General features: G+C 66.1%; 190 protein-coding genes, 2 tRNA genes and 1 other RNA gene (1 of these 193 running past the window's edge). 109 read left to right on the forward strand and 84 right to left on the reverse strand.

Features of this window, described 5'->3' with window-relative positions; genetic code table 11:
* Both SSKA14_RS18880 and SSKA14_RS18885 read right to left on the reverse strand, forming a co-directional pair.
* On the reverse strand, nucleotides 1–225 hold the 5' portion of the coding sequence (locus SSKA14_RS18880) for a TIM barrel protein (RefSeq protein WP_198283614.1). Its footprint begins 672 nt before the window's first position; the window shows 225 of its 897 coding nt (coding positions 1–225); the start codon lies at nucleotides 223–225; its stop codon lies off the left edge, out of view.
* A 608-nt stretch (nucleotides 226–833) separates the two neighbouring features.
* Nucleotides 834–1,112: a helix-turn-helix transcriptional regulator gene (locus SSKA14_RS18885; protein ID WP_040008551.1), complete on the reverse strand. Its 279-nt coding sequence runs from the start codon at nucleotides 1,110–1,112 to the stop codon at nucleotides 834–836.
* Nucleotides 1,113–1,394: 282 nt separating this feature from the next.
* Here SSKA14_RS18885 and SSKA14_RS23865 point away from each other — a divergent pair, with 282 nt between their 5' ends.
* The 7 genes from SSKA14_RS23865 (at nucleotide 1,395) to SSKA14_RS18910 (ending at nucleotide 9,690) form a co-directional block, all read left to right on the forward strand.
* Nucleotides 1,395–2,051 (forward strand): hypothetical protein, encoded by a 657-nt coding sequence (locus SSKA14_RS23865; RefSeq protein WP_157635969.1) that lies wholly within the window; start codon nucleotides 1,395–1,397, stop codon nucleotides 2,049–2,051.
* Nucleotides 2,048–2,509: an NIF family HAD-type phosphatase gene (locus SSKA14_RS18890; RefSeq protein WP_232281414.1), complete on the forward strand. Its 462-nt coding sequence runs from the start codon at nucleotides 2,048–2,050 to the stop codon at nucleotides 2,507–2,509. Before SSKA14_RS23865 ends, SSKA14_RS18890 begins: the two co-directional genes overlap by 4 nt.
* 199 nt (nucleotides 2,510–2,708) lie before the next feature.
* Entirely contained in the window at nucleotides 2,709–3,206 is a 498-nt protein-coding gene (locus SSKA14_RS24225; protein WP_269724182.1) for a cyclin-dependent kinase inhibitor 3 family protein, read from the forward strand.
* An 800-nt stretch (nucleotides 3,207–4,006) separates the two neighbouring features.
* Nucleotides 4,007–4,834, forward strand: coding sequence for a DUF1837 domain-containing protein (locus SSKA14_RS18895; protein WP_040008554.1), 828 nt, complete (start codon nucleotides 4,007–4,009; stop codon nucleotides 4,832–4,834).
* Complete coding sequence (locus SSKA14_RS18900) at nucleotides 4,831–6,951, forward strand: DEAD/DEAH box helicase (RefSeq protein WP_008267363.1); 2,121 nt, start codon at nucleotides 4,831–4,833, stop codon at nucleotides 6,949–6,951. The genes SSKA14_RS18895 and SSKA14_RS18900 overlap by 4 nt, the downstream gene beginning before the upstream one ends.
* Before the next feature lie 307 nt (nucleotides 6,952–7,258).
* Nucleotides 7,259–8,209: a DUF4365 domain-containing protein gene (locus SSKA14_RS23085; RefSeq protein ID WP_083797408.1), complete on the forward strand. Its 951-nt coding sequence runs from the start codon at nucleotides 7,259–7,261 to the stop codon at nucleotides 8,207–8,209.
* A gap of 365 nt (nucleotides 8,210–8,574) precedes the next feature.
* On the forward strand, nucleotides 8,575–9,690 hold the full coding sequence (locus SSKA14_RS18910) for a HEPN domain-containing protein (RefSeq protein WP_157635971.1): 1,116 nt from the start codon (nucleotides 8,575–8,577) through the stop codon (nucleotides 9,688–9,690).
* 349 nt (nucleotides 9,691–10,039) lie between these two features.
* Here SSKA14_RS18910 and SSKA14_RS23870 read toward each other — a convergent pair whose 3' ends face one another.
* The 5 genes from SSKA14_RS23870 to ssb all read right to left on the reverse strand — a co-directional run bounded on the left by SSKA14_RS23870 (nucleotide 10,040) and on the right by ssb (nucleotide 15,951).
* Nucleotides 10,040–10,453, reverse strand: a complete 414-nt coding sequence (locus SSKA14_RS23870; protein WP_157635973.1) for a hypothetical protein — start codon at nucleotides 10,451–10,453, stop codon at nucleotides 10,040–10,042.
* Between the two features lie 29 nt (nucleotides 10,454–10,482).
* Nucleotides 10,483–12,348, reverse strand: a complete 1,866-nt coding sequence (locus SSKA14_RS18915) for a hypothetical protein (protein ID WP_157635975.1) — start codon at nucleotides 12,346–12,348, stop codon at nucleotides 10,483–10,485.
* A 77-nt stretch (nucleotides 12,349–12,425) separates the two neighbouring features.
* Complete coding sequence (locus SSKA14_RS23875; protein WP_157635977.1) at nucleotides 12,426–13,979, reverse strand: hypothetical protein; 1,554 nt, start codon at nucleotides 13,977–13,979, stop codon at nucleotides 12,426–12,428.
* Nucleotides 13,963–15,234 carry a site-specific integrase gene (locus SSKA14_RS23585; RefSeq protein ID WP_157635979.1) on the reverse strand — a complete coding sequence of 424 codons (1,272 nt, stop codon included), beginning with the start codon at nucleotides 15,232–15,234 and terminating at the stop codon, nucleotides 13,963–13,965. Before SSKA14_RS23585 ends, SSKA14_RS23875 begins: the two co-directional genes overlap by 17 nt.
* A gap of 126 nt (nucleotides 15,235–15,360) precedes the next feature.
* The gene (gene ssb / locus SSKA14_RS18945) at nucleotides 15,361–15,951 is read right to left on the reverse strand and encodes a single-stranded DNA-binding protein (protein WP_008265552.1); all 591 of its coding nucleotides are present in this window, start codon (nucleotides 15,949–15,951) and stop codon (nucleotides 15,361–15,363) included.
* A gap of 292 nt (nucleotides 15,952–16,243) precedes the next feature.
* Between ssb and SSKA14_RS18950 the strand changes: the two genes are divergently transcribed.
* The gene (locus SSKA14_RS18950) at nucleotides 16,244–17,275 is read left to right on the forward strand and encodes a LacI family DNA-binding transcriptional regulator (protein WP_008267732.1); all 1,032 of its coding nucleotides are present in this window, start codon (nucleotides 16,244–16,246) and stop codon (nucleotides 17,273–17,275) included.
* Nucleotides 17,276–17,319: 44 nt separating this feature from the next.
* Here the strand turns inward: SSKA14_RS18950 and SSKA14_RS18955 are convergent, their stop codons facing one another.
* The 6 genes from SSKA14_RS18955 to SSKA14_RS18980 form a co-directional block, all read right to left on the reverse strand.
* Entirely contained in the window at nucleotides 17,320–17,613 is a 294-nt protein-coding gene (locus SSKA14_RS18955) for a hypothetical protein (protein ID WP_008266829.1), read from the reverse strand.
* Nucleotides 17,610–18,074, reverse strand: a complete 465-nt coding sequence (locus SSKA14_RS18960; protein WP_008267820.1) for a GNAT family N-acetyltransferase — start codon at nucleotides 18,072–18,074, stop codon at nucleotides 17,610–17,612. The genes SSKA14_RS18955 and SSKA14_RS18960 overlap by 4 nt, the downstream gene beginning before the upstream one ends.
* A 150-nt stretch (nucleotides 18,075–18,224) precedes the next feature.
* Nucleotides 18,225–18,611 (reverse strand): SseB family protein, encoded by a 387-nt coding sequence (locus SSKA14_RS18965; protein WP_008265525.1) that lies wholly within the window; start codon nucleotides 18,609–18,611, stop codon nucleotides 18,225–18,227.
* Nucleotides 18,612–18,750: 139 nt separating this feature from the next.
* Nucleotides 18,751–20,466 carry an alpha-amylase family glycosyl hydrolase gene (locus SSKA14_RS18970; RefSeq protein ID WP_008267689.1) on the reverse strand — a complete coding sequence of 572 codons (1,716 nt, stop codon included), beginning with the start codon at nucleotides 20,464–20,466 and terminating at the stop codon, nucleotides 18,751–18,753.
* Complete coding sequence (locus SSKA14_RS18975) at nucleotides 20,466–21,953, reverse strand: MFS transporter (RefSeq protein ID WP_008267974.1); 1,488 nt, start codon at nucleotides 21,951–21,953, stop codon at nucleotides 20,466–20,468. Before SSKA14_RS18975 ends, SSKA14_RS18970 begins: the two co-directional genes overlap by 1 nt.
* A complete protein-coding gene (locus SSKA14_RS18980; protein ID WP_040008575.1) occupies nucleotides 21,950–24,148 on the reverse strand; it encodes a Six-hairpin glycosidase-like protein in 2,199 nt (732 codons plus the stop codon). Before SSKA14_RS18980 ends, SSKA14_RS18975 begins: the two co-directional genes overlap by 4 nt.
* 236 nt (nucleotides 24,149–24,384) lie before the next feature.
* Here SSKA14_RS18980 and SSKA14_RS18985 point away from each other — a divergent pair, with 236 nt between their 5' ends.
* Nucleotides 24,385–26,436 (forward strand): glycoside hydrolase family 97 protein, encoded by a 2,052-nt coding sequence (locus tag SSKA14_RS18985; protein WP_008268221.1) that lies wholly within the window; start codon nucleotides 24,385–24,387, stop codon nucleotides 26,434–26,436.
* Nucleotides 26,437–26,687: 251 nt separating this feature from the next.
* Nucleotides 26,688–29,456 (forward strand): TonB-dependent receptor, encoded by a 2,769-nt coding sequence (locus tag SSKA14_RS18990; RefSeq protein WP_008267982.1) that lies wholly within the window; start codon nucleotides 26,688–26,690, stop codon nucleotides 29,454–29,456.
* 333 nt (nucleotides 29,457–29,789) lie between these two features.
* On the opposite strand, the gene SSKA14_RS18995 is transcribed toward SSKA14_RS18990, so the two are convergent.
* The gene (locus SSKA14_RS18995) at nucleotides 29,790–31,403 is read right to left on the reverse strand and encodes an alpha-glucosidase (protein WP_008265769.1); all 1,614 of its coding nucleotides are present in this window, start codon (nucleotides 31,401–31,403) and stop codon (nucleotides 29,790–29,792) included.
* A gap of 214 nt (nucleotides 31,404–31,617) precedes the next feature.
* Here SSKA14_RS18995 and SSKA14_RS19000 point away from each other — a divergent pair, with 214 nt between their 5' ends.
* Nucleotides 31,618–32,616 (forward strand): polyprenyl synthetase family protein, encoded by a 999-nt coding sequence (locus tag SSKA14_RS19000; RefSeq protein ID WP_008266913.1) that lies wholly within the window; start codon nucleotides 31,618–31,620, stop codon nucleotides 32,614–32,616.
* A gap of 96 nt (nucleotides 32,617–32,712) precedes the next feature.
* Here the strand turns inward: SSKA14_RS19000 and SSKA14_RS19005 are convergent, their stop codons facing one another.
* Nucleotides 32,713–33,504 carry a dienelactone hydrolase family protein gene (locus SSKA14_RS19005; protein ID WP_008265567.1) on the reverse strand — a complete coding sequence of 264 codons (792 nt, stop codon included), beginning with the start codon at nucleotides 33,502–33,504 and terminating at the stop codon, nucleotides 32,713–32,715.
* A gap of 132 nt (nucleotides 33,505–33,636) precedes the next feature.
* Between SSKA14_RS19005 and SSKA14_RS19010 the strand changes: the two genes are divergently transcribed.
* A complete protein-coding gene (locus SSKA14_RS19010) occupies nucleotides 33,637–34,230 on the forward strand; it encodes an SMI1/KNR4 family protein (RefSeq protein ID WP_040008578.1) in 594 nt (197 codons plus the stop codon).
* Between the two features lie 60 nt (nucleotides 34,231–34,290).
* Here the strand turns inward: SSKA14_RS19010 and murD are convergent, their stop codons facing one another.
* The 3 genes from murD to SSKA14_RS19025 form a co-directional block, all read right to left on the reverse strand.
* On the reverse strand, nucleotides 34,291–35,700 hold the full coding sequence (gene murD, locus SSKA14_RS19015; RefSeq protein ID WP_008268333.1) for a UDP-N-acetylmuramoyl-L-alanine--D-glutamate ligase: 1,410 nt from the start codon (nucleotides 35,698–35,700) through the stop codon (nucleotides 34,291–34,293).
* Complete coding sequence (gene murL / locus SSKA14_RS19020) at nucleotides 35,681–37,033, reverse strand: UDP-N-acetyl-alpha-D-muramoyl-L-alanyl-L-glutamate epimerase (RefSeq protein ID WP_008267599.1); 1,353 nt, start codon at nucleotides 37,031–37,033, stop codon at nucleotides 35,681–35,683. The genes murD and murL overlap by 20 nt, the downstream gene beginning before the upstream one ends.
* A 76-nt stretch (nucleotides 37,034–37,109) precedes the next feature.
* On the reverse strand, nucleotides 37,110–39,704 hold the full coding sequence (locus SSKA14_RS19025; RefSeq protein ID WP_008265224.1) for a bifunctional aspartate kinase/diaminopimelate decarboxylase: 2,595 nt from the start codon (nucleotides 39,702–39,704) through the stop codon (nucleotides 37,110–37,112).
* 75 nt (nucleotides 39,705–39,779) lie between these two features.
* Here SSKA14_RS19025 and SSKA14_RS19030 point away from each other — a divergent pair, with 75 nt between their 5' ends.
* Together SSKA14_RS19030 and SSKA14_RS19035 are read left to right on the forward strand one after the other, a co-directional pair.
* The gene (locus SSKA14_RS19030) at nucleotides 39,780–40,655 is read left to right on the forward strand and encodes a PhzF family phenazine biosynthesis protein (RefSeq protein WP_040008581.1); all 876 of its coding nucleotides are present in this window, start codon (nucleotides 39,780–39,782) and stop codon (nucleotides 40,653–40,655) included.
* Nucleotides 40,656–40,776: 121 nt separating this feature from the next.
* The gene (locus tag SSKA14_RS19035; protein WP_008265076.1) at nucleotides 40,777–41,655 is read left to right on the forward strand and encodes a PhzF family phenazine biosynthesis protein; all 879 of its coding nucleotides are present in this window, start codon (nucleotides 40,777–40,779) and stop codon (nucleotides 41,653–41,655) included.
* A gap of 71 nt (nucleotides 41,656–41,726) precedes the next feature.
* Here SSKA14_RS19035 and SSKA14_RS19040 read toward each other — a convergent pair whose 3' ends face one another.
* Entirely contained in the window at nucleotides 41,727–42,158 is a 432-nt protein-coding gene (locus SSKA14_RS19040) for an OsmC family protein (protein ID WP_008264985.1), read from the reverse strand.
* Between the two features lie 371 nt (nucleotides 42,159–42,529).
* Between SSKA14_RS19040 and SSKA14_RS19045 the strand changes: the two genes are divergently transcribed.
* From SSKA14_RS19045 to SSKA14_RS19060, 4 genes are all read left to right on the forward strand, one after another.
* On the forward strand, nucleotides 42,530–42,928 hold the full coding sequence (locus SSKA14_RS19045; protein ID WP_008264591.1) for an HU family DNA-binding protein: 399 nt from the start codon (nucleotides 42,530–42,532) through the stop codon (nucleotides 42,926–42,928).
* A gap of 253 nt (nucleotides 42,929–43,181) precedes the next feature.
* Nucleotides 43,182–43,490 carry a DUF3861 family protein gene (locus tag SSKA14_RS19050; protein WP_008268327.1) on the forward strand — a complete coding sequence of 103 codons (309 nt, stop codon included), beginning with the start codon at nucleotides 43,182–43,184 and terminating at the stop codon, nucleotides 43,488–43,490.
* A gap of 56 nt (nucleotides 43,491–43,546) precedes the next feature.
* On the forward strand, nucleotides 43,547–44,095 hold the full coding sequence (locus SSKA14_RS19055) for a hypothetical protein (RefSeq protein WP_008268282.1): 549 nt from the start codon (nucleotides 43,547–43,549) through the stop codon (nucleotides 44,093–44,095).
* Nucleotides 44,096–44,177: 82 nt separating this feature from the next.
* On the forward strand, nucleotides 44,178–44,774 hold the full coding sequence (locus tag SSKA14_RS19060; protein WP_008264782.1) for a DUF1439 domain-containing protein: 597 nt from the start codon (nucleotides 44,178–44,180) through the stop codon (nucleotides 44,772–44,774).
* Nucleotides 44,775–44,787: 13 nt separating this feature from the next.
* Here SSKA14_RS19060 and SSKA14_RS19065 read toward each other — a convergent pair whose 3' ends face one another.
* Both SSKA14_RS19065 and SSKA14_RS19070 read right to left on the reverse strand, forming a co-directional pair.
* Complete coding sequence (locus SSKA14_RS19065) at nucleotides 44,788–45,330, reverse strand: type 1 glutamine amidotransferase domain-containing protein (protein ID WP_040008584.1); 543 nt, start codon at nucleotides 45,328–45,330, stop codon at nucleotides 44,788–44,790.
* Nucleotides 45,331–45,493: 163 nt separating this feature from the next.
* Entirely contained in the window at nucleotides 45,494–45,961 is a 468-nt protein-coding gene (locus tag SSKA14_RS19070; RefSeq protein ID WP_012479369.1) for an SET domain-containing protein-lysine N-methyltransferase, read from the reverse strand.
* Nucleotides 45,962–46,171: 210 nt separating this feature from the next.
* On the opposite strand from SSKA14_RS19070, the gene SSKA14_RS19075 reads away from it, so the two are divergent.
* From SSKA14_RS19075 to SSKA14_RS19095, 5 genes are all read left to right on the forward strand, one after another.
* On the forward strand, nucleotides 46,172–46,627 hold the full coding sequence (locus SSKA14_RS19075) for an SUF system Fe-S cluster assembly regulator (RefSeq protein ID WP_008264567.1): 456 nt from the start codon (nucleotides 46,172–46,174) through the stop codon (nucleotides 46,625–46,627).
* A gap of 17 nt (nucleotides 46,628–46,644) precedes the next feature.
* Entirely contained in the window at nucleotides 46,645–48,120 is a 1,476-nt protein-coding gene (gene sufB / locus SSKA14_RS19080; RefSeq protein WP_006423171.1) for a Fe-S cluster assembly protein SufB, read from the forward strand.
* Nucleotides 48,121–48,193: 73 nt separating this feature from the next.
* Nucleotides 48,194–48,958, forward strand: a complete 765-nt coding sequence (gene sufC / locus SSKA14_RS19085) for a Fe-S cluster assembly ATPase SufC (RefSeq protein WP_008268735.1) — start codon at nucleotides 48,194–48,196, stop codon at nucleotides 48,956–48,958.
* Nucleotides 48,958–50,220, forward strand: coding sequence for a Fe-S cluster assembly protein SufD (gene sufD, locus SSKA14_RS19090; protein ID WP_008266195.1), 1,263 nt, complete (start codon nucleotides 48,958–48,960; stop codon nucleotides 50,218–50,220). Before sufC ends, sufD begins: the two co-directional genes overlap by 1 nt.
* A complete protein-coding gene (locus tag SSKA14_RS19095) occupies nucleotides 50,217–51,473 on the forward strand; it encodes a cysteine desulfurase (protein WP_008265245.1) in 1,257 nt (418 codons plus the stop codon). Before sufD ends, SSKA14_RS19095 begins: the two co-directional genes overlap by 4 nt.
* 613 nt (nucleotides 51,474–52,086) lie before the next feature.
* Here the strand turns inward: SSKA14_RS19095 and SSKA14_RS23880 are convergent.
* From SSKA14_RS23880 to SSKA14_RS19105, 3 genes are read right to left on the reverse strand one after another with little or no spacing between them, the layout of a single operon-like run.
* The gene (locus tag SSKA14_RS23880) at nucleotides 52,087–52,593 is read right to left on the reverse strand and encodes a hypothetical protein (protein WP_157635981.1); all 507 of its coding nucleotides are present in this window, start codon (nucleotides 52,591–52,593) and stop codon (nucleotides 52,087–52,089) included.
* Entirely contained in the window at nucleotides 52,590–53,543 is a 954-nt protein-coding gene (locus SSKA14_RS23590; RefSeq protein WP_008264779.1) for an RHS repeat-associated core domain-containing protein, read from the reverse strand. Before SSKA14_RS23590 ends, SSKA14_RS23880 begins: the two co-directional genes overlap by 4 nt.
* Nucleotides 53,544–53,546: 3 nt before the next feature.
* Complete coding sequence (locus SSKA14_RS19105) at nucleotides 53,547–58,877, reverse strand: RHS repeat domain-containing protein (protein ID WP_008264919.1); 5,331 nt, start codon at nucleotides 58,875–58,877, stop codon at nucleotides 53,547–53,549.
* Between the two features lie 223 nt (nucleotides 58,878–59,100).
* Here SSKA14_RS19105 and SSKA14_RS19110 point away from each other — a divergent pair, with 223 nt between their 5' ends.
* The 13 genes from SSKA14_RS19110 to SSKA14_RS19170 all read left to right on the forward strand — a co-directional run bounded on the left by SSKA14_RS19110 (nucleotide 59,101) and on the right by SSKA14_RS19170 (nucleotide 72,576).
* Nucleotides 59,101–59,640 carry a GNAT family N-acetyltransferase gene (locus SSKA14_RS19110; RefSeq protein ID WP_008264546.1) on the forward strand — a complete coding sequence of 180 codons (540 nt, stop codon included), beginning with the start codon at nucleotides 59,101–59,103 and terminating at the stop codon, nucleotides 59,638–59,640.
* Nucleotides 59,637–59,969: a non-heme iron oxygenase ferredoxin subunit gene (locus SSKA14_RS19115; RefSeq protein ID WP_008264727.1), complete on the forward strand. Its 333-nt coding sequence runs from the start codon at nucleotides 59,637–59,639 to the stop codon at nucleotides 59,967–59,969. The genes SSKA14_RS19110 and SSKA14_RS19115 overlap by 4 nt, the downstream gene beginning before the upstream one ends.
* Nucleotides 59,970–60,144: 175 nt before the next feature.
* A complete protein-coding gene (locus SSKA14_RS19120) occupies nucleotides 60,145–60,546 on the forward strand; it encodes a hypothetical protein (protein WP_008265081.1) in 402 nt (133 codons plus the stop codon).
* 144 nt (nucleotides 60,547–60,690) lie between these two features.
* Nucleotides 60,691–62,991 carry a TonB-dependent siderophore receptor gene (locus SSKA14_RS19125; RefSeq protein ID WP_008267796.1) on the forward strand — a complete coding sequence of 767 codons (2,301 nt, stop codon included), beginning with the start codon at nucleotides 60,691–60,693 and terminating at the stop codon, nucleotides 62,989–62,991.
* A 68-nt stretch (nucleotides 62,992–63,059) separates the two neighbouring features.
* Entirely contained in the window at nucleotides 63,060–63,779 is a 720-nt protein-coding gene (locus SSKA14_RS19130; RefSeq protein WP_008266263.1) for a tetratricopeptide repeat protein, read from the forward strand.
* Between the two features lie 10 nt (nucleotides 63,780–63,789).
* Nucleotides 63,790–64,467 carry a Fe2+-dependent dioxygenase gene (locus SSKA14_RS19135; protein ID WP_008268079.1) on the forward strand — a complete coding sequence of 226 codons (678 nt, stop codon included), beginning with the start codon at nucleotides 63,790–63,792 and terminating at the stop codon, nucleotides 64,465–64,467.
* A gap of 165 nt (nucleotides 64,468–64,632) precedes the next feature.
* A complete protein-coding gene (locus SSKA14_RS19140) occupies nucleotides 64,633–65,034 on the forward strand; it encodes a hypothetical protein (RefSeq protein WP_008266371.1) in 402 nt (133 codons plus the stop codon).
* 160 nt (nucleotides 65,035–65,194) lie between these two features.
* The gene (locus tag SSKA14_RS19145; protein ID WP_040008594.1) at nucleotides 65,195–67,615 is read left to right on the forward strand and encodes a TonB-dependent receptor; all 2,421 of its coding nucleotides are present in this window, start codon (nucleotides 65,195–65,197) and stop codon (nucleotides 67,613–67,615) included.
* Nucleotides 67,616–67,887: 272 nt separating this feature from the next.
* Nucleotides 67,888–68,526, forward strand: coding sequence for a PepSY-associated TM helix domain-containing protein (locus SSKA14_RS19150; protein ID WP_008266800.1), 639 nt, complete (start codon nucleotides 67,888–67,890; stop codon nucleotides 68,524–68,526).
* 27 nt (nucleotides 68,527–68,553) lie between these two features.
* On the forward strand, nucleotides 68,554–69,072 hold the full coding sequence (locus SSKA14_RS19155) for a DUF2271 domain-containing protein (RefSeq protein ID WP_008268596.1): 519 nt from the start codon (nucleotides 68,554–68,556) through the stop codon (nucleotides 69,070–69,072).
* A gap of 75 nt (nucleotides 69,073–69,147) precedes the next feature.
* Complete coding sequence (locus SSKA14_RS19160; RefSeq protein ID WP_008266296.1) at nucleotides 69,148–69,951, forward strand: DUF4198 domain-containing protein; 804 nt, start codon at nucleotides 69,148–69,150, stop codon at nucleotides 69,949–69,951.
* Between the two features lie 52 nt (nucleotides 69,952–70,003).
* Entirely contained in the window at nucleotides 70,004–70,975 is a 972-nt protein-coding gene (locus tag SSKA14_RS19165; RefSeq protein ID WP_008266525.1) for an FAD:protein FMN transferase, read from the forward strand.
* The gene (locus tag SSKA14_RS19170) at nucleotides 70,972–72,576 is read left to right on the forward strand and encodes a sulfite reductase subunit alpha (protein ID WP_008266581.1); all 1,605 of its coding nucleotides are present in this window, start codon (nucleotides 70,972–70,974) and stop codon (nucleotides 72,574–72,576) included. The genes SSKA14_RS19165 and SSKA14_RS19170 overlap by 4 nt, the downstream gene beginning before the upstream one ends.
* 152 nt (nucleotides 72,577–72,728) lie before the next feature.
* Here SSKA14_RS19170 and SSKA14_RS19175 read toward each other — a convergent pair whose 3' ends face one another.
* The 4 genes from SSKA14_RS19175 to SSKA14_RS19190 all read right to left on the reverse strand — a co-directional run bounded on the left by SSKA14_RS19175 (nucleotide 72,729) and on the right by SSKA14_RS19190 (nucleotide 75,953).
* Nucleotides 72,729–73,340 (reverse strand): HutD family protein, encoded by a 612-nt coding sequence (locus SSKA14_RS19175; protein ID WP_008266394.1) that lies wholly within the window; start codon nucleotides 73,338–73,340, stop codon nucleotides 72,729–72,731.
* Nucleotides 73,341–73,374: 34 nt separating this feature from the next.
* Entirely contained in the window at nucleotides 73,375–74,100 is a 726-nt protein-coding gene (locus SSKA14_RS19180) for a murein L,D-transpeptidase catalytic domain family protein (protein ID WP_008265772.1), read from the reverse strand.
* A 17-nt stretch (nucleotides 74,101–74,117) separates the two neighbouring features.
* Nucleotides 74,118–75,203, reverse strand: a complete 1,086-nt coding sequence (locus SSKA14_RS19185; RefSeq protein ID WP_040008597.1) for a L,D-transpeptidase — start codon at nucleotides 75,201–75,203, stop codon at nucleotides 74,118–74,120.
* 351 nt (nucleotides 75,204–75,554) lie between these two features.
* The gene (locus SSKA14_RS19190) at nucleotides 75,555–75,953 is read right to left on the reverse strand and encodes a ComEA family DNA-binding protein (protein ID WP_050413390.1); all 399 of its coding nucleotides are present in this window, start codon (nucleotides 75,951–75,953) and stop codon (nucleotides 75,555–75,557) included.
* Between the two features lie 129 nt (nucleotides 75,954–76,082).
* On the opposite strand from SSKA14_RS19190, the gene SSKA14_RS19195 reads away from it, so the two are divergent.
* From SSKA14_RS19195 to murU, 4 genes are all read left to right on the forward strand, one after another.
* Nucleotides 76,083–77,576, forward strand: a complete 1,494-nt coding sequence (locus tag SSKA14_RS19195; RefSeq protein ID WP_040008599.1) for a M20 family metallopeptidase — start codon at nucleotides 76,083–76,085, stop codon at nucleotides 77,574–77,576.
* A 68-nt stretch (nucleotides 77,577–77,644) separates the two neighbouring features.
* Nucleotides 77,645–77,914 carry a GlsB/YeaQ/YmgE family stress response membrane protein gene (locus SSKA14_RS19200; RefSeq protein WP_040008601.1) on the forward strand — a complete coding sequence of 90 codons (270 nt, stop codon included), beginning with the start codon at nucleotides 77,645–77,647 and terminating at the stop codon, nucleotides 77,912–77,914.
* Nucleotides 77,915–77,977: 63 nt separating this feature from the next.
* Nucleotides 77,978–79,003 (forward strand): phosphotransferase, encoded by a 1,026-nt coding sequence (locus tag SSKA14_RS19205; protein WP_008268289.1) that lies wholly within the window; start codon nucleotides 77,978–77,980, stop codon nucleotides 79,001–79,003.
* Nucleotides 79,000–79,710, forward strand: coding sequence for an N-acetylmuramate alpha-1-phosphate uridylyltransferase MurU (gene murU / locus SSKA14_RS19210; RefSeq protein WP_008264858.1), 711 nt, complete (start codon nucleotides 79,000–79,002; stop codon nucleotides 79,708–79,710). Before SSKA14_RS19205 ends, murU begins: the two co-directional genes overlap by 4 nt.
* A gap of 500 nt (nucleotides 79,711–80,210) precedes the next feature.
* On the opposite strand, the gene hda is transcribed toward murU, so the two are convergent.
* The 3 genes from hda to SSKA14_RS19225 are packed head-to-tail and all read right to left on the reverse strand — an operon-like array spanning nucleotide 80,211 to nucleotide 83,211.
* Nucleotides 80,211–80,918, reverse strand: coding sequence for a DnaA regulatory inactivator Hda (gene hda, locus SSKA14_RS19215; protein WP_008265618.1), 708 nt, complete (start codon nucleotides 80,916–80,918; stop codon nucleotides 80,211–80,213).
* Nucleotides 80,918–82,087 carry an AI-2E family transporter gene (locus tag SSKA14_RS19220; protein WP_006423004.1) on the reverse strand — a complete coding sequence of 390 codons (1,170 nt, stop codon included), beginning with the start codon at nucleotides 82,085–82,087 and terminating at the stop codon, nucleotides 80,918–80,920. Before SSKA14_RS19220 ends, hda begins: the two co-directional genes overlap by 1 nt.
* Entirely contained in the window at nucleotides 82,084–83,211 is a 1,128-nt protein-coding gene (locus SSKA14_RS19225) for a DUF2066 domain-containing protein (protein ID WP_008266979.1), read from the reverse strand. Before SSKA14_RS19225 ends, SSKA14_RS19220 begins: the two co-directional genes overlap by 4 nt.
* A 112-nt stretch (nucleotides 83,212–83,323) precedes the next feature.
* Here SSKA14_RS19225 and purM point away from each other — a divergent pair, with 112 nt between their 5' ends.
* The 6 genes from purM to SSKA14_RS19255 all read left to right on the forward strand — a co-directional run bounded on the left by purM (nucleotide 83,324) and on the right by SSKA14_RS19255 (nucleotide 87,525).
* Nucleotides 83,324–84,382: a phosphoribosylformylglycinamidine cyclo-ligase gene (gene purM / locus SSKA14_RS19230; protein WP_008266406.1), complete on the forward strand. Its 1,059-nt coding sequence runs from the start codon at nucleotides 83,324–83,326 to the stop codon at nucleotides 84,380–84,382.
* Between the two features lie 20 nt (nucleotides 84,383–84,402).
* Nucleotides 84,403–84,888, forward strand: coding sequence for a hypothetical protein (locus tag SSKA14_RS19235; RefSeq protein WP_040008609.1), 486 nt, complete (start codon nucleotides 84,403–84,405; stop codon nucleotides 84,886–84,888).
* Between the two features lie 7 nt (nucleotides 84,889–84,895).
* On the forward strand, nucleotides 84,896–85,333 hold the full coding sequence (locus SSKA14_RS19240) for a hypothetical protein (RefSeq protein WP_157635983.1): 438 nt from the start codon (nucleotides 84,896–84,898) through the stop codon (nucleotides 85,331–85,333).
* Nucleotides 85,330–85,983, forward strand: coding sequence for a phosphoribosylglycinamide formyltransferase (purN, locus tag SSKA14_RS19245; protein WP_008264548.1), 654 nt, complete (start codon nucleotides 85,330–85,332; stop codon nucleotides 85,981–85,983). The genes SSKA14_RS19240 and purN overlap by 4 nt, the downstream gene beginning before the upstream one ends.
* 67 nt (nucleotides 85,984–86,050) lie before the next feature.
* Nucleotides 86,051–86,839: a DUF3108 domain-containing protein gene (locus SSKA14_RS19250; RefSeq protein WP_008264678.1), complete on the forward strand. Its 789-nt coding sequence runs from the start codon at nucleotides 86,051–86,053 to the stop codon at nucleotides 86,837–86,839.
* A 2-nt stretch (nucleotides 86,840–86,841) separates the two neighbouring features.
* A complete protein-coding gene (locus SSKA14_RS19255; protein WP_008266193.1) occupies nucleotides 86,842–87,525 on the forward strand; it encodes a DUF3108 domain-containing protein in 684 nt (227 codons plus the stop codon).
* A gap of 122 nt (nucleotides 87,526–87,647) precedes the next feature.
* Here SSKA14_RS19255 and SSKA14_RS19260 read toward each other — a convergent pair whose 3' ends face one another.
* The 3 genes from SSKA14_RS19260 to SSKA14_RS19270 are packed head-to-tail and all read right to left on the reverse strand — an operon-like array spanning nucleotide 87,648 to nucleotide 89,494.
* Entirely contained in the window at nucleotides 87,648–87,974 is a 327-nt protein-coding gene (locus tag SSKA14_RS19260) for a hypothetical protein (protein ID WP_008268212.1), read from the reverse strand.
* Nucleotides 87,971–89,242 carry a UDP-N-acetylglucosamine 1-carboxyvinyltransferase gene (murA, locus tag SSKA14_RS19265; RefSeq protein WP_006422851.1) on the reverse strand — a complete coding sequence of 424 codons (1,272 nt, stop codon included), beginning with the start codon at nucleotides 89,240–89,242 and terminating at the stop codon, nucleotides 87,971–87,973. The genes SSKA14_RS19260 and murA overlap by 4 nt, the downstream gene beginning before the upstream one ends.
* Before the next feature lie 21 nt (nucleotides 89,243–89,263).
* The gene (locus tag SSKA14_RS19270; protein ID WP_006422849.1) at nucleotides 89,264–89,494 is read right to left on the reverse strand and encodes a BolA family protein; all 231 of its coding nucleotides are present in this window, start codon (nucleotides 89,492–89,494) and stop codon (nucleotides 89,264–89,266) included.
* 54 nt (nucleotides 89,495–89,548) lie between these two features.
* On the opposite strand from SSKA14_RS19270, the gene SSKA14_RS19275 reads away from it, so the two are divergent.
* The 16 genes from SSKA14_RS19275 to SSKA14_RS19350 all read left to right on the forward strand — a co-directional run bounded on the left by SSKA14_RS19275 (nucleotide 89,549) and on the right by SSKA14_RS19350 (nucleotide 102,770).
* Nucleotides 89,549–90,550: a KpsF/GutQ family sugar-phosphate isomerase gene (locus SSKA14_RS19275; RefSeq protein ID WP_008265724.1), complete on the forward strand. Its 1,002-nt coding sequence runs from the start codon at nucleotides 89,549–89,551 to the stop codon at nucleotides 90,548–90,550.
* A 65-nt stretch (nucleotides 90,551–90,615) separates the two neighbouring features.
* Complete coding sequence (locus SSKA14_RS19280; protein ID WP_040008618.1) at nucleotides 90,616–91,164, forward strand: HAD hydrolase family protein; 549 nt, start codon at nucleotides 90,616–90,618, stop codon at nucleotides 91,162–91,164.
* Nucleotides 91,161–91,736 carry an LPS export ABC transporter periplasmic protein LptC gene (gene lptC, locus SSKA14_RS19285; RefSeq protein ID WP_008264514.1) on the forward strand — a complete coding sequence of 192 codons (576 nt, stop codon included), beginning with the start codon at nucleotides 91,161–91,163 and terminating at the stop codon, nucleotides 91,734–91,736. Before SSKA14_RS19280 ends, lptC begins: the two co-directional genes overlap by 4 nt.
* A 99-nt stretch (nucleotides 91,737–91,835) precedes the next feature.
* Nucleotides 91,836–92,363 carry a lipopolysaccharide transport periplasmic protein LptA gene (gene lptA, locus SSKA14_RS19290; RefSeq protein ID WP_008267488.1) on the forward strand — a complete coding sequence of 176 codons (528 nt, stop codon included), beginning with the start codon at nucleotides 91,836–91,838 and terminating at the stop codon, nucleotides 92,361–92,363.
* Entirely contained in the window at nucleotides 92,363–93,082 is a 720-nt protein-coding gene (gene lptB / locus SSKA14_RS19295) for an LPS export ABC transporter ATP-binding protein (RefSeq protein ID WP_008266858.1), read from the forward strand. Before lptA ends, lptB begins: the two co-directional genes overlap by 1 nt.
* 40 nt (nucleotides 93,083–93,122) lie before the next feature.
* The gene (locus SSKA14_RS19300; protein WP_008264763.1) at nucleotides 93,123–94,544 is read left to right on the forward strand and encodes an RNA polymerase factor sigma-54; all 1,422 of its coding nucleotides are present in this window, start codon (nucleotides 93,123–93,125) and stop codon (nucleotides 94,542–94,544) included.
* A gap of 58 nt (nucleotides 94,545–94,602) precedes the next feature.
* Nucleotides 94,603–94,920 (forward strand): ribosome-associated translation inhibitor RaiA, encoded by a 318-nt coding sequence (gene raiA / locus SSKA14_RS19305; protein WP_005415556.1) that lies wholly within the window; start codon nucleotides 94,603–94,605, stop codon nucleotides 94,918–94,920.
* 21 nt (nucleotides 94,921–94,941) lie between these two features.
* Nucleotides 94,942–95,394 carry a PTS sugar transporter subunit IIA gene (locus SSKA14_RS19310; RefSeq protein WP_006422799.1) on the forward strand — a complete coding sequence of 151 codons (453 nt, stop codon included), beginning with the start codon at nucleotides 94,942–94,944 and terminating at the stop codon, nucleotides 95,392–95,394.
* Nucleotides 95,391–96,341: an HPr(Ser) kinase/phosphatase gene (hprK, locus tag SSKA14_RS19315; protein WP_004147299.1), complete on the forward strand. Its 951-nt coding sequence runs from the start codon at nucleotides 95,391–95,393 to the stop codon at nucleotides 96,339–96,341. The genes SSKA14_RS19310 and hprK overlap by 4 nt, the downstream gene beginning before the upstream one ends.
* Nucleotides 96,342–96,366: 25 nt before the next feature.
* On the forward strand, nucleotides 96,367–97,251 hold the full coding sequence (rapZ, locus tag SSKA14_RS19320; protein WP_008268081.1) for an RNase adapter RapZ: 885 nt from the start codon (nucleotides 96,367–96,369) through the stop codon (nucleotides 97,249–97,251).
* A gap of 409 nt (nucleotides 97,252–97,660) precedes the next feature.
* Complete coding sequence (locus tag SSKA14_RS19325) at nucleotides 97,661–98,053, forward strand: PTS ascorbate IIA component (protein ID WP_006422749.1); 393 nt, start codon at nucleotides 97,661–97,663, stop codon at nucleotides 98,051–98,053.
* Nucleotides 98,046–98,315, forward strand: coding sequence for an HPr family phosphocarrier protein (locus tag SSKA14_RS19330; protein ID WP_005408385.1), 270 nt, complete (start codon nucleotides 98,046–98,048; stop codon nucleotides 98,313–98,315). Before SSKA14_RS19325 ends, SSKA14_RS19330 begins: the two co-directional genes overlap by 8 nt.
* Before the next feature lie 2 nt (nucleotides 98,316–98,317).
* Nucleotides 98,318–100,087 carry a phosphoenolpyruvate--protein phosphotransferase gene (gene ptsP, locus SSKA14_RS19335; RefSeq protein ID WP_008267984.1) on the forward strand — a complete coding sequence of 590 codons (1,770 nt, stop codon included), beginning with the start codon at nucleotides 98,318–98,320 and terminating at the stop codon, nucleotides 100,085–100,087.
* A gap of 126 nt (nucleotides 100,088–100,213) precedes the next feature.
* Entirely contained in the window at nucleotides 100,214–101,575 is a 1,362-nt protein-coding gene (mgtE, locus tag SSKA14_RS19340) for a magnesium transporter (RefSeq protein ID WP_008266103.1), read from the forward strand.
* Nucleotides 101,576–101,635: 60 nt separating this feature from the next.
* Nucleotides 101,636–101,902, forward strand: coding sequence for a hypothetical protein (locus SSKA14_RS19345; protein ID WP_008267937.1), 267 nt, complete (start codon nucleotides 101,636–101,638; stop codon nucleotides 101,900–101,902).
* Nucleotides 101,903–101,972: 70 nt separating this feature from the next.
* Entirely contained in the window at nucleotides 101,973–102,770 is a 798-nt protein-coding gene (locus SSKA14_RS19350) for a prolyl oligopeptidase family serine peptidase (protein WP_008267468.1), read from the forward strand.
* 101 nt (nucleotides 102,771–102,871) lie between these two features.
* Here SSKA14_RS19350 and SSKA14_RS19355 read toward each other — a convergent pair whose 3' ends face one another.
* The 4 genes from SSKA14_RS19355 to SSKA14_RS19370 form a co-directional block, all read right to left on the reverse strand.
* Complete coding sequence (locus SSKA14_RS19355; RefSeq protein WP_008265768.1) at nucleotides 102,872–103,363, reverse strand: transposase; 492 nt, start codon at nucleotides 103,361–103,363, stop codon at nucleotides 102,872–102,874.
* A gap of 337 nt (nucleotides 103,364–103,700) precedes the next feature.
* Nucleotides 103,701–104,651: an aspartate carbamoyltransferase catalytic subunit gene (locus SSKA14_RS19360; protein WP_008265369.1), complete on the reverse strand. Its 951-nt coding sequence runs from the start codon at nucleotides 104,649–104,651 to the stop codon at nucleotides 103,701–103,703.
* Between the two features lie 16 nt (nucleotides 104,652–104,667).
* The gene (gene ruvX / locus SSKA14_RS19365; protein WP_008267119.1) at nucleotides 104,668–105,135 is read right to left on the reverse strand and encodes a Holliday junction resolvase RuvX; all 468 of its coding nucleotides are present in this window, start codon (nucleotides 105,133–105,135) and stop codon (nucleotides 104,668–104,670) included.
* 19 nt (nucleotides 105,136–105,154) lie between these two features.
* A complete protein-coding gene (locus SSKA14_RS19370) occupies nucleotides 105,155–105,721 on the reverse strand; it encodes a YqgE/AlgH family protein (RefSeq protein ID WP_006422622.1) in 567 nt (188 codons plus the stop codon).
* Between the two features lie 89 nt (nucleotides 105,722–105,810).
* Between SSKA14_RS19370 and SSKA14_RS19375 the strand changes: the two genes are divergently transcribed.
* Nucleotides 105,811–106,353 (forward strand): DNA-3-methyladenine glycosylase I, encoded by a 543-nt coding sequence (locus SSKA14_RS19375; RefSeq protein WP_008266946.1) that lies wholly within the window; start codon nucleotides 105,811–105,813, stop codon nucleotides 106,351–106,353.
* 73 nt (nucleotides 106,354–106,426) lie between these two features.
* On the opposite strand, the gene SSKA14_RS19380 is transcribed toward SSKA14_RS19375, so the two are convergent.
* Both SSKA14_RS19380 and SSKA14_RS19385 read right to left on the reverse strand, forming a co-directional pair.
* Complete coding sequence (locus SSKA14_RS19380; RefSeq protein ID WP_008266805.1) at nucleotides 106,427–107,134, reverse strand: YitT family protein; 708 nt, start codon at nucleotides 107,132–107,134, stop codon at nucleotides 106,427–106,429.
* A gap of 111 nt (nucleotides 107,135–107,245) precedes the next feature.
* Nucleotides 107,246–107,455, reverse strand: coding sequence for a DUF4287 domain-containing protein (locus SSKA14_RS19385; RefSeq protein ID WP_008264652.1), 210 nt, complete (start codon nucleotides 107,453–107,455; stop codon nucleotides 107,246–107,248).
* A 93-nt stretch (nucleotides 107,456–107,548) separates the two neighbouring features.
* On the opposite strand from SSKA14_RS19385, the gene SSKA14_RS19390 reads away from it, so the two are divergent.
* A complete protein-coding gene (locus SSKA14_RS19390; RefSeq protein ID WP_008266814.1) occupies nucleotides 107,549–108,445 on the forward strand; it encodes a LysR family transcriptional regulator in 897 nt (298 codons plus the stop codon).
* A 42-nt stretch (nucleotides 108,446–108,487) separates the two neighbouring features.
* On the opposite strand, the gene SSKA14_RS19395 is transcribed toward SSKA14_RS19390, so the two are convergent.
* From SSKA14_RS19395 to SSKA14_RS19405, 3 genes are all read right to left on the reverse strand, one after another.
* The gene (locus SSKA14_RS19395) at nucleotides 108,488–109,471 is read right to left on the reverse strand and encodes an aldo/keto reductase (protein WP_008265600.1); all 984 of its coding nucleotides are present in this window, start codon (nucleotides 109,469–109,471) and stop codon (nucleotides 108,488–108,490) included.
* 121 nt (nucleotides 109,472–109,592) lie between these two features.
* The gene (locus SSKA14_RS19400) at nucleotides 109,593–110,735 is read right to left on the reverse strand and encodes a PilT/PilU family type 4a pilus ATPase (RefSeq protein WP_006422552.1); all 1,143 of its coding nucleotides are present in this window, start codon (nucleotides 110,733–110,735) and stop codon (nucleotides 109,593–109,595) included.
* Between the two features lie 99 nt (nucleotides 110,736–110,834).
* On the reverse strand, nucleotides 110,835–111,872 hold the full coding sequence (locus SSKA14_RS19405) for a type IV pilus twitching motility protein PilT (protein WP_006422551.1): 1,038 nt from the start codon (nucleotides 111,870–111,872) through the stop codon (nucleotides 110,835–110,837).
* Nucleotides 111,873–111,959: 87 nt separating this feature from the next.
* Between SSKA14_RS19405 and SSKA14_RS19410 the strand changes: the two genes are divergently transcribed.
* Together SSKA14_RS19410 and proC are read left to right on the forward strand one after the other, a co-directional pair.
* The gene (locus SSKA14_RS19410) at nucleotides 111,960–112,637 is read left to right on the forward strand and encodes a YggS family pyridoxal phosphate-dependent enzyme (RefSeq protein WP_008266094.1); all 678 of its coding nucleotides are present in this window, start codon (nucleotides 111,960–111,962) and stop codon (nucleotides 112,635–112,637) included.
* A gap of 18 nt (nucleotides 112,638–112,655) precedes the next feature.
* The gene (gene proC, locus SSKA14_RS19415; RefSeq protein WP_008264785.1) at nucleotides 112,656–113,477 is read left to right on the forward strand and encodes a pyrroline-5-carboxylate reductase; all 822 of its coding nucleotides are present in this window, start codon (nucleotides 112,656–112,658) and stop codon (nucleotides 113,475–113,477) included.
* A 39-nt stretch (nucleotides 113,478–113,516) separates the two neighbouring features.
* Here proC and SSKA14_RS19420 read toward each other — a convergent pair whose 3' ends face one another.
* Entirely contained in the window at nucleotides 113,517–114,392 is an 876-nt protein-coding gene (locus SSKA14_RS19420) for a LysR family transcriptional regulator (RefSeq protein WP_040008634.1), read from the reverse strand.
* 100 nt (nucleotides 114,393–114,492) lie between these two features.
* On the opposite strand from SSKA14_RS19420, the gene SSKA14_RS19425 reads away from it, so the two are divergent.
* Nucleotides 114,493–115,095: a short chain dehydrogenase gene (locus SSKA14_RS19425; protein ID WP_008266431.1), complete on the forward strand. Its 603-nt coding sequence runs from the start codon at nucleotides 114,493–114,495 to the stop codon at nucleotides 115,093–115,095.
* Between the two features lie 42 nt (nucleotides 115,096–115,137).
* Here the strand turns inward: SSKA14_RS19425 and soxR are convergent, their stop codons facing one another.
* Nucleotides 115,138–115,572, reverse strand: a complete 435-nt coding sequence (soxR, locus tag SSKA14_RS19430) for a redox-sensitive transcriptional activator SoxR (RefSeq protein WP_008267329.1) — start codon at nucleotides 115,570–115,572, stop codon at nucleotides 115,138–115,140.
* A 29-nt stretch (nucleotides 115,573–115,601) separates the two neighbouring features.
* Between soxR and SSKA14_RS19435 the strand changes: the two genes are divergently transcribed.
* The gene (locus SSKA14_RS19435) at nucleotides 115,602–117,023 is read left to right on the forward strand and encodes an MFS transporter (RefSeq protein ID WP_040008637.1); all 1,422 of its coding nucleotides are present in this window, start codon (nucleotides 115,602–115,604) and stop codon (nucleotides 117,021–117,023) included.
* Between the two features lie 87 nt (nucleotides 117,024–117,110).
* Here the strand turns inward: SSKA14_RS19435 and SSKA14_RS19440 are convergent, their stop codons facing one another.
* Both SSKA14_RS19440 and SSKA14_RS19445 read right to left on the reverse strand, forming a co-directional pair.
* Nucleotides 117,111–119,132, reverse strand: coding sequence for an alpha/beta hydrolase (locus tag SSKA14_RS19440; protein WP_008264447.1), 2,022 nt, complete (start codon nucleotides 119,130–119,132; stop codon nucleotides 117,111–117,113).
* Complete coding sequence (locus SSKA14_RS19445; protein WP_008268013.1) at nucleotides 119,132–120,106, reverse strand: DUF4105 domain-containing protein; 975 nt, start codon at nucleotides 120,104–120,106, stop codon at nucleotides 119,132–119,134. The genes SSKA14_RS19440 and SSKA14_RS19445 overlap by 1 nt, the downstream gene beginning before the upstream one ends.
* 172 nt (nucleotides 120,107–120,278) lie before the next feature.
* Between SSKA14_RS19445 and SSKA14_RS19450 the strand changes: the two genes are divergently transcribed.
* Nucleotides 120,279–120,683, forward strand: a complete 405-nt coding sequence (locus SSKA14_RS19450) for a GFA family protein (RefSeq protein ID WP_008265247.1) — start codon at nucleotides 120,279–120,281, stop codon at nucleotides 120,681–120,683.
* Between the two features lie 439 nt (nucleotides 120,684–121,122).
* On the opposite strand, the gene SSKA14_RS19455 is transcribed toward SSKA14_RS19450, so the two are convergent.
* Complete coding sequence (locus SSKA14_RS19455; protein WP_040008639.1) at nucleotides 121,123–122,640, reverse strand: MFS transporter; 1,518 nt, start codon at nucleotides 122,638–122,640, stop codon at nucleotides 121,123–121,125.
* A gap of 106 nt (nucleotides 122,641–122,746) precedes the next feature.
* Here SSKA14_RS19455 and SSKA14_RS19460 point away from each other — a divergent pair, with 106 nt between their 5' ends.
* Nucleotides 122,747–123,646 carry a LysR substrate-binding domain-containing protein gene (locus SSKA14_RS19460; RefSeq protein ID WP_040009842.1) on the forward strand — a complete coding sequence of 300 codons (900 nt, stop codon included), beginning with the start codon at nucleotides 122,747–122,749 and terminating at the stop codon, nucleotides 123,644–123,646.
* A gap of 13 nt (nucleotides 123,647–123,659) precedes the next feature.
* On the opposite strand, the gene SSKA14_RS19465 is transcribed toward SSKA14_RS19460, so the two are convergent.
* From SSKA14_RS19465 to SSKA14_RS19475, 4 genes are all read right to left on the reverse strand, one after another.
* Complete coding sequence (locus SSKA14_RS19465; protein WP_269724187.1) at nucleotides 123,660–124,301, reverse strand: LysR family substrate-binding domain-containing protein; 642 nt, start codon at nucleotides 124,299–124,301, stop codon at nucleotides 123,660–123,662.
* Between the two features lie 6 nt (nucleotides 124,302–124,307).
* On the reverse strand, nucleotides 124,308–124,538 hold the full coding sequence (locus tag SSKA14_RS24230; RefSeq protein WP_008267940.1) for a LysR family transcriptional regulator: 231 nt from the start codon (nucleotides 124,536–124,538) through the stop codon (nucleotides 124,308–124,310).
* A gap of 38 nt (nucleotides 124,539–124,576) precedes the next feature.
* Nucleotides 124,577–125,413 carry an SDR family oxidoreductase gene (locus SSKA14_RS19470; RefSeq protein WP_232281415.1) on the reverse strand — a complete coding sequence of 279 codons (837 nt, stop codon included), beginning with the start codon at nucleotides 125,411–125,413 and terminating at the stop codon, nucleotides 124,577–124,579.
* Nucleotides 125,414–125,615: 202 nt separating this feature from the next.
* Complete coding sequence (locus tag SSKA14_RS19475; protein WP_040009844.1) at nucleotides 125,616–126,479, reverse strand: DMT family transporter; 864 nt, start codon at nucleotides 126,477–126,479, stop codon at nucleotides 125,616–125,618.
* A 133-nt stretch (nucleotides 126,480–126,612) separates the two neighbouring features.
* On the opposite strand from SSKA14_RS19475, the gene SSKA14_RS19480 reads away from it, so the two are divergent.
* On the forward strand, nucleotides 126,613–127,992 hold the full coding sequence (locus SSKA14_RS19480) for a PLP-dependent aminotransferase family protein (RefSeq protein ID WP_008264794.1): 1,380 nt from the start codon (nucleotides 126,613–126,615) through the stop codon (nucleotides 127,990–127,992).
* A 78-nt stretch (nucleotides 127,993–128,070) separates the two neighbouring features.
* Nucleotides 128,071–128,745 carry a class I SAM-dependent methyltransferase gene (locus SSKA14_RS19485; protein WP_008265813.1) on the forward strand — a complete coding sequence of 225 codons (675 nt, stop codon included), beginning with the start codon at nucleotides 128,071–128,073 and terminating at the stop codon, nucleotides 128,743–128,745.
* 16 nt (nucleotides 128,746–128,761) lie between these two features.
* Here SSKA14_RS19485 and smqnr read toward each other — a convergent pair whose 3' ends face one another.
* A complete protein-coding gene (gene smqnr, locus SSKA14_RS19490; protein ID WP_040008643.1) occupies nucleotides 128,762–129,409 on the reverse strand; it encodes a SmQnr family pentapeptide repeat protein in 648 nt (215 codons plus the stop codon).
* Nucleotides 129,410–129,569: 160 nt separating this feature from the next.
* On the opposite strand from smqnr, the gene SSKA14_RS19495 reads away from it, so the two are divergent.
* A complete protein-coding gene (locus SSKA14_RS19495; RefSeq protein ID WP_008267884.1) occupies nucleotides 129,570–130,346 on the forward strand; it encodes a DeoR/GlpR family DNA-binding transcription regulator in 777 nt (258 codons plus the stop codon).
* Between the two features lie 11 nt (nucleotides 130,347–130,357).
* On the forward strand, nucleotides 130,358–131,491 hold the full coding sequence (locus SSKA14_RS19500; RefSeq protein WP_008266295.1) for an MFS transporter: 1,134 nt from the start codon (nucleotides 130,358–130,360) through the stop codon (nucleotides 131,489–131,491).
* A 9-nt stretch (nucleotides 131,492–131,500) separates the two neighbouring features.
* On the opposite strand, the gene SSKA14_RS19505 is transcribed toward SSKA14_RS19500, so the two are convergent.
* The 5 genes from SSKA14_RS19505 to SSKA14_RS23595 all read right to left on the reverse strand — a co-directional run bounded on the left by SSKA14_RS19505 (nucleotide 131,501) and on the right by SSKA14_RS23595 (nucleotide 136,373).
* Complete coding sequence (locus SSKA14_RS19505; protein ID WP_008266300.1) at nucleotides 131,501–133,006, reverse strand: PepSY domain-containing protein; 1,506 nt, start codon at nucleotides 133,004–133,006, stop codon at nucleotides 131,501–131,503.
* Between the two features lie 11 nt (nucleotides 133,007–133,017).
* Entirely contained in the window at nucleotides 133,018–135,156 is a 2,139-nt protein-coding gene (locus tag SSKA14_RS19510) for a TonB-dependent receptor (protein WP_008267129.1), read from the reverse strand.
* A 128-nt stretch (nucleotides 135,157–135,284) separates the two neighbouring features.
* Nucleotides 135,285–135,671, reverse strand: a complete 387-nt coding sequence (locus SSKA14_RS19515; RefSeq protein WP_008265366.1) for a DUF2946 family protein — start codon at nucleotides 135,669–135,671, stop codon at nucleotides 135,285–135,287.
* A gap of 211 nt (nucleotides 135,672–135,882) precedes the next feature.
* Nucleotides 135,883–136,137 carry a hypothetical protein gene (locus SSKA14_RS19520; protein ID WP_008265192.1) on the reverse strand — a complete coding sequence of 85 codons (255 nt, stop codon included), beginning with the start codon at nucleotides 136,135–136,137 and terminating at the stop codon, nucleotides 135,883–135,885.
* Between the two features lie 11 nt (nucleotides 136,138–136,148).
* Nucleotides 136,149–136,373: a hypothetical protein gene (locus SSKA14_RS23595; protein ID WP_008265251.1), complete on the reverse strand. Its 225-nt coding sequence runs from the start codon at nucleotides 136,371–136,373 to the stop codon at nucleotides 136,149–136,151.
* Between the two features lie 480 nt (nucleotides 136,374–136,853).
* Here SSKA14_RS23595 and SSKA14_RS19530 point away from each other — a divergent pair, with 480 nt between their 5' ends.
* The 23 genes from SSKA14_RS19530 to SSKA14_RS19640 all read left to right on the forward strand — a co-directional run bounded on the left by SSKA14_RS19530 (nucleotide 136,854) and on the right by SSKA14_RS19640 (nucleotide 155,447).
* On the forward strand, nucleotides 136,854–139,190 hold the full coding sequence (locus SSKA14_RS19530) for a VapE domain-containing protein (RefSeq protein ID WP_008267093.1): 2,337 nt from the start codon (nucleotides 136,854–136,856) through the stop codon (nucleotides 139,188–139,190).
* A 151-nt stretch (nucleotides 139,191–139,341) separates the two neighbouring features.
* Nucleotides 139,342–139,569: a hypothetical protein gene (locus SSKA14_RS19535; protein WP_008268745.1), complete on the forward strand. Its 228-nt coding sequence runs from the start codon at nucleotides 139,342–139,344 to the stop codon at nucleotides 139,567–139,569.
* A 40-nt stretch (nucleotides 139,570–139,609) separates the two neighbouring features.
* Complete coding sequence (locus SSKA14_RS19540; RefSeq protein ID WP_008268393.1) at nucleotides 139,610–140,161, forward strand: hypothetical protein; 552 nt, start codon at nucleotides 139,610–139,612, stop codon at nucleotides 140,159–140,161.
* Nucleotides 140,162–140,312: 151 nt separating this feature from the next.
* Nucleotides 140,313–140,696 (forward strand): hypothetical protein, encoded by a 384-nt coding sequence (locus tag SSKA14_RS19545; protein WP_008267355.1) that lies wholly within the window; start codon nucleotides 140,313–140,315, stop codon nucleotides 140,694–140,696.
* 350 nt (nucleotides 140,697–141,046) lie between these two features.
* The gene (locus SSKA14_RS19550) at nucleotides 141,047–141,475 is read left to right on the forward strand and encodes a Mor transcription activator family protein (RefSeq protein WP_230078891.1); all 429 of its coding nucleotides are present in this window, start codon (nucleotides 141,047–141,049) and stop codon (nucleotides 141,473–141,475) included.
* On the forward strand, nucleotides 141,472–141,822 hold the full coding sequence (locus SSKA14_RS19555; RefSeq protein WP_004154677.1) for a hypothetical protein: 351 nt from the start codon (nucleotides 141,472–141,474) through the stop codon (nucleotides 141,820–141,822). Before SSKA14_RS19550 ends, SSKA14_RS19555 begins: the two co-directional genes overlap by 4 nt.
* Entirely contained in the window at nucleotides 141,819–142,304 is a 486-nt protein-coding gene (locus SSKA14_RS19560; protein ID WP_008267595.1) for a glycoside hydrolase family 104 protein, read from the forward strand. Before SSKA14_RS19555 ends, SSKA14_RS19560 begins: the two co-directional genes overlap by 4 nt.
* Entirely contained in the window at nucleotides 142,301–142,678 is a 378-nt protein-coding gene (locus SSKA14_RS19565) for a hypothetical protein (RefSeq protein WP_008266266.1), read from the forward strand. Before SSKA14_RS19560 ends, SSKA14_RS19565 begins: the two co-directional genes overlap by 4 nt.
* Nucleotides 142,653–142,928, forward strand: coding sequence for a hypothetical protein (locus SSKA14_RS19570; protein ID WP_040008648.1), 276 nt, complete (start codon nucleotides 142,653–142,655; stop codon nucleotides 142,926–142,928). Before SSKA14_RS19565 ends, SSKA14_RS19570 begins: the two co-directional genes overlap by 26 nt.
* 93 nt (nucleotides 142,929–143,021) lie before the next feature.
* Nucleotides 143,022–143,576, forward strand: coding sequence for a hypothetical protein (locus SSKA14_RS19575; protein WP_040008650.1), 555 nt, complete (start codon nucleotides 143,022–143,024; stop codon nucleotides 143,574–143,576).
* Nucleotides 143,573–144,163, forward strand: coding sequence for a phage baseplate assembly protein V (locus SSKA14_RS19580; RefSeq protein ID WP_008266319.1), 591 nt, complete (start codon nucleotides 143,573–143,575; stop codon nucleotides 144,161–144,163). The genes SSKA14_RS19575 and SSKA14_RS19580 overlap by 4 nt, the downstream gene beginning before the upstream one ends.
* A 52-nt stretch (nucleotides 144,164–144,215) precedes the next feature.
* Nucleotides 144,216–144,554 (forward strand): GPW/gp25 family protein, encoded by a 339-nt coding sequence (locus SSKA14_RS19585; protein ID WP_008264997.1) that lies wholly within the window; start codon nucleotides 144,216–144,218, stop codon nucleotides 144,552–144,554.
* Between the two features lie 2 nt (nucleotides 144,555–144,556).
* Nucleotides 144,557–145,453 (forward strand): baseplate J/gp47 family protein, encoded by an 897-nt coding sequence (locus SSKA14_RS19590; protein WP_008267723.1) that lies wholly within the window; start codon nucleotides 144,557–144,559, stop codon nucleotides 145,451–145,453.
* Nucleotides 145,454–145,676: 223 nt separating this feature from the next.
* A complete protein-coding gene (locus SSKA14_RS19595; protein ID WP_232281442.1) occupies nucleotides 145,677–146,225 on the forward strand; it encodes a phage tail protein I in 549 nt (182 codons plus the stop codon).
* A 7-nt stretch (nucleotides 146,226–146,232) separates the two neighbouring features.
* On the forward strand, nucleotides 146,233–148,314 hold the full coding sequence (locus tag SSKA14_RS19600) for a tail fiber domain-containing protein (protein WP_008265034.1): 2,082 nt from the start codon (nucleotides 146,233–146,235) through the stop codon (nucleotides 148,312–148,314).
* 1 nt (nucleotide 148,315) lies between these two features.
* Entirely contained in the window at nucleotides 148,316–148,948 is a 633-nt protein-coding gene (locus tag SSKA14_RS19605) for a hypothetical protein (protein WP_008264619.1), read from the forward strand.
* Nucleotides 148,949–149,050: 102 nt separating this feature from the next.
* Nucleotides 149,051–150,253, forward strand: coding sequence for a phage tail sheath C-terminal domain-containing protein (locus SSKA14_RS19610; protein ID WP_040008655.1), 1,203 nt, complete (start codon nucleotides 149,051–149,053; stop codon nucleotides 150,251–150,253).
* Nucleotides 150,254–150,255: 2 nt separating this feature from the next.
* Complete coding sequence (locus tag SSKA14_RS19615; RefSeq protein WP_008266187.1) at nucleotides 150,256–150,759, forward strand: phage major tail tube protein; 504 nt, start codon at nucleotides 150,256–150,258, stop codon at nucleotides 150,757–150,759.
* Nucleotides 150,760–150,840: 81 nt separating this feature from the next.
* Nucleotides 150,841–151,131: a phage tail assembly protein gene (locus SSKA14_RS19620; protein WP_004154663.1), complete on the forward strand. Its 291-nt coding sequence runs from the start codon at nucleotides 150,841–150,843 to the stop codon at nucleotides 151,129–151,131.
* A gap of 120 nt (nucleotides 151,132–151,251) precedes the next feature.
* On the forward strand, nucleotides 151,252–153,714 hold the full coding sequence (locus SSKA14_RS19625) for a phage tail tape measure protein (RefSeq protein ID WP_008265418.1): 2,463 nt from the start codon (nucleotides 151,252–151,254) through the stop codon (nucleotides 153,712–153,714).
* A gap of 2 nt (nucleotides 153,715–153,716) precedes the next feature.
* Complete coding sequence (locus tag SSKA14_RS19630; RefSeq protein ID WP_008267780.1) at nucleotides 153,717–154,184, forward strand: phage tail protein; 468 nt, start codon at nucleotides 153,717–153,719, stop codon at nucleotides 154,182–154,184.
* Entirely contained in the window at nucleotides 154,168–154,383 is a 216-nt protein-coding gene (locus SSKA14_RS19635; RefSeq protein ID WP_008266797.1) for a tail protein X, read from the forward strand. The genes SSKA14_RS19630 and SSKA14_RS19635 overlap by 17 nt, the downstream gene beginning before the upstream one ends.
* Nucleotides 154,374–155,447 carry a contractile injection system protein, VgrG/Pvc8 family gene (locus tag SSKA14_RS19640; RefSeq protein ID WP_008267765.1) on the forward strand — a complete coding sequence of 358 codons (1,074 nt, stop codon included), beginning with the start codon at nucleotides 154,374–154,376 and terminating at the stop codon, nucleotides 155,445–155,447. The genes SSKA14_RS19635 and SSKA14_RS19640 overlap by 10 nt, the downstream gene beginning before the upstream one ends.
* An 81-nt stretch (nucleotides 155,448–155,528) precedes the next feature.
* On the opposite strand, the gene SSKA14_RS19645 is transcribed toward SSKA14_RS19640, so the two are convergent.
* Nucleotides 155,529–155,909 carry a tautomerase family protein gene (locus SSKA14_RS19645; protein ID WP_008264737.1) on the reverse strand — a complete coding sequence of 127 codons (381 nt, stop codon included), beginning with the start codon at nucleotides 155,907–155,909 and terminating at the stop codon, nucleotides 155,529–155,531.
* Between the two features lie 518 nt (nucleotides 155,910–156,427).
* Here SSKA14_RS19645 and SSKA14_RS19650 point away from each other — a divergent pair.
* A complete protein-coding gene (locus tag SSKA14_RS19650) occupies nucleotides 156,428–156,835 on the forward strand; it encodes a hypothetical protein (RefSeq protein ID WP_008265859.1) in 408 nt (135 codons plus the stop codon).
* A gap of 52 nt (nucleotides 156,836–156,887) precedes the next feature.
* Entirely contained in the window at nucleotides 156,888–157,451 is a 564-nt protein-coding gene (locus SSKA14_RS19655; RefSeq protein ID WP_008266792.1) for a hypothetical protein, read from the forward strand.
* Nucleotides 157,452–157,535: 84 nt separating this feature from the next.
* Here the strand turns inward: SSKA14_RS19655 and SSKA14_RS19660 are convergent.
* The 14 genes from SSKA14_RS19660 to SSKA14_RS19725 all read right to left on the reverse strand — a co-directional run bounded on the left by SSKA14_RS19660 (nucleotide 157,536) and on the right by SSKA14_RS19725 (nucleotide 168,894).
* Nucleotides 157,536–157,610, reverse strand: a tRNA-Val gene (locus SSKA14_RS19660).
* Nucleotides 157,611–157,743: 133 nt separating this feature from the next.
* Complete coding sequence (locus SSKA14_RS19665) at nucleotides 157,744–158,097, reverse strand: PilZ domain-containing protein (RefSeq protein ID WP_004146965.1); 354 nt, start codon at nucleotides 158,095–158,097, stop codon at nucleotides 157,744–157,746.
* Entirely contained in the window at nucleotides 158,094–159,050 is a 957-nt protein-coding gene (locus SSKA14_RS19670; protein ID WP_008268788.1) for a DNA polymerase III subunit delta', read from the reverse strand. The genes SSKA14_RS19665 and SSKA14_RS19670 overlap by 4 nt, the downstream gene beginning before the upstream one ends.
* Nucleotides 159,047–159,712 (reverse strand): dTMP kinase, encoded by a 666-nt coding sequence (gene tmk, locus SSKA14_RS19675; RefSeq protein WP_008267800.1) that lies wholly within the window; start codon nucleotides 159,710–159,712, stop codon nucleotides 159,047–159,049. The genes SSKA14_RS19670 and tmk overlap by 4 nt, the downstream gene beginning before the upstream one ends.
* Nucleotides 159,709–160,770, reverse strand: a complete 1,062-nt coding sequence (gene mltG / locus SSKA14_RS19680) for an endolytic transglycosylase MltG (RefSeq protein WP_040008662.1) — start codon at nucleotides 160,768–160,770, stop codon at nucleotides 159,709–159,711. The genes tmk and mltG overlap by 4 nt, the downstream gene beginning before the upstream one ends.
* A 213-nt stretch (nucleotides 160,771–160,983) precedes the next feature.
* On the reverse strand, nucleotides 160,984–162,348 hold the full coding sequence (locus SSKA14_RS19685) for an aminodeoxychorismate synthase component I (protein WP_008264938.1): 1,365 nt from the start codon (nucleotides 162,346–162,348) through the stop codon (nucleotides 160,984–160,986).
* 101 nt (nucleotides 162,349–162,449) lie between these two features.
* Entirely contained in the window at nucleotides 162,450–163,712 is a 1,263-nt protein-coding gene (gene fabF / locus SSKA14_RS19690) for a beta-ketoacyl-ACP synthase II (RefSeq protein WP_008266624.1), read from the reverse strand.
* A 143-nt stretch (nucleotides 163,713–163,855) separates the two neighbouring features.
* Entirely contained in the window at nucleotides 163,856–164,095 is a 240-nt protein-coding gene (gene acpP, locus SSKA14_RS19695; protein ID WP_005408313.1) for an acyl carrier protein, read from the reverse strand.
* A 152-nt stretch (nucleotides 164,096–164,247) separates the two neighbouring features.
* Nucleotides 164,248–164,991, reverse strand: coding sequence for a 3-oxoacyl-ACP reductase FabG (gene fabG, locus SSKA14_RS19700; RefSeq protein ID WP_005408312.1), 744 nt, complete (start codon nucleotides 164,989–164,991; stop codon nucleotides 164,248–164,250).
* A gap of 81 nt (nucleotides 164,992–165,072) precedes the next feature.
* Nucleotides 165,073–166,017 carry an ACP S-malonyltransferase gene (gene fabD, locus SSKA14_RS19705; protein WP_008268782.1) on the reverse strand — a complete coding sequence of 315 codons (945 nt, stop codon included), beginning with the start codon at nucleotides 166,015–166,017 and terminating at the stop codon, nucleotides 165,073–165,075.
* A 135-nt stretch (nucleotides 166,018–166,152) separates the two neighbouring features.
* A complete protein-coding gene (locus tag SSKA14_RS19710) occupies nucleotides 166,153–166,935 on the reverse strand; it encodes a hypothetical protein (RefSeq protein ID WP_008265199.1) in 783 nt (260 codons plus the stop codon).
* 78 nt (nucleotides 166,936–167,013) lie between these two features.
* Nucleotides 167,014–167,991, reverse strand: a complete 978-nt coding sequence (locus tag SSKA14_RS19715; RefSeq protein ID WP_040008667.1) for a beta-ketoacyl-ACP synthase III — start codon at nucleotides 167,989–167,991, stop codon at nucleotides 167,014–167,016.
* Nucleotides 167,992–168,082: 91 nt separating this feature from the next.
* Nucleotides 168,083–168,277, reverse strand: a complete 195-nt coding sequence (gene rpmF, locus SSKA14_RS19720; protein WP_004154640.1) for a 50S ribosomal protein L32 — start codon at nucleotides 168,275–168,277, stop codon at nucleotides 168,083–168,085.
* 107 nt (nucleotides 168,278–168,384) lie between these two features.
* Complete coding sequence (locus tag SSKA14_RS19725; RefSeq protein WP_008266016.1) at nucleotides 168,385–168,894, reverse strand: YceD family protein; 510 nt, start codon at nucleotides 168,892–168,894, stop codon at nucleotides 168,385–168,387.
* Between the two features lie 113 nt (nucleotides 168,895–169,007).
* Here SSKA14_RS19725 and SSKA14_RS19730 point away from each other — a divergent pair, with 113 nt between their 5' ends.
* A complete protein-coding gene (locus SSKA14_RS19730; RefSeq protein ID WP_008265047.1) occupies nucleotides 169,008–169,577 on the forward strand; it encodes a Maf family nucleotide pyrophosphatase in 570 nt (189 codons plus the stop codon).
* 86 nt (nucleotides 169,578–169,663) lie between these two features.
* On the opposite strand, the gene SSKA14_RS19735 is transcribed toward SSKA14_RS19730, so the two are convergent.
* Nucleotides 169,664–171,499, reverse strand: a complete 1,836-nt coding sequence (locus SSKA14_RS19735; RefSeq protein ID WP_008267558.1) for a glycosyltransferase family 39 protein — start codon at nucleotides 171,497–171,499, stop codon at nucleotides 169,664–169,666.
* Nucleotides 171,500–171,541: 42 nt separating this feature from the next.
* Here SSKA14_RS19735 and SSKA14_RS19740 point away from each other — a divergent pair, with 42 nt between their 5' ends.
* The 4 genes from SSKA14_RS19740 to SSKA14_RS19755 are packed head-to-tail and all read left to right on the forward strand — an operon-like array spanning nucleotide 171,542 to nucleotide 175,908.
* Nucleotides 171,542–172,495 (forward strand): AAA family ATPase, encoded by a 954-nt coding sequence (locus tag SSKA14_RS19740; RefSeq protein ID WP_040008672.1) that lies wholly within the window; start codon nucleotides 171,542–171,544, stop codon nucleotides 172,493–172,495.
* Nucleotides 172,496–172,497: 2 nt separating this feature from the next.
* Nucleotides 172,498–173,442, forward strand: a complete 945-nt coding sequence (locus tag SSKA14_RS19745; protein ID WP_004154635.1) for a DUF58 domain-containing protein — start codon at nucleotides 172,498–172,500, stop codon at nucleotides 173,440–173,442.
* The gene (locus SSKA14_RS19750) at nucleotides 173,435–175,384 is read left to right on the forward strand and encodes a DUF3488 and transglutaminase-like domain-containing protein (protein WP_040008677.1); all 1,950 of its coding nucleotides are present in this window, start codon (nucleotides 173,435–173,437) and stop codon (nucleotides 175,382–175,384) included. Before SSKA14_RS19745 ends, SSKA14_RS19750 begins: the two co-directional genes overlap by 8 nt.
* Nucleotides 175,381–175,908 carry a Slp family lipoprotein gene (locus tag SSKA14_RS19755; RefSeq protein ID WP_008265847.1) on the forward strand — a complete coding sequence of 176 codons (528 nt, stop codon included), beginning with the start codon at nucleotides 175,381–175,383 and terminating at the stop codon, nucleotides 175,906–175,908. The genes SSKA14_RS19750 and SSKA14_RS19755 overlap by 4 nt, the downstream gene beginning before the upstream one ends.
* Nucleotides 175,909–175,986: 78 nt before the next feature.
* Here the strand turns inward: SSKA14_RS19755 and SSKA14_RS19760 are convergent, their stop codons facing one another.
* The 4 genes from SSKA14_RS19760 to dnaX form a co-directional block, all read right to left on the reverse strand.
* Entirely contained in the window at nucleotides 175,987–176,346 is a 360-nt protein-coding gene (locus SSKA14_RS19760; RefSeq protein WP_008267630.1) for a histidine triad nucleotide-binding protein, read from the reverse strand.
* 67 nt (nucleotides 176,347–176,413) lie between these two features.
* A complete protein-coding gene (recR, locus tag SSKA14_RS19765) occupies nucleotides 176,414–177,013 on the reverse strand; it encodes a recombination mediator RecR (protein ID WP_008267969.1) in 600 nt (199 codons plus the stop codon).
* A gap of 141 nt (nucleotides 177,014–177,154) precedes the next feature.
* Nucleotides 177,155–177,475: a YbaB/EbfC family nucleoid-associated protein gene (locus SSKA14_RS19770; protein WP_004154630.1), complete on the reverse strand. Its 321-nt coding sequence runs from the start codon at nucleotides 177,473–177,475 to the stop codon at nucleotides 177,155–177,157.
* 6 nt (nucleotides 177,476–177,481) lie between these two features.
* Nucleotides 177,482–179,533, reverse strand: coding sequence for a DNA polymerase III subunit gamma/tau (gene dnaX, locus SSKA14_RS19775; protein WP_008265065.1), 2,052 nt, complete (start codon nucleotides 179,531–179,533; stop codon nucleotides 177,482–177,484).
* A 144-nt stretch (nucleotides 179,534–179,677) separates the two neighbouring features.
* On the opposite strand from dnaX, the gene SSKA14_RS19780 reads away from it, so the two are divergent.
* From SSKA14_RS19780 to SSKA14_RS19790, 3 genes are all read left to right on the forward strand, one after another.
* Nucleotides 179,678–179,770 (forward strand) — tRNA-Ser (locus SSKA14_RS19780).
* A 507-nt stretch (nucleotides 179,771–180,277) separates the two neighbouring features.
* Complete coding sequence (locus SSKA14_RS19785; protein ID WP_008265439.1) at nucleotides 180,278–181,399, forward strand: DUF3667 domain-containing protein; 1,122 nt, start codon at nucleotides 180,278–180,280, stop codon at nucleotides 181,397–181,399.
* 76 nt (nucleotides 181,400–181,475) lie between these two features.
* Nucleotides 181,476–181,919, forward strand: coding sequence for a GNAT family N-acetyltransferase (locus SSKA14_RS19790; protein WP_040009846.1), 444 nt, complete (start codon nucleotides 181,476–181,478; stop codon nucleotides 181,917–181,919).
* 57 nt (nucleotides 181,920–181,976) lie between these two features.
* Here SSKA14_RS19790 and SSKA14_RS19795 read toward each other — a convergent pair whose 3' ends face one another.
* Nucleotides 181,977–192,869: an autotransporter-associated beta strand repeat-containing protein gene (locus tag SSKA14_RS19795; RefSeq protein ID WP_040008680.1), complete on the reverse strand. Its 10,893-nt coding sequence runs from the start codon at nucleotides 192,867–192,869 to the stop codon at nucleotides 181,977–181,979.
* Between the two features lie 368 nt (nucleotides 192,870–193,237).
* Nucleotides 193,238–193,555, reverse strand: a complete 318-nt coding sequence (sugE, locus tag SSKA14_RS19800) for a quaternary ammonium compound efflux SMR transporter SugE (RefSeq protein ID WP_008265478.1) — start codon at nucleotides 193,553–193,555, stop codon at nucleotides 193,238–193,240.
* Between the two features lie 300 nt (nucleotides 193,556–193,855).
* Here sugE and ffs point away from each other — a divergent pair.
* Nucleotides 193,856–193,952, forward strand: an RNA gene (gene ffs, locus SSKA14_RS23600) — signal recognition particle sRNA small type.
* Between the two features lie 77 nt (nucleotides 193,953–194,029).
* Here the strand turns inward: ffs and SSKA14_RS19805 are convergent.
* The 3 genes from SSKA14_RS19805 to SSKA14_RS19815 are packed head-to-tail and all read right to left on the reverse strand — an operon-like array spanning nucleotide 194,030 to nucleotide 195,932.
* Nucleotides 194,030–194,419: a nuclear transport factor 2 family protein gene (locus SSKA14_RS19805; RefSeq protein ID WP_008267320.1), complete on the reverse strand. Its 390-nt coding sequence runs from the start codon at nucleotides 194,417–194,419 to the stop codon at nucleotides 194,030–194,032.
* On the reverse strand, nucleotides 194,416–195,183 hold the full coding sequence (locus SSKA14_RS19810) for an MBL fold metallo-hydrolase (protein ID WP_040008682.1): 768 nt from the start codon (nucleotides 195,181–195,183) through the stop codon (nucleotides 194,416–194,418). Before SSKA14_RS19810 ends, SSKA14_RS19805 begins: the two co-directional genes overlap by 4 nt.
* A complete protein-coding gene (locus SSKA14_RS19815) occupies nucleotides 195,183–195,932 on the reverse strand; it encodes a 3-deoxy-D-manno-octulosonic acid kinase (RefSeq protein ID WP_008266944.1) in 750 nt (249 codons plus the stop codon). Before SSKA14_RS19815 ends, SSKA14_RS19810 begins: the two co-directional genes overlap by 1 nt.
* 20 nt (nucleotides 195,933–195,952) lie before the next feature.
* Here SSKA14_RS19815 and SSKA14_RS19820 point away from each other — a divergent pair, with 20 nt between their 5' ends.
* A complete protein-coding gene (locus tag SSKA14_RS19820) occupies nucleotides 195,953–196,999 on the forward strand; it encodes a glycosyltransferase family 9 protein (protein ID WP_040008685.1) in 1,047 nt (348 codons plus the stop codon).
* A 48-nt stretch (nucleotides 197,000–197,047) separates the two neighbouring features.
* Here SSKA14_RS19820 and SSKA14_RS19825 read toward each other — a convergent pair whose 3' ends face one another.
* A complete protein-coding gene (locus SSKA14_RS19825) occupies nucleotides 197,048–197,452 on the reverse strand; it encodes a DUF6165 family protein (RefSeq protein ID WP_040008687.1) in 405 nt (134 codons plus the stop codon).
* Nucleotides 197,453–197,533: the final 81 nt, after the last annotated feature.

The raw sequence follows: 197,533 nt of genomic DNA on the forward strand, positions 1-197,533 counted from the left end.
GAAGCCGATGCCCTTCACCGTGCTGCAGAGCTGGGCGACCGACAGCTGCGGGAAGGTCCAGCGCGCGACGGAGTGCTTCAGGTGGCCCTTGAGCGGCGCGTCGGCGGCGAACGCAGGGAGCACGCCTGCCGCCCCCAGGCCGATTCCACCGGCAACCGCAAGGCGCAACGCATCGCGCCGCGTGAGGCCCGTCGCCGGGGCCGGTCTGATCGAATGGATGGACATCCACCTTCCGGCCTCCCAACCGGTATCAAACGCAACGATTCACAGCAATGCAATCGATTGCACCATAGGGGAGGGAATTGTCTGTTTGCAAGTTGCGGCGCACGAAAATCGATGCTGCGCGGCACAACACCGAAGAACGCGCGGCAAAAGAAAAGCCCCGCATGGCGGGGCTTTCTTTTCTGCCTCTGACGGGCTTTCGATCAGAACGGTAGTAAGTTATCGCGAAGAATGTACATAAACGAATTTAATCGATAAAAGCGGCAGAATTCGCGCAAGAAATGCATGTGGGCCGAGCAAGAATTCAGTGTACATCAATAGCGGGAGTAGGACCCACCCCATCCGGTCTCCATAGCAGGCCATCTCCTCGCAAAAAGGACCAAGAGGCAATAGGAGATCCTCCATCATTCGAGCCACGGACGTACACTCTCTTTGGACTAGCTCTGGGCCGCCATGAAGCATCTTGGAAGTGATCGCGCAAGGCCTCGGGCGAGTCGATCAGCAGGACGGCCATCGCTTAACCCCAGGCCAAACATCGGCAGCGGCACGTTGCACACCTCGCAAAAGCCCGTGCCAGTCATCGGGCCTAACGCGACTGCTGCGATCGTTCGCTACTGCCTGTCCTTAATCTGGTTGCCGCGCACGCTCTGTAGCATCTTCAAGACCTGATCAGAGACCTCGGCCGGGGAGAATCCCAAGGCAGCGGCGATGAGGCAGAACTCCAAGACGTCCAGGCGCCGCGCCCCAGACTCAACGGAAGAGATTCTCTGCTGAGGCCACCCCAAGTGAGAGGCTAGCTTGGTTTGACTGATACCCAACGACTCACGTCGCTCGCGGAGAAGGCCGACCAACCGAAGGTATGCACTTTGGTAGATCGTCTTGGTAGCCATCGGGTCCGCCTGGAGGAGCGGAACGAAATCTATGGCCGAGCCGGCGGCTACATGAAAATTGTGTGGACGACTTTCCGGCGACTTGCTAGCATCAGAGCCGGTTGAACTGCCGGGGATCGAGTGATCTATGGGCGTGACCAACAGACCCTTATCGCCCCGTGGCCAGAGCTCGATGCGCTGCTAGTATCGCTTGGGCCCTTCTACGCGTGCGCGTGGTGTGCGCTCGAGCGTTCCACTTCGATCTCCGCACCTATAGCTGCTGACACAGCAACTCCGCAGCACTTGCTGCTGTTCCTTAAGACAGCGGGCCTTCTTGCAGAGACGGGCGCGCCAAACGGCCCCATAAGGCGATCTCTTTACGACCCCATTAGCTGGAGCTATCGGGCAGGAAGTCAGCTGCCAAACGATCTGAGCGCTTTGCTGACCCAGGCACTGAGGGCTTGGTATCCCTCGCTTGGAGCACAGGACCGACAGTGGCTATGGCGTCAGCTCTCCGACCGCGAAGCTGCGGCCTATCTCGTATCACTGCTGCGCAAGCACCGAATCGGCATTCAGTACGCCGAGGACGTCCTAAGCCTGCAGGAAGAAGACTGGAGTGAGCTGAGCTTGGGACGCAAGAGATACGTACTTTGGTCATCAATTCGAGGGGCTGCCAGTGAGTTCCTGCGCAACGGAGGCAATGAATCCGCAGCAGTGACCGCGCTGCGCCGCGAGGTACGAAGCCGGACAAACTGGCTCTCTCTCAAAGAAGTATCAGGCACGCTGGCCAAGAGTGACTACTGCTTTCTGCCTGACCCTGCGTGGCGCCGCCCCCTGATGGTCGATGTCGCATTGGAGAGCCTATTGCCTATTGGCGATGATTACTGGCTTGCGCCCCCGATCCTCGTTGAACAGCCACCGAGGCGCGTTCCTCACGCCGACGCACCCAAACGCAGATGACCTTCTATCGCATGCACCCCAACATCCTCGCCCTCGATCTAGAGGGGACGCTGATCTCGAATGCGGTCAGCCAGATTCCTCGACCAGGCCTTCGGAACTTCCTAGACCATGCTAAGGCCACTTTTGGCGAGATTGTGCTCTTCACTACGGTGCCCCGGCATAGCGCGCTGAGGATCGCGCTACTTTTGGCTGAAGAACGGTATGCGCCTCCTTGGTTCGCACAGATTCGCTATGTCGAATGGACAGGCTCTACCAAGGATCTTCGATTCGTGTCTCGGAGACTGGGCGAGACCCTGCTGTTGGACGACTATGGACCCTACATCCATCCCAACCAACGCGAGTTCTGGGTTGAAGCCCCACTATTTGCGTCACCGTACCCTGATGATGACTGCGGCTTGCAGATCTCCCAGAGACGCATTGAGGAGAGGATTTCAATGCTCTCCAAGTCGCCCAAATGAGGCCATCAAAAGCAGCGCCAAAGCCACAGATGATTCCCCTTTTAAGCCCCTGGATGACGGAGCGCTGCATTCAGCCGGAGGATCCAGCGTGACCAGGACCAGTCTCTCTCACCCCCTTCAGATAGCCACTTTACCGGTTGGCCAGCGCGGCGGAGCCATCGGTGTGACGTTTGCCCCAGGCAAGCGTCAAGACGTTGCAATGACCGGATCTTGGTATCGAGACCTGGACTTGGACCTTGAAGCCATGAGATCGTGGGGAGCCAGTCATCTCATCAGTTTGATTGAGCCTTGGGAGTTTGAGGAGCTTAAGATCACTGCGCTGCCCGACCGTGCAGTGTCCCATGGCCTACGGTGGTATGGACTGCCGATTGTGGATGGCGCCGCGCCCGATAGCACTTTCCTTAAGGAATGGAAGGAATTGGAATCACCAATCTGCAACGCGCTGCTCGAAGGCCGGCGAGCTGTCGTCCATTGCAAGGGAGGGCTGGGCAGAGCGGGCACTGTCGCCTGCATGCTTCTCATCGGTACCAAGACATCCCTAAGCAGCACGGATGCAATTCAGCGCGTTAGAGAGGTTCGCCCTGGAGCCATTGAGACATCGGAGCAAGAGAATTTCCTGCGTACTTGGACATCCTCGCGGACAGGCGTTCACGACGAGTGCCTCGCAGTCTGTCAAAGGCGCCCCCCCGCCATCTGAAGCTCAGCCCCACCTCAGGCCCAGATCCGACTTTCCACCTTGCCGCACCACAGTAGTACTGGTAACGAGTCCACAGGCCTGCAGGCCGAAGCAGCACGCACGACCAACTAGAAAGGTATCGCCCAGATGCAGGCGACACCGGAAGACGCTGAACAGTTATGCACGTCGCTCCTGCCGTTCAATCGCCCCTTCACTGCAGGAGACCCTGACCGAGCTGGGAATGGATGCGCGCGGCCCTCACGATGCCCTGCTCGGCGGGATTCCGGTGGGTTTGACGCCGGACTGGCTTGAGGTTCCACTGCTGCGGGTGGAGCCCGCGCAGCGCTGAACGGAGTTGAGGCCACACTGCTGGAAGGGCGTGAACGCCAAACGCCTGAGCTTTGCGCTCACTCTGCCCACCTAGATACCATCGACCGGCAAGCCCAAGGCTTCGATGCGTGCCACGGCTACGCGGCATTCGCCGGCTTGGCGACTACTGGCCGGGTTATGAGCGTGTCTTAATGAGCAGGCGTCTGTCCTGATCCTCGGGCATCAAACATCCCCATGCAGTTGCCGCTCCGCATATTGGGTCAACCCATAGTTGCAGTCACATCAGCGTCCGCGCAGTTAGAGAAGCGTCCCGACGCCAAATAGCCAGAGGACTGTTCCGATGCTTGAGCGTCCAAGCTCATGACAGCAGCTGCCTCCCAACCGGTACCAAGGCTGTCTCGCCAGTGATTGTCGATGCTGTTGACTGGAAAGGTTGTGCTTCTGCTATGTTTAATCTAGGGGTGGCTAATCTCAAGCCGTGAGAATTAGGGATGCTAAAACTCGTATTGCACGAAATCGGTTCCGATAGATCGATCTCTGGCCTATGTGCAGGCTATGAAGGGAAGCAGTGGAGGCACTCAGCACTGGTGGACTATCTAATGGAATCGCTGCCGGATTTCTGCCTTACCTACAGCGAGTACAGCCAGATCGGCCACGAGTCGGCGGTGCGGATGATCAGGAAGGCCGCAAAGTCGGTTTACAGCACGGGGAAGTTCAAAAACAGGGGCGAGTTTGGCGAGCTGTTACTCCACGTCATTCTTAAAACGACGATGGGCACCCTCCCAGCCGTGTCTAAGATCTATTACAAGGATTCTGCAAATGACACAGTGAAGGGCTTCGATGCGGTACATGTCGTCCCCTCTGAAACTGGACTTGAGCTCTGGCTCGGGGAGGTCAAGTTTTACGAAGAAATTGGCTCGGCCATTCGTGATGTGACAAAGGAACTGGAGCAGCATCTGATGGCGGACTACTTACGCAGCGAGTTCGTCGCAATTCTTAACAAGGTCGATAGAGATTGGCCGCATGGGCGGCAACTTTTAGCCTTGCTAGATGAAGGGACGTCGCTGGACCAAGTTTTCGAAGCTTTTTGCATCCCTGTTCTCCTTACCTACGACGGCAAGACGACCGCCGACCATGACGCATCTTCAGAAGCATACAGACAGGCCCTGGCCTCAGAAATGCGCGCGATCAAGGAAAAGTTCGATAGGCGCGTTGCCAGTGTCCCCCATCGCATCCATCTTTTCTTGATGCCCCTAAAAACTAAGAAGATCTTGGTAGAAGCCCTGCATCTGAAGCTTGAGGCGATGAAGGCCCTATGACATCGGACGTTTTCCATTTTTCCGACGCCGCCTCCATACAGGCGGATCCCTTCCGTGCCACCCAACACCTGGCGTCCCTCGTCAGTCGGGCGGAATTAGGTGAATTCGAGGACACCTCGGTTCAGCGAGCTGTTCTGTATGCGCTGGAGAACAAGGCCAGCTTCGGGCCATGCAGCGTCATCGTAGAGAGCTTGGCACGCGCCCGAGGGCTATTTCCTTACATCGCCAGTGACGAGATGAGTGTCCGAGATGAGCTAGCTTTGGAGGCACACCGCCCCATTGGCATGGAGGATGTGGTACTCCACAGAAAGCAGGCCGAGGTCTACCAGCGGCTAATCGATGGTCAAAGCATTGTACTAAGCGCCCCGACGAGCTTTGGAAAGAGTCTGCTGATTGATGCGCTAGTTGCTTCGGGACGCTACCGCAACATTGCAGTTGTTGTGCCGACCATCGCGCTGATCGACGAGACTAGGCGACGTTTAGCAGAACGCTTTGGGCGCGAGTTCAAGCTGATCACACATCCTACGCAGGAAGTGTCTACCAAGAACATCTTCGTAATGACCCAAGAGCGTGTTTTAGACGTTGACGAACTACCCTTGATCGACCTTTTCGTCATCGACGAATTTTACAAACTGGATCCTCGGCAAGATTCGGATCGTGCTCTATTGCTAAATCAAGCCCTACATAGACTGCTGAAGACTGGTGCACAGTTCTACATGCTCGGCCCAAGCATCAAGGAGGTCTCAGCTCAGCTATCGAACGTGACTGGCTCCTCCTTTGTGGACACTGACTACGCAACGGTGGTGACCGAGCAGATCAATGTCAGCCCGAAGGATGGTGACAACATCAAAGCACTCGTAGAACTTTGCCGAGAGCTCCACGACTCCACCCTAATTTACTGCGCCTCGCCCGCTAGTGCACGACGAGTTGCTACAGCCCTAGCGGCAGCTGGACTAGGAGCGAGGGACCCGAGGCTCCAGGGCGCTTATGATTGGCTTGCCAAGCACTATCATCCCGATTGGGCTGTTGCCCGCGGCTTCTTAACGGGCGTCGGGGTTCATCACGGGAAAGTCCCACGTGCCGTAGCTCAGTACGCCGTCCGTCAGTTCAATCGAGGCACACTTCCGTTTCTCGTTTGCACCTCGACACTGATCGAAGGCGTGAACACCAAAGCAAAGAACGTTGTGATTTTCGACAACAGGGTGGCACAGAAAAAATTCGACTTCTTTACCTTTAACAACATCCGTGGTCGATCCGGGCGCATGCTTCGACATTTTGTAGGCAGGGTATATCTATTCAACGTACCACCCCAGGAAGACCTGCCACTTGTAGACATCCCATTGGTCAATCAAGACGATCAGACGCCCGACTCTCTTCTGATCCAGTTAGACCAAGCATTCCTAAGTCCAGAATCACAGGCACGCGTGAAAGCGCTTCAGGCTGCGTCCGTACTCCCCCTCGAAGTCTTGAGAAGCAACTCCGGAATAGATCCTGGCGCACAGAATGCTCTAGCCAAGCATTTGCAATCAGCTGGCAGCTATGGCTTCAAGATGCTTCGATGGCAGGCCTTCCCAGACTATGAGCAACTGAAGTATGCCTGTGAATTGATGTGGAAGTTCTTCGTGGGAAAAAAGAGGCTTGGTGGTGGAGTGGTGTCGGGAAGCCAGCTCGCATGGAAAGTGAAGAACTTAGCCACCGCGAGGAACGTAAAAAGCCTGATTTTGCGTGAGCTGGCAGAACAAGAATCTCCAGATGCGGATCGAGCGGTAGAAGATGTACTAGACTTTGTCAGGACCTGGGCTGGATTTCATTTCCCTCGCCTCCTGATGGCATTGGACCGCATTCAGCGCACCGTCTATTTGAATTGGCCAGGCTCCACAGGGGACTATTCTCTGTATGCCGCAAAAGTCGAGAACATGTTCTCGACAAGTGGCTTAGTGGCGCTAGATGAATACGGAATTCCTCTCCAGATCGCGGAGAAATTGCGTCCGCACTTTGGCGAACATGACACTGTAGACCAGGCCATTGGTCAACTGCGGCAGCTTGACGTTGCGAGCGTAGCATTGCTCTCCGACTTCGAACGCGAACTGGTTAGAGACGCCCAGGCCGGCCTTTGATCGCTGCGATATTGTTGCGCTAGTGCCGTAGTCCAGTTCTTGAGCCGCCGACAACGATCCGGGCTTCGTTCACATATCCAAGATTTTTCCTCAGAAGATCTTACATTTATGAATTGCCCGTCAGAAACTTGACGCACCACTGAAAAATGAGCGCCTCGACACCGCTCTACCACCACCACACAGGAAAGACCACTCAGATAGATCCTCCGGAAACTGGTCCTCTAGCGTTCAGCAGTAGCATCGCCCGTCCGTCGCCGAGTATGATCGCGGCATCTCTAGTCTAATAAATACGGGGAAATGGGATTAGATGGAAAGCGATGTGCCAACTCTTTCAGAAAATGATCAGCAGGGCCGTGTCGGTGTAGCTATGGCTGCCCTCGCCATTACAAATAAGCTTGGTTGGGTGTTCCGAGAGAAACCCACGAGCGACATCGGTATCGATGGCGAAGTAGAGGTTCGGAATGATTCGGGCCAGAGCCACGGGCGACTTATTGCCGTTCAGATCAAGTGCGGTCCGTCTTATCTGAAGGAGCAGACAGATGAAGCAATCACGTTCCGTGGAGACTATCAACATCTACGCTACTGGACAGATTTCGCCGTGCCTGTGGCGCTTGTCTTATGTGATCCTCAGGCGGACGTCTGCTATTGGCAGGCCATTGATCTGAGGCAGGTAAATTTTCACGAGAAGGGCTGGAGCATCCAAGTCCCAAAGACTAACGTCCTCAACGCGTCATCACGTGCGTTGCTCGAGAAGATCGCGGGACGTTTGCAAAAGAAGGATTTCGTAGAGCTAGCACTGCGCGACTGGTTAGGGTGGCGGTATATGCATAGAATGCGCCTAGCGTCGGCACTTGCTCAGCCCAGGGACTATTGGTGGTTCTCCCACCTAGGTGCCATTGAAGATGACTTCTACATGATCGACTACCTCATCGCGAGAGTGGACGGTTTCGATCAAGAGGAGCTTGAGAAATTCACCGAGGCCATTGAAGTAAATCATAATGAATATGGCTATTGCAACGTTTTGATCGCCTTCATCAGCGAGTCAACTCATCATCTGCGTGAAATCCCCAATCCTCCAACTATTGCAGGCGTGCGAATTGAGTTTGTGCCGCTTCAGCTGGAGTTACATGGGGAACCTCGTCTCAGTGAGCTGACAGCGGAAGGAAAATTGATCGTCGAGTATGAACTCGAGCCCTTGGACGAGACGTTCCGTCCAGCCACACCCTTGCGGATAGTCAGTGATGGTCGTAGCGCTTGACAGAATCGACCAATCTCGAGCTTGCGTTGCAAGCCTATTGGCCCGCCAGGCGAAGTCCGATGTCAGATCGCCATAGCCTGGCTAACCCCTCCTCATCCGACTGCAGAATATTGTTCCATTTCGCCAGTCAATGGTCCTAGGCTATGGGGCCAACGGAAAGAATTTCCTTGGATCCGATATGTATTCCCATGCTGCGGCGGAGCAGATCTCGGCCGCAATGCACTTATGGAAGTCCCGCGAAATTAAGCCGGCCTTTCACTCCTCCAGCAACACATCGTCAAAGCATCGCCGTGGGTGCGTCACATACCCCGATACGCGGACCATACGTTAGCAACGCATCTAAACCATCTCTATAGAAATCGCAGTTGACTGCCGAAAATATGAAAAAGATTATTATTGACATGAGCTCAGCCCCACAGTGGGTTGCATTTGCGATCACCGGTGTTCTGACCATCCCACCGGTGGAGCTAGGCCTCGGCCCGAACATGTGGCTGATCGAGAACCCCAAACATACATCACATGGTTTCGATAAACTCTTCTCAGCGGTAGAAGAATCATTCAAGTCATTTAATCTCGCAGATCACACTCATCTGACGCTGGACAATATCAAGGTCATCCTGATCCCAATGAAGGACACCTCCCCAAAGGGGATCAAGGTTGCTCTTGACTGCGCGGACGCGGCGCTCTCCATCTTTAACAAGATGGTACCAATGACACATACCCGGCTGATATCCTGGCATCGTCGACAAGGCTTGGCCGTAGGCGCCATCTATTCCAACGGACACTGGACTCCAATCAACCAACCCAACTTCGCCAGTGGGCCTGCGCTCATCCAAGCACCGGACACCTCGTCTTGGGATCAATTCCTTACGCAACTCCTAAGAGGCGAGTTGAGCCCACTGGGAACGGCACTCCAAAAGTGCATGAGCTGGAACAGCGAGTCTCAGCGCACTGCAAATGTCGCACACAGATTCGCATTCTCATGGATCGGCCTAGAATCAATGCTTCCCGACAAAGAGAAAGATCAGGCCGGCTCAAAAAAACGGCTGCCGCTTCTGGTTGCGACAGCTTCCAAATATTACTCCAGAGCATTGAGAGGCGATGAGCAGTTGCATTCGTTTCTATCCAATCACCCGAACCCCAACGGCAAGTTGTGGCGGGACGAAATTGAGCGGATGTACGCATATCGATGCGAGGTATTTCATGAAGGGGTTACGGACTTCACCTCGCAGCGCGTTGAGCCTGAGCAAGCCGACTGGTACTCCAAGATTGCAGATTTCCTCTGCGATAGGGTAGTCATGCTAGCTGGCGTTGCTTTCGCCGATGACATTAGGACTCTAGAAGAATTCTGGGACTTGTTCCTGCCACGCTTCCTACTTACAGAGGAGTGCCAATGGTTCAAGTCAGGCGTTCTCTTTGGGAACCACGTCATCGAGCACGACTGGCGGTCGGGAATTCATCCCGAGATCAACAGGATCTGAGGGTCGTTGCTCTCGGCGGCTGCATTACCTTCCGCGGCGTTGCACCACGCATGAAGGGCAAGCGTTGGTTGAACTGGCACTAAGCAGAATGCAGAGCCGCCTTTCACATAGCGCCCTCAAGCTTGCGAAAATCCCCCCCTATGCCGAGGGGGGGGGCTGAGGCACGCGAGCCCGGCCAGGGGCGTGGCCACTGGGACCGTGATCACGAATCAACAAGCATGTATGGCCACTCAATCAGTGCGAAGCCAACAAGCTGATTCCTTGCAACTAGTCCGCCCCGAGCCTTCCAAGAGTGCCTGGAGCAGTTTAAAGGACAAGAAAAGATCCAAGTGCCGCAAAACGCATCCATCTAGCGATGAGAACTGGAATTTTTCTTTCTGCTCCCGAAGATGTTCGCTACTCTCCGATCCGGTGGCGCAACAGGCCTATAGAGTTCCTCCGGATCAATACCGATCCGCTTTGCATTGGCCTCAATCAATGCGAGCCGCGCCAGAAGATTCTGAACCCGTTGTTCCAGCTTATCCACCTCCAATGTTGCTGCGTCGACACGTTCTTCAAGAGATCTCCGCCTAGTGTCTCGACCGCGCTTTGCGTCTCGCCCAGCTCTCTTGTCGGCAGCGGCGATGACAACATCAAGTCCATACTTCTTTAAGACCCGGCGATCATGGCCAATCGACTTCGCAACTGCTAGCGTCGACAGAGGCATTTCGCCGTAGGGAAGCACCACTGCATCCGCGACATACTTGGCGACCTTCTCGGTCACTCGAGCTTCTATCGATGGCCTGGCCATGTTTAATCCAAAGACCTATATTTGGAGGAATCGTGCTCGAATGGGGCAACGATGGCAGAATCATCTTTTGGCAGTGTCGCTAGAATGATACGCAACCCCTCATCGGTCGCGTTAAGTTCATCTACCCACTCAGCGACAAGCAATCCGGCTCCTGCTTGCTGAGCAGCTTCAGCATCCTGGAGCGCTCTTTCGTTCCGTCGCTGAAGATCAACCAATCGTTGCCGCTGCAAGGCATCGCTCGTGTCGAACAAGTATGAACCACACCGCTTCACGCAGTTCATAGCACTGGGGCACGGCGAAGCATTGAAGTCGTGGACACAGAAGCCCAAGTGGGTCACATGAACAGCTTGGACCACCGTCTCAAGAAAGATATCGCGTTCGTCGGTCGCAAGAGAGAAGTACATCGTAGCGATGTCCCCCTTAAGTCGACCGGACCGCACATGCTCTCTGAGCCTACGGAGGCGCTCTTCCGAAGTCAGGTGCTTGTACGCCAAGAGATCCCCCTCATGCGCCCTGCGCTGCCACCGCACAAGATACGTGTCGGCGATCCCTGCTCCTGATGCCTTGGAGGTGACATAGTGACGGATCTGATGCGAATTGAAATTGATCGCACGACCATCCTTCTCTATTAGGCCTAACCGCTCAAAAACTGACTTCAGACCGTTCCCACTTCCACCAAGGAAAGTGCCAACTTGCTGCTGACGAATCAAGGAGACCATCAGCGGATTAATTGCCCTCTCGGCATGCCCCGCGTTCTTGAAGCAGATGAATAACGCCTCATCCAAAGGAAGCCATGTCCCGTCAGCACGCCTTGTCACGCCACGAATAGATTCTTGAAAGTTCTTCTCACGAAGCATCTGCAAATAAGACTGAAGCGATGACCGGTTGAACACAGTGACCTTGGCAACCGGATCCTTCCTCGTCTCGACATGTTTGGATAGGTACATCGCGCCCTGCCCTCCAAGCAAATCGCCGATCTCGCGAGCAGTTAACCAATCCTTCTCCATCGCCCAGTTCGGCAGAGGAAACTGATGCGGAGATGCAACCAATTCCTTCGCGCGGACCCTCGCATCGCGAGTTAGCTCCAATGCCCGACGTACCGCTTCCTGCGCCAGAGCTGCTTGCCCGGCGCTTAAAGGGATCTTCTCCTCAATCGTCCCATGTCCCTTCGCTTTGAAGTAGAAGAGGAAGTCTACCCCTCCCTCTTTTCGAACGGGATTCGTTGTGAGCTGAAGCGGTTCAATGACGCGCAGACCTGTCGCAAACATCAATGCCGGGATACAAGACACCAGTCGCTCAAATGAACTAAGCGCATACTTCCCAGCAAAAACGTCTGCCAATGCCGTGATCGCTTCCTCGCTAGGGAGCAATGACGACCTCGCCTCTTGCCCGGCCAGCGTCATTCGATCAGCGCTCTCCTGCCGAGGAGTACGGAAATCAGGCGAAATGGCTGCGATCACTCCAGCTTGGGCTAAACCTGTCAGCATCACTTGGAGGTCCACGCACCGACGGTAGACGCTGCCTTGTTTCATGCCAGACTCGAGCATCAGTTCTTCTGCGCGCTCTGCATCCTCCTTGCCCAAAATTTCCCAGCTAAACAACTCGCCATGACCGCTAAGACGAACCGCAAGTGCCTCCCACAGCCAGCGTGCTGCGGTCGATCTGTTGTACAGGGTCCCAGGCTCCTTTCCGCAAATGGCTAGATAAGCCTTGACCACCTCCGCGAAGCAACTCGGCAGGCGCTTACTGCATTTTCCGCTTGCAATGCCAACGAACAACAACGAGACATTGCCTTGCCCCGAACCAGACTTCTGCAGATGACGAATACTCCATAAGGGAGCAGCGAAATCTTGCCCGGGAAACTTCACCTCGAATGCAGCTCTCCCTCGTTCGAGGTACGCGTGCTCCGCTGGAGACAATGGCCTCGCAAACGGCCTAACACTCTTCACGATCCACGCTCCTCAGCAATCTGCCGTTCCAAGTCGCGAATGGCTTGGATGGTCAACACCAACTCCCCCCCGATCCTGTCATCGGCCCGATCACCGAACCTGCTGCGCGCCATTGCCTCAAGCGCATCACCCACCGCCTTGTGATCCACCTCCCGAAACGCCGCAAACTTTGGGCATCGGTAGCAGGTGATTGGGGGAGCCAACTTACAGATCCCGGATCGTTGTACATCATGACCACAGGCGCCAAGCCCCATCTGCAGAATGGGCGCTTCAGGAAGCTGAGGAAACACACCGGGAATCACTCTTCGTTGGAGCCCCTCATGTGGAGAGACATCCATGGCGCCAGCGACCTTTCCTTGAAATCGATTCAGGTGATTTCCGAATGCCTTTTCCAGGCGTTCCTCGATCTGGTCCATGACGGTTCCAGCCGCATCGAAGTACACCTCTACGTTCTGCAGATCTGTGTGAAACAGCAGATGCGCAATGTCGAAGCGCGAGGCACCATCTCTTGCAGCCTCAGTTGCCAGCGTGTAGCGGAATCTGGAAGGATTTGCCTTTAAGAGATCACCGGTTCGAGGCGAGACGAGACCCACCTCATCGACCCAGCCTTGCAGCAGGTAACGCAAGTCCGCGCTCGACGTATCCGGATCCAACCACCAACAAAGCGGTGTTGTTTCGTCGTGCATTGACGGCTTGAGCTTGTCTAGCCTTTCGCCAAGCAAGGTACTGATGGGTCGATCTTCCTCAACCCGGTGTTCCCCACGTTCCTTAGCGCGAGGGATTGACAGCACATAGCGCACCAATGTTCTTGTTTCACCCGACTCAACGACGTTGGCTTCAAACCGACGCAACCCTGACCACCGCGTTCGCAGCACTTGGGTCGGACGCAGGCCCAGTTCCTGAAACAGCTGGGCAATGATCACCCCCTTCGGATCGCCTACGCCTCGCTTCAGTGCTTTGTCGAGAAGCTCCACTTCTTCGGGCGTGAAGCTACCCTCTTTAGGATCGGAGCCAAGCACCTTACGTCCCTTCAGATTCCCAGGCGCCTTCATGCCCTTCAACTGCAGTGAGAGTGCCGGATCGAAGTCAGTTAGCCTGGCAACATGCGCTCCCCAGGCGTAGATCGCACGAAGATGGGCGAAGTCATTCCCACCAACTCCCTGTGGTGATTCCAGGCCAGACGAAAGAACTGCTTGGAAGTCCGAAATTCTCAGCTCGGACCAGTTAACACTTCCCGTTCGCGATCCAGTGCGCCAGCATCTAACAGATCTTGCTACCGCTTGGACAATGTTTCTGAGGCTCCATGCAGCTGAAGTAGCTGTCTTCTTAGCAACAAACAGCTTGACGATCAAAATGAAACGGTCACTACACAGCTTCCGCAGCGGCCGATAGTCAACCTCAACCAATCCTCCACCATCGCTATTGGCACGCAACGACCAGATATCACCTTGCGTACTCAGCTCCTGCCGATCCTTGGTCAACACTGTTTCTGGCAGCTCGGGCAAGTCGCTCAGCTGCTCTGTGAGAAGGCGGTCAGTAGTCGGAGTCATTCCCCAACTCCATATCGAACCGCGCATTGCGCTTGCGGAGGTAGGCATTGCCGCGCTTCTTGAGCGCATTTTTGATGTAAGTGAAGGGCGTGTTCGATGTGGGCGCCCAGCCCCCCATCTCGCGCAGCATTCCGAGCACCACTTCCGATGAATCCGGACTGCCCAGATACTGCTCCAGCAGATCGTCCGCAACCTCTTCGGCCCAAGTGTGTCGCAGCACGTGCCAGCTCATTCGACGCGAAGTACGTCCATTGACGGCCTTCCAGATGGCATCCAAGCTCGAACCGGAAATCGGTGTACCTTCCTCAGTCACGAGCAGATAGGGCGTTCGCGCTCCACGGCGGCCACCATCACGGAGCAGCGTGTGGCTGTACTGGCGAATGGCCAGCGCCAGTACATTGGAGATGGGAAGCTCACGCTCGACAGTTTTCACTTTCGGACGGTTAGCGCTGGTGCGTGTATCCAGCACATCCTGCGGTCGCCGAAGCACTGCGATGCATGGTCCGTCTACGTTGCGTACATCGTCCGTACGGAGTTTCCCGACTTCGCCCCGCCGAAGCCCTGAGTCCCGCGCAAGGAGAACCCCGATCCAGTTTCTCAACCGGGTTTTCGGATGCCAAGGGTTATGATTGGGAAAGCGCAGCGGCATCTCGTAGCGCCCATCTTTGCGCCTGATGGGACCAATCAGCTCCCACAGGGCAACATCATCGCCGGCGGCAAGAGGCTCGATTCGCTTTCCACGAGACCTGAAGGCACGCAAATCCGAGAATGTCAGCCGAAGTTGCTCGTCGTAGAGTGTCAGTTCCGACGGGGGAACATAGCCTTTACCCCCTCGATCCATTGGCTTTGCGAGCCAGCGCAAGAAGCGTTCAATGTTAGGCACGCATTGGCCGATCGTGGCCAGTGCCCGGACGCCGCGGGTATCCGCTTGCCCTACTCTCAAGTACTCGATCAGCCGCTCAAGATCATTTGCCGTCAATCGATGGCCGTCAGCGAACAGGTCGTCCAACGATGCATTCAACCGGTCCTCGCAGAACGTGTAGAGCAAGGCCGCTGCACGCAGGCCATCCGCTAACGTCTTTTCACTGACCGCATTTCGTCGTGAGCGCATCACCCATCGCAAGGCCAAGCGTGGAGGTAATCCAGTGCGCTCATCCACCAGCGTGGGCACAAGCTCTTGCTCTTGCGGGCCCGCTGCCGGCAAGGTCACATTGACCACTCGGAAACGCGGTGCTGTCGCGCCAGTCAACCGCACAGCCGGTCCTTTTATGAACAGCTTGGTCTGGATAGAAATCTACCAGCAAACTTTGGCCAAAAAAATGGCAGGAAACCGAAGTTCCCTGCCACATTGGTAAATGTACAACTGAGACTACATAGTGTTCTAGAACGGAATATCGTCGTCAGCGAAGTCGTCCATCGGCGGCGCCTGCTGCGGCTGCGGGCGCTGGTTGCCACCCTGGTTGCCGTAGCCGCCGCCCTGGTTGCCGCCCTGGTTGCCATAGCCACCGCCCTGGCCGCCACGCTGGCCACCGCCACCGCCACCGCCACCGCCGCCGTACTCCTGGCGCGGCGCCTGCTGGCGCTGCGGACGATCGCCGCCGTAGTTGCCACCACCGCCACCACCGCCGCCGCCTTCACCACGGCCGCCCAGCATCTGCATTTCATCGGCGATGATATCGGTGGAGTACTTCTCCACGCCGTCCTGGCCGGTGTACTTGTCGTAACGCAGGCTGCCTTCGACGTAGACCGAGCTGCCCTTGCGCAGGTACTCGCCGGCAATCTCGCCAAGCTTGCCGAAGAACACCACGCGGTGCCATTCGGTGCGCTCCTGCTGGTTGCCATCCTTGTCCTTGCGGACGCTGGTGGTGGCCAGGCTGATGCGGGTGATCGCCATGCCGCCCTGGGTGTACTTCACGTCCGGGTCGTTGCCGAGATTGCCGACCAGGATGACTTTGTTGATGCCGCGCGCCATAGGTACCTTCGTCCGTTGTCCAGGGGCAGACCGCCAGTGATAGCACAGCCCCGGGCGGGGGTGCAGTACGCTGGGCCGCCCCTGTTGAAATTTGGGGGAATGCGAGAACGAGGCATCTTAGCATTGCCGCCGCCATCCGCCCGATCAGAACAGCCCCGGCTGGCCGATGGACTGGACTGATTTCCTTGTCCGGCAATGACTTACCGCCATCCCGTCGACCTCCTGCAGGGGCATTCGCGTCTGCGCATGGCATCATGCCCAGGCACCTTCCCCCCGGCCCCTTCCGCGCCCCATGATCATCAAAGGCAAAGCCACCTCCCTGGACATCGCCCACCTGGCCGGGGTCTCCCAGCCCACCGTGTCGCGGGCCCTGCGTGGCAGCCCGATGGTCAACGCCGAGACCCGCGAGCGCATCCTGCGCATCGCCCGCGAGCTGAACTACAAGGTCGACAAGAACGCCTCCAGCCTGCGCCTGCGCAATGCCGGCACCCTGGCCCTGCTGTTCTTCGAGGACCCGACCAACGACGATTCGCTGATCAACCCGTTCTTCCACTCGATGCTGGGCTCGATCACCCGCGCCTGCGCCCTGCACGGGCAGGACCTGCTGGTCTCGTTCCAGCAGCTGTCCACCGACTGGCAGGCCGACTACGAAGACAGCAACAAGGCCGACGGCATCATCCTGCTCGGCTATGGCGACTACCATGAATCGCGCGACCGCCTGCAGCGGCTGGTCGAACAGGGTACGCACTTCGTGCGCTGGGGTGCTGCCCTGCCCGGCCAGCCCGGCGTGTCGATCGGCAGCGACAACTTCCAGGGCGGGCACGACATCACCACCCACCTGCTGCTGCAGGGCTGCCGCCGGATCGCCTTCCTCGGCCATGCCTCCAGCCATTACCCCGAATTCCAGGAGCGCTACCGCGGCCATGTGGCGGCGCTGCAGGAGCGCGGCCTGACCGCCGAGCCGGTGCTGCAGCACGATGCCATCACCACCGAGGCCTCCGGCCAGCAGGCCTGCCAGGCGCTGCTGGCACGCGGCGAGCCGATCGATGCAATCTGCGCGGCCAGCGACCTGATCGCCATCGGTGCGATGCGAGCCCTGCGCGAGGCCGGGCTGCGGGTGCCGCAGGACGTTGCGGTCACCGGCTTCGACGACATTCCGCTGGCGGCTTCGGTGTCGCCGGCGCTGACCACCGTGCAGCAGGACACCAAGCAGGCCGGCCAGCTGCTGGTGGAGCGCCTGCTGGCGCTGATCGGCCGGCAGCCGGTGGACAGCCAGAGCATCCCGGTGAAGCTGGTCGTGCGCGATTCGTCGCAGCGCGGGTAGCGTCGAGCCATGCTCGGCACGTTGTCCGCGGTAGGCGCGAAGGTTCAGCGCACCAGGGACTTCGGCCCCAGCACCGCCAGCAACACGAAGACCACGATCGAGGCAACGGTGCCGAGCGCCGCCGGCAAGCCGGACGCCCAGGCCGAGCGTCCCTGCTGGCGCGCCCATTGCGCCAGATGCCAGGCCGCGCCCAGGTTGATCAACCAGGCAATGACGAACACCGGCCATAACACCATGCCCACCGCGCGCAGCACGGGCATGGACACCAGCGCGACGACGATCGCCGCGATCAGGAAGACCAGCGCAGAGCGGGAATGGCCCGGTGCGAGCGTGTTCATGCGGAAATCCTGCGCACCATCACCAGTACGCGATGGCTGCGGTTGTCGGCTTCCTGCAGCGGCTTCCAGCCCAGCCGGGCGTAAAGGCCGCCATCCAGCGCTTCGGTCTGCAGGTACAGCTCGCAAACCCCCATCCGCGCCGCCCGCGCCGCCGCCTGTTCCACCAGCACGCCAGCCAGCCCACGCCCGCGATGACTATCGGCCACGAACACGCTGCCCAGCCAGTGCTCGTACTGCGGAAAGGCCTGCATCTCGCGGCGCTTGAGCTGGACTGCGCCAACCACCTGACCGTCATCGAACGCGGCGATCAGGAGCGGGAAACCTTCGGCGTCCTGCGGCGGATTGAGCCGCTGCAGTTCCTGTTCCAGCGACAGGCCGGCGTCCTGGCCCCATTCCGCGTGGTACCACTGCGCCAGCTGTTGCCGCTCTGGCGCGTTGAGAGGTAGTTCCCTGAATTCCATGGCCAAGCCTCGATTCCGATGTCATTCAAGGGGACCACGTCCGATGACCGAAGGGAAGCTCTCTGTAGCGTCGAGCCATGCTCGACTGATCTGGCATTTTGCGAAAGGCAGTCGAGCATGGCTCGACTCTACAAAATGCGCAGCGGCGGTTCAGCCCTGCGCGAAATCCTTCAGGATCTCACCGACGCCGCTGGGCGAAATCTCGAAGCCGAGCGTGGTACCGGGGTTGATCACCACGCCGTAGCCACCCGGCACACGGCGCAGCACGTCCAGCATCAGCCAGCGGATCTGGTGCGGTGCCTGCTGGCTGTAGATGCCCACCCGCGATGGATCAGTGAATACGGCCACGTGCAGGGTGCCCTGCTTGTCGAACAGCAGCGGATCGAAACCGCTGCCGTCGGGGGTGACCAGGCTGCCGGTCAACAGCACCACCTCGGCGGCGACGAAGGCCTCCATGAAGGCGCGGATCGGCACCGCCCCATCCATCGCCGCCTTCAGCAGGGTTTCAATCGGGGTCTGCGGGGCGAGGTCGGTCATGGCGGTACGGCAGGCTGCGGGAGGGGGCTATTGTAGAGTCGAGCTTGCTCGACTGCTCGAGAAGCGTGCCAACCAAGGTTGGCACCCACCAGAGCGGTAGGCCGGTGCCAGGAATCCGGGGGCTGGCCAGCGGCGGGCACTACCGCCCCAGCCGCTGGTCCCTCGCCCGCTGGTCGGCCATCGCCTTGTCCAGTTCGGCCTGCAGCGCCGGCTGCTGCACGGCGGCCTCCAGCACATAGACCTTCACCCCGTGCGCCGGCACTTCCGCCGTCAGCGCGCCATCTACCTTCAGCTCGCCCCCGTCCAGCCCATCGCGCCAGCGGCCGGCCTGAACGAAGCGCGTCACGCTGAAGGCCTTGGCCCGGTCACCCTTGTTCAGCAGCACCAGCGCGGTCTGCGCCACGTCGCCGTGCTGCAGCACGCGGAAGAACACCGCCTCGTCGCCTTGCAGGCGCTCGTTGACCTGCAGGCCGCGCTGCAGCGCCGGGGTGGCCTCACGCAGCCGGGCGATGCGCTGCAGCGGCGCGAAGATCGGGCTCTGCGGCGCAGCGTCCACCCGCGGCTGGCCGAAGTAGGCACGGTTGCCGGCATGCTCGGCGCGGCCGCGCATGAAGCCGGTTTCCGAACCGTAATAGACCACCGGAATGCCACGCGCGGTGAACAGCCAGTTGTGCGCGTCGATGAAGCCGTTGTCGCTGGCCTGCAGGCGCGGCATGTCGTGGTTGTCGTAGAAGCTCATCAGCTCGTACGGGTTGGCGTACGGCCCACCGGTCAGGTGCAGCGGCTCGGCCAGCGTCTCAAAACCTTTCCCGGCGGAGCCGAAGGTCTGCTCCAGCGCTCCACGCAGCGGGAAGTCCAGCACGCTCACATTGGCGTTGGCCGGCCAGGTGTGCTCGGCGATGCTGGCCGCGTTGTAGTCGAAGGCCTCGCCGAACATGAACATACCAGGATGCTCGGCGCGGATGCGCTTGACGAACGCATGCCACCACGGATGCGGCAGCCAGCCGATGGTGTCGATGCGCAGCGCGTCCACGCCCTGCGCGGTCCACTGCAGGTAGGCGCCGACCAGGTAGTCCATCACCGCCGGATTGTCCTGGTTGAAGTCAGACAGTTCGGCGAGGTTGCCATCGAAGATCGAACCGTCCTTGCTGTCGACCGGGCCGATGCTGTTGTAGAACGCGTGCAGCGGGTTGTGCTTCGGATCCAGTTTCTGCGGTGGCAGGTTCTGGTGGTCGGCGATCAGCGTTCCGTTCTTGTCGAAGATCTGGCCGAACTGCGGCTGCCGCGTCGGCATGGTCCAGGCCGGCGAGCCATGGTTGCCGACGATGTCCAGCACCACCTTCAGGCCGGCGCCGTGCAGGCCCTTGGTCAGCCCGGCAAAGTCCAGGTCACGGCTGGGCAGATGCTCATCGAGTTTGTAGAAGTTGATGCCCCAGTAGCCGTGGTAGCCGGTCTTGCCACGGTCGGTCAGCGTGCTGGTGCAGCTGATCGGCTTGCTGCCGGTGAAGGCTTCATCGGGGTTGTCGACGATCGGCGTGATCCACACCGCGCCGAAGCCAAGATTGCGTATGTACTGCGCATTGTCGAGCACGCCGCGGAAATCACCGCCGAGATAGCCGATGTTGCCGTCCACCTTGTCCGGGCACGGCACCGGGATATCGAAGGTACGATGCGTGCCGCCCTGGTCGCGATGATCGTTGGACGGGTCGCCGTTGACGAAACGGTCGGTGACCACGAAGTACACCGCATCGCTGGCGAACGGCTCGGTGGTACCCACGTAATCCGGCCGCGGCGCGGCCGCCGCATGGCCGGCCAGCAGCACCAGGGAAACAGCAACAGACAGCGCACCACGCATCACACCACCTCCGGACGGGACGGGACCCGCAGCACGCACAGGCCGGCGACGAACAGGCTGCAGCCCCCCAGCACCAGCACATGCATTGGCTGGCCACCCAGCCAGGTACGCAGGGCGAAGCCGAGCGCACTGGCCGCGACCAGCTGCGGGATCACGATGAAGAAATTGAAGATGCCCATGTACACGCCCATCTTCGACGCGGGCACACTGTCGGACAGCAACGCATAGGGCAGCGACAGGATCGATGCCCAGGCGAAGCCGACGCCGACCATCGACAGCAGCAGCCAGTGCGGATCGCGGATGAACATCAGCGAGACCAGCCCGGCACCGCCCAGCCACAGATTGACCAGATGGCTCCAGCGCAGGCCGATCATCCGCACCATCGGCGGAATCAGTACCGCAGCCAGTGCGGCGAAACCGTTGTAGGCACCAAACAGCACGCCCACCCAGTTGGCGCCTTCGTTGTAGGCCACCGACTGCGGATCGGTCGAACCGAAGTGGGTACCGGCCACCGCGGCGGTGGTGTAGATCCACATCGCGAACAGCGCGAACCACGAGAAGAACTGCACCCACGCCAGGCGACGCATGGTCACCGGCATCGCGCGCAGGTCGCCGACGATGGCCGCCAGCATGTGCGTGCCCGGCAACGCGCGCGCCAGCGCCAGCAGCAGCCCGTAGCCGGCGCACAGGCCGGCCAGCACGTACAGCATCTTGTCGCCCTGGCGCCAGGCGATCAGCAGCGCCAGCAGCACGCCTGTTCCCAGCCACAGGGCCACCTGGCCCCACGGTGCAGGCCCGGTGACTGCAGTGCCGGCATGGTGCGCCGGTGGCTCGGCATCCTCGAAGCCGGCCAGTTCCGCGGGCGAGTATTCACGGGTGCTGACCACCGTCCAGGTGATCGCTGCCAGCAGCACCACTGCGCCGAAGTAGAACGCATAGCGCACCGTATCCGGCACCTCGCCGGCAGCAGCGGTGTTGGCGACGCCGAAGTGAGCCAGGATGAACGGCAGGAAGCTGGCGACGATGGCACCCACGCCGATGAAGAAGCTCTGCATCGCGTAACCCGCCGGCCGCTGCCGGGGTGCCAGCTGGTCACCGACGAAGGCGCGGAACGGCTCCATCGATACGTTGATCGAAGCATCCAGCACCCACAGCGTGCCGGCGGCGATCCACAGCGTGGGCGAGTTCGGCATCACCAGCAGGGCCAGCGTGGTCAGCACCGCACCGATCATGAAGAACGGACGGCGGCGGCCCCAGCGCGTCCAGGTGCGGTCGGACAGGTAGCCGATCACCGGCTGCACCAGCAGGCCGGTCAGCGGCGCGGCGATCCACAGCCCCGGTACCGCGTCCATGTCCGCGCCCAGGGTCTCGAAGATGCGACTGGCATTGGCGTTCTGCAGCGCGAACCCGAACTGGATGCCGAGGAAGCCGAAACACATGTTCCAGATCTGCCAGAACGACAGCTGCGGCTTGGCAGGACGGTTCATCGCGCGTCCTCTTCCGTTGCGACCTGGGCAACCTTCAGCGCCTGCACCTGGGCCTGGTTGAGCGCGCCCTCGCGGCCCCCCTTGCCCCCGGTGTAGTGCGCGAAGTGCTGCAGCGCGCTCATGTTGAAGCCCTCTTCAAGCGTGACCATGCACTGCCCCTTGGGCACCGTGAACGTTGCCAAGGTCGAGTCCTGTACGGCCACGCTGTGCGGCATCGTGACCGTCTGTTTCTGCATAGGCTGGCCCGGGCACTGCAGCACCAGCTGCTTCACCGCCGCGGTGACGCCGGTGTTGATCGGTCCGTTCGGGTTGCTGTACTGCAGGCGCAGGCGCACCCGCCCGGCCTTGGCTGAAGTGAACTGCCAGCGCTGCTCGCCCTGCAACAGCTGCTGCGGCCCGACGCAGACCGTCGGGCCGTGCAGTGATTCCAATGCGCCCTCGCGCCGGGTCAGGCTGAGGCAATGCTGCAGGCCATCGTCGCTGACGTGCACCTGGCCATTGCTGGCGGCGACCTGCTTGCCGTCCTTCCACAGCCGCTGATCGGCCGCCACCGGCACGGTCCAGCCGGCGTCAGCGCGCGTGGCCTGCGGTGCAGGCGGCGTGGCGGGCGCACGGGCATTGGCATCGGCGGTCATACCGCCGGCCCTGGCCACGGCCGTAGCCGGCGCGGCCACCAGCTGCACTGTGGTCGTGTTGCCGTGGGTCTGCGTGCTGCCGGCTACCAGCAGGCCAGTGCCCAGCGACGCCGGGCGCTCCAGCACGTAGCGCTTGCCGCCGGCTTCCACGCTGATGCGACGCTGCGTGCCGAACAACTCCGGCACCAGCACCACCGGCAGCTTGGGCTGCAAGCGGCCATCGTCCTGCACGCCGAACACGCCCTCGATCACCATCGACAGGTACCCCGCCACCGACCACAGCTGGCGCTCGGAGTTGACCACCGGCCCACTGAGCTTGCCTTCATCGACATGCACGGCCTGGCTGACCAGTTCGTAGTTCTCCATGTTGGAACCGGCCAGCGCCGCGCCCTGCATCAGCGAACGGATCTCGGCGGCAATGCGCGGTGCATCGTCCAGCTGGCGCGCGGCACGCAGCGAGTAGGCACTGACGAACGGCCAGATCGCGCGGTTGTGGTAGATCGGCTGCTGCGCCTCCTGCGGCCACACCACCGGGCTGCCGGCGGGCCCCATCGGGTACGCTGCCAGCGCGCGACGCGCGCGCTCGGTCGGCAACACCTCGGCGAGGATACCGAGCGACAGGCCGAGCAGGTCGACCTTGGCATACGGCACCGGGTGCGCAGCTTCGCCGATGTAGCTCATGTACTGGCCGATATCCTCGCGCCAGAAGCGCGCATCGATCCGCTTTGCCAGCGCATCGGCCCACGCCCTGTAATCCGCCGCGCGGGCGTCGCCCTGCTGGCCCGCCAGCTGCTCTGCCAGGCGCAGCGCCTGGTAGTGCAGCACGTTGGTGGACAGTGCGTACGAGTCACCGATGAAGCGCACGTCCTCGCGCGTCCAGTACGGATAGGTCTGCTCGCGCCAATCGAGGAACGAGGTCTCGCCACGGTAGAGGCCCATCTGCGCGTCGAATACCATCGCGCGGTCCTGTGCCAGCGTGCCCTGCAACGCCTGCCAGACCTGGTCGGCAAACGCAGGATCGTCCAGCAGATGGCGTGCGGCGAGGAACCACACCACGCGGTCGCTGCTGATCGGCCAGCTGCCGCCGGACCCGGTGTCCTGCGCGACGAACAGGCCGGGCGTATGCCCATCGCGCGCGGCCGACAGCTTGAACTGCAGTGATTGCCGGGTGCGCTTCGGGTCCAGCCGTGCCAGCGCCAGGTCGGCGGCGAAGCTGACATCGCGGGTCCACACGTAGGGCCAGCGCGCGCCGGTCTGGAAGCACTCGCACGGCACCGGTCGGCCCTCGTCGAATGCGGGATCGCGGATCGCATCCACGCGATCCTGGTCCATCTCCTGCTGGGCCAGCGCGAACAGCGCATCGAACATCACGCTACCGGTCTGGCTGCGCATCGGTGCGGCTGCAATCTGCACTGCGCCCTTCGGCGCATGCAGCACGAAGCTGCCGCCGGCGGCGGCTTCGGCGCGCGCCTGGCGGCCGTCGAATTGCAGGTCGGCCGCCTGCGCGGTCGATCCCAGCGCTGCCCCCAGGGCAGCGGTCAGGCAAATGATCTTCAGCATCGAAGCGGCGGACCGGCTTGCGCCCGTCGGCCTCCCTCCCTCTCTGCACGCGTTGTAGGTCCGCACCGTCGTTGCCGGCGGGCGGGCGCGGCCCCTCCCTCAAGGTGCCTTGGCCCATGGTAGACGCGGGGCTGTCGGCTGCGTCCGGCTGCATACGTATTCATGGCGTCGTGCGGTAGCGCACCTGCCGCACTGGCTTATGGTCCGGGTCTGCCAACGGCGCCTTGGGAGGGGAAATGCCGATGTCACCCACTGCTGTACGCGCGGTGTTCGCGCACGTGCTCGGGCTGGCCCTGCTGGGAATGGCCGCGCTGGCACAGGCCGCGCCGCAGGTCACCAGTGTCGAATCACCGGGCAAGGTGCTCAAGGCCAGCCTGGTGCTGGATGGCGGCACCGCCCGCTACCGCGTCGAGCGTTTCGGCGAGACCGTGGTGGAGGATTCGAAGCTCGGTTTCGCCCTGCGCGATGGCCGCCTGGATCGTGACTTCACGGTGATTGGCCAGCAGCAACGCAGCGTCGATGACAGCTGGGAACAGCCGTGGGGCGAACGCCGGGTCACCCGCAACCACTTCAACGAGCTGACCGTGCAGCTGGCCGAGACCACCGGCAGCAAGCGCCGGCTGGACGTGGTGTTCCGTGTCTACGACGATGGCCTTGGCTTCCGCTACGTGTTCCCCGAGCAGCCGAACCTGCGCGAGGCGATCATCGATGACGAGCTGACCGAGTTCGCCATTGCGCCGGAATCGACCGCCTGGTGGATTCCCGCCGGCGAGCCGATCCACTACGAATACCTGTACCAGCGCACGCCGCTGAACCAGGTGCCGCTGGTGCATACGCCGATGACCCTGCGCAGCCGCGATGGCCTGCACGTGGCGATCCATGAGGCGGCGCTGGTGGACTACGCCGGCATGTGGCTGCGCCGCACCGAGGGCCAGCGCCTGCGTGCGCAGCTTTCGCCCTCGGCCGAGGGTTGGAAGGTGCGCCGCGCCCTGCCCTTTGCCACGCCGTGGCGCACGCTGCAGATCGCCGACCGTGCCGGTGGGCTGGTCGAATCGGACCTGATCCTCAACCTCAATGAACCCAATGCGCTGGGCGACGTCAGCTGGGTGAAACCGGCCAAGTACCTGGGCGTGTGGTGGTCGATGCACTTGGACAACGAGAGCTGGGCGAGCGGCTCGAAGCACGCGGCCACCACCGCGAAAACGAAGAAGGTGATCGACTTCGCCGCTGCGCATGGCTTCCGCGGCGTGCTGGTGGAAGGCTGGAATCCCGGCTGGGACGGTATGTGGGTGGGCAACGGTTACGACTTCGATTTCACCCGCGCCACGCCCGATTTCGATATCGAGGCACTGTCGGCATATGGCCTGAAGAAGGGCGTGCACCTGATCGGCCACCACGAAACCGGCTGTGCCATCGAACACTACGAGGACCAGCTGGATGCTGCGCTGGACCTGTACGCACGGCTGGGCGTAGACCAGTTCAAGACCGGCTACGTCTGCGACGACGGCCAGGTCGACCGCCGCAATCCGGCCGGCGGCCCGCTGTGGCGCGAGTGGCACGACGGGCAGTTCATGGCCCGCCACCACCTGAAGGTGGTGCAGGAGGCCGCGCGCCGGCGCCTGTCGGTGAACCCGCATGAGCCGATCAAGGACACCGGGCTGCGCCGCACCTATCCCAACTGGATCTCGCGCGAAGGCGCGCGCGGCATGGAGTACAACGCCTGGGGCCAGCCACCGAACCCGCCCGAGCATGAGGTCAACCTGGTGTTTACCCGCATGCTGGCCGGGCCGATGGACTACACCCCTGGCATCCTCAGCCTGAAGGGCCGCCACGGCCAGGCCATTCCCAGCACGCTGGCGCGGCAGCTGGCGCTGTACGTGGTGCTGTACAGCCCGATCCAGATGGCCGCCGACCTGCCCGAGCACTACCTGCAGCACCGCGAGGCGTTCCGCTTCATCGAGGACGTGGCGGTGGACTGGGAGCAGAGCCGCGTGCTCGATGGCGAAGTGGGCGACTACGTGACGATCGTGCGTCGCGACCGCAACAGCCGCGACTGGTTCCTCGGCAGCATCACCGACGAACACGGCCGCGTGCTGCCGGTGTCGCTCGGCTTCCTCGAGCCAGGCGTGCGCTATCGCGCCGAGATCTACCGCGATGGCGAGGGCGCCGACTTCCGCGCCAATCCGTTCGCGTTCGTGCGCGAAACCCGCGAGGTGACCAGCGCCGATGCCCTGACGCTGGTGCTGGCACCGGGGGGCGGGCAGGCCATCCGATTCACTCCGCTTTGAATGCACCGGTAGTGCCGGCCGCTGGCCGGCAACCCGGTGATCGTGATTGCCGGCCAGCGGCCGGCACTACCGCACGAGGCATCTGAAAGCGATTACACCCCTGCAAACGCCATTGAATACGTATGCAGGGTGATTCCCGCGAAGAACGCGCTGCCTACCATAGCGGCGACGACAGCGGCCACCGCGTCGCACGTCCACGGTCACTCCGGGACATTCACGAATCGATCTGCAACATTGCCTGGGAGGGGAAAATGTTGAACCACAAGCGCAGTGCGCTGAGTCTCGCGCTGGCCGTTGTGCTGGCGCCAACGCTGGCGTCGGCACAGTCCACGCAGAACACCACCACGCCGGCCGACACCGCCGCCACCAACCTGGATACGGTGCAGGTCACCGGTATCCGCCGTGGCATCGAGAGCGCGATCGCGGTCAAGCAGGACGCCACCTCGGTGGTCGAAGCGATCTCCGCCGAAGACATCGGCAAGCTGCCCGACGTCAGCATCGCCGAATCCATCTCGCGCCTGCCCGGCCTGGCCGCCCAGCGCGTGGCCGGCCGTGCGCAGGTGATCAGCGTGCGTGGCCTGTCACCGGACTTCGCCACTACCCTGCTCAACGGCCGTGAAGTGGTCAGCACCGGCGACAACCGCGGCGTCGAGTTCGACCAGTACCCGTCCGAACTGGTCAACGGCGTGACCGTGTACAAGACCCCGGATGCCGCGCTGGTCGGCCAGGGCCTGTCGGGCACCATCGACATGCAGACCGCACGCCCGCTCAGCTTCGGCGAACGCGTGATCGCGGTCAGTGGCCGCTACCAGAAGAGCTCTCTGGGCCGCGCCGCCAACGTCGATCCGTACGGCAACCGCTTCAGCGCCAGCTACATCGACCAGTTCCTGGACAAGACCCTGGGCATCGCCATCGGCTACGCGCACAGCGACATGCCGATCCAGGAAAACCAGGTCGGCCTGTACGAGCCGTGGACCACTGAGCACACCGACAAGGGCGAGCGCCGCGGAATTGCGCCAGGCACTTACTTCACCGATGGCATCAAGGCGCTGCGTCGCACCGGCAACAGCAAGCGCGATGGCGTGATGGCCACCATCCAGTTCCGGCCGAACAACAGCTGGAACAGCACCTTCGATGCATTCCACACCGAAGCCGAGCAGATCGACACCGCCAACCAGTTCGAGTTGAGCCTCAGCGGCAACGGCGAGGACAGCAACAACCCCAATGCGATCCTGCCGGTGTTCAGCAATGTCGGCCGCAACGCCGATGGCAGCTTCACCGGCGGCACGATCAGCAATGCGTATCCGCTGGTGCGCGGCATGTACAACAAGCGCAAGGACAAGATCGATGCGTTCGGCTGGAACAACGAATTCAACGTTGGTGGCGTGAAGCTGGTTGCCGACCTGAACTACTCCAAGGCCACCCGCCGCGAGATCAACCTGGAGAACAACCTGCAGCTGGTGCCGCGCCCGCAGTTCGACACGATCGGTGTCGTCGTGAACAGCGATGGTTACTCGCAGATCAGGCCGAGCCGGGACTACTCCAACCCGGAGAGCCTGTTCCTGACCAACACCATCTATGGTTCCGGCTACGGCAAGGTGCCGGAGGTGGAGGATCGCCTGAAGGGCGCCAAGCTGGCGGCGACGCTGCCGGTTCCCGAAGCCATGTCCAGCTGGTTCTCCGATGTGGACGTGGGCGTGAACTACGCCGACCGCCGCAAGCAGAAGGCGCAGGCCGAAGGCAACATCCTGCTCGGTGCGCAAGGCGAATCCACCATCGCCCCGGACCTGCAGTATCGCCCGGTCAATCTCGGCTTCGCCGGCATCGGCTACATCCCATCGTGGAATGTGCCGGCTGCGGTGGGGCGCTACATGACCTTCAACCCGGTCGACAATCTGGACTACCTGATTCCCAAGTCGTGGACAGTCGAGGAGAAGATCACCACTGCGTGGGCGCGCCTGAACATCAACACCGATATCGGCGTGGTCGGGGTGCGCGGCAACGTTGGCGTGCAGATGCAGCACACCGACCAGAGCTCGGATTCACGCTACTGGGACAGCTCGCAGCCAGCGGGCAGCAACATCCAGCCGTTCTCCGCAGGGAGGACCTACAAGGATTGGCTGCCGAGCTTGAACCTGGTGTTCATGTTCCCGCACCAGCAGACGCTTCGCTTCGCCGCTGCCAAGCAGGTCGCGCGCGCCCGCGTGGACCAGATGCGTGCCGGACTGGAGTTCGGTGTGGATACCAGCAATGGCCGCCCCGGTGGCAGCGGCGGCAACCCGCTGCTGGACCCCTGGCGCGCCACCGCACTCGACCTGTCCTACGAAAAGTACTTCGGTGAAAAGGCCTACGTCGCTGCGGCCATCTTCTACAAGGACCTGAAGAGCTACATCTATACCCAGTCGGTGGACAACTACGACTTCAGTGGTCTGCTCGGCAACTACGTGCCGCCACCGGGCATGACCGAACCGGTGCAGACCACCGGCAAGTTCTCGACCCCGCAGAATGGCAAGGGCGGCACGTTGAAGGGCCTGGAACTGACCGCATCGTTCCCGCTGGACATGCTGACCGACAGCCTGCGCGGCTTCGGCGTGCAGGCCAGCGCGACCTTCAACAAGAGCGACATCACCATTCTGGATCCAGAGAGTGCGTCCAGCGTGGGCACCGATCCGATCAGCCTGCCGGGCCTGTCCAAGCGCGTGTACAACTTCACCGCCTACTACGAGCGTAGTGGCTTTGAAGCGCGCATCAGCCAGCGCCGCCGTTCGGACTTCATCGGCGAGATCGGTAACTTCAACGGCAACCGCACCCTGCGCTACGTGGTGGGCGAGAACGTGACCGATGCGCAGGTGAGCTACACCTTCAGCGACAGCAGCACCCTGCGTGGCCTGACCCTGCTGCTGCAGGGCAGCAACCTGACCAACGAGCCGTACCGCACCTACGCCGGCAGCAAGGACCGCCCGCTGGAGTACATCGAGTGGGGCCGCACCTACATGCTCGGCGTGAACTACAAGTTCTGACCTGGACAAGGTAGTGCCGGCCGCTGGCCGGCAAACCTGATTCGGTAGTGCCGGCCGCTGGCCGGCAACCCCGATTTGGTAGTGCCGGCCGCTGGCCGGCAACACAAGGGGAGCAGGACCGGAAACCCGCTGCGCAGGCAGCGGGTTTTCTTCTGCGCGAATGCCGGCCATTGGTCGGCAAGGCCTATCCACGCATGGCGTGGATCTACCCAGCGACGCCCTCATCGATAGCTCCACGCCATGCGTGGATGCCCTTCACCGCAATCCCACCCACAAAAAAGGGACGGGGCGCTTCGGCCCCGTCCCCGCAAGTACCGCCACCGGAGAAAACGGTCAGCTGCGTCGGGCGCAATACACCGCACGCGGCGGCAGCTGGAGTTCATTGCCCTGCACCGTGCCCGCATCCGGGCCCGGCACCGCCACCTGCTGCCAGTTGCCCGGCGGCAGCGGATGGCTCACCACCTCGGCCGACAGGTTGAAGGCCAGCAGGAGGGTTTCATCTGCAAGCATACGCTCGAACAGCAGCACTGGCTCGGCACTTTCGATGAATCGGATGCTGCCGTGCAGGAGCGCTGGCTGGCCACGCCGCCAGGCCAGGAAAGCACGGAAAGCCGCCAGCACCGAGTGCGGGTCGCGCTCCTGCACCGCCACCGCCGCGGCGCGGTGCTCGGCCGGGATCGGCAGCCAGGGCTGGCCCGAGGTGAAACCGGCTAGCGGCGCGTCGGTCCACGGCAACGGGGTGCGGCAGCCATCCCGGCCCTTGAAGTTCGGCCAGAAGGTGATGCCGTAGGGGTCCTGCAGGGCCTCGAACGGCACCTCGGCCTCGGCCAGGCCCAGCTCCTCGCCCTGGTACAGGCAGACCGAGCCACGCAGCGAGCACAGCATCGCCACCAGCATCCGCGCCAGGCGCGGGTCGGCCGGGCGGCCGCCCCAGCGGCTGACCGCCCGTTCCACGTCGTGATTCGAAACCGCCCAGCACGGCCAGCCTTCGGTCATCGCCGCTTCCAGGCGCGAGACCGTGTCGCGGATGTAGGCCGCGCTGTAGTCGTCCACCAGCAGCTCGAAGCTGTAACCCATGTGCAGGCGCCCGTCACGGGTGTACTCGGCGGTGGTGCCCAACGAGTCCTCCGAGGAGATCTCGCCGAGGCTGACCGCGCCCGGGTACGCGTCCAGCAGCGCGCGCAGGCGTTCCAGGAACGGCAGGTTCTCCGGCTGGGTGTTGTTGAAGTAGTGGTACTGGTAGGCGTACGGGTTGTCCGGGCTGAAGCCGCGGCCCACCCGCTTGTCGGCAGGCTTGGGCGGATTGTCGCGCAGCTGCGCATCGTGGAAGCAGAAGTTGATCGCATCCAGGCGGAAGCCATCCACGCCGCGGTCCAGCCAGAAGCGTACGTTGTCCAGGGTCGCCTGCTGCACGTCCGGGTGATGGAAGTTCAGGTCCGGCTGGTCGACCAGGAAATTGTGCAGGTAGTACTGCTCGCGGCGCGGCTCCCACTGCCAGGCGCCGCCGCCGAACAACGACAGCCAGTTGTTGGGCGGCGTGCCGTCCTCGCGCGGGTCGGCCCAGACGTACCAGTCCGCCTTGGGGTTGCTGCGGTCCTGGCGGCTCTCGCGGAACCAGGCGTGCTCGATCGAGGTGTGGCTCAGCACCTGGTCGATCATCACCTTCAGGCCCAGGCCATGGGCCTTGGCCAGCAGGCGATCGAAGTCGTCCAGGCTGCCGAACAGCGGATCGACGTCGCGGTAGTCGGCGATGTCATAGCCGAAATCGGCCATCGGCGACTTGAAGAACGGCGAGATCCAGATCGCGTCCACGCCCAGCCTGGCGATGTGGTCCAGCCGCTCGATGATGCCTGGCAGGTCGCCGACCCCATCGCCGTTGGCGTCGAGGTAGCTGCGCGGGTAGATCTGGTAGATGACGGCTCCGCGCCACCATGGATAGTGCGACATCGACAGCCCCCCTCCGGGCATGCATGACCCGCCGGAAGCGGGCCAGAATCCTGTTCCGGCAAGCTTAGCGGTGGCCTCCATGGCATGGCGCAACCTGCATACGTATTCACGCGGACAGCCGGCCGGGCCGGGCCCAAGCGGCCGCCCCCACCGGTTTGCGCCCGAATTCACGGCCAGCGCCTATAATCGGCGGTGAGCCTGAAAGCCTGATCGCATGACCATCACCGAAGACACCCGTCCCGCCCTGGGCCTGCCCCAGATCCAGTCGCTTGCCGCGGCCGACATGGCCGCCGTCGACGCCCTGATCCGGCGCCGCCTGTCCTCGGACGTCGTGCTGATCAACCAGATCGCCGACCACATCATTTCCGCCGGTGGCAAACGCCTGCGCCCGATGCTGGTGATGCTGGCCGGCCACGCGGTCGGCCACGCTGGCCCGGACCACCACCAGCTGGCGGCGATCATCGAGTTCATCCACACCTCCACCCTGCTGCATGACGACGTGGTGGACGAATCCAACCTGCGCCGTGGCCGCAGCACCGCCAACGCACTGTGGGGCAACGCGCCGAGCGTGCTGGTCGGTGACTTCCTGTACTCGCGCAGCTTCCAGCTGATGGTTGAACTGGAGCGCATGCCGGTGATGCAGATCCTGGCCGATGCCACCAACCGCATTGCCGAGGGTGAAGTGCTGCAGCTGCTGCACGTGCACAACCCGGATACCGACGAAACCGCCTACCTGCGCGTGATCGAGCGCAAGACCGCCGTGCTGTTCGCCGCCGGCACCCGCCTGGGTGCGCTGGCCAGCGGTGTGGACGAGGCGACCCAGCAGGCCCTGTTCGACTACGGCATGCACCTGGGCTACGCGTTCCAGATCGCCGACGACGTGCTGGACTATTCGGCCAACGCCGACGAGCTGGGCAAGAACCTGGGCGACGACCTGGCCGAGGGCAAGGCGACGCTGCCGCTGATCCACGCCATGGCCCACTCCGATGACGCCACGCGCGAGCGCCTGCGCGCGATCGTGCAGGACGGCGATGCCTCGGCGATGCCGGAAGTGCTGGCCGCGATCCGCGCTACCGGCGGCCTGGAATACAGTCGTCGCCGTGCAGAGGAATACGCCGAAGCCGCCGAGCGCGCGCTCGATGGCCTGGCCGACAACGATGCGGTTGCCGCGCTGCGCGGCCTGGCCCGTTACGCGGTGCAGCGCTCGCATTGACCGCATTCGGTAGTGCCGGCCGCTGCCCGGCATTTCCGATGACATCCACAGCATCATGAGGTTGCCGGCCAGCGGCCGGCACTACCGCTGCACGGATCAGCGTTTCTCGAAACGTTCCTCGAAGAACTCATCCAGCGCCTTCCACGCCCGCTTTGCCGCCCGTTCGTTGTATTGGCAGCCCGGCGGGCTGTTGGCATCGCGCTCGGCGAAGCAGTGCACCGCGCCGCTGTAGTTGGTGAACTCCCAATCGACCTTGGCCGCGTTCATCTCTTTCTGGAAGCCGGCGATGTCCTCGGCGGTCACGCTCTTGTCGTCGGCACCGTTGAGCACCAGCACCGAGGGATGGCTGCCACCGGCCTGCGCCGGCAGCGGCGAACCCAGCCCACCGTGCAGGCTGACCACGCCGGCCAGCGGCGCCCCGGCACGAGCCAGCTCCAGCACCGTGGTGCCGCCGAAGCAGAACCCCACCGCGCCGATCCGGCTGGCATCCAGCGGCACCTTGCCGGCCTGTGCCTTGAGCACGTTCACCGCTTCCAACGCGCGTGCGCGCAACAGGGGCCGGTCGTTGCGCAGCTTGGTCGCCACCGGCCCGGCCTCGGCATCGGTCTTCGGCCGCACGCCCTTGCCGTACACATCGGCCACCAGCACCACGTAGTCGTCGCCGGCCAACTGCTTGGCCTTCTCGACCGCCGATTCGTTCACACCTTTCCAGTTCGGCACCATCACCAGGCCCGGACGCTTGTCGTGCTCGCCATCGTCATAGACCAGCACACCACTGAAGGTCGTGCCCTGGTGCTTCCACTCCACCGGCTGCGTCTTCATCGCTGCCCACGCCGGCATCGCCGCCAGCCCGAGCATCACCGCCACACCGCATCGCCAACGATTCATGCGCCTGCTCCGCAAAAAAAGGGGACGGAGGGGATTAAGCCGTATTCGCCCCTCCCACGTCGCATTCTGCATTGGCGACGTGACGCAGGTGTGGTTGGATACGACTTGATCCCCTCCGTCCCTTTTTTCTGCATGAACCTTGCTGATCGCTTTCTGTCTGGACTGATCCCACGCCTGCCCGCCGATGACGCCCCCCAGTGGGCCCATGTCCATGGCGCCAGCGCCGACGACCTGCAGCGCCTGCGCGCGCAATGGCCGCAGGTGCCGGATAGCCTGGTGGTACTGCTGTCGCGCGTGGATGGCACCCACTTCCGCGAGTACCCCGGTGGCGAGGTCTGTGTACTGATGCTCGGCTCGGACGTGGAAGATGGCGGCTATCCTTACTACCTGCGCTCGGTCGCGCAGATCTTCGAAGACCAGCAGCAGTGGGACGACAGCATCCGTTCGATCTACGAGGAATGGCTGGATGACGAGCCGGAAATCCTCGGCGACGGCATCGATGCCGACCTGCCGATGAATCGCCGCCTGTGCTTCTCGCACTGCATGAACAACGGCGGCACCTCGATGCTGTACCTGGATTTTGATCCCGCGCCGGGTGGCTGCGTGGGCCAGGTGGTGCGCTACCTGCACGACCCGGACAGCTACGCCGTGATCGCGCCCAGCTTCGATGCGTATCTGCAGCAGTTGATCGACGGCGACTACGCGTTCATCGAAGACGAACAGTAGATCCACGCCATGCGTGGATGAATTTCCCAGTGGGTTGCCGGCCAGCGGCCGGCACTACCTTCAAGCGATGCCCAGGCCCGGAATCGCGCTGATGGTGTCCGGATCGAATCCGGCCAGTTCGGCGAAATGGCGGCCACGCGCCACGTAATCGCGGTAGGCGCCGAAGCTCGGTGCGCCCGGCGACAGCAACACCACGCCGCCCTGCTCGCCCAGCGCCGCACGTGCCAGCGCCATCGCCTCCGGCAGATCGCCCGCGGCGTGCAGGCCGAAGCGGCCGGCATCGGCCAGGGGTTGCAGCATCGCGTGGATGCGCGGGCCGTTGCTGCCCATGGTCACGATCTCCACCGGCGGCACGTCATGCGCCATGTGCTGCATGAAATCGGTCCAGTCCAGGCCACGGTCGTGCCCGCCCACCAGCAGCGCGATGCGCTGGCCGGCGAAACATTCCAACGCCGCCAGGCTGGCGTGCGGCGTGGTGCTGATCGAATCGTTGACGTAGGCCAGGCCATCGGCCACACCGATGCGCTGCAGGCGGTTGGGCAGCGGACGGAAATCCTGCACCGCCGGTGCCAGCGCCACGGCGTCGAGACCCAGCGCTTCCAGCGCGGCCAGCACCGCGCACAGGTTGCCGCGGTTGTGGCGGCCCGGCAGCGGAGTGTTGCGGGTATCGAACACAGGCTGTTCGCCCCGGTGCACGACATCGCCGCGCATATGCCAGCCCTGCGGCTGGTTGAACCAGACCACCTCGCTGTCGGGCAGCGACAGCGCGGCCAGGTGCGGATCGGCGGCATTGAGCACGGCAATGCGCGGCGCCGCTTCGGTGACCAGCCGCAGCTTGTCTTCGATGTAACGCTGCTCGCTGCCGTGCCAGTCCAGATGCTCCGGGAACAGGTTCAGCACCACCGCCACCTGCGGGTGCGCGCCACTGCGCGCCACTTCGCCGGTCTGGTAGCTGGACAGCTCGACGGCCCAGTACTCGGGCGCCGGTTGCGGATCCAGCACTTCCAGCAGCGGCAGGCCGATGTTGCCGACCAGGCCGGTGCGATGCCCCGCCGCGCGCAGCAGGTGCGCGACCAGCGCGGTGGTGGTGCTCTTGCCCTTGGTGCCGGTCACGCACACGGTGTCGTGCACGATGCCGTCGTCGGCCGCGTGTTCGGCAAACCACAGCGCGGTACCGCCGATGAAAGAGGTGCCCTGCTCCGCCGCCGCCAGCGCAATCGGCTGGTAAGGGCTGATGCCGGGCGACTTGATCACCACATCGAACGCTGCCAGCGCTTCGGCCGAGGGCTCACCACGCACCTCCAGCGCGCCCTGCGTTTCCGCCCGCGCGGCCTCGGCTTCAGCAGCCGGGCAGAACAGGCTCAGCGGCAGCGACGGCAGGCGCTCACGCAGCACGGCGAACGCCGCACGGCCCTCGCGGCCCCAGCCCCACAGCGCAACGCGCTTTCCCTCAAGCTTCGAAATCTTCACGCACCCGTTCCCACAGTGCGGCCGGAACGCGATGCTCGCCCTGCAGCTGAAGCAGCGGTGCCAGTTCCAGTTCAGCGGCGTCCAGCTGCGGCTGGATCTCGTTGCAGAAGCGCTTCACCAGCACGTCTTCCTTCCACTCCGGGCGCTGCGCCAGCGTCGCCATCGCCGCACGCGATTCGCGGCCTTCGCCCACGCACTCGAACGGCTTGTGGTCCTGGAATTCCAGCAGCGCGTCGAAGCCACCGGCCTGCTCGGCATCATCCAGCAGATTGCGGCCGAAGATGCGCACCAGGCGCGTCTTGGGCATGAACGGGGCCAGCGCCAGGAACACGAAGTGGCACTTCGGGCAGACGCCGCACCAGCGGTTCACCGGGCGCTCGCCGAGGATGTGGAAGTTGCGGTTGCAGCTGGAGAAGTGCGCGTCGTAGAAATCGGTCTTGGCGAACTGGCGGGCCACCGCCAGCTCCGACATCGGCCGCAGCAGCGAGTAGTAGTGCAGGTCCGCGGCAACGTGCGCCTGCACATGGCTGCCGAACGCCTGCTCGAATGCCCAGCCCTTGGACCACTGGTGGTTCACTTCACCGGTGCCCGGAATCTGGCTGCCATAGCTGGCCGAACGCTCGTTGGAGAACACCACCTGGTCTACGCCCTGCAGCAGCGCAGCCAGCACCATGATCGCCGAGTTCACCGCCGTGACCGGGATATGACCGTTCCAGGCGCCCTGGCGGTTGAGTTCGAACAGTTCCGGTGCCAGCGCGCGGCCCAGGTTCAACGTCGGCAGGCCGGTACGCTCGGCGCAGGCGCGGATCAGCTGCGAGCCGCCAATCCAGGTCACTGTCTCGTCCACGCCGGCACGGCGCAGCGCTTCGATGCTGACCAGCGAATCCTTGCCACCACCGATCGCCACCAGCGCGTGCGGCTGCAGGCCCAGTGCCGGTGCCTGCACCGCTTCGCCCTGTACCGGCAGGCGGAAGCGCCCACGCAGGTTCAGGCCGTTGCGGTAGGCGAATTCGCCCAGGCCGTTGAGGTAGACCGTCTCCACCAGCGCCGCGGTATCGGCATCGATGGAGTAGCTGTCGATGCTGACCGTCTCCGGCACGCCCGCCTTGTAGTAGCTGACACCGGCGATCAGGTGCAGCAGCTGCAGCGCGCGCCGCACGGCCTCGGCACGCGCCTCGTCCAGCACGAACGGGGCGCCGGGCACGGTGATGGTTTCCACCATCTCCGGGCCGTCATCGAAGGCGTAAACCAGCCTGGCCACGCCGGTATCCGCAGCGAATTCGCAGCGGACGAAGCGGAAGCGGGAAACCTGGTGTTTGTCGAAAGCAGTCATGGTGTATCCGGTCAGGCACGGGCCCGCGCGATGGCGCGGGGCGTGTCGGTGGGCGGGTGCAGTGCGCGGTTAGCGATCATTCGATCACGTCTTCGCGCGGCATCGCCCGCTGGTTGTAGGTGTTGGACATCACATAGCCGTAGGCACCGGCATCGGCGATCAGCATCACATCGTCCGGTGCGGTCGATACCGGCAGCTTGCGGCGCTTGCCGAACACATCGCTGGATTCGCAGATCGGGCCGACCACATCGAACGCGGCTTCGGCATAGCCGCCCTGGCGGCTGAGATTCTCGATGTCGTGCCAGGCGTCGTACAGCGCCGGGCGCATCAGGGTGTTCATGCCGGCGTCCAGGCCGACGCGGCGCACGCCGTCCTTCTCCACCACCTGGGTGGCATGGGTCAGCAGCACGCCGGATTCGGCCACCAGGTAGCGGCCCGGCTCGATCGCCAGGCGGAACGCCGGGTGCAGCGCCTTGACCTCGGCCAGGCCCTCGGCCCAGGCATCCAGGTCGAACGGTTCGTCTTCATCACTGTAGGGAATCGGCAGGCCACCGCCGATGTCGATGGTCTGCACGCTGCCGATGCGGCGGGCGAAACCGGCCAGCTCATCGCACATCAGGCGCCAGTGCTGCGCGGTCTCCACGCCGCTGCCCAGGTGCGCATGCAGGCCGACAACGCGGCTGCCCAGCTCGGTGGCCGCACGCACGAATTCGTCGACGCGGGCGATCGGCAGGCCGAACTTGGAGTCCTTGCCGCCGGTACGGACCTTGGCATGGTGGCCTTCGCCACGGCCGAGATCGACGCGCAGCCACAGCTCGCGGTTGCGGAACAGGTCCGGCCAGCGCTGCAGTGCTTCCACGTTGTCGACGGTGACGGTCACGCCCAGCGCAAACGCGGCTTCGTACTCGCTGCGCGGGCAGAAGCTGGGGGTGAACAGTACGCGCTTGGGCGACAGCTCCGGCAGGTGCTGGAACACGTGCTTCAGCTCGCCATGCGAGACGCATTCCAGGCCGAAACCTTCCGCCTCCAGCAGCTGCAGGATCGCCGGGTGGCTGTTGGCCTTGATCGCGTAGTAGCGCTGGTCGATCGGCTTGATCGCGGCCAGCGCACGGGCGCGGGCGCGCACCGTCGGCAGGTGGTAGACGTAGCGCGGCGTACCGGCGTCGGCCAGCTGCAGCAGGTGCGCACGCTGGCCCCGCCACCACGGCGTGCCACGCGGGCGCACGGTGCCGGCGATCTCGCGCCAACGCGGGCCGAACACTTCGGTCTCTTCCACCGGCATCGCACCGCTGTCGATCAGCTCGGCATGCAGGATCGGCAGCAGGCCATCGGCATCGGCTTCGTCGATGACGAAGGTCAGGTTCAGGTCGTTGGACGACTGCGAGATCATGTGCACGCGCTCGCGGCCGAAGGTGGCCCACACGTCCGACAGCTTGTGAAGCAGCGAGCGCATGCCGCGACCAACCAGCGTGATCGCCGCGCACGGCACGATCACCTTCACCTTGCAGATCTGCGACAGGTCGGCCGACAGCGCGGCCAGCACATCGGTGTTGACCAGGTTCTCGGACGGGTCCAGCGACACGGTGACGTTGGTCTCGGCCGAACCGATCAGGTCCACCGACAGGCCATGCTTCTTGAACAGGTTGAACACATCGGCCAGGAAGCCGACCTGCTGCCACATGCCGATGCCTTCCATCGACACCAGCACGATGCCGTTGCGGCGGCTGATCGCCTTCACGCCCGGTACCGGAGCCGCACTGCCATCGATGCTGGTACCCGGCAGCTGCGGGCGCTCGGTATCGAGGATGGCCATCGGCACGCCGGCGTCACGGCACGGCTTGATCGAGCGCGGGTGCAGCACCTTGGCGCCGGTCGTGGCGATTTCCTGTGCTTCGTAATAGTCCAGGCGGGTCAGCAGGCGCGCGTCCGGCACGTCCTTCGGGTTGGCGCTGAACATGCCCGGCACGTCGGTCCAGATCTCCACGCGGCTGGCGCCGAGCAGCGCGCCGAAGTACGCCGCCGAAGTATCCGAACCACCACGACCGAGGATGGCGGTACCGCCATCGGCATGCCGCGAGATGAAGCCCTGGGTGATCAGCAGGCGGGTCGGCTGCGCGCGGAAGCGCTGCATCCAGTCTGCGTCCGCGCGCCACTGGCAATTCACCGACAGCCGCTGCGACCAGTCGCTCTGGTTCGGCTGCGGCGGCATCGCGTCCAGCCACTGGCGGGCATCCATCCAGCCCATGTCCAGGCCCGAGGCGTGCAGGTAGGCCGCGCCCAGCGTGGAGGACAGCAGCTCGCCCTGGCCCAGCACGTCGGCCTGCCAGTCCAGCGGGCGGGTGGCCGCACGCGGGTCATCCAGCAGGCCCTGCAGCGCGGCCAAGCGCTCGGCCAGCACCTCGCGGCCCAGGCCCAGCTCGACCAGGAAGCCCTCGTGGCGCTCGACCAGCGCCGCCACGCGGTCGCGGCTGTCTGGCGCACCGTCGGCGATCGCGGTCAGTTCGTTGGTGACCCCGGACAGCGCCGAGACCACCACCAGCACGCGCGAACCAGTCTCTTCCGCACGTTTTTTCGCCAGCTTCCCGATCGTGTCCCAGCGGTGGCGACGCGACACCGAGGTGCCGCCGAACTTCAGTACGATCCAACGATCGACAAGGGGGGAAGCTGACATGGATAGGCTATGTGTAATGTGGGGGAGCCGCCCGAGGGGGCGGAACCTTCGATTCTAAGCCCAATGGACCCGCCGATGGCCGCCTTCCGCTACCTGCAGCTCGATGTCTTCGCCCCCCACCCCGGCAGCGGCAATCCGCTGGGTGTGGTGCTGGGCGCCGATGGGCTCTCCAGCGCCCGCATGCAGGCCCTTGCCGCGTGGCTGAATCTGTCCGAGACGGTGTTCTTCCTGCCGCCCAGCGCCCCGGGCGCCGACTACCACATCCGCATCTTCACCCCCAACAGCGAACTGCCATTTGCCGGCCACCCCAGCGTGGGCGCGGCCTGGGCTGCAGTCACCTGCGGCCTGGCAACGCCGCGCGACGGCGGCGCGCTGGTCCAGCAATGCGCTGCCGGCCTGCTGCCGGTGCGGGTGAGTGGCGCGGCCGCTGCGCCGACCATCGAACTGGCCAGCCCGCCGGCACAGCGCCTGCCGACCGACCCTGGCCAGGTGCCCGGACCGCTGTTGGCGCTGGCCGCCGCCGGGCATGCACCCGAACTGTGGGACAACGGCCCGCGCTGGTGGCTGCTGCCGCTGCGCGACGCTGTCGCCGTGCGCGGGCTGGCCCCGGACATGGCCGCCCTGCGCGACTGGACCAATGCCACCGGCGCAACCGGCGTAGCGGTATTCGCCGACGAAGCCGCCACGGACCATGCCCGCGTCGTGCGCGCATTCTGCCCCGGCGATGCGGTGAACGTGCCCGAGGACCCGGTCACCGGCAGCGCCAATGCGCTGATCGGTGCCTGGTTGCGAGAACGCGGCGTGCTGCCCGGCGGCAGCGGCGCCTATGTCGCCAGCCAGGGCCGCGAAGTCGGCCGCGACGGCCGCGTCCACGTGCGCGTGGATGCCGACGGCACGGTGTGGATTGGCGGCCAGGTGCAGCCGGTGATCGACGGCCAGATCAGCTGGTAACGCTGAGAAAAGGGAACGGAGGGAATCACGTCGTTTGTGGCACAAGCGACGTGATTTCCTCCGTCCCCTTTTTTGTGCGCCGCGCTACCCTATGCCGCCTGTTTACCGGAGTTCCTGCCTGATGTCCGCACGACGTTTCCTGCAGTTGGATGTGTTCTCCCCGCGTGCCGGCGCCGGCAATCCGCTGGCCGTGGTGCTCGATGCCGAAGGCCTGGACGATGCCAGCATGCAGGCCATCGCGCGCTGGACGCGGCTGCCCGAGACCACCTTCGTGTTCCCGGCGCAGGCGGCAGGCACCAGCTACCGGCTGCGCATGTTCAGCCCGCAGAAGGAAGTGCCGTTCGCCGGCCATCCCAGCGTCGGCACCGCGCATGCGGTGCTGCAGGCAGGCCTGGCAGTGCCGGTCGACGGCGTGCTGGTGCAGGACGGCATCGCTGGCGCCCTGCCGCTGCGCGTCAGCGGCGAAGGCGCGCAGCAGCGCATCGCCATCCGTACCCCACGGGCACAGCTGGCCGAGACCACCGAAGCCAGCGATCCGCGCCTGCAGGCCGCGCTGAAGGACTGGCCGCTGGGTACGCTGCCGCCGGCCCGCATGCAGGGCGGGCGCAGCTGGTGGGTGGTGCAGGTGGCCGATGAAGCCGCATTGCGCGCCCTGCATCCGGATTGGGATGCGGTGGCCGCGCTGGCCGAATCCACCGACAGCATGGGCGTGTTCGCCTATGCGTTCGCCGATGGCAACGAGGGATTCGATCTGGCCGTGCGCGCCTTCGTCGGCAACGGCCGTCGCTTCGAGGACGCTGCCTCGGGTGCCGCCAACGCGGTGCTGGCGGCATGGCTGGACTTGCGCGATGCACTGCCGCATGGCCGCGCACCGTTCGAAGTCAGCCAGGGCCGCGAAGTCGGCCACGATGCGCGCCTGACCCTGCGGGTCGATGAAGACGGCGAGGTCTGGTCGGGGGGCCAGGTGCAGACGGTGATTGCCGGCACCATTGATTGGTAGAGCCGGCCGCTGGCCGGCTGTTACCTGGACCTTGACATCATGCGGTTGCCGGCCAGCGGCCGGCACTACCCTCAGACCAGCTCGGCTTCCAGACTGATCGGCACTGCGCTCAGCGCCTTGGACACCGGGCAGTTCTGCTTGGCGTCATCGGCGATGGCGCGAAACTGTGCGGCGTCGATGCCCGGCACCACCGCCTTCACCTTCAGCCGGATCTGCGACAGCTGCGGACCGCCTTCCAGCGACAGGTCGACCTTGGCTTCGGTGTCCAGCGAGGTCGGGGTGAAGCCCGCTTCGCCGAGCTTGGCCGACAGCGCCATGGTGAAACAGCCGGCATGCGCGGCAGCGATCAGCTCTTCCGGATTGGTCCCCTTCTCGTCGCCAAATCGGCTGTTGAAGCCGTAGCGGGTCTTGTCCAGCAGCCCGCTCTGCGGCGTGCTCAACAGTCCCTTGCCCGACTTCAGATCGCCTTCCCAGTGCGCGGTGGCGTGTCGCGAGATTCCCATGTGCTGCTCCTGCGTGGCGGTGATGAACGGTCACCCTCGCACGGACCGCGTTATCCCTGCGTCGCTCCGCCGCATGCCAATCGCCCGCCAGAAACCGCGCAACTGGACACTTCCTCGCCAGCCCGGCCTGCATTTTTCCCTTTATTTCAGTGGTTTCGCGCAACACCCTGATGATCGGCGAGCGGCTGCCAGGCATGCCAGGACCACCCCATTCCCCGCCACCGGCCATGTACTGAATCGGCCTGGATATGAAAAAACATGCACTTTCCGCGCTTCGGGCTATTGGCGGCGCCCGAGAGTTGCCCTACATTGCGCTTGCCGACGGGGTTCGGCGCCGACCAAACAACCAACCGTTCACGGAACAGGAAACCATGGCAAAGACCGCTAAGAAGGCTGCCCCGAAGAAGGCAGTGAAGAAAGTCGCTACGAAGGCAGCCGCCAAGCCGGCCGCTCCGAAGCCGATCAAGGAAGTGCTGACCAAGTCCGGCCTGGTTGCACACATCGCTGAAGCCTCCGGCGTCGTCGCCAAGGACGTCCGCGCTGTGCTGGCCTCGCTGGAAAGCGCCGTCGCCTCCTCGGTGCACAAGAAGGGCGCAGGCTCCTTCACCCTGCCGGGCCTGCTGAAGATCACCACCGTCAACGTGGCGGCCAAGCCGAAGCGCAAGGGCATCAACCCGTTCACCAAGGAAGAGCAGTGGTTCGCTGCCAAGCCGGCCACCACCAAGCTGAAGGTGCGTCCGCTGAAGAAGCTGAAGGACGCCGCGCTGTAAGCGCGCGCCCCAACGCGGACTCCGACGGGACGGCTCTGGCCGTCCCGTTTTTTTTGCCCGGGCCCGCGCCCGCAACACAGCGTTGCCGGATCCCGGGAAATACGCGCTCAGGCCCGTCGTCATTGACCGGGCGAGGTTGGGTCCAGGCCCGGAACGTACCGGGTGGAACACTGCGTGCAGCGCCGGCCGTCGCCGTCGGCCGCGGGCTTGCCTATCGTGGGCACATCCTCCACAGCTACGGCGAGCACCCCCCATGGCCAGCCCCTCCACCCGCTACCGGATCTCGGTGACCCCCATCGAAAAGGACGGGTTGCAGTGCACCGGGCGCTGCACCATCGAACTGGAACACCGCGCCAGCCGCGACCTGATGCGCCTGCTGGAAGCTGCACCGCGCACGGCCGGCATCAGCGGCGACGAGCGCGCCACCCTGGTGATCGCCAGCCAGCTGCTGCGCGACATCGTGCAGCGTCACGCCGCGACCGACGGCCACGCGCTGGCAGCCGTCGCCGCGCAGGTGCTGCCGGCACTGGACGCGCTGGACCAGCTGCCTTCCTCGCGCTGACCGCCGCGCACTCGATACACTGGCGCTCTCACGGTTGCCTCGGGGAGGAGGCAGGCATGCGCCGTATCCTGTTGTTGATTGCGCCCCTGGCGCTGCTGGGCTGTTCGCGGCCGGCAGCCGCACCGGATGTGGCACCTGCCGCGATACCGGCCAGCACCGATCAGCCGTCGAACGTGTCGCCAACGGCAGAGCCCGGCGGCGACCCACCGGCTGCGCAATCGCCTTCGGTCGACCCGTTGTTCGCTGCGGTGGCCCCCGATGCCGAGCCACCCTCGGTGATGCTCAACCGCTACGTGCGCGCACTGCTTAATCGCGATCGCCGCGCCAGTGATGCGGCATGGACCTTCCCCCCTGGCGACGCCCGGCATGCCGACGACGCCGCGCTGCGCCAGCTGCAGGAGGTGCGCACGCTTCACCTGCGCAGCAGTGCGCCGATTTCCCGCAGCCCGGCACAGCCCGCGCAGCTGCTGGAGGTGCCGGTGCAGGTGCGTGCGGTCACCGCCAACGGCACCTTCCATTTCAGCGGCTGGTACCGCGTGCAGCCCAGCAGCGACGGCCGCGCCTGGCAGATCCAGTCGGCGCGCCTGCAGCCAACGCTGGACTGAACCGTTGCAGCCGCATGCACGCACGATTCAGCCGGCGCGGCTACTCTTTCTTCCGTCCATTCCAGAGCTACCGGTCACTGCCATGCGCCTGCGTTCCCTGATGACCCGCCTCGCCGCCTCCACCGTGCTGATCGCTGCCGCGATCGGTGCGCAGGCCGCCCCCTCCATTTCCGGCCGCGAACTGTCGGTGGGTGCCAGCGACGTGCAGCAGTACCTCGACGGCAGCTTCCCGCGCACCCAGGACGCGCTGGGCGGCCTGATCGCCCTGACCATGAGCCACCCGCAGCTGAGCCTGCCGGCCGGTGAACGCTTGAACCTGGGCATGGACGTGGCACTGGCCACCGCCGGCGGCAACCCGGCCAAGCTGGGCACGGTGAAACTCAGCAGCGGCCTGCGCTATGACGCGCAGACCCAGGGCTTCCACCTGCAGCAGCCCAGCGTGGATGACTTCACCCCGGCCAACCAGGGGGGCCGTCTCGATTCGCGCACCCGCGGCCTGCTCAATGCCTGGCTGAGCGACTACGCCCAGCGCGAGCCCATCTACAAGCTGGACCCGGCCATGGCCGGCGTGCTGGGCGCGCTGCAGGTGCAGTCGGCACAGGTGAAGAACGGCAAGCTGGTGGTCACCTTCAACCAGAACCTGGGCAACCTGGTGCCGGCCGGCATCCTCGGCAAGTAAGGCAGGGCCGGCCTCACGCCACCAGCGCTTTCACCACCGCCTCGCTGAAAGCCGGAATGTCATCCGGCTTGCGGCTGGTGATCACATTGCCATCCACCACGACCTCGGCGTTGCGCCACTTGGCGCCGGCATTGGCGAGGTCCTGCTGCAGGGATGGCCACGAGGTCAGCTCGCGTCCATCGGCCAGGCCGCTGTTGATCAACAGCCACGGACCATGGCAGATGGCCGCTACCGGCTTGCCGGCCTCGGCGACGCTGCGGATGAAACCCAGCGCCGCCTCGTCGGTGCGCAGCGTGTCGGGGTTGATGACGCCACCGGGCAGTACCAGGGCATCAAAGCGGCCGGCATCGGCCTCGTCCAGCGGCAGGTCTACTGCCACTACGCCACCCCAGTCCTTGTCTTTCCAGCCCTTGATGGTCGCTTCCTTGGCAGGCGATACCACGCTGACCCGTGCGCCCTCCGCCTCCAGCAGGCGCTTGGGTTCGGTCAGTTCGGACTGTTCGAAGCCGTGCGTGGCAAGGATGGCAATCTGCTTGCCGCTGAGACGCTGAGCCATGTCGGATGCTCCATCGGAAGGAGCCGACAGCGTGCGCGGGTGGCCATTGAACGGTGGTGACCCAGCCGTGCACGGCAGGTGGAGACTCATGCGGTAGTGCCGGCCGCTGGCCGGCACGATCATCACATCAGTGCCGGCCAGCGGCCGGCACTACAAGCAGCGGTCAGCGCTTGGGCTGCAGCATGGTGCCGGTGCACTTGGGCGAACCGCAGCGGCACTCCCAGATCTTCTTCAGCTTCGCGGTGTGGCGCTCGGCCAGGGTGATGCCGTAGTTGTAGGTCAGCTCCTCGCCGGCCTTGATATCGCGCAGGGCCTCGATGAATACCTTGTCGCCACGGCTGTCGCCGTCCTCGTCTTCCTCGATCACCGCCTCGCAGTTCGGGTCGCAGCTGTGATTGATCCAGCGTGCGTCGTTGCCCTTGTAGTTGGCATCGATCACCCAGTCATCGTTGAGGGTGAACAGGAAGGTATGGCCGCTTTCGACGTCGCCGCTGTCATCGGCATCGACGTCGCCGTGGCTGCGCAGCAGGCCCTTGTACTGGATCACGCGCTCGCCCTGCTTGATCGGGGCCACGGCGAACACGCCGTTGCCATGGATGGCGGACTTGCGGGCTTGGATCTTCTTCGGCATCGGCACGGGCTGTTTGCAGCGAATGGAACGGGGATTCTCGCCCATTCCGGGTGATTGCGAAAATCACCCCATTGGCGCAGCATTGCGCCCTGGCAACGGCCCCGGTGTGTCCCTCCCGGCCCGGCCCCAGCGCCGGCTGAATGCCCGGGTTGGATGGCGGCGAATAAAAGCGTACAATTTCAGTCCGCTTTAAGAACCACTCGCATCCCCATGTTGCGCGTCACCAAACTCACCGATTACGCCACCGTCGTGCTGACCGTGCTTGCCGCCCGTCCGGGCGAGGTGCTCAGTGCTACCGAGCTGGCCGAATTCACCGGTCTGGAGCCGCCCACCGTCAGCAAGGTGCTCAAGCCGCTGGCCCAGGCTGGCCTGGTCGAGGGCCTGCGCGGTGTCCGCGGCGGCTACCGCCTGACCCGCCCGGCCCTCGAGATCTCGCTGTTCGAAGTGGTCGAGGCAATGGAAGGGCCGCTGGCCCTGACCGAATGCAGCCACGACCACCACCAGTGCGGCATGGCGCCCAAGTGCGGCGCGCGCAGCAGCTGGCGGCTGATCAACGACGTGGTCTCCGAGGCCCTGCGCGACGTCACCCTTGCGCAGATCCTGCCCCCTCTCCCCCTTGCCGATGACGAACAGCGCCGCACCATCGCTGTCGACGTCGTCTCCTGATCCGTAGGCAGCCCCCCATGGCCACCGAAACCATCGAAAACGTCGCCCACGACGACACCCCCAACCGCGAGATCCACGAGCAGCTCGGCCGCAAGTATTCGGCCGGCTTCATCACCGAGATCGAGTCGGACTCCCTGCCGCCGGGCCTGGACGAGGACACCATCCGTGCCCTGTCGGCCAAGAAGGAAGAGCCGGAGTGGATGACGCAGTGGCGCTTGGACGCCTACCGCCACTTCCTGACCATGCCGATGCCGGACTGGGCCAAGCTGGAGATCGCTCCGATCGACCTGCAGGCGCTCAGCTACTACTCGGCGCCGAAGGGCCCGAAGTACGCCTCGCTGGATGACGTGCCGAAGGAACTGCTCGACACCTACGACAAGCTGGGCGTGCCGCTGCACGAGCGCGCCAAGCTGGCCGGCGTGGCGGTGGACGCGGTGTTCGACTCGGTGTCCGTCGGGACCACCTTCCGCAAGGAACTGGCCGAGAAGGGCATCATCTTCTGCTCGATGTCCGAGGCCATCAAGGAGCACCCGGAACTGGTGCGCCAGTACCTGGGCACCGTGGTGCCGGTGGGCGACAACTACTTCGCCGCGCTCAACTCGGCGGTGTTCTCCGATGGCAGCTTCGTGTTCATTCCCAAGGGCGTGCGCTGCCCGATGGAACTGAGCACCTACTTCCGCATCAACGCCGGCCACACCGGCCAGTTCGAGCGCACCCTGATCGTGTGCGAGGACAAGGCCTACGTGTCCTACCTGGAAGGCTGCACCGCGCCGATGCGCGATGAGAACCAGCTGCACGCCGCGGTGGTCGAGCTGGTGGCGCTGGAAGATGCGGAGATCAAGTACTCCACGGTGCAGAACTGGTACCCGGGCGATGAGAACGGCGTCGGCGGCATCTACAACTTCGTCACCAAGCGTGCCGAATGCCGTGGCGCGCGCAGCAAGGTCACCTGGACCCAGGTCGAGACCGGCTCGGCGATCACCTGGAAGTACCCGTCCTGCGTGCTGCTGGGCGACGATTCGGTGGGCGAGTTCCACTCGGTGGCCCTGACCCACCACCGCCAGCAGGCCGACACCGGCACCAAGATGATCCACGTCGGCAAGCGCACCAAGAGCAAGATCGTCAGCAAGGGCATCAGCGCCGGCCGCGGCCAGAACACCTACCGTGGCCTGGTCAAGGTCGACCGCAACGCCGATGGCGCGCGCAACTACACCCAGTGCGATTCGCTGCTGATCGGCAAGCAGTGCGGCGCCCATACCTTCCCCTACATCGAGGTGAAGAACCCGGGCGCCACCGTCGAGCACGAGGCCACCACCTCCAAGATCTCCGACGACCAGCTGTTCTACTGCCGCGCCCGTGGCATCAGCCAGGAAGACGCGGTGTCGATGATCGTCGACGGCTTCTGCAAGCAGGTGTTCCGCGAACTGCCGATGGAATTCGCGGTGGAAGCCAAGAAGCTGCTGGAAGTCTCGCTGGAAGGCTCGGTGGGCTGACCGCCCGCCCCGCTCCTCGCAAACGCATTCTCTTTACCGGCGGGCTGCGGCCCGCCCCACGGAACCCCCCATCATGCTGAAGATCGACAACCTCCACGCCCGCATCGGCGACAAGGAAATCCTCAAGGGCCTCTCGCTGGAAGTGAAGCCCGGCCAGGTGCACGCCATCATGGGCCCCAACGGCGCCGGCAAGTCCACCCTGGGCAATGTCCTGGCCGGCCGCGACGGCTATGAAGTGACCGAAGGCAGCGTGCAGTTTGAAGGCACCGACCTGCTGGATCAGGACCCGGAAGCGCGCGCCGCTGCCGGCCTGTTCCTGGCGTTCCAGTACCCGGTGGAAATCCCGGGCGTGAACAACACCTACTTCCTGCGCGCCGCGCTGAACGCCCAGCGCAAGGCACGCGGCGAAGAGGAACTCGATTCGATGCAGTTCCTCAAGCTGGTGCGCCAGAAGCTGGCCGTGCTGCACCTGAAGGACGAACTGCTGCACCGTGGCGTCAACGAAGGCTTCTCCGGCGGCGAGAAGAAGCGCAACGAGATCTTCCAGCTGGCCGTGCTGGAGCCGAAGCTGGCGATCCTGGACGAAACCGATTCGGGCCTGGACATCGACGCGCTGAAGAGCGTGGCCGACGGCGTCAACGCGCTGCGCGCCGCCGATCGCTCGTTCCTGGTCATCACCCACTACCAGCGCCTGCTGGACTACATCAAGCCGGACGTGGTGCACGTGCTGGCCGATGGCCGCATCGTCAAGAGCGGTGGCCCGGAACTGGCCCTGGAACTGGAAGCGCACGGCTACGATTTCCTCAAGGATCGCGTGGTGCGCGAGGCGGCGGTCTGATGAGCGCGCTGCTCGACTCGATGGCCCAGGCCTTCTGCGGCAGCGATGCGCGCCGCGAAGTGCTGGACGCGGCCCTGCGCGACGGCCTGCCGGCCGCCCGCAACGAAGCCTGGAAGTACACCTCGCTGCGCCAGCTGGAACGCCGTGCGTTCGCTGCGGCGCCGCTGCAGGGCCCGGCGCTGGACGCCACGCTGTTGGAGGACATCCCGGCGCCGCGTCTGGTGTTCGTCAACGGTCGCCTCGATGCCGCGCTGAGCGACGTGCAGGCGCTGCCTGCCGGCGTGCAGCTGCAGCCGCTGTCGGCCGCGCTGGCCGACGGTGAGGACGCGGTGCGTTTCCTCGGCCGCCGCTACGAGCGCAGCGAAGAGATCTTCGCCCGCCTCAACGCCGCCCTGGCCGATGAAGGCGTGGTGCTGCGCGTGGACGAAGGCGTGCAGGTGGACGTACCGCTGCAGCTGGTGTTCGCCAGCGTTGCCGGCGATACCGACCTGGCCTGGCACCACCGCCACCTGATTGAACTGCGTGCCGGCGCCAGCCTCGGCGTGGTCGAACACCGCTTCAGCGTGGGCGACTCCGCCCACCTGGACAACACCGTGCTGCACGCCCACGTCGCCCGCGACGGCGTGCTCAAGCACGCCCGCGTGCAGGCCAGCAGCGCGCGCCAGACCAGCTTCCTGCGCACCGATGCAGTCCTGGCCCGCGATGCGCAGTACCACCGCGTCGATCTGGAACTGGGTGCCGCGCTCAGCCGCCATGAACTGAACGTGCGCCTGGAAGGCGACAACGCCCAGCTGACCGCCAACGGCGTGCTGCTCGGCAACGGCCGCCGCCACGTCGAGACCCGCCTGGGCATCGACCACATCGCACGCGATACCGCCTGCGAACTGCTGTGGCGCGGCGTGGCCGCCAACCGCAGCCGAGTGGTGTTCCATGGTGGCATCCAGATCCGCGAGGGCGCCGACGGCACCGACGCGAACCTGTCCAACAAGAACCTGCTGCTGTCGGCCGACGCCGAGATCGACACCCAGCCGACGCTGGTGATCGACGCCGATGAAGTGAAGGCCGCGCATGGCGCGACCGTCGGCCAGCTCGATGCCAACGCGCTGTTCTACCTGCGCTCGCGCGGCCTGCCGCAGGCCCAGGCGCAGGCGCTGCTGAGTGCCGCGTTCTGCCATGAACCGCTGAAGATCCTGCCGGAAGCACTGCGCGAGCAGCTGGCACGCCGCCTGGACAAGGCGCTGGTCGAGGCGGGTGTGGCATGAACCTGTCCACGCCGCGCCCGATCGAAGAACGCACCGGCGCCCCCGACTGGGACCGCGTCCGCCTCGACTTCCCGCTGTTGATGCGCGAAGTGCATGGCAAGCCGCTGGTCTATTTCGACAATGCCAACACCGGTCAGAAGCCGGTGCAGGTGATCGGCGCGGTGGACGAGTTCTACCGCCGCTACAACGCCAACGTCAGCCGCGCGGTGCATGCACTGGGCAGTGAAGCCACCGACGCCTACGAAGGTGCGCGCAACAAGCTGGCGCGCTTCCTCAACGTGCGCCCCAGCGACCTGGTGCTGTGCAGCGGCACCACCTTCGCCATCAACCTGGTGGCCTACTCGTGGGCGCTGCCGCGGCTGAAGGCCGGTGACGTGATCCTGGTGTCGCGCATGGAGCACCACGCCAACATCGTGCCGTGGCAGCTGGTCGCCCAGCGTACCGGCGCGACCATCCGCGTGGCCGAGATCACCCCCGACGGTGCACTGGACCTGGATGCGCTGCGCGCAGCGATGACCCCCGAGGTCAAGCTGCTGGCGGTCACCCACGTCTCCAACGTGCTGGGCACGGTCAATCCGGTGCGCGAGATCTGCCGCGAAGCGCGCAAGCGCGGCATCATCACCGTGGTCGATGGCTCGCAGGCCGTGCCGCACCGCAAGGTGGACGTGGCCGCGATCGGTTGTGACTTCTACGCCATCACCGGCCACAAGATGTGTGGCCCCACCGGCACCGGCGCACTGTGGGCGCGCCGCGAGCACCTGGATGCGATGCCGCCGTTCCTCGGTGGCGGCGAAATGATCAAGGAAGTCAGCTTCGACGGCACCGTGTTCAACGATGCCCCGCACAAGTTCGAAGCCGGCACCCCGAACATCGCCGGCTTCATCGGCCTGGGCGTGGCTGCCGACTACCTGCAGCAGCTGGGCCAGGAAAACGTGGAAGCCCGCGAGGCCGAACTGCTGGCGCACTTCACCGAAGAGTTGCGCCGCGTCGACGGCCTGCGCATCATCGGCGAAGCGCCGGAGAAGGCCGCCGTGGTCTCGTTCCTGATCGACGGCGCGCATGCCCACGATCTGGCCACCCTGCTCGACCTGGAAGGCGTGGCCGTGCGCTCGGGCCAACACTGCGCGCATCCGCTGCTGCAGTACTTTGGCGTCGCCGCCACCTGCCGTGCCTCGCTGGCGTTCTACAACACGCACGCCGAGATCGAGCGCTTCATGACTGCGCTGACGAAGGTGCGGAAGTTGCTGGGCTGAGATTCCTGGCGAAGCGCGGGATAGATGCAAACGCCGCAGGAAACTGCGGCGTTTTTTTGTTATGAAGAGCACCGGCAAACATAACCACTCGCAACGGCAGGCTATCATCACTGATACCCGAGCTCACCAACCACAGCCTTGCACTTTGAATCCAAATCAACATGAAATGAATTGAGCTCTTCGGAAGGCACCTTAACTTTGTCTTCGTGATGCATTACTGCATACCCACGGAGCCCACCACCTCCAGCCTCAGGAACGACATCGTAGACATCTTCAGCCCATCCCCGAGACGCGGAAACATATGCCCTTATGACCGGCAAACAGACATCAACGTGCCCACTAATTTTTTCATGGGCCGAACAACCCACTGCCGCAGCAAGAAACAGAAATGGACCAAGCATCAATTTGCAAAAGACCATCAGAGGACCCTTGGAATGGGAATAAATCTATAACGCCAATGCCTCTTATTCATGCAAAGAAATATCGCCAGGAATGCCGCAGCTTGCGCCTCCATTCTCGAATCCACATTGCCATCCTCAAGCATCAATCAAGCCTGAGACATTGCCGCGCATCTTGCTAGCAGCCACGCCATCATCAGTGCAAAGATCGAAAGTTACTTGATGTCCTCAAGATTAAGCAACACGTCTCCGAAAGTTTGGCGCTTAACTTCGACGGGCAACCCCAACGGATGCACGTCAAGAGGCGCGAAGATTTCCCCGAGCAATAGATCCTCGGTTGTTCCAGTCTTTTCTCTATCCCTGAAGGTTCCAATCACTGACACCCAAGAGTAAGCATGCTCCTGAAAGATGCGCTCCTGGACATCCATTGGACCTCTAATCCGGATAGAAGTCTCGTCCGTCACTCCTGCCTCATAAAATTCCTTGCTTGAATTCAGGACAAATAGATCCCGAGAAACAGCAAGATAACCTTCAATCCGAATAATTCGGCCATTGAATTCACTAGCATCGCTTGCAAGCGCCCTGAAAGTCACCCTGCACGCATTCTGCAACGTCCCTCCGCAGTTAATTCTGTGCGACGCATGATCTTCTGCATGCATTTGACATGCCGCCAACTGAAATGCAAAAAACGCCATAAAAGCCACGATCCCAACCTGCTTCATTTGATCATCTCCGACTCACCACTCGAATTCATCTTATACACCCCCGATGGATCGGACACATAATTTGTGGAATTGGACGTGCTGAAGGTTTTAATATCACCATATGAGAACGGCGAGTACGCAGTCTTGAAGCCATCCAAAACTGGATGCGTATGAATGTTGATACCCCCAGGCAACGGCCGTCCAGCAGAGCCCCCCAACCAGTCTTCGCGACGAACTTCAGCGGAAACCCCAATATCGGAAAGATGAAAAGCCCCGCTATTCTTCATCACGATTTCCGCACTCACTTCCCACCCGAATCTAATGGAGTATTTCTGATAAACCTTTGAAAAAAGCTTGGCGGCGCTGTCTGAATTTGCGTTCGGAATTGACTCCATCTTATCCTTCGTAGCATCAACAACACCCTTCATAGCATCATATCGAGCCTGTGCATTTTCCTTTGTAAAGCCAGACGGCAGAGCCCCTCCAATTGCCGCCACTCTTACCCCAGCCGCAATACCATTGTTTTTTATTTTGCTCCCAGTAATAGCCTGCCGAGCATCCTTGGGCTGCCTTCCATCCGGATCAAGGTACCGATACGGGTTACCCAGCGCATACGCGTAGCGTCCAAAAGCAGCCACTGACGAGGCTATTGGATCGGCTGATAGAAATGTCCCAGCCTCCGCATCATAGTACCGCTGCTGCATGTAGCTCAGACCTGTGCGCGAGTCCGTCACATGCCCGGTATACCCCGGCCCATCCGTCAATGGCCGGTTGACCACCGCGCCATACGGCTCGTACACCGTACGCTCGATCACCTGGCCATTGGCATCGGTGATCGCCACCGGTGATCCCAATGCATCGGTATGGATGTACTCGACAACCTCCTGGGCAACCGCCGGCGCCGAACAAGCCACCAACACGACCAGCGCGAGTACCACTCGATTCAACAGCAAAGAGAGTCCGTTCATAGCTTAGTCCCAGCTCAGTACACCGCGGGTGACCGGCCGTTCGGCCGACCAGGGGGAACACCCACCTGCGTTGCAGGCACGCACGCGATACTCGTTTGCACAGTAGGCACTGCCACCACTATTCACATAGGTTGATGGCCCCGTGTACAGGCGCTTGCCACCTCCGCCGCTCTCAAGTTGATACTCGGTTGCATCTGCTACTGCGATCCACCCTGCGGAGCACTGCACCTGATAGGGCGGACGACGCGTGGTCAACCATTCCGCCACATTGAGGCTCGTCGCCCCCGGCGGCAGCACCACCGCCACCGTCACGACTCCCGAATACGGGCTGCACCCGACGAAATTGCAGGCCCTCACCCGATACGCATAGCTGCCCTTGCCACGGCTGGCACCAAAGCTGTTCGCAGCGCCGTTGTGCACCACCGTCCAGCCACCACCGTTGGCACTCTCTTCCAGCACGAAGCTCTCGCTGTTGGCGGGCACCGACCAGCTCAGGCTGTACTGCGGCACGTTGACCAGGCCCGGCGCACTGATCACCGGCTCGATGGCCGGCGGCCCGATCACCGCCACCGATGCCGTGCCCGACCACGGACCGCAGCCGGCGCCATTGCAGGCGGCAACGCGGTAGCCGTAGTTGCCGACACCGCGTGCCGCAGTGGCGTAGGAGCCGGCATCACCGTCGAACAGCGTCACCCATCCGCCACCATTGCTGCTTTCCTGCAGCGTGTAGCGTGTGGCGCCGGCCACGCCGTTCCAACCAATGCCGATGCTGCCCGGTGCGGAACGTGCCGGTGCCGAAATTCCCGGCGCGCCCGCAGGCGGATACACCACGGTCACCGCCGCACTGGCGCTGTAGGCGGTGCATCCCACCGGATTGCAGGCGCGGACACGGTAGCTGTAGCTGCCCGCACCCTTGCCGCTGAAGTCCCTGGATTGACCCGCGGCATTGTGCACCTGGGTCCAGGCGCCACCATTGGCGCTCTCCTCCAGCTCATAACGCTCGGCACCGGACGCCACAGACCAGCTCACGCCGTAACTTCCATTGAAGGCCGTCGCCGGCACGCTCAGGGCCGGCACCGTGGACGGCGCCAGCGCCACCGCAACCGAAGCGACGTTGCTCCATTCACCACATACCGCGCGGCAACCGCGCACGCGGAACTGGTAAGTACCGGTCGCCAGGCCGGTGCTGGTGAACGATTGCGCCGCGCCGTCGAAGACGGTGCTCCAGGCACCGGCCAGGGCACGCTGCAGTTCATAGCGGTTGGCCCCGCCGGCCGGGCTCCAGGTCAGGTTCACGCTTCCTTCGGTGATGTAGCCGGGCGCGCTCAGCGCAGGCGCCGCCGGGGCTGCTGCGCCGTGCACCTGGGCCACCAGGCTGCCGGACAGGTACAGGTAGTCGGTCTGCTTGCCGGTGCGCTCATTGCGCTGGAAACGCAGCACGCCGCCGTTGTCGTAGAACGAGTAGATCGCCCCCTTTCCGCTGGCGCTGGCCTTCACCCGGCGACCATGGGCGTCGTACTCGTAGCTCTCCGCCACGCCCGCATCCCGTAGGCGATTGCCGTAGTCGAACGAGAATGCCTGGCCGTTGCGGACCGACAGGTTGCCCTGCACGTCGTAACCCAGGCCCGTCACGGTCGCCCCCGTCCCGGTTTCGATCACGTTGACCAGGCGATTGCTCGGATCGAAGTAGTGCGTACGGTCACGGCTGCCGACCCTGGCACGGCGCAGGTTGTCCAGTGCGTCGTACTCGTACAGCGCGTTGCCGAAGCCCGGCGCGGTCACCGTACGTAACCGGTCCAGGCCGTCATAGGTCATGTCACGGTTGCCGGGTGCGCCCGGCAGCCCGTCGGAGATGGCCATCACATTGCCACCGGCATCGTAATCGTAGCTGTCATCAAGCACCGCGGCCGCAGCGGTGGCATCGCGGCTGCGCTCCGGCAGCCCACGGGCATTCTGGGTCAGGGTATGCGCGATGCCGTTGCCGTAAACGAATCGCGCCAGCGCGCCATTGGCGAAATAGCTGGCGCTGTTTGCGTAACCGCCGACCGCTGTAGCCCGCCCCAGCGCATCCGGGGCATAGCTGACGACGCGTCCGCCCGGGTAAGTATTGCTGGCCAGCGTGCCGTTGGCATCGTAGCCGTAGGCCAGACTCAGGTTGCCCAGATCTGGATGCTGCAGCGTCTCGCTGCTGAGCAGGCGCCGGCGATTGTATTGATAGCGGTTGACAACCATCGGCCGGGCCGGGTCGTTCTGCGTACTGATTTCCGCGGGCAAGGCATCCGGCGTGTAGGACCAGCGCTGGTTTCCGCGCCCATCCGGGAACGTCAGGGTCGACAGTCGATTGGCGGCATCGTAGCTGCGCGCCACCACACGGCCGCTGGCAAAGGCCTCACTGCGATTGCAGTCGGCCGCGCTGCCCAGGCCGGTCCCGGCTGCGGACCACAGCACGTTGCCGGCCGCATCATAGTCCTGCACCGTCGCGCCGGTTTCCGGTTCGATGGTCTTGCACAGCTGCTGGTAGCCGTCATAGACGTAGCGACGGGTCAACGCCTGGCTGCCATCGGCCGTGCGGCGGGTGATCGCCAGCGGCTTGCCCAGCGTGTCACGCTGGATCTCGGTCACCACGCCTTCCGGATGCTGCAGCGTCAGTGGCATCTCGTAGCTTGGCTGATCGTAGGCGAGATGCCGCGTGGTGGTGGCCTGCCCGCGCGGGTTGGTCACCTTCACCGACAGGTTGCCCACATACTCGGTGCGCGTTGCCAGATCGCCCAGTTCGGACGATTGGCTGACCACCACCGGCCGGCCCAACGCATCGTACTGCGTCGTGGTGCCCGTCATTGCTGCATTGATGTCGGTGAGCTGTCGCGTGGGGTACGACGCAAACACCGTCTTGCCACTGCTGTCGTAGCGGGTCACCACCGCGCTGTCGAGCGCGTTGTTGGCATTCTCGGTAACCAGTACCGGGCGGAACATGGCGTCCAGATAGGTGTCGGTACGGCGTCTACCCTGGGTACGGGAGTGCTTCCACGCACCGGCCGGCACACCCAGCTGGGCACCGCCCAGCCGCTGCAGGTCCATGGTCACACCGCTCCAGTTCACTTCGTCGCCACCTGGGAACTGCTGGCTGCGCAGCCGCCCCATGCTGTCGTAGCTGAAGCTGGTGGTTGCGCCGACTTCATCGGTCAGTGAAGCGATCCATCCATTGTCATCGACCGCAACGGTACGCACTGCGCCATTGGGCGCCTCGGGTGTAGCTGGCATGCGCAGCTGCTGCGGGATGCCGCGCTTCCATCCAGACAGGTGACTGGTATTGCCACGGCCGTCGGCCACCGATGCCACCGTACCGTCAGCGGCATAGGTCACCTGCTGCGCCAGGCGGCCGAATGCATAGGCGCGCAGCGGCAGCGCATTGGCCGGGTCGAACTCGGTGCGCGACTCCTCGATGCCGTTGAGCAGGCTGCGTGCCACCTGGCCATTCACCCACAGGGCGGCATTGTCGTAATAGCCGGTCGTCCGGGTTCGGCTCTGGCCGGCGGAATTTCCTTCGTCCACCGTGACCTCGCGGACGAAGGCATCAAAGGCCTGTACGGTGCGGGTGAACTGCACGCCGTCCTGGTTCACGACCGTGCTCTGGACCGGCCGATTCAGATGTTCCCCAAGTTCGGTCGCCCCGTACTTGAGATTCCGCCCCGCCTCACGCGGGAACGGTGCATTGGCAATCTGCGCGTCCGGGTAATAGTTGTTGCGCTCCGTGCGGACTACAGTGCCGCCAGCGCTGGTACTGGTCGACAGCAGCAGACCATCGTTGTAGCCGACTTCCTTGCCGAATTCGTATGTCCGGATGACCCCATCGGGCAGGGTTTCAATTGTTATCTTCGGTTCCGCCTGCCCGACCGGGATCGCTGGCCAGCCGGCCTGGTCAACCCGCCTGTCGTACTCCCACCCCAGGTTGGTGTACTGATAACTCCATTGCGCCGTGGGCATCCCCGGACCGCTGATCCGCTTTGCCACCAGCGACATCGCGTCGCGGTAGATGGGCGTGAGGTTCCACCCATCGGCCAGCAACTGGTCGTCGCCGGACGTCTGGCAATTGAAGGGCACGTTCTTGCGCCCATGCCGGAAGGGTCGGAACACGAAGGTTCCGACGGCTCCAGAGGGATGGGTGATGGACGCCGCCACTTCGGTCTGCACGATCTTGTTCGTCTTCGCGCACAACGCCGGGACTTCCATGTAGGCCCAGACGTCCTGCCCGGTGTACTCCTGGTACTTCTTCGTCACTTTGACCGGAGGCAGGTCATAGTTCCAGGCAGTGCCATCGGGCAGCGTGACCGTTTGCAGCGTTCCCGCCGGCGTATAGCCGTAGGTCCAGGTACGGCCCGCCGCCACCGCCGTTGCGATGCGCCCCTGCGAGTCATAGGTCAGGCCGATGCTGCGCCCGTCGCTGGCGATGATGCGATCCAGGCGCCCGCCACTCCACTCGTAGCGGACCCAGTTGCCGAATCGATCGACGACCTGCGACGGATAGAGGAAGACCTTCTTCCGCTGCAGCGTCGAATGGGTGATGGTGTCGTAGGGCTGCATGACGGCCGGGTCGTTGTGGCGCGCCACCATCCAGTCGAAGTAATACTTGGTGCCGTCCGGCGCATGCCCCAGGAAGCCTTCGCCCGGCTGGCCGCTCTTGAGGGAACTGAGGCAGGAGAAGAACCATCCGCCCTTGGTATTCCACGGCGCGGGCATGCCGAGTTGCGGGGTGGGCTGGCGCGCATCTCCGCTGCCGGCAAGAACCGTTTCACCGCTGCCGCCAGGCAGTGACAACCGCACTCCTTCCCAATAGGTATGGGGTGCGAAAATGATTGTCTGGGTGTGCTTGTAGTTCCAGACGTCCAATGACGGAGGTGCGGAGACGGTCGAGCAGCGCGCGCTCGGTGTCCAATGACCTCCCACCGCCGTTTCCGGCTGATCTCCGTAGGTACCCGAAAGCGACGGGATATCCAGCGTCCAGTTTCCGTACTCGTTGTCGTTTGCGCTGCCGCCGATATCTCCATAGCTGCGGCCCAGCGACACCGCCAGGCCACCGTTGCCGGGAATGGAGATATCGGTGGCACTGAAACTGACAGAGCCGTCATACAGGTTGACCTTCTCGCCGAAGATGTCCCCCTTCAGCGGCTCGACCAGATCGCCGTACTTCAGTCGCTTGTCGTATTCCTGGCGCCAGGTGGGAACGATCTGGGCAGAGGCCAGTGCCGGCGCCAGCGACAGGGCCATCACGATCAGCAGCAGCGAAGACCTGATCGGGCTGGCATGGCGCGAGCGGAGCGTGATGCGGAACCGCATGGGGATCCTCCTTGGATCGTCCGTCCTTGAATGCGCGCACAGACAGCAGGACCTGTCCCCTGGCCAGCGCGATCTACACCCATTTATGAATCAAACATGAAGATTGCGTCAAGACGGCATTCACGACAGGATCGGCAAACAGCCTGGGGACAGCCTCCGCTCCGGTCCGCGCCCGGCCCCAGGACCTGCGCCGCTGCAGCCGTGCCCCATCTAGAATGCCCGCATGACCACACTGACCTACCGGGCCGCCACGCCGGCCGACATCCCCGCCCTGATCGCCCTCGTCACTTCGGCCTACCGGGGTGACGCCAGCCGTGCCGGCTGGACCACCGAAGCCGACCTGCTGGACGGCGCCCGCATCGACGCCGAAGGCATCCAGGCCGACCTCGACCGCCCCCGCTCGACCATCCTGCTGGCCGAACGCGAAGGCCGGCTGGTGGCCTGCGCCCACGTCGCCGATGTCGACGGCAAGGGCTACTTCGGCATGTTCTCGGTCGACCCGGCCCAGCAGGGCGGCGGCGTCGGCAAGCAGATGATGGATGCGGCCGAAGCGCACGCCGCGCGCGAATGGAACGTGCCGGTGATGCAGATGACGGTGATCGACGTGCGCGACGAGCTGATCGCCTTCTACGAGCGCCGCGGCTACCAGCGCACCGGCATCAAGAAGCCGTTCCCGTATGGCGACGAACGCTTCGGCATTCCCAAGCGCGACGACCTGCGCTTCGAGATCCTGGAGAAGCCGCTGGCCGGAGCCACCGCGTGAGCGAGGCCTGGACCTTCGTCTGTGCCGGCGCCGAACTGCTGCCGGGTGAAATGAAGAGCGTGTTCGACGAAGTGACCGGCACCCCGATCGTGGTATTCAACCTCGACGGCGACCTGTATGCACTGGAAGACCAGTGCACGCATGAAGAGTTCGAGCTGTCCTCGGGCGAGTTCAACACCACCGAGGGCAGCGTGGAGTGCGTGCTGCACGGCGCGCGCTTCGACGTGCGTGATGGCCGCGCCCTGTGCGCCCCGGCCTACACCCCGGTGCCCAAGTTCCCGGTGAAGCGCGAACACGACGCCATCTGGACCCGCGACGACCGCGACTGAGGCGCCACACCCCGGGGCAGCCAACAACCCACGGGGTGGAGCTACCGGAAGCGGCTGAGCGCCCGTCCAGGGCCCCGTAGGGCCATCCTGGCAGCCCGCCCCATCGCGCACATGCGAATCATTATCGTTGATGTTATTCTACGTAACATCTTCGTAACGACTCCGCCTCCGCGCCATGGCTTCGCCCGCGCCCGCCGCCACGCTGTGCCAGCTCGCCCGCCAAGGGTGGCCGCTGCTCGTGGCCGCGCTGCTGACGCTGGTGCTGGGTTGGTCGGCCTTGCACGAAGGGCGCGATGGACCGGCGACCTACGGTTGGCAGGCGCACGCTGAAGAACTGCACCAGGCCATGCCGGTGCCGGCGCCGCCGGCCGACGAGTGCCCACAGCACGCGGTACCGGCACCGGAGCCGCCGCTTGATGGCGAGGGCGGCACGCCCTGCGCCGGCCTGGCACCCGCGCGCGCCGCGCTGGTCGCCCACATCCCGCTGTGGCGTTCCGACGCCCTGCGCTGGCAGCTGCACGATCCCGCGCTGCGCTTGAACCCCGGCCACGCTCCGCCCGTACCGCACGCCAGCTGAGGCGCCCTGCGGCCGTTGCCGTGCGCCTGATCGCGTTTCCAGCCAGCCGAGCATGACTCGGCTCTATCAGCCCCCTTTACGTATCGTCGCGCGGCCTGCGCGCCGGTCCACGCCCTTTCCCGATCCGAGCCACCACCCACAGCCATGACCCACATCAAGACCCGCAAGTACGCCCCGCGCGTTTCCCTGCTCGCCTCGGCCACCCTGGCCGCCGGCTTCGCGCCGCTGGCCGCGCAGGCCGCCGACAGCGCCGCCTCCGGCAACAACAAGGCCACCGACCTGGACAAGGTGCAGGTGCGCGGCAGCTGGTTCAATCCGTCCTCGCCGAAGTTCACCGCCGAGCTGCTGGACACCCCGAAGTCGGTGTCGATCGTGTCGGAGAAGCTGATTGCCGAAACCGGTGCGACCAACCTGCAGGACGCGCTGCGCATGGTGCCGGGCATCACCTTCGGTGCCGGCGAAGGCGGCAACCCGACCGGCGACCGCCCCTTCATCCGCGGCTTCGATTCGCAGAGCAACATCTTCGTCGACGGCCTGCGCGACGTCGGTTCGCAGACCCGCGAAATCTTCGACCTGGAGCAGGTGGAAGTGGTCAAGGGCCCGAGCTCGGCCTACGGCGGCCGTGATTCCGGCGGTGGCAGCCTGAACCTGGTCAGCAAGACCCCGAAGCTGAAGAACGAGACCAGCGCCAGCATGGGCATCGGTACCGACAGCTACGCGCGCGGCACCGTGGATGCCAACTACGTGCTGGGTGACGGCATCGCCGCCCGCCTGAACCTGATGAAGCACGAGTCGGACATCGCCGGCCGTGACGCCGCCAACGTCAGCCGCTGGGGCATCGCACCGTCGATCGCGTTCGGCCTGAACGGCCCGGCGCAGCTGATCGCCAGCCATTACCACATGCAGAGCGATGACCTGCCGGACGCGGGTGGTTTCCCGTACAACAATCCCTTCAGCACCGGCCCCAACGTGGCCAAGAATGGCGATGGCCGCCCGCTGGTGCCGGATCGTAACAACTACTACGGCCTGGTCGACCGTGACTTCCAGCGCACCCGCGCCGACATCAGCACCCTGGATGCCAGCTACGACTTCGGCGGCCACAAGCTGCGCAACATCGCGCGCCTGGGCAACACCAGCAACGACTACCTGTGGACCCAGCCGGACGACAGCAAGGGCAACCCGAACAACTACGGCACCTTGTGGCGCCGTACCAACACCCGCGCCGTCGACGTGAAGAGCTTCGCCGACCAGCTGGGCCTGACCGGCGCCTTCCAGACCGGCGCACTGAAGCACAGCTACAGCGCCGGCGTGGAATACAGCGACGAGAAGATGACCCGTGGCAGCTACCAGATGACGCCGGGGACCGCCAACCCGCTGGAACCCCTCGCGGCCAACAGCTCCGTGTGCCGGGTGTCCGGCGCTGCCACCAATTACAACTGCACCGACTTCAACAATCCGAACCCGAACGATCCGTGGGCGGCCGGCCAGAGCGTCTATCGCAGCGACAAGGCACAGGACGTTGAACAGCGCACCAAGACCAAGTCCGCCTACCTGTTCGACACCATCGAGCTCAATGCGCAGTGGAGCGTCAACGTCGGCCTGCGCTACGACGACTACTCCACCACCCTGCTCACCCCGGGCAGCGCCACTCCGCGCGTGCGCAACGACAACGACTTCCTGAACTACCAGGCCGGCGTAGTGTTCAAGCCAGCGGCCAACGGCAGCATCTACCTGTCCTACGGCACCTCCTCCACCCCGCCGGGCATGGACGGTGGCGACGGTTCGGACGGCCTGAATGCCGGCGTCGCCGACCTCAAGCCGCAGGACACCAAGAACCTCGAACTGGGTACCAAGTGGGACCTGCTCGACAACCGCCTGAACCTGACTGCCGCGGTCTTCCACACCGTGATGAACAACGCACGCGTGACCGTCGACAACGGCACCAGCCAGAACGCGGGCAAGAAGGAAATCAACGGCTTCGAACTGGGCTTCAACGGACAGCTGACCGATGCCTGGAGCCTGTACGGCGGCTACACCTACCTGGACTCGGAACTGAAGGACAACGGCTTCGTCTGCGCCGTGTCGGGCCGCACCTGCCCGTCCAACATCTACGTGCCGTCGCCGAACAACGGCAACGTGTTCCCGAACACCGCCAAGCACAGCGCCAACCTGTGGACCACCTACCGCTTCCCGATCGGCCTGACCGTCGGCGCCGGTGCGTTCTACTCGGACAAGCAGTACGGTGACGTTGCCAACACCAAGTGGATCCCGAGCTACACCCGCTTCGACGCGATGGCCAGCTACGCGATCCAGGACAACATCAGCCTGCAGCTGAACGTGCAGAACCTGACCGACAAGACCTACTTCACCAAGGCCTATGCCTCGCACTACGCGAGCATCGCCCCGGGTCGCTCGGCCACCCTGGCGCTGAACGTGAAGTTCTGATGTAACTTCGCTCCACCACGGCGGCAGGCTCTCCTGCCGCCGTTTTTGTTTCCGGCGATACTCACCCCATGGCTACCCGCACCCCCATCGACAGCGACGCCCTGGCCGAACTGCTGCAGCACGATCCGCAGGCGGCATTCGCGCGCGTACGCGAGGCCGCGCAGGCCGGTCAGGTCGACGCACAACTGCTGCTCGCGCAGATGCACATGGAAGGCAAAGGCACCGCGCAGGACGCCTCGGCCGCACTGCTCTGGTACGAAACCGCCGCCAACAACGGTGCGCCGATGGCGATGAACATGCTTGGCCGTTGCCATGAGCTGGGCCAGGGCACGGCGGTCGATCCCACGCTGGCAGCCGTGTGGTACCGGCGTGCGGCCGACACCGGACTGGACTGGGGCCTGTACAACCTGGCCAACCTGCTGGGCACCGGCCGCGGCGTTGCCCAGGACCGCGCGCAGGCGCTGGCGCTGTATACCCGCGCCGCGCACCTGGGCCATGCCAAGTCGATGAACCTGCTGGCCCGCCATCTCGAAGATGGCCTGGAGATCGAGCGCGACCCGCAGGCCGCGCTGGGCTGGTACCGACGTGCGGCCGAGACCGGCGATTTCCGCGGCCAGGCCAACTACGCCTCGATCCTGCTGCAGGCTGGCCAGATCGATCAGGCCGTGCACTGGTTGAAGCAGGCGCTGGCCCACGGCAGCCCGGCGTTCATGGCGCACATCGTGCCGGAGCTGGCCGCGTCCCCGCATCCGCAGGTGCGCGCCCTGGTCGCACCGTCGTCCCCCTGAGGAGTTCCGCATGCTGCTGCACATTCCCGACATCCTCAGCGCCGAGCAGCTGGCCGACGTCCGCCGCCGCCTCGATGCCGCCGACTGGACCGACGGCCGCGAGACCGTTGGCCATCTGGGCGCACAGGCCAAGCACAACCAGCAACTGCCGGAAGCCTCGCCGCTGCGCCGCGAACTGGGTGAAATCATCCTGGTCGCGCTGGCCCGGCACCCGCTGTTCTTCAGCGCGGCGCTGCCGTTGAAGTACCTGCCGCCGCGCTTCAACCGCTACAGCGGTGGTGGCACCTATGGCTTCCACGTCGATGGCGCGGTGATGAACCTGGCCAACGGCGAGCAGCTGCGCTCGGACATCTCCTGCACCCTGTTCCTGTCCGCGCCCGAGGAGTACGAGGGCGGCGAGCTGGTCATCAGCGATACCTACGGCGAGCACGAAGTGAAGCTGCCGGCCGGCGACCTGATCGTGTACCCGTCCAGCAGCCTGCACAAGGTCAATCCGGTCACCCGCGGCGCGCGCGTGGCCTCGTTCTTCTGGGTGCAGAGCATGGTCCGCGACGACGTGCAGCGCCGCCTGCTGTGGGAAATGGACGGCTCGATCGAACGCCTGCGGCAGACCGGCGGCGACGCCGAGGCGGTGCTGCAGCTGACCGGCGTGTACCACAACCTGCTGCGGCGCTGGAGCGAAGTCTGAGCCGCACACAGCCGGGCCTGCGACATCTTGGCAATCATTCTCATTTGCAACCGCTAACCGCTCTCATTACAATCTCGCCCCGTTGATGCCGGCCCCTGCCGGCAGACGTCCGGGGATTCCTGCTTGCTGCGCCCGCTTCGCCCTCGCCCACTCATCCATCGCAAGATGGGCACCGCCATGCGCGGCCAGCGTCCTGCGCTGGCCAGCCTGTTGGCGTGGGTGGCGATGCTGGCGTTGCTGCTGGGCACGCTGCCACTGCTGCCGCATGCGCCGGCGCCGATGACCGTGCAGGTGCCGCTGGAAGAGCGCGGCGGCGAAGGCCCGCTGCAGGAAGAAGCACCGGCCAAGCTGCGCCGCTGTGCCGCTGCCCCGGTGAAAGCGGCCGAGAAGGCACCTCCGCCATTGCTGCTGGCCAGCCAGTGGCTGCGCACTGAACTCGAACTCGTTCCCGCTACGCCGGCCATGCCCGGCGTGCGCCCGGACTGGCCGCTGGCAGCTCCGGACACGCCCTGGGCCGATGCGCCCGGGCGCCGCCAGCAACGCGGCCAGGCGCCGCCGCTCGCCTGAGCCACGGCCCGGCGTGACCGCGTGCGCGGTCGCCTGCGCGCGGCGCTTCCTGCCTCATTCCCGTCTGCTCCATCCCTGCTGCCCCTGACCGGGCCTTCCGTGCCTGCCGCGCCCTTCGCGCCTGGCAGTGCACCACCCTGCATCCTTCGAGGTAACTGCCATGGCCCAGTGCCATCGTGTCCGTTCGTCCCTGTCCCGCCCCCTGCTGACCAGCGCCGTGCTGGTGGCCCTGTCCGCCCCTGCCTTCGCCCACGGTGACGCCTCCGGCGCCCCGCAGACGCTGGACAAGGTGGTGGTCACCGCCTCCGGCTTCGAACAGAAGGTGATCGATGCACCGGCCAGCATCAGCGTGGTCAGCCGCGAGGAACTGAGCAAGCGCCCCTACACCAGCCTGGTCGATGCATTGCGCGACGTCGAAGGCATCGACGTCGGCCTGGAGGCCACCGACAAGAACGGCCGCGCCACCATCTCGATGCGCGGCCTGCCTTCCGAGTACACCCTGGTACTGATCGATGGCCGCCGCCAGAGCAACGTCGGCCAGCTGTACCCGAACAACTTCGGCGGTGGCCAGTTCGCCTACCTGCCGCCGCTGGATGCCATCGAGCGCATTGAAGTGGTGCGCGGCCCGATGTCCACGCTGTACGGCTCGGATGCGATGGGCGGCGTCATCAACATCATCACCCGCCGCAACCAGGACAGCTGGCACGGCGCCATCACCCAGGGCTTCACCGTGCAGCAGGACGACCAGTTCGGCGATGCACGCACCACCGACCTGTACCTCAGCGGCCCGCTGCTGAAGGATCGCCTCAGCCTGGCGGTACGCGGCAGCTACTACGACGCCAAGGCCTCCAATCCGGAATGGGAGGCGCTGACCCTGCCCGATGGCACGCTGTGGGAGCGCAGCATCGGCTTCGGTGGCGGTGGCAAGTCGGTGGCCAACACCAACTGGAACACCGGCGTTCGCCTGGACTTCCGTGTCAACGATGACCACGAGCTGTGGCTGGACTACGACGTCTCGCGGCAGAAGTACGACAACAGCGAAGGCCAGACCGGCACCCTGGACAGCCTGGCCAGCCTGTGGCGCGTCGGCAACGCGGTCATTCCCAACCCGAATGGCAGCGGCACGGTCACCCGCCGCGTGGTACAGCCGCGCGTGGGCTACACCGCCTACCAGCGCTACGAGCGCGACCAGCTGTCGCTGACCCACCAGGGCCGTTACAGCTTCGGCACCTGGCAGACCTCGCTGACCCACAGCAAGAGCAGCAACCTGGGCCGCTCGCTGCCGCTGACCCTGGACGAACGCGCCAACCTGCAGACGCTGTGGAATGACGTCTGCCGCCGCACCGGCGCCGCCAACAACTGCGCGGCCGGCCGTGGCAATGCGCTGACCGCCCTCAACCCGAGCGAAATGGCACGCCTGCAGGCGTTCCTGCCGCGCCCGCTGCGCACCATGGAACTGGAAGGCTACGTGCTCGACACGATGCTCGACCTCGACTTCGGTGCGCACAAGCTGACCGTGGGTGGCCAGTACAACGACACCGACATGATCGACGGCGTGTTCGGCATGGATGGTGCCGGCTACCGCAGCAACACCAGGCAGAAGCACCGCATGTGGGCGCTGTTCGCCGAGGACAACTGGGCGCTGACTGACACCCTGACCGCCACCTTCGGCCTGCGCTACGACGACCACAACGTGTTCGGCAGCCATGTCAGCCCTCGTGGTTACCTGGTGTGGAATGCCAGCGATGCGTGGACCTTCAAGGGTGGCGTCAGCACCGGCTACAAGACCCCGCGTCCGGACCAGCTGTTCCCCGGCATCACCGGTTTTGGTGGCCAGGGCGTGCTGCCGCTGGTGGGCTCGCCCAACCTGAAGCCGGAAACCAGCACCAACTACGAGCTGGCCGCGTATTACGAAGGCCAGCGCTGGGGCTTCAACGTCACCGGCTTCATCAACACGTTCGAAGACAAGATCGCCAGCGGCGGCACTTTCCCGAACTGCGAAGTCGCACCGGCCGGCAGCGGCTACTGCGTGGACATCGGCCCGGGCTGGGCGTCACTGGGCTACAGCGCGTTCACCCAGAGCGTGAACATCGACAAGGCCGAGACCCGTGGCGCCGAGCTTGCCGCCCACGTCGACCTGCTCGACACCCTGCAGCTGCGCGGCAACTACACCTGGACCAAGAGCGAGCAGACCAGCGGCCCCGACAAGGGACGCCCGATCGCAGGCACCACACCGGCAAAGCACATGGCCAACGCCAGCCTCAACTGGCAGATCAACGAGGCCATCAGCCTGTCGCTGATCGGCGAAGGCCGCTACGACCGCTACCGCGACACCCTGCTCGACGCCAATGGCGTCAGCCAAACCCGCTACTACGAGGACTACACCATCTTCCACCTCGGTGGCAGCTGGCAGGCCACGCCGTGGCTGACGCTGAACGCACGGGTCAACAACCTGTTCGACAAGGACTTCGTCTCGCAGTCGTGCCTGCTGATCAGCCAGAGCGAGTTCAACTGCGTGGACGACTACGCGACCAAGGACCAGCGCCGCAGCTACTGGATCTCGCTCAACGCGAAGTTCTGACCTCTGCGGGGCAGGCGCTTCATCCACGCATGGCGTGGATCTACTGGACAGCGGTAGTGCCGGCCGCTGGCCGGCATTGCCCTGCTCTGGTGGGCGCCGACCTTGGTCGGCACCGCTTCATCCACGCATGGCGTGGATCTACTGATCAGCGACGGTGCCGGCCGCCGGCCAGCGGCCGGCACTACCCGTCCAGGGATACAGAACGACACGCAATTGCGAGCTATTCTCATCAATGATGTAATGAGCAGTCCCCATCCGCCCCGAACCGTGCCGTGAGCCGCCCTGCTTCTTCCACCGTGCAGCAGCAACAGAGCCGTGGCTTCTGGCTGCGTACGCTGCACCAGTGGCACTGGATCAGCTCGGCCGTGTGCCTGATCGGCATGCTGCTGTTCGCGGTGACCGGCCTGACCCTCAACCACGCGGCGAAGATCGAGGCCAAGCCCCAGGTGCAGAACCAGCACCTGGAACTGCCGGCCGAGCTGCTCGGCCAGCTGGGCACGCGCGAGGACGGCAACGCGCCGATTCCACGCCCGGCCCGGCAATGGCTGGACGCCCAGCTGGGCATCGCCATTGGCGGACGCCCGGCCGAGTGGTCGGCCGAGGAGATCTACCTGTCGCTGCCGCGTCCCGGTGGCGACGCCTGGCTGAGCATCGATCGCGAAACGGGCGCGGTGGAGTACGAATCAACCTCGCGCGGCGTGGTGTCCTACCTCAACGACCTGCACAAGGGCCGCAACGCGGGCCCGGCGTGGGGCTGGTTCCTGGACCTGTTCGCCGTGGCCTGCCTGGTGTTCTGCATCACCGGCCTGTTCCTGCTGCACCTGCATGCGCGGCAGCGGCGCATGACCTGGCCGCTGGTCGGCCTGGGCCTGATGATCCCGCTGCTGATCGCCCTGCTGCTGATCCACTGACTTTTCCCTCGTTCCCGGAGCCGCTCCATGCGCGTCACCCTGACCATCGCCCTTAGCGGCCTGCTGGCCACCTCGCCGGCCTACGCCGCTACCCTCGACATCAACGTCGAAGTACCCAAGCTCAACGTGGCCGAGTACCACCGCCCGTATGTGGCGGTGTGGCTGGAAGGCGCCGACCAGAAGGTCGCGGCCAACCTGTCGGTCTGGTACCAGCAGACCAGCAACAGCGAAGGCCATGGCACCAAGTGGCTGCCCGACCTGCGCCAGTGGTGGCGCAAGAGCGGCCGCACCCTGCAGGTGCCGGTGGACGGCGTGACCGGCCCGACCCGCCCGGCCGGCAAGCACGCGCTGTCGTTCACCGACAAGCAGCCGGCGCTGAAGCAGCTCGCCCCGGGCAACTACACCCTGGTGGTCGAAGCGGTGCGTGAAGTCGGCGGCCGTGAACTGCTGAAGATCCCCTTCACCTGGCCGGCCACCGCCGCGCAGAGCGGCAAGGCGCAGGGCGCCACCGAACTGGGCCAGGTCACCCTCGCCGTCAAACCCTGAAAAGGGGACGGAGGGGATTAAGTCGTAATCCCCTCGCCCTTGTCGCACCACCCCGCATCCACTGGAGTCTTCCGCATGAAGCGCACGCTCGTCCTCGCCGCCGCCCTGGCCGCTGCCCTTCCCTTCTCCGCCCTGGCCCACAAGGCCTGGCTGCTGCCCTCGCAGACCGTGATCGCCGGCAACGCACCGTGGATCACCGTCGACGGCGCAGTCTCCAACGACCTGTTCTACTTCAACCACGTGCCGCTGCGCCTGGAATCGCTGGTGATCACCGCCCCGGATGGCAGCACCGTACAGCCGCAGAACGCGTCCACCGGCAAGTACCGCAGCGTGTTCGACCTCGAACTGAAGCAGCCGGGCACCTATCGCATCGCCTCGGTCAATGACGGCCTGTTCGCCACCTATGAGCAGAACGGCGAGCGCAAGCGCTGGCGCGGCAGCGTGGCCACCTTCGGTGAACTGCCGAAGGACGCGAAGAATCTGGAAGTGAGCCAGTCGATCGGCCGCGTGGAAACCTTCGTCACCAACGGTGCGCCGAATGACACCGCACTGAAGCCGACCAACCGCGGCATCGAACTGGTTGCCGTCGGCCACCCGAACGACCTGTTCGCCGGTGAGGAAGCCACCTTCCGCGTTCTGGTCGATGGCAAGCCGACCGCCGGCCTGGAGTTCGAGATCGTGCGTGGCGCCACCCGCTACCGCAATGCGCAGGACGAGCTGAAGCTGACCAGCGACGCCAAGGGCGAGATCAAGGTGACCTGGCCGGAAGCTGGCATGTACTGGCTGGAAACCGGCACCGAAGATGCCAAGACCTCGGTGAAGCAGGCCGCCAAGCGCCGCCTGAGCTACGTCGCCACGCTGGAAGTACTGCCGCAGTAATGATGCAGATCGCGATGCCGGGCCAGCCCCGGCATCGCGCCTGCGCACCACCATGACCGATACCCCGCTCGATATCGCCCGCCTCGGTGGCGCCACCATGGGCACCACCTGGAGTGTGTCGCTGGTCGCGTCGCGCCAGCGCGACCTGCATCCGCTGCACGCCGGCATCCAGGCACGCCTGGATGAGGTGGTCGCGCAGATGAGCACGTGGGAGGCCGGCTCGGACCTCAGCCGCTTCAACTGTGCCGAAGCCGGCCAGTGGTGCACGCTGCCGGCCGAGACGCGCCAGGTGCTGGCCTGCGCACAGGCCATCGCCGCCGCGAGCGACGGCGCCTTCGACCCCACCCTCGGCCCGTTGGTTGCACTGTGGGGTTTCGGTGCGCATGCCGGTGAACGCCGACACCCCGATGCCAACACCCTGCAGGCCACGCGCGACCGATGCGGCTGGCAGCGCCTGCAGTGGCAGGATGATGCGCTGCTGCAACCGGGCCGGCTGGAACTGGATCTCTCTGCGATCGCCAAGGGCTTCGGCGTCGATCACGTCGCCGCTTGGCTGCGCGCACAAGGCATCGCTGCGGCGCTGATTGAAGTCGGCGGCGAGCTGGCGGGTTATGGCCGCAAGCCCGACGGCCAGCCATGGCGCGTGCTGGTGGAATCAGCGCCGGAAGAAGACGCGCACACCGAGACCCCGCCACGCGTGCTCGCGCTGGACGGGCTTGCGGTGGCCACTTCGGGTGATCGCTGGCACCAGTACCAGGCCGATGGCCAGGCCTACAGCCACAGCCTCGACCCGCGTACCGGCATGCCGGTGCGCCAGGTTGCAGCGGCGGTGACCGTGGTCGCCGACGACGCGATGCACGCCGATGCCTGGGCCACCGCACTGACCGTGCTCGGCCGCGAGCGCGGCATGGCACTGGCCGAACGCGAAGGACTGGCCGCACGCTACCTGCAACGCGCAGCAGAAGGCCCGCGCGAATTCCTCAGCAGCGCCTTCCAGCGCCTGCTCGACGAGCAGGATGCATGAGCGCACGACCGTCGCGCGCGTGGTTCGGCAACGCTCTGGTCCTGCTTCTGCTGGCGCTGGTCGGGTGGGCGCTGCTGCGCCTGCACCTGGGCGAAGCCTGGTGGCAAGGCGCCCCCCCGATACGGCAATCGCAGATCGCGCTGATCGCCACGGCGCTGTACGCACTGGCCTGCACTGCGTTGTGGTGGCGTGGACGCCCGCGCGACGACGCCCCATCGGGCGATACCGCGCCGATCCTGCTGGTCTGGGCCAGCCAGACCGGTTTCGCCCGAGAACTGGCCGAACGCAGTGCCGAGGCCCTGCGGGGTGCCGGCGTGCCGGTGCGTGTGCGCGGACTGCATGAGGTGGACGCAGCACTGCTGACGGCCAGCCAGCGCGCGTTGTTCATCGCCAGCACCACCGGTGAGGGCGACCCGCCCGACCACGCGTTGCCGTTCCTGCGCGGGGTAATGACCACGCCACCGCCGATGCAGCACCTGCACTACGGCGTGCTCGCGCTGGGCGATCGCAGCTATGGTCACTTCTGTGGATTCGGCCATCAACTGGACCAGTGGCTGCGCCAGCACGGCGCGCATCCACTGTTCGATGCGATCGAGGTCGACAACGCCGATCCGGCGGCGCTGCGTCATTGGCAGCAGTTGCTGGGACAACTTGGCGGGGGCGCGAATGAACTGCCCGACTGGAGCCCGGCCGAGTATCAGCCGTGGACGCTGCTGCAGCGCGAGCATCTGAATCCAGGCAGCCCCGGTGGCCCGGTGTACTGGCTGCGCCTGCAGCCACCCGCTGGCGCTGCTGTGCAGTGGCAGGCCGGCGACATCGCCGAGATCGGTCCGCAGCACGCTCGCCACAGCGCGCGCGCGTGGCTGGATGCACAGGGCTTCGCTGCGGACACCGTGCTGGAAGACGGACAGACGCTGCTGGCCCGCGTCGAGCGCTCGCACCTGCCCTCACTGGTCCCTACCGGGGATCTGTCTGCGTTGCTGGCAACCCTGCAGCCGCTGCCGCATCGCGAGTACTCGATTGCCTCGGTCATGGCCGATGGCGCGGTGGAACTATTGTTGCGTCGCCAGCTGCGCGCCAATGGCACACCCGGCATCGGCAGCGGCTGGCTGTGCGATCACGCGGCCATCGGCGAACCCGTGCAGCTGCGTCTGCGCCGCAACGACAATTTCCATGGCGTCGCCGCCGATGTGCCGCTGCTGCTGATCGGCAACGGCACCGGCATCGCCGGCCTGCGCGCGCATCTGCACCAACGCGCACGCAGTGGCGCGCGCCACACCTGGCTGTTGTTCGGCGAGCGCACCGCCGCGCACGACTTCCACTTCAGGGAAGAGCTTCGGGCGATGCAGGCCGACGGCACGCTGGCGCGCCTGGATACGGTGTTCAGCCGTGACGGCGGCACGCTCCGCTATGTACAGGACCGGTTGCTGGCCGAAGCGGCAGCACTTCGCCAGTGGATCGATGACGGCGCGACAATCCTGGTCTGCGGCAGCCTGCAGGGCATGGCGCCGGCGGTGGATGCGGTGATCGAGCAGGTACTGGGTGTTGCGGGCAAGGAAGCGCTGTTGCTGGCCGGTCGTTACCGGCGCGACGTGTATTGAGGCCGCCGCACCCTGGTGGGTGCGAACCGCCTTCTGGTGGGTGCGAACCGCATTCTGGTGGGTGCGAACCGCATTCTGGTGGGTGCGAACCTTGGTTCGCACCATGACGCGGTCTCGGCGGCCGCGTCCTCGCATGGTGTGGCTCTACCCGGTCATTCCATCATCGCCGCACTCACCCGTATCGCCAGCAGTTCGCCGCCGCCCTGCACCGCATGCCGCTGCCGCTCACCGGCTGACAACCACGCCGTATCTCCGGCCTGCAACGGCGGCAAGCCGCTGTCAGCGCCAAACTCCGCCTGACCGGCCAGCAGGTGCAGCGCCCAGGCCACGCCCGGTTCGCAGAAGAAGAACATCGACCCCACCAGCGGCCGGTGCAACAGCTCGGCCTGCAGCAGATCGCGCTTCCACATCAGGTTGAAGTCGTGGGTAGTGCCATCGACCAGTTCGCCATGCAACGCCTCCTCACCGGCAAACCGCACGCGGCCATGCGGTGGCAGCACTTCGGCCACGCGGCCATCGGCAAAGCGCAGCCGCACGCCATTACCCTGCAACAGCACCAGCTCGCGCTCCACGCCGGGGAAGGCGGAGAACGCGGCATCCTGCTCGATCTCGGCCACCGACAGGCGCAGCGCCCAGTCATCACCTTGTGCCGGCAGTCGCAGGATCTCGCGGGTCCAGCCAAGTCCATTCCGCCAGCGTTCGCGACGATAGTCCAGGCTGGAAATCACCTGGCTCGGAGTGTGCAGCAGGGAGTCGATGTTCATCGGCGCATTGCATCACGCCGCGCGCCGTCGTGCATCACCGCGTGGCGAGCGTGCCCTGGCCACCACACTCGCCGCCCAGCAGCTGCGAATGCTTCAGCCAGTCCTGGTCGGGGTAGTAGGCGAACACCATCGTGCCCCCACGCAACGCGTCGATCAGCGGCTTGGCCACCGACAGGCGCACCGCCGGGCAGCCCAGGCTGCGGCCGAGCCGTCCCTGCAGCTGCGCGGTGGCCGGGTTCACGTAGGGCGCACCGTGGATGACGATCGCGCGTTCGCGCGCACGGTCGTTGAAGCCCGGCTCCAACCCGGCCAGGCGCAGCGAATAGCCGTTGCCGCCCATGTAGGTCTCCTGCGCGGTGAACGCGCCGAGGCTGGACATGAAACTGCCGTCGCGGTTGGAGAAATGCTCGGTGCGGTTGTCGCCACTGTTGCGTCCGTGCGCCACCCATTCTTCGAACAGCAGCCGCTGGTGAGCGAGGTCGAACACCCACAGGCGCGGCTCGGTGGACGGCCGCGAGTAGTCGATCACGCTGAGGCGATCACCATTGATGCCCAGCTCGGGCCGCTGCAACGCACACCGCATGGCGTGCGCCGCCAGCTGCAACACATGGCGGTCGGCCTTGGGCGCACTGCGCGACAGCAAGGCAGCCAGATCATCGGCACTGGTGGCAAGGGCGGGCGTCTGTGCCAGCGCCGGGGCGCTGGCGGAGGTCGCCAGCAGGCCGAACGCGGCCAGCCGGCACAGGCGGGATGCAGTCATGGGCACAACGGGGAGGCTCAATTACCCTTCAGGGTGGACCCTGGCGGCTCGGATTCCAAGACCGGCTGCATTCCGGATTCAGCCGGGCTTGGGCGGACCGCTGGCAGCGAGGTGACCAGCAGGGTCGTGCCCGGCACCAGCACCTGGTACAGCTGGCGGGCGAAATCGGCCGGCAGCGCCATCGGCAGCGAAGGCGTGGCCAACAGGTCCGGGGTGGCCTGGGCGCGGTCCTGGCCCAGCAGCGGATAGGCCGTCCACTGGTGCAGGCGCTGGTTCACATCCAGCGGGCTGGGGGTATCGCTGTAGCCCTGCCCCATCACGAACAGGGTGGTGCCCTGGAACGCCGGCAGGGCGTCGGCCTTCAACGGCGACTCGCCGATCATCACGCCATCGCGCAGCACGTACAGGCGCTGGTCATGCAGGCTGACCAGGATGCCGACCTGCCCGGCCGGTGCCGCGCTGTCGTTCCACCAGGCCTGCGCCGCCGCCCCGCCCTCGGTCTCCGGCAGGGCCTGGCCACGTGCGTTGACCGGCGCCAGCACCGAGGGATACGCCAGCGTCATCGGCGAGCTCTTGGCATCGGCCACCACCACGGTATCGCCGCGCTGGGTTTCGCTGAACAGCTTCTGCGCGAAGGCCTGCGGCAGGCGCACGCAGCCGTGCGAAGCCGGGTGGCCGGGCAGGCTGCCGCCATGCAGGGCGATGCCATCCCAGGTCAGCCGCTGCATGTAGGGCATTGGCGCGCTGTTGTAGAGGTTGGACCTGTGGTCCTTGTCCTTCTGCAGGATGGTGAACACGCCGGTCGGTGTCTCGTGCCCGGCCTTGCCCGAACTGATCGTGGTCAGGCCGATGGCGATGCCGTTGCGGTACACGTAGGCCCGCTGCTCATCCAGGCTGACCACCAGCACGATCGGGCCAGTCGGCGAGATTTCCGGATGCCACAGGAATTCGCCCGGCTTGAGGTCGGTCGGCCCGCGCACGTCTGCGGTGCTGGCGGCAGCAGCAGTCGGTTTGGCCGCCGGCGTCGGCGCAGCGGCGTGGGCCAGCAGCGGCAGGGCCAGCGCAAGGGCGAGCATCAGGGTCGTGGGGCGGCGCGGAAGCATCCAGCGGTGTCCTTTCCATGCGGAGCGGCCACCGTACACCATCGGCCCGTGGTGGCCGCGGCAAAACCGGGCGCCGGAAATGAAACTGCCCGGCGACACAGCCATGTGTCGTACCGGGCAATCGTTACGTCCTTGTCGGCCTGCTGCCGCCCCCTCGCATCCTGCGCTGTGGGGGTAGCGTTGCATCCTGCACGCGGCCGCGTCTGTCCTGCTTGTATCTCAGCCCCTTCCACAGGTCTGTGATGCCACCATCCTGGTGATTGGTGCCGCGTCCTGCGGCGGTCGGTGGTCACGGCCATCCTGTCCGTGTCCGGTGAACCAGCCTCCTGCCGGTTCCGACGATTCCTGCTGTCAGCGCCTGGGTACGGTCCGCACCGGTACCGATCCGGGTACCGGATCCGCTGGCAACAACCTGTTGCCTACGGTGATCCGCTGCCGATTCCGTTCGACGATTGCTGTCCCTATCCCCTTCACCTGCGTCAGGTCCTCGACGCGGTGAAACGGGCCGTGTCTGCGCCGGTGCTCGACGATCGCCTCGGCCTTGGCGGCTCCGACCATCGTCAATCCCTGCTGCAGCGCCTGTGCATCGGCGCGGTTGATGTCGATCAGTTCGGCGGCATGTGCCCCCGCGATCCCCATCATCAGCACCAGTGCCCTCAACACGACAAACCAAGGCACGACGTGTATCTCCTTGTGGTTCTGGCTGCCCCGACCGGCATTCCCGTCGGTCGAAACAGTGTCCGTCACCACATGTGCACAGCCTATCGGTTTCCCGCATTTCCGTAAGCCAGCCAAATACCCGACGTGATGTAGGAAAAACCCTACCCCCAGCACAGGCGTAGAATGGCCGGATCACAGCCCATGCAACCGGAGTTTCAGATGGACAGCGCCAAGCTCGGCCAATTCGTCAATGACAAGTGGGACAGCGAGATCGTCCCGCAATTGGTCGACTACATCCGCATTCCCAACAAGTCGCCGATGTTCGACGCCAATTGGGTGCAGAACGGCTACATGGAACAGGCGGTCACCCTGATGGAGAACTGGGCCAAGGCACAGCAGCTGCCCGGCCTGAAGGTCGAGGTGGTGCGCCTGGAAGGCCGTACCCCGCTGATCTTCCTGGAAATTCCGGCCACCGGCGGCGAAACCGGCGACGACACCATCCTGCTCTACGGCCACCTGGACAAGCAGCCGGAAATGACCGGCTGGGACGACGACCTCGGCCCGTGGACCCCGGTCCTGCGCGGCGACAAGCTGTACGGCCGCGGCGGCGCCGACGACGGCTACGCCATCTTCGGCTCGCTGGCCGCCGTGCTGGCGCTGCAGGCCCAGGGCCTGCCGCACGCCCGCTGCGTGGTGCTGATCGAAGCCTGTGAAGAATCGGGCAGCTACGACCTGCCGGCCTACGTCGACCACCTGGCCGACCGCATCGGCAAGCCGTCGCTGGTGGTCTGCCTGGATTCGGGCTGCGCCAACTACGACCAGCTGTGGTGCACCACCTCGCTGCGCGGCCTGACCGGCGGCAACTTCACCGTGAAGGTGCTCAACGAAGGCGTGCATTCCGGCGATGCCTCCGGCGTGATCCCGTCCAGCTTCCGCCTGCTGCGCCAGATCCTGTCGCGCATCGAGGACCAGGACACCGGCCGCATCCTGATCGACGGCATGAACGTGGAAATCCCGGCCGAGCGCCAGGCCCAGGCCAAGCGCGCCGCCGAAGTGGTCGATACCGAGATCTTCGAGAAGTTCCCGATGGTCGATGGCCTGCGCCCGATGAACGAAGACCTGACCGAGCTGGTGCTCAACCGCACCTGGCGCCCGGCGCTGTCGGTCACCGGCGTGGGCGGCATGCCGGCGCTGGAATCGGCCGGCAACGTGCTGCGCCCGCAGACCTCGGTGAAGCTGTCGCTGCGCCTGCCGCCGACCGCCGATGGCAAGACCTGCGGCGAACTGCTGAAGGAAGCGCTGCTGCGCGATCCGCCGAATGGCGCCCATGTCACCCTGGACCTGGAAAAGGCCTCCACCGGCTGGAACGCTCCGGCCATGGCACCGTGGCTGACCCAGGCCATCGACGACGCCAGCCAGGCCTTCTTCGGCAAGCCTGCGATGTACATGGGCGAAGGCGGCTCGATCCCGTTCATGGGCATGCTGGGCGAGAAATTCCCGGGTGCCCAGTTCATGATCACCGGCGTGCTCGGCCCGCACTCCAATGCGCATGGCCCGAACGAGTTCCTGCACATTCCGATGGGCAAGAAGGTCACCGCCTGCGTGTCCAAGGTGATCAGCGAGCACTACGCCGCCAGCCTGCGCGGCGAGACCAGCGGTTCGCCGGTGGCCGCCGACAGCGGCACCCGCCACGGCGACCACGGCTGCTGCTGATCCGGCGCCCGTGACGGACGCAGCCTGGCCTTGCTAGGCTGCGTCCACCCTTAGCGGAACGCATGCACATGAATGGTCTGTTCGGCAGCAGCAGCTGGCTCTACATCATCCTGGTCGGCTTCTTCGTCGGCCTGCTTGGGCGCTTCTTCATGCCCGGCAACAACCGCATGGGCTGCCTGCTGACCATTGTGCTGGGCATTCTCGGCGCGCTGCTGGCGGGCTGGTTCGGCCAGTACATGGGCTGGTACGCCACCGGTGAACCGGCCGGCTTCCTCGGCGCCGTGCTCGGCGCGATCGTGGTGCTGGCGATCCTGCGCCTGTTCAGCGGTCGTCGCTGACGCTGATTCCCCTTTCCTTCAGTTCCCGACGTTGGCGCGCCCGGCGCGCCCGGATATGCCTGCATGACCGAACCCGCCTCTGATCCCCAGCGCAGCGCGCAGCGCCTGCAGTGGGCCCGCACGCAGCTGGATGATGCCAACGCCGTGGTCGAACGCGCCTCGGTCGATGCCGGCATGCGCAGCTATTGGCGCACCACCAGCACCCGCGGCAGCCACATCGTGATGGACGCGCCGCCGGGGCTGGAAGATCCGCGACCGTGGCTGCGCATGCGCGGCCTGCTGCACGAGCACGGCCTGCGCGTGCCTGCCCTGCTGGCGCAGGACCTGGACGCCGGTTTCCTGCTGCTGGAAGACCTCGGCGGCCCGACCCTGGCGAAGATCCTCGACGAGCGCAATGCCGATGAGTGGTTCGGCCGCTCGATCGAACAGCTGCTGCGCCTGCAGGCGATCCCGGTGCCGGCCGACTTCGGCCAGTTCGGCGAAGCGCTGCTGCAGCGGGATGCCGGCCTGTTCGACGAGTGGTTCCTGCAGCGTCACCTGCGCCTGGAACTGGACTGCGCTGAGATCGAAGGCCTGCAGCTGGTGCACCGCCGGCTGATGGACAACGCGCTCGGCCAGGCCCAGCTGATGACCCACCGTGACTACATGCCACGCAACCTGATGCCAGTCGACAACGGCCCGGCCGTGCTGGATTTCCAGGACCTGGTGCGTGGTCCGATCGCCTACGACGCGGTGAGCCTGTTCAAGGATGCGTTCCTGAGCTGGCCGTTGCAGCGCGTGGACGAATGGCTGGCGCAGTATCACGAGCGCGCACGTACTGCCGGCCTGCCGGTGCCCGACCGCGCCACCTTCCTGCGCGATGCCGACTGGATGGGCATCCAGCGTCACGTGAAGATCCTCGGCCTGTTCTGCCGCCTGCGCTACCGCGACAACAAGGGCCACTACCTGGACGACGCACCGCGCTTTGTCGGTTACCTGGATGAAGTGCTGCCACGCTACCGCGAGCTGGCGCCGCTGCAGCAGCTGCTGGAAGACCGCATCAAGCCGGCGCTGGCCGAGCTGGCCGCACCGATGCGCGTAGCCCGATGAAGGCGCTGATCTTTGCCGCCGGGCTCGGCGAGCGCATGCGCCCGCTGACTCTGCATACGCCCAAACCACTGCTGGACGTGGCCGGCAAGCCGTTGATCGTCTGGCATCTTGAGCGCCTGGCCGCACTCGGGGTGCGCGAGGTGGTGGTCAACACTTCATGGCTGGCCGAGCAGTTTCCGGCAGCGCTGGGTGATGGCAGCCAGTGGGGCCTGCGACTGCATTTCATGTACGAAGGACAGACCCCGCTGGAAACCGGCGGCGGCATCCTCAACGCACTGCCGGTCTTGGGTGATGCGCCGTTCCTGGTGGTGAACGGCGACATCTGGACCGATTTCGATTTCGCCGCGTTGCCCCGCGAGCCGCAGGGCCAGGCGCACCTGGTGTTGGTCGACAATCCGGCACAGCACCCGCACGGTGACTATCGGCTGGACGCGCAGGGCGTGCTGCACCACGACCGCGCAGGACCGTGCCTGACCTATGCCGGTATCGGTGTATACCGCCCTTCGATCGTGGCCGACTGGCGCGCGGTGATCGGTGATGCGCCGGGCAGCGAGCGGCTGCCGCCGAAGTTCTCGGTGGTGCCGCTGCAGAAGCATTTCATGGCGCAGGGACTGATGACGGGACAGCACCATCGCGGGCGCTGGACCGATGTCGGGACGGTGGATCGGCTGCGTGCGCTGGATGTTGAGTTGGCGGCGAACGGCTGAGCCCCTCGTGGCTGGTCGCATGATTGGTAGCGTCGAGCTTGCTCGACTGCAAAGCCGTGCTTGGCCGGGCGGGGTAGGTTCGCGGGGGACGCCGTGAACCCGTCCCTGGGGGCTTGGCCGCGGCATCCATGCCGCGGACACCCCCGCGCCCCCACCCCGCCCGGCCCCTGACAGTTTCCGTGGTCTTCCAGCCACGGAAAAGAAAAAGAAAAGCAAAAGCGGGTCGCGTCGCTGCGCTCGCTCGCATGTGTCGACCAAGGTCGACACCCACCAACAGCCGCGTGAACCTGTCGAAGGCGGGGCGCTGTGGGCTTGCGGGGTGTGAGCCGCATGGATGCGGCGACCAAGCCCCCATGGATGGGTTTACGGCGTCCCCGCAAGCCCACAGCGCCCCGCCTCCCCTCAGGAAGCCAGCTTTTGACGTCGCTGTTGAAGTTGCCGGCCAGCGGCCGGCACTACCGCGGGTGCAGGGCGGCAGCCCTGCAAAGCAAACCCCAACCTCAGTAGCGCGGCCGGCCTTCTTCCAGCACCTGGCGCAGGAACGGCACGGTGATCCGCCGCTTCGCCGCCAGCGACTCGCGGTCCAGCCAATCCAGCAGCGTGATCAGCCCACCCAGCTCGCGCCCGGTGTGCGACAGCAGCCACTCGATGGCCGCTTCATCAATCGCCAGGCCCCGGCGCAGCGCGCGCTCGCGCAGCACCGCCGCGCGGCCTTCCTCGTCCAGTGGCTGCAGCAGCACGCGCACGCACTGGCCCAGACGCGAACGCAGGTCCGGCAGCAGCAGGCCCAGTTCGCCCGGCGCCTTCTGCGCCGTGTACAGCACGGTCACACCGGCAGCGCGCGCGCGGTTGTGGAAATCGAACAGCGCGATCTCGTCCTCGCGACTGCCGGCCACTTCGTCCAGACCGTCCAGCGCCACCAGCTCGCGCGACTCCAGCCCATCCAGCGCCGCGCGCACGCGGCCCGCAGCGCTGGCCAGCGGCACGTAGGTCGGCAGGCGGCCGGCCTGCTCGGCACTGGAACACATCGCCAGCGCCTGATGGGTCTTGCCCGTACCCGCCGCGCCTTCCAGGTAGACCCAATCGTGGCTGGCGCCGACCGCGATCGCACGCAGCTGCGCCAGCGCGCCATCCGGCGCGCCGATGAAGGTCTCCAGGCGCTGGTCCCGCGGGTAATGCAGGGCCAGCGGCAGTTGCGGCACACCCATCACTTCAGGTCGGGGCCCTTGTCATCCGGAAGAATGATATGAGGCTGGTCGACCACGCCATCAAGCACGATCGCCGGCTTCTCACCCACGTACAGCTCGCTCTGGCGGTAGCGCTGGTGGGCATAACGCAGCAGCACGTTGGTCACCGCCGCCACCGGCAGTGCCAGCAGCATGCCGAGGAAGCCGAACAGCTGGCCACCGGCCATCACCGCGAAGATCACCGCCACCGGGTGCAGGCCGATCTTGTCGCCAACGATGCGCGGGGTCAGCACGTAGCTTTCCAGCAGCTGGCCGACGGTGAACACCACGCCGACCAGGATCAGCAGCTTCAGGTCGAAGCCCTGTGCCTGCACCAGCGCGGCCACCACCGCCATCAGGATGCCGGTGGTCGCGCCCAGGTACGGAATGAAGCTGATCAGCCCGGCAATCAGGCCGATCAGCAGGCCCAGCTTGAGGCCGACCAGCGACAGGCCACCGGCGTAGATGACGCCCAGCGCCAGCATCACCAGGAACTGGCCGCGGATGAACGCACCCAGCACCTCGTTGGACTCACGCGCCAGCGCGCTGATGGTGCCGATGTGGTTGCGCGGGATCACCGACGCCACCCGCTCGACCAGCTTGTCCCAGTCGCGCAGGAAGTAGAACGCCAGGATCGGCAGCAGCAGGATGTTGACCACCCAGGTCACCATCGCGAAACCCGAGCGCGAGACGTAGCCCATGAAGGTGGTGGCGAAGCCGCCGGCCTGCTGCCAGTGGCTGCGCACCCATTCGATCAGGCGGTCCGGATCCAGCCACTGCATCACTTCCAGGCCGGTCTTCTGCTCGAACCAGGGAATCCCCTTCTCCATCAGCCACGCCTGTGCCTGCGGCGCGACCGCGATCAGGGTGGTGATCTGGCGCTCGATCATCGGCACCAGCACCAGCAGCAACGCCACGATCACCAGCACCATCGCCGCGAACACCAGCACTACGCCGGTCATGCGCGAGCGGCCGGTGGCCTCGATGCGGTCGACCAGCGGGTCGCCCAGCCAGGCCAGCGCCAGCGCCAGCACGAACGGGGTCAGGATCGGCGCCAGCAGCCACACCACCCAGCCGACCAGGCCGGCGAACAGGATGTACTTCAGGCGGCGCAGGAACTGCGCGATTTCCGCTTCAGGGGTCAGGGTCATCGCAGGCGGTACTCGTTGCTGACCGGCGCGGCGACCGGAGTCCCGGTGGTGTCATCGATCGGGGTCGGCAGGGCCGGCAGCGGCGCGCTCGGCACCAGCACGCCGTTGTCGCCCAGCATGCGGTTGAAGCCGGCCAGGCCGGTGGTCATCTCCAGGCTCAGCTCCAGCTGGCTTGCCGAGGCGTGCAGCGGGGTGACGTTGCGTACCACCGGCACCTCGCGCAGGCCGGCGGCCAGGCGCAGGTAGTCGTCGGCGCTGTTGATGCCGGTCACTACAACGCGGTAGGTCCCGGCCTGGCCGACCGCCACGCCGGCCTTGGCGTAGCGCTTGACCAGCGCATCGGCGGCACCGTCGGCGCCGGCGGCCATCGCGCGCATGGCGTTGGCGTCCTTGCTGGTCCACTTGTTCAGTTCGCGGCCGTTGTCGACGAACACCCAGTCCGCCTGCCAGCCGCCATTGGCACGGTACAGCTTGCCGATCAGCTGCATCGGCGGCGAATAGCGCGAGGAGGCGCGGGCCACGGCGGCACTGTCCTGGCGCCAGATGGCCCCGGCCAGCGCCTGTTCGGCAGCGCCCCCGCTGGGCAGGCCCAGCTTGTAGCCACGCTCGATGGCGCGGTTCAGCAGCGGGCGGGCGGCATTGGCCTGCTGCACGCTGACCAGGCGCGGGCCGCTGCCGTCATCGACCGCCAGCCACAGCACCGGCTTCGGTCGCGGCTGCGGCCACAGCGGCAGGCCCAGCGCCGAGACCAGCGAGTCCACATCATCCTCGCGGAAGCGCGCCACCAGCAGGGTACGGAAGCTGGGGGCGCCGCTGGCGCTCACGCTCTGGTCCTGCTTGTAGTCGTAGCTGGCCACGTAATCCTTGGCATTGCGCAGTGCCTGCACCACCCCGGGGCGGGACATCACGCTTCGATCGCCGGACAACTTGCCCAGAACCACGCTCAGCGCGCGGGCCAGGGCGCCGTTGCGATCGGCTTCGGCCTGGCTGTTGACGGGCACTTCGGCCTCGTACGCGCCAGTGGCGGTGGCGACATCACCCTCGGTGCGCAGGCCGCTCTGGGCCATCGTGGCCACCGGCAGGCTCAGTGCAATGAGCAGGGTCAGAATCAGGCTGCGGCGCATCAGGACATCCATTGGCTCGACGTATCCGGGGGGAATTGTTGCCCGAATACGGACTTTGCGCCAATGCGGCCTGTTAAAATCGCCCGTTCAACCCCTGCCAGCGCCGACGCCCGTGACCAACACCCCGTCTTCCGCCCCCTCCCCCCTCACCTACCGTGACGCGGGTGTCGACATCGACGCCGGCAACGAGCTGGTCGAGCGGATCAAGCCCCTGGTCAAGCGCAGCTTCCGCCCGGAAGTGATGGGCGGCCTGGGCGGCTTCGGCGCCCTGTTCGACCTGTCCAACAAGTACCGCGAGCCGGTGCTGGTGTCGGGCACCGATGGCGTGGGCACCAAGCTGAAGCTGGCCCACCAGCTGAACCGCCACGATACGATCGGCATCGACCTGGTCGCCATGTGCGTGAACGACGTGCTGGTGCAGGGCGCCGAGCCGCTGTTCTTCCTGGACTATTTCGCCACCGGCAAGCTGGACATCGACACCGCCGCGGCGGTCGTGGGCGGCATCGCCAACGGCTGCACCGAGGCCGGCTGCGCGCTGATCGGCGGAGAAACCGCTGAAATGCCCGACATGTATGCCCCGGGCGAGTACGACCTGGCCGGGTTCACCGTCGCCGCGGTCGAGAAGAGCGAACTGAAGGATGGCGCCAGCGTCGCCGCCGGTGACGTGCTGATCGGCATCGCTTCGTCCGGCCCGCACTCCAACGGCTATTCGTTGGTGCGCCGCATCTACGACCGCGCCGGCCAGCCGGCCGATCTGGAGCTGGAAGGCGGCGTGAAGCTGGTCGATGCGCTGATGGCGCCGACCCGCCTGTACGTCAAGCCGATCCTGTCGCTGCTGAAGTCGCACGGCGAGGCCATCCACGGCATGGCCCACATCACCGGTGGCGGCCTGACCGAGAACATCATCCGCGTGGTGCCCGAAGGCCTCGGCCTGGACATCCAGGCGTCGTCCTGGACCCTCCCGCCGGTGTTCCAGTGGCTGCAGAAGGAAGGCGCGGTGGCCGACAGCGAGATGTGGCGCACCTTCAACTGCGGCATCGGCTTCGTGCTGATCGTTGCACCGGACCAGCTCGCTTCCGTGTCCGACGCGGTCAAGGCGCAGGGCCTGGAGCACTGGACCATCGGCCAGGTGGTCACCACCGAAGGCGCCGAGCGCGTCCACATCGGCTGATCGCACACCCAGGAGCCCGCATGGACGCAACGCCCCCCGTGTCACCCGCCCCGCCGCCTCTGGCGACGGCGCCGGTGTTCAGCGCGCAGGATGCCGACCACCTGCGCATGCTGTCCATCGCGCACTACGTGGTTGGTGGCCTGATCGCGCTGTTCTCGCTGATCTTCATCCTCCACATCGTGCTGGGCATCAGCGCACTGACCGGCCACCTGCCGATGAACTCCGGCGGCCAGCCCACGTCGCCGGCCGAGCAGCGACTGTTCGGCTGGATGTTCACCATCATCGGCTGCGTCATCGTGTTCGGTGGCGTGACGCTCGGCGCGTTCGTCGCCTATGCCGGCCGCTGCCTGGCCGGCCGCCGCCGCTACCTGCTGTGCCTGATCGTGGCCGGCCTGGCCTGCCTGTTCGCGCCGCTCGGCACGGTGCTGGGGGTGTTCAGCCTGATCATCCTGCTGCGTCCGCAGGTGAAGGCGGCCTTCGAAGCCAGCGTTCCTTCCCGCAGCTGAGATTTCCATGGCTTCCGTCCCGCCCCCGTTGAATGTGCCGCCTGGCTGGAGCGCGCTCCAGATCGGTGGCCACCTGCACACGCTCAGGATCCTGTTCTGCGTCTACGGCGGCATCCAGCTGGCGCTGTCCGTCGTCCTGCTGATGGCCGCACTGGGCGGCTACATCAGTGAAAGCCAGAACCCCACCGCGGGCATGTCGCCGGTGCTGCTGGCGGTGATCCTGGCCGTCGCGGCACTGGCCATCGGCGCACTGGGCACGCTCAGCCTGATCGCCGCGAACCGGCTGGGGCAGCGCCGCCAGCGCACGTTGTGCCTGGTGGCGGCCGGTGCCGCCTGCCTGGGCGGCGCGCTGGGCATCGCGCTGGGCGTATACGCCCTGATCGTGCTGCTGCGCGCGGATGTTGCCGCCAGCTTCGCCGAACCGGGCGGCGCGGTGGTCGCATGACCGCTCGTATTGCGGTACTGGCCTCCGGCCGTGGCAGCAATCTGCAGGCCATCCTCGACGCGATCGGCGACGGCTGCCTGCCGGCCGACGTGGTCGGCGTGTTCTCCGACCGTCCAGGTGCCGCAGCGCTGCAGCGGGTGGCACCGGGCCTGCGCTGGGCACACGCGCCGAAGGAGTTCAGCGACCGCGCCGCCTATGAGCAGGCGCTGGGCGATGCCGTGCAGGCGTCCGCACCGGACTGGATCGTCTGTGCCGGCTACATGCGCATCCTGGGGGCTGCTTTCGTGCAGCGCTTCGAGGGCCGCCTGGTCAACATCCACCCTTCGCTGCTGCCGCTGCACAAGGGATTGGACACCCATGCGCGGGCCTTGGCAGCCGGTGACGCCGAACACGGTGCCAGCGTTCACCTGGTGGTGCCGGAACTGGATGCCGGGGCGGTGCTGGCGCAGGTACGGGTGCCGGTGGGGCCCGGCGACGATGCGCAGGCGCTGGCCGAGCGCGTGCTGGCGGTGGAGCACCCGTTGCTGATCGCCACCCTGCAGCTGCTGTGCGCCGGCCGCCTGACTGAACGGGAAGGACGGCCCCAGCTGGACGGTCACCCCCTGTTTAGCCCGTTGGCCCTAGATTCCGCCGGGAACCTGAACCGGTAACGCCCGTGCACACGCCCCGCTGACTGCGGGGCTGGCATCCTGCCCCTCCCTGCGGTCCCTGTCCTTCATGAAGACCACGACCCTGCTGTCCACTTCGCTGCTGCTGTCGCTGGCTGTATTGCCCGTTGCAGGCTGGGGCCAGGCGCAAGCGCCTGCCGCCTCGCCCGCCCCGGCGCCGGTGTTGCCTGCGCTGGCGTGGGAACCGCCGCCGCTGCAGCCGTTCAGCGCCACCTACCAGGCGTTCTACAAGGGCAAGGAAGCGGGCGACGCCAGCATGCAGGTCACCCATACGGGCGGCAGCCAGTGGCGGGTCGACATGCAGGTGGTCGGCCGCCGCGGCTTTGCCAGCGTGCTCGGCCTGAACATCGAGCAGAGCACGGTGTTCGAGGAACGCGGCGGCATCTACGCACCGCTGAGCCAGAGCACCGTGCGCAAGGGCCTGTTCCTCGGCAAGAAGGCCGTGGGCACCTACAACTGGCAGGCCGGCACCGCGCAGTGGACCGGTGACGTGAAGAAGGAGCGTGCGCAGCCGATCCCGCTGCAGCCGGGCGACCAGAGCGCGCTGCTGATCAACCTGGCGATCATGCGCGATGCGCGCCCGGGTGCCACCATGCACTACCGCTACGTGGACATGGGCAAGGTCCGCCAGCATGACTACCAGGCCGCGCAGCAGACCGAGAACGTCGAAGTCGGCGACCTGTCCTACAACGCGCTGCGGGTCTACCGGACCAACGGCGGCAACAATGAAACCATCCTCTGGATCGCCAACGGTGTCCCCACCCCGGTGCGCATCCTGCAACGCGAAGACGGCGAAGACCGCGTCGACCTCCGCCTGATCGAATACCAAGGAGTCTGACCATGAGCACCCTGACCCGCCCCCTCACCTGGATCGCTGCAGCCGCGCTGTCGGTGGCCAGCCTGCCGGCCATGGCCCTGCAGCCGTTCAAGGCCGATTACCTGGCCAGCTACATGGGCATGCAGGCCAATGGCAGCATGACCCTGAGCAACGAGGGAGCCAACAAGTGGCGCTACACGCTGCAGGTGAAGAACCAGCTGGCCGACCTGAGCCAGAGCACCGTGTTCGAGGAAGTGCGCGGCCAGCTGCGCCCGCTCAGCAGCCAGGATCGTTCGGCGCTGCTGGTGAAGAAGCGCAACGTGCAGGCCAACTACAACTGGACCAGCAACCAGGCCACCTGGACCGGCGACATCAAGCCGGACCGCGCCGGCCCGATCGCGCTGAAGACCGGTGACATGGATGCACTGCTGATCAACCTGGCGATCGCCCGCGACCTGGCCGCCGGCAAGCCGCTGACCTATCGCATGGTTGACGAAGGGCGCATCAAGAACATGACCTACCGCGTGATCGGCAAGGAGTCGATCACTGTGGGTGGCAAGAGCTATGAAGCCACCAAGGTCTCGCGTGCCGACGGCAACAAGGAACTGATCGCGTGGATCGTGCCTGAGTTCCCGGTGCCGGCGCGCATGCTGCAGCGTGAGAACGACCGCGACGCGCTGGACCTGACCATCAAGGCGATGAACTGACGCGCGAACCGGTAGTGCCGGCCGCTGGCCGGCATTCTCGCGATGCTCCACGAGGTTCATGGGGTTGCCGGCCAGCGGCCGGCACTACCGAAAGGAAAACGCCCGCTTTCGCGGGCGTCTTCTTACTTCTTCTGTTCGGCCGGCTTCGCTTCCGCTGGCGTGAACTCGGTGCGGCAGTCCACGCGGATCTGCTCGCCCGTGCTGCGCCAGACGAAGGTGCGGCAATGGCGGTTGCCGTCCTGGCTGTCGTTCACCGCAACCGCATAGAACGACTCGATGATCTCGTCACGCGAGACGGTGCCATCGCCGTTCCAGTCCATGTCCTTCTGCTCGATGCCCTGGGTGATGGCGATGTTGGCGTACCAGGCGTAGCCCAGCCACGCCAGCACGATCAGCACCAGCGCCAGCAGCGCCTTGCGACGCGGGCTGAACTTGCCGCGCAGGATCATGGCACGCGCCGGATGGTGGCACCGAGCGAAGACAGCTTCTCTTCGATGTTCTCGTAGCCACGATCAAGGTGGTAGATGCGGTCGATGGTGGTGTCACCGTCAGCCATCAGGCCGGCCAGGATCAACGACGCCGACGCGCGCAGGTCGGTGGCCATCACCGGTGCACCGCTCAGGCGTTCGTGGCCACGGGCAATGGCCGTGTGGCCTTCGACCTGGATGTCCGCGCCCAGCCGCAGCAGTTCGTTGACGTGCATGAAACGGTTCTCGAAGATCGTTTCATTGATCACACCGACGCCGTCGGCCACGCAGTTGAGCGCCATGAACTGCGCCTGCATGTCGGTCGGGAACGCCGGGTACGGCGCGGTGGTCAGGTTGACCGCCTTCGGCCGCTTGCCCTGCATGTCCAGGGTGATGCTGTCATCGGTGGTCTCGATCTTCGCACCGGCCTCGACCAGCTTGGACAGCACGGCGTCCATGGTGTTCGGGCGCGCGCGGTTCACGGTGACCTTGCCACCGGTCATCGCCGCGGCCACCAGGAAGGTGCCGGTCTCGATGCGGTCGGGCAGCACTTCGTGGCGGCCCCCGGACAGGCGCTCGACGCCTTCGATGACCAGGCGCGCGGTGCCCAGGCCTTCGATCTTCGCGCCCAGCGCGATCAGGCAGTGCGCCAGATCGGTCACTTCCGGTTCCATCGCGCAGTTGTCGAGGATGGTGGTGCCTTCGGCCAGCACCGCGCCCATCAGCACGTTCTCGGTGCCGGTGACGCTGACCATGTCGAAGGTGAAATGACCGCCTTTCAGGCGCTTGGCCGAGGCCTTGATGAAGCCGTTCTCGACCACGATCTCGGCACCCAGCGCCTGCAGGCCCTTGATGTGCTGGTCGACCGGGCGCGAACCGATCGCGCAGCCGCCGGGCAGCGACACTTCGGCCGCGCCGAAGCGGGCCAACAGCGGGCCCAGCACCAGGATCGAGGCGCGCATGGTCTTGACCAGCTCGTACGGCGCAACGTGCTGGTTGACCGGACGCGGGTCGACCACGATCGCGCTGCCGCGCGACAGCGTGCCCTGGTCGATGGTGACCTTGGCGCCCAGCTCGCCCAGCAGCTTCACCGTGGTGACCACGTCGTGCAGGTGCGGCACGTTGGTGATCTCCACCGGCGCATCGGCCAGCAGGGTCGCGCAGAGAATGGGGAGGACGGCGTTCTTGGCGCCGGAGATGCTCACTTCACCGTGCAGCGCAGCGCCGCCGGTCACAACGATCTTGGCCATGTATTCGGGATCTTCTGCGGTTCAGCCGGCTTCGGCCGGGGTCACGGTTTTCAGCGCCAGTGCGTGGATCGCACCGCCCATCAGGTCGCCCAGGGTGGCATAGACCATCCGGTGGCGGGCCAGCGGCATCCTGCCGGCAAAGGCCTCGCAGACCACGGTCGCTTCGAAATGCACGCCATCGTCGCCACGCACGTCGGCGCGGGCGCCGGGCAGGCCGGTTTCGATCAGATTGCGGATGGTGTCGGCGTCCAACGGGCTTTCCTAATAAAATGAGCGCTCATTCTACTTCCGCTGCGTGGCGTCCGCATGGCCGAGCCTCTCCTGCCCCCCCGTTCCGTCGACCCGGCCAGCCTGGTCGCCAGCGGCCGCCGTGTCTTCGACATCGAGCAGCAGGCCCTGAATGCGGTCGCTGCCCGCCTCGGCGAGGCCTTCCAGCAGGCCTGCCAGGCGATCCTGTCCAGCCGCGGGCGGGTGGTTGCCACCGGCATGGGCAAGTCCGGCCACATTGCCCGCAAGATCGCCGCCACCCTGGCATCGACCGGCACCCCGGCGTTCTACGTGCACCCGGGCGAGGCGGGCCATGGCGACCTGGGCATGATCACCGAGGACGACGTGGTGCTGGCCCTGTCCTATTCGGGCGAGTCGGACGAAGTCCTGATGCTGCTGCCGGTGCTCAAGCGCCAGGGCAACCTGCTGATTTCCATGACCGGGCGCCCGCAGTCCAGCCTGGCCTCCGCCGCCGACATTCATCTGGATGTCAGCGTGCCGGCCGAAGCCTGCCCGCTGGACCTGGCCCCGACCTCCAGCACCACCGCGTCACTGGCGATGGGCGATGCGCTGGCCGTGGCCCTGCTCGATGCACGCGGTTTCACCGCCGATGATTTCGCCCGTTCACACCCGGCCGGCAGCCTCGGCCGCCGCCTGCTGCTGCACATCACCGATGTCATGCACACCGGCGACGACCTGCCCCGGGTCGAGGCCGGCGCCAGCCTGAGCGAAGCGCTGATGGAAATGAGCCGCAAACGGCTTGGCATGACCGCCGTGGTCGATGCCGATGGCGTCCTGATCGGCCTGTTCACCGACGGTGACCTGCGCCGCGCGCTGGACAGCGCGCTGGACGTGCGTACCGCGAAGATCGCCGATGTGATGACCCGCAACCCACGTACCATCGGCGCCGACCAGCTTGCCGTCGAAGCCGCGCGGTTGATGGAGACCCACAAGATCACCGGCCTGATCGTGGTCGACGGCCAGGGACGCGCGGTGGGTGCCCTGAACATTCATGACCTGTTGCGGGCGCGGGTGGTTTAACCGACAGTCCGTAGACCCCATTCAGTCTGTATCGTCCATCCGCCCACACCGAGCCTGTCGCCCTGATGCCCTGGTCCCCCCTGCCCGCCTTCCCCGCCCACCTGCATGCCGCTGCGGCCCGCGTCCGTCTGGCGTGCTTCGACGTGGACGGCACCCTCACCGACGGTCGGCTGTACTACGACAAGGATGGCAATGAGAGCAAGGCGTACTTCGTGCAGGATGGCCTGGGCCTGAAACTGCTGCAGCAGCACGGCATCCATCCCGTGCTGATCACTGCGCGCAACAGCCAGTCCGCGCTACGGCGTGGCGCTGATCTCGGCATCGACACCCAGATCGCCGTAGGTGACAAGCTTGCCAGCGTGCAGGCGCTGTGCGCGCAGCACGGCATCGGCCTGAAACAGGTGGCCTTCATGGGCGACGACCTGCCGGACCTGGCGCCGCTGGGCGCGGTGGGCCTGGCCGTGGCACCTGCCAACGCGCACCCGTGGATCGCCGAGCGCGTGCACTGGCAGACCCGCACCGACGGCGGGCGTGGCGCCGCGCGTGAGCTGTGCGATGTCCTGCTGGCCGCCCAGGGCCATGTGGATGCGGTCCTTGCGAGGTTCGGCGCATGAACCGGCCGACCCTGAACTGGCGCACCGTACTCGGCATCGGCCTGCTGCTGGCCGCGCTGCTCAGCAGCTGGGCCGCGCTGCGCAACCGTGAAAAGGGACCGGCCAACGGCGGCAACGAGATTGGCGTGGACTACATCCTGCACGACTTCACGATCGTGGCCCTGGACGAACAGGGCAAGGAATCGACCACCCTGCGCGCACCGCTGCTGGAGCGTCAGCGCGGTGACCAGACCATCAGCATCGCGACTCCGCTGTTCGAAATGCCCGACAAGGACGGCAAGCACTGGACGCTGCGTTCGGAGACCGGCTGGCTCAGCGCCAAGGGCGACGAAATGAAGCTGCGTGGCAACGTCGCAGGCGACAGTCCCGCCGGCCCGGGCGTGCCGCCCACCACCTTCCGCACCGACCACCTGGACGTGTTTCCGAAGGAAAGCCGTGCCCGCACCGATGCGCTGGTGACCATGACCCGGCCCGGAATGGAACAGTCCGGCGTCGGCTTCGAGGTGGATTCGAAGAACAACACGTATCATTTCCTCAGCCAGTCCAAGGGCCGCTACACGCCCCGACACTGATCCCGCCGCCAGCCTGCGACGTCCCCGGACAGGCGCAAGGCCGGCAGCCCCTCCCCGCCCCCGCTTTCCGGGGGCCCTCCACCGGTAGAACGGACCCCGATGAAGATTCCCTTTGCAGCCGTACTCGCGCTCGCACTTGTTGTGCCCAGCGCCGCCTTCGCCAAGTCCACCGACCGCAACGAGAACATGGACATCGAGTCAGGCGCCCAGTCCGGCGTGCTCACCGGCGATGGCAAGACTGTGCTCTCGCAGGGCGTGACCATCACCCAGGGAACCCTGGACATCCGTTCGTCCGAAGCCGAGATCTACCTGAAGGATGGCGAGGCCGTGCGTGCGGTGTTCACCGGCAAGCAGGCCACCATGAAGCAGCAGCTCGACGATGGCACCTGGATGGATGCGGTAGCCGATCGCATCGACTACGACATCAAGACCGAGATCATCACCCTGACCGGCAACTACAAGGTCACCAGCGCGCGCGGCACCAACGCCGGCCAGCGCATGGTCTACAACACCCGCAGCGGTGAGATGAACTCCGGTGGCGACGGCAGCCGCGTGCGCACCGTCATTCCGCCGAAGAACAAGAACCCGGCCGCACAGCCGGCCAAGCCTGCCGGGAGCAAGAAGTAATGCTTGTCGCCAAGGGCCTGCGCAAACGCTACAAGCAGCGTGAAGTCGTCAAGGACTTCGGGCTGACCCTCGATGCCGGTGAAGTGGTCGGCCTGCTGGGCCCCAATGGTGCCGGCAAGACCACCTGCTTCTACATGATCGTCGGCCTGGTCGCAGCCGATGCGGGCAGCATCGTGCTCGACGGCCGCGACATCACCAGCGACCCGATGTATACCCGCGCCAAGCAGGGCGTGGGCTATCTGCCGCAGGAACCCTCGGTGTTCCGCAAGCTGACCGTGGCCGACAACATCCGCCTGGTGCTGGAACTGCGCGAGGACCTGGATTCGGCCGGCCGCGAACGCGAACTGAGCAGCCTGCTCGACGAACTGCAGCTGGGCCACGTTGCCGACCAGCTCGGCGCCAGCCTGTCCGGTGGCGAACGCCGTCGTTGCGAGATCGCCCGTGCACTGGCCGCGCAGCCGCGCCTGATCCTGCTCGACGAGCCGTTCGCCGGCGTCGATCCGATTTCGGTCGGCGAGATCCAGCGCATCGTCACCCATCTCAAGCAGCGTGGCATCGGCGTGCTGATCACCGATCACAACGTGCGTGAGACCTTGGGAATCTGCGACCGCGCGTATATTCTCGCCGAGGGCGCCGTACTGGCCCAGGGCTCGCCGGAGGCGATCCTGGACAACGCCGACGTACGCCGCGTCTACCTTGGGGATTCCTTCAAGCTGTGACGGCGGGCACCCGGGCACTTTCCATCCTTTCGGCACAGGTATGAAGACTCGGCTGCAGACATCGTTGGGACAGCAGCTGGTGCTCACGCCCCAGCTGCAGCAGGCGATCAAGCTGCTGCAGATGTCCACCACCGAGCTGGAGCTGGAAATCGCCCAGGCCGTGGAAAGCAATCCGCTGCTGGACTGGGCCGACAGCAACGACGGCCCTGCCGCCAACGAGGCCAGTGACGGCAACGACAGCGAAGCGCCCAGCGAACGCGCCGACGATGGCGACGACTGGGCGCCTGCCGAACTGGACTGGAGCGCCGCCGGCAGCGGTGGCAGCTTCGACGATGACGATGACACCGGCAGCGCCGCCGAGCGCGTCGCCGAAACCGAAACGCTGGCCGACCACCTGCTGTGGCAGCTGCACCTGTCGCATCTTTCGGCCCGCGACCGCAGCATCGGCGCCACGCTGATCGATGCGCTTGACGAAGACGGCTACCTGCGCGAGCCGCTGGCTACCATCGCTGAAACCCTGCTGCCGGCGACCCATGCCGACGAGGATGAGATCCTCGCGGTGCTGCATCGCATCCAGCGTTTCGATCCGGTCGGCGTGGCCTCACGCACACTCGGTGAATGCCTGCAGCTGCAGCTGGACGTGCTGGGCGAGGACACGCCCGGACTGGCTCTGGCGCGACAGATTGCCGCAGGGCCGCTGGAGCGCTTGCCGCGCAGTGGCGTGGCCGGCCTCGCCCACGAACTGAAACGACCGCTTGCCGATGTCGAGACCGCCGTCGCTCTGCTGCGCTCGCTGGACCCTCGCCCGGGTACGCAGATTGCACCGCTTTCGCAGGATACCTACGTGGTGCCGGACGTGGTGGTGTGGCGGCAGAACGGCGTCTGGCGCGCGGCACTGGCCGGCCATGCCGGGCCGAAGGTGGTGATCCACCGTGGCTACGAACAGCTCATCCGCCGCTGTGGCGAGGCTGATGCCGGCTATCTGCGCGCGCAGCTGCAGGAGGCGCGCTGGCTGTTGAAGGGGCTGCAGCAGCGCGGCGAGACCCTGCTGCGGGTGGTGCGCAGCCTGATCCTGCAGCAGGCCGGATTCCTCGAATTCGGCGAACAGGCGCTGCGCCCGCTGACACTGCGCGAGATCGCCACCGAACTCGGCCTGCACGAATCCACGGTATCGCGCGCGATCGCGCGCAAGCATGTGCGCACGCCGCGCGGCACCCTGCCGCTGCGCGCCTTCTTCGCGTCGGGCATCGACACCGAGGGCGGCGGCGAGGCGTCCAGCACGGCCATCCAGGCCATGATCCGGCGACTGATCGACGACGAGAACCCGCGCAAGCCGCTTTCTGACGCCAAGCTGGCTGACCTGCTCAAATCGTCGGGAATTCCAGTAGCGCGACGCACCGTGGCGAAGTATCGTGAAGCCATGAACATTTCCGCCTCGCACGAAAGGGTCAGAATCGCTTGACGCGCCGCCGCGCCCGGCGGAGAGGTTCATTGGCACATCCGAACACAGGAGAAACCCGATGCGCATCGAAACGTTTGGCAAAGATGTCGAAGTCACCCCGGCCCTGCAGTCCTATGTAGAGGAGAAGCTGGCCCGGATCGGAAAACACTTCGACCAGCACTGCGAAGCGCGGGTGACCCTCAAGCTGCAGAAGACCGAGCATCACGTCGACGCCAGCCTCAACATCCCGGGGCAGACCCTGCACGCCGAGGCCGGCGGCCAGACCATGTATGCCGCGATCGACCTGCTTGCGGACAAGCTTGACCGCCTTGTGATCAAGCACAAGGAGAAAAAACAGCAGCACGCGCCGCTGCCGGTGGGCGACAATGGTGGCTGATCGCCACTGTTCCCCGCAGACATGCCCCTGACTGACCTCCTGGCGGCCGTGCAGACCCAGCTCTGCACGGCCACCGACCGCGACAGCGTCCTGCAGGCCGCCGCCGGGCTGCTGGCCTGCCGCCAGGCCAATGCCGAACAGATCTACCTGAACCTGTGCCAGCGCGAAGCGCTGGGCAGTACCGCAATCGGCCATGGCATCGCCATTCCCCACGGTCGCGCGCCGACCCTGGACCGCCCCCGTGGCGCCCTGCTGCGGCTGGCCACCCCGGTCGACTTCGGTGGCGACGAGCCGGTGGACCTGGTGTTCGCGATGGCCGTCCCCGCCCACTACACCCACCAGCACCTGATGCTGCTGTCCGAGCTGGCCGAGTTGTTCTCCGCGCCCGACATCCGCCAGGCGCTGCGCGCGGCCGGCGATGCCCGGGCCCTGCGCCAGGCCCTTGAGCTGACGCCACCTGCGAGCGCCGCATGAATACCAGCATCACCGCCCGTGAACTGTTCGAACAGCAGCGCGAGCGGCTGGGGCTGCGCTGGGCTGCCGGCAAGTCTGGCGAGAAGCGTGAACTGGAGGCCGGCAACACGGTCTCGCGGCGGCCTTCGCTGGCCGGCTACCTCAATGCGATCTACCCCAACAAGGTGCAGATTCTCGGTACCGAGGAACTGTCCTGGCTGGATGCTCTGGAGCCTCGCCAGCGCTGGGAGACGATCGAGAAGATCATGCAGTCGCACCCGCTGGCGCTGGTGCTGACCCGTAACCAGCCCTGCCCGGAAGACCTGCGTGCGGCTGCGGACGAGTCCGGTACGCCGCTGTGGCTGTCCCCAAAGCGCGGCCACGAACTGCTCAACCACCTGTCCTACCATCTGGCGCGCACGCTGGCACCGCGCGTGATCCTGCATGGCGTGTTCATGGAGATCTACTCCATCGGCGTGCTGATCACCGGTGAGGCCGGGTCGGGCAAGAGCGAACTGGCGCTGGAACTGCTCAGCCGCGGCCATCGCCTGGTGGCCGACGATGCACCCGAATTCACCCAGATCGCACCCGACGTGCTCGACGGCACCTGCCCCGAACTGCTGCAGGACCTGCTGGAGGTGCGCGGCCTGGGCGTGCTGAACGTGCGCGAGATGTTCGGCGACACGGCTGTAAAGAAGAACAAGTACCTTCGGTTGATCGTCCATCTGACCAAACCGATGACCGAACCCACGCCACATGGCTACGAGCGCCTGACCGGCGATTCGGGAACCCGCCATGTGCTGGACCTGGACGTACCGCTGATCACCCTGCCGGTGATGCCTGGCCGCAACCTGGCCGTGCTGACCGAGGCGGCCACCCGCCTGCATATCCTGCGCACCAAGGGCATCGATCCAGCGGCGATGTTCATCGCCCGCCACAGCAATCTGCTGGAACGGCGAACGCCCTGACCCCTGTCTTTCGAAGAGCCCGTCCATGAGCACCGACGCCCCCTCCGCCCCGACCCTGATCATCGTCAGCGGCCTGTCCGGCTCGGGTAAATCCGTGGCCCTGAAGACCTTCGAGGACCAGGACTACTACTGCTCGGACAACTTGCCGATCAATCTGCTTCCGGATTTCGTGCGCAGCCTGCTGGCCATCCACGATGGCCACGCGCCGCGTCGGCTGGCGGTGGGCATCGACGTCCGCGGCCAGGCCGATCTTGGCCAGCTGGGCGACTGGCGGCAACTGGCCACCGACGCCGGCGTGGAAGTGAAGGTACTGTTCTTCGAGGCCAACGACGAAACGGTGCTCAAGCGCTATGCCGACACCCGTCGCCGGCATCCGCTGAGCCAGCTGGGCCTGTCACTGCCCGAGGCGATCGCGCGCGAACGTGTGCTGACCGCCCCGCTGCGCCGTGAGGCCGATGCGGTGATCGACACCAGTGCGCTCAACGTGCACCAGCTGCGGCGACGCATCATCACCGAATTCACCCTGGACCACGCCACCCGGCTGTCGCTGCTGTTCGAATCGTTCGCCTACAAGCGCGGCGTGCCGGCCGAAGCGGACTTCGTCTTCGACGCCCGCGTGCTGCCCAACCCGCACTGGGACCCCGAGCTGCGCGCGTTGAGTGGTCGCGAGCCGGGCGTGCGCGACTACCTGGAAGCGCAGCCCGACGTGCAGCGCTACCTGGCCCAGCTGATGGACTTTCTCGATACCTGGCTGCCGAAGCTGGGCGACGGCACCCGCAGCTATGTGACCGTGGCGTTCGGCTGCACCGGCGGCAAGCATCGCTCGGTGTACCTCGCCGAGCGCATGGCCCGCCACGCGCGCGCGATGGGCTGGGAAGACGTGGCCACCTACCACCGCGAACAGGATTGAGGGGACGGCCGGACTGCGCCCGGCACCCGCGGTAGTGCCGGCCGCTGGCCGGCAGCAGCAACAGCAACAGCGGTATTCCGTGGAATGGCAGGGCGGTGTGGGTAGGCAGGACACGCCGTGAACCCGTCCTTGGGGGCTCGATGGCGCCATCCATGGCGCCAACGGTCCTGCCTACCCACACCGCCCCGCCTCTGACAGATTCCGTGTGCTGTTGGTGGGTGTCGACCTTGGTCGACACGGTAGATCCACGCCATGCGTGGATGAATTTCTGTCAGGCCTCGAAAAACGCGTGGGGTCAGAGCCCTTTTCCAGGGGAAAAGGGCTCTGACCCCGGTAACGCTGAATACGGGACACAGTGCCCCTCTCCTGCTGCTATCGCCGATTCACCTTGACCTGTTAACGTGCAGTAATGACCTGTGGCATTCTCCTCGTAACACATCCCGGGGTCGGGACCGCCCTGCTTGAGGTGGCGACCCGGCTCCTGCGGCAATTGCCGCTGAAGACCGAAGCTTTCGAAGTACCGTTCGACGCAGACCTGGACGCCCTGCTCCCGCTCGCCTCGGCCGCCCTGCGGCGGGTCGACGGCGGTGAAGGCGTGCTGATCCTGACCGACCTGTACGGCGCCAGCCCCGCCAACCTTGCCGGGCAGCTGGCCCGGCTGGGGACCCCGGTTCGCCGGGTGTCGGCGCTGAGCCTGCCGATGTTGCTGCGGGTGATGAATTATCCGGAACAGGGACTGGATCAACTGCCCGCCACAGCCGCGGCGGGTACCCGTAATGGAGCGATAGTCGACGATGCTTGAACGAGAACTCACCGTGAGCAACCGCCTGGGCCTGCATGCCCGGGCCACCGCCAAGCTGGTGCAGACCCTGGCGCCGTTCCGCTGCAACGTGACCATGGCCGCCAAGGGCCGTGAGATCAACGCCAAGAGCATCATGGGCGTGATGCTGCTGGCTGCCGGCCAGGGCACTCCGGTCACCGTGCGCATCAACGGCGAGGACGAAGCCGCCGCGATGGAGGCGGTGGTCGGCCTGTTCGAACGCCGTTTCGACGAGGACAGCTGAGCGTGCCACGCGCACGCGCCGGCCAGCTCCCCTCCGGCCAGCGGCCGGTGCAGCTGCTGGCCGGCCATGGCGCAGCGCGCGGCACGGCCATGGGCCGCGCCCGCGTGCGCCTGCCGCATGCCCTGGAGGTGGCCGAACAGCGTGTCGCCGCCCACCAGGTCGAGGCCGAGCTCGCGCGCCTGCACCATGCGGTGGATGCGGCGCGCACGGAAATGCACGAGCTGCGCCAGCGCCTGCATGGGGCACTGAACCAGGAAGTGGGCGAGTTCCTCGACCTGCATGCGCTGCTGCTGGACGACCCCGAGCTGCTGTATGGCCTGGACGAACTGATCCGCAGCGGCCCGTACAGCGCCGGCTATGCGCTGCGCCTGCAACGCGACCGCCTGGCCAAGGTCTTCGATGGCATGGACGATGCCTACCTGAAGAGCCGCATGGACGATCTGGACCATGTGATCGGCCGCATCCACGCCTTCCTGCAACCGGACCGGCCGCCGGTGATGAAGGGCCTGGCCGGCGAGATCCTGGTCTGCGACAACATCGCCCCGTCCGAGCTGGCGCAGCTGCAGGCACAAGGGGTGGTCGGCATCGTCACCGCCGCCGGCAGCGCGCTGTCGCACAGTGCGATCCTGGCACGCAGCCTGCACCTGCCGCTGATCGTCAACGTACCGCAGCTGCTCAGCCGCATCGCCGACGGCGACGTGCTGATCATCGACGGCGCCGACGGCAGCATCACGGTCAACCCGCAGGCCGACAACCTGCGTGACTACCGCGCGCGACTGAAAGAGCATGCGCGTGAACAGCGCGAGCTGGGCCGCCTGCGCAGCAAGCCCAGCCGTACCCGCGACCAGGTCGACATCGCCCTGCTGGCCAACGCCGAATCGCTGGAAGACGTGACCCAGGCGCATGCGCTGGGCGCGCAGGGGCTGGGCCTGTACCGCACCGAATTCCTGTTCCTGCAGCGCAACGAGCTGCCGGACGAGGAAGAACAGTTCCAGACCTACCGCGATGCCGCGCTGGGCATGAGCGGGCGTCCGGTCACCATCCGCACGCTCGACCTGGGCGCGGACAAGGCCGATCGCACCGGCCTGACCCTGAGCAACGAAGAGAATCCGGCGCTGGGCCTGCGCGGCGTGCGCCTGTCGCTGGCGCGGCCGAAGGTGGCCGACACCCAGCTGCGCGCGATCCTGCGCGCCTCGGCCTACGGCAAGCTGCGCGTGCTGGTACCGATGGTCAGCACCCGCGAGGAGCTGCTGGCGGTGCGCCGGCGCATGCTCAAGCTGACCGAACAGCTGCGCGGCGAGGGCCACATGGTGTCCGACCATGTGCCGCTGGGCGCGATGATCGAAGTCCCCGCGGCCGCACTGGCATTGGAGAGCTTCATCGATCTGGTCGATTTCCTGTCGATAGGTACCAACGACCTGGTGCAGTACCTGCTGGCCGCCGACCGCAACAACGAGGCGCTGGGCGAGCTCTACTCGCCGTTGCACCCGGCCGTGCTGCGGCTTCTGCAGATGGTGATCGACACTGGTGCGCGCCATCGCATCCCGGTGGCAGTCTGCGGCGAGATGGCCGGCGATGCCCGGATGACGCCACTGCTGCTGGCGCTGGGCCTGAGCGAGTTCAGCCTGCATCCCGGTACGTTGCTGGAGGTGCGCCGAGCGATCCGCGAGGCCGACCTGGGAGCCTTGCGCGCCCGCGCGCCAAAGCTGCTGGCCGCGCGCGACCGCCGCGGCATCGAGCGCTGGCTGGCACTGGTGGCGGACACGCCCTGACCGCAGGGGGTAATGCCACCCGGCGGCTATGCGTTGAAACATCCCCTTGCGATAATGACGCGCTGAACACCCCTGTTGCCGCATCCTTGCCGGGATCGCGGCTTTTCTTATCCCGCGGGAGCTGCGATGGCTGAAGCTGTACGCCACGACAAGACTGCGCGCCAACTGCGGATGCTGTCCGATGCACTGGACAGCGGCCGGCTGGGTCCGGTGCGTCGGCTGGTCAACACCCTGGCCCCGGCCGAGATCGGCAACCTGCTCGAATCGCTGCCGCCGGGCAAGCGCGAGGTGGTGTGGGGCCTGGTCGATCCGGAAGACGACGGCGAGGTGCTGGTCCACGTCGGCGAGGACGTGCGCGAAAGCCTGCTCGCGGACATGGACCCGGACGAGATCATCGCCGCGGTCGAAGACCTGGACATCGACGACCTGGCCGACCTGGTCGAAGACCTGCCGGACACGGTCATCGACGAAGTCCTCAAGTCGATGGACCGCGAGAACCGCGAGCGCCTGGAACAGGTGCTGTCCTACCCCGAGGACAGCGCCGGCCGCCTGATGAATCCGGACGTGGTGACCGTGCGCGCCGACGTCAACGTCGACGTGGTGCTGCGCTACCTGCGCCTGCGCGGCGAACTGCCCGACCACACCGACCACCTGTTCGTGGTCAGCCGGCGGCACCAGTACCTCGGGCGGGTCTCGCTGGCCGCGCTGGTGACCCACGAGGACACCACCCCGATCAACCGCCTGATCGACGACGAGCAGCCGGCCATCGACGTCGGCGAGAGCGACCAGGAAGTGGCACGGCAGTTCTCCGACCATGACTGGATCTCCGCGCCAGTGGTGGACGACAACAACATCCTGATCGGCCGCATCACCATCGATGACGTGGTCGACATCATCCGCGGCCAGGCCGAGCACCAGGCGCTGGGCGCCGCCGGCCTGGACGAGGACGAGGATCTGTTCAGCCCGGTCTGGCGCGCCATGCGCCGGCGCCTGATGTGGCTGTCGGTCAACCTGTGCACCGCTTTCCTGGCTTCCAGCGTGGTCGGCCACTTCGAAGGCACCATCGACAAGCTGGTGGCGTTGGCGGTGCTGATGCCGATTGTGGCCGGCCTGGGTGGCAATGCCGGCACCCAGGTGCTGGCGCTGATGGTGCGCGGCCTGGCCCTGGGCCAGGTGGGCGCATCCAATGCGCGCACGCTGCTCTGGAAGGAAGTGCGGGTCGCCTTGTTGAATGGCGTGATGCTGGGTTCGGTGCTGGGGCTGATCGTGCTGGCCTGGTTCCACTCGCCCGGGCTATCGGCAGTGATCGCCATCGCGCTGACCTGCAACCTGCTGTTCGCCGCGCTGGCCGGCGTTCTGGTGCCACTGACGCTCAAACGCTTCGGCTTCGACCCGGCGCTGGCCAGCGGCATCTTCCTGACCGCAGTGACCGACTCGATGGGCTTCTTCACCTTCCTTGGCCTGGCCACCCTGGTGCTGCTGCACTGACCGTATCAAGGGATGGAGCCCCGCCACGCGGGGTTCTGCCCGCTTCCCACTGGAACACCGATGGCTACGACGATCGAAAACTACTTCCAGCCCGGCTGGCGCGACCAGCAGCACACCTGCCCGGCCTGCGAATGGAAGGGCAGCTCGCGCGGCATGGAGATGGAACTGGACGAGGACGCTACCGAGTACGTCTGCCCGGTCTGCGAGAACCCGTTGCTGGTGGTGCTGCATCCGGACATGGCGCAGGTGCAGGCCGCCGCCGCTGAAGGCAATGCCGAAGCACAGGAACAGCTGGACATCATCGCCAGTTTCCCGCGCCCGCAGTGACGCGGCGCATGATGCCGCGTTGACGGCCGCGGACTACGATGGAGGCGTTCCCGCCGCCCCAGGAATTCCCATGGTCCGTTCCATGTCGCGCTGGCTGCCCCTGCTGGCCCTTCTGATGATGACCGGATGTGCCTCGCTGCCGGACAGCGCGCGTGGACGCTTCGAGGCCCGCGCGGTCAAAGTGGAGGGCCAGACCGCCTACTATCAGGTGTTCATTCCGGCCGGGCTGCAGGCCCCGGCGTCCGCCAGTGTTCCGGTCATCCTGTTCCTGCATGGCTCGGGCGAGCGCGGCAGTGACGGCGTTCGGCAGACCCACGCGGGGCTGGGCCCCTATCTGCGCGAGCATCCCGACTTCCCGGCCCTGGTTGTCTTCCCGCAGGCGGCAAAGCACTCGGAATGGAGCGGCCACAACAACCGCATGGCCCTGGCCGCGCTGGACGCGACGATCGCCGAGTTTGGCGCCGACCCTGCGCGCCAGTACCTGACCGGCATGTCGATGGGCGGCTACGGCAGCTGGAACATCGCCCTGGACGATCCACGCCGCTTTGCCGCGATCGTGCCGGTATGCGGCGCCGTGCTGGCACCGCGCGCGAAGCGCCCGACCCTGTTCGTCGAACAGGTCGCGCATGAGCCCGATCCTTACGCGGTGATCGCCCAGCGCCTGCAGCACGCACCGATCTGGATCTTCCACGGCGCGCTGGACGATGTGGTGCCACCGGACGACGACCGCAGGCTGCACAGTGCCTTCCAGAGCGCCAACGCGCGCGACGTGCGCTACACCGAATACCCGGAAGGCAACCACAACGCCTGGGACGCCACCTACGCCGACCCGGCGCTGTGGGCCTGGCTGTTCGCGCAGAAGCGCTGACCATAGCGTCCGCTGGTTGCCCACCAAGGTCGGAGCCTGGTTTGGGTAGGTACCCACCAAGGTCGGAACCTGCTTTCGGTGGGTGCCAACCTTGGTTGGCACTATCTGTCCGCACCCATGAACTCCGCCTTGGCCCAGGAACCTTCGAGTTCCCACTCACACCACGCATGCGGGTACTCGCCAAGCTGCGTTGCCAGCCCCGCCCTGATCGGATTTGCCATCACATACATTGCGTGCCGGAACAGCGATTCATCAGAGCGGATCGCGTGATCGTGATAGCAGGACTGCCAGAAGCGCCCTACCCTGCCCAGTACCCTGTTTGCGTACACCGCCGTACGCGACTTGAAGCGCTTCATGACAACGTCGAGCGATGCCGCGCGCAGCTGCATCAACCAGTGGACGTGATCCGGCATGACCACGTAGGCGATGGAATGGGTCAGACCTTCCAGATCCAGACGCTGGATCTCCTGCATGGCGGTAACCGCAACGGCGTCATTGGCGAACAGAGCCGCCCGGCCATGCACGTTCGTCGTCAGGATGTAGCTCTGGCCGATACTGGAATGACGGCCCAGCAGGAGGCGGGTGCTGTTCATGCAGAAGAGCATGGGCGGGCGCGTGTTCCCTGAACATCGGGAAATCACCTTCCCCCGGGTAGGCCAGTGCCAACCAAGGTTGGCACCCACCACACCAACAGTGCCAACCAAGGTTGGCACCCACCACAGCAGCAGTGCCAACCAAGGTTGGCACCCACCACAACAGCAGTGCCAATCAAGGTTGGCACCCACCACAACAGCAGTGCCAATCAAGGTTGACACCCACCACAACAGCAGTACCAATCAGGGTTGGCACCCACCACACCAACAGTGCCAACCAAGGTTGGCACCCACCACACCAGCAGTGCCAACCGGCGGTTGGCACCCACCAGAGCGATCAACCCAGCAGGGTTTCCAGCACGGCCATGCGCACGGCGACGCCGTTGGCCACCTGGCGCAGTACCCACGACTGCGGGCCGTCGGCCACCTCGTCGGTCACTTCCACGCCGCGGTTGATCGGGCCCGGGTGCAGTACCGCAGCATCCTTGCCGGCGCGCGCCAGGCGTTCGTTGGTCAGCCCGTACTCGGCGTGGTACTGCTCCAGCGACGGCACCAGGCCTTCTTCCATCCGCTCGCGCTGCAGGCGCAGCATCATCAGCGCGTCGACGCCTTCCAGCATGGCGTCGAAATCATCGCCGATCACGCAGCCCTTCAGGGTCTCGTCGTCCGGCAGCAGCGACTGCGGGCCGCATACACGGATCTCGCCCACGCCCAGCGTACGCAGCGCATGCAGGTCGGTGCGGGCCACGCGCGAGTGCTTCACGTCGCCGACAATCACCACCTTCAGCTTCGAGAAGTCCGGGCCCTTGGCCTGGCGCAGGGTCAGCATGTCCAGCAGGCCCTGGGTCGGGTGCGAGCTGCGGCCGTCACCGGCATTGATCAGCGCGGTGCCCTCGCCCGCCGCTTCAGCCAGTGCGGCGACGGCGCCATCATCGGGGTGGCGCACCACGAAACCGCGCACGCCCATCGCTTCCAGGTTGCGCAGGGTGTCGCAGGCGGTTTCGCCCTTGCGCGTGGACGAGGTCGAGGCATCGAAGTTCAGCACGTCGGCACCCAGGCGCTGCGCGGCCAGCTGGAACGAGCTGCGGGTACGCGTGGACGGTTCGAAGAACAGCGTGCATACCGCCGAGCCGGCCAGCACGTGCCGCTTGTTGCCGACGCGGCCGACTGCGGCGTCGCGGATCTGCCCGGCGCGGTCGAGCAGCTGCAGCAGGGTTTCGCGCGGCAGCCCCTCAAGGGTCAACAGGTGGCGCAGGCGTCCGGAGGCATCGATTTGCTGGGCGGTCATGGCGGGAGTCGTGCAGTCAGGGAATGGGGGTGGCGTCGTCCGGCGACGACAGCCAGCGGTCGATGATCACCGCCGCGGCCACGGCGTCGAGGGCGGCCGCATCGCGGCGGCGCTTGCGCCCTTCGGCGCGCTCGACGGCGAAGCGGCGGGCGGCCTCGACCGAGCTGGAACGCTCGTCGATCATCACCACCGGCAGCTTGAAGCGTTCCCGCAGCTGGCGGGCAAAGCCCTGCGCGCGCTTGCGGTTGGGCTGGTTCTGGCCGTCCAGGGTCAGCGGGTCGCCGACCACCAGGCCATCGGGCTTCCATTCCTTGAGCAGGCGTTCGATCGCCGCCCAGTCCGGCCCGTTGCCGTGCACATCGACCACGGCCACGGCGCGTGCATGGGCGGCGAAGGCACTGCCGATCGCCACGCCGATACGCCGCGAGCCGACATCGAAACCCAGAACCGTGCCGTCGCGGCGGATCGCCGCGGCAGCAGACACCGGTGCAGGGGCCGCCGGCTCAGACATGACCGCTGTAGTCGGTCAATCGGAACAGATCCACGCCGATGCGCGAGGCCGCGCCTTGCCAGCGCTGTTCCAGCGGCAGCTGGAACACCAGCTCGGCGTCGGCCGGCACGGTCAGCCAGCTGTTCTCGGCCAGCTCGCTTTCCAGCTGCCCTGCGCCCCAGCCGGCGCAGCCGAGGGTGACCACGGCGTTGGCCGGGCCTTCGCCGCGCGCCATCGCTTCAAGGATGTCGCGCGAGGTGGTCAGGTACAGGCCCTCGCCCACCGTCAGGCTGGAATCCCACGCCCGTGCGTCATCGTGGATGACGAAGCCGCGCTCGGGGTGCACCGGGCCGCCATTGAGCACCATGCGCGCCTGCAGGTCGCCGTCGCCGGTGGTGATGTCCATCTGTGCGAGCACTTCGCCCAGGGTGTATTCGGATGGCTGGTTGACCAGCACGCCCATCGCGCCGTTCTCGTCGTGCTGGCAGATCAGCGCGACGCTGCGGGCGAAGGTCGCGTCGAGCAGCGACGGCAGCGCGACGAGCAGGTGATCGGCAAGGGAGGTCGGCGTTACTGGCATGGCGCCATTCTAGCGGCTGGGCGCGCCGGGCGCCTCCACCCGGCGGTCACGGCGCGCATAATGGCCAGCCCGTACCGCAGGAATTCAACGTGTCCGGCTACTGCCTCATCGCCCCGGGCCATCCGGTGCACGATTACTACCACGCCAACGAGTACGGCTTCCCGCAGCGCGACGAACGCGAGCTGTTCGAACGGCTGGTGCTGGAAATCAACCAGGCCGGCCTGAGCTGGGAGACCATCCTGAAGAAGCGCGAAGGCTTCCGCGCGGCCTATGACGGCTTCGACGTGGACCGCGTGGCGGCCTATGCCGAGCAGGACATCGAACGGCTGCTGTCGGATGCGGGCATCATCCGCAACCGGCTGAAGGTGCTGGCGGCGATCCACAACGCGCAGGTGATCCAGCAGTTGCGGGCCAGCCATGGCAGCTTCGCAGCCTGGCTCGATGCCCACCACCCGCGCAGCAAGGCTGACTGGGTGAAGCTGTTCAAGAAGACCTTCCGTTTCACTGGCGGCGAGATCACCGGCGAGTTCCTGATGAGCCTGGGCTACCTGCCCGGTGCGCACGCCGCGGACTGCCCGGTGCACGCGCGGCTGCTGAAACTGTCGCCACCGTGGTTGCAGGCCGCCCGGTAGTGCCGGCCGCTGGCCGGCAGCCTCGCGAGGCCACAAGTGTTTCCGGCCAACGGCCGGCATTACCGTCAAATCGTCACACGCCCATGTAGCGGCCGGGGCGGTGGTTGAACATCAGCACCAGGCTGAGCACCACTGCGCCGATAGCCGAGTACAGCACCTTCGACGGCGACAACACGAAGAACGCGGCCACCATCAGGCAGGCGTCGTAGGACATCTGCACCTTGCCCGCGCTCCAGCCGCGGGTGCGCTGCAGGTACACCGCCAGGATGCCGATGCCGCCGAGGCTGGCACGATGGCGGATGAAGAACAGGATGCCCAGGCCGGACAAGGCGCCGCCGACGATGGCCGAGTACAGCGGGTGGATATGCGAGAAATCGATCCAGCGCGGCAGCAGGTCGGTCAGCACGCCGCAGGCGGTGACCGCGGCAAAGGTCTTCAGGGTGAACTCCCAGCCCATGCGTCGCAGCGCCACCCAGTAAAAGGGCAGATTGACCAGTACGAACACCACGCCGAAGTTCCAGTCCAGCGCGTAGTGCAGCAGGAAGGCCATGCCAGCCATGCCGCCGATCATCAGCCCACTCTTGGCGAAGATGGCCAGGCCCAGAGAGGCCACCATCGTGGCCAGCACCATGCCCTGCACGTCCTCGGCGATCGAGTGCCTCAGTGCAGTTTCGTCGGCGGTGGTACCGGCACTGTCGGGCGGCGGGGTCAGCGGACCGGCGGTGACCAGGTGGCCGTCAGCGTCGTCGCACGGCGCGGGGCCATGGGATTCAAGGGACATGCGGGTGGGGGAACAACGGGTGGGGAGCGGTATTAGACACGATCTGCATGACAGTTGCAGATGAAATCGTTCAGCTGAAGGCGCTCCACCCTGCCCCCGACCCGCTGCTGGTCAGCCCTTGCCAGCCAGATGGTGCGCCACCAGCGCGTTGGCGTGGCCATGGCCCAGCCCGTGCTCACTCTTCAGGAAGCTGACCAGTTCCATGTGCTTCAGGCCCTTCCTGCCCGCCAGCAACCCGAACCAGTGCGCTACCGGCTGGCCGTAGGTCTTCTCGATGGACGGAAAATACGAAGCCGGGCCCTTGGGCTTTTCAGTGCTCATGCGAAAGCTCCTTGCGTTGGATGTACCGGTACGACGAGCCGGGGCGCCGGAAATCGACAGCCCCGTTCAATCCGTGGGCCTTATCATCCTGTCATGCCCCGCGAGAACCTCAACGACCTGCAGGCCTTCGTCCACGTCGCCCGCGAGGGCAGCTTCACCAGGGCCGCCGCCCAGCTCGGCGTCTCCCAGTCCGCGCTCAGTCATGCCATGCGCGGCCTGGAACAGCGCCTGGGTGTGCGCCTGCTGACCCGCACCACCCGCAGCGTGTCCACCACCGAAGCCGGCGCCCACCTGCTGGAGACGCTCGCCCCGCGCCTGGCCGAGATCGAGGACGGGCTGGCCGCACTGGCCGAGTACCGCGAACGACCGGCTGGCACCATCCGCATCAACGCCACCGGGCATGCCGCCGAGTACATCGCCTGGCCGCGGCTGGCACCGTTGCTGCAGCAGTATCCGGAGCTGAAGATGGAATTGGCTGCCGACTACGGGCTGGCCGACATCGTTGCCGAGCGCTACGACATCGGCATCCGCCTGGGTGAGCGCCTGGCACGCGACATGGTCGCGGTGCCGATCAGCCCGCCGCTGCGCATGCGCGTAGTCGGTGCGCCCGCCTACTTCCGCCAGCACGTGGTACCGCAGCATCCGCACGACCTGGCCGAGCATAACTGCGTGACCCTGCGCCTGCCCACCCATGGCGGCCTGATGCCGTGGGACTTCGGCCAGGACGGCAACGAACTGAGCGTGCGCGTGAGTGGTCAGTGGATCTTCAACAGCATGGGTATGACCCGCGCCGCCGCGCTGGCCGGCAGCGGCCTGGCCTGGCTGCCGGAAGACCAGGTGCAGCCGATGCTGGACGATGGTCGCCTGCAATCCGTGCTGGACGACTGGTGCCCGCATTTCGATGGCTACTACGCGTATTACCCGTCGCGCCGTCACGTCACCGTGGCGATGCGCACGGTGCTTGATGCATTGCGCGGGCCGATGGGGTGAGGGTCAAGGAGTGCGGACCAACGGTCCGCACCCACCTGGTGATCAGCCCTTGGCCTGCGCGGCGCGCTGCGCGTTGTAGCGCTCGCCGACGATCGACACTTCGTCCAGCGCCTGTGCGATGCGCTGAAGCTCCTCCGGCGCCAGCTGCAGCGCGGCCGCGCCCAGGTTTTCGTCCAGGCGGTGGACCTTGGTGGTGCCCGGGATCGGCACGATCCACGGCGCCTGCGCCAGCAGCCAGGCCAGCGCCACCTGCGCCGGTGTGGCGCCACGTGCCGCGGCAATCGTGCTGATGCGATCGACCAGCGCCTGGTTGGCGCGGCGCGCTTCCACCTTGAAACGCGGCACGGTGTTGCGGAAGTCGTTGGCGTCGAAGGTGGTCTCCGCGCTGATCGCGCCGGTCAGGAAGCCGCGGCCCAGCGGGCTGAACGGTACGAAGCCGATACCCAGTTCCTGCAGGGTCGGCAGCAGTTCGCGCTCGGGCTCGCGCCACCACAGCGAGTACTCGCTCTGCACGGCAGCAACCGGCTGCACCGCATGCGCGCGGCGCACGGTGGCGGCACTGGCCTCGGACAGGCCGAAGTGGCCGACCTTGCCCTCGGCAATCAGGTCACGCACGGTGCCGGCCACATCCTCGATCGGCACGTTCGGGTCGACGCGGTGCTGGTAGAACAGGTCGATGTGGTCGGTGCGCAGGCGCTTGAGGCTGGCCTCGGCCACTGCCCGGATGTTCTCCGGGCGGCTGTCCAGGCCGGTGTCGACGCGCGCATCCTTGAAGCCGAACTTGGTGGCGATCACCAGCGTGTCGCGGTACGGCGCCAACGCCTCCCCGAGCAGATCTTCATTGGTGTACGGGCCGTACACCTCGGCGGTGTCGAAGAAGGTCACACCGCGTTCAACGGCGGCCTGCAGCAGGGCGATGCCCTGGCTGCGCTCGACCGGCTGGCCATAGCCATGGCTCAGGCCCATGCAGCCCAGGCCCAGGGCGGAAACCTTCAGGCCGCTGCGGCCGAGTTCACGTGTCTGCATTGTCGTGCTCCAGAGGGGGAGCGCTGACGATACGCCTGCACGGCCGAAGGATTGAACCGACGGGATGGCAGTCGGTCATGACTGGAATTCATCAATCCAGCCATGACCGGCGCCGGCCGGGTCATCGGATCTCGGAGATCTCCACGCCATCCAGCCCCTGCGACAGGGTGCGCGCGTCGCCGCCCTGGCTGAGCTTGATGCGCAGGCGCACTTCGTTCTGCGAATCGGCGTAGCGCAGTGCGTCCTCGTAGCTGATCTCGCCGGCCTGGTACAGCTCGAACAGGCTCTGGTCGAAGGTCTTCATGCCCAGCTGGACCGAATCCTTCATCACTTCCTTCAGCTTGTGGATCTCGCCGTCGCGGATGTAGTCCTGCACCAGCGGCGTGCCCAGCAGGATCTCCATCGCCACCTTGCGCGAGCGGCCATCGGGCGAAGGAATCAGCTGCTGCGCGACCACGCCCTTGAGGTTCAGCGACAGGTCCATCAGCAGCTGGTTGCGGCGGTCTTCCGGGAAGAAGTTGACGATGCGGTCCATCGCCTGGTTGGCGTTGTTGGCATGCAGGGTGCACAGCACCAGGTGGCCGGTTTCGGCAAACGCGATGGCGTGGTCCATGCCTTCGCGGGTACGCACCTCGCCGATCATGATCACGTCCGGCGCCTGGCGCAGGGTGTTCTTCAGCGCGGCTTCCCAGCTGTCGGTATCGATGCCGACTTCGCGCTGGGTGATGATGCAGCCCTCGTGCTTGTGCACGAACTCGATCGGGTCTTCGATGGTGATGATGTGGCCGGTGGAGTTCTGGTTGCGGTAACCGATCATCGCTGCCAGCGAGGTCGATTTACCGGTACCAGTAGCGCCGACGAACAGGATGATGCCGCGCTTGGTCATCGCCAGCGTCTTGATGATCGGCGGCAGGCTCAGCTCTTCCACGGTCGGAATGCGCGTCTCGATGCGGCGCAGCACCATGCCGACCTGGTTGCGCTGGTAGAAGCAGCTGACGCGGAAGCGGCCGACACCGGACAGGCCGATGGCGAAGTTGCACTCGTGGGTCTTCTCGAATTCCTCGCGCTGCGCCGGGGTCATCACGTTGAGCACCAGGTCGCGGCTCTGCTGCGGCGTGAGCGGGGTCTGGGTGATCGGCGAGATCTTGCCGTTGACCTTCATCGCCGGCGGCATGCCGGCGGTGATGAACAGGTCCGAGGCGCGCTGGTGCGCCATCAGCTTGAGGAACGAAGTGAAATCGATGGTGGTCGCGGTGGTATTCACGGCGGGCTCCCAATGGGGCATGTACCAGGAAACGGTCGATGGTGGAAACGGCACGCAACGGCGGCGCAGTGGCGCACGCCGCCCCGTTGCTGCCCCGCCTTACTCGAACAGGCGCTTGTCCTTGGCGTAGTCGCGGGCCTGGTTGCGGGTGATCAGGCTGCGCTTGACCAGGTCCTGCAGGTGCTGGTCCAGGGTCATCATGCCGTACTGCTGGCCGGTCTGGATGGCCGAGTACATCTGCGCGACCTTGTCCTCACGGATCAGGTTGCGGATAGCCGGGGTGCCGACCATGATTTCCCAGGCTGCGGTACGACCGCCGCCCACCTTCTTCAGCAGTGCCTGCGAGATCACCGCACGCAGCGACTCGGACAGCATCGAGCGCACCATCGGCTTTTCGCCGGCCGGGAACACGTCGATGATGCGGTCGATGGTCTTGGCCGCCGAACTGGTATGCAGGGTGCCGAACACCAGGTGGCCGGTTTCCGCCGCGGTCAGCGCCAGGCGGATGGTTTCCAGGTCGCGCAACTCGCCGACCAGGATGATGTCCGGATCCTCACGCAGCGCCGAGCGCAGTGCTTCGTTGAAGCCATGCGTGTCGCGGTGCACTTCGCGCTGGTTGATCAGGCACTTCTGCGAGGTGTGCACGAATTCGATCGGATCCTCGACGGTGAGGATGTGGCCGTATTCGTTCTTGTTGATGTAGTCGATCATCGCCGCCAGCGTGGTCGACTTGCCCGAGCCGGTCGGGCCGGTCACCAGGATCAGGCCCTGCGGCTGCTGGATCACCTCGCGGAACAGCGGCGGGCAGGCCAGGTCTTCCAGGGTCAGCACTTCGGACGGGATGGTACGGAACACCGCACCGGCGCCGCGGTTCTGGTTGAACGCATTCACACGGAAGCGCGCCAGCGACGGAATCTCGAAGGAGAAGTCCACTTCGAGGAATTCCTCGTAATCGCGGCGCTGCTTGTCGGACATGATGTCGTACACCAGCGCGTGGACCTGCTTGTGGTCCAGGGCTGGGATGTTGATCCGGCGCACGTCGCCGTCCACGCGGATCATCGGCGGCAGGCCTGCGGACAGGTGCAGGTCGGACGCTTTGTTTTTTACGGAAAACGCCAGCAGTTCGGCGATATCCATGAGCGGCTACTCCCCAATAACGGCTTCGACTGGAAGGATCTTTCCCCGGGCGGCAGTATAGCCTCCTGATTCAACGGAACGCGTTACGTGGCCACTCCCCTGCCCCAGATCCTGAGCAACCTGCACGCGGCCGCCGAGGCCGCTGGCAGGCCCGACCCACGCCTGCTGGCGGTGTCCAAGACCCAGCCGGCCGAGGCCGTGGCTGCGCTGGCCGCACAGGGCCAGCATGCCTTCGGCGAGAACTACGTGCAGGAAGCGCTGGCCAAGATGCAGGCGCTGCAGCACCTGGCGCTGGAATGGCACCTGATCGGCCACCTGCAGTCGAACAAGGCCGAGGCTGTGGCCAGCCATTTCGACTGGGTGCAGAGCGTGGACCGTCCCAAGCTGGTGACCGCGCTGGCACGCCATCGCCCGGCCACGCGCGGCCCGCTGAACGTACTGATCCAGGTCAACATCGACGACGAATCCAGCAAGCACGGCTGCACGCCGGACGAGGTCGATGCACTGGCTGCCGCGATTGCCGCCGAGCCCGGCCTGCGCCTGCGCGGCCTGATGGCGATTCCCGCGCCGTGGCCTGACGCCGGGCGACGCCGCGACGCATTCGTGCGCATGCGCACACTTTTCCAGGCGCTGGCGGCCCAGCACGCTCAGGTCGACACCCTGTCGATGGGCATGAGCAGCGATTACGCCGAGGCCATCGCCGAGGGTGCCACCCTGGTGCGCATCGGCACCGCCCTGTTCGGCGCCCGCCCGCGCCCGGCCTGATTTTCCAAGGAGACTTCCATGGCAGCTGATTCCATCACCTTCATCGGCGGCGGCAACATGGCCCGCAGCCTGATCGCCGGCCTGATCCGCCAGGGCGTGCCTGCCGCACACATCCACGTGGCCGAACCGGTTGCAGCACTGCGCGAGTCACTGGCGGCGGACTTCGGCGTGCAGGTGCACGACAACGCCGCCGATGCGGCCGCACAGGGCCGCACCTGGCTGCTGGCGGTGAAGCCGCAGGTGCTGCGCGATGTCTGCCAGTCGTTGCAGGCGCTGGCACAGGCCGACCGCCCGCTGGTGGTGTCGATCGCCGCCGGCATCACCAGCGCGCAGCTGGAGCGCTGGCTGGGCGGCGACCTGGCAGTCGTGCGCGCGATGCCCAACACCCCCGCCCTGCTCGGCGCCGGTGTGACCGGCCTGTATGCGACGCCGTCGGTGGATGCGCAGCAGCACGCGCGCGCCGAACAGGTGCTGGCCAGTGCCGGGCGCACGGTATGGATCGACAGCGAAACGCTGATGGATTCGGTCACCGCCGTTTCAGGCAGCGGGCCGGCCTATGTATTCCTGCTGGCCGAAGCGATGGAAGCGGCGGGCATCGCCCAGGGCCTGCCGGCCGACGCCGCGCGTGCGCTGGTGGTGCAGACCCTGCTGGGGGCATCGCGCATGCTGGATGAAGCCGGCGAAAGCCCGGCCGAACTGCGCCGCCGCGTGACTTCGCCGAACGGCACCACCCAGGCGGCGATCGAGAGCTTCCAGGCTGGTGGATTCGAGGCGCTGGTGGACAAGGCGCTGCGCGCCGCGCAGGTGCGCGGGCAGGAATTGTCTGCGGCGAATGATTGATCTCGATGTGTGCCGACCACCGGTCGGCACCCACCGTCATCATTGCCCCAATGTGGTCATGACGAAATCGACGAAACACTGCAACCGTGGGCGCGGCCTGCGGTCAGGCAGGTAGATCAGGTGCATCGGCCGCGGTTCGGGCAGATAGTCGCGCAGCAGCGGCTTCAATCGCCCGGCCGCGATTTCACCTGCCAGCAGTGCCGTCGGCTGCAGCACCAGCCCCGCACCGGCCACTGCGGCTTCGCGCAGTGCAACGCCATCATTGCAGGTCAACCGCGCTTCCCAATCCACCTGTTCGCCGTTGGCCAGCTGCCAGCCATGGCCACCGCGCCAGGCCAGATGGCTCAGGCAGTCATGCTCTTGCAGATCCGCGGGCGTGCGCGGCGTGCCGCGCCGGCGCAGATACGACGGCGCCGCGCACAGGCTCATCGCATACGGCGGCAACGGCCGTGCCACCACCTCCTGCGACGGCAGCGGCCCGACCCGGATCGCCACGTCGAATCCATCCTCGATCAGGTCCACGCGGCGGTTGCTCAGGTCCAGCTCGATGTTCAACTGTGGCTGCGCACGCAGCAGGGCAGCCAGATGCGGTGCCAGCACGCAGCTGCCCCAGGTACTCGGCGCGCTGACCCGCAGCAGGCCACGTGGCTGCACCTGCAGGCCCGCCACATCGGCTTCGGCCTGCTGCACCTGTTCCAGCACCTGCCGGCACCCGGCCAGGTAGGCGCTGCCGGCTTCGGTCAGGCGCTGGCGGCGGGTGTTCCGTTGCAGCAGCGCAGTGCCCAGGTGCGCCTCCAGCTGCTGGATGTACTTGCCGACCATCACCGCCGACACCTGCAATTGTTCAGCGGCGCAGGTAAAGCTGCCGCGTTCGGCCACGGCGACGAAGGCCTGCATGCAGCGAAGCGTATCCATTACCAACCCCAGGTTAGGAATCTGCGAAGCATACGCCACTTACCTAACCATGCCATGAGCGCGCAGACTGCACTCATTCCCCCTCTCGCAAGGAACGGCCATGAAGATCCTCCTCGTCGGTGCCAGCGGCACCCTCGGCCAGGCAGTCGCCCGCCAGCTCGGCCAGCAGCACCAGATCCTCGCCGCCGGCCGCCACAGCGGCGAACTGCGGGTCGACCTGACCGACGACGCCAGCGTTGCCGAACTGTTCGCCCGCACCGGCCCGGTCGATGCGGTGATCTCCACCGCCGGCAAGCTGCACTTCGGCCCGCTGCAGGAGATGACACCCGAGCAGTTCAACATCGGCCTGCAGGACAAGCTGCTGGGCCAGGTGCGGCTCGCCCTGGCCGCGCAGCACCATCTGAACGCCGGCGGTTCGATCACCCTGACCAGCGGCATCGTCAGCGCCCAGCCGATCCGCGACGGTGCCAACGCCACCTCGGTGAACGCCGCGCTGGAAGGCTTCGTGCGCGCGGCCGCGCTGGAGCTGCTGCCGCGCGGCCTGCGCATCAACGTGGTCAGCCCGAACGTACTGATTGAATCGATGGCGGCCTACGGCCCCTACTTCCCCGGCTTCGAAGCGGTGAGCGCACAGCGCGCGGCACTGGCCTTCCAGCGCGCGGTGGAAGGCATCCAGAGCGGCGAAACGATCACCGTCTGGTAACACGCGTGCCGACCAAGGTCGGCACCTACTCCGTTCCGTTTGTCATTCCCAGCGCATCGGGCCGTCGCCGCGTTCGCCGAGGATGTCTTCCGGGTTGGCCAGCCGGCAGCGCTTCAGCGACAGGCAGCCGCAGCCGATGCAACCGGTCAGTTCATCGCGCAGCAGCTGCAGCATGTGGATGCGCGCTTCCAGCTCGGTGCGCCAGCGCGCTGACAGCTTGGCCCAGTCGGCCTTGGTCGGCGCACGGCCTTCGGGCAGGCTCTCGAAGGCACGGCCCACCGCTTCCAGTGGCATGCCCACGCGCTGTGCCACGCGGATCACCGCCAGCCGGCGCAGCACGTCACGGCTGTAGCGGCGCTGGTTGCCGGAGGTGCGCAGGCTGCTGATCAGCCCCTTGCGTTCGTAGAAGTGCAACGCGGAAACCGCTACGCCACTGCGTTGGGAGACTTCACCAACGCTCAGTTCCTGGGACGCCATCACTTGACCTCAACTGCAGTTGAGGTGTCATGCTGCTATCTTCGCCGCCGGTTGACAAGCGCGGCCCGCAGCCCATCTGTATGACTACCATGCTCTCCCCTGCCGATACCCCTGTGCCGGCCGATACTTCGATCCTGTCCCCCCGCTACCGCGCCACCACCATCGGCATGGTCGCGCTGGTGGCGCTGCACGCCTTCGAGGCGCTGGCCGTGGCCGCCGCGATGCCCACCGTGGCAGAAGCGCTCGATGGCCTGCGCCTGTATGCGCTGGCGTTCGGCGGCACCCTGGCCACCAGTGTGATCGGCATGACCCTGGCCGGGCGCTGGGCTGATCGCTATGGACCGGCGCGACCGCTGTGGTACGGCCTGGCCTGCTTCGTGCTGGGCCTGCTGCTGGCCGGCTTCGCGATGCGCATGGGCATGCTGGTCGCCGGGCGCCTGCTGCAGGGGCTGGGTGCAGGCGCGATCTCGGTTTCACTGTATGTGATGGTCGGCCGCAGCTACCCCGAGCACCTGCGGCCGAAAGTCTTCGCGGCCTTCTCCGCAGGCTGGGTGGTGCCGTCGATGATCGGCCCGGCGCTGAGCGGGCTGATCGTGCAGCATCTGGGCTGGCGCTGGGTGTTCCTGGCAGTGCCGCTGCTGGCGATACCGGCAGCTCTCCTGCTGCGCCCGGCACTGGCGCGCATGCAGTCCACCGCGGTCGGCGACAGCGACGATGGACGTGGCAACGTGGTGCGTTGGGCCAGCGGGGCCTCGCTGGCTGCGCTGCTGTTGTATTTCGGCGGCCAGCAGCAGGGCCTGCCGGCGCTGCTCTGCATCGGCGCGGCGATGCTGGCGCTGCTGTTCTGCGTGCACCGCCTGCTTCCGGCCGGAACGTTGGTGCTGCGCCGTGGCCTGCCCAGTGTGATCGCGCTGCGTGGCATCGCCGCTGCGGCCTTCTTCGCCTGCGAGGCCTATCTGCCGCTGCTGCTGCAACGCGAGCGCGGGCTCTCGCCCAGCTGGGCCGGTGCGGTGCTCAGCCTCGGCGCGCTGGGCTGGTTTGCCGGCTCATGGCTGCAGGGCCACCAGCAGCGCGGCTGGTCACGCCAGCAGCTGCTGCGCGTGGGCACGGTGATGATGACGGTCGGCATCGTCGCCACGCTGGCGGTGCTGTTCAGCGGGGTGCCATTGCCGGTATCGCTGGTCGGCTGGGCCATGACCGGCTTCGGCATGGGCATGATCTACGCCAGCCTGTCGGTGCTGACGCTTTCGCTGTCGGCGCCGCATGAACAGGGCGCCAACACCTCGGCCCTGCAGCTGAGCGAAGCGTTGTCGGTAACCACCGCGCTGGCGGTGTCCGGTGCGCTGTTCGCGCTGTTCGTGGAAACCGCACCGCATACCGGTTATGTCCTGTGCCTGGCGATCACCTGCGGGCTGGCGGTGCTGGCGACGGTAATCGCGCGACGGGTGTAGGCCACCGGGATTCCGGTAGTGCCGGCCGCTGGCCGGCAGCTTTCACGCACACAGGAATGCCGTGATGTTGCCGGCCAGCGGCCGGCACTACCTGCTATCGGTGCCTACGTCATCGATGTCCCGGTGCAGGATGCGCCGCACTTCCAGCACCGCCTGCGGGGTCTCCTGCACGCTGTGGCCGGAGATGATCACCTTCTCCGACAGCGCGCCCGGCAGGTGTGCGCTCCAGTACGGCACCAGCCCGTCATCGGACTTCTCCACCGGAAGCTCCGGTTTGCGCTGGGCGATGATCGAGTGGTATTTCAGGCCGGTCTCGATCGGCAGCTGCGCGGCCGCCTTCACGAATGGATCGCTGGCCTTGAGGTTGTCGATGCTGTTGGGAATCTTCGGCTTGGCGGTGCCATCGACCTGCTGCTCGGCCTGCGCCAGCGCCATGAACACATCCTCGAACTTGCCGAGAATCGTCAGCGGCAAGCGCACCAGCCGGCCGATCAGGCGGCCGACCTTGTTGCCGGCGATATCGGTGCCCTGATGCGGTGCGGCGATGAAGATCGCGCGCTCCACGTTCGGTTGCGCCTTGAAATGCAGCAGCGGCCCCAGCTTGGCCTGCACGCGCTTCAGGCGCTCTCCCTTCAGGTCGTAGTTGGCCAGCAGGTCATTCCACAGCACATCGCCTGAATCACTGACCAGCAGGCGCGCCAGCACGCCGCCCATGCTGTGCCCGATGTAGACCATGTCTTTCGATGCCCGCGTGCTGCCATCGGGGTCGAAGTGCTTCAGCGTGTCATTGAACGCATTGGCGATCTCATAGCGGTTCAGCGCGATCGGTGCATTGGTCGGGTAATAGACCTGCCACACCTGGAACTGCTGGCGCAGCTCGGGGTCACCCATGATCTCGTTGGCCAGGTTCACCCAGGCCTCCGGGCTGCTGGCCAGGCCATGCAGCATGAAGATGATGCGGCGGTTCGGGTCCCACGGCTGCATCAGGTAGATGTGCGGCTCGCCGATGCCCTCGCTCATGCCGAACAGGGTGCGCAGCGATTGCCGGGCGAAGCCGCTCTGCGCCAGCCACAGGCCATAGGCGGCGGTGAAATTACCGGCCAACGGCACCTGCTCGCCGTGCAGGGTGATGCGCTCGGTGGCTTCCGGCGAGTAGGCATCCAGCTCGACCCGGCGCGTGCGCATCACGTCGTCCAGGCTGCTGCCCTCGAAGCGCAGCAGCGCGGTGACGTTGATCGAGGACATTTCGCTGAACTCGGGCACCGTATCGTCATGGCGATGGCGGCGGCCCCGGTGCGCATCGCCTTCGTCGTCCTGCGTCGTCTCGGCCTTCGGGCCGTCCGGCGCGATCACCGGCGCAACCAGTTTCGGCGGGTCCATCACCATCACCAGCTCGGCGCCGAAACCATCGCGACGGTAGGTGCTGCGCAGGCCAACGAAGCTGACCGTGCCGGCCGGCACCAGCTGCGCCGGGATGCTCTTCAGGTTCAACTGCTGGTAGTTGGAGGCCAGCGACCAGCTGCCGACCGAGACCGGCTTCGTATAGTCCTCGCCGGCGAGTGCCGCCGCACGCGCGCGCACGAACAGTACCACCGCCGCCTTTTCGGCTGCGTAGTTGTAGTAGTCGCGCACCTGCGTCTGCCGGTCCTCGAAGGCGCGGTCAGACGGCGAACGACCACTGTAGAACAGGTAGGCATAGGCGTAACGGGCCGCTTCCAGCCAGGCGTCGAGTGCGGCATCGCTCATCGGCGGATCGCCGGCCGCGGTCTTCTTCGGGGTCAGCGCCAGTGCCGCCTTCACCCACAGTTCGGACAGCGCCGACAGCCGCTGTTCTACGTTGAGATCATCGGTCATCAGCAGCGTGCTGCGGCAGACCAGGAAGTCCTTCTCGCACTGCGATTCGTCCAGCCCTGCCGCGCTGAGCGTCTCGCGCGCGGCCGGGCTGAGCTTGCCGGTGTTGAGCACGTCGGCGCGCTTGTTGACCAGCGAATCACTGGACGTGACCTGCTTGACGGTAACCATCGCGCAGCCGCTGCTGCCCAGCAGCAGGAAGGCGGCGAACAACACCGGCAGCAGGCGCTGCCAGCGGGACGGGGGGCGTTGGGTCATTACTGCGGGTCCTGCTCGGTGCCGGGCACGCCCTGGCGGATTACGGTGGAGAAATGCTCGCCGTCACCCAGGTCCAGCGCACGCTGGGTGATACGGCCCTTGTCGTGCAGCTCGGCGTACGGCACGCCCGGGGTGAGCGCACCGACCTCCTGCGCGTACTCGGCCAGATAGCCCGACAGCAGCAGGCGATAGTCCAGCGGCAGTCGCGGTGCGATGTGGCGGGCCAGGTCGAAGACGATGGTGGTGCAGTTGCTGGTCAGCGTGTTGTAGAAGCCCGGCTTCGCATCCAGTTCGCGCGCCTGCTCGATGTAGGCCGCGAACAGCTCCTTCAGCTGCATGCGGTCCATGCCGTGCAGGCGGTACAGATAGACATCCTCGCCGCGCGCATTGGTGCGGGTGCGGATGATGTCGGTCTCCTCGGAGGCCACCAGGGTCATCTCGAACTTGCGGAAGAAGCCGCCCAGCGCCGAGAACGATTCACCGCGCTCCTTGCGGATCTCCAGCGAGAACACCACGTGGCGCCCATCCTCGAAGCCGAACGAGATCAGCGTGTGGGCGATTGCCGGGCCCATCCAGTACGACAGCACCAGATCGGCCGAACGCAGCTGGTCCAGGTCGTACTCGCGGCGCACCCAGCGCGCGTCATAGTCGGTTTCGCTGCGCCAGGTGAAATCACGGACGTTGTCGAGCACCACATGGCGCCCATCGAACGACACCACGTGCAGGCGCTGGGCCACGTCATCGGCCCACACGCGGTCCTGGCGCGGCGTCAGCAGCAGCCACCACAGCGCGGCCAGCGCCAGCGATGCGCCGAACGCCAGGCCCAGCCGGCGATTGCCTCGGCCGCGTGCGACCCGCCACGATGCCCACAGCGCAACCAGTAGCCACAGCAGGGCCACACTGGTCGCCAACCAACCCGGCCCCGGCAACTGGTAGGCCAGCAGGCCGGTCACCCACAGCGCCGCCAGCGCCATGGCACTTCCTGTCATCCAACGTCCTGCGGTGTTCACTGGCATCCTGTGGCGGTATTCAAGCCGCATAGTTAGCCACAAGCCGCATCAGCGTGGCATCTACGGTCCGTTCAGGCGGGTCGCCGCAGGGCCGCTGGCGGCCCATGCAGCCGCGTTCCACCACACAGGAGCAACAATGGGCATCACCTCCGTGGCCGGCGTTCCGGTCCAACCCCAGCACCGCGCAACCTGCCACTGCGGCACGGTCGAACTGCTGCTGGATCTGCCGGACGGCATCGTCGACCCACGCCGCTGCGACTGCTCGATGTGCCGGCGCCGTGGCGCCATCGCCGCCAGCGTGACCCGCGAGGGCCTGCAGGTCGTGCGCGGGCAGAACCACCTGCGGCTGTACCAGTTCAACACGCATGTGGCCGAGCACTACTTCTGCGGTGTGTGTGGCATCTACACCCACCACCGCCGTCGCTCCAACCCCGAGCAGTACGGCTACAACGTGGCCTGCCTGGAGGGCATCGACCCGTTCGCGCTGGGCGTGATCCCGGTCAACGATGGGGTCAACCACCCGGCCGACCGCATCGCCTAGTGCCGCGTACGTCGCAGCGGTGCCGCCACTTTCTGCCAGGGCGCCATGCCGCTGCGGCCGGCCCGCGCCGGGCGCTTCAGCCAGGGCCGGCGGGGTGCGGCCTGCGGCTCGACAGCGACCGGGGGAGGAAGGGGTCTACGGCCGGGCCAGAGATGATCGAGCAGCCACATGGCGGATCTCCGTGGGGGACGGGGACGATCGAGACTAGGCGCTGGCCGGCATAGGGGGCGTGAGGCGACGAAGTCTCGGCGATGACACGTTATTGCGAATCATCTGCAACAATCGGGTGAAGTCCCGATAATCCGCGGAGATCTTCGGTGGACCGACCGCCATGCCCGCCCGCCGCACCCTGCTCTCGCTTGCCCTCGCCCTGCCCGGCAGCCTCGTCGCGCACGCCGCATTGGCCGACGCAGGCTACCCACGGGGGGCACCGGCACCATCACCTATCGGTTCTGATCACAGCCAACGCTGGCCGCCGCAGCAGTCCGTGCAGCAGCACGGCGCAGGCAGCGGTCAGCAGCGCCAGCACCCGCAGCAGTATCGCCAGCGCTTCGGCACTGGCCTGCTGCAGGTGTTCGCCGCGCATCGCCGGAAGCAGCGCCTGCGCCTGTGCATGCGCACCGGTCGCCAGATAGGCCCCGGCCCTGGCCAGCGACGCAGGTGACGCGCCCTGCAGCCGCTGGCCGATCAGCAGCGCAAGCAAGGCGGTCACTGCGGCCAAGGCGATGCCTTCACCGGCCACCCGCACCGTTCCGAAGATGCCGGCGGCCATCCCCGCACGCTGCACCGGCACCACGCTGACCGACAGCCCATCCATCAAGCCCCACGGCAACGCCGTTCCGGCACCGATCAGCATCAGCAACGGCACCCACTGCGAGGGCGACGGGTGCGACGCATGGCGCGACAACAGGTACAGGCCGAGGGCACAGACCAGCAGGCCCAGCGTGCACAGTCGCGCACTTCCGATGCGCTCGGCCCAGCGCGCGGCCAGCATCGGAAGTACCAGCATCGGCGTGGACAGGGCCAGCATCTGCAATCCGACCGCGGTCGCGCTTTGCCCGTGCACCCCCAGCAACTGCAGCGGCAGCACCACCAGCAGCACCACGTAGCCGAAGCAGGTGGCCACCGGCAGCAGCTGGACACCGAGGAACGCCGGCTGCGAGAACAATGAGAGGTCCAGCAGCGGTGCGTGGTGCAACCGTTCGATGCAGACGAACACCCCGCCCAACAACAGCGTCGCCAGCAGCGCCAGCTGCACGCGCAGGGCATGCAGGCCGGATTCTCCCAGCCATAGCAGGGACAGGGTCAGCGCTGCCAGCATCAGGCTGAAGCCGAGCATGCCGCCGAGGTCCAGGTGTCCGCGCTCGCCGTGACTTTCAGGCAACACGCGCGCGCCCAGTACGAAGGCCGCCAACGCCAGCACACCCCCGGCGGCGAACACGCTGCGCCACCCCAGTGCCTGCAGCAGAAGGCCGGCAAGCAGCGGCCCCAGTGCCAACCCTGCACCGAAGGTCGTGCCCAGCAGAGCAAAGATGCGGGCGCGTGCTGGTCCCTGCCAGGCCTGCGCCAATGCGGCGGTGCCGGACGCCAGCGCTGCTGCAGCGGCAACGCCCTGCAGCCCGCGCGCCAGGTCCAGCCACAGCAGCGTGGGAGCCACGCAGACGACGGCTGTGGTGGCGGTGAACCCGACCGTGCCCAGCAGGAACAGCCGCCGCCGGCCATAGCGGTCGGCCAGGCCACCGGCAGCAAGCAACAGGCTGCCGAAGGTGAGCATGAACGCATTGGTCACCCACGCCAGCGCGGTGGGTGACGCCGCCGCCGAACGGGCCAGCACCGGCACCGCGACCGCACCGGCCGAGAAGGACAACGGTAATGCCAGCGCGGCCAGGCAGACGGCAAGCAGCATCCAGCGCTGCTGCGCACGGACAGGCAAGGGGAGCATCGAAACCGGGGCCATGCGGGCCTCCATCCATCAGGGGCATTGATGATGGACAGGCCGTTATTGATGAAAAACTGGCTCGATGGACGTTGATTGCGGCCTGATGCTCCGCAATCATGCCGGCATGGACTCCATCTCTGCCCTGCTCGCCTTCGTCCGCACTGCGGAGGCGGGCAGCATCGTCGGTGCAGCCCGCGTTCTCGGCCTGTCAGCGTCGGCGGTCGGCAAGCGCATCGCCCGCCTCGAGCAGGACCTGGGTACGCGCCTGTTCCATCGCACCACCCGCCGCGTACACCTCACCGATGAGGGCGATCTGCTCCTGCAACGCTGCCGGCGCGCCCTGGACGAGCTGTCCGAAGCGCAGGCGGACCTGGCGCAGCGACAGCACGCGCCCAGTGGGCTGCTGCGCATCGGGCTGCCGACCATCGGCTATCGCTTCCTGCTGCCGGTGCTGCCGGGGTTCCAGCAGCGCTATCCACAGGTGCAGCTGGAACTGGATTTCAATGACCGCATCGTCGATGTGGTCAGCGAAGGCCTCGACGCGGTGATACGCAGCGGTGAGCTGGCCGATTCCAGCTTGACCGCGCGGCGGCTGGGCGGGTTTCGTTTCATGCTCTGTGCGGCGCCGGGTTATCTGCAGGCGCGCGGCACGCCCGGTGATGTCAGCGAGCTGCGCATGCATACCGCGCTGCGCTTCCGCTACCCGACCACCGGGAAGCTGCATCCGTGGCAGCTGCCAGGCGTCGAAGGCGATGCCGGAGCGGGCCTGCCGACGGCGATGACCTGCAACAACATGGAAGCGCTGCTGGCCGCCGCCATCGGGCGCATGGGCCTGGCCTGGATGCCGGACTTCCTTGCCGCCGACGCGCTGGCCGATGGCCGCCTGCAACGGGTACTGCCTGCACTGCCCACACACCAGGGGCAGTTCTCGCTGCTATGGCCGGGTGGACGCCACCCCAGCGCGCGGCTGCGGGTATTCATCGACTACGCCGTGGCGCATCTGTTCCAGGGCGAACACGCCTAAGCGGCCAGCAGGATCAGCTCGCGTTCGCGGCGTCCAGGAAATTGCACAGCACCGGCGAAGGTTGCTCAGGGCGCACGCACAGCTGCAGGGTGAAGCGCGCTGCTTCGCCGGCCACCGTCCGGTAGACGATCTCCTCCGGACGGAAACTGCTCATGCTGGCCGGCACGATTGCCACGCCCGCATCCACCGCCACCAGCGACAGCACTGCATGCATGCCCTGCGCTTCCTGCACCACGCGCGGGGTGAATCCCGCCGCGGTGCACAGGCCCAGCACCTGTGCGTGGAAGCCGATGCCCTCGCCCGCTGGCCACGACACGAAGGGTTCATCGGCCAGCATCGCCACGCTCACTTCGGGCAACGCGGCCAATGCATGCGCACGCGGCAACGCAATCGCCAGATGGTCATGATCAAAGTCGCGCAGCTGTAGTTCGGCGGCAGGAATCGGTGGAATCAACACACCCACATCGATGCGCTGCTCTCTCAACCACAGCTGCTGCTGGCGGGAGGTCGCCTCCTGCAGATGCAGCCGCACCCGCGGATACTGCTGGCGGAAGCGGCGGATCAAACCGGGCAGCCGACCGTACAGGGCGCTGCCGACATAGCCCACCTGCAGGCTGCCGCTCTGCCCTGCGGCGGCTTCACGGGTGCGCTGCAGCGCCTGTTAGGCCTGCTGCAGCGTCGCGCGCGCTTCCACCAGCAAGGTCTGCCCGGCGACGGTCAGGCCCAGGGTACGGTTGCCACGCACGATCAGTTCGCTGCCCAGCTCGTCTTCCAGCCGCCGTATCGCCGCCGTCAGCGGTGGCTGCGACATGTGCAGCCGGGCGGCGGCGCGGTGGAAGTGCAGCTCTTCGGCCACGGCCACGAACTGGCGGAGCAGGCGCAGGTCGATCATCTCGATGCAGGTGGTGGGAATCCGGCTAGGGTACGCCCTCAGCTGCGCACGTCCACACTGGCGCGGGCGATGGCCGGCCACTGCAGGGCCACCGACTCGATGCTGTCGGCGCTGACCGCGCGCAGATCGCGCGGATATGCAACGTGTTCCGCTTCCTGCAGGCGCAGCGCATGGAACTGGCCATTGCTTGCACGCAGCACCCATCCGCCGCCCTGGCAGCGCGTCGATGCCAGAAAGGCCACGCCCTGCGCGACTGCCTCCGGATGCAGCTCATCCGGCTCGCCGTCGATGCCCCACATCCGCGTCTTGGCTACTGGCGAAACCGCGTTGACCACGATGCCCTGCGCTGCACCTTCCAGTGCCAGCACATTGGCCAGGCCGAGCGCGGCCAGCTTGCCCATCGCATAGGCGGAAAGGCCGCGTTGCGCATACTGCGGATACAGCGCGCGATCGGACGTGGTGATGACGATGCGGCCACCGCCCGCCGCGCGCATCGCCGGCCACGCCGCCTGCGCCAACCACAGAGGTGTCTTCGCGGCCAGGCACAGCATCCGCTCCAGCGCATCGTCTTCGACTGCTTCCAGCGCCTGGTACTCCACCCAGCCAGCATTGTGGATCAGGAAATCGATGCGGCCATGCTGCTGCAGCATCTCCTGTACCAGGGCGTGGCAACCGGCACGATGATCGATGGGATCACTGACGGCCTGCACCGACAGCCCACGCGCCTGCAACGCGTCGGCACTGTGCTGGATGCGCAGCGGATTGGTGCCACAACCATTGGTGTCGGCACCGACGTCGTGCATCACCACGTGCGCACCACGTTCGGCCAGCAGGCGACTGTAGGCCAGGCCCAGTCCACCGGCGGCACCGGTCACCAGCCCCACTTGGCCTTCAAAGGAAATTCGGGAAACAGGTTGCATCCGCACAGCTTCAACCACGGGCGAGGGCACCGGCCAATACCGTTGACCACTCCCCACGATACGCCCGCGCTATCACCCGAAAAGGGGACGGAGGGGATTAAGTCGCTTCCGGCACACAAGGGGCAATAGCGACCTAATCCCCTCCGTCCCCTTTTTCCTAGCGGCTGAAGCGGCGCGCGCCGGCCACGCAGACCACCGCGCCCAGTGTTACCAGCACCATGCCAGCGCTGACCGCTTCGTGCAGCAGCAGCGCTGCCAGGGCCAGGCCGAAGAACGGTTGCAGCAGCTGCAGCTGGCCGACCGCGGCGATACCGCCCTGGGCCAACCCGCGGTACCAGAACAGAAAGCCGACCAGCATGCTGAACACCGCCACGTAGCCCAGCGCCCACCACGCAGGCGCGCCCACCGCGGCGAACGAGGCCGGCCGCATCACCACGCTCAGCGGCAGCATCACCGGCAAGGCCAGCAGCAGTGCCCAGCTGATCACCTGCCAGCCGCCGAGATGGCGGGCCAGCCGGCCGCCTTCGGCATAGCCGAGCCCGCAGGCAAGGATCGCGGCCAGCATCAGCAGGTCGGCCTGCAGCGAGGCCTCGATGCCGTTGCGCATTGCGTAGCCGACCACGCAGGCACTGCCCAGCATCGAGAACAGCCAGAACGCCGGGCGCGGCCGCTCGCCGCCGCGCAGCACCCCGAACAGTGCGGTACTTAGTGGCAGCAGGCCGACGAACACGATGGTGTGCGCCGATGACGCATGGCGCAGCGCCAACGCGGTCAGCAGCGGAAAACCGACCACCACGCCAAGACTGACCACCACCAGCCCCGGCAGGTCACTGCGCCGCGGCCAGGGCTGGCGCAACAGCAGCAACAGGCCAAGGCCAAGCACCGCGGCAATGGTAGCGCGTGCAGCGGTGACGAACCCGGCGTCAAGTTCAAGCACCGCCAGGCGGGTGGCCGGCAACGAGCCGGCGAAGATCACCACACCGATGAAGCCATTGATCCAACCGCTCGCTGACCGTTCCACGCCTGCATTCCTGTCATGCCGGGCATTGCCCGGCGGAACCTGCATGGGAACATCCATCGACGGGTGCGCCCCAGCTACAATCCAGTACAGTCGCAAGTAACTGTACTGCCAACACTTCCACTACAGTCCCGCCATGTCGCGTCCGCTCACCCGCATCGAATCAGTCATCCAGACCGTCCGCAGCCGCATCAGCGCGCGCGTGGATGGCCCCGGTTCCCGCCTGCCGTCGGTGCGCGCGCAGGCGGCAGCGATGGGCGTATCGGTCTCCACCGTGGTCGAGGCCTACGAGCGCCTGGCGGCTGAAGGGGTGATCAGCGCGCGTGCGGGTTCGGGCTTCTACGTCAGTGGCCCGGCCGCACCGCTGGCGCTGGCCGCGATGGAGCCGCGGCTGGATCGCGTGGTGGACCCGCTGTGGGTGTCGAGGCAATCGCTGGAGACGCCCGCGGGCCACCTCAAACCGGGCTGCGGCTGGATGCCCAGCGACTGGCTGTACCAGGACGGCATGCGTCGCGGCCTGCGCCGGCTGGCACGTGTCGATGCTGCGCAGCTGGTCGACTATGCCGGCCCGCTCGGTCTGCCCGCATTGCGCCAGCTGTTGCAGCGGCGTGCTGCCGCACTGGGCATCGACGCGCCGATGGAACAGATCCTGCTGACCGAATCGGGCACGCACGCGGTCGACCTGATCTGCCGCTTCCTGCTCAAGCCCGGCGACTGCGTGCTGGTGGATGACCCCAGCTACTTCAACTACCACGCGCTGCTGAAGGCACACCAGGTGCAGGCTGTAGGCGTGCCGTACACCCACACCGGGCCGGACCTTGATGCGTTCGCGCAGGCGCTGCAGGCGCATTCGCCGCGGCTGTACATCACCAATTCGGGCCTGCACAACCCGACCGGCGCCGTGCTTTCCGCCAGCACCGCTCACCGCCTGCTGGGCCTGGCCGAGCGCAGCGAACTGATCATCGTCGAGGACGACATCTTCGCCGATTTCGAGCTGCAGCCTGCGCCGCGGCTGGCCGCGCTGGATGGTCTGTCGCGGGTGATCCACGTCGGCAGTTTTTCCAAGACGCTGTCGGCGGCGTCGCGGTGCGGTTACATCGCGGCGCGCCACGACTGGATCGACGCGCTGACCGACCTGAAGCTGGCAACCAGCTTCGGCGGCGGCCATCTGGCGATGCAGCTGATGCACATCGCGCTGACCGACAGTGGCTATCGTCGCCACATGCAGTCGGTGCGTTCGCGCCTGGCCGATGCACGCCGGCATACGCTACGGAAACTGCACACGCTGGGCATCACACCGTGGCTGCAGCCCGAAGCCGGCCTGTTCCTGTGGTGCCAGCTGCCCGACGGCCGCGATGCCGCCGCACTGGCGCGGCACTGCCTGCGCCAGGGCATCGTGCTGGCACCGGGCAACGCCTTCAGCCAGTCGCAGCGCGCGGCCGACTACCTGCGCTTCAATGTCTCGCAATGCCAGGACCCGCGCATCTGGCAGGTGTTGGCACAGGCCTTGCGCTGAGCACGATGCCGGTGCCCTGCGGCACGGGCACTTGCGTGCCACGGTACAGTGGTAATTCCCCGTTGCAGGAATGCGCGCATGTCTTCGTTTTCCGATCCGCAGGCCGTGGCCCGCTATGCCGAGGGCCCGCTGCGCCAGGTGCCGGGCTACCTCGCCCTGCAGCAGATGAGTCGCCTGCTGCTGGCCGAACGGGTCCCCGTGCAGGGGCGCGTGCTGGTGCTGGGCGCCGGTGGCGGCCTGGAGCTGAAAGCCTTTGCCGAGGCACAACCGGGCTGGCAGCTGCTGGGCGTGGACCCGGCCGCACCGATGCTGGCCCTGGCTGAGCAGACGCTGGGCCCGTTGAACGCACGCGTTGAACTGCTGGAAGGCTACATCGACGATGCTCCGGACGTGCGCTTCGACGGCGCCAGCTGCCTGCTGACCCTGCACTTCCTCGACGCCACGCAACGCCTGCATACGCTGCGCGAACTACACAAGCGACTGCGCACGGGTGCGCCCCTGGTGGTCGCCCACCACAGCGTGCCGCAGGATCCGGACGGCAAGCTGCGCTGGTTGCAGCGCTATGCGGCGTTCGCAGAAGCCTCTGGCGTTGCGCGCGTGGATGCGCAGCGTGCGATCGAGGCCATTGCCGAGCGGCTGCCGTTGCTGTCACCCGAGCAGGAGGTCGCGCTGCTGCAGGAGGCAGGCTTCGACGACGTGGAGCTGTTCTACGCCGGCTTCAGCTTCAAGGGCTGGGTAGCCTACGCAAAGTGATGCGGCCGGACCGTCATCACGGCACCACAGTGATGCCGATCCGCTGCATCAGCAGCGCCACCTGCTGCACGTCCAGCCGTGCGCCACGCAGGTTGGTGCTGCGCAGGTCCAGCTCACCCAACTCGGAATTGGTCAAGTCGCAATCGGTGAAATTGGCGCTGTTCCAGTCGATGCCCTCGAACTGGCCACCGGACAGGTCCGAGCCGGCGAAGCTGGCGCCGCTCACATTGGCGCCGTCCCAGCGGTTCTCCCACAGCTCGCACTTCTCCAGCGTCACCCGCGAGAAATTGGCGTAGCGCAGGTTCGACTTCTTGATGAAGCCGCTGCAGAACCCGCTGCGCGTGGTGATCTGGTTCATGAAGCTGGCGTTGCTGAAATCCGCGCCCTGTGCGCGGCACTCGCTGATCTCCAGGCCCAGCGCCTTGATGAAATTGAAGTGGCACATGCTGATGTCGCAGCCACGGAAGCTGGCCTCCTTCAGCGTGGCACCGTTGAAGCGACACCCGGTGCGGCTGTCGGCGTCGTAGAAGCTGCAGTTGATGAACTCGGTCGCGGTCAGATCCGCGCCGGAGAAATCGCATTGCTGGAACTGCTGGTCGACCACTTTCTGGCCGGTGTACTGGTCGGCGCCGATCCGCAGCTTGTGGTGAACGATGGGGGACATCAGGGATTCCATGCCAAGTGCCCCGCCATGATGCCGGGCCGCAAAGGCGATCCATAGACCCCGGGCGCGGCCGGGTTCACCGGCAGTCCAGCCACCCTGTGTCCACCTCGGCCACATGCATGTTGTTGCACGTTCATGCACGAATGTGCACACTTGCGACATGAGTTCCGATCCCAGCCCCCTTGCCGCCCAGCGCCCCCAGCAGATCCTTGAGGAACTGCGTCAGCAGGGCCGCGTGGTGGCCGCCGACCTGGCGCGTCGCTATGCCGTTTCCGAAGATTCGATCCGCCGCGACCTGCGCGAGCTGGCGGCGCAGGGCCTGTGCCAGCGCGTCTACGGCGGGGCCGTGCTGCCACCGCCGAAGGAACGCCCGCTGCGTGAACGCCTGACCCGCGATCGCGGCGACAAGGCAGAACTGGCCGCGCGCGTCTGCGCCCTGCTGCAGCCCGGCCAGGTGGTACTGCTCGATGCCGGGTCGACCAACCTGGCCATCGCCCAGCAGCTGCCCGCCGCGTTGGGATTGACGCTGATCACCAACGCGCCGCAGATCGCCACCGCCGCCAGCGTGCATGAAGGCACCACCGTACAGCTGATCGGCGGCCGCCTGGCCAGCGGTGGCGGCGCGGTCGGTTCCGAAGCGCTGGCCCAGGTGCAGCGCCTGCGCGCCGATGTGTACCTGCCGGGCCCGTGCGCGGTGGACGGCGACACCGGCGTGTGGGCGATGGATTCGGAAGAAGCCACGCTGAAGCGCGCGATGGTGGCGTGCAGCAGCCGCGTCATCGTCGCTGCCACCACTGAAAAGCTCGGCGCGCGCGGCCACTGGCAGATCGCCAGCCTGGACGAGATCGACGATCTGGTGCTGACAACGTCAGCGCCTCCCGCACTGGCCGCCCGCTTCCGTGCCGCCGGCATCACCGTGCATCCCACCCTGCCCTGACCGAACCGCCCATGCCTCTTGCCACCCGCGCGCGTGCCGAACAGCACGCGACCCGCGCTGCGTTCTTCATTCCCGGCTTCGCTACCGCGTTGTGGGCCACGCTGGTGCCTTTCGCCAAGTCACGCACGGACATCAACGATGCCACGCTGGGCCTGGTGCTGCTCTGCCTGGGTGCCGGTTCGCTGCTGGCGATGCCGCTGTCCGGCGTGCTAGCCGCGCGCCTGGGCTGCCGTCGGGTGATGGTGGCCAGCACGCTGCTGATCTGCCTCAGCGTGCCCGGGCTGGTCCTGGCCGACACGGCCTGGCTGCTGGGACTGGTGTTGTTCGTGTTCGGTGCCGCGGTGGGGGCGATGGACTGCACGATGAACGTGCAGGCAGTGATCGTCGAGCGCGAAGCCCGGCGCGTGATGATGTCCGGCTTCCATGCCTTCTTCAGCATCGGCGGGTTCCTTGGTGCGGCCGCCATGACCGTACTGCTTTCGGCACGGCTGCCACCGTTGGCGTCTGTGCTGATCGGCGTAGGCGCCATGCTGCTGGTGATGCTGTTGTCGGCGTCGCACTGGCACCGCGAGCGCATGCCGCATGACACGCCGATGCTGGCGATGCCGCACGGCGTGGTGCTGTTCATCGGCGTTCTGGCATTCATCGCCTTCCTCGGCGAAGGCGCGATGCTGGACTGGAGTGCGGTGTTCCTCAGCGACGTACGTCGTGTGGACGCCAGCCTGGCCGGCATCGGCTATGTGACCTTCACCCTGACCATGACCGTCGCGCGCCTGTTCGGCGATGCGCTGGTGGCACGCGTCGGTCGCCAGCGCGCGATCGTGTTCGGCGCCCTGCTCGCCGCCAGCGGCGTGCTGGTGCTGACCCTGGTTACGCCCTGGCAGGCATCTCTGGCCGGCTACGTGCTGGTGGGCCTGGGCTGCGCCAACATCGCACCGGCGCTGTTCTCGCTGGCCGGCCACCAGACCCGGATGCCCGGTGCGCTGGCGATCACGGCGGTGTCCACGCTGGGCTTCGCCGGCATCCTCGCGGGCCCGGCGCTGATCGGCTTCGCCGCCAATCACTTCGGTCTGATCGCCGCGTTCATCGGCGTGGCGACCGCCCTGTTGCTGGTGGCGGTGTCCACGCGCTGGCTGCGGGTGTGACCCGCCGCATCAGCGCCGTCGACGCCGCACCTTCATCCGCACACGCCGATAGCCGATCACGGTAGCGGTCGCACATAGCGCAGTACCCGCCACGCTCAGCAGCAGCAACACGCCCAGTCGCGCGATGTCCTGCCGCAGCATCGCCGGCAGGTCCCAGCTGTGCAGGAAGTAGAACAGCCAGCGCCCCACCCGCTCGCGGTGCCCCATCGTCAACAGCGGGTCACCGCTTCCCAGGTCGAGGTAGACACGCGTCGCCTCGGCATCACCGAAGTCCGCAACCGCCACCGGAAAGCGACGCACGGCCGCACCGTTCATGGCCTCGGGCGCGCGCGGATAGAAGTAGGCATCAGGCGACTGCAGCAGCGAGAAACCCTGCATCGGTGCATGCGAGATCGCCCGCGCCTTCAGCTGCAACCACGCCACCGGCAGGTGGCGCGATACCTGAAGCCGCCCTTCAGCCATGGACACGATGCGGGTATCGCCCTGCCCATCCAGCAGCAGCGCGAACAGCTCGCCGCCGATGCGCCGCCACTGGATTTCCACCGGCCGGAAACGCGCATCGCCGGCCACCGCCAGCAACGCCGACGGTTCGGCCAGCGTCCCGTCCACCGCCACCCTGCCGCCACGATAGCGCCCGGGGTCGATCGCATCGCGGGTACTGCTGAACACACCCAGCGGATTCATCGACATCAAGCCGCTGAAGATCCAGGTGAACACGAATGCAGCAGCGACCAGGCCGATCAGGTGGTGCCAGCGCATCCAGGGTTCGACATACGGCGTCTTCGCGCCCGACCGGTAATGACCACGGAAGCGCCAGCGCCACACACCGACCACGATGCCGCTGACGGACGCCACCGTGCACAGCCCCGACAGCACGATCACCACCCACGTCCATACTGGATCCACCGATTGCATGCGCAGGAAATACAGCCAGTGCAGCCACGCACCCACATAGTTCCAGCGCTGCTGCACATGCGGCGCATCCAGCATCACCTCGCCCGTGTGCGAGGACACGTACAGGTCCCCAGGCTGGGGACCACCCACCTCGACCCGGTACAGCGGCCGATGTGCATCCAGCGCGCGTGAGTGTGTCCATCGATCCTCATCCACGCGCATTGCGCCGACGAAGGCCTGCCCGCCGGCAAACTGCGCGGCCGACGCTTCAGCTTGCTGTGCCGACACCGGCAGCAGCGCCTGGCCTGTCCGCGCCGACCACGCACCGATGTTGCTGCCGCCACGCACCACATAGGTGGGTTCGCCACGCAGCGTGGTCAGCGCCACGGCTTCCGGCTCAGCCTGGACAGCGCCTGGCAGCGCCGACAACCCTCGCCAATCGACGGCATCACCCAGCACCGGCAGCGCCGCCAGGCGCTCACCGGGTGTCAACTTCGGATAGCCGATGAACAGCATCACCATGCCGCTGACGAACCACAGCAACATCAACAGGCATCCGCCGATGCCCAGCCAGCGATGCACCAGGTAGGTCCAGCGCTTGGCGGTGGATCGCAGCGACATGGTTGGCACCCTCAGAAGCGATGGTCGAGCGTGAATTCAACGCGCCGGTCCGCACCCAACAACCACTGTGTGCTGGTGTAGTACGCGGTGGCGTAGTACGCCTTGTCGAACACATTGAACAGGCGTGCAGTCACCCGCGTCCGCGGCGCGGACTGCCAGGACAACGCCAGGTCGGTGGTGCTGTAGCCCGGCAGCTCCAGCGTGTTGGCGTTGTCGGCGTAGCGCTTGCCGACGTAGCGCGCGCCGCCGGCCAGGGTCCACTCGGGCAGGAACTGCCAGCTCAACCACACGTTGGCCAGGCGTTCGGCCACGTTCGGCGGCACATTGCCGTCGCGCGAGATCAGCACCGGTGGCGTCCCCGTGGTTTCCAGGAAGTCCTCGAACTCGGCCTTCAGCACCGTCGCGTTGGCATCGAGCGACCAGTGCGGCGCGAAGTCCCAGTTCAACGAAGCCTCGATGCCACGCGAGGTCTGCGCGCCCACCTGCACCCGGCGGTCGGGCTGCAGCGGGTCGCGGCTGAGCAGACCGGTCTTGCGGATGCGGTACGCAGCCAGCGTCCACTCGCCGCCGTCGAAGGCCTGCTTCAAGCCCACCTCCACCTGCCGGCCCTTGGCCAGGTCGAACGCCCCGTTGGCCGGGCTGATCATCAACAGGCCACTGACCGGGTCCGCCGCCTGCGAGTACTGCGCATACAGGCTCAGCGTCGGGCGCAGCGCAAACACCGTGCCCGCGCGCCACCCGGTGCTGCTGTAGGTCTTCGAGAACGCACGCTGGCCGCTTATCAGATCGGTGCGATCAATGTCGGCACGATCGTGGCGCAGCCCACCCAGCACCGACCAGCGCTCACTCAGTGCCAGCCGGTCCTCCACGAACAGCGCGTACTGCTCGGCGCGGTTGCGGTAACGCGGCAGATTCGGCGCATCGCTGACGAACGTGCCGGGCACCGGATGGAACGGATCGACCGGGCCCGAACTGCCGGCATAGGTGTTGTTGGTGTGCTTGAAGTGCGCACGGTTGGCATCCAGCCCCACCGCGAAACTGTTCGCCAGGCCGCCCACCTCACCCTGCACCCGCAGCGTCGAGGTCAGCCCGGTCTGGTCCTGGTTGTGGGTGATCTGGGTATTGCCGGACCGATCGATCAGGCCGCTACGCGGGTTGTAGACATAGGCCTCGGCGTTGCGCCAGTCGCGCTGGCTGTCGATCTGGTAGACGCGGGTGCGCCACTCCACGTTCGCAGTGGGCGTCCACAGCGCGTCGAGCTGAGTCCAGCGGTCACGGAAACGGATCTGGCTGTCTTCCACGTTGTAGTTGCGGTGGCGCAGCGCGTCCAGCTGGCGACCGTCGACCAGCGGCGTGCCGAAGTAGCGCATCGGCTGCTGCTGGCCCTGCGCATGAGTAAGGGTCAGCTGCAGGTCATCACGCGGCTGCCACAGCAGCGCACCGGAGAAGGTGGCGTCGCTGTTGCGCCCGCGATCGACCCACCCGGCGCTGTAATTGCCACTCATGTCCAGCCGGTACGCCAGCGCCGGGGTCAGCGCGCCGCCGCTGCCGAAACCGAGGCGTGCGGTGTCCTCACTGCCGACGGTCACGCTGACTTCGTTCTCGATGGCGCCGCGCGAGGGCTTCTTCGGCACGATGTTGATGACCCCGCCGATCGCGCCGTCGCCATGGATCACCGAGGCCGGCCCACGCAGCACTTCGATGCGCTCGATCGACCAGGTATCGAACGGGAAGGTGATGCCCACGCCGCCGTACTGGCGCAATCCGTCATACAACCGCATCACCGACGCCCCATCGGTGAAACCACGGCTGGACAGCGCGCTCAGGCCGTTGCCGGGATGCGGCATGGCACTGATCGCACCTGCCCGGCTGATCGCATCGTTGAGGTTGGTATCGCCGCGCTGCTCCAGCTGGTCGCGCGAAATCACGGTCAGGCTGGCCGGCGTCTGCAGCACGCTCAGGCCCAGCGCGGAGCCCGCGCTGGCGGTGGAAGACAGCTCACTGCTGCGGGTGTCGACCACGCGCACGGTATCCAGCGTGGTAGGAGGCGCCGCATCGGCGGCAAGGACAGGTGTCGCCTGCAGAAGCAAGGTGCACAGCGCAGGCAGCAGCGCCCGGCGCAGGCGCGCGGAGTTGGGGTTGGTTTTCATTGGGTCACGGCATGCAAGGCCACCCCGCATTGCAGGGCAGCAATCAGAAAGGGATAGGCACGCGCGGGCGGGCACCGGCCGTGGCCGGCAACCTCATGGCAGGAAGATCACTGCAGCGCGGGTGCGGCTCAGGCGGCCCTGGGGACCGGTGGCCCACGCGCTCCCAGGGTGCCGCTGATCCGTTGCGGCAGGGCCTGCACCGCACCGCGCAACGCGCGGCAGACCGGCGTCATCGGTGCCAACAGCAGCAATGCTGCCACCAACAGGGTGATCATCCGTGCGGCGATCAGGCAGTAATCGCAGTCCACGCCCATCTCATGATCGGCATGGGGGTCGGCAGCAGGCTTCGGGGCCGCGTCGCCGTGCTGCATCGCCATCGCATGGTGGTCGTGGTGGCCCTCCACCGCATGCGGTGCGTGCAGGCTGTGGTCCATCGCCGCCACCGCTGCGCTGGCCGCAACGTGGCCATGCGCCAGCCAGCGGCTCACCAGCGGGGCGAGCAGCACCAGCAGCATGGCAAGCCATGCCAGGGCCTGGAACCGGCGGTGGAGAACAGAACGGCGCACGTCGCCATTCTACGGGGCCTCGCCCAACCTTGGACCGCGTTCAGGGTTGCTGCACAGGCGGTGCGACGTTATGACGCAGCCCCCGTCGAGCAGCGCGCTGCGTACTCCGGTGGGGACGGAAGGCGACCACACCGGCCCCTTCCGTCCCCACGCGGCACCGCTAGAACCGGGCGGGCTGCCGCACAGCGCGTTCCAGGAACATGACGCCCGCCTGCAGGCTGTTGCGGGCGTTCTCCAACCAGCGCTCCGGATCGGCGACCGCGAATCGCTCCTGCGCATCCACATCACCCGAATCGGTCAGGTCGGCCAACTGCAGATGGATGTGGTGCTCCACCAGGCTCACCAGCACGGCGAGCTCGGCCGACACTCCGGCGATGCGTTCGGTGAATCCAGCGTCGTTGCTGTTCAGAGACATGTCCCCTGTTCCTATGCGTTGCGGTGTTGATGGATGGCTTCGTAGCGCTCGGCACAGGCAGGCCCACAGAACAGCCTGGCCGGATCGTTGTTGAAGTCTTCGCTGCAGTCCGGGTTGTGGCATTCCCCAATGGGTGTGAGAGGGGCAACAGTGCGGGCCCGCGTTGCGTGCTGGGCCAATGCCTGTTGCAGATGGCGCGCTTCCAGTTCCTGCGCTTCGTCGATGGTGTCCGTCATGCCGGCTGTATTTTATCGGGGGGTGGTCGCACCGATTGAGAACGCATCGACGGCGTTGGATGAGTCGCTCCCGGCATCGGTTCGGCGTTTGTGGTTGCAGTGGATTTCAGGCATGCAGGCTCCTTGTGCATGGGCGCCCGGAAGGGCGAAAGGCGTGTGGGAAGGCCGCATCTGGCGGCAACGGCATCATCGGAAAAACGGTTCTCGCCAACTGCGACACGCCGCCGCAGGAGCGACAATCTGCGAACGTCATCGCAGATCCTCATGACACCCGGCCACGCTGTCGGGCTCAGGGATGCAAGGTGTCGCAAGGTGTTGCAAAAGAGGGGTCATTCCGACACCATGGCCGCATCACCGCCTCCCCTCTGCTGCTGGCCCTGCCGCGTCGGCCGGTCGCCACGTGCACCGTGCCTGGCATGAATCACGCAGCGCATCGACAGGCTGCGGTGAACCGGACCACGCTTCAAGGGGCTTCGCCGAATGCACACATCGCACCCAGCGCAGGACGTCGTTCCTGCGTTCCTGCAGGTCATGCACGCGCACGGCATCGTGCCGGACGCCCGCGGCCGCGAGGCACTCAATGCCGACGGCACGCTGGTGCGCTTCCATGTGCAGGGTGATCGCCCTGGCACTCGCAATGGGTGGGCCGTACTGTTCGGTGACCAGGTCCCGGTCGGCGAGTTCGGCAGCTGGCGCACCGGCACCCGTCATGCCTGGTGCGCGAAGTCACCCGGCACGCTCAGCGCCGCCGAACAGCGCGCCATCCGTCACCGCCAGGAGGAAGCCCGTGCCGAACGCGAGCAGCAGCAGCGCGAACGCGAGGAGGCCGCCGCCAAGGCTGCCAACGTGCTTTGGAACCGCGCTGTACCTGCGGACAGCAGCCATCCGTATCTGGTACGCAAGGGCATCCCTGCGCATGGCCTGCGGGTGGCGCCGTGGCCGGTACGCAACAGCGACGGCCTGGTCTTCCGCCACATCGACAACACGCTGCTGGTGCCGGTGATGAACGCTGCCGGTCGGATCGTCTCGCTGCAGGCGATCTTCCCGCGCATGGAACCCGCACTGGGGCGCGACAAGGACTTCCTGTCCGGTGGCCGCAAACAGGGATGTTTCCATGTCATCGGAAAACCGCTCGCTGCGCAGCCGATCGCCATCGCCGAGGGCTATGCCACCGCCGCCTCCATCCATCAGGCCACCGGCTGGTGCGTGGTGGTCGCCTGGGATGCGGGCAACCTCGCCGCAGTCGCCCGCGCCTGGCGCAGCGCCGTGCCCGACGGTGTGTTCGTTCTCTGCGCGGACAACGATCAGTGGACCCGGCAGCCCGTGGACAATCCCGGCGTCACCCAGGCAACGCGCGCCGCCGCGGAGATCGATGCACGCGTGGCATGGCCCGAGTTCTCCGCGGTGCACGGTGACAGTGACCGCCCGACCGACTTCAACGACCTGCACCTGCGCGAGGGGCTGGAGGCGGTCCGCGCGCAGCTCCTGCCGCCGCCAGCCGCCGTGGTGGAAGATGACATGGCCGGCGACGTCGCACCTTCGGCAGCCAGCGCGAGCTATCAGGTGCCCGGCAACCTGTCTGCGTTCGATGCCTTCACGCCTTTCCCGGATACCAGCCCGCGCGGCCGCCCATTGCCCACCGCGCGCAATCTGGCCGAACTGTGCCGGCGCACCGGCGTGACCGTGCGCTACAACGTCATCCGCAAGGACCTGGAGATCCTGGTGCCGGGCCTGCAGAGCACGGTGGACAATGCCAAGGAAGTGGCTGCCGGTGAAGTGATGGACTGCATGCACCGCGCCGGCATGACCACCGCCAGCTTCGAAACCAACCTGTGCCAGGTGGCCGAAGCCAACCCCTACAATCCGGTCGCCAGCTGGATCACCTCACGCCCATGGGACGGGCAGTCCCGCCTGCAGGCGTTCTTCGATACGGTGCAGGAAGCGCAACCCACGCGCATGGCCGACGGGCACATCCTGAAGGAAGTACTGATGCGACGCTGGCTGGTCTCCGGCGTGGCGGCGGCCTTTGAACCGGATGGCGTGGTGGCGCGGGGTGTGCTGACGTTCGTTTCGAAACAGAATCTGGGCAAGACACGCTGGGCGCGGCAGCTGGCACCGCCGGAACTGCAGCTGATCGCCGACGGCGTGGTGCTCGATCCGGCCAACAAGGACAGCATCAAGCAGGTCATCTCCAAGTGGATCGTCGAGCTGGGTGAAGTGGATGCCACCTTCCGCCGCACCGATATCGCCGCGCTGAAATCGTTCATCTCGCGCAGCCATGATGAGATCCGCCGCCCGTACGCGCGCAACGAATCGCGCTATGCGCGCCGCACCATCCTGTTTGCCAGTGTCAATGACGAGCGCTTCCTGCGCGACGCGACCGGCAACACGCGCTGGTGGACCGTGCATGCCGTGGCACTGGGCGAACCGGCGCGGATCGACATGCAGCAGGTGTGGGCCGAGGCTCATGCGCTGTACTGCGACGGCGAGACCTGGCACCTGTCCGCCGAGGAACTGGACGCGCTGAATGCCACCAACAGCGAGCACGAACCGATCTCGCCGATCGCCGAACTGATCGACCGCCGCTTCGACTGGTCCCTGCCTACCGAGCACTGGAACGCGCACTACCGCGCCACCGAGATCGTCATTGCCGCGGGCATCGACAAGCCGAACCGCCGCGACGTCAACGAGGCGGCCGCCTATGTGGTGAAACGTCATGGCGTACGTACGCGCGTGGTGGGCAAGGAGCGGGCCAAGGTCTGGCTGATGCCGCCGCGCAGGCTCAGCCTCGGCGAGCAGGCGGCAGGCCCGTTCTGATGCCGGGTGCCCACGGGGTGTGCATTGGAGGGGCGCGCGGCCCAACGGCCGCACCAATCAAGATACAAGTAGATGAAAGGTGTTGACTAGAAGAGCCCACGGAGGCAAGATGCCTGTATCGGCCACGCCACCTTCCAGGAGCGCTTGCGTCATGCCTCGTCCCCAACTTCATGCCTTCGAAGGCGAGCAGCTGACCGTGCGGCAGATCCACCAACGGGTACCGGTGTTGTCCGAACGGACCATCCGCGATCACCTTGCCGCTGGCCGCCGCACGCGCACCGCCATGCTGTGCTTTGACCCTGTCGCGGCCGCCGCCCGCGGGGGGCGCATCACCCAGCGCCTGCTGCGCGCGCGCGGTGCTGCCGGTCGCGATTCCTGACCGCCGCCGCTCACCGTCTTCTTTCAGGAGTAGATTCCGCATGATCCCCGCCTCCCTCGACAGCGGCCACCGCATGATCGCCGACACCCTGGCCGCATTCGGTACCGGCCCCGCCCTGGGCCGCACTCCGCTGCGGCCTGCCCCGCAGGCAGCCGGTCCGCTCTACATCGGCATCGCCGGCGCCACGCATGCGGGCAAGGACACCCTGGCCAATGGACTGGCCTCGGCGCTGGCGCTGCCCTGCGACAGCTTTGCTACCCCGCTGCGGGCGCTGGCTGAGCTCATCCCTCAGCAGCTGATGCAGGGCACCGGCACCGGATCGGGGCGTGATTGCATTCTCCCCGAACTGCGGGTGCGCTCGTTGTTCGCACGCCTGCCTGCAGGCGGACTGGTGCCGGATGTGCGCGTGATCGATGAAGCCCGCGCGATCCGCCGTCGTGGCGGTGTCGTGATCCGCGTCAGCCGTCCGGGCCATGCCAGCGAACAGCCCTTGCCGGATCATCTGGTCGACATCGAAGTAGACAATGACGGCACGCCAGCCGATCTGGTGCGCAGGACGCTGGACCAGCTGTTGTCGCGCGGAGTGATCTGAGCACGGCGCATCATCGCGTGCCCCCGCTTCCCGCCCATCCAAGCGCAGGTCGCGACCCATCATCGGCGAAAATGATGTAAGGTCGCCCCATCACCGACGACACCTGTCGTCACCCTGCATCCCCCAATCATTGTCTCAGAGAGGAAACGCCATGGAGGTCGAACAGTTCACGTCGACGCGCCTGAAGGCCATCGAATTGTTCAAGTCCCAGCCCAAGGGTGGCAAGGACATCGTGAGCCTGGACGCGATCTTCATCTCGCTGTGCTCGCTGGCCCAGGCCCAGGCCGGCGATGGCAGCTCGACGCAGGCCCGTACCGTGGCCCGCCCGGGCAGGCAGCAGCCGCCCGCACCGTGGTTCACCGAAACCCTGGCCGCCCTGAAGGGCAAGGGTGAGTCGATCACGGTGGCGCGCTTCCTGATGTTCGCCAACCGCTTTCCCGTCAAGCGCATGGACCAGGTCAATGCGGCGCGCTGGCTGCGCGACGCCGGCTATATCCCCCGCAAGACCGGCGGCAACCTGGTGTTCGACCTTTGACCCAGCCCCACCTGCAGTCCTGAAGCCCCGGCATCGTCCGGGGCTTTTTTGTTTCCGAGCCTGCGCCCGGACATGAGGACGGGCAACAAGGCCGTCCTCACCCATACCTGCCGGATTCCCTTGACCTGCCTCTGTTTCCACACGGTGAGGACAGCGAGTACAGGAATACCGGAAACAGCTGCGGCAACGACAACCCGGCAAGAGCCGCCGCAGGCATCCGCAGCGCCGTCCTCACCGGTGCTCAGGCTCACTGAATGTCTTCAGTAGGCCGCACCGCAAGTAGATGAAAGGTGTTGACTGAAGGTGCGGGAGAGCAACAGTGGAGATCAATGCCACTGACGACACCCCTCATGAACGCCCTGCCCGACAGCATCCAGACCCTCGCCGAGGTCATCGGCGAATCCGCAGCCCTCACGCTGGTGCGTGCATGGCCGCCGACCACCTCCAGCACCACCGGCCGCCACCGCGTCATCGTCTACGTGCCGTCCACCCTGCCCGACCAGCACCGGCTGATCGACATCCTCGGCTACGACGTCGCCCAGCGGCTGGTCGCGCACTTCGGCGGCGAGCTGCTGTTCCTGGCCTCGTGCTTCGCTGCCGGTGCGCAGCAGCGCCGCGAACGCATCGCACGTGCCGTTGCCAGCGGCATGCCACGCGACCACGTCGCGCGTGAGTTCGGTGTCTCGCAGACCACCATCAAGCGCGCCCTGCGCGATGCCCGCTCCGCGCCACCGCCTGCGGTCCATCCGGCCCTGCTCAAGGGATACGCACGCGCATGAACGAGAGCGACCTGCTGGCCGGCGTACCCGACTGGGCCAAATACCTGGGCGGTACCTCCGGCGTACTGATCGCGGTGTCGCTGTGGCTGCGCCAATGGCTGTCGTCGGCCAAGGTCGACCGCACCGCCGATGAAGCCACCAGCAACACCCTGCGCACCCTGCAGGAGCAGCTCGCCGCCGAGCGCACCCGCGCCGATGGCCTGATGCACGAACGCGAGGCGATGGCGCAGGAGATCGGGCAACTGCGTGGCGAGGTCAACGCCCTGCGTGCACAGATCGCCCAGCAGAGCGTGCAGATAGACGCGCTGCTGGCACTGGTGCGCAAGCAGCCGGAGGCAGCCGCATGACCGCCGCCGCAGCCAGCGCCCTTGGCGGTGCCAACGTGGCCGCGTTCCTCGACATGCTGGCCGTGTCCGAGGGTACCGACATTCCCAGCCAGCGCTCACGTGACCGCGGCTACGACGTGATCGTCGGTGGCCAGCTGTTCGCCACCTACCGCGACCATCCCCGCGTCCTGGTGTCTCTGCCGCGCTATGGCATCAAATCCAGTGCTGCCGGCCGCTACCAGTTCCTGCGCAGTACCTGGGACGACCTGCGCGCACGCCTGGGCCTGCCCGACTTCGGCCCGGTCTCGCAGGATCGCGCCGCCGTCGCCCTGCTCAAGCAATGCGGTGCCTACGAGCTGGTCCGGCTGGGGCGATTCGACGCCGCCGTCAGCGCGGCGCGGCGTATCTGGGCATCGCTGCCGGGCGCCGGTTACGGGCAGAAGGAACAGGCGCTGGAGACGCTGCGTGCGGCCTATCGCACCGCAGGAGGCGCCCTGGCATGACCCCACTCGCGCTGAGGCTGCGCGTCGGCCTGCTACTGCTCGTCGGCAGCCATGCCGGCTGCGCCTGGCTGGGGTGGACCCTGCGGGACCGCAGCGCGGACCTCGCCGTTGCCAGCGCCCAGGCCGCACAGCAGGCATCCCGCGTTGATGCGGCGCAGGCCGCACATCAGCAGGACCTCGCCAATGCCCGGGCCGGCGCCCGGGCCGAATCGCAGCGCCTGGCCACGCAGGCGGAGCGCACCCAGCAGTTCAACGCCCTGCAACGGGACATCGACACCCATGCCAAGACTCCTGGCCGCGATCGCGGCAATGCTGATGCTGAGTTCGTGCGCATCTGGCGCCAGGCCAATGCCGGCGGCGCACTGCCGCATTGACCTCGCCATCGCCCCGGCGCAACTGCGTGTCGCGCCGCCACTGCCCGACCTCGATGGCACTGATGACGATGCGCTGCTGCGCAATCACGTCGAGGTCGCACGTCGGTACCACGCACTCGCCGATCAGCTGCACGCGCTGCTGTGCAGCCTCGGTGGCCAGCGCGGCATCACGCTCAATGGTGCGGAACCGCTGATGCCTGCGGGCTGTGATAGCGGCGCGGCTTCCCTGCGCGCCGCGACCACGCGCTGATCCAGCTGCACACGGCCACGCCTGCAATGCCGCCCAACGGCGGTGATGGCAACACTGGCCACGCCCCTTTTTCCATTCAATGCACGAGCTGACATGGCGACCGACCCCTCTCCTCCACCGCTGGACGCATTGCTTGCCGCCATCGAAGCGGCCATCCGTGCGCGCTTCCCGCACTTCGCAACCGTCGAGTTCCATCGGGAGGCCGGTACCGAAGGCATGGCGACGCCCGCGTGCCTGCTGGCGATGACCCGCTGCGACCGCAGCAAGGACAACGCCGATGGCAGTGGGCAGATGCAGGCCCTGCTGCGCTTCGAGGCACGTGTTGCTCTGGCGGCGGACGCGCCCGGGGTGGCGCTGCAGCTGCGCAACACCACCGTCGACCTCGCCACCTGGCTGCACCAGCTCGGCCGTTTTCCCGGCGTGGCCAGCGGCGCGATCGACGTGATCGCCGCATTGCCTGAAGACACCGCCATGGCGCTGCCAGGGCTGCGCAGCTGGATCGTCGAATGGTCGCTGCCGATGGCACTGGGCAGCAACGCCTGGGAAGAGACCGGCGGCGTGGTACCGCGCGCCAGTTTCAGCTTCGCGCCCGAGATCGGCCGTGCCCATGAGCCGCGCTACCAACCGCTGCCGGAGCACGCGCCATGAGCGCCGAGCACGCACGGCTGATCGGCAACCTGTTGATGATCGGCGTCGTGCGCGAGCTCGACGAAGCCACAGCGCGCGTGCGCGTCGATGCCGACGGCATGCTCACCGACTGGATTCCCTGGCTGGAACGACGTGCCGGGCCGGGCGTACGCAGCTGGTGCGCGCCCGAGCCGGGCGAGCAGGTGGTGCTGGCCTGTCCCTATGGCGATCCGGGCCAGGCGCTGGTGCTGGGCAGCCTGTACCAGGACCGCTTCGCCGCACCGGCTGACTCGCGCATGCGGCAGCGCACCCAGTACGCCGACGGCAGCATCGTCGAGTACGACCAGGAAACCTCCACGCTGAGCGTCAACGTCGGCAGCGGCAAGGTCATCGTGACCTGCGCAAGCGCGCAGGTGATCGCCAGCGAATCGGTGCTGCTCGATACACCGTCGATCAAGGCCACCGGCGACCTGGACGTGACCGGTGCGATCACCGCCGGCAAGGACATCAGCACCCCGGGCGAGATCAAGGCCGGCGCCATCGGCCTGAAGGCGCACAAGCACACCGCGCAGGGCCCCACCGCACCGACCACGCCGGCGCAGGCCTGAGTGGCCACGCGTGCAATGCCCTGAAAACCCGCACTCCACGACGATAGAGACCATGCGAGGAATCAACGCCAACACCGGCAAATCACTGGATGGGCTGGCCCATCTGCACCAATCCGTGCGTGACATCCTCACCACGCCCCTTGGCTCCCGCGTACTGCGCCGCGAATACGGCTCACGCGTGTTTGAACTGATCGATGCGCCCACGAATCGCTCGCTGCGCATGGACCTGATTGCCGCCACCGTCGACGCCCTGGCGCGATGGGAACCGCGGCTCCACGTCGAGAACGTCGACGTCTCCCTCCCCGCCCCTGGCGTGATGATCCTGGCAGTCACCGGCATCCATCTACCCGACGGGCAGGCCATCACCATCGAAGGAATCGAGGTTCGCTAACCGTGGCATCCGGCTCGTTCACCAGTGTCAATCTGTCCCAGCTGCCTGCCCCGGCGGTCATCGAAGTGCTCGATTTCGAAGCCATGTTCGATGAATCGCTGACCGCGCTGCAGGCCCTGGATCCCACCTTCGACGCGCTGCTGCCGTCGGACCCTGCTTTCAAGATCCTGGAGGTCTGCACCTACCTGCGCCTGCTCGATCGCCAACGCGTCAACGACGCCGCGCGCGGCGTGATGCTGGCCTATGCCGGCGGCAGCGACCTGGACCATCTCGCTGCGATCTTCGGCATCGTGCGCCAGGTGCTGGACCCGGGCAAGCCGCAGGAGGGCATCGCGCCACGCTACGAGAGCGATGAAGATTTCCGCCGCCGTATCCAGCTCGGCCCGGAAGGCTTCAGCGTGGCCGGGCCGGAGGGCGCGTATGTGTTCCATGCACTCAGCGCCGATCCGCGGGTACTCGATGCAAGCGCGACCAGCCCCTCCCCGGGCGAAGTCGTGGTCTCGGTGCTGTCGCGCGAGACGGATGGAAGCGCCACCCAGGGCCTGCTCAACATCGTCGAGGCGAAGCTGGGTGCCGATGACGTGCGGCCGCTGACCGATCACGTGCTGGTGAAGCCGGCCACGATCGTCAACTACGCGGTCGAGGCTGCGCTGTTCACCTTCGCCGGCCCGGACTCGCAGGTGGTGCTGGCCGAGGCGCGCAGCCGCCTGGATCGCTACATCAGCGAATCGCATCGCCTCGGCCGTGACGTCACCCGTTCGGGCCTGTTCGCTGCACTGCACGCCGAGGGCGTACAGCGCGTGGAGATCATCCGCCCGGCTGCCGACGTGGTGGTCGATCGCACCCAGGCCACGCATTGCACCGGCGTGACCCTGACCCATGGCGGCACCGATGAATGAGCCGAGCACGCGCCTGATCAACGCGCGCCTGCGCGGCGCGATCGATGGCCGCAACCGCACCTTCCGCCACCCGGGTGGCACGCTGGCGACGCTGCAGTCGGTGTACCGCACCAGCGCGCAAGGACGGCAGCCACTACAGGGCGGCCTGATCGAGGGAAGCGTGGTGACCCTGGCCGCTGCACCGGTACCCGGCGAGAGCATCGAGGGTGACGCCCAGGTGGTGGTGCCGTCGGCAGCGAACCTGCTGCCCGCCAATGCCACCCGCGCCGAGCGCGCGCTTGCCCGCGCCAGCGTGGCGCGCCCGCTGCCAGTGGACATCACCGCACTGTGGGACGCCGACCGCTGCCCGACCGCACTGCTGCCCTGGCTGGCCTGGGCACTGTCGGTGGATGAGTGGAAGGCCTATTGGCCCGAAGCGGTGAAGCGCGCCCGGGTGCGCACGGCCATCGCCATCCAGCGCCGCAAGGGCACCGCCGGCAGTGTGCGCGACGTGGTCGCCGCATTCGGTGGCTCGGTGCTGATCCGCGAATGGTGGCAGCTGCAGCCCAAGGGACCGCCGCACACCTTCGAAGCGGTGATGACCATCGCCAACCAGGGTGGCCAGGCCGCCACGGCGATGTTCGTCGAGGACGTCATCGGCGAGATCAACCGGACCAAACCGGTGCGATCGCACTTCACCTTCACCCAGGGCATGCAGGCCGACGCCGCCGTCGGCGCCCTTGCAGCCGCCCACGCCACGGCCTTCCGCCGCCTTCAACTGATCGGAGAGTAACCCCCGCATGCGCTTGAAAATCACCGATGCCGGCTTCGCCAAGCTGGTCAATCCGCCCAACACCGGCACCAACGCCGTCCTGATCACGCAGATTGGTTTGACCTCCATTGCCTTCACTCCATCGGCGGGGCTTACCGCGCTGCCAGGTGAAATCAAGCGCCTCGTCACCTTTGGTGGCCAGGCGGTGGGCGACGACACCGTGCACGTCACCATTCGCGACGACAGCGCAACGGCCTACACGCTGCGCGGGTTCGGCCTGTACCTGGCCGACGGCACGTTGTTCGCCACGTATGGCCAAGCCGATCCGATCATGGAGAAGTCGGCCGCCTCCATGCTGCTGCTGGCCACCGATACGCGCTTCGCCGAGGTGGACACTGCACTGATCCAGTTCGGTGACGCCGGCTTCATCTATCCGCCCGCCACCACCGAGGTCGTGGGTGTGGTCGAACTGGCCACCAGCACCGAAGCCGAAGATGCGACCGACACTCAGCGCGCGGTGACGCCGCGTGGCGTACGCGCCTACACCGACAAGCGCTTCGGTGCCAGCGCCCCGACCGCACTGGCGAAGACACTGCTGTCGGCTGCGACCACCACGGCAGCCCGCACCGCGCTGGAACTGAAGAGTGCCGCACTGAAGGACACCGGGCATGGCAACGGCCTGGACGCCGACACCCTGGACGGCAAGCATGCCTCCGAGTTCGCCCTGGCCGGTGACTTCGCCACAGTGGGCCACAAGCATGTGATTGCTGACGTGACCGGGCTGCAGTCGGCACTGGATGGCAAAGCGACGAAGGCGGGCAATACCTTCACCGACCAGCAGTTCATCAGCGGCAACTATCCGCTGGTGGGTTTCGGCGCCGCAGGTGCTGAGCAATCGTTCATTGGTGGCTGGGCGAACACGGGCCTGTGGCGCGTGTGGAGTGCCGATCGCAATGCCAGCAGCGAAATCACCATCAAGCATGGCGACTCGCCGCGCTGGAATGGCTCGGTCATATGGCACGCCGGCAACTTCGCGCCGGAAGCGAAGATGGACAAGACCGGCGGGACGTTCACCGGACACGTCGGCGTGAATGGAAACTCGCTTCGTTCCTATGGCTGGAATGGTGTGGCCAACGATGGCGTACTCGTGCTGGGCGACGCCAACTCGTACATCTTCAAGAACGGATCGAATTTCACCTTCGCCAATGCGGCAGGCGGATACACCGCCATGCTCAACGCCGGCGGCAATGTCTGGACCAGCGGCAACTTCGATCCGACAAGCAAAGTGAACAAGGCCGGCGACAAGATGACCGGCCCGCTCAAGGTGCAAGCGGGTAACGGCTCGTTGATTCGCATTGTCAATGATGGCACCAGTAGCACCATGATCCAGTCCGTCAATGCGGCTGAAGACGCATTCGCGAAATTGTTCCTGACCGGGGAAGGCGCGAGCCTCCAGGGTCGGGGCCAACAGGTGGATATTGGCAGCAACGTGGACGTTGCGATCAGCGCAAATGGGCTGCGATACAACGATTCCCAAGGTACCAACCGCGTTCACTTCACAGCGAACGGCGAGATCGTCGCCAAGCCCATCAACGCCTCCCCAGGCAATGGAGTTGGATCATTCGGACTGATCTCACAAGGCAATTACGGCGGCGGGCTCGGCTTCATCGACACGGGCGGCAACACGCATGGCGCCATCTGGACCGAGTATCAAACATTGCAGTTCGGCGTCAACACGCCCGGAGCGCTGACACCGAAGATGTCACTTACCTCAGGGGGCGTTCTTTCTACCATCGGCGGATATGACTTCGGCTCCTCCCGCAAGCTGAAGAACATCGAAGGCACCCTCCCCTACGGCCTGGCTGCCGTCGAGCAGATGGAGCTTGCAGCCGGCCACTACAAGCCCGAGTACAACGACGACGGCCGTCGTCGCCTGTTCTTCGTGGCCGAGCAGCTGGCCGAACTGGTCCCGGAAGCGGTCGACCTGGAAGGCGTCGAGTTCCAGGGCGAGCGCGTGGCGTCGGTCAAGCTCGACCAGCTGCTGCCGGTCCTGGCAAAGGCCATCCAGGAGCTGTCGGCCGAGGTTCGCGCCCTGAAGGCGGAGCGTTGATATGGCCAGTGGCTATCGCTCCGGCGGCACGGATTTCGACGACCTGTTCGATCCCTATGTAGAGGGCCCACTGGCACAGGATTCGGGCCGCCGCGTCGGCGGCACCGACCTGAGCCGCCGCTACGCCCACATCCAGTACGGCAGCAAGCGTGCGGACGTCGGGCATCGCATCGGCGGCATGGACGTGTCGAACCTGTGGGCGGCCCGGGGCACCGCGCAGTACGACGCGGTCACCATTCCCAACCCGAGCATCGGCGGCTCGTCCTACGCCGGCGCTGCGCCCAACGGACACGCGGCCTTCAGCTTCAAGTCCAACGGCATGGTGCAGACGTGGACGAACAACCCCAACGGCGTCACCCGCACCTTCGGTCCATGGCTCATCCGTGGTATCGCGAGCAACTTCGAGATCCGCTACACCAAGGTCGAAGGCGATGCGAATCCTTCCGGAACAGGTGCCTGGTTGAATCTCGGTACCGATCGCTACTGCGGATTCGACGTTGTCTACGGCAGCGCGGGCTGCAGCCTCATCGTCGAGATTCGCCGAGCCAGCACCGGCGTCGTCCTGGCGCGCGAAGACCAGGTCTACATGAGCGCATCCCACTCGCGTGGTGACACCGGACCCATCATGGAATGACGCCGCGGCCACGATTGCAATTATCGCCAGCGCCGGCTTCTCCGAACATTACCCCGTCGCCTGCACATGCCGGCACACACCCACACCGAGGAAGAACCCCGAATGACCGAATTTCTCCATGGCGTACAGGTCGTCAACATCGATACCGGTGCCCGTTCGATTGCCATCGCCTCCAGCAGCGTGATCGGCATCGTCGGCACCGCACCGCTGGCTGACACCGAAGCGTTCCCCATCAACACCCCCGTCCTGGTGACCTCGCCCTCGCAGGCGGCCAAGCTGTCGGCTAAGACCGGCGCTGAAGCCGGCACGCTGCCCGGCGCACTCGATGCGATCTTCGATCAGTCCAGTGCTGTCGTCGTCGTCATCCGCGTCGAGAACGGTGCCAACGAAAGCGCCACCCTGGCCAACGTGCTGGGCGGTGTGAACGCACAGACCGGTGCCTATGAAGGCGTGCACGCCCTGCTGGCGGCCAAGTCCATCGTCGGCGTCAAGCCGCGCATCCTGGTCGCACCGGGTTTCACCCACGTGCACCCCACCGATCCGGCCAAGCCCGAGGCGGTACTGGCCAACCCGGTCGTGGCCGAGCTGCTCGGCATCGCCGACAAGCTGCGCGCGGTGATCATCAAGGACGGCCCGAACAGCAACGATGACGCCGCCAAGAGCACCACCGCCCTGACCGGTTCCAAGCGCGTCTATGTGGTCGACCCGGCGCTGCTGGTGCAGTCCGGCGATGCGATCGTCACCCGCTACGCCTCCGGTGCCGTGGCCGGCGCCATCGCCCGCAGCGACAACGAACGCGGCTGGTGGGCTTCGCCGTCGAACCTGGAACTCAACGGCGTGGTCGGTACCGCGCGTGCCATCGACTTCGGCCTGTCCGATGCGACCAGCCGCGCCAACCTGCTGAACCAGTCCAACGTGGCAACCGTCATCCGCGAAGGTGGCTTCCGCCTGTGGGGCAACCGCACCACCAGCATCGATCCGAAGTGGCAGTTCCTGTGCGTGGTGCGCACCGCCGACATCATCGCCGACAGCCTCGAGGCTGCCCATCTGTGGGCCGTCGACCGCGGCATCAGCAAGACCTACGTCGATGACGTGCGCGAGGGCGTCAATGCCTTCCTGCGCGGCCTGAAGACCCAGGGCGCGATCCTCGGCGGCAACTGCTGGATCGACCCGGAACTGAACGCAGCGGACAGCGTGGCCCAGGGCCGCTTCTATTGGGACTTCGACTTCACCCCGACCTACCCGGGTGAGCAGCTGACCTTCCGCATGCACATGAACAACAACTACGTCTCGGAGATCTTCTAAGCATGGCGCGCAACGTCCGCAAGAACTTCAACTTCTACGTCGATGGCAAGGGCTATGCCGGCAACGTCGAATCCTTCACCGCTCCGAAGCTGACGCTGAAGACCGAGGATTTCCAGGCCGGTGGCATGTTCGCCCCGACCGAGATCACCCTGGGCCACGAGAAGCTTGAAGCCGAGGCCGTCTTCATCGCCGATGACCCGGACATCATGGGCAAGTTCCACGTCGTGGAAAGCAAGGAGTACTCCTTCACCGCACGCGAGGCGCTGGAATCCAGCGACGGCAGCATCACCGCCGTGGTCCACAACATGCGCGGCAAGGTCAAGGCCATCGATCGTGGCGAGTCCAAGTCCGGCGAGAAGGGCACGGTGAAGATCTCGCTCGCGCTGAGCTACTACAAGCTCACCCACGGACCGCTGGTCGTCCAGGAGCTGGACGTGGTCAACATGATCGCCAAGCAGAACGGCGTGGACATGCTGGCCGGCCTGCGCAGCGCCCTGGGCATCTGACCCCGCACGCATCTCCACAGTACCGGGGGCGCCTCGCGCCCCCGCCTTCATCGCGCTCCCTCGATTTCCAGGAACACATCCATGTCCAGCAAGACCAAGACCGCCAACGACCACGTCATCGAACGCGATGGCTATGCCGAAGTCACCCTCACCCGCCCTCGCCAGGTCAATGGCGTGGAAACCGCCGTGCTGCGCATGCGCGAACCCACCGTGGAAGACATGGAGCGCTTCCAGGATGACAAGGGCAGCGATGCACAGCGAGAGGTGCGCATGATCGCCAACCTGTGCGAGATCCCGCCGGACGACCTGCGCAAGCTGCCGCTGCGCGACTACGCCCGCCTGCAGTCGGGGGTCGCGCTTTTTACCACCTGACCCTGCCGCAGATCAGGCAGGGAGTGCTCGCCCTGGCCGGCCATACCGGCTGGGGCCTGCGCGAAATCATGACGCTGCGGGTGTCGAAGTTCATCTGGTGGATACAAGGATTGCCGGTACATGGCGAGTAACGTTCAAACGACAACGATCACGATCGGTGGCTCGATCTCGGGCTCGCTGAAGTCCGCACTGTCCTCCACCGAGGACGGACTGAAGAAGATCGGCAGCGAACTGGACAGGCTGGAGCGCAAGCAGCGCTCCATGAGCAAGGCGAACCCCTCGCTGGTAAAGCTCAAGCAGAACGTTGCCGGGCTGCGCCAGGAGTACGCCAGGCTCTCCAGCGAGGGCGATCGCCTGCGCAAGGTGCAGACCGGCCTGGAGCGCATCGAGAAGGCGAGCACCGCCAATCTGCGTAGCCGCAAGAAGCTGGGAACCTCCTTCAAGGAGTCACGCACCCTGCTCGGCAGCGCAGTGACCCAGCTGGCCAAGCCGGTCGAGAACGCCTCCAGCTTCGCCCGCCAGAACCAGCAGATCGGCAGCGCAGCGGGCCTGGACAACAGCCAGGTCAAAGCGCTGGGCAGGACGATCCTGGCCGAGACCGGCAACACCAACCAGAAGGCGAATGACCTGCAGCGCGCCATCCGGTTGCTGGTCGACGCCGGCATGGATGCACAGTCGGCGCAGGCCAGCCTGCGCGCCATCGGCCGCACCGCCACCGTCACCGGCACCGGGATCGACGACGTCTCCAGCGCCGCCGTTGGCCTGCAGCAGTCATTCGATATCGACCCTGCCAACATGCAGTCGGCGCTGGATGTCCTGGTCGTCAGCAGCCGCCAGGGCGGGCTGGGGCTGAAGGACATGGCCAAGGTGATGCCGGTGCTGGGAACGTCGTTCCAGGCGCTGAAGCTGCAGGGCAACGCAGCAGCGGCCACCATGGGCGCGGCACTGGAAGCCACGCGCAGGTCCGCGGGCGGCGCTGACCAGGCAGCCACCCAGATGAAGGGCTTCATGACATCGATCATGTCGCCCGAGCTCCAGGCCAAGGCCAAGAAGGGATTCGGCCTCGACCTGCGCAAGATCATCAGCGACGCGCAGAGCAGCGGTGGCAACCCGTTCGACGCTGCGATGCAGGCCATCATCCAGGCCACGGCCGGCGATCAGCAGAAGATCGGAAAGCTGTTCGGCGATGCACAGGCGAAGAACTTCGTCGGCCCGATGATCCAGAACTGGGACCAGTACACCCGGATCCGCGACAAGGCGCTCAATGGCTCTGCCGGAACCACCGATGCGGCTTACGCCAATGCCATGCAGACCGACCCGGAGAAGATCCAGGGCGCGAAGATCGCCGTGGACAACCTGTCCAAGGCCTTTGGTGCGGCGTTGCTGCCCGCGGTCGGCGACGCCGCGGTGAAACTGACCGAACTGCTGAACGGCGTAACCACCTTCGTGACCGAGAATCCGAAGCTGATCGCCAATACCACCAAGGTGGTGGTGGGCATGCTCGCCATGCGCAGCGCGGTACTCGGTGCCCGTTACGCCTGGACGTTCGTGAAGGGTCCGATCCTGGGCGTGCAGAAGGTCTTCCAGCTGTTCCGTGCCGGCAACCTGCTGGCCCAGCTGGGGCGCTTCGGCCCGATGGCCATGCGTATCGCCTCGGTGTTCCGCGTCGTCGCCACCGCAGTGGGGGCCATTGGTGGCGGACCTATCGCGGTAGCTGTGGCCGCGCTCACTGCCGGTGCCCTGCTTGTCCGCAAGTACTGGGAGCCGATCAAGGCCTTCCTCGGCGGTGTATGGGAAGGTCTCAGCAGTGCGGGCACCTCCGCGATGGGAGAACTGGTGAATGCCGTTGCGCCGCTGCGTCCGGCGTGGGAGGCCGTGGGTGCCCTGCTGGGGCAGGCCTGGGACTGGCTGTCGCGGATGCTGGCCCCGGCGCAGTACACCGGAAACGAACTCTCCCGCGTGGGCGAGATCGGCAAGCTGGTGGGCGAAGCACTCATGCTCAACTTCCGCGCCATCATCCAGGTCGCTGGCTTCGTCGCCGAGGTCTTCAGGATGATCGGTGAGGTCATCGGCACGGTGGCTGGATTCATCGTCGTCACCTTCGGTAGTGCCTGGGACTGGGTTGCAGCAAAGGTCAGCGGCGTGATCGACACGATGATGGCCAAGATGGCCCCCTTCATGGAGATGGTGGGCACCATCATGGACAAGGTCGGGGGCCTGCTGGGCACCACCAAGAACAAGATCGCGTTTGGTGTGAACACCGCGGTCGATGCCTACGGCGCGATACGCGCAAACGGCGGCATACAGCTCCCGCCGGTGATGCTCGCGCCCGCCAGCCTGCACAGCGCCAGCGTGCAACCACGCATGCCGAATGCCTTTGGTACACCGGCCGGGCGTGCCGCACCGGAGATGCCTTCGCCCAGCCCGCGCAGCGCCACCACGGTGCAGCAGCAGCAGACCAACAACATCACCATCCACCAGCAGCCAGGCGAATCCAGCGAAGCGGTGGCGCGCCGCACGGCCGATGAGCTGCAGCGTCGCAGCGCGGTGACCGCCCGTGGTGGCCTGGCAGACAGGAACTGAGCATGAAACGCGAATTCGTAACCGGCGCAGTAGACAAGCTGCTGTCGCAGTTCAAAGCCAACGACTCCGGCAACGCCCCGGTCCTGCTGATGCTGGGCGGCTTCAAGTTCAGCCTCAACACCGCGGTCTTCCGGGAGATCCAGCAATCCAACGAGTATCGCTGGCAGGCGCAGGACCGCGTCGGCCAGATGGCGGCCCTGCAGTACACCGGACCGGGCTCAGCCAGCATGACCCTGCCTGGCGTCATCTATTACCAGTTCCGCGGCGCCGGCAATGAGCTCGCACAGCTGCGCAGGCTGGCCGCGCAGGGCACGCCCCATCGACTGCTGACCGGCAAGGGCGGCAACCTGGGCCTGTGGGTCATCGAGAAGATCGATGCCACCGCCAGCGAGTTCACCGCCGACAGCGCGGTCCTGAAACAGGAATTCACCCTTTCACTGCGGAAGCACAGCGATGGCACGAACGTATAACACCCGCGACGGCGATGTCGTCGACCGTATCGCGTATGCGCACTATGGCGAGCAGTCACCAGCCATCCTGCGCGCGGTACTCGACGCCAACCCGGGCCTGGCCGCGCGCGGCGCAGTGCTGCCTGCCGGCGTGGCGATCACCCTGCCGCAGGTGCAGCGCCCGGCCAGCGAGCGCAAGGGAGTGGCCCTGTGGGATTGAACATCGCACCGGCCTTCCGCGTGGTGGCCAACAGCCAGGACATCACCGACAAGATCATGGCGCGCTTCAAGTCGCTCCGCATCACCGACGAGACCGGCAACACGTCCGACACGCTGGAGCTGCAGCTGGCCGACCATGATCCGTCCGACCCAATCCAGCTGCCACCGGTGGGCGCGGAACTGGAGGCCTTCATCGGCTATGACGGCGAAGTGCGGCGCGTAGGCCTGTACATCTGCGACGAGGTGGAGATCTCCGGCTTTCCCGGCAGCATGACGCTGCGCGCCCGGGCGGCACCGTTCGAGACCAGCAAGGAGGGCAAGAGCGACCTGCAGACGCAGAAAACGCGCACCTGGAAGAAGGGCACCACGATCGGCGACATGGTGCGGCGCATGGCCGGCGAGCATGGGCTGAACGCAGCGGTGAGTGCATCGCTGGCGTCGATCGTGCTGCCGCTGACGGTGCAGTCGCAGGAGTCGGACATGAACCTGCTGCTGCGCCTGGCCAAACAACACGATGCCATCGCCAAGCCCGGAGGCGGGCGCCTGGTGTTCGTGAAGCGGGGCGAATCCACCAGCGCCAGCGGCGAGCGCATTCCCGATGTCACCCTCACCCCCGCCGATGGCAGCGACTATCGGGTAACCCTTGCCGCACGCGAAGATGCCGGTACCACCATTGCCTACTACCGCGACGTGCGCAGTGCCAAGCGCCAGGAAGTGAAGGTGGGCAGCGGTGAACCGATCGTTCGCCTGCGCATGGCCTATGCCGACCGGGAGAGCGCAGAGGCGGCGGCACGCGCCAAGCATCGCGAACAGGCACGGCAGACGCGTACGCTCAGCTACACCCTGCCCGGCCGCGAGACACTGATGGCCGAAGCCACCGTGGTGATGCAGGGGTTCCGCGAGGGCGTGGATGGCCAGTGGCTGGTCAAGCGTGCCGAGCACAGCATCGGCAGCGAGGGCTACGTCACCCGCATCGAATGCGAACAACCCAACAGTGCCGACGCAGTAAAAGCGGCCAGCAATGCCCCGGCCAGCGAAGGCGAGCAGGTAGCCAGCGAGGTGTAAATCCACGCGGAGCGCGGATCTACATCAGCGTCCTCGCCCACGCTCAGTAGATCCACGCCATGCGTGGATGCTTTTCGCACATCAACTCACGTACTGCGCCACGCCATTACCAAACGACCAGTTCTCCTTCTTCACTTCCACCAGGTTGATGAACACATCCTCGCGGCGGATGCCCACCGCCGTGTGCAGGCCCTCGGCGATGCCGGCATACAGCGCCTTCTTCTGCTCCAGCGTGCGCCCCTCGTTCCAGGTGATCTGGATGCAGATGAAATCGTCGGTGCGGTCAACGCCCAGGTAGCCGGGGTCGTAAACGAGCGTGCCGGGGTCGTGCTGCTGGAAGATCTGGAAGCGGTCGTTCTCCGGCACGCCCACCGCACGCATGGCCTGGTAGATGGCTTCACCCACGCGTTGCAGGTAGTCGGCGGATTTACCTTTGCGAAGATCAATGCGGGCGAGCGGCATGGCGGGGCTCCAGGGCCAGGTGGGACGGCAGTGAGCCGAGACTACGCCCGTCGAAAGCGGCGGCACAGCGCATGGATGGAACGTCTGCTTTCATGGATGGCACGTTCGACGACACCTGCGCCGGGTGACGTGATTGCCATCTATCTGGGCCGTGTAGCGGCGCTGCTTCGTTCAGGCAAGGCGCGGATTGCCCCATGGGGGGTGGAATCCCGTCATGGCTGGCGTTGTTGCAACTTTCCTCAATGACTTCCGTCTTTAAGCGGATCGATGATCGCATCGCCAAGGCAGCACGCCTTGGTCGGGATTGGCGTCTCGAATAAACGAACAAGCTTCAAGGCCTGCGAAATCAATCGCAGCTGAGATAATGCACTGACTGCCGTCAATGGCGGACGGTGCGTGGGGATCGCAAGATCCGCCAGGCGTTCTTCTCCCTTGAAGCTTGTTTGCCTTGGTACGCCAACCCGCACCGTCCGCCACCTTCTTTCCGAAGGTGGCCCTACGCCAGTGAGGGTTTTGCCATGACCAAACGAGCCGCATCGTTTCCACGCCTGTACACACTGATTGCCGACATCGCCAACCAGGTTCCCGACGACATCGCACGCGAGATCGAGTGCGCATTGGACGAGCAGAACCTGCCCATGCAGTCACCCGCGTTTTTCGCGTGCCTCAATGCCATCAACAACGCCGAGGGCGAGGATGGGCAACCGTGCAGCACTCTCACCCTTGCCGCCAGCAATCACGCGTCGCTGCGCCGCTCGATGGCAGGGCTCACCGCAGTGCTCGATCTGCTGCAGGCCGCCGACCGCGCGCGTAGCGAGGCCGGTCCGGATGAACAGCTGGGCGCCTTCCACACCGACGGGTTGATCGTGGCCGCGCGGCAACTGGTGCGCGAAGCCAACCATTGCCTGGAAGGTGGAACCGCCTGATCGCCTGGGCGCGACGTGGCTACAATCGCGCAGGGAATCGCAGGAGACCGCAATGGACGCCGAACACCTGGAGTACTTCAAGGCCGCTCTGGAAGGCCGCGCAACGGTCGGCTGGAATGTCTGGTTTGCCGCCAACCAGCAGGCGCTCGCCCAGCAGGTGAGCCGCCCTGCCCTGCTGCGGTTGAAGTTCAATCACCTGCATGAAGCCGAGCGCCTGCTGGCCGAAGCCGGCGTCGTGCCGGCCAGCACGGCGGGCAAGCGCTATGAGGTGTATTGCGCGCAGTTGTCAGCAGACGTGGTGGACGAGAACGGTCGTCCGTTGCCTGCGGTGTGGCGTGCAGCGCACGGCGGTGCCATCGGCCTGCTTGCCGATGGCGAACACGAAGCGGGCCGGGCAAAGCTGCTTGCGGAGTTCAGCCGCGCCCGCAAGCGCGGGCTGCAGCAGGCGCATGAATGGTTGAGCGATGTGTGCTTCGAAGGCGAGATGGAGCTGAGCGGCGGCAATGCCGTAGTGGGCCGCAGCCTGCTGGCGGTGGTGGTGCAGGCCGGCAGCGGCCACGACCTGTTGGATGGCGTGGCGATGATGGCCCGCGAACGGCTGGAGGATCCGGGCTGAGACGGAGCCTGCTTCGGCGGGCGCCACGGAACCCCAGGCAACAAAAAAGCCCCCATTGCTGGAGGCTTTTTTCGTTCTGCAACATGGTGGGCGGTACAGGGATCGAACCTGTGACCCTTGCCGTGTGAAGGCAATGCTCTACCGCTGAGCTAACCGCCCGGTGTGTTGCTGAGCCGCTCATTATAGGGGCTTTTCAGAGGCCGTCAACCGTTTTTCACATTCGTGTTCACGGGTGTTTTCCGGGGCACACAGCCGAGCATGGCTCGGCTCTACAGAACCGCCCAGCGGCGCCTCACATCGTATGGGTCGGCTTGTCCGAACTGGTCAGGCCGGCCAGCAGCGTCTCGATCTTGTGGCGCACGCCCTCGCCTTCGGCGCCATCGGCCAGCTGCACGCCGATGCCGGCGGTGCGGTTGCCCTGCGCGCCGGCCGGGGTCACCCAGATCACCTTGCCGGCCACCGGCAGGCGCTCGCTGGAATCAGGCAGGGTCAGCAGCAGGAATACCTCGTCGCCCAGGAAGTAGCGCTTGGGCGTGGGCACGAAGATGCCGCCATTCTTCACGAACGGCATGTACGCGCTGTACAGCGCGGCTTTGTCCTTCACGGCCAGGGACAGGATGCCCTGGCGGGCGTTGCTGGCACTCATCGATTTCCCCTTGCGGCAGGCCGCTCGTTCACCTTGTTCCAGGCCAGCAGCAACTCGACCACCGCAAGGTCTGCACGCACCGTGGTGCGCAGCAGGTCGCGGGTGCGGTTGGCCGCATCGAACCAGGCTGCAAGCTTGTGCAATCGCTCCGGCGTGGTCAAGGCATCGGTGCTGGCCTGCGCCAGCGCCAGGTCGGCGGCAAAACGCAGGCGCAGCGCCGCGTTGTCATCACCGCACCACTTCTGCGCCAGCTCCACCGCGCCGGTCTTGCCGGCGGCCAGCTGCTCCAGCTCGCGGCCCACTTCGCGGCGCAGGCTCAGGCCATCTTCGCGCAGCCAGTTGTCGGCCTGGCCGGGATGGCCGCGCGCGGCATCCAGCGCTTCGCGCGCCGATGCTTCGCTGTGGCCCTGCTGCTGCAGCCAGGCCAGTGCTTCATCGCGGGGCGGCAGCTTGAACTCCAGGCGCTGGCAGCGGCTGCGCACCGTCTGCGGCAGGCGTGCCGGGTCGCTGCTGATCAGCCACAGGTAGCGACCCGGCTGCGGCTCTTCCAGCGTCTTCAGCAGCGCATTGGCCGCCGAGCGGTTGATCGCATCGGCCGGGTCGACGATCACCACCTGCGCCACGCCGTACTGCGGGGTCAGCGCCAGCTTGTTGGTGATCTCGCGCACCTGCTCGATGACGATCTCGGTACGCAGCTTGTCGCCGCTCTTGTTCGGAATGAAGCTGACCAGCTGCAGGTCCGGATGCGTGCCGGCGGCGATCAGCTGGCGCGTGCGCGTGGCATGTGCAGCGTCGCCACGTGCCAGCACATGGTCAGCCAGCGCCAGCGCCACCTCATGTTTGCCCAGACCGGCCGGGCCGCAGATCAGCAGGCCGTGACCGAGACGATCGGCATCGAGCGCGGCCACGGTCTGCTCGAACGCGCGCTGCTGCCATGGCGAGAACCTGCTCATGCGCCCTCCCCGTCCTGCAGCCAGCGCTCGACACGCGCAACCACATCAGCGGCGACGCGTTCCTGCACCTGGCCGGCGTCGATCAGCGCGAAACGCTGCGGGTCCAGCTGCGCGCGGCTGCGGAACACGGCGCGCACGCGCTGGAAGAAATCATCCTGTTCGCTCTCGATGCGGTCCGGCCACAGGTCGCGGCCATTGGCGCGCGCGCGGCCTACCGCCACATCCACGTCCAGCAGCAGGGTCAGGCCAGGCAGCAGGCCGACCGCGCGACGTTCCAGATCGGCAATCCACTGCGGATCAAGCCCGCGGCCACCGCCCTGGTAGGCATAGCTGGAATCGGTGAAGCGATCGCTCAGCACATAGGCGCCGCGCTGCAGCGCCGGCTGGATCACCTGCCGCACATGCTGGGCGCGCGCGGCGAACACCAGCAGCAGCTCGGCCTCGGCGCTGAGCGGCTCAGCGGCGATTTCGGCATCGGGCTTCAGCACCAGGCCGCGGATGCGCTCGGCCAGCGGCGTACCGCCCGGCTCGCGGGTCAGCACCACCTCGTGGCCGTGGCTGCGCAGGCAGTCACGGATGGCATTGATGGCCGTGGTCTTGCCCGCGCCCTCGCCGCCTTCCAGGCTGACGAAACGCGGGTGGCGAAGCAGCGCGGGACTCATTGCGCCGGGGTCTCCTGGGTACGTTGCCGGCGCAGCTGCTGCAGGTAGCGGGCTACTGCGGCGTTGTGCTGGTCCAGGCTGGACGAGAACACGTGCGCGCCACTGCCATCGCCGACGGCGACAAAGTACAGCGCGTCGCCCGACAGCGGCTGCGCGGCCGCCATCAGCGCATCGCGGCTGGGCATGGCGATCGGGGTCGGGGTCAGGCCTGCACGGGTATAGGTGTTGTAGGGCGTATCGGTGGTCAGGTCACGACGACGGATGTTGCCGTCATACGCGGGGCCGATGCCATAGATCACGGTCGGGTCGGTCTGCAGGCGCATGCCGATCTTCAGGCGGCGCATGAACACGCCGGCAATCTGCGGGCGCTCGCTGGCCAGCGCGGTTTCCTTCTCGATGATCGAGGCCATCGTCAGCAGTTCGTACGGCGTGTTGATCGGCAGGTCCGGCGCGCGGCTTTCCCACGCCTCGTCCAGCGCCTTTTCCATCGCGGCATGGGCACGCTTGAGTACGTCCAGATCACTGTCGCCACGCTGGTAGACGTAGGTCTCCGGCAGGAAGCGGCCTTCCGGATGCTGGTCATCGAAACCGAGACGCTGCATCAGGGCCGCGTCGTCGAGCGTATCGGTGGTGTGCAGCAGCGGCTCGGCGCGCTTCAGCGCGGCACGCAGCTGGCGGATGTTCCAGCCCTCGACGATCGTGACGCGGTGCTGCAGCACCTTGCCGGCGCGCATGCGCAGCAGCAGTTCGCGCGGGGTCAGGTCGGTGCTGAGCGCGTATTCGCCCACCTTCAGTTTGCCGGCGGCATCGAGCTGGCGCGCCAGCAGCTGCCACTGCGCATCCTGGCCTTCATCCACGCCGGCCTCGCGCAGCTTGCGCAGCACGCTGTTCATGCCATCGCCGCTGGCGATGACCACGCTTTCGGCGGTCGGGGTGATCCGGGCGTCGGCGAACTGGGTCTGCTGGTAGAAGAACCACGCGCCAGCACCGGCCACGACGGCGGCCAGCACCACCACCAGCGTTACCACGAACAGACACCCGCGCTTGGCTCCCGCCATGGACAACCTCTGAACTCGATTCCGTCGTGCAGGATACCGTGCCGGTGGATTGGGGTCATGAGCGGGGTGGCATGCGCCTGTGCCGACCCACCGTCGGCACCCATCCGAGCAATGGCCCCCACTGGTACCGGTAGTGCCGGCCGCTGGCCGGCAGTCGCGCGGATCATGGGTGCATGAGGTTGCCGGCCAGCGGCCGGCACTACCGGAGTACGCCTAGCCCTGCTGGCCCAGCGCGCGCAGCAGGCCACGCGCCTTGGCCCGGGTCTCGTCCAGCTCCTTGTCCGGGTCCGAATCGACCACGATGCCGGCGCCGGTGCGGAAGCTGACCTCGTGGCCCTCCACTTCGGCGGTGCGGATCAGGATGTTCAGGTCCAGGTCGCCATCGCGGTTCAGCCAGCCGAACGCACCGGTGTAGGCGCCACGCGGCACCTGCTCCAGCTCGCTGATGATCTGCATGCAGCGCACCTTCGGGCAGCCGGTGATGGTGCCGCCCGGGAAGGTCGCGGCAATCACCTCGCCGGGGGTGACCTCCGGGCGCAGATGGCCACTGACGTTGCTGACGATGTGGTGCACGTGGGCGTAGCTCTCCACGGTCATCAGCTCATCGACCACCACGGTGCCGGGCAGGCAGATGCGGCCCAGGTCGTTGCGCTCCAGGTCGATCAGCATCACGTGCTCGGCACGCTCCTTCGGGTGGCCGACCAGCTCCTGGATGCGTGCGGCATCGTCATCGCCTTCAAACCGCGGACGGGTACCGGCGATCGGCCGGGTCTGCGCGTGGCCGGCGTGCACCGACACCAGCCGTTCCGGCGAGGAACTGACCACGTGCCGGCCGTGCGCGCTGAACAGGCCGGCGAACGGTGCCGGGTTGGCGCGGCGCAGCTGTGCATACAGCGCCTGCGGGCTGACCGGCGCGGCGAACCGGGCGCTCCAGCGCCGCGACAGGTTCACCTGGAACACGTCGCCGGCACGCAGGTACTCGATCACCCGGCGCACGCCGTCGGTGAAGCGCTGCGGAGCATCCTCGCCCACCGACTGTGGCGGCTGCCAGCCCAGCCCGGCTTCGGGCAGCGCGGCCGAGGCCAGTGCCACCAGCGCATCCAGCAGCGCCTGCTGGCCCGCTTCAGCGATGACGAAACTGGCCCCGTTGTGGTGGTCGTGCAGCACCGCCGCCGGGCAGCGCAGCGCCAGCGCGGTCGGGCGGCCGTCGTCGCGCGCGCGCGACGCCAGGACCGGTTCGATCTGGCTGGCCACTTCGTAGTCCAGCATCAACGCCCAGCCACCGCGGAACGGCAGACTGTGGCTGCCGTCATGCGGCAGGCGTTCGGCCTGCCAGGCGCGGTCCAGCACCTGCAGGAAGCTGCCCGCGCGTACGGCGTCGTGCTGGTCACGCACCTGGCCATCGGCATCCAACCGCAGGACATCGCCCTGTGCGGCAAGCAGCAGGCTCCAGCGGCCCTGGGCGGTACCGGAGGCGGTTGATTCCATCAGCAGCGGGAAGCGCGCCGGATCGTGCTGCTGCAGGGCGAGCAGGTCGATCGGGTGCGGCAGCGGGTGGATCAGCGGTGCGTGGGTCATGGCGGCCAGTTCAGGGATTCAGATGCACGGAGGCCGCCTTGCGGCGGCCTCCTCGTGCGTAACGCACGTTCAGTCGAGCATGGCTCGACTCTACAACTCGATCAGACGCGCTTGAAGATCAGCGTGCCGTTGGTGCCGCCGAAGCCGAAGCCATTGGACATCACCACGTCGACCTTGGCCTGGCGTGCTTCGTTGGGCACGTAGTCCAGGTCGCAGCCTTCGCCCGGCTGCTGCAGGTTGATGGTCGGCGGAATGATGTTGTCCTGCAGCGCCATCACCGAGAAGATCGCTTCCACGCCGCCGGCCGCGCCGAGCAGGTGGCCGGTCATCGACTTGGTGGAGCTGACCATCATCTTGTAGGCGTGGTCGCCGAAGGCGGTCTTCATCGCCATGGTCTCGCCCAGGTCGCCCAGCGGCGTGGAGGTGCCGTGTGCGTTGAGGTAGCCCACCTGTTCCGGGGTCACGCCGGCGTCCTTCATCGCCATCACCATGCAGCGCGCGGCGCCTTCGCCGTTCTCGCTCGGTGCGGTCATGTGGTACGCGTCGGAGCTGGCGCCGAAACCGGCCAGTTCGCAGTAGATCTTCGCGCCGCGCGCCTTGGCGTGCTCGTACTCTTCCAGGATCAGGATGCCGGCACCGTCGCCCAGCACGAAGCCGTCACGGTCCTTGTCCCACGGGCGCGAGGCCTGTTCCGGAGCGTCGTTGCGGGTGCTCATGGCCTTCATCGCGCAGAAGCCGCCCAGCGCGGTCGGCGACGAGCCACGCTCGGCACCGCCCACCACCATCACGTCGGCATCGCCGTACTGGATCATGCGCATCGCGGTACCGATCGAATGGTTCGAGGTCGCGCACGCCGACACCGCCGAGAACGACGGGCCCTTCAGGCCGGTGATGATGCTCAGCTGGCCCGGCAGCATGTTGATGATGGTCTTGGGCACGTAGAAGGGCGAGATCTTCTTGCCCTCGTGGAACTCGATGGTCTGCTCTTCGATGCCGAGCAGGCCGCCGATGCCGGCGCCGACGATGGCGCCGATGCGCTCGGCATTGGCGTCGGTGATCTCAAGGCCCGAATCGTGCAGGGCCATGAACGAGGCACCGAGGCCGTAATGGATGAACGGGTCCATCTTCTTGGCATCCTTGCCGCTGACCCGGAACTTGCCGAACAGTTCATTGTCGGCGGTGATGTCAAATCCCTTGACCTCACCTGCAATCTTGGTGGTGAACCGATCCACGTAGGCATCAGCAACGTTGGTCAGCGGACCGATGCCCGAACGACCGTGGGTGATGCCTTCCCAGCTGCTGGCCAGATCATTGCCCAACGGCGAGACGATACCCAGGCCGGTTACGACGACGCGACGCTTCATTGCTGTTTCTCCTGACCCGGATGGTTTCTACGGGTAACTCGGTTTGCTTCGATGTGATGCCCAAACACACGGGGCCGCAACAGCGGCCCCATGGGGTGCGGTGCGCGGCGAGGATCAACCCGCGCGCGCACTGCCGTCTGACATCAGGCCTTGACGTGGGCCTTGACGTAGTCGATGGCGGCCTGCACGGTGCTGATCTTCTCGGCTTCTTCGTCCGGGATCTCGCACTCGAATTCTTCTTCCAGGGCCATCACCAGCTCGACGGTGTCCAGCGAGTCAGCGCCCAGGTCATCGACGAACGATGCGCTGTTGGTGACTTCTTCTTCCTTGACGCCAAGCTGTTCGACGACGATTTTCTTGACGCGTTCTTCGATGGTGCTCATGGGATCTCGCTCCAGATGGAGTTGTGGTTCAAAAGTGGTCGCCATCAAAGGCGATGGCCGTGGGATAGTGTAGTGGAAACCGGCGCGGCCTTGCATCGCAGCAAAAAACCCGGCAGATCAACCACTTGCGGCGCAATCCCTGCGCCCCTTGCTTACGGCATGTACATGCCACCGTTCACATGGAGGGTTTCGCCGGTGATGTAACCGGCAGCCGGGCTGGCCAGGAAGGCCACCGCATGGGCGATGTCTTCCGGCGAACCCAGGCGTTCGAGGGCGATGTCGTTGATCAGCGCGGTACGCGCTTCTTCCGGCAACGCCTTGGTCATGTCGGTGTCGATGAAGCCGGGAGCGACCACATTGACGGTGACACCGCGCGAACCGATTTCCTTGGCCAGCGACTTGCTGAAGCCGATGATGCCGGCCTTGGCGGCCGCGTAGTTGGCCTGGCCCGCATTGCCGGTCACGCCCACCACCGATGCGATGTTGATGATGCGGCCCTTGCGCGCCTTCATCATGCCGCGCATGACCGCCTTGCTGGTGCGGAACACGCTGGTCAGGTTGGTGTCGATGATCGACGCCCAGTCCTCGTCCTTCATGCGCATCAACAGGTTGTCGCGGGTGATGCCGGCGTTGTTGACCAGGATCGAGATCGGGCCGAATTCCTTGGCGATGCCATCCAGCACGCTGTCCAGCGCGGCCGCGTCGGTCACGTTCAGCGCGCGGCCGTGGCCACCGTGGGCAGCCAGGCGCTCGCCGATCGCCGCAGCGCCGGATTCGGTGGTGGCGGTGCCGATGACGGTGGCGCCCTGGGCGGCCAGCAGATCGGCAATGGCGGCACCAATGCCACGGCTGGCGCCGGTGACCAGTGCGATTTCACCCTGCAGGGGCTTGCTCATGATGTTTTCCTCAGACGGGGGCGGCCGCCGTACCCGCGCCGCGTGCAGCGGCCACCGGTACGATCGGCAGGAACAAGGGGGTCAGGCCGACCATGCCTCACGGGCGGCTTCGAAGTCGCCCGGCGTGGCCAGGGAACGGCCATCGATGGCCTTGTCGATGCGCTTGACCAGGCCGGTGAGCACCTTGCCCGGGCCGCACTCGGCGATCTGGGTGATGCCACGGGCGGCCAGCGCCTGCACGCAACCGGTCCACTGCACCGGCTGGTACAGCTGCTGCACCAGCGCGGTACGGATGGCGTCCACGCCGTCATGCACCTTGGCATCGACGTTCTGCACCACCGGCAGCTGCGGTGCCTGCCAGGAAAGGCCGGCCATCACTTCGGCCAGGCGGTTGGCGGCTTCGCGCATCAGCGGGGTGTGCGAGGGCACGCTGACCGCCAGCTTGACCGCCTTGCGCACGCCCTTCTCGGCCAGCAGCGCCAACGCGCGGTCGACGGCATCAGCGTCGCCGCCGATCACGATCTGGCCCGGCGAATTGAAGTTGGCCGGCACCACCACCTGGCTGCCAGCGGCTTCAGCGCAGACGTCCAGCACCAGCTGGTCTTCGGCGCCCAGCACGGCGGCCATGGCGCCGACACCGGCCGGCGCGGCTTCCTGCATCAGCTGGCCGCGCAGGCGCACCAGGTGCGCACCGTCATGCAGGCTCAGTGCGCCGGCAGCGACCAGCGCGGTGTATTCGCCCAGGCTGTGGCCGGCCAGCACCGACGGGCGCGGACCGCCCACGGCGTTCCAGGCGCGCCACACGCCAATGCTCGCGGCCAGCAGGGCCGGCTGGGTGTATTCGGTACGGTTGAGCATTTCCTCCGGGCCACCCTGGGACAACGCCCACAGATCGACGCCGGCACCATCGGATGCCTCGGTGAAGGCTTCACGCACCTGCGGGTGCAGTTCGGCCAGCTCGGCCACCATGCCCACAGACTGCGAGCCCTGGCCGGGGAAGACAAAAGCGAGGGTGGATACGGTCACGCGGTCATCCGCTTGTTGCAATCGAAGCGGGCCATGATAAGGGCGAATCCGCTGTGTCGTCTGTACGTGCGCGTATGCAGGCGTATGGAGCTACCGGCCAACAGTCCGCCGGGCATGTCCCGGCGGACGCATCACTCAGCACAACAGCTGCAGCACGTCCAGGTCGCCATCGGCGAGGAAATCCACGCACAGGCCCACCAGCATCAGCACACCGGCGGTACTGGCACCATGGGCGATGAAGATCGAATGGGCCAGCGCGCGCGCGGAACGGCCCAGCTTCATGCACACCCGGGCCAGGCTGCGCAGGCGGCCACTGACCGCATGCACGTGCTCGCGCACCGGCGCCTGGGCCTCGCCCATCGCCTCGGCCATCATCACCTGCAGCTGCTCGGGGCGCTCAGCGTAATACTTGGCCACGCCATAGCCGAACATCAGCCAGTCGCGGGCCTGCGCCTCGGCCAGATCCATCACTTCCAGCGGATCTTCCTCGAAGTCGATGAAGCCCACCTTCTGACCATCCCAGGTGAGGTTGCGTGGCAGCGGCTGGCCGAAATAGGCCCCGCGCGCATGCGCCTCGGCGATGGCCTGCATCGCCGCCATCACCAGCCGGTCGCGACCGGCCTCATCGGCCTCGCGCAGGCAGGTATTGAACGAACTTCCGTTGTCGCCGATCACCAGCGCCGCATGGCCGGTTCCCAGCACGTCAGGCACGTTCACGCCCTGCGCGTGCAGTTCTGCCAGGCGACGGGCTTCGGTTTCGCGTGCGGCATCACCGCCGCGGTGCGGTGGTGGGCGCAGGGCATCCAGATGGAAACGGCGGGCAACAAAATTGAGCAGGCTCAGGGCCAGTGCGCGGCTTCCCTTGCCGTACTGCTTCAGCCAGGCGCGCTGCCCTTCGATGACGATGGGCTCAACCATGGACAGGTACTCCTCTAAACGCGTTACGGCCCCAGAGGGGCCGTAACGACAAGCTTCACATTGTCGTAACTTGCGCTATCAATAGCGCAACAGGGCCGAACCCCACGTGAAGCCACCGCCGAAGGCCTCCAGCAGCAACAGCTGACCGCGCTCGACCTTGCCCGAACGCACCGCCGCATCCAGCGCCAGCGGCACCGAGCCGGACGAGGTGTTGCCGTGCTTGTCGACGGTGACCACGACCTGGTCCATCGACATGTCCAGGCGCTTGGCCGTGGCTTCGATGATGCGCAGGTTGGCCTGGTGCGGAATCAGCCAATCCAGGTCGGACTTGTCCAGGCCGTTGGCGGCCAGGGTCTCGTCCACGACCGAGTCCAGAGCCTTGACGGCGTACTTGAACACGTCGTTGCCCTTCATGTTGATCGTGCCACCACCGTTGGCGCCGTCCTTGAAGCCGGTCGAGACGCCGACCGGGTTCCACAGCAGTTCCTTCTTGCTGCCGTCGGCATGCATATGGGTGCTGAGGATGCCGGTTTCTTCGTCGGCCTTCAGCACGACGGCACCGGCACCATCGCCGAACAGCACGCAGGTGGTGCGATCGTTCCAGTCGACCATGCGGGTCAGCGTTTCGGTGCCGATCACCAGCACATGCTTGCAGTCGCCGGAACGGATGAATTTGTCGGCCACGCCCAACGCGAATACGAAGCCTGAGCAGGCGGCGTTCACGTCAAAGGCAGGGCACCCTGCAACACCGAGCTTGGCCTGGATCAGGCACGCGGTGGAGGGGAAAATCAGGTCAGGCGTGGTCGTGCCGACCACGATCATGTCGAGCTGCGAAGCGTCGATACCGGCCGCTTCAAGTGCGCGCAACGCGGCCTGGTAGCCGAGGTCGCTGGTGGTTTCGCCTTCGGCCGCGATGTGCCGTTCACGAATTCCGGTGCGCGACTGGATCCACTCATCCGAGGTTTCGACCATTTTTTCCAGGTCGGCGTTGGTCAGGACTTTTTCCGGCAAATAGCTACCGGTGCCCGCGATCCTCGAGTAGATCCGCTTGCTCATCATGTTTCCTGTTGCGCGGGCCGCCGATCACCGGCACGCCCGGGAAAGAAGGCAAAGGCCGCTGCCCACAGGCAGCGGCCTTCCCGGCACATCAATCTTCTTCGACGGCCGAGGTCTTGGTCTGGATGACCTTCTTGCCGCGGTAGAAACCGTCAGCAGTGATGTGGTGACGCAGGTGCACTTCGCCGGTGGTCGGGTCGGTCGACAGCTGCTTGGCGCTCAGGGCGTCATGGGCACGACGCATGCCGCGGCGGGACGGGGTGACACGGGATTTCTGGACAGCCATGGGATTGCTCCAAACTCGGTTCGTTTTGCTTCGTCGTATCGTCGCGCAGGACGCCAGCGCCCAGCACACTTTCGCTTTCGCCGCAGCCGCCGACGACAATCCGGCTGCTATTGTTTCTTCAGTGCTGCCAACGCCGCAAACGGGTTGGCCTGCTTCGTTTCTTCTTCGCTCGGCGCCCAGTCCTTGTCGACTGCTTCGCCATCGGGCGACAGCGGTACCACCGGCACTGCCAGCACCAACTCGTCCTCGACCAGGTCCAACGGACGCAGCTGGCCGTCTTCCGGCACCAGCAACGCCTCGTATTCCTCCGGCAGGGACGATTCCTCGTCCTCGTCGCGGATCAGGCCAAGCCTCTGGGTCATCTTCACCGGCAACAGGAATCGCTGCATGCTGCGCTGACAGGTCAGCGGCAACGCGGTGTCGATGGTCAGTTCCACATAGGATACCCGCAGGACTTCGTCGCGACCGAATTCAAGCGAGTAGGCACACTCGCCGTCGGTATCTGCGACCAGCCCCTGCAGGCGGGTCAATTCAGCCAGGGACACCTGACCGTCGAAGCGCCTTCGCGCTACAACCATCCGCCAGGCATCCAGCGTTTCGGGCACGTTCGCGGACATAAGCCGCTGAATACTAAGGATCGGGGCGTCTGCTGTCAAATGCCCGCCATACAGGACTTGCCGCTGGCGCTGCGGACGGGCCAGACTGCCTCGCCCTGCCCCGGTATTGTCGCATGTCACTGGTCCTGGCCTCCACCTCCCGCTACCGCCGCGAGCTGCTGCAACGGCTGGGCCTGCCCTTCGACTGCGCCCGCCCGGAGGTGGATGAAACCCCGTTGAACGGCGAGGCGCCCCTGGCCCTGGCCACGCGCCTGGCCGCCGCCAAGTCCGCCGAGGTCGCGGCCCGCCATCCCGGCGCCTGGGTGATCGGCTCGGATCAGGTGGCCGACCTGAACGGGCAGCCACTGGGCAAGCCGGGCACGGTCGAGGTCGCCCGCGCACAGCTGGCGGCCATGGGCGGGCACACGGTCCGCTTCCATACCGCCATCTGTCTCAGCCGCGATGGAGAATCGTTCACGGCCATCGACCTGACAGAAGTGCGCTTCCGCGCGCTGGAACAGGATGAGATCGCCCGTTACGTCGCGGCCGAACAGCCGCTGGACTGCGCCGGCAGCTTCAAATGCGAAGGCCTGGGCATCAGCCTGTTCGATGCGATCGACAACCGCGACCCGACCGCGCTGGTCGGCCTCCCGCTGATCGCCCTGTGCGGGCTGCTGCGCAAAGCAGGTTTCGCAGTGCCGTAGAGTCGAGCTTGCTCGACTGCTTTTTCCTGTCCGCCGGCCCTCTGCAACAGAAGCAGTCGAGCAAGCTCGACTCTACAAAAGCAGGTTCAACGAACCTCGAACGGCTGCTCCTGCCACTCCTCCACGCTGCCGTCGCGGCCATGCAGGCGCAGGCCCATCCAGTGCCGCCCCGGTGACAACGTGGTCGTGTCCAGCGTGGCATCGAAGCCTACCGCCGGATGCTGCGGATCAGTGCTGTCCGGCCAGGTCTGGCGAACGTCGAAGACACGGCCATAGCGTGCGTCGCCGATCGAGCGCCCATCAACCAGCACCTCGACCCCTGCCAGGCCGACGCCGTCCTTGAAGGCCCATCCGCGGATGGCGAGCGTGCCGGACACTTTCTCGCCATTGGCAGGGGCATCCAGCCACGCCATCGCCGGGGTCACGCATGCCCCGGGCGCACGCTGCGGCGGCAGCCGGAACAGCAGGAACCGCTGGAATCCATGGTCACTGCTGACCACCCGCGGCGCAGGCAAGGGCCCCACCTGCTCGCAGATGGCGTGATAGCGCGCCAGCAGGTCACGGTAGCGCTGATCGCTGGGCGACAGCACCAGCAGCGTCGGCGCCGAACGTGTGCCCGCGTGCAGCAGTTGCCACTGCACCAGCTGCGCGGTTCGCCCGTGCTTGTCATTGAGCGGGTGCGGCAGCACTTCGATGTCACCATCACCCAGCTGGAAGCCCAACTCGGCCCCCACCTTGAAGTTGCCGGCCAGCACGCGCGTACCGGGCGGCATCTGCTGCAGCTCTTCGCGCACGGCGGCGGCCAGCGGCTGCCAGCCTGCGAAATTCCGCGGGTAGTACTTGCTGCCCGCCATCTGCTCTCGCAGCGATGGCGTGGAGGCCATCAGGTAATAGCCAAAGGCCAGCACCATGCCCGCGCCCGCCAGCCACCAACCGGTGCGGCGCAACCAGCGCGGCCAGCCATTGAGCACCACCGGCACCGCCACCAGCAGCGCCAGGTACCCGGGCAACGGCCAATGGAAACTGATGCGTTCGACGTCGGTGAAGAAGCCCAGCAGGAAAATACCCAGCGTGGACACGCCACCCACCAGGCCGAAGTAACGCCATTGCACGCGCGTGCCGCCGCCGCTGCGGGTACCGGCCAGCGCCACCTTCCACATCGCCATGCACAGGATCGGGGTGACCAGCATCGGCTGGATCACCAGGAACCACAGCCCGTCCCATTCGAATGTCCACGGATGGCGCTCGACCACCTGGAACTTCAGGCCTGCGTCATGGTTGTCGGCATTCCACGCCAGCAGCGGCAGCCAGGCCAGTACACCCACGGCCAACGCAACCCATACGCGCGGATCGGCGAGCATGCGCCGGCCCTGTGGCAGCGCCAGCAGGGCAATGAAGCCGACACCGATGACGCCGATGAAGCGATAGTGGCTGAGGGCGCCGATCATCAGGCCAAGCGCCAGCTTCATCGCCGAAGAGGCATCCACGTTGTGCAGCAGGCGCGCACCGGCATGCAGGCAGATCACCGCCGCCAGTGCCATCGGCACATCCGGCACCGCCAGCAGGCCCAGCGTCGCCGACAGTGGCATCAGCAGCGTGAGGCTGCCCGCCTGCCAGCCCGCCACGTTGCCGAACCACCGCGTGGCCGTGCGCACCACCAGCAACGGCAGCAGTGCACCAATGGCCAGGAACGGCAGTCGCAACGCCAGCACATGATGGCCGCCGATCTCCACCCCCAGCCGCGCCAGCCATGCGGTCAGCCCGGGCAGATCGGAATAGGCCGCAGCCAGATGCTGCCCTTCCTGCCAATAGAACGCCTCGTCGACGAACAATGGCAGGCGCGCGGCCACCACCAGCTTGGCCGCTGTGACCAGCGTCCACAACCAGAGAAAAATCGCCCGCGCGCGCTGTTCGCCTTGCATTGCTCTATGGATAATCAAGTGGAATTCAGAACTGAGACGATCATGCCAGCTTCGTCCCCCAATCCCAGCATGCTAACCGATCAATTGCGTCAGGCCCTGCGGGAAGCACAGGATCAGGTGAACGCACTGGTGCTTGGCAAGGTGCCGGAAGTCAGGCTGGCGTTTGTCGCGCTGCTTTCCGGCGGCCACCTGCTCATCGAAGATCTGCCCGGACTGGGCAAGACCACATTGGCACATGCGCTGGCCAGCAGCCTTGGCCTCACCTTCCAGCGCGTGCAGTTCACCTCCGACCTGCTGCCGGCCGATGTGCTGGGCGTGTCGGTGTACGAGGCCGGCAGCCGCCAGTTCCAGTTCCACGCCGGACCGGTGTTCACCCACGTGCTGCTGGCCGACGAGATCAACCGCGCGCCACCGCGCACACAGAGCGCGCTGCTGGAGGCCATGGCCGAACAGCAGGTCACCCTGGATGGACAGACCCATCCGCTGCCCGATCCGTTCTTCGTGATCGCCACGCAGAACCCGGTGGACCTGTCCGGCACGTTCCCGCTGCCGGATTCGCAGCTGGATCGATTCCTGCTGCGCCTGGCGATGGGCTACCCCAACGCCCAGGCGGAGCGCGAGCTGCTGCGCGGAACCGATCGTCGTGACCTGATCGCACGCGCCGTGCCGAAGCTGGATGACACACAGGTTCGCGCGCTGCGTGAGGCGGTCGGTGCGATTCATGCCAGTGACGCGCTGGTCGACTATGTGCAGGCCTTGCTGACCCGCAGCCGCCAGCACGCGGGCGTACGGGTGGGTCTGTCACCGCGTGCCGGCCTGGCGCTGCTGCGCGCGGCCAGGGCGCATGCACTGCTGCTGGGGCGCAGCCATGTGGTGCCCGAGGATGTGCAGACGCTGTTCGTGGCGGTGGCCGGGCATCGGCTGGTAGCCGAGGCCGAGTCCAGTTCGGGACCGGCACTGGCGCGGGCGATCCTGCAGACCGTCGCGGTGGACTGAAGGTGACCACACGCTGGGCTCGACTACGGCTGCTGGCACGTCCGCGCCGGCCCGAATCGCTGCCACAGCGGCTCGACCGCCATCGCATCTATGTGCTGCCTACCCGCTTCGGGGTGTTCGTTGCCACCCTGCTGGCCGCGATGCTGCTGGGTGCGTTGAACTACAACAACAACCCGGCACTGCTGCTGGCCCTGCTGCTGGCCGCCGCGGCGATCGCCAGTGCCATCGCCGCGCACCTGCAGCTCTCCGGTGTGCAGGTCGATGCGATATCGGCCGAACCGGTTGCAGCGGGACAACCACTGCGCCTGCGCGTGGACCTGTCGCTGCGTGATCCACGTGCGCGGCATGGGCTGCACCTGCAACTGGGTGACAGCGAAGCCTGGACCTCGCTGCCGGCACAGGGTCGTGGCGAGGTCGAGCTGGAGGTTCCCAGCGAACGCCGCGGATGGCTGGAACTGCCACGCATCCGCCTGTCCACCACCCAGCCACTGGGGTTGGTACGGGCCTGGTCGTGGGTGTGGCCGGAACAGCCGCTGCTGGTCTATCCGTTGGCCGAGGCGCTTGCCCCGGCGTTGCCGGAGAGTGGCAACGATCCACTGCACACGCGTGCCCATGCCAGTGGCGAAGAACTGCACCAGCTGCGCCCCTATCGTGCAGGCGATGCGCCGCGCAGCATTTCATGGAAGCACTCCGCGCGCCGCGACAGCCTGCTGGTACGCGAGTATGAAAAGCCGATCGGCATCGAAGTGATCCTCGACTGGCGCACGCTGGCGCCGCTGGGGCACGAAGCCCGCATCGCGCGGCTGGCACGCTGGGTGGATGTGGCCGAGCGCGAAGGCCGGCGCTACACCCTGCTGCTGCCGGCACATCCTGCGATCGGCCCTGGCCAGGGGGCCGGCCACCACCACCTGTGCCTGCGCACGCTGGCGTTGCTGCCGCATGGCTGAGCTCCCTTCCATGATCGATCGCAGTGCCCGCAGCTGGACCCTGGCCAGCGCGGCGCTGGCGCTGTTGCCGTTGCTGCTGCAGCTGCCGCCGCTGTTGGCCGGGGTGATCGCAGCCACAGCGGTGGTCACTGCAATCCTGTCATGGCGGAAGGTGCTGCCGATGCCGGTGCGCCTGCTGCTGGTGCTCGGCATGCTCGCCGCCATCGCCTGGCAGATGGGCATGGTGCGCCCCGGGCGTGATACCGGTTGTGCCCTGCTGGCCGCGATGCTGGCGATCAAATCCAGCGAGCTGCGCAGCCTTCGCGATGCCCGCAGCCTGCTGGGCTTCGCGCTGTTCTCGCCGTTTGCGGCGTTCCTGCTCGACCAGGGCCCGCTGACAACCGTGCTGGCGGCGCTGGCAGGCATCAGCGCGCTGCTCGCCCTGCAACGCCTGGCCCAGGATGAAGGCCATGCAGGCCGAGTGCCGTTGTACGGGCAGCTGCGCGGCGTGGGTCGCCTGCTGGCGATCGGGCTGCCGTTGGCACTGGCCTGCTTCTGGCTGTTCCCGCGCCTGGCGACACCACTGTGGGGGGTTCCCGAGCGCGCCGTCGGCACTCCGGGGCTGTCCGACAGCATGGAACCGGGCCAGTGGCTGGACCTGATGGCCGACGACACCCCCGCATTGCGGGTACAGTTCTTCGGTGCCGTACCCGAACCGGCGCAACGCTATTGGCGTGGGCCGGTGCTGACCGCGTTCGATGGACGACGCTGGATGCGCGACCCTGCCAGCGCACGGCGGCCGGCCGCGGTGGTGGAGGCCGGCACGCAACGCTGGGACTACCAGATCGATTACGAGCCGACCGACCGTCGCCAGCTGGTCGCGCTGGATCTACCGGGCCACGCACCCGCCGGCAGCTCGCTGGATGCAGACATGAGCCTGAGCAGCGACCGAGCGCTGGCCTCGCTCAGCCGCTGGCGGCTGCAATCGGCGCCACCACAGCGCTTCGACAGCGCCCTGCCGCCGTCGCTTCGGCGGGCGGCGCTGCAGTTGCCCGGCGGCTTCAATCCACGCACCGCCACCCTGGCACAACAATGGCGGCATGACGCGGGCGGCGATGACGCGGCCATCGTCCGCCGCGCACTGCAATGGATCACCACTGATTTCTCTTACACACTGGAAACGCCCCAGGCGGGACGCGATCCGGTCGACGAGTTCCTGTTCGGCTACAAGGCCGGCTTCTGCGAACACTTCAGTTCCGCGTTCGTGGTGCTGATGCGCAATGCCGGCATTCCGGCACGGGTGGTCACCGGATTTGCCGGCGGCACCCGCAATCGGCTTGGCGACTACTGGGTCGTGCGACGGATGGACGCCCATGCGTGGGCCGAAGTGTGGCTGCCGCAGCGCGGCTGGGTGCGGGTCGACCCCACCGCTGCGGTGGCGCCCGAACGCATCCTCGATACCCTCGACGACCGCCTGCAGGCTGGCACCGACAACCCGATGCAGCAGCGCTTGCTGGAGCTGGGGCAGATGGGCGACTGGCTGCGCCGCGGCTGGAACGATCTGGTGTTGTCCTTCGACGCACGCCGCCAGCAGCAGCTGCTCAAGCCATTCGGGCTGGACGAGCTGGGCCCTGGTCAGCTGGCCGCCGGCTTCGTGATCGCCGCGTTGCTGGCCTTGGCCTGGATGGGTTGGCTGCTGGCCCGCGGCGAACGCGAACGTGATCCGCTGCTGCGCGCCTGGCACCGGCTGGGGCGACGCTATGCGCGCCTCGGTCTGGCCCGGGAGCCGCATGAAACCGCACGGGACTGGGCGCACCGGGTACACGCCCAACGGCCCGACCCTGCCCTCCTCGCACTCAGCCAGCGTTTCGCCGACGCGCGTTACGCTGGAACTTGCACCGACCTCGCTTCATTATTGCGGGACCTGCGCAGGCATCGCCCGACTTCCGGAGCCTCCCCATGAACACCAAGTTCCTCCTCACCGCTGTGGCCACGCTGGCCCTGTCGGCCTGCGCCACGGCTCCCAAGCCGCTGCAGGGACAGTTCAGCCTGGTCTCCCCCCGCGACTCGGTCGCCACCCAGCAGGTCGGCACGCCGGTCCGTTGGGGCGGTCGCATCATCGAAACCAAGCCTGGCCAGGGCGAGACCTGCTTCCAGATGATCTCGCGTCCGCTCAACGCCAGTGGCCGCCCGAACACCACCTCGTCCGACGCCAGCGACGGCCGCTTCATCGCCTGCCGCGCCGGCTTCTACGACCCGGCCGTGTTTGAAGCCGGCCGCGACGTGACCTTCATCGGCAAGATCGACGGCTACCAGAACACCCGCATCGGCGACTACGACTATCGCCTGCCGAAGCTGTCGGCCGACGTGATCTACCTGTGGCCGGAACAGCGCCAGGTCGACGTGGTGCCCTACCCCTACGGCCCGTGGGGCCCGGGTCCATATGGCCCGTACTGGGGCGGCTACGGCCGTTGGGGCTGGTGGTGATCGCCAGCCGGCATGCATGACGGAAAAGGCCGCCCTCGGGCGGCCTTTTTTCATCCACGCAGAGCGTGGACAGGGGATTCAACGCCCCGGCGCACCGAAATGGCCCAGCGGTCCACCGGCCAGCAGATGCATGTGGATGTGGAACACGGTCTGCCCGGCATTCTCGCGGCAGTTCATCACGATGCGGTAGCCGTCCTGCGCAAGACCCTCGCGGCGCGCGTACTCGGCCGCGGCCAGTGCCAGCTTGCCGATCAGGTGCGCCTGCGACGGCTGCAGGTCGTCCAGGGTCGGGATGATCTCGTTCTTCGGAATGAACAGCACATGCACTGGCGCCTGCGGTGCGATGTCCTTGAAGCCCAGCACCTCGTCATCCTCGTAGACGATGGTGGCCGGGATCTCGCGACGGATGATCTTGCTGAAGAGGGTTTCGGTGCTCATGGTCGGCCTCGGCGGGGATGTCATCCGCATTGTAGGCCGGCCGCGCCGGGCCATGCCCCGCGCGTGCTCAATCGCGGAACTCGCTGCGCGTTCCGAACGCGTGCGACAGCGTGCCGCGGTCGACATACTCAAGTTCGCCGCCGAGCGGCAGCCCTTGCGCCAGGCGGCTGGGCTGCACCTTGCGCGCGCGCGCCAGCTGGGCCAGGTAGTGCGCGGTGGCCTCTCCCTCGACGGTCGCGCTGGTGGCGATGATCAATTCCTGCACCTCGCCTTCGGCCAGGCGGTTCTCCAGCTGCTCCAGCCCCAGTTCGCGCGGGCCGATGCCATCGAGCGGCGACAACCGGCCCTGCAACACGAAGTAGACGCCACGGAACCCCGTCGCGTTCTCGATGGCCAGGCGGTCGGCCGGCGATTCGACCACGCACAGCTGGCTGCGTTCGCGGCTGCTGTTGGCACAGGTCGGGCACAGCTCGGTTTCGCTGAAGTCGCGGCACTGCGCGCAGTGGCCGATACGCTCCACCGCCAGCGCCAGGGTCTCGGCCAGGCGCTGGCCACCTTCGCGCTCACGTTCGAGCAGGTGGTAGGCCATGCGCTGCGCGGTCTTCTGGCCCACGCCAGGCAGCACCCGCAGTGCGTCGATCAATTGTTCAAGCAGGGGTGCGGACACGGCGACAGGCTTTGTAGAGTCGAGCCATGCTCGACGGCTATGTGTAGAGTCGAGCTTGCTCGACTGAAGCGCCCGGTAGCGTCGAGCAAGCTCGACGCTACGCGGTCGATGGCACCCGGCAACCGGGTGCCATATCAAGCATCAGAACGGCAGCTTCATGCCCGGCGGCAGCTGCATGCCTGCGGTGGCCGAACCCATCTTCGACTTCGACTCGGCATCGATCTTGTTCGAGGCGTCGTTGAAGGCGGCCGCGATCAGGTCTTCCAGCATTTCCGGGTCGCTGGCCAGCGACGGGTCGATGCGCACCTTGCGGCACTCCTTGGCGCCGGTCAGAGTCACGCTGACCATGCCGCCACCGGCGCTGCCGGTCACTTCGATCTTGGCGATTTCTTCCTGGGCCTTCTGCAGGTTCTCCTGCATCTTCTGGGCCTGCTGCATCAGTTGGGCGATGTTTCCGCGCATGGTGTCTTACTCGTCAAAAGTACGGATGGAATCGGAAACAACCCGCGCGCCGTGCTGTTGGATCAGCACCTGCACTTCCGGGTCGTCCATGAAAACGGCCTCTGCCACCTGCTGCCGCTCGCCACGTTGGCGGTCGGCCCGCTGGTGCAGGGTCTCGGCCGGAACGTGTTCGGTTTCCACGGTCTCGACTACGATCTTCGGCGCCTGGCCAAGGGCTTTCTGCAGCATCTCGCCCAGGGCAGCCAGCGCGCGCTCGGAGCGCAGGTATTCAAATCCGGGCGAAAGGCCCAGTTTCAAGGTCCCGTACTGGCAACTGATGAACGCCGCGTTGGCCGCCAGCTGCCGCGAGGGGCCGCTGAGGCCGCTGTTGGCGACCAGATCCAGCCAGTCCTCGGCGCTGGCCAGTTCGCTGACACCTTCCAGCGGCGCTGCATCATGCCCTGCAGCCGGATCAGCCGGGGCGATTGCGATGCCTTCGGTGCGGAACGGGCGCTCCCGCTCAACAGGTTCCGCATCAGCAGGCACTGCCACCGGGCTCGGCGGTTCTTGCCAGGGCGCCACCATGGCCGCGTCCGGGCTGGCCATCTCGACCGCCAGCGCCTCGTCGCGCGCCTCGGCCTCATCGGTAGCCCACGGCGGCAGGTCGTCGCTCGCCGCTGGCTCAGCCGACGGCACCTGCGCTTCCACCCCGGCCTTCATAGGCGGCGGCTGCACAGGCTCTTCCACCGGCACCGGCTCGGGTTCCGGCGTCGGGTCCGGCTCCGGTTGCGGGGCCGGCTCAGGTTCGGGATCGGGTTCGCGCGGTGCGGCCTGCATTGGGGCAGCCACCTGTGCCGTCGCGGCCGGGCCTGCCGAAGCGGCGGCAGCGGCCGGCGTCGCATCGTGGGTCCCGGCGCCGCTGCCACCACCGGCAACGTTGCCTCCTGCTGCACCTTCCACCGACTTCGGCACCGGCGGTACCGCGGCGGCCGGACGGAACGCCAGCATGCGCAGCACCGCCATTTCAAAGCCTGCACGCGGGCTCGGCGCCAGCGGCAGGTCACGACGACCGTTCAAGGCCATCTGGTACCAGAGCTGCACCACTTCCGGGCGCAGGCGCTCGGCAAAGGCGGTGGCATCCAGGCCTTCGGCAACGGCCGCACCCGGCACCAGCTGCTGCACCTGGATACGGTGCAGGCCTTCGGCCAGCGCTTCCAGCACGCCACTCCAGTCCGGCGAGAACTCGGCCAGCGCCGCCACCACCTGCAACAGGCGCGGGCCATCGCCCTCGGCCAGCGCATCCAGCATCGCCGCCACCTGGGTGCGGTCGACCGTGCCCAGCATGGTGCGCACCACATCCTCGCGCAGCGCACCGCCGGCATAGGCGATCGCCTGGTCCAGCAGCGACAGGCCGTCGCGCAGGCTGCCGTCAGCGGCCTTGGCCAACTGCACGATCGCGCTGTCGTCGGCCTCGATGTCTTCCGCCGCCAGGATGCGGGTCATCTGGCCCTGGATCTGATCCTCGTCCAGGCGCTTGAGATTGAACTGCAGGCAGCGGCTGAGCACGGTCACCGGCAGCTTCTGCGGGTCGGTGGTGGCCAGCAGGAACTTGACGTGTTCCGGCGGCTCTTCCAGCGTCTTCAGCAGCGCGTTGAACGCCGCCTTGGACAGCATGTGCACTTCGTCGACCAGGTAGACCTTGTACTTGCCGCGCGACGGCATGTACTGCGCGTTCTCGATCACCTCGCGCACGTCATCCACGCCGGTGTTGGACGCGGCGTCGATCTCCAGCAGGTCGATGTAACGGCCCGCGTCGATGTCCAGGCAGGCCGCGCACTGGCCACACGGATCGGCACTGGTGCCCTGCTCGCAGTTCAACGACTTGGCGAAGATGCGCGCGATGGTGGTCTTGCCCACGCCACGGGTACCGGTGAACAGGAACGCATGGTGGACCCGGCCACTGTCCAGCGCATTGCTGAGCGCACGGACCACGTGTTCCTGGCCCACCAGCTCGGCAAAACGCTTCGGACGCCACTTGCGGGCAAGGACGAGATAGGACATCAGGCCACCGTCTTCCATCGGATGTTCCATTGTGCCATGCCTGTCCAGCCCCCTCGCCCCCGGCACGCCCTTCGCCGGTTCCTGGCCGGGGTGCTTGTGAAGTGCCGCGTGGCCCGCTAGAATCTGCGCCCCTGCTGAGGCGTTTGCCGATGGCAGGGATCCGGAGAGGTGTCCGAGTGGTTGAAGGAGCACGCCTGGAAAGTGTGTAAGCGTCTAAACCGCGCTTCGGGGGTTCGAATCCCCCTCTCTCCGCCAGATAAATGAAGAAGCCGCCCAGTGGGCGGCTTTTTTATTTGTCTGGCGGAGAGCATCGGGCGAGAGAAGCCCCGCCGGGGTTCGACGGTTCTACAGGAGCAGAACCGGACCGCCGCAGGCGGGTCCCGGTGCGCAGCGCGCGCCGGGATCGGGTGCATGGATGCACCCGACAATCCCCCTCTCTCCGCCAGATAACTGAAAAGGGCTGCCCGAAAGGGCAGCCCTTTTCAGTTATCTGGCGCGGGATGCGAAGTGCGCTGCGCGCGCTTCGCCCCAAACGTTGCTGCGCAACCTTTGGGCCCCTCCCTTTGCCTGCCTCTCCCCGCCCCTGTCGGGGCAGCCCCTCAACAGAGGGGCTTGTTCCTCCAGATGCGTCAGTAGATCCACGCCATGCGTGGATGCATTTCGTAGGCCTCCCACCCGCACCTACACTGCCTCAAACAAAACTGAACGAAACCTGAAAATTCGCTATCGTAGGCGCCTTCATCCAACGCCGCCCCATCGCCCATGAGCTCGACCGACCACGCTCACGCCGCCTGCGAGAACTGCGACACCGCCCTGCATGGCCACTACTGCCATCGTTGCGGGCAATCGGCGCACAACCCGCTCAAGCATGTCGGCCACGCCATCGAGGAAGTGTTCGAATCCTTCTGGCACCTGGACGGGCGCATCTTCCGCACGCTGCGCGACCTCTGGGTGCCCGGCCGCATCGCGCTGAACTACCTCAGGGGCCGCCGGGTGGGATACGTACAGCCACTGCGGCTGTTCGTCATCCTCACGCTGTTCACCTTCTTCGTCGGCAAGCTGTTCGTACACGTCGACGATTTCGGTGTGGGCGGTGGGCGCGACTCGGTGTACGCCAAGGCCACCACCGTGGAACAGGTCGAAGCCGCACGCGCACAACAGCTGGCGCTGATCGACCAACAGCAGACCAGCTCCCCCACCACCGGCAACGCCGGCTTCACCGTGGCGAGAGCAGCGGTGAATGCCGCCGCCGCACAGCGCAAGGCGGAGCTCGATGGCACCCGCGCCGTCGCCCCTGCTGAAACCGCCACAGCCGGATACGGCACCTTCTTCGATCACACGGTCAACGGCAAACCCTGGGATGCGGACAGCAATCCCATCGTCCTCGATGGTTGGCCGCAGTTCGCCAACCGATGGCTCAACAAGCGCCTGCAGAACGGCAACACCAACATCAAGCGCATGGGTGGCAAGGCCGACCTCTACATGCAGGCGATCCTCACCGCACTGCCGGGCGCCCTGTTCTTCCTGATGCCGGTGTTCGCACTGGTACTGCGCATCGCCTACCTCCGGCGACCGATGGGCTATCTGGAGCACCTGGTGATCGCCCTCTACAGCCACAGCTGGCTGATGATGGTGCTGCTGGCAACGTTCCTCGTCGCCGGCATCGGCAACGCCTTCGCATCACCGGCGATTGCCACGCTCAGCCAATGGCTGTATGCCCTGCTGTGGCTGGCGGTTCCGGTGTACCTGCTGTGGATGCAGCAGCGCGTGTATGGCGGCAGCAAGGCGTTCACCGTACTGCGCTACCTCGCCATCGGCGGCGTGTACCTGTTCCTGGTGACCTTCGTGGTGATGTACGCCGCACTGGCGGGCATTTCGGCCTGAGGGAAGACACGCATGGCGTGTCACCCCTGAATCCGCGCGTGGCGTGGATCCACTGCCGATCGACTATCGTGGTCGCATGAAATTCCGCCTCTACCGCCCCACGGATGCCAGCGCCTGCCTGTCGATCTTCGACAGCAACGTGCCCACGTACTTCGCGCCGGAAGAACGCAGCGATTTCGAAGGCTTCCTGCTCGTGCAGGCGGTGGACTGCGCCTTCCAGATCATCGAGCGCGACGGCAGTGTCATCGCCTGCGGCGGCATCACACGCCGTGGCGATGGCAGCGCCGGCTTCTGCTGGGGCATGGTGCAGCGCGCGCTGCACCGGCAGGGCATCGGCCGCGAACTGACGCTGGCACGCCTGCGCCAGGCCGAAGCGGACTCCTCGATCACGCACATCACGCTCAGCACCAGCCAGCACACGCAAGGCTTCTATGCCGGCCTCGGCTTCCACGTGACACGGGTGGTGCCCGATGGCCACGGCGCCGGGATCGACGCCGTGGAAATGAAGCGGAGGGTGTAGCCCTCCGCCCCGCCCCGGATCCACGGCGTGCGTGAACCCATTGCCGGCCTACTCCCCTCAGAAGCCCACGCGCAGGTTGATCTGCCCGCCGACATCGCGGCGACCATCGCCGTGCTGGCCCTGCACGAACATCGACAGCTGGCTGTTGCGGCCCAACCCGACCGCCACGCCCACCTGGCTGACCAGCGCATTGCGTGCCATCACTGCGCTGTAGACGTCGAAGGCATCGCCCCCCACCGCGAAGCGGTTGCGGCTGGCCACGTCGGTGTCACCGGAGGCGTGCTGCCACCCCAGGCCGACGGTCAGCTGTGCCGGGAAACGCTCGCCGCTGCCCACGTCCCAGCGGCCGCGCACGCCCACGGTGCTGACATTGAGCGTGTCCTTGCCGCCTTCCAGTACCAGCGCAGCGCTGCCGCCCTGCTCCGTCGCACGATCGCTGTCGACCCAGTGCCTGGTGAACTGCACGTACGGCTGCAGTTGGGTCCTGCCGTGGGTCCAGGTCCAGCTGCCTTCCACCTGGGCGATGGTCACATCCGAATCCTGGCGGCTGTGCAGGGTCTGGCCCAGCAGCGGCACCTCACGGGTGGTGCGCGTGCGGTAATCACCGCGCGACACACTGCCGCCCACTGCCAAGCCGTTGTTCCACTCGCCCTGTGCGTACAGGCCGAAGGTGGTACCGCGCAGGCGGGCCCGCGAGTCGCGATCGTACAGGCGTGTATCCAGCCGCTCGCTGCCTGCGGCCGCACCCAGCACCACGTGCTCACCCAGCTGCCAGTCCACGCCGGCCATCACCGCGTTGCGGTTGGAGCGGATCTCGTCGCCATTGCCATCGCCATCCTGCTTGAACACCTTGCCGCTGCCGGCCAGCCACGCCGAAGCGCGCTCGCCACGCACGGTGGGCAACTCGCTGCCCAGGCGCTGGCGGATGCCTTCTTCCAGGTAGTTGTCATACAGCAGCACCGCACGGCTGGCCGCATGCACTTCGCCGGAGAGCTGGTCGAACGCGCTGCGCGCAGTGCCGGCGTCATACATCAGCAGCGTGTTGTACAGCCCCAGCGCCTGACCACTCTGCGGCAGGCTGTCCAGCGCCGCAGCCGTGTTGTACTGGTTGCGCGTCTTCGCCACGGTGGTGAAGGCTGCGGTCTGCGCCACATCGATCTTCAGGTTCGCGGTGTTCGCGGTGTAGACCGGGGTAATGGTCAGGAAGGCCGACGGCGTGGTCGCCGCGGCGAACTGGCCGCTGACACCGCCACCCGCATTGACCACCGTGTACTGCTGGCCCTGCTGGTAGCTGGTGCTCGGCGAAATGGTGTTCACCTGCACGGTGCTGCCGCCCACGTTGGCGTTGCCTCCCACCTGCACCGTGTCGCTGCCCGTGGCGCCCAGATCGATACCCAGCGTACTGCCCGGCGACAGGGTCAGGTTGCCACCGATGGTGATCGTACCGACGCCATTGCCGGTGCCACTGCCGTTGCCCGGGCCATTGCCCGGCGACAGCACACCGCCGCTGGATACGGTCACGCCACCACCGGTACCGCCGATGGTGCCGGTGCCGGACAAGCCGGTGCCGCTGCCGATGGTCCACTGGCCACCGATGGTGCCGGTGACATTGAGGCCACCGCCGGTGACCTGGCCGGTGCCGCTGAAGCCGCCGCTGTTGCCACCAAGGTTCAGGCCGCCCGGGCCGGCCTGCACGATGCTGCCACCGCCACTGATGCTGCCACCCAGTGTCGTGGTGCCCCCGGTGTTGATGACCAGGCCGCCGTTGTTGGTGATGTTGCCGGTGATCGATCCGCTGGCGCCGCCATTGCCAACCTGCACGGTGCCACCGGCATTGATGGTGGTGCCACCGGTATAGGTGTTGTTGCCGGTGAGGGTGACGGTGCCGCTGCCGGCCTGGGTCAGGCCGCCGCTGCCGCTGATGGTGCCGCCGACGGTGGTGTTGCCGCCGACGTTGAGCACCAGGCTGCCATTGTTGGTGACGTTGCCGGTGATCGCGCCGCTGGCGCCCCCGTTGCCGACCTGCAGCGTGCCGCCCGCGTTGATCGTGGTCCCGCCGGTATAGGTGTTGTTGCCGGTCAGGGTCACCGTGCCACTGCCGGCCTGGGTCAGGCCGCCGCTGCCGCTGATGGCACCGCCAACGGTGGTGTTTCCACCCACGTTGAATACCAGGCTGCCGTTGTTGGTGACGCTGCCGCCGATCGCACCGGTAGCGCCACCATTGCCCACCTGCAGCGTGCCACCGGCGTTGATGGTGGTCGGGCCGGTATAGGTGTTGTTGCCGGTCAGGGTCAGCGTGCCGCTGCCAGCCTGGGTCAGGCCACCGCTGCCGGTGATGGTGCCGCCCAGCGTGGTGTTGCCGGCCACGCCGGACACCAGCGAGCCATTGTTGGTGATGTCACCGACGATGGAACCCGTTGCTCCGCCGTTACCCAGCTGCAGCGTGCCACCGGTATTGATGGTGGTACCGCCGGTATAGGTATTGGTGCCGGTCAGTACCAGCGTGCCGCTGCCCGCCTGGGTCAGGCCACCGCTGCCGCTGATAGTGCCGCCCAGCAGGGTGTTGCCTGCAACGTTGGAGATCAGTGCGCCATTGTTGGTGATATCACCAGTGATCGCACCGCTGGCACCACCGTTGCCGACCTGCAGCGTACCGCCCGCATTGATGATGGTGCCGCCGCTGTAGGTGTTGTTGCCGACCAGGGTCAGCACGCCACTGCCGGCCTGGGTCAGGCCGCCACTGCCACTGATCGCACCGCCGACGGTGGTGTTGCCCGCCACGTCGAACACCAGGCTGCCGTTGTTGGCGACGTTGCCGGTGATCGCACCGGTCGCACCGCCGTTGCCCACCTGCAGCGTGCCACCGGTATTGATGGTGGTGCCGCCGGTGTAGGTGTTGTTGCCGGTCAGGGTCAGCGTGCCGCTGCCGGCCTGGGTCAGGCCGCCACTGCCACTGATGGTGCCGCCCAGCGTGGTGTTGCCGGCGACGTTGGATACCAGTGCGCCGTTGTTGCTGATGTCACCGACGATCGAACCGGTCGCACCGCCATTGCCGACCTGCAGCGTGCCACCGGTATTGATGGTGGTACCGCCGGTGTAGGTGTTGTTGCCGGTCAGCACCAGCGTGCCGCTGCCGGCCTGGGTCAGGCCGCCGCTGCCGCTGACCACGCCACCCACGTTTGCGGTGGTGCCGAGGTTGTAGACCAGGCTGCCATTGTTGGTGATGTCACCCAGTACCGACCCGGTGGTGCCGCCATCGCCGATCTGCAGCGTGCTGCCGCCATTGATGGTGGTGCCACCGGTGTAGGTATTGCTGCCGGTCAGGGTAAGCGTGCCGGTACCGCCCTGCACCAGGCCACCGGTACCACTGAGCACACCGCCGAACGTGGTGTTGCCGTTGTTGCCGCCGGTGCTCAGGGTTGCGCCCCCCAGCAGCACACTGGACCCGGTCACGCCGGCCAGGCCACCGATGCTCTGGTTGCCGCCGGCGCTGATATCCAGTGTCCCGGTACCGGCCAGGTTGACCGTGCTGGCACCGGACAGGCTGCCACCGGCGGCCACCGCCAGCGTGCCGCTGTTGATGGTGGTGGTGCCGGTATACGTGCTGGCACCGCCCAGGGTGACCGTCGAGGCACCGTCCTTCAGCAGGCCACCGGCACCGCCGATCGCACCATTCAAGGTCAGCGCGTTGCTGCCAGGCAAGGTCAGCGTGCCGCTGGCCAGTTGTACGCCATTGGCCAGGGTCAATGCCGTGGTGCCGTCCAGCGTGGCGTTTCCGCCCACCGTCAGCGTGCCGGTTCCCAGCGCGTTGTTGTTGCCCAGGGCAAGGCCACCGGCGTTGAGCGCCACGCCACCGCTGAAGGTATTGTTGCCGCTCAGCGTCTGCACGCCGGCACCGTTCTTGACCAGGCCGCCGGTACCGGTGATGTCACCGGCGAACGTGGTGTTGCCCACGCCACCGAGGGTCAGCGTGCTGCCACCCAGCGACACCGTGCTTCCGGCCACGCCGGCCAGCGAGCCGATGGACTGCGCGCCCCCTGCACTGATGTCGAAGGCGGTACCGGCATTGGCCAGGGTCACCGCGCCGGTCGCGGCCAGGCTGCCGCCCGCGCCGATCGCCAGCGTGCCGGCATTGATGGTGGTGCCACCGGTGAAGGTGTTGGTGCCGGTCAGGGTCTCGGTGCCGCTGCCTTCCTTGACCAGGCCGCCGGTGCCGCCGATCGAGCCACTGAACGTGCCGTTGCTGGCATCACCGATCGTCAGCGTATTGGCGCCCAGGTTCACCGTGCCGTTGCCGATCAGGGTGCCGAAGGTCTGCGTGCCGTTGCCGGCCGACAGATCGAAGGTCGCGCCCGAGGCCAGGTTGACGACGCCACCGGCATGCAGGCTCGCGCCTGCGCCCAGCGCCAGCGTACCGGCATTGATGAAGGTACCGCCGGTGTAGCTGTTGGTGCCGTTCAGGGTCAGCGTCGCGGCGCCTTCCTTGGTCAGCGAGCCGGCGCCACTCAGGTTGCCGTTGAAGGTGAGATTGTTGCTGCCCAGTACGGTCAGCCCGCTGTTGAGGATGACGTTGTTGCCGAACGTGAGCGCCGTGTTCGAATCAAGCGTGGCCGCGCCGCCAACGGTCAGCGCACCGGTGCCCAGCGCATTGTCGTTGCCGAGCACCAGACCGCCGGCATTGAGCGTTACGCCACCACTGAAGGTGCTCGCGCCATTGAGCGTCTGCACGCCGGCGCCGTTCTTGATCAGGCCACCGTTGCCGCTGATCGCGCCGTTGAAGGTGCTGTCCACCGTGCCGCCCAGGCTCAGCGTGCTGCCACCGAGTGCCACCGTGCTGCCTGCCACGCCGGCCAGCGAACCGATGGTCTGGTTGCCCGCAGAGATATCGAGGGTACCGGTACCTGCCAGGTTCACCGCGCCGGTCGACGCCAGGCTGCCACCAGCACCGATGGCCAGCGTGCCGCTGTTGATGGTGGTGCCTCCGGTGTAGGTATTCGCACCGGTCAGGGTCACGGTCGCCGCACCGTTCTTGATCAGGCCGCCGGTACCGGAAATCACACCGCCCAGCGTCAGCGCGTTGCTGCCCAGCAGATCCAGATTGGCACCCGCGGCAAGCCCGATGTTGTTGGCCAGGTTGACGCCTGTCGATGCATCCAGCGTCGCGTTGCCGCCCACGGTCAGCGCGCCGCTGCCGAGCGCAGCGTTGTTGCCGACCACCAGGCCACCGCCGTTGAGTGCGACGCCGCCACTGAACAGATTGGCGCCACCCAGGGTCAGGACGCCGGCCCCATTCTTGACCAGGCCGCCGGTGCCGGAAATCGCACCGTCGAACACGCTGTTGGCCACCCCACCGAGGATCAGCGACTGCGCGCCCAGGCTCACGCTGGAGCCAGCTACCCCGGCCAGCGAACCAATGGTCTGGTCGGCGCCGGATGTCGAGATGTCGAAGCCGGTCCCCGCTGCAGCAAGCGTCACCGCACCGGTCGCGGACAGGCTGCCACCCGGCCCGATCGCCAGCGTGCCGGCATTGATCAGCGTGCCGCCGGTGTAGGTATTGGTTCCGGTCAGGGTTTCAGTGCCGGCACCGACCTTGGTCAGGCCACCGGTACCGGTGATCGAGCCGCTGAAGGTGCCATTGGTCGCCCCACCCACCTCGATCGCATTGGCGCCGAGGTTGATCGTGCCGTTGCCGATCAGGGTGCCGAACTGCTGCGTGCCGTTGCCCGCAGACAGATCCAGCGTGGCGCCGGTGGCGAGGTTGACCGTGCCGGTTGCCGACAGGCTGGCATTGGCACCCAGCGCCAGCGTACCGGCGTTGATGTTGGTGCCACCGGTGTAGGTGTTGGCGCCGTTCAAGGTCAGCGTCGCGCCGCCCTCCTTGGTCAGGCTGCCCGCACCGGACAGAACGCCATTGAGGGTCAATGCGTTGGTACCGAGCACGGTCAGCCCGGCATTGAGCGCGATGTTGTTGGCCAGCGTGGCCAGCCCGGTGGTATCCAGCGTCGACGCACCGCCGACAGTGAGCGCACCGGTACCCACCGCGGCGTCGTTGCCCAGTACCAGGCCACCGGCATTGAGTGTCACGCCGCCACCGAAGGTGTTGGCGCCGGACAGGGTCTGTACGCCCGCACCCACCTTCACCAGGCCGCCGCTGCCACTGATGACGCCACCGAAGGCGGCGTTGCTGGCGGTGCCGAAGGTCAGCGAATTGCCACCCAGCGCCAGCGTGGTTCCACCCACACCATTGAGCGCGCCGATGGTCTGGCTGCCGCTCGCGCCGGAGATATCGAAAGCGGCGCCGGCGTTGCCCAGGGTGACATCCCCCGCCGCGGCAAGGCTGCCGCCCAGGCCCAGTGCCAGCGTGCCGTCATTGATGGTGGTACCGCCGGTATAGGTGTTGGCAGCAGACAGCGTCAGCGTGGTGGCACCGTTCTTGACCAGGCTGCCATTGCCATCGATCACCCCCGACAACGTCAGCGTGTTGCTGCCCGGCAGGGTCAACGCAACACCCGAGGCCAGGTTGATCGCATTGCCCAGGCTTACGCCGGCACCTGCATCCAGCGAGGTGCTGGCATTCACCGCCAGCGCGCCACTGCCCAGTGCGCCGTTGGCGCCGACCACCAGCCCGCCACCGTTCAAGGTCAGGCCACCTGCGAAGGTATTGGTGTTGTTGAGCGTGAGCAGGCCGGTACCGTTCTTGACCAGGCTGCCGTTGCCCGCCACGACGCCGCCCAGGGTGACGTCATTGCTGCCGCCCAGCGTCAGCTGCGTGCCGTTGCCGAAGTTCACTGCATTGGCCAGGTTGACCGCCACCGTGTTGTCCAGCGTGGTGGTGCCTCCAATCGCCAGCGCCCCGGTTCCCAGCGCGCCCGCGTTGCCAAGAACCAGGCCACCGGCATTCAGTGCGACACCGCCGCCGAAGGTATTCGCGCCGGACAGCGTCTGTACGCCGGTGCCGGTCTTGACCAGCCCGCCACTGCCATCGATCACGCCGGCAAAGCTGCCATTGCTGGCGCCGCCGAAGGTGAGTGACTGCGTACCCAGCGCGACCTGGCTGCCGGCCACGCCGTTCAACGCGCCGATGGTCTGGTTGGCGCCCGCCGCGGAGATATCCAGGGTTGCACCCGCACCGGCAAGATCCACGGCGCCGCCTGCGGCGAGGCTGCCGCCGGCACCGAGTGCGAGCGTACCGGCGTTGACCGTGGCACCGCCCAGGAAGGTATTGGCTCCGGACAGCGTCAGCGTCGAGGCACCGTTCTTGACCAGGCCACCGGTCCCGCCCACCACACCGGTCAGTGTCAGGTTGTTGCTGCCCGGCAGGGTCAGCGTGTTGGCCCCCAGGTTCACTGCATTGGCCAACGTCACCGCAGCGCCGGCATCCAGCGAAACGTTGCCGCCGATGTTCAACGCCCCCGTGCCGAGCGCGCCGTTGGCGCCGACCGACAGGCCACCTGCATTCAATGCGAGGCCACCGCTGAAGAGATTGCTGTTGTTCAACGAGAGCACGCCGGTACCGGTCTTGATCAGGCCGCCGGTGCCCGTGATCAGACCGCCCAGGGCCGTGTTCTGGTTGCTGATCAGGCTCAACTGCGCGCCGGCATCGAGATCGATCGCATTGGCCAGGTTCAAGGCCACCGAGCTGTCCAGCGTGGCATTCGCGCCCACGCCGAGCAGGCCGCTCCCGAGCGCGCCGGCATTGCCCAGCATCAGGCCGCCGCCATTGAGCGTCAGGCCACCGGCGAAGGTGTTGGCACCGTTGAGGGTGAGCGTGCTGGCACCGTTCTTGACCAGGCCGCCCGCACCGGACAACACCCCGCCGAGCGTGATCGCCTGCGAACCCAGCAGTGACAACACCGCCCCGCTGCCGAGGGTCACGTTGTTGGCCAGGTTCAGCGCAGCGCTGCCGTCCAGCGTCGCGCTGCCTCCCACATTCAACACGCCACTGCCAAGTGCGCCACTGTTGCCGAGCAGCAGGCTGCCGGCGTTGAGCGTCAGGCCACCACTGAAGGTGTTGGTGCCATTCAAGGTCAGCAGCGAGGCACCGTTCTTGGTCAGGCTGCCGGTGCCGGTGATGTTGCCGCCCAACGTGAGGTTCTGGCTGCCCGGCAGGGTCAGCGCCGCACCCAGGTTGATGGCGTTGCCGAGGTTCAGTGCCGCGGAACCATCGAGCGTGCCGTTTCCGCTGACGGTCAACGCGCCACTGCCGATTGCACTGCTGTTGCCCAGCAGCAGGCCGCCCGCGGCCAGGTTCAGACCACCACTGAACGTATTGGCGCCGCTCAACGTCTGCGTGCCGATTCCCTGCTTGACCAGGCCGCCGGTGCCACCGATCACTCCTGCGAACGTCTGGTTGGTGGCATCACCGAAGGTCAGCGTGCTACCGCCCAGCGTCACGGTGCTGCCCGCAATGCCGGACAACGCGCCGATGGTCTGGTTGCCTCCGGCCGAGATATCCAGGTCCGCGCCGATGCCAGCCAGGCTGACCGCACCGCCGGCGGCCAGGCTTCCGCCACTACCCACTGCCACCTTGCCGGCGTTGATCGCCAGGCCACCGGTGAAGGTATTCGCACCACCCAGGGTCAGCGTGGCTGCTCCGTTCTTGATCAGGCTGCCGGTGCCGCCGATGGCACCGCCCAGCGTCAGCGCGTTGCTGCCCAGCACATTCAGCAGTCCGCCCACGCCAAGGTTGATGCCATTGCCCACGCTCAGCGCAGACCCTGCATCCAGCGTCACCGCACCGCCGACGTTCAGCGCACCGGTTCCGAGCGCACCGCCATTGCCGAGCACCAGGCCACCGGCAGTGAGTGACAGCCCACCACTGAAGGTGTTGGCATTGTTGAGGGTCAGGGTGGTCGCACCATTCTTGACCAGGCTGCCGGTCCCACCGATCACGCCATTGAACGTCAGCGCCTGGTTGCCGGGCAGGTTGAGGATGCTGCCCGCCCCCAGATTGACCGTGTTGGCGAGCGCAAGCGCGCCCGTGGTGCCATCCAGCGTCACGTTGCCGCCGACGCTGAGCGCACCGCTGCCCAGCGCAGCCGCGTTGCCCAGCAGCAGGCCACCTGCGTTGAGCGCCACGCCGCCACTGAGGTTGTTGACGCCCGACAGGGTCTGCACGCCAGTGCCCAGCTTGACCAAGCCACCCGTGCCTGCCGCGAACGTGCCGCTGTAGCTGGTATTGCCCAGCCCGCCGAGCGTGAGCGTGCGGCTGCCAAGGTTGACCGAACCACCGAGCCCGGCCAGCGAACCGATGGTCTGGTTGCCCGCTGCAGACAGGTCAAGGCTGGTGCCGACGCCGACCGTGATCGCGCCGGTGGGCGACAGGCTGCCGCCTGCGCCCAGTGCCAACGCGCCTCCGGCCAGGTTGAAATTGCCGGTCAGCGAGTTGGCGCCGTTCAAGGTCAGGGTGCCGGCACCGTTCTTGGTCAGATTGCCGGCACCGGAGATCGAGCCGCTCAATGACAATGCATTGCTGCCCAGCAGGTTCAGCGCGCCGCCACCGTTGATCACCAGATTGTTGGCCAGGTTGAAGCCGGCCGTCGTATCCAGTGAGGCGCTGCCACCGACGGTGAGGTTGCCGCTGCCGAGCGCACCGGCATTGCCCAGAACCAGGCCGCCGGCATTGAGGTTGACGCCGCCACTGAACAGGTTCGCGCCGCCCAGGGTGACGATGCCGGTGTTGTTGACCGTCAGCCCGCCGGTACCGGACAGCACGCCGCCCAGGCCGAACGCGTTGGTCCCCGCCAAGGAAAGATTGCCACCGAGGCTGAAAGCGTTTGCCAGGTTCAGACCGGCCGTAGAGGAGGCGATGGCGCCGCCGTTGGCGGTGAACACCCCTGTGCCGAAGGAAACGGCATCGTTGAAATTGACCAGGCCATCATTGAGCGTCGTCGGCCCAGTTCCGTTCCATGCGCCCTGCAGGTTCCAGGTGCCGCTGTTGACGGTGAGCTTCCGGAAGTTGAGGTACTGGCTCCAGCCCAGCGTGGTCACTGCACCGCCAGTGCCGGACCCCGGACCGCTGACGACGTTCTGCAACACCAGCGTGTTGTTGGCGGCACCACTGCCGGTACCGGCGTCGACCGATCCTGCAGCCGCAACCTTCACCCCGGTGACACCGGTAATCACACCGGCAAGGGCACTGCCGCCACCGGTCACAACACTGGAACCCGACACTGCGGTGAAGGTATTGCCGCCGGTTGAATCACCCAGGTGAACGCTGCCACTGACCGCCCCCGCATTGAGGAACGTATTACCGCCAGAAGCCCCCAGGCCGACGCGCCCGTCGATGGTGCCTGTGTTGGTCACATTGGCTGCTGCACCACCATAGGTCACCACCGTGGTCGCGTCGGAAACGCTGCCTGCGCCGATCAACGACGTACTGATCAGGCCGGCATTGTCGATGGTGGTGGTGCCGTTGACATTCTGTGCCACCAGCGCTTGGCCACCGAAACCCAGCAGCGATGCGATGTTGACGACGCCCTTGATCTGTCCGCCGGAATTGTTGTTGACGACGATCGCGCTGTTGTTAGCCAGACCATTGCCGACTACCAGGCCGGGCGACGCGAGCAGGATCGAGCTCGGATCGATCGTGCCACTGTTGTTGACCGTCACGTTGTCGCCGCTCAGCGTCGCTGCGTTGCCGCCACCCACGATCGGCGGCGTACGCAGCAACGCACCCGCGGCAATGTTCAGCGTGAGGCCGTTGGTCGCATTGCTGTAGTTGTTGATGTTGGTGGAACTGTCGCAGTTGACGGTGGTGGTACCGGTGCACGCCGCGAATGCCGAACCGCTGGCCAATGTGGCCGCCAATGCGACCGCCAGCTGATGTGCCCGCAATCGCGGTGGCCGCTTCGCGGTAATCGCACTTCCGCCAGGATTCTGGGCGACCTCCGAAGCAACCTGCATTACCCCGAGGGCGCGATTGAAAACCAGACGGTAAATGCGGTTCATCGGTAAATCTCCATGAAAAGACCGGACGGCACGGCAGGCAGGTTTTTTTTGAAGACGATGCCGCCCGCCCCTGCTCCTTCACGGGAACAAGGCTTACGGCATTTACTCGTGAAAATCTTCACATCTTCACGCGAACGCGCAGGAAGAGCGGCGCGCTGGCGTATCCATCAGCGCGAAAACTCCCCGGTTTCGCTTGACGAATGGCGGCACTGTGCGACGGATGCCGACAGTGCCGCGTGAATCACCCACGTAATTTTTATGACGTACGTCAAATAAAATGGGTGAATAAATCTATTTTGCCGAATATGCGCATTGCATATTCACAGCAAGCCGGCCGGGGCGTGGATAAATCGCGCTCCGATAAACCTTCACGTACTGGAGAGTTTCATTAAAACCAGGCCAGAAACGATAAGCACCGCTGCGCCGATCCGCATCGGGCTGACCTGCTCGCCGAGAAACACGATGCCGACCACGAACGCGCCGACCGCGCCGATGCCGGTCCAGATCGTGTAGGCGGTGCCCAGCGGCAGGCTGCGCATGGCCACGGCCAGCAGCCAGAAGCTGGCGATCATGCCGACGATGGTGACCACGGTGGGGGTGAGCCGGGTGAAGCCTTCGGACTGCTTCATGGACACGGCCCAGACGATTTCCAGCAGGCCGGCGAACAACAGATAGATCCAGGCCATGACGGCCCTCCTCTTGGTAGGGCCAGGCCGTCCTGGTCATTGGTTCCCGATGCGGGGGAGGTCGTTCCTCCAGGCCGGCATTCTAGCAACGGGGGTGCGACCCGGCCGCCGTGGCCGGGAACGGGTTACAGCCGATTCAGTGCGTGAAGCTGGCGTCGATGGGCCTGCCTGCGCTAGAATGCGCGTCTGCCATCGGCCAGCCGATGTGCAGTCCGGCTGTGGTCTCTGGCGCATCGCGCGCTGCGTCCCCTGATCCGTGAACTGGCCGCCCACTGGGCGGCCAACGTCTCTATGGTGGCCCCGTCGGCCCCTCGCGACGCTAGGTCGAAAATCCCGCCAGGGCCGGAAGGCAGCAACGGTATCGATCGACGCGGGCGCCGAGGTCAGCCGGCGGGGCCATCGCCTTTTCGGCCACGCCCCCGCTCTGGTAGCTGCCAACCTTGGTTGGCGCCCTTCGCCAGGCATGCCCCGGCACTACCGCGCTTCCGGCGTGCCCTGGTGGAACAGCATCCGCCACCGTTGCCCGTGCCGGCGCCACAGCGAACTACGCAGCACCCAGCGTTGCGCCTGGCCATCCACGTGATGGCGGCTGCGGTAACGCACCTGGGCCAGGCCATCGGCCAACAGCCGCACCGCGAACTGTTCCGACTCGATCAACACCTGCGTCCGCTCCAGCGGAATCTCCGCCAGCGCAGCGTCACGGCCGTAGCACTGGCCGGAACTGCCGATCTCGCTGAAATCCTCATCCAGCAATGCAGCCAGGCGCTCACGGTCGGCACGCACCGGCGGCGCGTGCAGCGCGCGCTCCAGCGCCTCCAGTTCGGCCGCCAGCGCTGCATCAGCAGGCTGGCCGCAGGTGTTCACGGCGGATCCTGCGCCAGCACGTGCGGCGCGGTCGGGGCCGCCAGCGGCACACACTGCCCCGGCTGCGCCACGCGGTGCCCGCGCGCGGCCAGCGCCTGGCCGTCGGCCGCGCTTGCGTAGTGGTACAGCATCATCCGCGCCTGCAGTTCGGCGCTGTACTCGCGCTCCAGATCGGCCACGCCGGTATGCGACGGGTTGCCATGCAGGCCGCAGTCGTGGGCGATCAGTTCATTGTCATTGGCGTAGCGGGCCAGCATCTCCGGAATCGGGCGAGTATCGCCGCTCCAGGTCAGCGCGCCCTGCAGGCGCAAGCCATAGGCCGTCTCCGGCCAGTGGTGGCGCACCGGGAAGACCTCCAGGCGCACGCCCTCGTGCCAGAACGCCTCACCCACCACGATCAGCTGGAAGGCATCCCAGAAGTTGGCACCGCCCTCGGCCAGCACGTTCGGGTAGTCGCCGATGCGCTTGTGCAGCAACGGCACCACCGTGGCAGGCACGTACAGGCGCACCTTGCCGCGCCGCTGCGCGCTGAAGAAGGTATCCACGAACAACCGCTCGAAGCCGGCCACATGGTCCAGATGCACATGGGTGACGAACAACGCCTGCGGCAGATGCCCGTAGTGCGCCTTGAACGCGGTCAGGCCTTCGCCGCCACAGTCGATGGTCAGCCACGGCCGACCGTCCCGCTCGATCACCGACATCGGCGACCCCAGCTCGACCGCCGACGCATTGCCGACGCCGAGGAAACGCAACGACCAGTCCATCAGGTGCCCCGGTTCCAGGCCATGTCATAGGCGCGGCGCAGCCGCACGTAGTCCTTCTGCACATCTTCCACGCTGCGCTCGCCGCGCAGCTTGATCAGCGAGCGCAGCAGGCGCTTGAGATTGCGTTCGCGCCAGGCCGTGGCGGGGATGCGGATGACCCCGCGGTCGAAGTCGATCAGCCAGCCATGGCCGTTGCCATCGAACAGGATGTTGTGCGCATTGAGGTCGGCATGGTCCAGGCCGGCACGGTGGAAACGGGCGATCAGCCGGCCGGTCTCCTCCCACGGCGCGCCCCGGCCAGCGACCAGCGCCCGGTCGGCCAGCGAGCGCACACCCTCGATCCGTTCCATCAGGATCGCCGCCCGGTAGCGCAGGCCCTCACGCATGTAGAACGCCGCGATCGGTCGCGGCACCGGCAGTTTCTTCTCGCGCAGGGCACGCATCAGCCGGAACTCGGCGAAGCTGCGGGTCCGGTCCGAGCCGCGCCAGAGGTACTGGTCATGGCTGATCTTCGCCGCCAGACCGCCGCGCAGATAGTGGCGCAGCACGCTGGCGCCGAACGGCGCATCGATGAACCAGGCGCTGCCGCGGCCGCCCTCACCCACCGGTCGCGCCCTGCTGCCCCAGTGTTGGGGCGAGAACAGGCCGATCTCGGCTTGCCGCAGCCGCTCGCGGTCGAACAGAATGGCCCCGATGCCGCGACCCTCGCGGCATGGCGTCAGCGCTTCATTGGCGTCGAATGCGACCATTTCATTGAGTCTAACAACACATGGCATCAGCGTCCTCATCCTTGTGCCTCCTGCGCCTGTCCGCACTCGGCGACGTCACCCACGTGGTGCCCCTGGTGCGCACCCTGCAGGCTGCGCGCCCGGACACGCCGATCCACTGGATCATCGACAAGGCCGGGCACAAGCTGCTTGATGGCCTGCCGGGCGTCACCTTCCATGCCTACGACAAGAAGAGCGGCATGGCCGGTGTCAAGGAGCTGCGCAGACAGCTGCCACCGGGACGCTTCGAAGCGCTGTTGCAGATGCAGGTCGCGTTCCGCGCCAACCTGCTGTCGGCCTTCATTCCGGCCGAGCGCCGCATCGGCTACGACCGCAGCCGCTCCAAGGACCTGCACGGACTGTTCATCAACGAGCGCATCCCCGACCGTCCCGGCATCCATGTACTGGACGCCATCGGCAGCTTCTGCGAACCGCTGGGCCTGCGCCAGACCGAGATCAGCTGGGACCTGGCCGTACCGCAGTCGGCCTACGAATGGGCCGACGCACAGTGGCAGGACGATGGCCGCCCGGTGCTGATGATCTCGCCGTGTTCGAGCCACGTGCGCCGCAACTGGTACGCCGATCGCTACGCTGCGGTGGCCAACCATGCGACGCAGCGCGGCTGGCAGGTGGTGCTGTGCGGAGGCCGCAGCGAGCTGGAACGCAGCATGGCCGACGCGATCCAGGCGCAGCTGCACACACCGGCACTGGACCTGGTCGGCAAGGACACGCTCAAGCAGTTGCCCGCCCTGCTTGCCCGCGCCAACCTGGTGATGACGCCGGATTCCGGCCCGATGCACATCGCCAACGCGATGGGCGCCAAGGTGCTGGGCCTGCACGCCGCCAGCAATCCGCACCGCAGCGGCCCGTACTCGGACCGCCGTTACTGCGTGGACCGCTACGACGACGCTGCGCGCAAGTACCTCGCCAAGCAGGCCGCGGATCTGAAGTGGGGCACCAAGATCGAGTTCGACGATGTGATGGAACTGATCACCGTCGAAGACGGCATCGCCGCCTTCGAGCGTTACGTCGCCGACCACCTGGGGTGAGCGGCAGGCCCCATCCACGCATGGCGTGGATCTACCGCCTGGACCGGATTACGCGCGCTGCGTGTAATCCTGGTAGGACTTCTCTTCCACGTAGGCCGAACCGAGCGCCAGGTTGATTGCCTTCTTGATGCGCGCGCGCTCGTCGTTGCGCAGGTAGACGCTGCGCGCCAGGTCGACGAAGCCCTGGTCGAACGCCTGCGCCTTCTCCTTCAGCCGGATGTCATCCTCGATGTCCCACAGCTGCTCATTGACCGCCTTCAGCTCGGCGCGCAGCTTGGCGATGTCCTTCACCGCCGCCGGGTGCGCCATCCAGGTCTGCTCCAGCGCCGACAGCTCCTTGCGCACGTTGGCCAGCTTGCCCTCGTCGCTGATGCGCTCGGACTTGATCTGCAGGATCGAGATCTTGTCCAGCAGCTCGCCGAAAGAAACGGGCACGAGGATTTCAGCGGTCATTGGGAAAGCTCCAGCAGGTGATGCAGCAGTTTAACCCGCAGCTCGCGATGGAACGGGTAGATCCACGCCATGCGTGGATGG

Source organism: Stenotrophomonas sp. SKA14 (assembly GCF_000158575.1).
GTDB lineage: Bacteria > Pseudomonadota > Gammaproteobacteria > Xanthomonadales > Xanthomonadaceae > Stenotrophomonas > Stenotrophomonas forensis.

Bases quoted from the DNA above. Each gene is read 5' to 3' on its own strand.
- SSKA14_RS19450 (WP_008265247.1), top strand. From the start codon at position 120,279: ATGGGCATCACCTCCGTGGCCGGCGTTCCGGTCCAACCCCAGCACCGC.
- SSKA14_RS19140 (WP_008266371.1), top strand. From the start codon at position 64,633: ATGGGCACCGCCATGCGCGGCCAGCGTCCTGCGCTGGCCAGCCTGTTG.
- SSKA14_RS19260 (WP_008268212.1), bottom strand. From the start codon at position 87,974: ATGATCCTGCGCGGCAAGTTCAGCCCGCGTCGCAAGGCGCTGCTGGCG.
- tmk (WP_008267800.1), bottom strand. From the start codon at position 159,712: ATGAGTCCCGCGCTGCTTCGCCACCCGCGTTTCGTCAGCCTGGAAGGC.
- SSKA14_RS19155 (WP_008268596.1), top strand. From the start codon at position 68,554: ATGCGCGTCACCCTGACCATCGCCCTTAGCGGCCTGCTGGCCACCTCG.
- SSKA14_RS19655 (WP_008266792.1), top strand. From the start codon at position 156,888: ATGGACGCCGAACACCTGGAGTACTTCAAGGCCGCTCTGGAAGGCCGC.
- smqnr (WP_040008643.1), bottom strand. From the start codon at position 129,409: ATGTCCCCCATCGTTCACCACAAGCTGCGGATCGGCGCCGACCAGTAC.
- ssb (WP_008265552.1), bottom strand. From the start codon at position 15,951: ATGGCGCGCGGCATCAACAAAGTCATCCTGGTCGGCAATCTCGGCAAC.
- SSKA14_RS19200 (WP_040008601.1), top strand. From the start codon at position 77,645: ATGAATGGTCTGTTCGGCAGCAGCAGCTGGCTCTACATCATCCTGGTC.
- SSKA14_RS18965 (WP_008265525.1), bottom strand. From the start codon at position 18,611: ATGACCGACCTCGCCCCGCAGACCCCGATTGAAACCCTGCTGAAGGCG.
- SSKA14_RS19165 (WP_008266525.1), top strand. From the start codon at position 70,004: ATGACCGATACCCCGCTCGATATCGCCCGCCTCGGTGGCGCCACCATG.
- SSKA14_RS19385 (WP_008264652.1), bottom strand. From the start codon at position 107,455: ATGAGCACTGAAAAGCCCAAGGGCCCGGCTTCGTATTTTCCGTCCATC.
- SSKA14_RS19610 (WP_040008655.1), top strand. From the start codon at position 149,051: ATGACCGAATTTCTCCATGGCGTACAGGTCGTCAACATCGATACCGGT.
- SSKA14_RS19755 (WP_008265847.1), top strand. From the start codon at position 175,381: ATGAACACCAAGTTCCTCCTCACCGCTGTGGCCACGCTGGCCCTGTCG.
- SSKA14_RS19370 (WP_006422622.1), bottom strand. From the start codon at position 105,721: ATGCCAGTAACGCCGACCTCCCTTGCCGATCACCTGCTCGTCGCGCTG.
- SSKA14_RS19330 (WP_005408385.1), top strand. From the start codon at position 98,046: ATGCTTGAACGAGAACTCACCGTGAGCAACCGCCTGGGCCTGCATGCC.
- SSKA14_RS19310 (WP_006422799.1), top strand. From the start codon at position 94,942: ATGCCCCTGACTGACCTCCTGGCGGCCGTGCAGACCCAGCTCTGCACG.
- SSKA14_RS19600 (WP_008265034.1), top strand. From the start codon at position 146,233: ATGCGCTTGAAAATCACCGATGCCGGCTTCGCCAAGCTGGTCAATCCG.
- SSKA14_RS19710 (WP_008265199.1), bottom strand. From the start codon at position 166,935: ATGGTTGAGCCCATCGTCATCGAAGGGCAGCGCGCCTGGCTGAAGCAG.
- SSKA14_RS19455 (WP_040008639.1), bottom strand. From the start codon at position 122,640: ATGGCCCCGGTTTCGATGCTCCCCTTGCCTGTCCGTGCGCAGCAGCGC.
- SSKA14_RS19730 (WP_008265047.1), top strand. From the start codon at position 169,008: ATGTCACTGGTCCTGGCCTCCACCTCCCGCTACCGCCGCGAGCTGCTG.
- SSKA14_RS19750 (WP_040008677.1), top strand. From the start codon at position 173,435: ATGGCTGAGCTCCCTTCCATGATCGATCGCAGTGCCCGCAGCTGGACC.
- murA (WP_006422851.1), bottom strand. From the start codon at position 89,242: ATGGCCAAGATCGTTGTGACCGGCGGCGCTGCGCTGCACGGTGAAGTG.
- SSKA14_RS19040 (WP_008264985.1), bottom strand. From the start codon at position 42,158: ATGGGAATCTCGCGACACGCCACCGCGCACTGGGAAGGCGATCTGAAG.
- SSKA14_RS19070 (WP_012479369.1), bottom strand. From the start codon at position 45,961: ATGCCGAAGAAGATCCAAGCCCGCAAGTCCGCCATCCATGGCAACGGC.
- SSKA14_RS19440 (WP_008264447.1), bottom strand. From the start codon at position 119,132: ATGACCCAACGCCCCCCGTCCCGCTGGCAGCGCCTGCTGCCGGTGTTG.
- SSKA14_RS19815 (WP_008266944.1), bottom strand. From the start codon at position 195,932: ATGGTCGCATTCGACGCCAATGAAGCGCTGACGCCATGCCGCGAGGGT.
- rpmF (WP_004154640.1), bottom strand. From the start codon at position 168,277: ATGGCTGTCCAGAAATCCCGTGTCACCCCGTCCCGCCGCGGCATGCGT.
- SSKA14_RS19645 (WP_008264737.1), bottom strand. From the start codon at position 155,909: ATGCCGCTCGCCCGCATTGATCTTCGCAAAGGTAAATCCGCCGACTAC.
- SSKA14_RS19160 (WP_008266296.1), top strand. From the start codon at position 69,148: ATGAAGCGCACGCTCGTCCTCGCCGCCGCCCTGGCCGCTGCCCTTCCC.
- SSKA14_RS19505 (WP_008266300.1), bottom strand. From the start codon at position 133,006: ATGTCGCTGCGATCCACCGCCAAGCGCTGGACCTACCTGGTGCATCGC.
- SSKA14_RS19170 (WP_008266581.1), top strand. From the start codon at position 70,972: ATGAGCGCACGACCGTCGCGCGCGTGGTTCGGCAACGCTCTGGTCCTG.
- SSKA14_RS19120 (WP_008265081.1), top strand. From the start codon at position 60,145: ATGGCTTCGCCCGCGCCCGCCGCCACGCTGTGCCAGCTCGCCCGCCAA.
- SSKA14_RS19545 (WP_008267355.1), top strand. From the start codon at position 140,313: ATGGAGGTCGAACAGTTCACGTCGACGCGCCTGAAGGCCATCGAATTG.
- SSKA14_RS24225 (WP_269724182.1), top strand. From the start codon at position 2,709: ATGACCGGATCTTGGTATCGAGACCTGGACTTGGACCTTGAAGCCATG.
- purN (WP_008264548.1), top strand. From the start codon at position 85,330: ATGACCGCTCGTATTGCGGTACTGGCCTCCGGCCGTGGCAGCAATCTG.
- SSKA14_RS19445 (WP_008268013.1), bottom strand. From the start codon at position 120,106: ATGGCGCTGGCGGCGCTGTGGGTGACCGGCCTGCTGGCCTACCAGTTG.
- SSKA14_RS19105 (WP_008264919.1), bottom strand. From the start codon at position 58,877: ATGCGGTTCCGCATCACGCTCCGCTCGCGCCATGCCAGCCCGATCAGG.
- lptB (WP_008266858.1), top strand. From the start codon at position 92,363: ATGCTTGTCGCCAAGGGCCTGCGCAAACGCTACAAGCAGCGTGAAGTC.
- SSKA14_RS19635 (WP_008266797.1), top strand. From the start codon at position 154,168: ATGGCACGAACGTATAACACCCGCGACGGCGATGTCGTCGACCGTATC.
- SSKA14_RS19685 (WP_008264938.1), bottom strand. From the start codon at position 162,348: ATGACCCACGCACCGCTGATCCACCCGCTGCCGCACCCGATCGACCTG.
- SSKA14_RS18975 (WP_008267974.1), bottom strand. From the start codon at position 21,953: ATGAACCGTCCTGCCAAGCCGCAGCTGTCGTTCTGGCAGATCTGGAAC.
- hprK (WP_004147299.1), top strand. From the start codon at position 95,391: ATGAATACCAGCATCACCGCCCGTGAACTGTTCGAACAGCAGCGCGAG.
- SSKA14_RS18955 (WP_008266829.1), bottom strand. From the start codon at position 17,613: ATGAACACGCTCGCACCGGGCCATTCCCGCTCTGCGCTGGTCTTCCTG.
- SSKA14_RS18895 (WP_040008554.1), top strand. From the start codon at position 4,007: ATGCTAAAACTCGTATTGCACGAAATCGGTTCCGATAGATCGATCTCT.
- SSKA14_RS19065 (WP_040008584.1), bottom strand. From the start codon at position 45,330: ATGGCTCAGCGTCTCAGCGGCAAGCAGATTGCCATCCTTGCCACGCAC.
- SSKA14_RS19555 (WP_004154677.1), top strand. From the start codon at position 141,472: ATGAACGAGAGCGACCTGCTGGCCGGCGTACCCGACTGGGCCAAATAC.
- SSKA14_RS19735 (WP_008267558.1), bottom strand. From the start codon at position 171,499: ATGCAAGGCGAACAGCGCGCGCGGGCGATTTTTCTCTGGTTGTGGACG.
- SSKA14_RS19565 (WP_008266266.1), top strand. From the start codon at position 142,301: ATGACCCCACTCGCGCTGAGGCTGCGCGTCGGCCTGCTACTGCTCGTC.
- SSKA14_RS19380 (WP_008266805.1), bottom strand. From the start codon at position 107,134: ATGTCCCTTGAATCCCATGGCCCCGCGCCGTGCGACGACGCTGACGGC.
- SSKA14_RS18960 (WP_008267820.1), bottom strand. From the start codon at position 18,074: ATGGAATTCAGGGAACTACCTCTCAACGCGCCAGAGCGGCAACAGCTG.
- SSKA14_RS19650 (WP_008265859.1), top strand. From the start codon at position 156,428: ATGACCAAACGAGCCGCATCGTTTCCACGCCTGTACACACTGATTGCC.
- SSKA14_RS19300 (WP_008264763.1), top strand. From the start codon at position 93,123: ATGAAGACTCGGCTGCAGACATCGTTGGGACAGCAGCTGGTGCTCACG.
- SSKA14_RS23880 (WP_157635981.1), bottom strand. From the start codon at position 52,593: ATGAAGCAGGTTGGGATCGTGGCTTTTATGGCGTTTTTTGCATTTCAG.
- SSKA14_RS19045 (WP_008264591.1), top strand. From the start codon at position 42,530: ATGGCAAAGACCGCTAAGAAGGCTGCCCCGAAGAAGGCAGTGAAGAAA.
- SSKA14_RS19585 (WP_008264997.1), top strand. From the start codon at position 144,216: ATGCGAGGAATCAACGCCAACACCGGCAAATCACTGGATGGGCTGGCC.
- SSKA14_RS19630 (WP_008267780.1), top strand. From the start codon at position 153,717: ATGAAACGCGAATTCGTAACCGGCGCAGTAGACAAGCTGCTGTCGCAG.
- lptC (WP_008264514.1), top strand. From the start codon at position 91,161: ATGAACCGGCCGACCCTGAACTGGCGCACCGTACTCGGCATCGGCCTG.
- SSKA14_RS19435 (WP_040008637.1), top strand. From the start codon at position 115,602: ATGCTGCTATCTTCGCCGCCGGTTGACAAGCGCGGCCCGCAGCCCATC.
- SSKA14_RS19250 (WP_008264678.1), top strand. From the start codon at position 86,051: ATGAAGACCACGACCCTGCTGTCCACTTCGCTGCTGCTGTCGCTGGCT.
- SSKA14_RS19615 (WP_008266187.1), top strand. From the start codon at position 150,256: ATGGCGCGCAACGTCCGCAAGAACTTCAACTTCTACGTCGATGGCAAG.
- SSKA14_RS19530 (WP_008267093.1), top strand. From the start codon at position 136,854: ATGCACACATCGCACCCAGCGCAGGACGTCGTTCCTGCGTTCCTGCAG.
- SSKA14_RS19095 (WP_008265245.1), top strand. From the start codon at position 50,217: ATGAACCTGTCCACGCCGCGCCCGATCGAAGAACGCACCGGCGCCCCC.
- SSKA14_RS23085 (WP_083797408.1), top strand. From the start codon at position 7,259: ATGGAAAGCGATGTGCCAACTCTTTCAGAAAATGATCAGCAGGGCCGT.
- SSKA14_RS19480 (WP_008264794.1), top strand. From the start codon at position 126,613: ATGTCGCGTCCGCTCACCCGCATCGAATCAGTCATCCAGACCGTCCGC.
- SSKA14_RS19795 (WP_040008680.1), bottom strand. From the start codon at position 192,869: ATGAACCGCATTTACCGTCTGGTTTTCAATCGCGCCCTCGGGGTAATG.
- SSKA14_RS18990 (WP_008267982.1), top strand. From the start codon at position 26,688: ATGTTGAACCACAAGCGCAGTGCGCTGAGTCTCGCGCTGGCCGTTGTG.
- rapZ (WP_008268081.1), top strand. From the start codon at position 96,367: ATGAGCACCGACGCCCCCTCCGCCCCGACCCTGATCATCGTCAGCGGC.
- SSKA14_RS19275 (WP_008265724.1), top strand. From the start codon at position 89,549: ATGGCCGAGCCTCTCCTGCCCCCCCGTTCCGTCGACCCGGCCAGCCTG.
- sufC (WP_008268735.1), top strand. From the start codon at position 48,194: ATGCTGAAGATCGACAACCTCCACGCCCGCATCGGCGACAAGGAAATC.
- SSKA14_RS19055 (WP_008268282.1), top strand. From the start codon at position 43,547: ATGCGCCGTATCCTGTTGTTGATTGCGCCCCTGGCGCTGCTGGGCTGT.
- SSKA14_RS19000 (WP_008266913.1), top strand. From the start codon at position 31,618: ATGACCATCACCGAAGACACCCGTCCCGCCCTGGGCCTGCCCCAGATC.
- SSKA14_RS24230 (WP_008267940.1), bottom strand. From the start codon at position 124,538: ATGATCGACCTGCGCCTGCTCCGCCAGTTCGTGGCCGTGGCCGAAGAG.
- SSKA14_RS19110 (WP_008264546.1), top strand. From the start codon at position 59,101: ATGACCACACTGACCTACCGGGCCGCCACGCCGGCCGACATCCCCGCC.
- SSKA14_RS18980 (WP_040008575.1), bottom strand. From the start codon at position 24,148: ATGCTGAAGATCATTTGCCTGACCGCTGCCCTGGGGGCAGCGCTGGGA.
- SSKA14_RS19570 (WP_040008648.1), top strand. From the start codon at position 142,653: ATGCCGGCGGCGCACTGCCGCATTGACCTCGCCATCGCCCCGGCGCAA.
- SSKA14_RS18970 (WP_008267689.1), bottom strand. From the start codon at position 20,466: ATGCGTGGTGCGCTGTCTGTTGCTGTTTCCCTGGTGCTGCTGGCCGGC.
- SSKA14_RS19520 (WP_008265192.1), bottom strand. From the start codon at position 136,137: ATGTCTCTGAACAGCAACGACGCTGGATTCACCGAACGCATCGCCGGA.
- dnaX (WP_008265065.1), bottom strand. From the start codon at position 179,533: ATGGAAGACGGTGGCCTGATGTCCTATCTCGTCCTTGCCCGCAAGTGG.
- SSKA14_RS19540 (WP_008268393.1), top strand. From the start codon at position 139,610: ATGATCCCCGCCTCCCTCGACAGCGGCCACCGCATGATCGCCGACACC.
- SSKA14_RS19515 (WP_008265366.1), bottom strand. From the start codon at position 135,671: ATGCTGCTGGTGCTGCTCGCCCCGCTGGTGAGCCGCTGGCTGGCGCAT.
- SSKA14_RS18890 (WP_232281414.1), top strand. From the start codon at position 2,048: ATGACCTTCTATCGCATGCACCCCAACATCCTCGCCCTCGATCTAGAG.
- SSKA14_RS19145 (WP_040008594.1), top strand. From the start codon at position 65,195: ATGGCCCAGTGCCATCGTGTCCGTTCGTCCCTGTCCCGCCCCCTGCTG.
- SSKA14_RS19485 (WP_008265813.1), top strand. From the start codon at position 128,071: ATGTCTTCGTTTTCCGATCCGCAGGCCGTGGCCCGCTATGCCGAGGGC.
- SSKA14_RS19050 (WP_008268327.1), top strand. From the start codon at position 43,182: ATGGCCAGCCCCTCCACCCGCTACCGGATCTCGGTGACCCCCATCGAA.
- proC (WP_008264785.1), top strand. From the start codon at position 112,656: ATGGCAGCTGATTCCATCACCTTCATCGGCGGCGGCAACATGGCCCGC.
- SSKA14_RS19180 (WP_008265772.1), bottom strand. From the start codon at position 74,100: ATGACTGCATCCCGCCTGTGCCGGCTGGCCGCGTTCGGCCTGCTGGCG.
- SSKA14_RS19500 (WP_008266295.1), top strand. From the start codon at position 130,358: ATGCCTCTTGCCACCCGCGCGCGTGCCGAACAGCACGCGACCCGCGCT.
- SSKA14_RS19605 (WP_008264619.1), top strand. From the start codon at position 148,316: ATGGCCAGTGGCTATCGCTCCGGCGGCACGGATTTCGACGACCTGTTC.
- SSKA14_RS19350 (WP_008267468.1), top strand. From the start codon at position 101,973: ATGGTCCGTTCCATGTCGCGCTGGCTGCCCCTGCTGGCCCTTCTGATG.
- SSKA14_RS19770 (WP_004154630.1), bottom strand. From the start codon at position 177,475: ATGCGCGGAAACATCGCCCAACTGATGCAGCAGGCCCAGAAGATGCAG.
- raiA (WP_005415556.1), top strand. From the start codon at position 94,603: ATGCGCATCGAAACGTTTGGCAAAGATGTCGAAGTCACCCCGGCCCTG.
- SSKA14_RS19220 (WP_006423004.1), bottom strand. From the start codon at position 82,087: ATGACCCTGACCCCTGAAGCGGAAATCGCGCAGTTCCTGCGCCGCCTG.
- SSKA14_RS19175 (WP_008266394.1), bottom strand. From the start codon at position 73,340: ATGAACATCGACTCCCTGCTGCACACTCCGAGCCAGGTGATTTCCAGC.
- sufD (WP_008266195.1), top strand. From the start codon at position 48,958: ATGAGCGCGCTGCTCGACTCGATGGCCCAGGCCTTCTGCGGCAGCGAT.
- SSKA14_RS19550 (WP_230078891.1), top strand. From the start codon at position 141,047: ATGAACGCCCTGCCCGACAGCATCCAGACCCTCGCCGAGGTCATCGGC.
- SSKA14_RS19355 (WP_008265768.1), bottom strand. From the start codon at position 103,363: ATGAACAGCACCCGCCTCCTGCTGGGCCGTCATTCCAGTATCGGCCAG.
- SSKA14_RS18985 (WP_008268221.1), top strand. From the start codon at position 24,385: ATGCCGATGTCACCCACTGCTGTACGCGCGGTGTTCGCGCACGTGCTC.
- SSKA14_RS19345 (WP_008267937.1), top strand. From the start codon at position 101,636: ATGGCTACGACGATCGAAAACTACTTCCAGCCCGGCTGGCGCGACCAG.
- SSKA14_RS19670 (WP_008268788.1), bottom strand. From the start codon at position 159,050: ATGAGCAGGTTCTCGCCATGGCAGCAGCGCGCGTTCGAGCAGACCGTG.
- SSKA14_RS19360 (WP_008265369.1), bottom strand. From the start codon at position 104,651: ATGACCGCCCAGCAAATCGATGCCTCCGGACGCCTGCGCCACCTGTTG.
- SSKA14_RS23590 (WP_008264779.1), bottom strand. From the start codon at position 53,543: ATGAACGGACTCTCTTTGCTGTTGAATCGAGTGGTACTCGCGCTGGTC.
- SSKA14_RS19785 (WP_008265439.1), top strand. From the start codon at position 180,278: ATGAGCTCGACCGACCACGCTCACGCCGCCTGCGAGAACTGCGACACC.
- SSKA14_RS19460 (WP_040009842.1), top strand. From the start codon at position 122,747: ATGGACTCCATCTCTGCCCTGCTCGCCTTCGTCCGCACTGCGGAGGCG.
- SSKA14_RS19235 (WP_040008609.1), top strand. From the start codon at position 84,403: ATGGACGCAACGCCCCCCGTGTCACCCGCCCCGCCGCCTCTGGCGACG.
- SSKA14_RS19620 (WP_004154663.1), top strand. From the start codon at position 150,841: ATGTCCAGCAAGACCAAGACCGCCAACGACCACGTCATCGAACGCGAT.
- mltG (WP_040008662.1), bottom strand. From the start codon at position 160,770: ATGGCGGGAGCCAAGCGCGGGTGTCTGTTCGTGGTAACGCTGGTGGTG.
- SSKA14_RS19135 (WP_008268079.1), top strand. From the start codon at position 63,790: ATGCTGCTGCACATTCCCGACATCCTCAGCGCCGAGCAGCTGGCCGAC.
- SSKA14_RS19025 (WP_008265224.1), bottom strand. From the start codon at position 39,704: ATGTCAGCTTCCCCCCTTGTCGATCGTTGGATCGTACTGAAGTTCGGC.
- SSKA14_RS18995 (WP_008265769.1), bottom strand. From the start codon at position 31,403: ATGTCGCACTATCCATGGTGGCGCGGAGCCGTCATCTACCAGATCTAC.
- SSKA14_RS19205 (WP_008268289.1), top strand. From the start codon at position 77,978: ATGACCGAACCCGCCTCTGATCCCCAGCGCAGCGCGCAGCGCCTGCAG.
- SSKA14_RS19760 (WP_008267630.1), bottom strand. From the start codon at position 176,346: ATGAGCACCGAAACCCTCTTCAGCAAGATCATCCGTCGCGAGATCCCG.
- SSKA14_RS19005 (WP_008265567.1), bottom strand. From the start codon at position 33,504: ATGAATCGTTGGCGATGCGGTGTGGCGGTGATGCTCGGGCTGGCGGCG.
- murL (WP_008267599.1), bottom strand. From the start codon at position 37,033: ATGACTGCTTTCGACAAACACCAGGTTTCCCGCTTCCGCTTCGTCCGC.
- acpP (WP_005408313.1), bottom strand. From the start codon at position 164,095: ATGAGCACCATCGAAGAACGCGTCAAGAAAATCGTCGTCGAACAGCTT.
- SSKA14_RS19325 (WP_006422749.1), top strand. From the start codon at position 97,661: ATGACCTGTGGCATTCTCCTCGTAACACATCCCGGGGTCGGGACCGCC.
- SSKA14_RS19130 (WP_008266263.1), top strand. From the start codon at position 63,060: ATGGCTACCCGCACCCCCATCGACAGCGACGCCCTGGCCGAACTGCTG.
- sufB (WP_006423171.1), top strand. From the start codon at position 46,645: ATGGCCACCGAAACCATCGAAAACGTCGCCCACGACGACACCCCCAAC.
- SSKA14_RS23595 (WP_008265251.1), bottom strand. From the start codon at position 136,373: ATGACGGACACCATCGACGAAGCGCAGGAACTGGAAGCGCGCCATCTG.
- SSKA14_RS19625 (WP_008265418.1), top strand. From the start codon at position 151,252: ATGGCGAGTAACGTTCAAACGACAACGATCACGATCGGTGGCTCGATC.
- SSKA14_RS19280 (WP_040008618.1), top strand. From the start codon at position 90,616: ATGCCCTGGTCCCCCCTGCCCGCCTTCCCCGCCCACCTGCATGCCGCT.
- SSKA14_RS19575 (WP_040008650.1), top strand. From the start codon at position 143,022: ATGGCGACCGACCCCTCTCCTCCACCGCTGGACGCATTGCTTGCCGCC.
- SSKA14_RS19125 (WP_008267796.1), top strand. From the start codon at position 60,691: ATGACCCACATCAAGACCCGCAAGTACGCCCCGCGCGTTTCCCTGCTC.
- SSKA14_RS19420 (WP_040008634.1), bottom strand. From the start codon at position 114,392: ATGGATACGCTTCGCTGCATGCAGGCCTTCGTCGCCGTGGCCGAACGC.
- SSKA14_RS19255 (WP_008266193.1), top strand. From the start codon at position 86,842: ATGAGCACCCTGACCCGCCCCCTCACCTGGATCGCTGCAGCCGCGCTG.
- SSKA14_RS19810 (WP_040008682.1), bottom strand. From the start codon at position 195,183: ATGGACTGGTCGTTGCGTTTCCTCGGCGTCGGCAATGCGTCGGCGGTC.
- SSKA14_RS19580 (WP_008266319.1), top strand. From the start codon at position 143,573: ATGAGCGCCGAGCACGCACGGCTGATCGGCAACCTGTTGATGATCGGC.
- fabG (WP_005408312.1), bottom strand. From the start codon at position 164,991: ATGAGCAAGCCCCTGCAGGGTGAAATCGCACTGGTCACCGGCGCCAGC.
- SSKA14_RS19395 (WP_008265600.1), bottom strand. From the start codon at position 109,471: ATGCAGACACGTGAACTCGGCCGCAGCGGCCTGAAGGTTTCCGCCCTG.
- SSKA14_RS19060 (WP_008264782.1), top strand. From the start codon at position 44,178: ATGCGCCTGCGTTCCCTGATGACCCGCCTCGCCGCCTCCACCGTGCTG.
- hda (WP_008265618.1), bottom strand. From the start codon at position 80,918: ATGGGTGTGCCGCAACTGCCGCTGGCCCTGCATTACCCGCGGGACCAG.
- SSKA14_RS19405 (WP_006422551.1), bottom strand. From the start codon at position 111,872: ATGGATATCGCCGAACTGCTGGCGTTTTCCGTAAAAAACAAAGCGTCC.
- SSKA14_RS19825 (WP_040008687.1), bottom strand. From the start codon at position 197,452: ATGACCGCTGAAATCCTCGTGCCCGTTTCTTTCGGCGAGCTGCTGGAC.
- sugE (WP_008265478.1), bottom strand. From the start codon at position 193,555: ATGGCCTGGATCTATCTGTTGTTCGCCGGCCTGCTGGAAATCGTCTGG.
- mgtE (WP_008266103.1), top strand. From the start codon at position 100,214: ATGGCTGAAGCTGTACGCCACGACAAGACTGCGCGCCAACTGCGGATG.
- SSKA14_RS19425 (WP_008266431.1), top strand. From the start codon at position 114,493: ATGAAGATCCTCCTCGTCGGTGCCAGCGGCACCCTCGGCCAGGCAGTC.
- lptA (WP_008267488.1), top strand. From the start codon at position 91,836: ATGAAGATTCCCTTTGCAGCCGTACTCGCGCTCGCACTTGTTGTGCCC.
- SSKA14_RS19510 (WP_008267129.1), bottom strand. From the start codon at position 135,156: ATGAAAACCAACCCCAACTCCGCGCGCCTGCGCCGGGCGCTGCTGCCT.
- SSKA14_RS19075 (WP_008264567.1), top strand. From the start codon at position 46,172: ATGTTGCGCGTCACCAAACTCACCGATTACGCCACCGTCGTGCTGACC.
- SSKA14_RS19820 (WP_040008685.1), top strand. From the start codon at position 195,953: ATGGCATCAGCGTCCTCATCCTTGTGCCTCCTGCGCCTGTCCGCACTC.
- SSKA14_RS19715 (WP_040008667.1), bottom strand. From the start codon at position 167,991: ATGAGCAAGCGGATCTACTCGAGGATCGCGGGCACCGGTAGCTATTTG.
- SSKA14_RS19740 (WP_040008672.1), top strand. From the start codon at position 171,542: ATGCCAGCTTCGTCCCCCAATCCCAGCATGCTAACCGATCAATTGCGT.
- SSKA14_RS19390 (WP_008266814.1), top strand. From the start codon at position 107,549: ATGCCCCGCGAGAACCTCAACGACCTGCAGGCCTTCGTCCACGTCGCC.
- SSKA14_RS23875 (WP_157635977.1), bottom strand. From the start codon at position 13,979: ATGACTCCGACTACTGACCGCCTTCTCACAGAGCAGCTGAGCGACTTG.
- SSKA14_RS18900 (WP_008267363.1), top strand. From the start codon at position 4,831: ATGACATCGGACGTTTTCCATTTTTCCGACGCCGCCTCCATACAGGCG.
- SSKA14_RS19035 (WP_008265076.1), top strand. From the start codon at position 40,777: ATGTCCGCACGACGTTTCCTGCAGTTGGATGTGTTCTCCCCGCGTGCC.
- SSKA14_RS19240 (WP_157635983.1), top strand. From the start codon at position 84,896: ATGGCTTCCGTCCCGCCCCCGTTGAATGTGCCGCCTGGCTGGAGCGCG.
- SSKA14_RS18950 (WP_008267732.1), top strand. From the start codon at position 16,244: ATGATCATCAAAGGCAAAGCCACCTCCCTGGACATCGCCCACCTGGCC.
- SSKA14_RS19185 (WP_040008597.1), bottom strand. From the start codon at position 75,203: ATGCTTCCGCGCCGCCCCACGACCCTGATGCTCGCCCTTGCGCTGGCC.
- SSKA14_RS19195 (WP_040008599.1), top strand. From the start codon at position 76,083: ATGGACAGCGCCAAGCTCGGCCAATTCGTCAATGACAAGTGGGACAGC.
- SSKA14_RS19725 (WP_008266016.1), bottom strand. From the start codon at position 168,894: ATGTCCGCGAACGTGCCCGAAACGCTGGATGCCTGGCGGATGGTTGTA.
- SSKA14_RS18885 (WP_040008551.1), bottom strand. From the start codon at position 1,112: ATGGCTACCAAGACGATCTACCAAAGTGCATACCTTCGGTTGGTCGGC.
- SSKA14_RS19790 (WP_040009846.1), top strand. From the start codon at position 181,476: ATGAAATTCCGCCTCTACCGCCCCACGGATGCCAGCGCCTGCCTGTCG.
- murU (WP_008264858.1), top strand. From the start codon at position 79,000: ATGAAGGCGCTGATCTTTGCCGCCGGGCTCGGCGAGCGCATGCGCCCG.
- fabF (WP_008266624.1), bottom strand. From the start codon at position 163,712: ATGAAGCGTCGCGTCGTCGTAACCGGCCTGGGTATCGTCTCGCCGTTG.
- SSKA14_RS19030 (WP_040008581.1), top strand. From the start codon at position 39,780: ATGGCCGCCTTCCGCTACCTGCAGCTCGATGTCTTCGCCCCCCACCCC.
- SSKA14_RS19535 (WP_008268745.1), top strand. From the start codon at position 139,342: ATGCCTCGTCCCCAACTTCATGCCTTCGAAGGCGAGCAGCTGACCGTG.
- SSKA14_RS19665 (WP_004146965.1), bottom strand. From the start codon at position 158,097: ATGAGTGCCAGCAACGCCCGCCAGGGCATCCTGTCCCTGGCCGTGAAG.
- SSKA14_RS19225 (WP_008266979.1), bottom strand. From the start codon at position 83,211: ATGCGCCGCAGCCTGATTCTGACCCTGCTCATTGCACTGAGCCTGCCG.
- SSKA14_RS19010 (WP_040008578.1), top strand. From the start codon at position 33,637: ATGAACCTTGCTGATCGCTTTCTGTCTGGACTGATCCCACGCCTGCCC.
- SSKA14_RS19495 (WP_008267884.1), top strand. From the start codon at position 129,570: ATGAGTTCCGATCCCAGCCCCCTTGCCGCCCAGCGCCCCCAGCAGATC.
- soxR (WP_008267329.1), bottom strand. From the start codon at position 115,572: ATGGCGTCCCAGGAACTGAGCGTTGGTGAAGTCTCCCAACGCAGTGGC.
- SSKA14_RS19560 (WP_008267595.1), top strand. From the start codon at position 141,819: ATGACCGCCGCCGCAGCCAGCGCCCTTGGCGGTGCCAACGTGGCCGCG.